The organism is Haloplanus vescus (assembly GCF_900107665.1).
Classification (GTDB): Archaea; Halobacteriota; Halobacteria; order Halobacteriales; family Haloferacaceae; genus Haloplanus; species Haloplanus vescus.
Genome location: NZ_FNQT01000001.1, coordinates 156,178 through 378,624, shown reverse-complemented (window position 1 = coordinate 378,624; position 222,447 = coordinate 156,178). Strand labels below are relative to the sequence as shown.

General features: G+C 66.2%; 234 protein-coding genes, 3 tRNA genes and 1 pseudogene (2 of these 238 cut by a window edge). 127 read left to right on the top strand and 111 right to left on the bottom strand.

Annotation, left to right across the window (positions count from 1 at the left end; translation table 11 throughout):
- On the top strand, positions 1-661 hold the 3' portion of the coding sequence (locus BLU18_RS02000; RefSeq protein WP_092630675.1) for a phosphate signaling complex PhoU family protein. It extends 341 nt beyond the left edge of the window; the window shows 661 of its 1,002 coding nt (coding positions 342-1,002); the start codon falls outside the window, past its left edge; the stop codon is at positions 659-661.
- Between the two features lie 4 nt (positions 662-665).
- Here BLU18_RS02000 and BLU18_RS01995 read toward each other — a convergent pair whose 3' ends face one another.
- Positions 666-1,037, bottom strand: a complete 372-nt coding sequence (locus tag BLU18_RS01995; RefSeq protein ID WP_092630672.1) for a 30S ribosomal protein S8e — start codon at positions 1,035-1,037, stop codon at positions 666-668.
- Between the two features lie 120 nt (positions 1,038-1,157).
- Between BLU18_RS01995 and BLU18_RS01990 the strand changes: the two genes are divergently transcribed.
- Together BLU18_RS01990 and BLU18_RS01985 are read left to right on the top strand one after the other, a co-directional pair.
- Positions 1,158-1,613 carry a DUF2240 family protein gene (locus tag BLU18_RS01990; RefSeq protein ID WP_092630669.1) on the top strand — a complete coding sequence of 152 codons (456 nt, stop codon included), beginning with the start codon at positions 1,158-1,160 and terminating at the stop codon, positions 1,611-1,613.
- A gap of 31 nt (positions 1,614-1,644) precedes the next feature.
- Positions 1,645-2,010, top strand: a complete 366-nt coding sequence (locus BLU18_RS01985; protein ID WP_092630665.1) for a DUF7993 family protein — start codon at positions 1,645-1,647, stop codon at positions 2,008-2,010.
- Here BLU18_RS01985 and BLU18_RS01980 read toward each other — a convergent pair.
- The gene (locus tag BLU18_RS01980) at positions 2,007-2,660 is read right to left on the bottom strand and encodes an HAD family hydrolase (RefSeq protein WP_092630661.1); all 654 of its coding nucleotides are present in this window, start codon (positions 2,658-2,660) and stop codon (positions 2,007-2,009) included. The two genes, BLU18_RS01985 and BLU18_RS01980, sit on opposite strands and share 4 nt — an antisense overlap.
- A 97-nt stretch (positions 2,661-2,757) precedes the next feature.
- On the opposite strand from BLU18_RS01980, the gene BLU18_RS01975 reads away from it, so the two are divergent.
- Positions 2,758-3,987 (top strand): DNA double-strand break repair nuclease NurA, encoded by a 1,230-nt coding sequence (locus BLU18_RS01975; protein WP_092630658.1) that lies wholly within the window; start codon positions 2,758-2,760, stop codon positions 3,985-3,987.
- Here BLU18_RS01975 and BLU18_RS01970 read toward each other — a convergent pair.
- From BLU18_RS01970 to BLU18_RS01960, 3 genes are all read right to left on the bottom strand, one after another.
- Positions 3,984-4,322: a DUF7113 family protein gene (locus tag BLU18_RS01970; RefSeq protein WP_092630655.1), complete on the bottom strand. Its 339-nt coding sequence runs from the start codon at positions 4,320-4,322 to the stop codon at positions 3,984-3,986. The genes BLU18_RS01975 and BLU18_RS01970 overlap by 4 nt on opposite strands.
- Positions 4,323-4,488: 166 nt before the next feature.
- Positions 4,489-5,070, bottom strand: coding sequence for a hypothetical protein (locus BLU18_RS01965; RefSeq protein WP_143025213.1), 582 nt, complete (start codon positions 5,068-5,070; stop codon positions 4,489-4,491).
- A 110-nt stretch (positions 5,071-5,180) separates the two neighbouring features.
- Positions 5,181-5,714, bottom strand: coding sequence for a DUF7344 domain-containing protein (locus BLU18_RS01960; RefSeq protein ID WP_092630649.1), 534 nt, complete (start codon positions 5,712-5,714; stop codon positions 5,181-5,183).
- Positions 5,715-6,009: 295 nt separating this feature from the next.
- On the opposite strand from BLU18_RS01960, the gene BLU18_RS01955 reads away from it, so the two are divergent.
- The 6 genes from BLU18_RS01955 (at position 6,010) to BLU18_RS01935 (ending at position 11,667) form a co-directional block, all read left to right on the top strand.
- Positions 6,010-6,525, top strand: a complete 516-nt coding sequence (locus tag BLU18_RS01955) for a DUF1102 domain-containing protein (RefSeq protein ID WP_218124045.1) — start codon at positions 6,010-6,012, stop codon at positions 6,523-6,525.
- A 76-nt stretch (positions 6,526-6,601) separates the two neighbouring features.
- Positions 6,602-7,198, top strand: a complete 597-nt coding sequence (locus BLU18_RS01950; RefSeq protein WP_218124044.1) for a hypothetical protein — start codon at positions 6,602-6,604, stop codon at positions 7,196-7,198.
- Between the two features lie 3 nt (positions 7,199-7,201).
- Complete coding sequence (locus BLU18_RS15165) at positions 7,202-7,324, top strand: hypothetical protein (RefSeq protein WP_281241029.1); 123 nt, start codon at positions 7,202-7,204, stop codon at positions 7,322-7,324.
- Positions 7,325-7,470: 146 nt separating this feature from the next.
- The gene (locus BLU18_RS01945; RefSeq protein ID WP_092630640.1) at positions 7,471-8,622 is read left to right on the top strand and encodes a signal peptidase I; all 1,152 of its coding nucleotides are present in this window, start codon (positions 7,471-7,473) and stop codon (positions 8,620-8,622) included.
- A 188-nt stretch (positions 8,623-8,810) separates the two neighbouring features.
- Positions 8,811-9,800, top strand: coding sequence for a DUF5305 domain-containing protein (locus BLU18_RS01940; protein WP_143025212.1), 990 nt, complete (start codon positions 8,811-8,813; stop codon positions 9,798-9,800).
- A 46-nt stretch (positions 9,801-9,846) separates the two neighbouring features.
- The gene (locus tag BLU18_RS01935; RefSeq protein WP_092630634.1) at positions 9,847-11,667 is read left to right on the top strand and encodes an ATP-binding protein; all 1,821 of its coding nucleotides are present in this window, start codon (positions 9,847-9,849) and stop codon (positions 11,665-11,667) included.
- A 58-nt stretch (positions 11,668-11,725) separates the two neighbouring features.
- On the opposite strand, the gene BLU18_RS01930 is transcribed toward BLU18_RS01935, so the two are convergent.
- On the bottom strand, positions 11,726-13,210 hold the full coding sequence (locus tag BLU18_RS01930) for a sensor histidine kinase (protein ID WP_092630631.1): 1,485 nt from the start codon (positions 13,208-13,210) through the stop codon (positions 11,726-11,728).
- Positions 13,211-13,422: 212 nt separating this feature from the next.
- Between BLU18_RS01930 and BLU18_RS01925 the strand changes: the two genes are divergently transcribed.
- From BLU18_RS01925 to BLU18_RS01915, 3 genes are all read left to right on the top strand, one after another.
- Positions 13,423-14,484 (top strand): M20/M25/M40 family metallo-hydrolase, encoded by a 1,062-nt coding sequence (locus BLU18_RS01925; RefSeq protein WP_394327312.1) that lies wholly within the window; start codon positions 13,423-13,425, stop codon positions 14,482-14,484.
- A 74-nt stretch (positions 14,485-14,558) separates the two neighbouring features.
- Entirely contained in the window at positions 14,559-15,047 is a 489-nt protein-coding gene (locus tag BLU18_RS01920) for a 50S ribosomal protein L11 (RefSeq protein WP_092630629.1), read from the top strand.
- A gap of 45 nt (positions 15,048-15,092) precedes the next feature.
- Entirely contained in the window at positions 15,093-16,430 is a 1,338-nt protein-coding gene (locus tag BLU18_RS01915) for a nickel pincer cofactor-dependent isomerase, group 22 (protein WP_092630626.1), read from the top strand.
- 10 nt (positions 16,431-16,440) lie between these two features.
- Here BLU18_RS01915 and BLU18_RS01910 read toward each other — a convergent pair whose 3' ends face one another.
- Together BLU18_RS01910 and BLU18_RS01905 are read right to left on the bottom strand one after the other, a co-directional pair.
- Positions 16,441-17,535, bottom strand: a complete 1,095-nt coding sequence (locus BLU18_RS01910; RefSeq protein ID WP_092630623.1) for an NADH:flavin oxidoreductase/NADH oxidase — start codon at positions 17,533-17,535, stop codon at positions 16,441-16,443.
- A 56-nt stretch (positions 17,536-17,591) separates the two neighbouring features.
- Positions 17,592-18,287: a TOBE domain-containing protein gene (locus BLU18_RS01905; protein WP_092630620.1), complete on the bottom strand. Its 696-nt coding sequence runs from the start codon at positions 18,285-18,287 to the stop codon at positions 17,592-17,594.
- 183 nt (positions 18,288-18,470) lie between these two features.
- Between BLU18_RS01905 and BLU18_RS01900 the strand changes: the two genes are divergently transcribed.
- The 13 genes from BLU18_RS01900 to BLU18_RS01840 all read left to right on the top strand — a co-directional run bounded on the left by BLU18_RS01900 (position 18,471) and on the right by BLU18_RS01840 (position 27,669).
- A complete protein-coding gene (locus BLU18_RS01900; protein WP_092630617.1) occupies positions 18,471-19,592 on the top strand; it encodes an extracellular solute-binding protein in 1,122 nt (373 codons plus the stop codon).
- Positions 19,593-19,700: 108 nt separating this feature from the next.
- Positions 19,701-20,621: an ABC transporter permease gene (locus BLU18_RS01895; protein ID WP_245697852.1), complete on the top strand. Its 921-nt coding sequence runs from the start codon at positions 19,701-19,703 to the stop codon at positions 20,619-20,621.
- Positions 20,618-21,592, top strand: a complete 975-nt coding sequence (locus BLU18_RS01890) for an ABC transporter ATP-binding protein (protein ID WP_092630611.1) — start codon at positions 20,618-20,620, stop codon at positions 21,590-21,592. The genes BLU18_RS01895 and BLU18_RS01890 overlap by 4 nt, the downstream gene beginning before the upstream one ends.
- A 134-nt stretch (positions 21,593-21,726) precedes the next feature.
- The gene (locus BLU18_RS01885) at positions 21,727-22,365 is read left to right on the top strand and encodes a 50S ribosomal protein L1 (protein ID WP_092630608.1); all 639 of its coding nucleotides are present in this window, start codon (positions 21,727-21,729) and stop codon (positions 22,363-22,365) included.
- On the top strand, positions 22,362-23,417 hold the full coding sequence (locus BLU18_RS01880) for a 50S ribosomal protein L10 (protein WP_092630605.1): 1,056 nt from the start codon (positions 22,362-22,364) through the stop codon (positions 23,415-23,417). The genes BLU18_RS01885 and BLU18_RS01880 overlap by 4 nt, the downstream gene beginning before the upstream one ends.
- A gap of 18 nt (positions 23,418-23,435) precedes the next feature.
- Positions 23,436-23,783: a 50S ribosomal protein P1 gene (gene rpl12p, locus BLU18_RS01875; protein WP_092630601.1), complete on the top strand. Its 348-nt coding sequence runs from the start codon at positions 23,436-23,438 to the stop codon at positions 23,781-23,783.
- Positions 23,784-23,872: 89 nt separating this feature from the next.
- Complete coding sequence (locus BLU18_RS01870; protein ID WP_092630598.1) at positions 23,873-25,102, top strand: tripartite tricarboxylate transporter permease; 1,230 nt, start codon at positions 23,873-23,875, stop codon at positions 25,100-25,102.
- Between the two features lie 61 nt (positions 25,103-25,163).
- Complete coding sequence (locus BLU18_RS01865; protein WP_092630595.1) at positions 25,164-25,343, top strand: HVO_2753 family zinc finger protein; 180 nt, start codon at positions 25,164-25,166, stop codon at positions 25,341-25,343.
- A 2-nt stretch (positions 25,344-25,345) separates the two neighbouring features.
- Positions 25,346-25,612: an elongation factor 1-beta gene (locus BLU18_RS01860; protein WP_092630592.1), complete on the top strand. Its 267-nt coding sequence runs from the start codon at positions 25,346-25,348 to the stop codon at positions 25,610-25,612.
- 50 nt (positions 25,613-25,662) lie between these two features.
- Positions 25,663-25,953: a 50S ribosomal protein L21e gene (locus tag BLU18_RS01855; RefSeq protein WP_092630589.1), complete on the top strand. Its 291-nt coding sequence runs from the start codon at positions 25,663-25,665 to the stop codon at positions 25,951-25,953.
- A 7-nt stretch (positions 25,954-25,960) separates the two neighbouring features.
- A complete protein-coding gene (locus BLU18_RS01850; RefSeq protein ID WP_092630586.1) occupies positions 25,961-26,317 on the top strand; it encodes an RNA polymerase Rpb4 family protein in 357 nt (118 codons plus the stop codon).
- 260 nt (positions 26,318-26,577) lie between these two features.
- Positions 26,578-27,189: an RAD55 family ATPase gene (locus tag BLU18_RS01845; RefSeq protein WP_092630583.1), complete on the top strand. Its 612-nt coding sequence runs from the start codon at positions 26,578-26,580 to the stop codon at positions 27,187-27,189.
- Between the two features lie 60 nt (positions 27,190-27,249).
- A complete protein-coding gene (locus tag BLU18_RS01840) occupies positions 27,250-27,669 on the top strand; it encodes a CoA-binding protein (RefSeq protein WP_092630580.1) in 420 nt (139 codons plus the stop codon).
- Here the strand turns inward: BLU18_RS01840 and BLU18_RS01835 are convergent.
- The 5 genes from BLU18_RS01835 to BLU18_RS01815 all read right to left on the bottom strand — a co-directional run bounded on the left by BLU18_RS01835 (position 27,666) and on the right by BLU18_RS01815 (position 32,568).
- Positions 27,666-27,950 (bottom strand): DUF5798 family protein, encoded by a 285-nt coding sequence (locus BLU18_RS01835; RefSeq protein WP_092630577.1) that lies wholly within the window; start codon positions 27,948-27,950, stop codon positions 27,666-27,668. The genes BLU18_RS01840 and BLU18_RS01835 overlap by 4 nt on opposite strands.
- Positions 27,951-27,995: 45 nt before the next feature.
- On the bottom strand, positions 27,996-29,042 hold the full coding sequence (locus tag BLU18_RS01830; protein WP_092630574.1) for an ABC transporter permease: 1,047 nt from the start codon (positions 29,040-29,042) through the stop codon (positions 27,996-27,998).
- Positions 29,035-30,882, bottom strand: coding sequence for an ABC transporter permease family protein (locus tag BLU18_RS01825; RefSeq protein WP_092630571.1), 1,848 nt, complete (start codon positions 30,880-30,882; stop codon positions 29,035-29,037). Before BLU18_RS01825 ends, BLU18_RS01830 begins: the two co-directional genes overlap by 8 nt.
- Positions 30,879-31,769, bottom strand: coding sequence for an ABC transporter ATP-binding protein (locus BLU18_RS01820; RefSeq protein WP_092630569.1), 891 nt, complete (start codon positions 31,767-31,769; stop codon positions 30,879-30,881). The genes BLU18_RS01825 and BLU18_RS01820 overlap by 4 nt, the downstream gene beginning before the upstream one ends.
- A 67-nt stretch (positions 31,770-31,836) precedes the next feature.
- The gene (locus BLU18_RS01815) at positions 31,837-32,568 is read right to left on the bottom strand and encodes a competence/damage-inducible protein A (protein ID WP_092630566.1); all 732 of its coding nucleotides are present in this window, start codon (positions 32,566-32,568) and stop codon (positions 31,837-31,839) included.
- A gap of 224 nt (positions 32,569-32,792) precedes the next feature.
- On the opposite strand from BLU18_RS01815, the gene BLU18_RS01810 reads away from it, so the two are divergent.
- Positions 32,793-33,632 carry a zinc-ribbon domain-containing protein gene (locus tag BLU18_RS01810; RefSeq protein WP_092630563.1) on the top strand — a complete coding sequence of 280 codons (840 nt, stop codon included), beginning with the start codon at positions 32,793-32,795 and terminating at the stop codon, positions 33,630-33,632.
- A 9-nt stretch (positions 33,633-33,641) separates the two neighbouring features.
- Here the strand turns inward: BLU18_RS01810 and BLU18_RS01805 are convergent, their stop codons facing one another.
- Positions 33,642-34,502: a 3-hydroxyacyl-CoA dehydrogenase family protein gene (locus BLU18_RS01805; RefSeq protein WP_092630559.1), complete on the bottom strand. Its 861-nt coding sequence runs from the start codon at positions 34,500-34,502 to the stop codon at positions 33,642-33,644.
- A gap of 106 nt (positions 34,503-34,608) precedes the next feature.
- Here BLU18_RS01805 and BLU18_RS01800 point away from each other — a divergent pair, with 106 nt between their 5' ends.
- Both BLU18_RS01800 and BLU18_RS01795 read left to right on the top strand, forming a co-directional pair.
- The gene (locus BLU18_RS01800) at positions 34,609-35,421 is read left to right on the top strand and encodes a class I fructose-bisphosphate aldolase (RefSeq protein WP_092630556.1); all 813 of its coding nucleotides are present in this window, start codon (positions 34,609-34,611) and stop codon (positions 35,419-35,421) included.
- Complete coding sequence (locus BLU18_RS01795; RefSeq protein WP_092630553.1) at positions 35,421-36,269, top strand: class 1 fructose-bisphosphatase; 849 nt, start codon at positions 35,421-35,423, stop codon at positions 36,267-36,269. The genes BLU18_RS01800 and BLU18_RS01795 overlap by 1 nt, the downstream gene beginning before the upstream one ends.
- A 99-nt stretch (positions 36,270-36,368) precedes the next feature.
- On the opposite strand, the gene BLU18_RS01790 is transcribed toward BLU18_RS01795, so the two are convergent.
- Positions 36,369-36,728 (bottom strand): winged helix-turn-helix transcriptional regulator, encoded by a 360-nt coding sequence (locus BLU18_RS01790; protein ID WP_092633571.1) that lies wholly within the window; start codon positions 36,726-36,728, stop codon positions 36,369-36,371.
- Positions 36,729-36,930: 202 nt separating this feature from the next.
- Between BLU18_RS01790 and BLU18_RS01785 the strand changes: the two genes are divergently transcribed.
- From BLU18_RS01785 to BLU18_RS01760, 6 genes are all read left to right on the top strand, one after another.
- Positions 36,931-37,716 carry an NADPH-dependent F420 reductase gene (locus tag BLU18_RS01785; protein ID WP_245697850.1) on the top strand — a complete coding sequence of 262 codons (786 nt, stop codon included), beginning with the start codon at positions 36,931-36,933 and terminating at the stop codon, positions 37,714-37,716.
- Positions 37,717-37,885: 169 nt separating this feature from the next.
- A complete protein-coding gene (locus BLU18_RS01780; RefSeq protein WP_092630550.1) occupies positions 37,886-38,263 on the top strand; it encodes a DUF5658 family protein in 378 nt (125 codons plus the stop codon).
- A gap of 43 nt (positions 38,264-38,306) precedes the next feature.
- Positions 38,307-39,560 carry a Glu/Leu/Phe/Val family dehydrogenase gene (locus tag BLU18_RS01775; RefSeq protein WP_092630547.1) on the top strand — a complete coding sequence of 418 codons (1,254 nt, stop codon included), beginning with the start codon at positions 38,307-38,309 and terminating at the stop codon, positions 39,558-39,560.
- Positions 39,561-39,612: 52 nt separating this feature from the next.
- On the top strand, positions 39,613-40,527 hold the full coding sequence (pyrB, locus tag BLU18_RS01770; RefSeq protein ID WP_092630544.1) for an aspartate carbamoyltransferase: 915 nt from the start codon (positions 39,613-39,615) through the stop codon (positions 40,525-40,527).
- Complete coding sequence (gene pyrI / locus BLU18_RS01765; RefSeq protein WP_092630541.1) at positions 40,524-41,009, top strand: aspartate carbamoyltransferase regulatory subunit; 486 nt, start codon at positions 40,524-40,526, stop codon at positions 41,007-41,009. Before pyrB ends, pyrI begins: the two co-directional genes overlap by 4 nt.
- A gap of 247 nt (positions 41,010-41,256) precedes the next feature.
- The gene (locus tag BLU18_RS01760; protein ID WP_092630537.1) at positions 41,257-42,093 is read left to right on the top strand and encodes a hypothetical protein; all 837 of its coding nucleotides are present in this window, start codon (positions 41,257-41,259) and stop codon (positions 42,091-42,093) included.
- Positions 42,094-42,228: 135 nt separating this feature from the next.
- On the opposite strand, the gene menC is transcribed toward BLU18_RS01760, so the two are convergent.
- From menC to BLU18_RS01710, 10 genes are all read right to left on the bottom strand, one after another.
- Positions 42,229-43,296 (bottom strand): o-succinylbenzoate synthase, encoded by a 1,068-nt coding sequence (gene menC / locus BLU18_RS01755; RefSeq protein ID WP_092630534.1) that lies wholly within the window; start codon positions 43,294-43,296, stop codon positions 42,229-42,231.
- Positions 43,293-44,240 carry a 1,4-dihydroxy-2-naphthoate polyprenyltransferase gene (locus tag BLU18_RS01750; RefSeq protein WP_092630531.1) on the bottom strand — a complete coding sequence of 316 codons (948 nt, stop codon included), beginning with the start codon at positions 44,238-44,240 and terminating at the stop codon, positions 43,293-43,295. Before BLU18_RS01750 ends, menC begins: the two co-directional genes overlap by 4 nt.
- A 41-nt stretch (positions 44,241-44,281) precedes the next feature.
- Complete coding sequence (locus tag BLU18_RS01745) at positions 44,282-45,457, bottom strand: inorganic phosphate transporter (RefSeq protein ID WP_092630528.1); 1,176 nt, start codon at positions 45,455-45,457, stop codon at positions 44,282-44,284.
- A 19-nt stretch (positions 45,458-45,476) separates the two neighbouring features.
- Positions 45,477-45,920, bottom strand: coding sequence for a hypothetical protein (locus tag BLU18_RS01740; RefSeq protein WP_218124043.1), 444 nt, complete (start codon positions 45,918-45,920; stop codon positions 45,477-45,479).
- A gap of 203 nt (positions 45,921-46,123) precedes the next feature.
- Positions 46,124-47,053, bottom strand: coding sequence for a 1,4-dihydroxy-2-naphthoyl-CoA synthase (locus BLU18_RS01735; RefSeq protein WP_092630522.1), 930 nt, complete (start codon positions 47,051-47,053; stop codon positions 46,124-46,126).
- A 37-nt stretch (positions 47,054-47,090) separates the two neighbouring features.
- Positions 47,091-47,435, bottom strand: a complete 345-nt coding sequence (locus tag BLU18_RS01730) for a hypothetical protein (RefSeq protein ID WP_092630519.1) — start codon at positions 47,433-47,435, stop codon at positions 47,091-47,093.
- Positions 47,436-47,592: 157 nt separating this feature from the next.
- Complete coding sequence (locus BLU18_RS01725) at positions 47,593-47,922, bottom strand: hypothetical protein (protein ID WP_218124042.1); 330 nt, start codon at positions 47,920-47,922, stop codon at positions 47,593-47,595.
- Positions 47,923-48,018: 96 nt separating this feature from the next.
- Positions 48,019-49,785, bottom strand: a complete 1,767-nt coding sequence (menD, locus tag BLU18_RS01720) for a 2-succinyl-5-enolpyruvyl-6-hydroxy-3-cyclohexene-1-carboxylic-acid synthase (RefSeq protein ID WP_092630513.1) — start codon at positions 49,783-49,785, stop codon at positions 48,019-48,021.
- Positions 49,782-51,125 carry an isochorismate synthase gene (locus tag BLU18_RS01715; protein WP_092630510.1) on the bottom strand — a complete coding sequence of 448 codons (1,344 nt, stop codon included), beginning with the start codon at positions 51,123-51,125 and terminating at the stop codon, positions 49,782-49,784. The genes menD and BLU18_RS01715 overlap by 4 nt, the downstream gene beginning before the upstream one ends.
- Before the next feature lie 34 nt (positions 51,126-51,159).
- Positions 51,160-51,759, bottom strand: a complete 600-nt coding sequence (locus BLU18_RS01710) for a sulfite oxidase-like oxidoreductase (protein ID WP_092630507.1) — start codon at positions 51,757-51,759, stop codon at positions 51,160-51,162.
- A 175-nt stretch (positions 51,760-51,934) separates the two neighbouring features.
- Between BLU18_RS01710 and BLU18_RS01705 the strand changes: the two genes are divergently transcribed.
- From BLU18_RS01705 to BLU18_RS01695, 3 genes are all read left to right on the top strand, one after another.
- The gene (locus BLU18_RS01705; RefSeq protein WP_092630504.1) at positions 51,935-52,147 is read left to right on the top strand and encodes a ribbon-helix-helix domain-containing protein; all 213 of its coding nucleotides are present in this window, start codon (positions 51,935-51,937) and stop codon (positions 52,145-52,147) included.
- A 149-nt stretch (positions 52,148-52,296) separates the two neighbouring features.
- Positions 52,297-52,575, top strand: a complete 279-nt coding sequence (locus BLU18_RS01700) for a UPF0058 family protein (RefSeq protein WP_092630501.1) — start codon at positions 52,297-52,299, stop codon at positions 52,573-52,575.
- Positions 52,576-52,632: 57 nt separating this feature from the next.
- Entirely contained in the window at positions 52,633-54,294 is a 1,662-nt protein-coding gene (locus BLU18_RS01695) for a rhomboid family intramembrane serine protease (protein ID WP_092630498.1), read from the top strand.
- Between the two features lie 14 nt (positions 54,295-54,308).
- On the opposite strand, the gene BLU18_RS01690 is transcribed toward BLU18_RS01695, so the two are convergent.
- The 7 genes from BLU18_RS01690 to BLU18_RS01660 all read right to left on the bottom strand — a co-directional run bounded on the left by BLU18_RS01690 (position 54,309) and on the right by BLU18_RS01660 (position 59,209).
- On the bottom strand, positions 54,309-54,941 hold the full coding sequence (locus tag BLU18_RS01690; protein WP_092630494.1) for an METTL5 family protein: 633 nt from the start codon (positions 54,939-54,941) through the stop codon (positions 54,309-54,311).
- Positions 54,942-55,080: 139 nt separating this feature from the next.
- Complete coding sequence (locus BLU18_RS01685; protein ID WP_092630490.1) at positions 55,081-55,656, bottom strand: thermonuclease family protein; 576 nt, start codon at positions 55,654-55,656, stop codon at positions 55,081-55,083.
- A 39-nt stretch (positions 55,657-55,695) separates the two neighbouring features.
- Positions 55,696-57,594 carry an arginine--tRNA ligase gene (locus tag BLU18_RS01680; RefSeq protein ID WP_092630487.1) on the bottom strand — a complete coding sequence of 633 codons (1,899 nt, stop codon included), beginning with the start codon at positions 57,592-57,594 and terminating at the stop codon, positions 55,696-55,698.
- A 183-nt stretch (positions 57,595-57,777) separates the two neighbouring features.
- A tRNA-Arg gene (locus BLU18_RS01675) sits at positions 57,778-57,850 on the bottom strand.
- 249 nt (positions 57,851-58,099) lie between these two features.
- Positions 58,100-58,172, bottom strand: a tRNA-Arg gene (locus BLU18_RS01670).
- A gap of 62 nt (positions 58,173-58,234) precedes the next feature.
- On the bottom strand, positions 58,235-58,765 hold the full coding sequence (locus BLU18_RS01665; protein ID WP_092630484.1) for a winged helix-turn-helix transcriptional regulator: 531 nt from the start codon (positions 58,763-58,765) through the stop codon (positions 58,235-58,237).
- A 69-nt stretch (positions 58,766-58,834) separates the two neighbouring features.
- Positions 58,835-59,209, bottom strand: a complete 375-nt coding sequence (locus BLU18_RS01660) for a universal stress protein (protein WP_092630481.1) — start codon at positions 59,207-59,209, stop codon at positions 58,835-58,837.
- A gap of 94 nt (positions 59,210-59,303) precedes the next feature.
- Between BLU18_RS01660 and BLU18_RS01655 the strand changes: the two genes are divergently transcribed.
- Positions 59,304-60,239 (top strand): PfkB family carbohydrate kinase, encoded by a 936-nt coding sequence (locus BLU18_RS01655; protein WP_092630478.1) that lies wholly within the window; start codon positions 59,304-59,306, stop codon positions 60,237-60,239.
- On the opposite strand, the gene BLU18_RS01650 is transcribed toward BLU18_RS01655, so the two are convergent.
- Positions 60,240-60,683: an Hsp20/alpha crystallin family protein gene (locus BLU18_RS01650; protein WP_092630475.1), complete on the bottom strand. Its 444-nt coding sequence runs from the start codon at positions 60,681-60,683 to the stop codon at positions 60,240-60,242. It abuts the gene before it with no gap.
- Positions 60,684-60,805: 122 nt separating this feature from the next.
- Here BLU18_RS01650 and BLU18_RS01645 point away from each other — a divergent pair, with 122 nt between their 5' ends.
- Entirely contained in the window at positions 60,806-60,994 is a 189-nt protein-coding gene (locus BLU18_RS01645) for a hypothetical protein (RefSeq protein ID WP_176791158.1), read from the top strand.
- A 6-nt stretch (positions 60,995-61,000) separates the two neighbouring features.
- On the opposite strand, the gene BLU18_RS01640 is transcribed toward BLU18_RS01645, so the two are convergent.
- Positions 61,001-61,375 (bottom strand): winged helix-turn-helix domain-containing protein, encoded by a 375-nt coding sequence (locus BLU18_RS01640; RefSeq protein WP_092630472.1) that lies wholly within the window; start codon positions 61,373-61,375, stop codon positions 61,001-61,003.
- A gap of 136 nt (positions 61,376-61,511) precedes the next feature.
- Here BLU18_RS01640 and BLU18_RS01635 point away from each other — a divergent pair, with 136 nt between their 5' ends.
- A complete protein-coding gene (locus tag BLU18_RS01635; RefSeq protein ID WP_092630469.1) occupies positions 61,512-62,162 on the top strand; it encodes a helix-turn-helix domain-containing protein in 651 nt (216 codons plus the stop codon).
- Here the strand turns inward: BLU18_RS01635 and BLU18_RS01630 are convergent, their stop codons facing one another.
- The 5 genes from BLU18_RS01630 to BLU18_RS01615 form a co-directional block, all read right to left on the bottom strand.
- The gene (locus BLU18_RS01630; RefSeq protein WP_092630466.1) at positions 62,163-62,606 is read right to left on the bottom strand and encodes a pyridoxamine 5'-phosphate oxidase family protein; all 444 of its coding nucleotides are present in this window, start codon (positions 62,604-62,606) and stop codon (positions 62,163-62,165) included. It lies immediately after the preceding gene.
- 70 nt (positions 62,607-62,676) lie between these two features.
- Entirely contained in the window at positions 62,677-62,832 is a 156-nt protein-coding gene (locus tag BLU18_RS15310) for a DUF7560 family zinc ribbon protein (RefSeq protein ID WP_449272126.1), read from the bottom strand.
- 145 nt (positions 62,833-62,977) lie between these two features.
- Positions 62,978-63,805: a ZIP family metal transporter gene (locus tag BLU18_RS01625; protein ID WP_092630463.1), complete on the bottom strand. Its 828-nt coding sequence runs from the start codon at positions 63,803-63,805 to the stop codon at positions 62,978-62,980.
- Between the two features lie 66 nt (positions 63,806-63,871).
- The gene (locus BLU18_RS01620; protein WP_143025211.1) at positions 63,872-65,392 is read right to left on the bottom strand and encodes a globin-coupled sensor protein; all 1,521 of its coding nucleotides are present in this window, start codon (positions 65,390-65,392) and stop codon (positions 63,872-63,874) included.
- 70 nt (positions 65,393-65,462) lie between these two features.
- Positions 65,463-66,338: a universal stress protein gene (locus BLU18_RS01615; RefSeq protein ID WP_092630460.1), complete on the bottom strand. Its 876-nt coding sequence runs from the start codon at positions 66,336-66,338 to the stop codon at positions 65,463-65,465.
- A 92-nt stretch (positions 66,339-66,430) separates the two neighbouring features.
- Here BLU18_RS01615 and BLU18_RS14465 point away from each other — a divergent pair, with 92 nt between their 5' ends.
- On the top strand, positions 66,431-66,586 hold the full coding sequence (locus BLU18_RS14465) for a rubrerythrin-like domain-containing protein (RefSeq protein WP_143025210.1): 156 nt from the start codon (positions 66,431-66,433) through the stop codon (positions 66,584-66,586).
- 52 nt (positions 66,587-66,638) lie between these two features.
- Here BLU18_RS14465 and BLU18_RS01610 read toward each other — a convergent pair whose 3' ends face one another.
- Positions 66,639-67,400 (bottom strand): pirin family protein, encoded by a 762-nt coding sequence (locus BLU18_RS01610; RefSeq protein WP_092630457.1) that lies wholly within the window; start codon positions 67,398-67,400, stop codon positions 66,639-66,641.
- Positions 67,401-67,527: 127 nt separating this feature from the next.
- On the opposite strand from BLU18_RS01610, the gene BLU18_RS01605 reads away from it, so the two are divergent.
- Both BLU18_RS01605 and BLU18_RS01600 read left to right on the top strand, forming a co-directional pair.
- A complete protein-coding gene (locus BLU18_RS01605) occupies positions 67,528-68,289 on the top strand; it encodes a sulfite exporter TauE/SafE family protein (protein ID WP_092630454.1) in 762 nt (253 codons plus the stop codon).
- A gap of 68 nt (positions 68,290-68,357) precedes the next feature.
- Positions 68,358-68,696 carry a DsrE family protein gene (locus BLU18_RS01600; protein ID WP_092630451.1) on the top strand — a complete coding sequence of 113 codons (339 nt, stop codon included), beginning with the start codon at positions 68,358-68,360 and terminating at the stop codon, positions 68,694-68,696.
- Between the two features lie 24 nt (positions 68,697-68,720).
- Here the strand turns inward: BLU18_RS01600 and BLU18_RS01595 are convergent, their stop codons facing one another.
- From BLU18_RS01595 to BLU18_RS01580, 4 genes are all read right to left on the bottom strand, one after another.
- Positions 68,721-69,389 carry an AIM24 family protein gene (locus BLU18_RS01595; protein WP_092630448.1) on the bottom strand — a complete coding sequence of 223 codons (669 nt, stop codon included), beginning with the start codon at positions 69,387-69,389 and terminating at the stop codon, positions 68,721-68,723.
- 75 nt (positions 69,390-69,464) lie between these two features.
- Entirely contained in the window at positions 69,465-69,665 is a 201-nt protein-coding gene (locus BLU18_RS01590) for a hypothetical protein (RefSeq protein WP_092630445.1), read from the bottom strand.
- The gene (locus tag BLU18_RS01585) at positions 69,662-71,221 is read right to left on the bottom strand and encodes a TrkH family potassium uptake protein (RefSeq protein WP_092630442.1); all 1,560 of its coding nucleotides are present in this window, start codon (positions 71,219-71,221) and stop codon (positions 69,662-69,664) included. The genes BLU18_RS01590 and BLU18_RS01585 overlap by 4 nt, the downstream gene beginning before the upstream one ends.
- A gap of 87 nt (positions 71,222-71,308) precedes the next feature.
- The gene (locus tag BLU18_RS01580) at positions 71,309-71,995 is read right to left on the bottom strand and encodes a potassium channel family protein (protein ID WP_092630438.1); all 687 of its coding nucleotides are present in this window, start codon (positions 71,993-71,995) and stop codon (positions 71,309-71,311) included.
- Between the two features lie 329 nt (positions 71,996-72,324).
- Between BLU18_RS01580 and BLU18_RS01575 the strand changes: the two genes are divergently transcribed.
- The 3 genes from BLU18_RS01575 (at position 72,325) to BLU18_RS01565 (ending at position 74,996) form a co-directional block, all read left to right on the top strand.
- Positions 72,325-72,627: a hypothetical protein gene (locus BLU18_RS01575; RefSeq protein ID WP_092630432.1), complete on the top strand. Its 303-nt coding sequence runs from the start codon at positions 72,325-72,327 to the stop codon at positions 72,625-72,627.
- A gap of 70 nt (positions 72,628-72,697) precedes the next feature.
- Positions 72,698-73,456 carry an Lrp/AsnC family transcriptional regulator gene (locus BLU18_RS01570; protein WP_092630430.1) on the top strand — a complete coding sequence of 253 codons (759 nt, stop codon included), beginning with the start codon at positions 72,698-72,700 and terminating at the stop codon, positions 73,454-73,456.
- 382 nt (positions 73,457-73,838) lie between these two features.
- A complete protein-coding gene (locus BLU18_RS01565) occupies positions 73,839-74,996 on the top strand; it encodes an AI-2E family transporter (protein WP_092630427.1) in 1,158 nt (385 codons plus the stop codon).
- 112 nt (positions 74,997-75,108) lie between these two features.
- Here BLU18_RS01565 and BLU18_RS01560 read toward each other — a convergent pair whose 3' ends face one another.
- Complete coding sequence (locus tag BLU18_RS01560) at positions 75,109-76,017, bottom strand: ADP-ribosylglycohydrolase family protein (protein WP_092630424.1); 909 nt, start codon at positions 76,015-76,017, stop codon at positions 75,109-75,111.
- A gap of 149 nt (positions 76,018-76,166) precedes the next feature.
- Between BLU18_RS01560 and BLU18_RS15085 the strand changes: the two are divergent.
- From BLU18_RS15085 to BLU18_RS01535, 6 genes and pseudogenes are all read left to right on the top strand, one after another.
- Positions 76,167-76,322, top strand: a pseudogene (locus BLU18_RS15085) (HNH endonuclease); the annotation flags it as partial.
- 222 nt (positions 76,323-76,544) lie between these two features.
- Entirely contained in the window at positions 76,545-76,838 is a 294-nt protein-coding gene (locus BLU18_RS15080; RefSeq protein WP_245697928.1) for a hypothetical protein, read from the top strand.
- 149 nt (positions 76,839-76,987) lie between these two features.
- Complete coding sequence (locus BLU18_RS01550) at positions 76,988-79,573, top strand: PD-(D/E)XK nuclease family protein (protein WP_092630418.1); 2,586 nt, start codon at positions 76,988-76,990, stop codon at positions 79,571-79,573.
- Positions 79,570-82,437 carry a UvrD-helicase domain-containing protein gene (locus BLU18_RS01545; RefSeq protein WP_092630414.1) on the top strand — a complete coding sequence of 956 codons (2,868 nt, stop codon included), beginning with the start codon at positions 79,570-79,572 and terminating at the stop codon, positions 82,435-82,437. The genes BLU18_RS01550 and BLU18_RS01545 overlap by 4 nt, the downstream gene beginning before the upstream one ends.
- Positions 82,437-82,766 carry a hypothetical protein gene (locus tag BLU18_RS01540; protein ID WP_143025209.1) on the top strand — a complete coding sequence of 110 codons (330 nt, stop codon included), beginning with the start codon at positions 82,437-82,439 and terminating at the stop codon, positions 82,764-82,766. Before BLU18_RS01545 ends, BLU18_RS01540 begins: the two co-directional genes overlap by 1 nt.
- A gap of 4 nt (positions 82,767-82,770) precedes the next feature.
- Complete coding sequence (locus BLU18_RS01535; RefSeq protein ID WP_092630407.1) at positions 82,771-83,928, top strand: hypothetical protein; 1,158 nt, start codon at positions 82,771-82,773, stop codon at positions 83,926-83,928.
- Positions 83,929-84,058: 130 nt separating this feature from the next.
- On the opposite strand, the gene BLU18_RS15160 is transcribed toward BLU18_RS01535, so the two are convergent.
- From BLU18_RS15160 to BLU18_RS01515, 5 genes are all read right to left on the bottom strand, one after another.
- On the bottom strand, positions 84,059-84,190 hold the full coding sequence (locus tag BLU18_RS15160) for a hypothetical protein (protein ID WP_281241028.1): 132 nt from the start codon (positions 84,188-84,190) through the stop codon (positions 84,059-84,061).
- A 26-nt stretch (positions 84,191-84,216) separates the two neighbouring features.
- A complete protein-coding gene (locus tag BLU18_RS01530) occupies positions 84,217-84,420 on the bottom strand; it encodes a hypothetical protein (protein ID WP_092630404.1) in 204 nt (67 codons plus the stop codon).
- 101 nt (positions 84,421-84,521) lie between these two features.
- On the bottom strand, positions 84,522-84,908 hold the full coding sequence (locus BLU18_RS01525) for an Ig-like domain-containing protein (protein WP_092630401.1): 387 nt from the start codon (positions 84,906-84,908) through the stop codon (positions 84,522-84,524).
- A gap of 716 nt (positions 84,909-85,624) precedes the next feature.
- Positions 85,625-86,314, bottom strand: coding sequence for a DUF7504 family protein (locus BLU18_RS01520; protein ID WP_092630398.1), 690 nt, complete (start codon positions 86,312-86,314; stop codon positions 85,625-85,627).
- Entirely contained in the window at positions 86,311-87,225 is a 915-nt protein-coding gene (locus BLU18_RS01515; RefSeq protein ID WP_092630395.1) for a GAF domain-containing protein, read from the bottom strand. Before BLU18_RS01515 ends, BLU18_RS01520 begins: the two co-directional genes overlap by 4 nt.
- A 630-nt stretch (positions 87,226-87,855) precedes the next feature.
- Between BLU18_RS01515 and BLU18_RS01510 the strand changes: the two genes are divergently transcribed.
- Both BLU18_RS01510 and BLU18_RS01505 read left to right on the top strand, forming a co-directional pair.
- Positions 87,856-88,086, top strand: a complete 231-nt coding sequence (locus tag BLU18_RS01510; protein WP_092630391.1) for a hypothetical protein — start codon at positions 87,856-87,858, stop codon at positions 88,084-88,086.
- A gap of 8 nt (positions 88,087-88,094) precedes the next feature.
- Complete coding sequence (locus BLU18_RS01505) at positions 88,095-88,511, top strand: PIN domain-containing protein (protein WP_092630388.1); 417 nt, start codon at positions 88,095-88,097, stop codon at positions 88,509-88,511.
- 216 nt (positions 88,512-88,727) lie between these two features.
- Here the strand turns inward: BLU18_RS01505 and BLU18_RS01500 are convergent, their stop codons facing one another.
- The 3 genes from BLU18_RS01500 to BLU18_RS01490 all read right to left on the bottom strand — a co-directional run bounded on the left by BLU18_RS01500 (position 88,728) and on the right by BLU18_RS01490 (position 91,140).
- Complete coding sequence (locus BLU18_RS01500; RefSeq protein ID WP_092630385.1) at positions 88,728-90,152, bottom strand: PAS domain S-box protein; 1,425 nt, start codon at positions 90,150-90,152, stop codon at positions 88,728-88,730.
- Positions 90,153-90,339: 187 nt separating this feature from the next.
- A complete protein-coding gene (locus BLU18_RS01495) occupies positions 90,340-90,672 on the bottom strand; it encodes a cupin domain-containing protein (RefSeq protein WP_092630382.1) in 333 nt (110 codons plus the stop codon).
- Between the two features lie 393 nt (positions 90,673-91,065).
- Positions 91,066-91,140 (bottom strand) — tRNA-Arg (locus BLU18_RS01490).
- Between the two features lie 113 nt (positions 91,141-91,253).
- Between BLU18_RS01490 and BLU18_RS01485 the strand changes: the two genes are divergently transcribed.
- A complete protein-coding gene (locus BLU18_RS01485) occupies positions 91,254-92,177 on the top strand; it encodes an ABC transporter ATP-binding protein (protein ID WP_092633565.1) in 924 nt (307 codons plus the stop codon).
- A complete protein-coding gene (locus tag BLU18_RS01480) occupies positions 92,174-92,926 on the top strand; it encodes an ABC transporter permease (RefSeq protein WP_092630379.1) in 753 nt (250 codons plus the stop codon). Before BLU18_RS01485 ends, BLU18_RS01480 begins: the two co-directional genes overlap by 4 nt.
- A 3-nt stretch (positions 92,927-92,929) precedes the next feature.
- Here the strand turns inward: BLU18_RS01480 and BLU18_RS01475 are convergent, their stop codons facing one another.
- The 4 genes from BLU18_RS01475 to BLU18_RS01460 form a co-directional block, all read right to left on the bottom strand.
- Positions 92,930-94,447 carry a PH domain-containing protein gene (locus tag BLU18_RS01475; protein WP_092630376.1) on the bottom strand — a complete coding sequence of 506 codons (1,518 nt, stop codon included), beginning with the start codon at positions 94,445-94,447 and terminating at the stop codon, positions 92,930-92,932.
- A complete protein-coding gene (locus BLU18_RS01470; RefSeq protein WP_092630372.1) occupies positions 94,444-94,905 on the bottom strand; it encodes a PH domain-containing protein in 462 nt (153 codons plus the stop codon). The genes BLU18_RS01475 and BLU18_RS01470 overlap by 4 nt, the downstream gene beginning before the upstream one ends.
- A 70-nt stretch (positions 94,906-94,975) precedes the next feature.
- A complete protein-coding gene (locus BLU18_RS01465) occupies positions 94,976-96,076 on the bottom strand; it encodes an aminotransferase class V-fold PLP-dependent enzyme (RefSeq protein ID WP_092630368.1) in 1,101 nt (366 codons plus the stop codon).
- Positions 96,077-96,115: 39 nt separating this feature from the next.
- Positions 96,116-96,859: a DUF7260 family protein gene (locus BLU18_RS01460; protein WP_143025208.1), complete on the bottom strand. Its 744-nt coding sequence runs from the start codon at positions 96,857-96,859 to the stop codon at positions 96,116-96,118.
- A 252-nt stretch (positions 96,860-97,111) separates the two neighbouring features.
- On the opposite strand from BLU18_RS01460, the gene BLU18_RS01455 reads away from it, so the two are divergent.
- Positions 97,112-98,005, top strand: a complete 894-nt coding sequence (locus tag BLU18_RS01455) for a DUF4349 domain-containing protein (RefSeq protein WP_092630362.1) — start codon at positions 97,112-97,114, stop codon at positions 98,003-98,005.
- On the opposite strand, the gene BLU18_RS01450 is transcribed toward BLU18_RS01455, so the two are convergent.
- The 3 genes from BLU18_RS01450 to ribH are packed head-to-tail and all read right to left on the bottom strand — an operon-like array spanning position 98,006 to position 101,502.
- A complete protein-coding gene (locus BLU18_RS01450) occupies positions 98,006-99,904 on the bottom strand; it encodes a DEAD/DEAH box helicase (RefSeq protein WP_092630359.1) in 1,899 nt (632 codons plus the stop codon). It abuts the gene before it with no gap.
- 48 nt (positions 99,905-99,952) lie between these two features.
- Entirely contained in the window at positions 99,953-101,101 is a 1,149-nt protein-coding gene (locus tag BLU18_RS01445; RefSeq protein WP_092630356.1) for a pyridoxal phosphate-dependent aminotransferase, read from the bottom strand.
- A complete protein-coding gene (gene ribH, locus BLU18_RS01440; RefSeq protein WP_092630353.1) occupies positions 101,098-101,502 on the bottom strand; it encodes a 6,7-dimethyl-8-ribityllumazine synthase in 405 nt (134 codons plus the stop codon). Before ribH ends, BLU18_RS01445 begins: the two co-directional genes overlap by 4 nt.
- A gap of 95 nt (positions 101,503-101,597) precedes the next feature.
- Between ribH and BLU18_RS01435 the strand changes: the two genes are divergently transcribed.
- From BLU18_RS01435 to BLU18_RS01415, 5 genes are all read left to right on the top strand, one after another.
- Positions 101,598-103,370 carry a flippase activity-associated protein Agl23 gene (locus tag BLU18_RS01435; RefSeq protein WP_092630350.1) on the top strand — a complete coding sequence of 591 codons (1,773 nt, stop codon included), beginning with the start codon at positions 101,598-101,600 and terminating at the stop codon, positions 103,368-103,370.
- A gap of 68 nt (positions 103,371-103,438) precedes the next feature.
- Positions 103,439-104,785, top strand: coding sequence for an aryl-sulfate sulfotransferase (locus BLU18_RS01430; protein ID WP_092630348.1), 1,347 nt, complete (start codon positions 103,439-103,441; stop codon positions 104,783-104,785).
- Between the two features lie 64 nt (positions 104,786-104,849).
- Positions 104,850-107,291 (top strand): dihydropteroate synthase, encoded by a 2,442-nt coding sequence (gene folP, locus BLU18_RS01425; RefSeq protein WP_092630345.1) that lies wholly within the window; start codon positions 104,850-104,852, stop codon positions 107,289-107,291.
- Between the two features lie 32 nt (positions 107,292-107,323).
- Complete coding sequence (locus BLU18_RS01420) at positions 107,324-108,103, top strand: NRDE family protein (RefSeq protein WP_092630342.1); 780 nt, start codon at positions 107,324-107,326, stop codon at positions 108,101-108,103.
- A gap of 57 nt (positions 108,104-108,160) precedes the next feature.
- Positions 108,161-108,511, top strand: a complete 351-nt coding sequence (locus BLU18_RS01415; protein ID WP_092630339.1) for a helix-turn-helix transcriptional regulator — start codon at positions 108,161-108,163, stop codon at positions 108,509-108,511.
- A 7-nt stretch (positions 108,512-108,518) separates the two neighbouring features.
- Here BLU18_RS01415 and BLU18_RS01410 read toward each other — a convergent pair whose 3' ends face one another.
- Positions 108,519-110,363, bottom strand: a complete 1,845-nt coding sequence (locus BLU18_RS01410; protein WP_092630336.1) for a sensor histidine kinase — start codon at positions 110,361-110,363, stop codon at positions 108,519-108,521.
- Between the two features lie 97 nt (positions 110,364-110,460).
- Complete coding sequence (locus tag BLU18_RS01405) at positions 110,461-111,558, bottom strand: outer membrane protein assembly factor BamB family protein (protein WP_092630333.1); 1,098 nt, start codon at positions 111,556-111,558, stop codon at positions 110,461-110,463.
- 191 nt (positions 111,559-111,749) lie between these two features.
- Here BLU18_RS01405 and BLU18_RS01400 point away from each other — a divergent pair, with 191 nt between their 5' ends.
- Entirely contained in the window at positions 111,750-112,490 is a 741-nt protein-coding gene (locus BLU18_RS01400; protein WP_218124041.1) for a DUF7847 domain-containing protein, read from the top strand.
- Here BLU18_RS01400 and BLU18_RS01395 read toward each other — a convergent pair.
- Positions 112,487-112,888, bottom strand: a complete 402-nt coding sequence (locus tag BLU18_RS01395; protein WP_092630329.1) for a hypothetical protein — start codon at positions 112,886-112,888, stop codon at positions 112,487-112,489. The genes BLU18_RS01400 and BLU18_RS01395 overlap by 4 nt on opposite strands.
- 91 nt (positions 112,889-112,979) lie before the next feature.
- Between BLU18_RS01395 and BLU18_RS01390 the strand changes: the two genes are divergently transcribed.
- Positions 112,980-113,354 (top strand): DUF8064 family membrane protein, encoded by a 375-nt coding sequence (locus BLU18_RS01390; RefSeq protein ID WP_245697847.1) that lies wholly within the window; start codon positions 112,980-112,982, stop codon positions 113,352-113,354.
- A gap of 3 nt (positions 113,355-113,357) precedes the next feature.
- Here the strand turns inward: BLU18_RS01390 and BLU18_RS01385 are convergent, their stop codons facing one another.
- On the bottom strand, positions 113,358-115,514 hold the full coding sequence (locus BLU18_RS01385) for a DUF5518 domain-containing protein (protein ID WP_092630326.1): 2,157 nt from the start codon (positions 115,512-115,514) through the stop codon (positions 113,358-113,360).
- A 318-nt stretch (positions 115,515-115,832) separates the two neighbouring features.
- Positions 115,833-116,174 carry a winged helix-turn-helix domain-containing protein gene (locus BLU18_RS01380; RefSeq protein WP_092630323.1) on the bottom strand — a complete coding sequence of 114 codons (342 nt, stop codon included), beginning with the start codon at positions 116,172-116,174 and terminating at the stop codon, positions 115,833-115,835.
- 154 nt (positions 116,175-116,328) lie between these two features.
- On the opposite strand from BLU18_RS01380, the gene BLU18_RS01375 reads away from it, so the two are divergent.
- Entirely contained in the window at positions 116,329-116,904 is a 576-nt protein-coding gene (locus BLU18_RS01375) for a response regulator transcription factor (protein WP_092630319.1), read from the top strand.
- A gap of 11 nt (positions 116,905-116,915) precedes the next feature.
- On the opposite strand, the gene BLU18_RS01370 is transcribed toward BLU18_RS01375, so the two are convergent.
- The 4 genes from BLU18_RS01370 to BLU18_RS01355 all read right to left on the bottom strand — a co-directional run bounded on the left by BLU18_RS01370 (position 116,916) and on the right by BLU18_RS01355 (position 122,591).
- Positions 116,916-118,457 (bottom strand): bacterio-opsin activator domain-containing protein, encoded by a 1,542-nt coding sequence (locus BLU18_RS01370; RefSeq protein ID WP_092630316.1) that lies wholly within the window; start codon positions 118,455-118,457, stop codon positions 116,916-116,918.
- 57 nt (positions 118,458-118,514) lie between these two features.
- The gene (locus BLU18_RS01365; protein WP_092630313.1) at positions 118,515-119,537 is read right to left on the bottom strand and encodes a sensor histidine kinase; all 1,023 of its coding nucleotides are present in this window, start codon (positions 119,535-119,537) and stop codon (positions 118,515-118,517) included.
- A 213-nt stretch (positions 119,538-119,750) separates the two neighbouring features.
- Positions 119,751-121,031, bottom strand: a complete 1,281-nt coding sequence (locus BLU18_RS01360; RefSeq protein ID WP_092630310.1) for an outer membrane protein assembly factor BamB family protein — start codon at positions 121,029-121,031, stop codon at positions 119,751-119,753.
- A gap of 51 nt (positions 121,032-121,082) precedes the next feature.
- A complete protein-coding gene (locus tag BLU18_RS01355) occupies positions 121,083-122,591 on the bottom strand; it encodes an outer membrane protein assembly factor BamB family protein (RefSeq protein ID WP_143025207.1) in 1,509 nt (502 codons plus the stop codon).
- A gap of 250 nt (positions 122,592-122,841) precedes the next feature.
- Here BLU18_RS01355 and BLU18_RS01350 point away from each other — a divergent pair, with 250 nt between their 5' ends.
- The 4 genes from BLU18_RS01350 to BLU18_RS01335 all read left to right on the top strand — a co-directional run bounded on the left by BLU18_RS01350 (position 122,842) and on the right by BLU18_RS01335 (position 125,312).
- The gene (locus tag BLU18_RS01350; RefSeq protein WP_092630303.1) at positions 122,842-124,074 is read left to right on the top strand and encodes a hypothetical protein; all 1,233 of its coding nucleotides are present in this window, start codon (positions 122,842-122,844) and stop codon (positions 124,072-124,074) included.
- Positions 124,075-124,163: 89 nt separating this feature from the next.
- Entirely contained in the window at positions 124,164-124,523 is a 360-nt protein-coding gene (locus tag BLU18_RS01345) for a helix-turn-helix domain-containing protein (RefSeq protein WP_394327333.1), read from the top strand.
- Positions 124,523-124,846, top strand: coding sequence for a DUF7521 family protein (locus BLU18_RS01340; protein ID WP_092630296.1), 324 nt, complete (start codon positions 124,523-124,525; stop codon positions 124,844-124,846). The genes BLU18_RS01345 and BLU18_RS01340 overlap by 1 nt, the downstream gene beginning before the upstream one ends.
- 115 nt (positions 124,847-124,961) lie before the next feature.
- Positions 124,962-125,312, top strand: coding sequence for a hypothetical protein (locus tag BLU18_RS01335; RefSeq protein WP_092630293.1), 351 nt, complete (start codon positions 124,962-124,964; stop codon positions 125,310-125,312).
- Positions 125,313-125,391: 79 nt separating this feature from the next.
- Here the strand turns inward: BLU18_RS01335 and BLU18_RS01330 are convergent, their stop codons facing one another.
- Positions 125,392-125,778, bottom strand: coding sequence for a DUF7522 family protein (locus BLU18_RS01330; protein ID WP_092630290.1), 387 nt, complete (start codon positions 125,776-125,778; stop codon positions 125,392-125,394).
- A gap of 220 nt (positions 125,779-125,998) precedes the next feature.
- On the opposite strand from BLU18_RS01330, the gene BLU18_RS01325 reads away from it, so the two are divergent.
- From BLU18_RS01325 to BLU18_RS01315, 3 genes are all read left to right on the top strand, one after another.
- On the top strand, positions 125,999-127,315 hold the full coding sequence (locus BLU18_RS01325; protein WP_092630287.1) for a methyl-accepting chemotaxis protein: 1,317 nt from the start codon (positions 125,999-126,001) through the stop codon (positions 127,313-127,315).
- A 100-nt stretch (positions 127,316-127,415) separates the two neighbouring features.
- Positions 127,416-128,054, top strand: coding sequence for an NAD(P)-dependent oxidoreductase (locus BLU18_RS01320; protein WP_092630284.1), 639 nt, complete (start codon positions 127,416-127,418; stop codon positions 128,052-128,054).
- Positions 128,055-128,131: 77 nt separating this feature from the next.
- On the top strand, positions 128,132-128,971 hold the full coding sequence (locus tag BLU18_RS01315; protein ID WP_092630281.1) for a M14 family metallopeptidase: 840 nt from the start codon (positions 128,132-128,134) through the stop codon (positions 128,969-128,971).
- On the opposite strand, the gene BLU18_RS01310 is transcribed toward BLU18_RS01315, so the two are convergent.
- The 3 genes from BLU18_RS01310 to sucC all read right to left on the bottom strand — a co-directional run bounded on the left by BLU18_RS01310 (position 128,968) and on the right by sucC (position 131,722).
- Positions 128,968-129,594 carry an RNA 2'-phosphotransferase gene (locus BLU18_RS01310; RefSeq protein ID WP_092630277.1) on the bottom strand — a complete coding sequence of 209 codons (627 nt, stop codon included), beginning with the start codon at positions 129,592-129,594 and terminating at the stop codon, positions 128,968-128,970. The two genes, BLU18_RS01315 and BLU18_RS01310, sit on opposite strands and share 4 nt — an antisense overlap.
- A gap of 30 nt (positions 129,595-129,624) precedes the next feature.
- Positions 129,625-130,494 (bottom strand): succinate--CoA ligase subunit alpha, encoded by an 870-nt coding sequence (gene sucD, locus BLU18_RS01305; RefSeq protein ID WP_092630274.1) that lies wholly within the window; start codon positions 130,492-130,494, stop codon positions 129,625-129,627.
- 82 nt (positions 130,495-130,576) lie between these two features.
- On the bottom strand, positions 130,577-131,722 hold the full coding sequence (sucC, locus tag BLU18_RS01300; protein WP_092633559.1) for an ADP-forming succinate--CoA ligase subunit beta: 1,146 nt from the start codon (positions 131,720-131,722) through the stop codon (positions 130,577-130,579).
- 212 nt (positions 131,723-131,934) lie between these two features.
- On the opposite strand from sucC, the gene BLU18_RS01295 reads away from it, so the two are divergent.
- The 18 genes from BLU18_RS01295 (at position 131,935) to BLU18_RS01210 (ending at position 151,982) form a co-directional block, all read left to right on the top strand.
- Positions 131,935-132,525, top strand: coding sequence for a hypothetical protein (locus tag BLU18_RS01295; RefSeq protein ID WP_092630271.1), 591 nt, complete (start codon positions 131,935-131,937; stop codon positions 132,523-132,525).
- Positions 132,522-133,163 carry a QcrA and Rieske domain-containing protein gene (locus BLU18_RS01290; protein ID WP_092630268.1) on the top strand — a complete coding sequence of 214 codons (642 nt, stop codon included), beginning with the start codon at positions 132,522-132,524 and terminating at the stop codon, positions 133,161-133,163. The genes BLU18_RS01295 and BLU18_RS01290 overlap by 4 nt, the downstream gene beginning before the upstream one ends.
- A 1-nt stretch (position 133,164) precedes the next feature.
- Positions 133,165-134,520, top strand: a complete 1,356-nt coding sequence (locus tag BLU18_RS01285; RefSeq protein WP_092633557.1) for a cytochrome b — start codon at positions 133,165-133,167, stop codon at positions 134,518-134,520.
- Positions 134,513-134,704 carry a DUF8120 family protein gene (locus BLU18_RS01280; RefSeq protein ID WP_092630266.1) on the top strand — a complete coding sequence of 64 codons (192 nt, stop codon included), beginning with the start codon at positions 134,513-134,515 and terminating at the stop codon, positions 134,702-134,704. Before BLU18_RS01285 ends, BLU18_RS01280 begins: the two co-directional genes overlap by 8 nt.
- Entirely contained in the window at positions 134,697-137,543 is a 2,847-nt protein-coding gene (locus BLU18_RS01275) for a nitrate reductase subunit alpha (protein WP_092630263.1), read from the top strand. Before BLU18_RS01280 ends, BLU18_RS01275 begins: the two co-directional genes overlap by 8 nt.
- Positions 137,540-138,589 carry a nitrate reductase subunit beta gene (narH, locus tag BLU18_RS01270; RefSeq protein ID WP_092630260.1) on the top strand — a complete coding sequence of 350 codons (1,050 nt, stop codon included), beginning with the start codon at positions 137,540-137,542 and terminating at the stop codon, positions 138,587-138,589. The genes BLU18_RS01275 and narH overlap by 4 nt, the downstream gene beginning before the upstream one ends.
- Positions 138,582-139,427, top strand: coding sequence for an ethylbenzene dehydrogenase-related protein (locus tag BLU18_RS01265; protein ID WP_092630257.1), 846 nt, complete (start codon positions 138,582-138,584; stop codon positions 139,425-139,427). The genes narH and BLU18_RS01265 overlap by 8 nt, the downstream gene beginning before the upstream one ends.
- Positions 139,427-140,104 carry a molecular chaperone TorD family protein gene (locus BLU18_RS01260; RefSeq protein ID WP_092630254.1) on the top strand — a complete coding sequence of 226 codons (678 nt, stop codon included), beginning with the start codon at positions 139,427-139,429 and terminating at the stop codon, positions 140,102-140,104. The genes BLU18_RS01265 and BLU18_RS01260 overlap by 1 nt, the downstream gene beginning before the upstream one ends.
- Positions 140,104-140,922 carry a DUF8068 family protein gene (locus tag BLU18_RS01255; protein WP_092630250.1) on the top strand — a complete coding sequence of 273 codons (819 nt, stop codon included), beginning with the start codon at positions 140,104-140,106 and terminating at the stop codon, positions 140,920-140,922. The genes BLU18_RS01260 and BLU18_RS01255 overlap by 1 nt, the downstream gene beginning before the upstream one ends.
- Positions 140,919-141,806: a HEAT repeat domain-containing protein gene (locus BLU18_RS01250; RefSeq protein ID WP_092630247.1), complete on the top strand. Its 888-nt coding sequence runs from the start codon at positions 140,919-140,921 to the stop codon at positions 141,804-141,806. The genes BLU18_RS01255 and BLU18_RS01250 overlap by 4 nt, the downstream gene beginning before the upstream one ends.
- On the top strand, positions 141,803-143,065 hold the full coding sequence (locus BLU18_RS01245) for a P-loop NTPase (protein ID WP_092630244.1): 1,263 nt from the start codon (positions 141,803-141,805) through the stop codon (positions 143,063-143,065). Before BLU18_RS01250 ends, BLU18_RS01245 begins: the two co-directional genes overlap by 4 nt.
- Positions 143,066-143,168: 103 nt before the next feature.
- Entirely contained in the window at positions 143,169-144,131 is a 963-nt protein-coding gene (locus BLU18_RS01240; protein ID WP_092630241.1) for an NADPH:quinone reductase, read from the top strand.
- 40 nt (positions 144,132-144,171) lie between these two features.
- The gene (locus BLU18_RS01235; RefSeq protein ID WP_176791155.1) at positions 144,172-145,545 is read left to right on the top strand and encodes an MEDS domain-containing protein; all 1,374 of its coding nucleotides are present in this window, start codon (positions 144,172-144,174) and stop codon (positions 145,543-145,545) included.
- Between the two features lie 70 nt (positions 145,546-145,615).
- Positions 145,616-146,959: a sodium-dependent transporter gene (locus tag BLU18_RS01230; RefSeq protein WP_092630235.1), complete on the top strand. Its 1,344-nt coding sequence runs from the start codon at positions 145,616-145,618 to the stop codon at positions 146,957-146,959.
- Between the two features lie 115 nt (positions 146,960-147,074).
- Positions 147,075-148,499, top strand: a complete 1,425-nt coding sequence (locus tag BLU18_RS01225; protein WP_092630232.1) for a sodium-dependent transporter — start codon at positions 147,075-147,077, stop codon at positions 148,497-148,499.
- A 72-nt stretch (positions 148,500-148,571) separates the two neighbouring features.
- A complete protein-coding gene (locus BLU18_RS01220; protein WP_092633555.1) occupies positions 148,572-150,116 on the top strand; it encodes an acyl-CoA carboxylase subunit beta in 1,545 nt (514 codons plus the stop codon).
- Positions 150,113-150,364: a DUF8022 family protein gene (locus tag BLU18_RS01215; RefSeq protein ID WP_092630229.1), complete on the top strand. Its 252-nt coding sequence runs from the start codon at positions 150,113-150,115 to the stop codon at positions 150,362-150,364. The genes BLU18_RS01220 and BLU18_RS01215 overlap by 4 nt, the downstream gene beginning before the upstream one ends.
- Positions 150,365-150,425: 61 nt before the next feature.
- Positions 150,426-151,982 (top strand): sensor histidine kinase, encoded by a 1,557-nt coding sequence (locus tag BLU18_RS01210; RefSeq protein ID WP_092630225.1) that lies wholly within the window; start codon positions 150,426-150,428, stop codon positions 151,980-151,982.
- 86 nt (positions 151,983-152,068) lie between these two features.
- Here BLU18_RS01210 and BLU18_RS01205 read toward each other — a convergent pair whose 3' ends face one another.
- From BLU18_RS01205 to cofD, 8 genes are all read right to left on the bottom strand, one after another.
- Entirely contained in the window at positions 152,069-152,263 is a 195-nt protein-coding gene (locus BLU18_RS01205; protein ID WP_092630222.1) for a 30S ribosomal protein S17e, read from the bottom strand.
- A 72-nt stretch (positions 152,264-152,335) separates the two neighbouring features.
- The gene (locus BLU18_RS01200) at positions 152,336-153,487 is read right to left on the bottom strand and encodes an ABC transporter substrate-binding protein (protein ID WP_092630219.1); all 1,152 of its coding nucleotides are present in this window, start codon (positions 153,485-153,487) and stop codon (positions 152,336-152,338) included.
- On the bottom strand, positions 153,480-154,643 hold the full coding sequence (locus tag BLU18_RS01195; RefSeq protein WP_092630216.1) for an ABC transporter substrate-binding protein: 1,164 nt from the start codon (positions 154,641-154,643) through the stop codon (positions 153,480-153,482). Before BLU18_RS01195 ends, BLU18_RS01200 begins: the two co-directional genes overlap by 8 nt.
- A 66-nt stretch (positions 154,644-154,709) precedes the next feature.
- On the bottom strand, positions 154,710-155,591 hold the full coding sequence (locus BLU18_RS01190; protein ID WP_092630212.1) for an FAD-dependent oxidoreductase: 882 nt from the start codon (positions 155,589-155,591) through the stop codon (positions 154,710-154,712).
- A gap of 47 nt (positions 155,592-155,638) precedes the next feature.
- Positions 155,639-156,238, bottom strand: coding sequence for a DUF447 domain-containing protein (locus tag BLU18_RS01185; protein WP_092630209.1), 600 nt, complete (start codon positions 156,236-156,238; stop codon positions 155,639-155,641).
- On the bottom strand, positions 156,235-157,089 hold the full coding sequence (locus tag BLU18_RS01180) for a triphosphoribosyl-dephospho-CoA synthase (RefSeq protein WP_092630206.1): 855 nt from the start codon (positions 157,087-157,089) through the stop codon (positions 156,235-156,237). The genes BLU18_RS01185 and BLU18_RS01180 overlap by 4 nt, the downstream gene beginning before the upstream one ends.
- A complete protein-coding gene (locus BLU18_RS01175) occupies positions 157,086-157,835 on the bottom strand; it encodes a tRNA-dihydrouridine synthase (RefSeq protein ID WP_092630203.1) in 750 nt (249 codons plus the stop codon). The genes BLU18_RS01180 and BLU18_RS01175 overlap by 4 nt, the downstream gene beginning before the upstream one ends.
- Positions 157,835-158,827, bottom strand: coding sequence for a 2-phospho-L-lactate transferase (gene cofD, locus BLU18_RS01170; RefSeq protein ID WP_092630199.1), 993 nt, complete (start codon positions 158,825-158,827; stop codon positions 157,835-157,837). The genes BLU18_RS01175 and cofD overlap by 1 nt, the downstream gene beginning before the upstream one ends.
- Before the next feature lie 80 nt (positions 158,828-158,907).
- Here cofD and BLU18_RS01165 point away from each other — a divergent pair, with 80 nt between their 5' ends.
- The 7 genes from BLU18_RS01165 (at position 158,908) to BLU18_RS01135 (ending at position 166,377) form a co-directional block, all read left to right on the top strand.
- Complete coding sequence (locus BLU18_RS01165; protein ID WP_092630195.1) at positions 158,908-159,651, top strand: proteasome assembly chaperone family protein; 744 nt, start codon at positions 158,908-158,910, stop codon at positions 159,649-159,651.
- Positions 159,652-159,696: 45 nt separating this feature from the next.
- On the top strand, positions 159,697-160,281 hold the full coding sequence (locus BLU18_RS01160; protein WP_092630192.1) for a nucleotide exchange factor GrpE: 585 nt from the start codon (positions 159,697-159,699) through the stop codon (positions 160,279-160,281).
- A 158-nt stretch (positions 160,282-160,439) separates the two neighbouring features.
- Entirely contained in the window at positions 160,440-162,353 is a 1,914-nt protein-coding gene (dnaK, locus tag BLU18_RS01155; protein WP_092633553.1) for a molecular chaperone DnaK, read from the top strand.
- 49 nt (positions 162,354-162,402) lie between these two features.
- Entirely contained in the window at positions 162,403-163,554 is a 1,152-nt protein-coding gene (dnaJ, locus tag BLU18_RS01150; protein WP_092630189.1) for a molecular chaperone DnaJ, read from the top strand.
- On the top strand, positions 163,555-164,238 hold the full coding sequence (locus BLU18_RS01145) for an acyl-CoA synthetase family protein (RefSeq protein ID WP_092630186.1): 684 nt from the start codon (positions 163,555-163,557) through the stop codon (positions 164,236-164,238).
- 66 nt (positions 164,239-164,304) lie between these two features.
- Positions 164,305-165,705 (top strand): short-chain fatty acid transporter, encoded by a 1,401-nt coding sequence (locus BLU18_RS01140; RefSeq protein ID WP_092630183.1) that lies wholly within the window; start codon positions 164,305-164,307, stop codon positions 165,703-165,705.
- A 90-nt stretch (positions 165,706-165,795) separates the two neighbouring features.
- Positions 165,796-166,377 carry a GNAT family N-acetyltransferase gene (locus BLU18_RS01135; protein WP_092630179.1) on the top strand — a complete coding sequence of 194 codons (582 nt, stop codon included), beginning with the start codon at positions 165,796-165,798 and terminating at the stop codon, positions 166,375-166,377.
- On the opposite strand, the gene BLU18_RS01130 is transcribed toward BLU18_RS01135, so the two are convergent.
- Complete coding sequence (locus BLU18_RS01130) at positions 166,374-166,580, bottom strand: DUF8142 family protein (protein ID WP_092630175.1); 207 nt, start codon at positions 166,578-166,580, stop codon at positions 166,374-166,376. The two genes, BLU18_RS01135 and BLU18_RS01130, sit on opposite strands and share 4 nt — an antisense overlap.
- Positions 166,581-166,668: 88 nt before the next feature.
- Here BLU18_RS01130 and cdd point away from each other — a divergent pair, with 88 nt between their 5' ends.
- The 3 genes from cdd (at position 166,669) to BLU18_RS01115 (ending at position 169,439) form a co-directional block, all read left to right on the top strand.
- Complete coding sequence (gene cdd / locus BLU18_RS01125; RefSeq protein WP_092630170.1) at positions 166,669-167,079, top strand: cytidine deaminase; 411 nt, start codon at positions 166,669-166,671, stop codon at positions 167,077-167,079.
- A gap of 259 nt (positions 167,080-167,338) precedes the next feature.
- Complete coding sequence (locus BLU18_RS01120) at positions 167,339-168,145, top strand: nucleoside phosphorylase (protein ID WP_092630167.1); 807 nt, start codon at positions 167,339-167,341, stop codon at positions 168,143-168,145.
- A gap of 115 nt (positions 168,146-168,260) precedes the next feature.
- Complete coding sequence (locus tag BLU18_RS01115) at positions 168,261-169,439, top strand: NAD(P)/FAD-dependent oxidoreductase (protein WP_092630164.1); 1,179 nt, start codon at positions 168,261-168,263, stop codon at positions 169,437-169,439.
- A gap of 70 nt (positions 169,440-169,509) precedes the next feature.
- On the opposite strand, the gene BLU18_RS01110 is transcribed toward BLU18_RS01115, so the two are convergent.
- A complete protein-coding gene (locus BLU18_RS01110) occupies positions 169,510-170,043 on the bottom strand; it encodes an Rrf2 family transcriptional regulator (RefSeq protein ID WP_092630160.1) in 534 nt (177 codons plus the stop codon).
- A 116-nt stretch (positions 170,044-170,159) separates the two neighbouring features.
- Between BLU18_RS01110 and BLU18_RS01105 the strand changes: the two genes are divergently transcribed.
- Both BLU18_RS01105 and rocF read left to right on the top strand, forming a co-directional pair.
- The gene (locus BLU18_RS01105) at positions 170,160-171,071 is read left to right on the top strand and encodes an NAD-dependent epimerase/dehydratase family protein (protein WP_092630157.1); all 912 of its coding nucleotides are present in this window, start codon (positions 170,160-170,162) and stop codon (positions 171,069-171,071) included.
- A gap of 71 nt (positions 171,072-171,142) precedes the next feature.
- Positions 171,143-172,024 (top strand): arginase, encoded by an 882-nt coding sequence (rocF, locus tag BLU18_RS01100; RefSeq protein ID WP_092630154.1) that lies wholly within the window; start codon positions 171,143-171,145, stop codon positions 172,022-172,024.
- On the opposite strand, the gene gyrA is transcribed toward rocF, so the two are convergent.
- Both gyrA and gyrB read right to left on the bottom strand, forming a co-directional pair.
- A complete protein-coding gene (gene gyrA / locus BLU18_RS01095) occupies positions 172,025-174,499 on the bottom strand; it encodes a DNA gyrase subunit A (protein ID WP_092630151.1) in 2,475 nt (824 codons plus the stop codon).
- Entirely contained in the window at positions 174,496-176,412 is a 1,917-nt protein-coding gene (gene gyrB / locus BLU18_RS01090; RefSeq protein WP_092630148.1) for a DNA topoisomerase (ATP-hydrolyzing) subunit B, read from the bottom strand. The genes gyrA and gyrB overlap by 4 nt, the downstream gene beginning before the upstream one ends.
- Positions 176,413-176,667: 255 nt before the next feature.
- On the opposite strand from gyrB, the gene BLU18_RS01085 reads away from it, so the two are divergent.
- A complete protein-coding gene (locus BLU18_RS01085) occupies positions 176,668-179,064 on the top strand; it encodes a DNA topoisomerase VI subunit B (protein ID WP_092630145.1) in 2,397 nt (798 codons plus the stop codon).
- Positions 179,061-180,149 carry a DNA topoisomerase IV subunit A gene (locus BLU18_RS01080; RefSeq protein WP_092630142.1) on the top strand — a complete coding sequence of 363 codons (1,089 nt, stop codon included), beginning with the start codon at positions 179,061-179,063 and terminating at the stop codon, positions 180,147-180,149. The genes BLU18_RS01085 and BLU18_RS01080 overlap by 4 nt, the downstream gene beginning before the upstream one ends.
- A gap of 10 nt (positions 180,150-180,159) precedes the next feature.
- Here BLU18_RS01080 and ligA read toward each other — a convergent pair whose 3' ends face one another.
- A complete protein-coding gene (gene ligA, locus BLU18_RS01075) occupies positions 180,160-181,833 on the bottom strand; it encodes an ATP-dependent DNA ligase LigA (RefSeq protein WP_092630139.1) in 1,674 nt (557 codons plus the stop codon).
- 88 nt (positions 181,834-181,921) lie between these two features.
- Here ligA and BLU18_RS01070 point away from each other — a divergent pair, with 88 nt between their 5' ends.
- Positions 181,922-183,457, top strand: coding sequence for a glutamate-cysteine ligase family protein (locus BLU18_RS01070; RefSeq protein ID WP_092630136.1), 1,536 nt, complete (start codon positions 181,922-181,924; stop codon positions 183,455-183,457).
- Here BLU18_RS01070 and psmB read toward each other — a convergent pair.
- Both psmB and BLU18_RS14690 read right to left on the bottom strand, forming a co-directional pair.
- Positions 183,452-184,189, bottom strand: a complete 738-nt coding sequence (gene psmB, locus BLU18_RS01065; RefSeq protein ID WP_092630132.1) for an archaeal proteasome endopeptidase complex subunit beta — start codon at positions 184,187-184,189, stop codon at positions 183,452-183,454. The two genes, BLU18_RS01070 and psmB, sit on opposite strands and share 6 nt — an antisense overlap.
- A 45-nt stretch (positions 184,190-184,234) precedes the next feature.
- Positions 184,235-184,405: a hypothetical protein gene (locus BLU18_RS14690; RefSeq protein WP_176791154.1), complete on the bottom strand. Its 171-nt coding sequence runs from the start codon at positions 184,403-184,405 to the stop codon at positions 184,235-184,237.
- A 243-nt stretch (positions 184,406-184,648) separates the two neighbouring features.
- Between BLU18_RS14690 and BLU18_RS01060 the strand changes: the two genes are divergently transcribed.
- Entirely contained in the window at positions 184,649-185,089 is a 441-nt protein-coding gene (locus tag BLU18_RS01060) for a DUF5799 family protein (RefSeq protein WP_092630128.1), read from the top strand.
- 21 nt (positions 185,090-185,110) lie between these two features.
- On the opposite strand, the gene BLU18_RS01055 is transcribed toward BLU18_RS01060, so the two are convergent.
- The 8 genes from BLU18_RS01055 to BLU18_RS01020 form a co-directional block, all read right to left on the bottom strand.
- On the bottom strand, positions 185,111-186,091 hold the full coding sequence (locus BLU18_RS01055) for an isocitrate/isopropylmalate dehydrogenase family protein (protein WP_092630125.1): 981 nt from the start codon (positions 186,089-186,091) through the stop codon (positions 185,111-185,113).
- The gene (gene leuD / locus BLU18_RS01050) at positions 186,088-186,702 is read right to left on the bottom strand and encodes a 3-isopropylmalate dehydratase small subunit (protein ID WP_092630122.1); all 615 of its coding nucleotides are present in this window, start codon (positions 186,700-186,702) and stop codon (positions 186,088-186,090) included. The genes BLU18_RS01055 and leuD overlap by 4 nt, the downstream gene beginning before the upstream one ends.
- Positions 186,699-188,117, bottom strand: a complete 1,419-nt coding sequence (gene leuC / locus BLU18_RS01045; RefSeq protein WP_092630119.1) for a 3-isopropylmalate dehydratase large subunit — start codon at positions 188,115-188,117, stop codon at positions 186,699-186,701. The genes leuD and leuC overlap by 4 nt, the downstream gene beginning before the upstream one ends.
- A gap of 54 nt (positions 188,118-188,171) precedes the next feature.
- Entirely contained in the window at positions 188,172-189,212 is a 1,041-nt protein-coding gene (ilvC, locus tag BLU18_RS01040; protein WP_092630116.1) for a ketol-acid reductoisomerase, read from the bottom strand.
- Positions 189,213-189,214: 2 nt separating this feature from the next.
- Positions 189,215-189,805 carry an acetolactate synthase small subunit gene (ilvN, locus tag BLU18_RS01035; RefSeq protein WP_092630113.1) on the bottom strand — a complete coding sequence of 197 codons (591 nt, stop codon included), beginning with the start codon at positions 189,803-189,805 and terminating at the stop codon, positions 189,215-189,217.
- The gene (gene ilvB, locus BLU18_RS01030) at positions 189,802-191,565 is read right to left on the bottom strand and encodes a biosynthetic-type acetolactate synthase large subunit (protein ID WP_092630109.1); all 1,764 of its coding nucleotides are present in this window, start codon (positions 191,563-191,565) and stop codon (positions 189,802-189,804) included. Before ilvB ends, ilvN begins: the two co-directional genes overlap by 4 nt.
- Before the next feature lie 296 nt (positions 191,566-191,861).
- The gene (locus BLU18_RS01025; RefSeq protein ID WP_092630106.1) at positions 191,862-193,088 is read right to left on the bottom strand and encodes a LeuA family protein; all 1,227 of its coding nucleotides are present in this window, start codon (positions 193,086-193,088) and stop codon (positions 191,862-191,864) included.
- 150 nt (positions 193,089-193,238) lie between these two features.
- Positions 193,239-193,619 (bottom strand): cupin domain-containing protein, encoded by a 381-nt coding sequence (locus tag BLU18_RS01020; RefSeq protein ID WP_092630103.1) that lies wholly within the window; start codon positions 193,617-193,619, stop codon positions 193,239-193,241.
- A 337-nt stretch (positions 193,620-193,956) separates the two neighbouring features.
- Between BLU18_RS01020 and BLU18_RS01015 the strand changes: the two genes are divergently transcribed.
- Genes BLU18_RS01015 through BLU18_RS00995 form a run of 5 tightly spaced genes read left to right on the top strand, consistent with a single transcriptional unit; the run spans position 193,957 to position 196,714 of the window.
- Positions 193,957-194,307, top strand: coding sequence for a hypothetical protein (locus BLU18_RS01015; RefSeq protein WP_092630100.1), 351 nt, complete (start codon positions 193,957-193,959; stop codon positions 194,305-194,307).
- Positions 194,308-194,351: 44 nt separating this feature from the next.
- Entirely contained in the window at positions 194,352-194,645 is a 294-nt protein-coding gene (locus BLU18_RS01010) for a DUF5779 family protein (protein ID WP_092630097.1), read from the top strand.
- A gap of 39 nt (positions 194,646-194,684) precedes the next feature.
- Entirely contained in the window at positions 194,685-195,365 is a 681-nt protein-coding gene (locus BLU18_RS01005) for a hypothetical protein (protein WP_092630094.1), read from the top strand.
- Entirely contained in the window at positions 195,362-195,799 is a 438-nt protein-coding gene (locus BLU18_RS01000) for a JAB/MPN domain protein-containing protein (protein ID WP_245697845.1), read from the top strand. The genes BLU18_RS01005 and BLU18_RS01000 overlap by 4 nt, the downstream gene beginning before the upstream one ends.
- 39 nt (positions 195,800-195,838) lie before the next feature.
- On the top strand, positions 195,839-196,714 hold the full coding sequence (locus tag BLU18_RS00995) for a bifunctional 5,10-methylenetetrahydrofolate dehydrogenase/5,10-methenyltetrahydrofolate cyclohydrolase (protein WP_092630092.1): 876 nt from the start codon (positions 195,839-195,841) through the stop codon (positions 196,712-196,714).
- A 61-nt stretch (positions 196,715-196,775) separates the two neighbouring features.
- Here BLU18_RS00995 and BLU18_RS00990 read toward each other — a convergent pair whose 3' ends face one another.
- Positions 196,776-196,985 carry a ribbon-helix-helix domain-containing protein gene (locus BLU18_RS00990; RefSeq protein ID WP_092630089.1) on the bottom strand — a complete coding sequence of 70 codons (210 nt, stop codon included), beginning with the start codon at positions 196,983-196,985 and terminating at the stop codon, positions 196,776-196,778.
- 92 nt (positions 196,986-197,077) lie between these two features.
- Between BLU18_RS00990 and BLU18_RS00985 the strand changes: the two genes are divergently transcribed.
- A complete protein-coding gene (locus BLU18_RS00985; protein ID WP_092630086.1) occupies positions 197,078-197,404 on the top strand; it encodes a DUF5789 family protein in 327 nt (108 codons plus the stop codon).
- A 94-nt stretch (positions 197,405-197,498) separates the two neighbouring features.
- On the top strand, positions 197,499-199,793 hold the full coding sequence (locus BLU18_RS00980; protein ID WP_092630083.1) for a nitric-oxide reductase large subunit: 2,295 nt from the start codon (positions 197,499-197,501) through the stop codon (positions 199,791-199,793).
- 9 nt (positions 199,794-199,802) lie between these two features.
- Here the strand turns inward: BLU18_RS00980 and BLU18_RS00975 are convergent, their stop codons facing one another.
- On the bottom strand, positions 199,803-200,141 hold the full coding sequence (locus BLU18_RS00975; protein WP_092630080.1) for a hypothetical protein: 339 nt from the start codon (positions 200,139-200,141) through the stop codon (positions 199,803-199,805).
- Positions 200,119-200,247 carry a hypothetical protein gene (locus BLU18_RS15155; RefSeq protein WP_281241027.1) on the bottom strand — a complete coding sequence of 43 codons (129 nt, stop codon included), beginning with the start codon at positions 200,245-200,247 and terminating at the stop codon, positions 200,119-200,121. The genes BLU18_RS00975 and BLU18_RS15155 overlap by 23 nt, the downstream gene beginning before the upstream one ends.
- Here BLU18_RS15155 and BLU18_RS00970 point away from each other — a divergent pair.
- Positions 200,237-201,595: an MFS transporter gene (locus BLU18_RS00970; RefSeq protein WP_245697843.1), complete on the top strand. Its 1,359-nt coding sequence runs from the start codon at positions 200,237-200,239 to the stop codon at positions 201,593-201,595. The genes BLU18_RS15155 and BLU18_RS00970 overlap by 11 nt on opposite strands.
- Here the strand turns inward: BLU18_RS00970 and menE are convergent.
- The 4 genes from menE to BLU18_RS00950 form a co-directional block, all read right to left on the bottom strand.
- Positions 201,592-203,073, bottom strand: coding sequence for an o-succinylbenzoate--CoA ligase (gene menE / locus BLU18_RS00965; RefSeq protein WP_143025206.1), 1,482 nt, complete (start codon positions 203,071-203,073; stop codon positions 201,592-201,594). The genes BLU18_RS00970 and menE overlap by 4 nt on opposite strands.
- Entirely contained in the window at positions 203,070-203,456 is a 387-nt protein-coding gene (mce, locus tag BLU18_RS00960; protein ID WP_092630074.1) for a methylmalonyl-CoA epimerase, read from the bottom strand. Before mce ends, menE begins: the two co-directional genes overlap by 4 nt.
- Positions 203,457-203,495: 39 nt before the next feature.
- A complete protein-coding gene (locus tag BLU18_RS00955; RefSeq protein WP_092630071.1) occupies positions 203,496-203,798 on the bottom strand; it encodes a hypothetical protein in 303 nt (100 codons plus the stop codon).
- Positions 203,799-203,918: 120 nt separating this feature from the next.
- Positions 203,919-205,421, bottom strand: a complete 1,503-nt coding sequence (locus BLU18_RS00950) for a BCCT family transporter (protein WP_176791153.1) — start codon at positions 205,419-205,421, stop codon at positions 203,919-203,921.
- A 123-nt stretch (positions 205,422-205,544) separates the two neighbouring features.
- On the opposite strand from BLU18_RS00950, the gene BLU18_RS00945 reads away from it, so the two are divergent.
- Positions 205,545-206,894, top strand: a complete 1,350-nt coding sequence (locus BLU18_RS00945; RefSeq protein WP_092630065.1) for an NtaA/DmoA family FMN-dependent monooxygenase — start codon at positions 205,545-205,547, stop codon at positions 206,892-206,894.
- A 60-nt stretch (positions 206,895-206,954) separates the two neighbouring features.
- Complete coding sequence (locus BLU18_RS00940; RefSeq protein WP_092630062.1) at positions 206,955-207,395, top strand: universal stress protein; 441 nt, start codon at positions 206,955-206,957, stop codon at positions 207,393-207,395.
- Positions 207,396-207,404: 9 nt separating this feature from the next.
- On the opposite strand, the gene BLU18_RS00935 is transcribed toward BLU18_RS00940, so the two are convergent.
- On the bottom strand, positions 207,405-209,081 hold the full coding sequence (locus BLU18_RS00935; protein WP_092630059.1) for an acyl-CoA mutase large subunit family protein: 1,677 nt from the start codon (positions 209,079-209,081) through the stop codon (positions 207,405-207,407).
- A gap of 114 nt (positions 209,082-209,195) precedes the next feature.
- On the opposite strand from BLU18_RS00935, the gene BLU18_RS00930 reads away from it, so the two are divergent.
- From BLU18_RS00930 to BLU18_RS00900, 7 genes are all read left to right on the top strand, one after another.
- The gene (locus BLU18_RS00930) at positions 209,196-209,549 is read left to right on the top strand and encodes an SHOCT domain-containing protein (protein ID WP_092630056.1); all 354 of its coding nucleotides are present in this window, start codon (positions 209,196-209,198) and stop codon (positions 209,547-209,549) included.
- A 134-nt stretch (positions 209,550-209,683) separates the two neighbouring features.
- A complete protein-coding gene (locus BLU18_RS00925; protein WP_092630052.1) occupies positions 209,684-212,074 on the top strand; it encodes a methyl-accepting chemotaxis protein in 2,391 nt (796 codons plus the stop codon).
- 71 nt (positions 212,075-212,145) lie between these two features.
- Positions 212,146-212,916, top strand: a complete 771-nt coding sequence (locus tag BLU18_RS00920) for a creatininase family protein (RefSeq protein WP_092630049.1) — start codon at positions 212,146-212,148, stop codon at positions 212,914-212,916.
- A 49-nt stretch (positions 212,917-212,965) separates the two neighbouring features.
- Positions 212,966-213,358 (top strand): nascent polypeptide-associated complex protein, encoded by a 393-nt coding sequence (locus BLU18_RS00915; protein WP_092630046.1) that lies wholly within the window; start codon positions 212,966-212,968, stop codon positions 213,356-213,358.
- Entirely contained in the window at positions 213,355-214,080 is a 726-nt protein-coding gene (locus tag BLU18_RS00910; RefSeq protein ID WP_092630043.1) for a methyltransferase domain-containing protein, read from the top strand. The genes BLU18_RS00915 and BLU18_RS00910 overlap by 4 nt, the downstream gene beginning before the upstream one ends.
- 47 nt (positions 214,081-214,127) lie before the next feature.
- Positions 214,128-214,352 carry a hypothetical protein gene (locus tag BLU18_RS00905; protein ID WP_092633548.1) on the top strand — a complete coding sequence of 75 codons (225 nt, stop codon included), beginning with the start codon at positions 214,128-214,130 and terminating at the stop codon, positions 214,350-214,352.
- Entirely contained in the window at positions 214,349-214,687 is a 339-nt protein-coding gene (locus BLU18_RS00900) for a hypothetical protein (protein ID WP_092630040.1), read from the top strand. Before BLU18_RS00905 ends, BLU18_RS00900 begins: the two co-directional genes overlap by 4 nt.
- A gap of 61 nt (positions 214,688-214,748) precedes the next feature.
- On the opposite strand, the gene BLU18_RS00895 is transcribed toward BLU18_RS00900, so the two are convergent.
- A complete protein-coding gene (locus BLU18_RS00895; RefSeq protein WP_092630037.1) occupies positions 214,749-215,321 on the bottom strand; it encodes a DUF6517 family protein in 573 nt (190 codons plus the stop codon).
- Between the two features lie 46 nt (positions 215,322-215,367).
- Positions 215,368-216,819, bottom strand: coding sequence for an MATE family efflux transporter (locus BLU18_RS00890; protein ID WP_092630034.1), 1,452 nt, complete (start codon positions 216,817-216,819; stop codon positions 215,368-215,370).
- Positions 216,820-217,089: 270 nt separating this feature from the next.
- On the opposite strand from BLU18_RS00890, the gene BLU18_RS00885 reads away from it, so the two are divergent.
- The gene (locus BLU18_RS00885; RefSeq protein WP_092630031.1) at positions 217,090-217,680 is read left to right on the top strand and encodes a TetR/AcrR family transcriptional regulator; all 591 of its coding nucleotides are present in this window, start codon (positions 217,090-217,092) and stop codon (positions 217,678-217,680) included.
- A 24-nt stretch (positions 217,681-217,704) separates the two neighbouring features.
- On the opposite strand, the gene BLU18_RS00880 is transcribed toward BLU18_RS00885, so the two are convergent.
- Together BLU18_RS00880 and BLU18_RS00875 are read right to left on the bottom strand one after the other, a co-directional pair.
- Positions 217,705-218,022 (bottom strand): transcription factor S, encoded by a 318-nt coding sequence (locus tag BLU18_RS00880; protein WP_092630028.1) that lies wholly within the window; start codon positions 218,020-218,022, stop codon positions 217,705-217,707.
- Between the two features lie 81 nt (positions 218,023-218,103).
- Positions 218,104-218,361, bottom strand: coding sequence for a DUF5789 family protein (locus tag BLU18_RS00875; RefSeq protein WP_092630025.1), 258 nt, complete (start codon positions 218,359-218,361; stop codon positions 218,104-218,106).
- Between the two features lie 96 nt (positions 218,362-218,457).
- Here BLU18_RS00875 and BLU18_RS00870 point away from each other — a divergent pair, with 96 nt between their 5' ends.
- A complete protein-coding gene (locus tag BLU18_RS00870; RefSeq protein WP_092630022.1) occupies positions 218,458-219,705 on the top strand; it encodes an MFS transporter in 1,248 nt (415 codons plus the stop codon).
- Here the strand turns inward: BLU18_RS00870 and BLU18_RS00865 are convergent, their stop codons facing one another.
- Positions 219,706-220,473 (bottom strand): enoyl-CoA hydratase/isomerase family protein, encoded by a 768-nt coding sequence (locus BLU18_RS00865; RefSeq protein WP_092630019.1) that lies wholly within the window; start codon positions 220,471-220,473, stop codon positions 219,706-219,708. It lies immediately after the preceding gene.
- An 82-nt stretch (positions 220,474-220,555) separates the two neighbouring features.
- Between BLU18_RS00865 and BLU18_RS00860 the strand changes: the two genes are divergently transcribed.
- On the top strand, positions 220,556-221,047 hold the full coding sequence (locus BLU18_RS00860; RefSeq protein ID WP_092630016.1) for a DUF5797 family protein: 492 nt from the start codon (positions 220,556-220,558) through the stop codon (positions 221,045-221,047).
- On the opposite strand, the gene BLU18_RS00855 is transcribed toward BLU18_RS00860, so the two are convergent.
- Together BLU18_RS00855 and BLU18_RS00850 are read right to left on the bottom strand one after the other, a co-directional pair.
- Entirely contained in the window at positions 221,044-222,027 is a 984-nt protein-coding gene (locus tag BLU18_RS00855; RefSeq protein WP_092630013.1) for a DUF5787 family protein, read from the bottom strand. The genes BLU18_RS00860 and BLU18_RS00855 overlap by 4 nt on opposite strands.
- A gap of 41 nt (positions 222,028-222,068) precedes the next feature.
- On the bottom strand, positions 222,069-222,447 hold the 3' portion of the coding sequence (locus BLU18_RS00850) for a bis(5'-nucleosyl)-tetraphosphatase (RefSeq protein ID WP_092630010.1). The gene runs 86 nt beyond the window's last position; the window shows 379 of its 465 coding nt (coding positions 87-465); its start codon lies off the right edge, out of view; the stop codon is at positions 222,069-222,071.

Below are 222,447 nucleotides of genomic sequence, written 5' to 3'. Positions count from 1 at the left end.
GACGCGCGACCGCGTGGTGATTCGTGACTTGCTCGACTCCTCGGAACTCTCGATCAACAACGCTGTCACCCGGATGCGTCTCATCGCACTCTCCATGCTCGAAGACGCCGTAACGTCGATGATAGAACTCGACGCGGACCTCGCGCGCGACGTGATTCAACGCGACGACGACGTGGACCGCCTGTGGATGGTCGTCTCTCGTATCTTCCGCTCGACGCTCCGAAGCCCCCGCGCCGCCGAGGAACTCGGCGTCTCCCGCGAGGTGTGTTTCGACTACCAATCGGCGGCCCGGCAACTCGAACGCGTCGCCGACCACGCCACCAAAATCGCCCACCTCTCGCTCAACGTCGACGACCCACTCCCCGACGACGTGTGCGACGCCCTCGAAGAGCTACACGCCGACGCCGCGGGCGTCATCGACGGGGCGATGGACGCGCTCTTCCTCGACGACAGCGACGACGCCACGCGCCGCGCCAACGAGGCCCGCGAATCGGTACAGGGCATCGACAGCCACGCCCGCTCCATCGACGAACTCCTTCGAGAACTCGACCCGACGCGAGCGCAGCTGCTCGGCCTCCTTGTCGACTCGCTCTCACGGAGCGCCGACTACGGTGGTAACATCGCCGAAACGGCGCTCCAGAAGGCAGCGCCGACGCCGTAAAAATTCAGTCCAGCAGGACCGCGTTGACCTGACCGCTCTGTCCGGGTCGGGAGGTGACGCGAGCGTCGCCCTCGCTCGTCTCGATGATGGCGCCTTTCGTGATGATGTTTCGACGGGCGTAGTTGACGTTCGAGGGGTTCTCGGTCACGTTCTCGATTTCGGCCTCGACCGTCTCGTCACCGTCGGCGACGTGGGCGACGTTCGTGGCGAGCGCTCGGGTCTTCGTCTCGTTGCCACGGGAGTCGACCGTCTGGAATCGGGGTTCGCCGACCGTCGTCTCGGCGGGTTCGCGACCCAGCTGGTATCGCTTCTTGTTTCGGGAAGGTCGAAGACGACCCCCAGTGCGCTTCCGCGTGGAGCGTCCCTGGTCTTTCATACGGCTATCCAGTCCAAGGAGATACTTGAGACTGTCGAACGTGGCCCGGCGACGGGGTCTCACACGCGCGGACGGCGAGACACGACAGGATTTAGTGGGCCGGTCACCCGGGTTGCTGCTATGAGTCTCGAGGTAGCCGTGGCCGCGCCCTTCCGCGACCGGGGGCGCGACCGCCTCGGCGAGGGGGAGTTCGTCGTCGCCCTGTCGCTCGACCGCGACTGGTTCACCCCCGACCAGGCCAAGCGCCTCGTCGACGTCGCCGCCGGGCGCGGCCTCCTCACCCGCGACGACGACGAACTCGTCGCGGCGTTCGACCCGACGAGCGTCACCATCCCCGACGGGTTCGTCCCCGACGAGTCCGTCCTCCGCGAGCAGTCGACGTTCGAGCGCGTCCTCGACGCACTCGTCGCCACCGGCGTCGAGAAACAGCAAGCCGTCGCCGACATCAACGAACGCCAGCGCGACCTCGGCGTCACCATCGAGGCCGCGGCGGTCCTCTACGCCCGCAAGCGTGGCGTCGACGTCGACGACGCCGCGGACCGCGCGCTCGCCGAACTCGTCGACGACGAGTCCTGACGTTCACGGTCCTCCGCCGTGTAGTGAGAATATGGTCACGACCGAACTCGACGACGGCGTCCGCATCGCCCAACTCCTCGCCTCCGAACTCGTCGGTCACGAGGGTCGACTCGACGCCGTGACGGTCACCGACGCCGACCCGGACGTCGAACCCACGACCGACGGCGCGGTGGCCTATCGAATCCGCGCCGACGGCGACCGCCTCGCGACGGTGTTCGTCCACCCGGACCGCGCTCGCGTCGACGTCGAGCGTCGCGTGGACGCGGCCCTCGACGCCGCCCGAGAGGCGGAGCTGCGGGTTCGCCCCACGGCCGGCGAGCCACCGCGAACCGTCGTCTTCGTCGAGAATGGTGCCGACGTGAAGCGCGCACTTCGCGTCGTCGAATCGCTCGTTTAGCGCCGGGAGAGAATTGAAGAGAGGCGCGTCGGGAGGTCCGCACGGTCGATGTGGGCGATGGCCGCCGGCGTGCGTTCCGGGCCGCCGGGGTAACAGACCTGTACCGCGTCGAGTCCGGCGTCGGTCGCCCCCTGGATGTCCGCCGTCACGTCGTCGCCGACGAACACCGTCTCGCCAGCCTCGGTCCCGAGTTCTCCGAGGAGCGTCTCGAACGCCGCCCTGTCGGGTTTGCCCGCAGATAGTTCGCCCGTCACCAGCGCCACGTCGAAGACGTCGGTCCAGCCGAGCGCATCGAGTTTCGACCGCTGGGCGACGACCGGCCCGTTCGTCAGTAGCCCGAGTCGATACTCCTCGCGGAGCGTCGCCAGCATCGATTCGACGCCCGGAACGGGTTCGAGTGCGTCGTTCACTCGCTCCCGGTACGCCCGCGCCAGCGCCGTCGGGTCGGCGTTCGTCCCGTCGAGGAGTCGTTCGAACACGGGTTCGCGACTCTCGGCGGTCAGGTTGTCGGCGTGTGCGTCGAGATACGCCTGTCGTGACCGGTCTGGGGCATCGACCGCGTCGAGTGCCTCCTGCAGGAGCGTCTCGCGGTCGACGCGCGTGACCGCCAGCGTGTCGTCGAGGTCGAACGCGACCGCCGCGGTGTCCATATCCCCGCTACGCGACCGACGAGTATGAGGGTGCCGTCTTCCCGCAGTCTCGCCGTCGACCACGACGCTCTTTGTGTCTCGGGTGGGATGGGTGGGCATGACCCTCGACCCGGTCCACGTCGACGAGATTGCGGACCTCGCGGGCTATCTCGCGACGCGCGTCGACGCCACCGACCACGACGACCTGGCGCGCACGGCGTTCGAGGAGTGGTTGGACCCCCTCCGCGTCGACGGCCGGTCGGTCGTCGAACCCCTCGGCGACCGTCGCCTGCGGTCGGTCGCCATCGACGACGTTGCGCTGGTGGACGACCCCTATCCCACCGTCCACGGCCTCGACTCGGGCACCATCAACCCGACCACGTTCAAGAACGGATTGGTCCTCGACGTGGCTCACGCCGCGATGGCCGCCGACCCCTCGGACCTCGACCTCCATCGCGCCCGGACGCTGGTGACGACGGTCCACGCCAACGACCCCACACTCGCGCTAGAGTCCGATTGGGTCCGCCGCGACGAGGGCTACGTCCGGCGGAAGGTGCTCCACGCGCCGCGCGTGAACCGCTACGCCGAGGGCGTCGTGCACGCCCTCGCGCTCTATCTCGCCGAGAGTTCGCACGCGCTCGAACACGCCGACGCCGTCGACGACTGTCTCGTCCTCGACGGCCCCCTGTACCCGAAGGAACTCCTCAACTGGCAGGACCGCGACGCCGAACTCGGCGCGCTGACGACGGAGGCCAAACCCCGCGCCATCGTCGAGAACTACGTCCGCCTCGTCGAGCGGATGCTGGACCGGGACGTCGCCCTCGCGGGGTTCGTCAAGAATCCGTCGCCGAAACTCATCACTCGCGCGCTCCGACAGAAGGGCGTCGACGCGCCCTGGGTCGACGACACCGCCTTCTTCACGCGACTGCTGGAGCCAGCCGACGGCGACGACTATCGTCTCACGTTCACCAACTGGTTCTACTCTCGAGGCGGGTCGGACCGGACCCTCGCCGCCGACGGCGACGCCCTCGGCGTCGAACGCGAGCGTCCGGCCGAGGACTACGAAGTGACCTTCTTCGTCGTCTACGACCCGCGCGAGGACCTCTGTTACCGGGTCGAAGCCCCCGCGGGACTGACTCGGGACGACGACGCTCGTGACCGTCTCACGCGACAGGTGCTCCGCGATGTTGCCGTGTCGCGCGGCCCGCCGCCGGTGGTCGAACGCGCCGACGCCCTCGCGCGCATCGGTGTCGACGAGAAGGCGGCGCTCCGACGGAAGTTCGAGGAGCGTCTCGGCTCGGACTTCGTCCGCACCTACGACGACGTGCGCTGGGAGGGGGAGTTCTAGTCGGCCGGGTCGGCCTTCTCGATTTCGACCTCGACCGTCGACGCCGGGACGCCGACCCGCGCGAACTGCGTTCGGAGGTGCTCTTTCGCGGCCGAGATGGCCTGCTCGCGGGTGTCGAAGCCGCGGGGCATCGGCGACTCGAAGGCTATCTGTACGTCTCGGCCGTCGATTTGCGTCGTCGACCCCCCGCTTTCGACCTCGTAGAACTCGTCGCAGACCCACACGTAGGCGGCGTCCTCGTCGGGCGCGCCTTGGAACGAGGGAGCGTTCTCCCCCCGTTCGTACACGGTTCCGGTGAGCGTCGTACCGCCGCCGTTGCCCCGGATGAGTAGCATTGCTCTTCGTAGGTGGACGCGACGTAAAAGGCGTGGGTCACGAGGGTTCGGACTCTGGACGAGTGTGGCGTCGGAGTCGAGTGAGGCCTGTCGTCCGATTCTACTCACAGTCAGAAGTTCCGAACGAGCGTGATAATCAGAAATATCGTCGAAAGACCCGAAGAGGTCAATCTCCGTTGCCGTTGCCGTTACCGTTGCTGTTTCCGTTGCCGTTGTTACCGTTGTTACCGTTGCCGTTGTTGCCGTTTCCGTTTCCGTTGTTGCCGTTGCCGCCGCTACTGTTCTCTTCTTCTTCATCGCTGCCGCTGTCTTCGTCTCCCTGTGCTGTGGAACTCTTTTGACCAGGACACCTCACCGTGTACGTCTTGATCGTGTCCGTGACTCGGATACCCGGTCCCGTGGCTTCTAAGATTTTTATCTGGAGTTCATAGGCACCGGTCTTGTTTCCGAGGCCTGCTGGTCCGGATACCTCCAGGTCGATGCTTTCTCCGGGTTGGTACGTATCGTCGAACACGATACGGGTCGAATCCGCCGGTCCCAACGATTTGGACCCACCAGCGTGCGGGGTTTCGGCCGCCCTGACGCGGGCGTGGCCGTCGAGAGCTGTAACCTGCATCTCGACGTGGGTAATCTTCGATCCGAACTGGTTGTGGACGATGGATTGGCTCCTTCCAGCGCTACGGCCGGGGCCACACCGAAGGCCTCTGTCAAAGCTGAGATACGCATTTTCGTTCTCGACGACGGTCACGTTCACACCCCGTTCCGCAGATGCCGAAGAGAAGCTTCCGACACCGAAAGACAGACTCACGGCTACACAGAGTGCGAACACCGCGACTATCCGTCGAGTTCGATGACTCATCAGTCGATTTCGGGCGGTGTTCCATCGGTTCCGAGGCGCATCGTCCGCGTGTAATAGGTGTGAATCAGTGCCAGAGCGCCGATGGCAGTGACAGTGAAGACTGCACAGCCGACCTCAGTGAGGCCGGAGAGTAACGGCAACCCGAGCGCGTGCCCCAGCGTCACTGCGCCGGTTAGCCCACCGATGCCGAGATAGTAGAGGCTCCAGGGTACATCGTGGCCCTCGACGACCTCTAGGTATACGTCTACACTATCGGCCTCGTCCGTGAGTTCCACCTCACCCGCCCGCTGGTCGAAGCGGACGAGATTCAGCTCCTCCATCTTCGGCAGGTGGAACTGCTGGAGCGATGTGTAGACGTTCTTTCGCGCGTCCGACCCCACGTCAGCGATATCGATGTCGTTCTCCCACGCCGCGACGTGTTCCGCAATCGTTCCGAGCGCCGCCCGCGGTCCGTTCCCCCGAAGATAGTGTAGGACGAACCGCCGACGCCGGTTGCTCAACACCTCGTAAACGTCGTCTCGTGCCAGATTCATTTCGTTCGTGCCCCCCCAGTTGAACGCGTCTGGGACGGTCTAACCTCTCTGCACAATCACACATAAGTAATCGGTGGTGTCGGGGGCTTCAGGCGCGGCAAGCCGGTTCTCAAGGTGTGATTGAACCGATATCTCGTATCCGTTGAAACCGAGAAATCACTTCGTTGAACCGGTTCTATCCGCCGTTGTACTGGTTTCAATCGGCTCACTACAAACGGGGTAGGGGTTCAGGGGTGTGATGTGCTCCAGACGGGGCACGTGAACGACTATGCAACGACGAAAGTTCATCGCTGGTGTGGGATCGCTCGCCGCCGGCGCGGCGGCTGCAACTGGTACTGGTGCGTTTACGAGTGTGACGGCAACGCGAAACGTCGATGTCGAAGTGGCCGGAGACGCGTCCGCGTACCTCCGACTCGAGGGGACTGGCGGAGACAACTCCCATTACGTCACCAGTGACGGAAACGGAAGCACCCTCTCGATCGATCTCGATTCGAGCAACTCAACCGACAAGGGAGGAACCGGCGTCAACCCCGACGCAGTCACGCAGCTGGATGACGTCTTCACGATCGAGAATCAGGGCACGCAAGAGGTGAACGTCGGCCTGTCGAAGACGGGAGGAACTGCCCCTAGCCTAGTCAAATTCTACCCCGAGGGCGAGTCATACGACGGATCTCCTCTCAGTTCGACCGATGTCACGCTGGGAACGGGTGCCAGCACCAAGGTTAGTATCGAGATCGACACCGAAGGCGATAGCGTGGGCGATGGCGACAAGCTCCTCGATTCGGTGACCTTCAACGCCGACGCGACCTAACTGAGGGGAACAGAACATGAATCGTAGACAATTCGTTGCGAGCCTCGGCGTGCTCGCGGGAGGAGGGGCGGCCACTATGGGAACGGGGGCGTTCGACAGCGTCGAATCCCAGCGCAACGTCGATGTGGCTGTCGCTGGAGACGCGAGCGCGTACCTCGGGATTCAGCCGACGGACGGCAAAAACGGGAACTACGTCGACACTACTTCGGACGACGCACTCGCGATCGATCTCACGGGAAGCAACAAAAACCGAGGGGATGGAATTGCTAGTGGTCAAGGCCTGAACGCCAACGCTACTACCAGCATCGCGGACGTCTTCGAAATCAAGAATCAGGGTATGCACACCCTCGAAGTGGCAGCGTCACCACTCACATACGGGGATGTTGCTATCAATGGAACGGATTTCCCGGAGGATCTCGAAGGAGCATTAGTTGTGCTACTTGTTCCTGATAACCCCGATGAGAATGTCGACGTGGAATGGGGGACAAAGATAGTCGATCTCCCTTGGCTTGGTGAAACCGAAGTCAAATTCCCGACTGGATTCATCGCCGTCAAAAATCTCTCCCCGGGACAGAAGCTGAAGTTCAGCCTCCTCGGAATCGTGCTCCCGGAAAGTTCCATCGGGAGTACGAGTATTAACGATCGGCTAAACATCGCCGCACATAAGGTGTAAACTATGGCTGAAAAACCCACTCTGAGTACGTACGCGGAGATGGTCGACGCTGAATTCGACCTCTCAGATCAAGACGTGAGTCGAGAAGCCATCAATCAAGAACTCGAAGAACTGTTCACTGAATAGTAGCGGGAGACAAGCAATCCCGCCTCCCATATCCTATTGCATTCCCCAATCGTCCGATGACGCGACCGTTGATGGTCCGACAGTGAGCGTCGCACGGACGCCGAGATGGTTTTTTACCTGTTGACCGTATCAACCCGATAACTCGAATGTCGATACGGCGAACGGTCACGTTAGGGGGGGAGGTGCTCGCAATCGTCTTCGTCGTTTCGCTCGTCGCCGGACAGGTGCTCGGCTACCCCGTGTTGCTCGGCTTCGTCGAGACCGGTAGCATGGCGCCGACGCTGAACCCCGGCGACGGCTTCGTCGCAGTCCCTACGGCACTCGACGACGATATCGAGGAGGGTGACGTAATCGTCTTCCGCGCCCAGCAACTCCACGGTGGCGGCCTCACCACGCACCGTGTGGTCGGCGAGACGGAGCGAGGATACATCACTCGCGGCGACGCGAACCCGTTCACCGATCAAGACGGCGACGAACCTCCCGTCAAGGACCCACAGATCGTCGCCAAGGCGTGGCAGCCCGGTGGGTCAGTCGTCGTCATTCCGAATCTTGGGACTGCGGTGATGGGCATTCAGACGGCGGCCAGCGACGTACAGACTCGACTCGCGGCGCTGCTGGGCACTCGCTCGCTTCTCGGTTCCCAAGGTCTCATGTACATCCTCCTCGGGTTGTCGGTGCTCCTGTACGTCTTCGATATCCTCGCCAGCGACGGGAGCGGACGAGGTCGCTCTCGCTCACGGAACCGCGACGAGGGAATTTCACCCCGTCTCCTCGTCGGAGGCTTCGCCGCCGTGTTGGTCGTCACCGCCACGGCTGCCATGGTCGTCCCTGCGGGGACACAGGAGTACGGCATCGTCAGTGCCGAGTTCGATTCCGAGAGGCCGACGACTATTCCTCAAGGCGAGTCGTCGTCGCTTGACTACACCGCCACGAACGCGGGGCTAATACCCGTCTACGTGTATTTAGAGCCCGGAAGCGACGACGTCGAAGTCGCTCCCGGGACGGTCTACGTGGGTGGCCGAGCGACTGCCAACGCGACGATGACGCTCCACGCACCACCAGAGACGGGTTACTATCGCCGGTATCTCGTCGAATACCGCTATCTCGCGCTCCTCCCCGAACCGGTCATCGACGGCCTCTATCGGGTCCACCCGTGGCTCCCAATCGTCGTCATCGACGCGTTGCTCGGGGGTGCACTCTACCTCCTCGGGATGTCGCTCATCGGGAGTGAGCGCGTCCGCACCCGTTCCCGCGGCGGCCCGTCCAAGCTCCGCCGGTTGGCGAACCGGTTTGGCTGAGAACTGTCGGGACTCAACCTTCATAACCCCACGCGGGAAATGGACCTCCCATGCCGATGGGGGGAGACCGCAACGGTCGGCGTCGTGCGGTGATCGACGAGTGGTTCTGGGTGATTGCCCTGGTTGCTGTCGTAATCGCCGGAATTGGTGGATACGCAGCGTATACGGCACACGCGACTCCGGGGACCGTGACGGAGGAGCGACAGGTGTCGAGTTGGGAGGGTAACGGCAGTTACACGACTGCCGCGACGGTGAGCGAACCCAACCCGCTCTACGCGCAGGGGACCGAACTCTCGGACCGGCCCGCGTACTTCATGGCGGTCAGCCCGCGACTCGACGGGACGTTCGCCTTCGAGTACCAGGCAAGCGGCGGCGGGACGGCCGACGTGGCGGTCCAGCAAACGCTCGTCATCCGGTCTGTCGGGGGCGACGGAGACGAGGCGACGACCGAATACTGGCGAATAGAGGAATCGCTCGGCGGCACGACGGCGAGTGGCGTCGCCTCCGGCGAAGCGGTACAGACGACGTTCTCCCGGAACGTCAGTCAGATAGCGGTCCGAGCGTCGAACATCAGCGAGCGACTCGGCGGAACGCCGGGGTCGGTCCAGATCATGGTCGTCAACACGGTGGCGCTGGACGGCGAAGTCAACGGCCAGCAGGTGGAGCGAACCGCGACGTATCGACTCCCCATCGGCATCGAGGGGTCGACGTACTCGCCCGCCGCAACTGAGGGGCAGGCGATGACTGGTTCGACCACCGAGACGCTCACCCGTCAGCGAACGTACGGCCCGCTCTGGACGGTTGGCGGGCCGGTACTGTTGGTGCTCGGACTCGCCGGCGTGGCCGGCCTCGCCTACGGCCGCTACGACGACCGATTCACCGTCTCGGAAGCCGAACGCAACCGACTCGACTTCGAATCCACCCGCGACGAGTTCGACGACTGGATTACGACCGCCCGCCTCCCGTCGACGGTCCTCAACCGCCCGCGGGTCGACGTCGACTCGCTCGACGGACTGGTCGACACGGCCATCGACGTCGACGCGCGCGTCTTCGAGCGCCCGGACGGGGAGGCGTTCTACGTCCCGCACGAGGGGCTGCTGTACGTCTACGAGGCACCGACGCCCAGACTCGACGCGATGCTCGACGAGGACGGCGAGGGCGACGAAGCCGACGACTGACGCGGGCGCCGAAAGGGGTTTCATGCAGTCTCCCGTGGTAGCGGACATGTCCGACCTCGGCGATTTCACCGGCTTCTCCGCGGACGACGACGGCGACGACCCGCCGTCCGAGTCCGCGATCGACGACTTCGAATCCTACGACGTCTCGCCCACCGGCACGGACCAAGGGCTCGGCTCTATCTCCGTCTCGCAGGGCCTCCGGGTGGCCGAGGACGGCGACGACACGGCGCTAAAGGCCTTCGTCACCAGCGACAACCGCGAGTCCGTCCGTCTGGGGAAGTACCTCCTCGTCCCCTATCCGGACGGCGAGACGCTCTTCTGTCGCATCACGGCGCTCGAATACGATCAGGAGTTCGAGGCCGACGACGCGACAGAGATTCACGCGCGGCGGGCGATGCGCCGCGACGACTTCACCGAACGCGACTACAAGTTCGTGGCCGAACTCGACCCGGTTGCGGTTCTGTTCGAGGATGGCGAGGCGGGTAGCGCCTCGGAGAACCGGACGGAGTCCGGTGGTAGCGAACTCAAGCGACGGATGGTCGACCGCGTCCCGAAACCCGGCGCCATCGTGGGTGAGGCGACCGATGCCGAACAAATCAAAACTGGGCTCGCCATTCCGAGCGACGGCACCTTCCTCGGCCACCTCTCGGTAGGTGGCGAGACGGTGCGGACGGCGGCGAATCCGCCGACCATCGACTACCGGTTGAAAGACGACTACGCCGACGGCGACCCTCTCGTCTTCCGACATACGCTCGTCGCAGGCGGCACGGGGTCGGGCAAGACCCACGCCTCGAAGAACGTCCTCCGACAGTACCTCGATACGACGTATCCGATGGACGACGGACGCGAGGTGTCGACGGCTGTCGTCCAGTTCGACCCGCAGGACGAGTACGCCCAGATGCACGACGACAACCCCGCGATGGACGAGGAGACGGCGCGCCGACTGGACCGCGAGGGAATCGCCCACGGCGGCCACGACGACACCATCGCGTTCGCGCCCGAAATCGAGGGGGCGTCCTACGGCGGCGCCAACCACCGCGCCGAACAGGTGCCCTTCACCATCCCCTTCAGCATGGTCCGACACCGGCCATGGCTCGTCGCGGGCGCCAGCCTCAACGACAATCAGTATCAGGCGCTCGACCACCTCCTCGGGCGTTTCTTCGACGACTACGGCGCCGACGCCACCTACGACCAGTTCACGACGTACCTCGACGACCCGGCGCTCCGCGAGGAACTCGACGAGGCGGGCCGCGTCCACGAGGCGACGTTCGACGCCGTGCGCCGGCGCGCCCTCGGGAGCGCGTTCCGTCGTGTCTTCGACCAAGACGCCCGCCCGGTCACCGACCTCGTTCACGAACTCGTCCGGCCCGGCGGCCTGACCGTCGTCCCGACGTACCACGTCAACGACTCGCGGGCGACGGAACTCGTCGTCCTCGCCGTCGCCAGTCTGCTCGTCGACGAGAAACTGTCGAACGACCCCACGTACGACCGCATCAAGGAGACGCCGTTGCTCGTGGGGATGGACGAGGCCCACAACTTCCTCACCGACGCCGAGAGCGTGCAGGCCCGGAAGGTCATCACGAAGTTCACCGAAGCGGCCAAACAGGGCCGCAAGGAGCGACTGGGCCTATTCCTCATCACGCAGGACCCACAGGACATCGCGGATTCGGTGTTCAAGCAGGTAAACACGAAACTCGTCCTCAACCTCGGGGACGAGGACGCCATCAAGAGCGTCAACATCCCGCCGAAACTCGAGGACAAAGTGCCCTACATGGAGAAAGGCCAGATGGTGGTCTACTCGCCGGACAACTCCGAACCGGTGGAGCTGACGGGGCTGTCGACCTGCGTGACGCGACACGGCGAGTGAGCGTCCTCGTGACCGGTTTCGTAGGTCTGCCCCCGAGTGTCTCGCGTTCGCCGTAGGGTTATTCGGTCTGCCGGGGCCAGTGTGCCGTCTCGCTGTCGGTTCCACCTTCGCCTGCCGTCGACTTTCCTCGGTTGCTGGGTGGTTTTGGAAGTTCGACGACGAAGACGGCGCCGTGTGGCTCGTTGTCTTCGATCCACACGTCGCCGCCGTACTTGTCGACCAGCGCGGCGACGAGGTGGAGTCCGACGCCGGTACCGGGGCTCGCGGGTCCCTTGCTCCCTTTGCCGAATATCGACTCCTTGCGGTCGTCCCGGATACCCGGACCGTTGTCCGCCACTCGAACGCTGACGTTCGTGTCGGTTTCTTGGGACTGGATTCGGACTTCTGGTTGCTCGGAGTCGTTGTGACGGATTGCGTTGCTCAGCAGATTGCCGAAGACGGACGTCAACAGTTCGTTTGCTCGGACCTCCACTCGTGGCAGGTCGTCGACGACGATATTTGCGTCTTCGTACGCCGTTCGCTTTTTGCTCGCTTCGGCTTCGAGAGTGCGGCCGAGGTCGGTTCGTTCGAGCGCGATGTCGGTGTCGTCCTCGAGAGATTCGACGAAGTCCCTCGCGATTGCTGTGAGCTCGGCGATGTGGTTGCCCGTGTCTTCGATGCGCTCCACCGTGTCCATCCCCGCCTCGTCGACGTGGTCTTTGAGGCGGTCAGCCCACCCCGTCAGCAACTGCACGTCGTTGTTTATGTCGTGCCGGACGATTCGGTTGATCATGGCCAGCTTCTCGCTTTTCTGCTCTAACTCCCGTTCGTTCCGTTTCTGAAGGGTTATTTCGCGGGTCACGAGCTGCATCGAATCCACGTCACTGGTCGCCGAGAGTGGCACCGCGATGTTGTGGAAGTGCCGCACCCCGATGCTATCTTGAAAGGTCACTGCGCTCCCGGCAGCGATGGCCCGTTTCCCTTCCTCGAGTCGTCTGGAGGCAACTTCGTCGGGGAGAAACGCCGACAACGGTTGGCCGACTAGCTCCGATTGCGAGACGTTGAACGCCGTCGCCATCGTTTCGTTGGCGGCGAGTATCTTCCCGTCGACGCTGATTTGGCTGATTTCGTCCGGGGAGTTGTCGACCAACCGTTCGTACTTTCGCTGTGTCCGTCGCTGTTCGACGACGGTGCGGATTCGATTGACGAGCAGCTTGAGCGGTTCGTCCTCCCTGACGGACTTCTTCTGGAGGTACTCGTCGATGCCCATACTGATGGCGCGACTCGCGATTTCCTCGTCGCCTTCGGACGTGAGCAAGATGAACGGAACGTCGTGCTGTGCAGCGACCATCTCGTATAGCTCTAAGCCGTTGGTCTCCGGCATCCGATAATCACTGACGATGCAGTCGACCGAGCCCTTGCCCAGTTCCACCATGGCTTCGGCGGCGTTCGTCGCCGTCATCGTCGTCATCCTGTATTGGGATTCGAGTTTATCGGCGAGCAAAGAGAGGAAGAAGGCGCTATCGTCGACGAGAAGGATTGAGAGTGATTCGTCACCCGGCATTCTAGTGACGCGAACAATCGACTACTAAAAAACACCTCGGCCCCGGTATTCTATTTTGATAACTGGGAGGGCCCGTAGGTGCGCTGCTCGAAGCAGTCGCTCCCTTCGGCACGGGTCTCCGCCCTCCGGGTCCGGAACGACCGGCTCTGTGGTGTCGAAACAAATCCGAGACGTACCGCTGGATTCTTGCTCGTGCTCCCGTACACGTCGGCATGACACTGGAATCCGAACAGCGGACCTTTCTCGACCGACTGCTGGAGACGCCGACCCCGTCTGGCTTCGAGACGCGCGGGCAACGCATCTGGATAGATTACGTCTCGGACTTTGCCGACGACGTGTGGACCGACGACTACGGCAACGCCGTCGCCGTCCACGACGGCGGCGACACGGAGCTCGCGCTCACGGGCCACGCCGACGAAATCGGCTACATCGTCCGCCGCATCGACGACGACGGCTTCGTCCGCATCGGCTCTATCGGCGGCGCCGACCGAACCGTCTCGAAGGGCCAACATGTCACGGTCCACGCCGACGAACCGGTGTCGGGCGTCGTCGGCCAGACGGCCATCCACCTGCGCGAGAAAGGCGAGGAGAGCTACGACGACATCGAGGAACAGTACGTCGACATCGGTGCGACCGACGGTGACGAGGCCGAATCGCTGGTGTCGGTGGGTGACCCCGTCACCGTCTCGACGACGGTGGAGGACCTACACGGCTCCCGGGTCTCCGCCCGTGGCATGGACAACCGCATCGGCGTCTGGGCGGCCGCCGAGGGCCTGCGCCGCGCCGTCGAGAACGACGCCTCGGCGACGGTGTACGCCGTCTCGACGATTCAGGAGGAGGTCGGTCTGCAGGGCGCCCGGATGGTCGGCTTCGACCTCGACCCCGACGCCGTCGTCGCCGTGGACGTGACCCACGCGACGGACTCGCCGGGGATTCCGGACAAGCGCCGCGGCCCCGTCGAACTCGGCGAGGGGCCGGTCGTCACCCGCGGGAGCGCCAACCACCCGAACGTAGTCGAGCTGGCGCGAGAGGCAGCGAAAGACGCCGATATCGACGTGCAGGCGCAGGCGGCGGGCAGTCGGACGGGCACCGACGCCGACGCGTTCTACACGTCTCGCGGGGGCACGCCCTCGCTGAATCTCGGCCTGCCGAACCGCTACATGCATACGCCGGTCGAGGTCATCGATACCGACGACCTGGACGCCATGGCGACGCTCCTCGGGGCGATTGCCGACCGCGCAGGCGACGTCGACTCTTTCGCCGTCGACGTCTGAGTTCCCTGTGACGGGGAGCCACACCCGTGAGCCGAAAGAAAACCGTTAAAAGTCGCCCCCGGGTTTGATGCGATATGGCTGGAACTATCGAAGTGCTCGTTCCCGGCGGCGAGGCCACGCCCGGCCCGCCGCTCGGACCGGAGCTGGGCCCGACGCCCGTGGACGTGCAGGCCGTCGTACAGCAGATCAACGACGAAACCGCGGCTTTCGACGGCATGGAAGTTCCCATCACCGTCGAATACGACGATGACGGCTCGTTCACCATCGAAGTCGGCGTCCCGCCGACGGCGGAACTCATCAAGGACGAAGCCGGCTTCTCCACGGGCAGCGGCGAACCCCAAGAGACCTTCGTCGCCGACCTCTCGGTCGAACAGGTCCAGAAGATAGCCGAGCAAAAGCAGTCCGACCTGCTCGCCTACGACCTGAAAAACGCCGCGAAGGAAGTCGTCGGCACCTGCGTCTCGCTCGGTGTCACCATCGAGGGCAACGACCCCCGACAGTTCAAAGAGCGCATCGACGACGGCGAGTACGACGACCGGTTCGCGGACGAAGCGGCCGCGTAACGCCGACCGTCGGTTTCTTTTCCACGTCCCGACTACCCCCTCGGGATGAACGATTCGCTCGTCGTCCCCGAGGACACCATCCGAACGACCGTCGGTGACATCGCCATCCCCCGAATGGGTGTCGTCGAACAGGTCTGGGACACCGACCCGATTCCGACCGAGGAGATAGAGTCGCGCGCCCTCGACGCCACCTACGACCTCGATTTCGGCGACGTACCCGATGGTGGCGAGGTAGCCATCGGCGCCGGAAGCCGCGGCATCGCCAACCTCCCAGCCATCGTCAGCGGCGTCGTCGCCGGCGTCCGCGAACAGGGCTACGACCCCTTCGTCTTCCCGGCGATGGGAAGTCACGGCGGCGCGACCGCCGAGGGCCAACGCGAGAAACTCGAGACGCTGGGGGTGAGCGAGGAGACGATTGGCTGTGAGATTCGCGCGACGATGGACGTCGAGACGGTGGGCGAGACGCCCGACCGGGGTGTGCCGGTGTACGCCGACGCGAACGCCGTCGCCGCCGACAGCATCGTGATGGTCAACCGAATCAAGCCCCACACCGACTTCAGCGGTGAGGTGGAGAGCGGCCTCTCGAAGATGCTCGTCATCGGCATGGGGAAACAGCGCGGCGCGAAGATGGCCCACGACTGGGCGGTCGACTGGAGCCTCCGCAACATGCTCCCCGAAATCGCGAGCCTCTTGCTCGACTCTCTCCCCGTCGCCGGCGGCGTCGCCATCGTCGAAGACGAACACGACGACACGACGCTCATCGAGGGCGTGCCCGCGTCGGGCTTCCTGAAACGGGAGCGCGAACTCCTCGAGATGGCCCACGACCGCATGCCGAAACTCCCTTTCGATGACCTCGACGTCCTCGTCGTCGACCGCATCGGCAAGGACGTGAGCGGGCAGGGGATGGACACGAACGTCACCGGGCGCCGCCACTTCACCATCAACGAACCCGAACCCGAGTCACCGACGGTCAAACGCATCTATCTCCGAGGGCTGACCAAGAAGTCCAAGGGGAACGCGATGGGGATGGGCCAAGCGGACTTCGCCCACCGCGAGGTGAAAGAGGTGCTCGACTGGTCGAAATCGACCATCAACGCCATCACCGCCAGCACCGTCCGCGGCGTGCGACTCCCGCCGGTCGTCGAGAACGACCGCGCCGGCCTCCTCGGGACGCTCGGCACCATCGGCCCCGTTCCCGGCGACGAGGCGCGCCTCCTGCGCGTCACCGACACGATGCGCCTGGAGCGGTGTTACGCCTCGCCAGCGCTGATCGAAGACGCACGGGACCGCGACGACCTGCGCGTGGTCGTCGACCCCGAAGACGTCGAATTCGACGAAAACGGCGACTTCGAGGCGCCGTCACCGGACCTCGGTCACGAATAGCGACGGTCGGTTAGAACGCGCGGTGGTACTGGACCGGCACCTCGACGTCGTCGAGGCGGTCGAGTTCCTGTGCGGCGTGGAGGGCGAAGTAGGGGTCGCGCAAGTGTTCGCGCCCGACGATGGCGAGGTCGGCTCGCTCGTTGCGGACGAGGGCGTCGGCCTGTTCGGCCGTGGTGATGCCGCCGACGGCGCCGACGGCGACGTCTTCGTCCGAGTCCTGTTTGACGCGGCGCGCGTAGCGTTCCTGATAGCCCGGGCCGGTCGACGGAATCTGCTGGTCGGGGTGGATGCCGCCCGCGCTCACGTCGATGAGGTCGACGCCGAGGGAGGCGAGGTCGTCGGCCAGGCGGACGGACTGGGACACGTCCCACGATTCGCGGTCGGGGAGCCAGTCGGTCGCGGAGATGCGGACGAACAGAGGGTCGTCGTCGGGCCACACGTCGCGGATTTCGGTCGTGATTTCTCGGAGCAGACGGGTTCGATTCCGGAAGCTGCCGCCGTACTCGTCGTCTCGCTGGTTGGTGACGGGCGAGAGGAACTCGTGGAGGAGGTAGCCGTGGGCGGCGTGAATCTCGGCGACGCGGAAGCCTGCCTCGTGGGCGCGTTCCGCGGCGGCCCGGAAGGAATCTATCAGGTCGTCGATGTCGTCGCTCGTCATCTCGCGAGTCGGGACCGTCTCCTCCTCGTAGGGCCACGGGGTCGCACTGGGGGCAATCGTCTCCCAGCCATCGTCGTCCGTGATGGGGTCGCTGCCCTCCCACGGGCGGGTCTTGGAGGCCTTCCGGCCGGCGTGGGCGAGTTGGATGCCGGGGACGCTGCCTTGCTCGCGAATCGAGGCTGTGATGTCGGCGAGGGCGTCGGTGTGGTCGTCGCTCCAGATACCGAGGTCGTGCGGGGTGATGCGGCCGCGTGGCTCGACGGCCGTCGCCTCGGTCATGACGAGGCCGGCGCCGCCGACAGCGCGACTGGCGAGATGGGTGTGATGCCAGTCGGTCGCCAGGCCGTCGCGGCCCTCGCAGGAGTACTGACACATCGGGGAAACCATGACGCGATTCGGTATCTCGGTGCCACGAAGCTCCAGCGGTGTAAACAGATCAGCTGACACGAATTTCCGTTGGGGCGCGGCGGCGATACACCTGCCGGAACCGGCGAAGGTGTGGCCTACTCGCCGCCGACGGGGATACCCCGCGTCGCCGTCGCCTTGAGCGAGGCGACGACTTCGGTTCCGGGCTGGAGGTCCAGTTTCTCCACGCTGGTGTCGGTCACCAGCGCCGAGAGCGTCACGCTGCCGACGTCGACTGTGACGAGAGCGACGGACTCGCCGGCGTCGATACTTTGGACTACCCCAGCCAGGCGATTGCGAGCGCTGGTCCGCTCCGAGTCGGGGGACTGGGACGGCGACTGGAGCGTCACGGCGTCGGCGCGGATGGTGAGGCGAACCTCGCCGTCCGTGTCGCCGGGGACGAGTGCCCGAACGGTTCCCGCGTCCGTCTCGACGGTTGCGAGTTCGCCCTCTCGGTCGACGACCCGCCCGTCGAGGGCGGTCTCTGCCGTCTCGGCGACCCCGCTGAACTCCGCACGGAGTCGGTCGTAACGCGCGAGGAGGTCACGCGCCTCGGCCGTCAGACGACTGCCGCCGCCGCCCGACCCGCCGCGTTCGCGCGTCACGAGGTCGCCGAAGGTGTCTTCCAGTTCCACGATGCGCTGTTGCGCTCGAGAGTAGGACCGCTCCAGCGCCGTCGCCGCCGCGTTGATAGAACCGTGGTCGTCGATGGCCCGCAACAGCGTCACGTCCCGCGCGGTGAGTGTCACGTCACCCTGACCGATTCGGGCGTCGAACTCGGTCGAGAAATCCATGGGTGGTGTACGGCTCGAGGCGTCAAAGGCCTTACCGCCGAGACCAAAAGACTGGACTCGTCGCCACCCACCGGCTGGTCTGCCCAGTACGGCCGATTCTCGGCAGTGACGTGCCTCCGACCGTCGCCCGCCCTGACTCCGAAGACATTATGTCGGATAAAAAATAACGCCGTTGTGCTACCAATGAAACAACGAGAACAGAAGGAACACTGGAAGCAGGTGGTCAACGGTCGCTCGCGTCGTAACGTTCTGAAGGGCCTCGGTGCGGCAGGTATCGCTGGTCTGGCCGGCTGTTCTGGTGGCGGCTCGGGCGGCGAAGGTGGTTCAGGCGGTGACGGTGGCTCGGATAGTGATGGTGGCTCGGATAGTGACGGTGGCTCGGGCGGGTCCTCGGGCGTCAGCGGCTCGATGACTATCTTCCACGCCGGCAGTCTCGCGGCGGCGTTTAGTGAGGCCGAACCGACCTTCGAGGAGGAGTACGGCGTCGACGTGAACCGCGAGCCGAAGGGTTCGGTCGCATCGACCCAGAAAATCACCCAGCAGGGACGCTCGGCGGACGTGCTCGGAACCTCCGACTTCCGGCTCATCCGTGACCGAATCGTCCCCGACTACGGCGACTGGTACTCCATCTTCGTGACGAACTCGATGTCGATTCAGTACCGCGAGGACTCGCCGGGTGCGGACGAGATTTCGAAGGACAACTGGTGGGAGATTCTCTCGCGTGACGACGTCACCGTCGGCCACGCCGACCCGGCGGTCGACCCCGGTGGCTACCGCGCGGTGATGACTCAACAACTCGGGAAAGAGGAGTTCCAGGGAGAGGCACTCTACGACGACTCGACCTATCAGAAGATTCGAGAGAACTCGACGGTGCCGACGGGAACCGAAACCAAGCTCAAGGGGCAGCTCGAGTCCGGCGCGCTCGACTACGCGTTCTACTACCAGTCTATCTCCAGTACGGCGGACATGCCCTTCATCGACCTCCAGCCGCAGGTCGACCTCTCGAAGGCGACCAGCGAGTACGCCGAACACTACGCAAAAGCAGAGGTCGAAACCAGCAGCGGGACGTTCACCGGCGCTCCCATCGCCTACGGGATGACGGTGCCGAACGTCGCGGAAAACCCCGAAGCGGGTGCGGCGTGGATCGAATACTTCGCAAGCGACGCTGGCCGGACGATTCTCGAGGACATGGGTCTGGTGCCAGTTGAGCCTATCGTCGTCCCCCAGAGCGGGCAGGACGCCGTGCCACAGCGAGTCATGGACGTCGCCTCCGCTCAGAGCAGTCTCGGCCCGCTCGAGCTGTAACGCCCAGCACCGACACATCTATATTCCCAACTGGGAATAACGATAGTAATGGCTGCAGGTACTGAAACACGATTTTCTGAGATTAGTTTTGGGCGGGTGTCGCTCGCAGTGGCGTTTATCGCGGTGCAAGCGCTCGCGTTCGTGGGGGCGTACGCCGTCGGCCGGCCAACGTGGTACGCGTTCTTCATGATTGCCAGTACGGCGGTTACGGCGTACGTACTCCACCGGGACTCCTTCATCGTCGCCGCGGCGACGCTGGGGAGCGTGTTGATGGTCGCGCTCGGACTCCCACTGTTCCTATTCGTCGCCAGACAACAGCCGGCTATCGTCGTCGAGAAGGCGTTCAACCCAGACGTGCATCGGATGCTCTATCTCGGCATCTACGGGCCGTTTCTCGCCGCGCTCGCCAGCCTGATTTTCGGCATCCCGCTCGCCTATCTGTTCGCTGAGGGCTTCGCTGGCCAGCAGTTGGTCGAGAGTCTGGTCGACCTGCCGCTGGTCGTGCCCCACAGCGTCGCGGGCATCATCATCCTCTTTGGCTTCGGTTCGGGTGGTGCGTTCCCGAACGTCTCCGTCCTCGGGAGCATGATAGGCATGATTCTGGCGATGACGTTCGTGAGCGCGCCCTACGCCGTCAACGCGACGCGAGAGGCCTTCGAATCCATCGATGACCGTCTCGAATATGCCTCGCGCATTCACGGGGCGAGTCGGTGGGACACGTTCCGCCGAGTGACGGCGCCTCTGGCGGTCCGCGGAATCGTCACTGGGGGTGTCCTCGCGTGGGCGCGGGCTGTCTCCGAGTTCGGCGCCGTCGCCGTCGTCGCCTACTCCGTCTCCTTCTTCTACCCGCCGGCCGGGGGTGAGGTGACCGCCCAGCACGCACCCGTGTTCGTCTATGGGACGTACCTGCAGGGAGGACTCGCTGAGAGTGGCGCCGTCGCGTTCATCCTGCTGGCCGTGTCGGCGGTCATCTTCCTCCTCATCCGACACCTCACGAGCGGCAGTTCGACCACCGGAGGTGTCGTATGAGCTTTCACGCGGACGTGTCGGCGACGTTCGACGCCGACGGAGCGGAGCCGTTCCACGTCGACGCCGCGTTCGAAGTCGAGCGCGGCGAGAGTCTGGTCATCCTCGGTCCCAGTGGGAGCGGGAAAACGCTCTTGCTGGAGACAGTCGCCGGGTTCCACTCCCACGACGGCCTCGTGACCCTCGACGGCCAGCGCGTGAGTGGCACACCGCCCGAGAAGCGTGACTTCGGCTTCGTCTTCCAGGATTACGCGCTCTTCCCGCACATGACCGTGCGCGAGAACGTCGCCTTCGGTCGGAAGTACCACGACGACATCCGTGACCCCGACACGTTGCTTGACGAACTCGGCGTCGGAGGGCTGACGAACCGCTACCCGCCCACGCTCTCGGGTGGCGAACAACAACGAGTGGCGCTGGCGCGGGCGCTGGCAGTCCGGCCAGAGGTCATGCTGCTGGACGAACCGCTCGCGGCCCTCGACGTACCGACGCGGCAGGCGCTCCGCGACGACTTGGCGGACGTGCTCTCCGACGTGACTGCCGTCTACGTCACGCACAACCGGACGACTGCCCGCGCGCTCGCCGACCGTATCGCCGTGATGAACGATGGGCAAGTCGTGCAGGTCGGCACGCCCGAAGACGTCTTCGAGCGCCCCGACTCGCCGTTAGTCGCTCGCTTCACCGGGTCGAACGTCGTCGACCTCGACGACGCTCCGTCGATCCGCGAGGCAGTCGATTCGGGCGGCGGTGTCGTCGCTATCCGACCGGAATCGATTACGCTCGGCGACGACGGCGACGTTCGAGGTACTGTCGAGCGTATCGTCCGCGAGGACGCCACCAACCGCGTGACCGTCGCCGTCGACGAGACGACTGTCGAAGTGTTCACGGACCGGCCACTCGCCGTGGGTGACGGGGTGTGGCTGACCGTCCCCGACGACGTTCACGTCTGCCGGACGCACGCGGCGACGTCGGCCTGAGACGGGTCGCATCGGCAGTATCACCGTCGGTGCTTCGACGGGTTTAAGTCCGGCTTCCCCCACTTTCCGGTGAGACAGGCCACCGCCTGTTTCACTGACCCGTAGGAGCATTTAGCGTACTACGGAGGTGAAAGATGGCAGATACAATAGAGGAAGCAGTAAATCACGCCCTCGACGAGGCCCCGCCGCGGAACTTCCGCGAGACGGTCGACCTCGCCGTGAATCTGCGTGATCTCGATCTCAACGACCCGTCGAATCGTGTCGACGAGAGTGTCGTCCTGCCGGCCGGAACCGGTCAGGAGACACAGATCGTCGTCTTTGCTACTGGTGAGACCGCACTTCGTGCGGAAGACGTCGCGGACGAAGTCCTCGACCCTGACGAGCTCGAAGAGCTCGGGGACGACGACGACGCCGCGAAGGATCTCGCCGACGAAACAGACTTCTTCGTCGCGGAAGCGTCGATGATGCAGGACATCGGTCGCTATCTCGGGACCGTCCTCGGGCCGCGCGGTAAGATGCCGACGCCGCTGCAGCCCGACGACGACGTCGTCGAGACGGTGAGCCGAATGAAAAACACCGTCCAGCTCCGAAGCCGTGACCGACGCACGTTCCACACGCGCGTCGGCGCGGAGGACATGGACGACGAAGAAATCGCCGACAACATCGACGTGATCGTCCGTCGTCTCGAAGCCGCTCTCGAGAAGGGGCCGCTCAACATCGACGCGATCTACGTCAAGACGACCATGGGTCCGTCCGTGGAGGTGCCCGCATGAGCGAGAGCGAAGCGGTGCGCAAGACCGAGACGATTCCCCAGTGGAAACAGGAGGAGGTCGACGAACTTGTCGACTTCATCGACTCCTACAGCAGCGTCGGCGTCGTCGGCGTCGCTGGCATTCCGAGTCGCCAGCTCCAGAACATGCGCCGTGACCTCCACGGCAGCGCCGAAGTCCGGATGAGCCGTAACACGCTCGTCCGCCGAGCGCTCGAAGAGGTCGGCGAGGGCCACGAGCAGCTCGCTGAGAACATCAACGGGCAGGTGGCGCTGATCGGAACCGACGACAACCCGTTCGGACTCTTCCAGCAGCTGGAAGCCTCGAAGACGCCCGCACCCATCAACGCGGGCGAAATCGCCCCCAACGACATCGTGATTCCCGAGGGCGACACCGGCGTCGACCCCGGTCCGTTCGTGGGCGAGCTCCAGCAGGTGGGCGCGGAAGCGCGCATCATGGACGGGTCGATTCAGGTGACCGCCGACTCGACGGTGCTCGAAGCCGGCGAGGAGGTCAGCGACGAACTCGCGAACGTCCTCGGCGAACTCGGTATCGAGCCGAAGGAAGTCGGGCTCGACCTGCGCTCGGTCTACTCCGAGGGCGTCCTGTTCGAACCCGAGGAACTCGCCATCGACGTGGACGAGTACCGCGCCGACATCGAGTCCGCGGCCGCCGCGGCCCGGAACCTCTCGATCAACGCGGAGTACCCGACCACCCAGACGGTGGGCGCCCTCCTGGCCAAGGCGGCCGGGCAGGCCAAGTCGGTCGGTCTCTTCGCCGCTATCGAGGACCCCGAGCTGATGCCGGACCTCGTGTCGAAGGCTGACGGACAGGTCCGCGCACTCGCGGCACAGATCGACGACGAGGAAGCGCTTCCTGAGGAACTGCGCGGCGTCGAAGCGCCCGCAGCGACCGAGGAAGCGGACACTGAGGAATCGAGCGACGAAGCAGAGACGGACGACACCGAGGACGAAGCGGACGCCGACGCCGACACCGACGACGACGATGACGACGGTGGCGACGCTGGCGAAGGCCTCGGTGCAATGTTCGACTAACAACGGAGATACACGACAATGGAATACGTTTACGCAGCACTCATCCTGAACGAGACTGGCGAAGAGATCAACGAAGACAACGTAACCGCGGTCCTCGAATCCGCCGGTGTCGACGTGGAGCAGTCCCGCGTCAAGGCGCTGGTCGCCGCCCTCGAGGACGTCGACATCGAGGAGGCCATCGACACGGCCGCCGCCGCGCCCGCCGCAGGTGGCGCCGCTGCCGGTGGCTCCTCCAGCAGCGACGATGACGACGACGAAGGTGGCGACGAGGCCGACGAAGGTGGCGACGAGGCCGACGAAGGTGGCGACGAAGAGGAAGAGGACGAAGAGGCCAGCGGCGAGGGCCTCGGCGAACTCTTCGGCTAACTCGGTCACCCGACCAATCCGATTTTTTCGGGCGCTACGTCGCCAGCGACGCGTACCTTCAAGAGCGGTGGCGCCGCCACCTCCCCGGGATGGCCCCCGAGTTCCTCGTCACTGCTCCAGTCGGCGTGACGACGCTCGGCTACGCCTGCTTCGGCATCGCGCTCGGCACCTGTAGCGGACTGACGCCCGGCCTGCACGCAAACAACTTCGCGCTCGTCCTCGCCGCGTTCGTCCCCGCGTTGCCGGGGCCGACCGTCGCACTCGGCGCGGCGATGCTCGCGGCGGGCGTCGTCCACACGTTTCTCGACATCGTGCCGGCGCTCGCCCTCGGCGTCCCGGACCCGGCCACGGCGGCGGTCACGCTTCCGGGGCATCGGCTCGTCCTCGACGGGCGCGGGTTGGAGGCGCTGCGCCTCTCGGCGCTCGGAAGCGGCCTCGCCGTCGTCGCTGCGCTCGTCGTCGCCGTTCCGCTCACGCAGGCCGTCGAAGTCGCGTATCCGACGCTGCGCCGACACATGCCGGCCGTCCTCGTCGTCGTCGGCCTCGTCCTCGTGTTTACGGAGTCGACGTGGCCGCGGCGGGTCGCGGCCGTCTGCGTCCTCGGCGTCGCCGCCGGACTGGGGTGGGTCGTCCTCGACCTGTCGCTCTCGGGGCCAATCGCCGCGGGTGGCGTCCTCGCGCCGCTGTTCGCCGGCCTGTTCGGCGCGCCGGTGTTAATCGAGGCGCTTGACGGCGAGGGCATCCCGCCGCAGGCCGACCCGACGGTGACGCTCGACCGGCGAACACTCGCGGGCACGGCGGGGGCGGGCGCCGGCGCGGGTGCGCTGGTCGGCTACCTCCCCGGCGTCTCCGCGGCCGTCGGGACGGTGCTCGTCCTCCCGGCGGTGCCGGGCGAGGCCGACGCTCGCGGCTTCCTCGTCGCGTCGAGTGGGGCGAACACCGCCAACACGATTTTCGCGCTGTTCGCACTCCTCGCGCTCGGGACGCCGCGAACCGGGGTGATGGTCGCGATGGACCGCGCGGGCGTCCCCGGCGCGACGGGCGTCCTCGTTGCCACGGCGTGTCTCGCGTCGGCAGTCGGCTTCGCGCTCGTCGTCTCTGTCGGCGACGCGTATCTCCGCACTGTCGGCCGGTTGGACCACACTCGCGTCTCGCTCGTGACTGGGGGGTTACTCGTCGTCCTCGCGTACCTCTTCGCCGGTGGGATGGGGCTAGCGGTGTTCGCATTGGCGGCCGTCGTGGGCCTGCTTCCGCCGGTCTTGGGCGTGCGCCGGGTTCACCTCATGGCCGTCCTCGCACCGGCTATCGTCGCGGGGTGACGTTGAGGGCGACGAAACCCGAAAGACAACGATTAAAAGCCGCGGGCGGGTTGATTAGCGTATGAGCCAGACGGAAGGAAAACAGGAGCGCCAGTGTGTCTCCTGTGGCATTAACATCACCGGGATGAGTGCCGCCGCGTTCAAATGCCCGGACTGCGGCCAGCAGATCTACCGCTGTGCGAAGTGCCGCAAACAGAGCAACCTCTACGAATGCCCGGACTGCGGATTCAGGGGGCCGTAACGATGGGGAAGGTCGCCGCCAAGATGAAGGTCATGCCGCAGAGCCCCGAAATCGATCTCGACGACCTGCAGGACAAGCTCGAGGCGTCGCTCCCCGAGGGCGCGAAGATCAACGGGTTCGAGCGTGACGAAGTCGCGTTCGGCCTCGTGGCGCTTCTGCCGACGGTCATCGTTCCCGACGACGCCGGTGGAACCGAGGCCGTCGAGGAGTCTTTCTCGGGCGTCGACGGCGTCGAAAGCGTCTCCGTCGAGAACGTCGGTCGCATCTAACGCGTAACGCACCATTTATAATCGCCACCGCAGTAATCACTCACACGACAATGCCGAGTTCAAATGGCCCGCTGAAGGGGACGCGCGGTAAGCTCTCGAACGACCCCCGAGAGCGCGGCGCCTCCCCGCCCCAGCGCGCGATTCAGGAGTACGAAACCGGTCAGAAAGTCCACCTCAAAATCGACCCCAGCGTCTCCGAAGGTCGGTTCCACCCCCGTTTCGACGGGCACACCGGAACCGTCGTCGGCACGCAGGGTCGTGCCTTCAAGGTCGAAATCAACGACGGCGGCAAGGACAAGACGCTCATCGCGCGCGCGGCCCACCTCAAGGCCCAGCAGTAGTCGCGCGATGACTATATTCAAAGAAAAGCTCGACGAGGAGTTCGTCACCGTCTCCGAAGTCAAAGAGCTCCTCGCCGAGGTCGAAGCCGAGCGGGCCGCAGACCCCGACCGCGAGATGCGCTACGAGCTCGCGCGGGCCATCGAGCACGCCAACACGTTCGCCTTCCTCGGTGCCGAGGAGTCGCGCGAACTCGTCGAGGACCTCCTTAACCTCGAACAGGTCGACGAGGAAGCGGCGTTCAAAATCGTGGACCTGCTCCCAGAGGACCGCGACGAACTCCGCTCCGTGTTCGCTCACGGGCGGTACTCGCTCGACGGCGACGAACTCGACGAAATCCTCAACGTCGTCGCGAAGTACGCCTGACCTCCTCTCATCGCATTTTTCCGACTGCACCGCCGGGACGAGTGTGCCGAGCACACGTATCAGGATTCGGACGTAGGTCGGGAGAAACCCGGATTTCGCGGACGGTCACCGTCTATCCGGCTCTCATCCCTCGATTCTACGCAATCAAAAAGAATATTACCGGCTCACTATATGTACCTACTACCTCATGATCTCCGGTGAGTTGTGTCGTTTGCAGGGCGAGGCTCTGCCCCGTCAATTCGCTCCCGTGAGGGTTCGTGATGTATGATCTTGGTCCGCCGTTGGAGGCCGAGGTTGAAGAGGGGACGAACCTGCTCATCTCGGGCCCCGCACTCACCGGTAAGAAGCAGCTCGCGTTCGACATTCTAGCGTCCGGCATCCAGAACGGCGAGGGTGCCATCGTCGTCAGCAACACCGACGGCGCAAAGCGCGTCTTCGAGGCGTTCGACGACCGGGTCGACTACACCGACCGCCCCGTCGCCGTCGTCGACTGCGTCACCCGACAGCAAGGCGTCAGCGAGGCGCGCGACGACGCGAACGTCCGGTACACCTCCTCGCCGGTCGACATGACCGGCGTCGGGATCAAGTTCTCCGAACTGCTCGAGGAGTTCTACGAGCGTCGCGGCGTCACGCGAAATCGTGTCTTCCTCGACTCGCTGTCGACGCTCCTGATGTATTCTGACCTCCAGACGGTGTTTCGATTCCTCCACGTCTTCACCGGGCGCGTCCAGAGCGTCGACGGCCTCGGCCTCTACGCCATCGACTCCTCCGCGCACGACGACAAGACGATGAACACCCTGAAGCAGTTGTTCGACGGCGTCATCGAAACCCACGAGGACGGCGAACCAACCGCCAATCTGCCCGACGTCTGAGCGGCGCCGGACGACGCGAGGAGCCACACCTTTCATTCGCCGGGGACGCGTACGGCCGCCATGGACGCCACCGACGAGGAGATTCGCTCGCTCTTGGACGCCGAGACGATAGCCGTCGTCGGCTGTTCGGGGACGCCGGGCAAGGCCGCACACGACGTACCCGCCTACCTCCAGGAGCAAGGCTACGACGTGATTCCGATCAATCCGAACCGCGACGTGGTGCTCGGCCGAGAGGCGCCGGACAGCCTCGGAGACGTCGCCGACGACGTCGACCTGATAGACGTGTTCCGCCCGAGCGAGGAGGTGAGTTCCATCGTCGATGACGCGGTCAAGCGCCGCCAGCGTCACGACGATGTCGAGGGTCTCTGGTTACAGCGGGGCATCCGCGACGACGCGGCGGCGGACCGCGCCCGCGACGCCGGCTTGGTCGTCGTCCAAGATAGGTGTCTGATGGTCGCGCACCGCGAGTTCCGCGGTTAGGCCGATTCGTCGTCGTCTTCGCCGGCCGCTTCTTCCGCGTCGACGACGTGCACGTCGGCGGTGACGGCGTCGATGTCGATGTCGTGTTCTTCGGCGAGCGCTTCGAGGAGCGCTCGCTGTTCGGCGAGTTCGTTTTCCATGTGGTCGATGCGGACTTTCGTCTCGTCGACCGTCTCCCGCGTCTCGGCGACCTGCTCGCGGAGCTGGTTCAGGCGGGTGTACACGTCCTCGGCCATGTCGGTGACCTGCTGGAGCTTCTTCGCCGTGCTTCCGAATCCCATACATCGTCTGTTCGCCGCGCGCCTTGAGTGTGTTTCGGGGCGCCGTCAGTCCGCGATGCCGATGCGGGGGACGGCCCGCCGAAGCACGACGTACGCGCCGACGCCGAGGGCGACGTAGCCGACGACCAGCACGGGGTACGTCGGGCCGACGCTGCCGACGGCGAGTCGCGCGACGGAGTTGATGGGATTCGCGGGGAGGAGCGTCGTCCCGCCGAACGCGACGAGGACGCCGACGGCGTAGAGGAACTGCGCCGCGCGTCGGTCGGGGGCAAGCAAGGCGAGCGTCGCGCCGAGTGTCACCACCAGCAGGGAGAGCGCGGCGACGACGGTCAGTATCGCGACCGGGTGCCGGACGGCCGTCCCGTTGAACGCGAGGAGCGCGAGCCACAGGCCGGCCTGTGCGGGCGCGAGCGCCGCCGCCGCCCACACCTTGCCGTCGACGATGTCGACCGTCGAGATGGGCGCGACCCGCAGGAGTTCGAGCGTCCCGCGTTCGAACTCCTCGGTCACGGAGTCGACGGCGATGGACCCGCTGATGAAGACGGGCAGAAAGCACAGCAAGGGGAGCAACACGGTGTAGCTGAACCCGTAGTAGGGCGTCGATCCCGACTGTGGCGGCAGGTCGAGCGTCGTCGACGACAGGTAGCTCGACCGCTGGTCGCGCTCGACGCGTTCGAACGCCGAGAGCGCGTCGCGCAACTGCACGACGGTCACCGTCGTCCGCACGGACCCGTCGGGTGCCAGCGCCGTCACGAACACCCGCCCGGACCGACGGTCCGCAAGGAGGACGGCATCGACCTCCCCGCGTTCGAACGCCGCCCGCGCCGTCGATTGGGAGGCGTAGCCGACGCCGTCCATCGCCGCTTGCTCGTCGACGACGCCCAAGAGGTCGGCCCTCGCGTCGCCGGTCACACCGACCGTTGTCTCGTACCCCTCGACGCCGCTGGGGTCGTACAGCGAGACGAGGCCGACGACGAGGAACGACGAGAAGGCGGCGATGAAGAGTTGGATGAGCAAGGCGAGGACGATGGTCTTCTCGGACCGGAGCGTCTGGAGTTCCCGCCGGGCAATCGTCAGGCGTGGCTCACCCAAGGGTGCTCACCACCACGAGGTTGTAGGCCGCGTGAACGGCGATTGCTGGCACCAGCGCGACGAGATACGTCCGCCGACTGCGCGTCGCGCCCAGCGCCGCGATGCTCGTCGTCACCGCGTGCAAGAGGAGGGGCGCGAGGAGGAGCGCCAGTCCCATCGCGGGCGTCGCGACGACGCCGGTCGGCGTGAACGCCGCCTGCCCGAGCGTGAGCGAGGGGAGGCCGACCAGTTGGACGATGGCGGTGAACTTCTCGCCGACGAAGAAGCCGAACCCGGAGAGTGCCCCGAGCGTGAACGCCATTCGCCAGTCGCGCCGGCCGGCGAACGGCCCGCGAAAGCCCGCGTAGACGTGGACACTCTTGGCCACCTCTTCGACGCCAGCGACGACGACGAGCAACAGCGGCACCGACACGTCGACGGGCAGGACGAACAGGACGGCGATGGCGAGGAGTTCGGCGATGAAGACGAAGGGGATGGAGAGCGCGCTGAGGAGGGCAACCGAGCGCGGTCGGTGGATGCGACTGTTCAGCGCGTCGAGGAACTTCAGCGGCACGGGGCGTTGGGTGAACATGTCCTCCTCGCGGTAGACGCCGACGCCGAGGAGGAAACACACCAGCGACCCGACGTAGAAGGGACCGGTCGCGAAGGCGTACTCACCCGCCGTAATCGCCGTCCCCTGCAGGTCGTGGACGACGAGCGTCAGCGGCGAGATGAGCGCGATTGGCGTGACGTTCGTGAAGATGGCGGGGACGAACGCGTAGGAGGTGAGGAAGACGGAGATGGAGACGGTGACGAAGGTGAGCTCCTTGAATGACCGGGCGAACATGCCGCCGACGAAGGTGGCGGCGAGATACAGCGCCGCGATGGGTGCGACAGCGGCGACGCTCACTGCGCCGCCGCCGATGGCGAGGGCGACGACGGCGGTGATGCCGACGAGCAAGCCGAGGTAGGGGAGGGTCTTGCCCGCGACGATGGCCGTCGGCGAGACGGGGGCAACCAAGAGGAGTTCGCCCCGGCGGTTGATTCGCTCGTTGAGGATGCTACTCCCGTAGGGTTGGATGACGAAGTTCATGGGGATGAAGAAAACGAAGGCGAGGACGAGTGCGCCGAAGGGGAACGGTGGGGAGATGTCCGCGGGCGACCCCGAGGTGCTCCCGCCGAACAAGCCGCCCATGGCGCCGAAGCCCGGAACGCCGAGCGACCCGTCGTCGTCGTCACCGGCCGTCGGCGTCCCTGTCTGGTCCGTCGTTTGGCCGGTGCCCGACTCGCCGGAGAGGCCACCTTCGTCTCCGCTGTCGCCGTCGCCGCCGTCGGTCCCTCCCGCCGTCCCGCTATCGACCGTCGCGCCGTCCGGCGTCATCGAGCCCTGTTCGGCGTAGGTGAGGGTGACGACTACCGGGAACGCCGCCGACTGGTTCGACTCCGCACCCATCAGGTCGAGGTTGTGCCGGCGGACTGCGTCCCGAAGCGTCGAGAGCGCGGCCCGTGCCTTCTGCGAGTCGGCGACGTAGAACCGGCCGTCGCGGACGACCACGTCGATTCCGCGGCCCAGTCGACCGAGGTCGGGCGAGCGTGTCGCGAGCGCCGGACTGTCTTCGACGACTTCGTGATACGGGCTGTCGGGTGAGACGCCGACGCGGTAGATGTCGCGGTCGAGGGCGACACCGCCCGTCGTGAGCGCCGCGCCGCCGACGGCGCCGGCGAGGAGGAGGGCGACGAGGCCGAGTATCGCCGTCTGTCGGTCGACGACGCCGGCGCTCCGACTCGCCTCCCAGCGAGCGATGCGCGCGACGGCACGCCCCCACTGGCGGAGGCGGTCGACGGCCGACCGACCGCTCACGACCCACCCCGCGGGTCGGCGTCGGCGTTCGTCGCCAGGTCGAGGAAGATGTCTTCGAGGCTCGGTTCGCGCGTGCGGATATCGACCACTTCGCCGCCGTTGTCGGCGGCCCGCGTGCGGACCTCTTCGACCGCGTCCATGTCCTCAACGGTGACGACGTAGCGGTCGCCCTCCTGCTTGCTGTCGTCGAGGGGGACCGACGTGAACACGCGGTAGTCGGTCGTGCCGTGTTCGTCGCGAATCTCGGGGACGGTCCCGCGTGCGACGATTTCGCCGCGGTTCATGATGGCGACTCGGTCACAGACGCTCTCGACGTGATAGAGGTTGTGCGCGCTGAAAATAACCGTCTTGCCCGCGTCGCGGAGTTCGCGGACGAAGTCGAGGACGTAGTTGGTCGTGAGCGGGTCGAGTCCGCTCGCGGGTTCGTCGTATATCAACACGTCGGGGTCGTTCACCAGCGAGCGAGCGATGGCCACCTTGCGTTTCATCCCCTTCGACACGTCGCCGAGGCGCCGGTCGCGGTGGTCGAGTTCCAGTCGGTCGAGCGTGTCTTCGATGCGCTCGGTCGCGACGGCGTCGGGCACGTCGTAGAGGTCGGCGAAGAAGTCCAGATACGACCGCGCGGTCATGTCCTCGTAGAGCGGCGACTCCTCGGGGAGAAAGCCCAGCGAGTGCCGCATCTCGGGGTCGCTGGCGTCGAATCCCGCGACGGTCGCAGTGCCGCTCGTCGGGTCGACGAGGCCGGCGATCATCTTCAGCGTCGTCGTCTTGCCCGCGCCGTTCGGGCCGACGACGCCGAAAATCTCGCCGCGGTCGACGCTGAACGTACTGCCGACGACGGCGGGAAAGTCGCCGTAGGTCTTGCGGAGGGACTCGACCTCGATCATCTACCGGCGTGACGGCCGGCGGGGGGTTAAACGCACGGCTCGCAGAATCACTCGTGATACGGGACCGTCAGTCGTCGACGATTTCCACGCGGTCGCGGAGCCAGTCGACGGCGGCGGCGACGGCAGCGGGGTCCGTCCCCGTCACCTTCAGGCGGTTCGCCGTCTCCGAGTTGGGGTAGCTGCCGACCGTCACGTCGAAGCGCTCGCGGACGCCGGCGAGGGCGTCGACCATCGACCCCTCGGGCTGGGGGGTGTAGAGCGTCGTCGAGACGGTGTCGCCGCCGAACTCGCCGGCGACGAGTTCGAAGAGCGCCTTCATCTCGTCGGGCACGCCGGGGAAGACGTAGACGTTCTCGATGACACACCCGGGACAGAGCCCCTCGGGGTTGATGAGGGGGCGACTCCCCTCGGGGAGCGACGCCCACGCGTCCACGTCGAGGTCGATGTCGTGGGCCTCGACCAGCTCGGGGTTGCGGTCGCGGTAGGCCGCCACCGTCTCGATGACGTCCTCTCGGACCGAGGGGTCGACGGTCAGGTCGCGGCCGAACGCCTCGGCGACGGCGTCGGCAGTCACGTCGTCGTGCGTGCCGCCGAGGCCGCCGGTGATGACGACGGCGTCGAAAGCCGCTCGCCACTCGGTCACGGTGTCGCGAATCACCGCGTGGTCGTCGGGGACGGTGAGGATACGGACGACTCGCACGCCCCGGTCGCTCAACTGCCCCGCGAGCCACGTCGCGTTCGTGTTCGTCGTATCGCCCGCCAGTACCTCGTCACCGACGGTGAGAATGGCGACTTCCATCGGCTACCAACAGGGTGGCCGCGGCCAAAAGCGACCCGGATTGAGGGTCGACACCGAGCAGACGGCCCGGAATCGAGGTATCGCATCGGTCGGCGGTCGGAGAGACGGCTACTGCCGCGCGCGGCGCCACCCACAGTAACGGTGAAGGGGTTGTAGTGTCACTGAAATAACTATCACGCTGCCGCGTGGCACGCCGAGAGCGGTGACCGACGGCCGGAACGACCATGAGTAACACCACCGAGGACCCGCGCTGTCCGAACTGCGGCGAGCCCATCGGCCGGACTGCGACCTACTGTATGCACTGTTCGACCGACCTCACGGAGGAACGGGCGGCGGCCGACGCAGACGGCGACGGAGTGTGGGACAGCGCAGAGATGGATGCGGAGACCGAGACGGCGACGACTCCGGGGTCCGCTTCTCGGGAGTCCTCGTCCGGCGTCGGCGCTACGCTCTCGACGTACGGCCGCCGGGTCGGAGACGCGGTGGACGAGGCGGTGACTGGCGTCACCGGCGGCGGGAACGCCGATGGACTGTTGGCTCCCGACAGTGTCGTCGACGACACGCTCACCGCACTCGTCGGTATCGTCGGCGGACTCGTCGTCGGTGTGGTCGGCACCGTCGTTTTGGGGGCTGTCACGGGGAGTGGCATGGCAATCCCGTTCGGTATCGTCGCGTGGCTGGGCGCCACCGCGTATCTCGTCCGCCGGCGGACGGTTCAGGACGCTATCTCGAAAAGCGGCTACGCCGTCGCGGCCGTCTTGCTGTGCGTGCCGGTGATTGCACTCAGTCCGTTCCTCCCCGTCGACGGTGGTCTGGGGGAACGGGGCGGGCTCTTCGTCGTGTTGCTCTTTTTCGTGGGTGCCCCCGCCGCTATCGCTATCCTCGTCGGACTGGTCGCCTCGCGGTTCGTCCCGGACGACGCCGGGAGTGGCGACGCTGACGAGGATGACGGCGTCGCGGAGGGCGACACCGGCAGCGACGGGCCCGACGACGTGGATGCCGTCACGGAGGGTGACGACGGAGTGGTCACCGACGCCGGGCCGAGGACCGACATCGAGGAGTGACCGAACCGGTCAGTCGTACTCGTAGAAGCCACGCCCCGTCTTCCGACCCAAGTCGCCGGCGTCGACCTTTCGCTTGAGGAGGTAGGGCGGCTTGTAGCGGTCGCCGAGTTCCTCGGCAAGCGTCTGGCTAGCGTCGAGACAGACGTCCAGTCCGATGTGGTCGGCGAGTTCGAGCGGTCCCATCGGGACGTTCGTCCCGAGTTTCAGGCCCGCGTCCATGTCGGCCTTGTCGGCGACGCCCTCGTCGTACGCGCGGATGCCCTCGTTTATCCACGGCATCAACACGCGGTTGACGACGAAGCCCGGCTTGTCGTCGGCTTCCCACGTCGTCTTGCCGAAGTCCTCCGCGAGGGCGTGCGAGAGGTCGACTACAGCCTCACTCGTCCGTTCGCCGACGACGAGTTCGAGGCCCTCCATGATGGGCGCAGGGTTCATGAAGTGGAGGCCGACGACGAGTTCGGGGCGCTCCGTCGCGGACGCGATGGTCGTAATCGAGAGCGTCGAGGTGTTGGTCGCGAGGACCACGTCGTCGTCGACGGCCTCGTCGAGGTCCGTGAAGATGTCCTGCTTGATGTCCATGTTCTCGACGGCGGCCTCGATGACGTAGTCACAGCTCGCGAGGTCCGCAAGGTCGGTCGTGCCCGTGATGCGGTCGACAGCCGCGTCGGCCTCGTCGCGAGTGAGCTGTTCTTTCTCGACGAACCGTGAGAGACTGTCGTCGATGCGGTCGAATCCGCTCGCAATTAGGTCGTCTTCGATGTCGCGCATCACCACGTCGTAGCCGGCGGTAGCAGCCACCTGTGCGATACCGCTCCCCATCGTTCCCGCGCCGACGACGCCGACGGTGTCGATTTGTTCGAGGCTGCGCATGTGCGTCCTTGCGGGGCCGGCCGTGGTAAGGGTAGCGACGCTCGTGACTGTCTCGGGCCGACCGCGACCACACGCTTTATGTGTGATTTCGCCGGAACGTCTATACATGATTCCCGGTGCTGACGACGCAATCACCCGTGACGGCAAGGCACTGATCCTCGCGTACGACCACGGCCTCGAACACGGGCCGGTCGACTTCGACCCGGTGCCGGAGACGACCGACCCCGCGACGGTGTTCGACGTCGCGACTCACGACGCCGTGACCGCACTCGCGGTCCAGAAGGGCGTCGCCGAGGCGTACTATCCGGAGTACGAGGAGGACGTGACGCTGCTGGCGAAGCTGAACGGCACGAGCAACCTCTGGATGGGCGAACCCGACTCCGCGGTCAACTGGTCGGTCGACTACGCCGCCGAACTCGGCGCCGACGCCATCGGCTTCACCTTCTACGGTGGCTCGAACCACGAAGTCGAGATGGCAGAGGAGTTCCGCGAGGCACAGGAGGCGGCCCGCGACCACGACATGGGCGTCGTGATGTGGTCGTATCCGCGCGGTCAGGGACTCAAAGACGACACCAGCGCGAGCACCATCGCCTACGCGTCCCGTCTCGGCCTCGAACTCGGCGCCGACATCGCGAAGGTGAAATACCCCGGTTCGGAGGACGCGATGTCGTGGGCCGTTGAGAACGCGGGCAACACGAAAGTCGTCATGAGCGGCGGGTCGAAAACGAGCGACGAGGCGTTCCTCTCGACGGTTCGAGAGGCGATGGATGGCGGTGCCGACGGCCTCGCCGTCGGGCGCAACGTCTTCCAGCGTGAGAACCCCGAGGCCATCCTCGACGGCCTCGAAGCCATCATCTTCGAGGACGCGAGCGTCGAGGAGGCACTCGACGCCAACGCGGCCCTCGAAGCCGACGACTGATGTCCGACGCCGACACCGTCGCGGCCGTCCGCGACGCAATCGCCGCCGCCACGCCCGACATCCGGGCCGGCCTCCCCGGCCGCCGCGAGCAAGCCGGGTCCGAGAACCCCTCTGGCGAGCGACGCTTGGCCGCCGACGAGTACGCCGACGAACTGCTCGAAGAGCGACTCGGCGCCATCGACGGCGTGGGCGCGTACGCCAGCGAGGAACGCGAAGGCGTCGTCGACGTTGGCTCGGGGTACTCCGTCGCAGTCGACCCGCTCGACGGCTCCTCGAACCTCAAGCCGAACAACGTGATGGGGACCATCGTCGGCGTCTACGACGCCACGCTCCCCGCGAGCGGGCGTGACCTCGTCGCCGCGGGCTACGTCCTCTACGGGCCCATCACGACCATGGCCTTCGCCCACGAGGGCTCCGTCACGGAGTACCTCGTCGAGGACGGCGAGGCGACGCCGCTCCGCGAAGACGTCACGCTGCCGGACGACCCGACGGTGTACGGCTTCGGCGGCCGCGTCCCCGACTGGCCCGACGACGTGGCGGCCTACGTCGACGAAGTCGAATCCGAACTCAAGCTCCGCTACGGCGGCGCGATGATCGGCGACGTGAATCAGGTGCTGACCTACGGCGGCGTGTTCGCCTACCCGAAACTGGAGTCGGCGCCCGAGGGCAAACTGAGACTCCAGTTCGAGTGTAACCCCGTCGGCTACGTCATCGAGTGTGCGGGCGGGCGGAGTTCCGACGGCACGGGGTCGGTGCTCGACGTCGACCCGACTGACCTCCACCAGCGGACGCCGGTGTATCTCGGGACGCCGTCGCTCATCGACCGTCTCGAAGCGACGTTGGACTGAGAGCATCGCTGGCTCTGTTGGATTTGTCGAACGGTGGCAGGTTCTGCGGTCGGGATTAATACAACGAGACCCAACTACGGCTTCGAGACGTACTGTGTCTCAGAAGCACTCCAGTTGGTCTGACCCATACCGTTCCATCCACGTCTCCAATTCCTCAAAAACGGGTGCGAGGTCGTCTACCATCTCAGTTGCCTCGTATTCCACTCGTGGCGGAATTTCGTCATACTGTGTTCGCTCGAGGAATCCAGCTCCGACGAGTTCGTCGAGCCGTCGAGAAAGTGTATTCGGCGACAGTTCGAGCGAGTCTTGGAGTTCGCCGAAACGGATCGACTGCTCGTCTTTGGTGACGAACTCGTTGAGAATCGCCAAGGTATGGGCCTTTCCGAGAAGTGAAAAGAGCATACTCTCGTCGACCCCTTCACTCTGTGTTGCTTCCCGATTTACGCCAGATTCGCTCATACTCTCACTACGGAATTGGTAGTTATGCCCGTTCCGGTCGTAAGTGTCCATAACTGTGGATCCCCGATGAGACCGATACGTCTCTGAATCTGATTCAACCAAGATGGATCGGTGATTTAGTCCTCGCCACTTCCACTGTCGGTAGTAGCAACCACAGTGCTAACTTGGTACCTTTTCACACTATGGCTCGTACGAATTGAACGTGACACAGTCGATGAAAATTGGAATTATTGGCGCAGGTGATGTCGGAGGTACAGCCGCTCAGCACTTTACTGATTCAGGGCACGAAGTCATGATCAGTAACTCCCGGGGGCCAGAAACACTCACCGACCTCGTTGCCGAACTTGGGTCGAACGCTCGAGCAGGAACTGTCTCTGAGGCTGCCGCATTCGGCGACGTCGTCATGGAGGCAATCCCCTTCAGTGCGTATGAATCTCTACCTGTAGAAGATCTCCGTGGGAAGATCGTGATCAGTGCGTCGAACTACTATCCGGGACGTGACGGACTGATGGACCTCGCCGAGACACACACGGATACCGTCGCAGACCATCTCGAAGGCTCACGAATCGTCAAGGCATTCAACGAGACGTACTGGGAGACTCTCCGAGATGGCCAGCGGCTAGACGCCGATATAGATGACCGACTTGCGATGTTTCTCGCGGGGGATGATGAGGACGCGAAGAAGGTCGTTGCAGACCTCATCAAAGATATTGGCTTCGCTCCCGTGGACGCAGGCCCACTTACTGAGGGTGGCCGCCACATAGAACCTGGTTCGCCAATCTACACCGAGCCACTGACAGCGAGCGAGGCTCGGGAACGGTTAGCAGCCCTCAAAACGAGCGTTGCTGCATACGAACACGACTATTATTCCCCCTCTGAGGATATGACGATTCAAGAACTGGCCGATGTGCTGGATATGAGTGAGGAATCGCTTTCTGCACAGCTCGAACGGGGGACGGGACAACTCATCAGTCAATATCTCGAGTAAGGTGTAGTTACAGCGACTGGTTCAACGTAACGTCTATATGGTGGGTTTTCAACAAAGCCGAAAACCACCATGATATGCCGGTCTCAAGCCGAGCCGTACGCGCCGAAACGACTCTTTGTACCGCCGTAAGCGGCCTATACTCACGGGGGTTGGCGTGCATTCTCCGTCTATGTCGACCGACACGAGACAGCTCTTCTCGACCACCGTTGGCGGCGCGCGCCTCAACGCCGCAGTAACGCGACTCGCCGACTACGAGTCGTTGCTCTGGAGCATCGTCCTCGTGACCTGTCTCGCCGACGTCCTCCTCACGACCTACGGACTTCGACTCGGCCTGACCGAGAGCAACCCCGTCGCGGCGGGGCTGGTCGGACGACTCGGCGCGCTGCCGGCGTTGGCGCTCTTGAAGGCGGGCGCTGTCGGCGTCGCCGCCACAGGGTGGACGGTCGTTCCCGACGACTACCGCGCGCTGATTCCCGCCGGGTTGGCGTTCCCGTGGACCGTCGCGGCGACGGCGAACGTTTTCGCCATCGGCCTCGCCCTCGCGTAGTCCGGCGAAAGGTCTGTGTGGTCGGAGGGCGAAGCGACCGTGAATGGCGGATATCAACCCGTTCGAGAGTCTCCAGGAACAGATAGACGATGCGGCCGCCTACGCCGATATCGACGACGAGGTGATAGAACGGCTCAAGCGGCCGGAACGCGTGCTGTCGGCGACGCTCTCGGTCGAGATGGACGACGGCTCGATGGAGCAGTTTCGGGCCTATCGCTCGCAGTTCAACGGTGACCGCGGGCCGTACAAGGGTGGCATCCGCTACCACCCGAACGTCACCGCGGACGAGGTGAAGGCGCTCTCTGGCTGGATGGTGTACAAGTGCGCCGTGGTCGACGTTCCATACGGCGGCGCGAAGGGAGGCATCGCCTTCGACCCGCGCGACTACTCGGCGAGCGAAGTCGAGCGCATCACTCGGGCGTTCGCCGTCGAACTCCGGCCGCTCATCGGCGAGGACCGCGACATCCCCGCACCCGACGTGAACACGGGGCAACGGGAGATGAACTGGCTCAAGGACACCTACGAGACGCTGGAGCGGACGACCGAACCCGGCGTCGTCACCGGGAAAGCGCCGTCCTCGGGCGGGAGCGCGGGCCGCGTCGAGGCCACCGGACGGTCGACGATGCTCGTCGCCCGCGAGGTGTTCAACTACCTCGGCGGGGGCATCGAAGGCGCGACGGTCGCCGTCCAGGGGTTCGGCAACGCTGGCTCCATCGCCGCGCGCCTCCTCGACGAGGCGGGTGCGACGGTGGTCGCCGTCAGCGACTCCCGTGGCGGCGTCTACGCCGCCGACGGACTCGACGTGGCGGCGGTCATCGACCACAAGCGCGAGACGGGGGCGGTCGGCGGGTTCGCGGGCGCGGACGAGGAACTGGACAACGAGGCCCTCCTCACGGCCGACGTGGACCTGCTAGTGCCGGCGGCGCTGGAGAATGCCGTCGACGCCGAGATTGCGCGCGAGGTGCGGGCGGACGTGGTCGTCGAGGCAGCCAACGGCCCACTGACGCCCGATGCCGACGACGTGCTCACCGACCGCGACGTGTACGTCGTCCCCGACATCCTCGCGAACGCGGGCGGCGTGACGGTGTCGTACTTCGAGTGGGTGCAGAATCGGCAGCGGTTCTTGTGGACCGAAGCGCGCGTCAACGAGGAACTCGAACGGGTCGTCACGGACGCGTTCGACCGCCTCGTGGAGACGTTCGAGCGCACCGACGTGCCGAACTTCCGGACGGCGGCGTACGTCGTCGCCCTCGAACGGGTGGCGAGGGCGTTCGAGGAAGGCGGCAACTGGCCGTAGCGACGAGGCCGTCCCGAGGGATTCAAGGCGCCGCGGATGGCTCACACACGTAATGTTGCAGGACCACCTCATCAGCGCGGCCCACCTCTCCCGGGACGACATCGAGGCGGTGCTCGACCACGCCGCGGCGGTCGACGCTGACCCCGACCTCGTCCGCGGCCGTCACGACGGGCGCGTGCTCGCGCTGTGTTTCTTCGAACCGAGTACGCGCACGAAGATGAGCTTCGAGTCGGCGATGAAGCGCCTCGGCGGCGAGACGGTCGACATGGGCGCGGTCGACTCCTCGTCCGTGAAGAAAGGCGAGAGCCTCGCCGACACCGTCCGGGTCATCGAGGGCTACGCCGACGCCATCGTCCTCCGGCATCCGAGCGAGGGGTCGGCGAAACTCGCTTCGGAGTTCGTCGACGTGCCTCTCGTCAACGCCGGCGACGGCGCGGGCCAGCATCCGAGCCAGACGCTGCTCGACCTCTATACGATTCGGGAGAACGCGGGGCTGGACGACCTCACCATCGGCATCATGGGCGACCTGAAGTACGGGCGGACGGTCCACTCACTGGCCCACGCGCTCACCAACTTCGACGCGCGCCAACACTTCATCAGTCCCGAGAGCCTGCGCCTGCCTCGAAGCGTCCGCTACGACCTGCACGAGGCGGGCGCGCAGGTGCGCGAACACACCGATATCGAGGACGTGCTCTCGGAACTCGACGTGCTCTACGTGACCCGGATTCAGCGCGAGCGCTTCCCCGAGGAACGCGAGTATCGAGAGGTCGCGGGCGAGTACCGCATCGACGCCGAGACGCTTGAAGCCGCGCCCGACGACCTGACGGTGATGCATCCGCTCCCGCGCGTCGACGAAATCGCGCCGGACGTCGACGAGACGACCCACGCCAAATACTTCGAGCAAGCGCACAACGGCGTGCCCGTTCGGATGGCGCTACTCGACATCCTTCTCGGAGGTGACCGATGAGCGACAAAGAACTCCGCGTCAGCAAGATTCGCAACGGAACCGTCATCGACCACGTCACCGCCGGACAGGCGCTGAACGTCCTCGCCGTCCTCGGCATCGACGGTAGCGGCGGCGAGAGCGTCAGCATCGGGATGAACGTCCCGAGCGGGAAGGTAGGACAGAAGGACGTGGTGAAGGTGGAGGGACGCGAACTCAGCCAGTCCGAGGTGGACGTAATCTCGCTCATCGCCCCGCAGGCGACCATCAACATCATCCGGGATTTCGACGTGGTGGAGAAAAACCGGGTGGAGCGAACCGACTCGGTGACCGGCATCCTCGTCTGCCCCAATCACAACTGCATCACGAACGCCGACGAACCCGTTAAGACGGCGTTCGAGGTGCTCGACGATGGCGTCCGGTGTTCGTACTGTGACACCATCGTCCGCGAGGAGGACGTGGCGGAACACATCGACGCCCGCGGCGCGGGCGAAACCGCTTTGTGACCGGTGGTCCAACGAATACCCATGTCAGGGAAGACGAAGTTCATCCTGGTGCTCGCACTGATCGCAATCGGCTACGTCCTGCTGTCCGGTGACAAGGAACCGGTCGAAGTCGACGTCGAAGAGTAATCGCCACGCGGCGACTCCGTTCTGACGCGGTTCTCGTAACACCCGGCGACTCTCACCGGATAGCCCTGCCGAAAAACGCCCCATCCAAATCCCTTACCTGTCGACGCCCGTACCGACGGGTATGTTCGGGGTCGTCACGCGCAACGCCGAGGAACTGGAGTGGTCGGCCGTCGATAGGGGCTTCTACGAGGTGAAAGACGTGACCGGCCGAGCGGCGGCGCCGGTGACGACGGGCGTCAATATGGTCTCGGCGTTCGGCGATAACGCCGCCGTCGGCGACGACCCGGGCCTCGCCGCGGTGGACGCCGAGGGACGGCCCGCGACCCGCGAGCGCCCGTACTTCGACTGGTCGTACGTCTGCCCGACACACGACCGCTACCGCGAGGGACTGCTCGAAATCGTCGACGACTGCGTGGCGGAGAACCCCGACCTCCGCTTGGACGACATCGGCTTCCCGCGCGACGGCTACTGTCGCTGTGACCGCTGTGACCGCCGGTTCGAGGCGAGCGAGTACGACGACCGGGCGGACTGGCGCGCCTCGGTCGTCACCGACTTCGTGACCGCCGTCCGCGAACGCGTCCCCGGCGACCTGTATCTCACCCTCTATCCCGACCCCTATCCCGGCCACCTTCGGACGCGGAGCGGCGTCGACGTCGACGCCCTCGCGCCCCTCACCGACGAGTTCGTCGTCCCCCTCTACGACACCGCCTACGGGACGACCTACTGGCTGGAGACCATCGCGACGGGGTTCGAGAGCCGACTGGCCGACGCCGACGTGCGCCTCGGCGTCGAACTCTACGCCGTCGACGTGGACGTGGACGCCCTCGTGACGGCGACGGAGGTGGCCGAGGCGTCCGCCGACGCGGTGTACTTCGGCTACGACGCGAGCAACGCCGTGGCGGCGATTCGTCGCCTGCGCGCCGACCGGCAGAGTGGCGTCTCGCACGGCGACGCCTAGAGCGGGCCGTACGAGAGCGCCCAGATAACTGCGAATCCAGCGCAGAACACGAGCGCGGCGACGAGTGCGAGCACGTAGAGGAGTCGTCCAGTCGTCACGGGTGACGAAGGGCCGGGATTCCTATATCGCCTCCGGTCAGACCAGGTCCGCGAAGGCGTCGCCGGCGACGCCGGGACCCTCGGGAACGGTGACACACCCGTCGACGACCGGAACGGGGTCGAGACAGAGGTCGGTCGCGAGGGCGTCGGCCGTCGCCAGTCCGCAGGGGCGCACGTCGGGAATCGCAGCGGCGACGTGGACGGCCGCCGCCCGTGCCGGTGCGGCGTCGACGGTGGTCGTCACCACGGGGTCGACGCCCGCCGCCCGCGCCCGTTCCGCGACGGCGTGAGTTCGCGCCGGCCCGCCGAGCGCCATCGGCTTCAAGACGAGGACGTCCGCGGCGTCGGCGTCGAGCACCGCCCGCGGCGTCGCCGTCGCCAACGCCTCGTCGAGTGCGATGTCGACCCCGCGGCCGCGGAGGGCGGCGTGTCCCGAGATGTCGGCCGCCGGGAGTGGTTGTTCGAGGTAGTCGAGGTCGAGGGTCGAGAACGCGTCGACTGCCTCACGGGCCGTCTCGGCGTCCCACGCGCCGTTGGCGTCCGCCCGGAGAGCGACGCCGTCCCCGACCACCTCTCTGACGGCACGGAGGCGGGCGGCGTCGCGGTCGAGTTTGCCGACGCCGACTTTCACTTTCAAGCAACTGAAGCCGGCGGCGACGGCGTCTTCGGCGGCGGCGACCGTCGCGTCCACGTCCGCGTCGCCCAGCGTCGCGTTGACGGGGACGCTCGCGGCTGGCGTGTCCGCGAGGAGCGCCGCGAGGGAGTACCCATCGCGTCGCCCGCGAGCGTCGAGGGCGGCACACTCGACGGCGTGACGCGCGGCAGGGGCGTCGTCGAGAGCGTCGGAAATGGGAACCGCCGCCAGCGGGTCCGCTGGCGAGTCGTCGAGGAGCGCGTTCGGGTCGTCGAGGGCGTCGGCGACCCGGTCGAGTGCCGCCCGACACGCGTCGAGCGATTCGGTCCACCCCGGGAGCGGCGTGGCTTCCCCGACGCCGCGAACGCCGTCGGCGTTGAGACGGAGGAGTTCGCCCTCGCGTCGTCGAATCGTTCCGCGGGCCGTCGCGAGCGGGCGTTCGAGGTCGAGGCTGAACGAGCGGCGTCTCACAGCGCGAGCGCGAGCCCCACGGCGAACAGGCCGGCGTGGGCGGCGAGCAGTTTCCCGGTGCGTTCGAGCGCGGGGTTGAGGGCGTCGCCGTCGGTCCGTGTGCAGACGGTCCGCGTCACGGCGACGGCGAGCGGCGCGGTCAGGAGGGGGAGACAGACGACTGGCGAGGCTGGGCCGACGGCCCAGAGCGCGACGGGGACGAGATACGCCACCGCGAGGAGAGCGACGTACTGGACGCGACTCCAGCGGTAGCCGATGCGGACCGCGAGGGTTCGCTTGCCCGTTTCGGCGTCTGTCTCCAAGTCGCGGACGTTGTTCACGACGAGGATGTTCGTCGAGATGGCGGCGACGGGGAGGCTGGCGACGACGGCTATCGGCGGGAGCGTCCCCGGCGGTATCGAGACCGTGAGCGGGTCGGCGAGGACGGCCGCGGCCTGCACGTAGTACGTCCCCGTGACGGCGATGACGCCGAAGAAGACGAACACGAAGAGGTCGCCGAGGCCGTGATAGCCGAGCGGATAGGGCCCGCCGGTGTAGGCCAGTCCCGCGACGACGGATAGCACGCCGACGAGGAGGATGGGGAGGCCGCCGACGTAGACGAGCGTCGTTCCGACGAGGACGGCGGCGGCGAAGGTGAGGTAGGTGGCGCGTTTCACCGACTCGGGCGGGATGAGGCCGGACTGCGTGACACGGGTGAACCCCTCGCGCTCGTCGGTGTCGGCGCCCTTGACGGCGTCGTAGTAGTCGTTGGCGAAGTTGGTACCAATCTGGATGAGGGCGGCGCCGACGAAGGCAGCGAGGGCGGCGAGTGGATGCTCGACGCCGCGACCGACTGCCAGGCCGGTGCCGACGGCGACGGGCGCGGCGGCGGCGGGGAGCGTCTGTGGTCGCGCGGCCATCAGCCACGCCTTCGAGCGACTGATATCCGAAGCCTGTGCGCTCATTATCGGGTGTCGGGTACCCAGCGGCGTAAAGACCTGCGTTCTTACCAGACGAACGCGAAGAGGAGGCGGAAGGTGCCGTACGCGCCGATGGTCGAGAGCAGGGGGACGACGTTCTGCATCAGGACGACTCGGCCCGTCGTCTCGGGGTTGAACAGTTCGGCGGCGCTCGGAACCTCCTCGGGGTCCTCTTCGCCGATGTCCGGAGCCTCTTCGCCGGGTTCGTCGGCCGTCAGCGCGCCGACGGAGACGTTGGGCGATTTCTCGCCGCGCACGCCCTCGGAGACGGTCATCGAGCGCGTCGCGCGCCCCCATCCGAGACCGACGATGGACATGGTGGCGATGATGACGAAGGAGGCGGGGATACCGATGGCCGAGAGGCCGATGACGATGCCCGACGAGATGACGGCGACGACGATGGCAGCGGTGAGCGGGAGGTCGGTGATGTCGTTGCCGAGGGTGTCGAGCGTGCGGCGGGCGATGGTGAGTGCGCCGACGGTGACCGCGGCACACCCGAGGAGGATGAGCAGGTTCAGGTCGACGCCGGCGCCGTAGAGCGGCGCGATGGCGTTGGCGATGTTCGAGGTGCCCGACGAGAAGGCCATCAGACAGCCGATACTGATGACGACGACCGTCCCGACGATTTCGCGGCGGGTGGAGTTGGGTCCCGACTGGGGCATGGGCACCGCGCCCGAGCGGTCGACGGTCAGCAGTGCGCCGTCGCTTCGCTCGATGGCGATCCATCGGTTGATAGTCGGGTAGAAGTACCGGCCGACGACGCCGGAGACCCAGAAGCCGACGAGGGGGGCGACGATCCACCAGACGGCGATTTCGCCCATGACGACCCAGTTGAGTTCGCCGGCGGCGACGCCGAGGCCCGCGATGGCGCCGACGGCCGTCATCGACGTCGAGGCGGGGACGCCGGCGTAGTTACCGATGAAGAGCGCACCGCCGATGAAAAACAGGACGACGATACTCGTCTCGATGGTGAAGACGCCGGGGTCGGTCACGAGCTCGCGGCCGAGCGTGTTCACGACGCGGCGACCGATGGTCCACGCACCGATGGAGAAGAAAATCGCCATGAGCACGCCGGCGAGGAGTTTCGAGACGACACCCGCGCCGACCGCCGGGCCGAACGCCGGGCCGGTGTTCGACCCGCCGATGTTGAACCCGACGAACAGCGCGACGACGAACCCGAGAAGGAGGAGGCCGCCGATCATACGTAGCGATACCCTCCCGTCATCGGTCGTCGTCTTCCTCTTCGTCCTGCATCTCGTCGATTTCGTCGGCGCGCGGACGGCGGTCGACCCGCTGGTTCACCTGTTCGAGTTGCTCGATGATGTCGGTCATCTCCTCGGTCACCGTTTGCTCGACGTTCTCGGTCACTTCCTCCGTGACCGTCTGTTCGACCTTCTCGGTCACCTCTTCGGCGACGCTCTGTTCGACGTTCTCCGTCGCCTCTTCGACCTCTTCGGAGACCGTTTGCTCGACGCTCTCGGTCACCTCTTCGGTGAGCGTCTCCTCGACTTTCTCTGTCACTTCCTGTGTCATCCACTCGGGGTCGAACCGCGCCATCTTCCACACGACGTGAATTACGTAGGAAACGAGCGCCCCAATCCCGAACGCCACGCCCACGTCGGTGCCGAGCAAGAGAATGAGCACCACAGCGAGAAGAATGAGCACGCCGTAGGCCAGATCAACCAGAAAATCGACACGGTTTGGATTCATCGATGCATCACTACTAGCGGGTAGTTCCTCCGCCCATATACGCCCTCCCTTTCTGCTCTCCTGCGATACTGACGACCACGCACGTTCGGGAGTCCCTCGCGTCGCCTATTGAGCGAGCGAGACGCGACGAGCGGCCGGCCACACGGTGCGGCCAGATATCAGTAGTGCCACGGCACGTCCGAGAAGTCCGGCTCTCGGCCTTCGAGGAAGGCGTCGCGCCCCTCCTGTGCCTCGTCGGTCATGTACGCCAGCCGCGTCGCCTCGCCCGAGAACACCTGCTGTCCGACCATCCCGTCGTCGACGAGGTTGAACGCGTATTTCAGCATCCGCATCGCGGTCGGACTCTTCCTCGTCATCGTCGTTGCCCACTCCAGCGCGGTGCTCTCTAACTCCTCGTGGGGGACGGCCTCGTTGACCATTCCCATGTCTTCTGCCTCCGCGGCGTCGTAGGTTTTCCCGAGGAAGAACACCTCACGGGCCTTCTTCTGGCCGATTTGACGGGCGAGGTAGGCCGACCCGAAGCCGCCGTCGAAGGAAGCCACGTCCGGGTCTGTCTGGAGGAACTTCGCGTGCTCCTCGCTCGCGAGCGTCAGGTCACAGACGACGTGCAGGGAGTGGCCGCCGCCGACGGCCCACCCGGGCACGACGGCGACGACGGGTTTCGGCATGAAGCGAATCAGTCGCTGGACTTCGAGGACGTGGAGGCGACCCACGCTCGGCGTGTCGGTGTCGAGCGAGGCGTCGCCGGTGTCGGCACCGTCGGCGTCGGTGTCCTCGTCGCCGCGGTATTCGTAGCCTGACTCCCCCCGGATGGCCTGGTCGCCGCCGGCCGAGAACGCCCACCCGCCGTCTTTCGGCGACGGACCGTTGCCCGTCAGGAGGACACAGCCAACGTCCGACTGCTGGCGGGCGTGGTCGAGTGCCGCGTAGAGTTCGTCGACGGTCTGGGGGCGGAAGGCGTTGCGTACCTCGGGGCGGTCGATGGCGATGCGAACCGCGGGCACGTCGTCCGCGCGATGGTAGGTTACGTCCTCGAAGTCGTCGGTGACCGCCGTCCAGCGGTCGGGGTCGAAGATGTCGGAAACCATACCGGGTCCGAGGGCGGCCCGCGCAAAAAGGTGCAGGTCACCGGCGGTCCAGCCACCGAGCTACCGGGCCGATAGGGCTGGTGACCCAGGAGACGAGTACCACGACTGCGGCGACGAGGACGCCGAGCAAGAGCGACGCCGCGATGACAATCGAGTACGCGAGGACGACGAGGACGACCCCACCGGTCACCAGTCGTCGCTCGCGACTCATGTCGTCGAGCGGGTTGCCGGTCGACGCGCGGTCGATGAGCCACGCTAGCAGGTAGATGAGAGCAGCGACAACCACACCGAACAGGACAGCGTCCGCGATGACGATAGCGTATGCGAGAACGATAGCAGCGAGGAGGAGCGCACCGAGTCGTCGGTTCGTGTTGGAGGGCATCGCTCCCGACTGGCGGCGGCGCGCACCTAAACTTACTCATCGGAATATCGATTCTGTTGGACTCCCTGGAAACTGAGCGGAAGTACGAGAGACAGCGGATGCGTAACGCAGCGATGCCGTTCGAGTGGTTACAGACAGCCAGCCACGTCGCGTTGAGTTACCCTTCTTCGATGGGGGTTCCCTCACCGAATGACGCGACATTGATGATGACGAACAGAACTACCAGTAGTCCCGCGAGTACAACAAAGGCCACCGACCAGTTACGTTGCGCTGCTGGCGACATGTTCCAACGGGCAGCTGCCCATCTCGTCGAAATCATCCCTGCAAGAAACAATGAGACGCCAATCGCTGCGATATGAATGCCACCAAACAGCGACGTTTGGAGAACCAACAGACCCATGCCGGCGAGGACTGCCCCAGCAATCATAGAGAGGGCAGGAAGCACTCGAAATGTACTATCAGAGTCCGGATTCGAATCAGGGGCCATGAGTATATATCAGAAAGAAAATATATAACTCCTCTCACTGGAATGTAGCTGGTCTTCACCCGACCACACCAGCCGGCACGGTCCGACGAGAACCTATCACTCGGCGAGTTCAGCGACCGTCTCCTCGACCAGTCGCTCTCGCGTCCGCTGACTGGCTTCGGCGTCCGTCGTCACGTCGATGACGTCGGTGCCCTCGCTCGCCACCGCATCGGCGTAGGCGTCGCGGAACTCGTCCCGACTCTCGACGGCGGTGTAGCCGAGGTCGTAGAGGTCCGCCGTGGGTTCGAAGTCGAGTCCGTGCGGCGTCTTGAACGCCTCGGTGAAGGGGGGGTCGAATGACTCGATGGGAAGCCGGTGGAAGATGCCGCCCCCGTCGTTGTTCACGAGGACGATGGTCGCGTCGACGCCACAGCGAAGCGCGGACAGCAGGCCGGTGCTGTCGTGGTAGTACGCCAAGTCGCCAATGACGAGCGTCAGGTCGTCGGTCGTCGCGCTTCCGGCGCCGAGCGCGGTGGAGACGACGCCGTCGATGCCCGACGCCCCGCGGTTCCCGAGGACGGTGTAATTCGCGTCACTCGGGGCCATGTAGCGGTCGGCGTCGCGCACGGGGTTCGAGTTCGAGACGACGAGCGTCGCCGGTTCGGGGGCGAGGTCGGCCACGTCCGCGAGGACAGCCCCCTCGAAGTAGCCGCCGGCCCCGTCGCCCATCGCGTCGGCGACGACGTCAGCGTGGGCGCGTTCGGCGCGCTCCCAGCGCTCGCGCCAGTCTGGGTCGCCGCCCCCGCGCACGACTTCCGAGAGACGCCCGGCCAGCCGTGCGGGGTCCGCGACCACGAGGTCGGTCGCCCTGAACTCGGCTTCGCGCCACTCACCCGCGGGGTCGACGACGAACTGGCGCGCGTCGACGCGAGCGAGGTACTTGCGGAGGCGCTTCGAGGTGGGCGAAGCGCCGATTCGGAGGACCACCTCCGGGTCGGGCCAGTCCTCCGTCACCCGCGAGTCGAGGTAGCCGTCGTAGCCGCCGACAGTCGTCGTCACGCGGGTGTGACCGCCGAAGCGAAGCCCCGAGAGCGGGTCGGCGACGATGGGAAAGCCCGTCGCGTGCGCGAGCGCCGTGACCGCCTGCGGGTCGACGCCCGGCGGGTCGGCGGGGCCGGCGACGAGGAGCCCGCGGTCGACCGACAGCGCCTCGGCCACCGTCCGGAGGTCGGTCCGGTCGAGTTGGGGGACGCCCGCCGTCGTCCGCACGAACGGCTGATCGGTGCCGCGGCCCGCGGCGGCGAGTGGGTCGAGGTCGGCAGGCACGTCGCCCGGCCGCGGCGTCGGTTCGAGGGGCTTGCGGAACGGGCAGTTGAGGTGGACCGGTCCCGAGGGCGTCCCCGTCGCCTCGGAGAGGGCGCGAGCGACCGTCGTCCGGAGCGACCGGAGCTTTCGGGCCTCTCCCTCGGGTTCAGGGAGGTCCTTGTACCACCGGACGGCGTCGCCGTAGAGTTTCTCCTGGTCGACGGTCTGGTTGGCGCCGCTGTCACGGAGTTCGGGCGGTCGGTCGGCGGTGAGCAGGCAGAGCGGGACGCGGGCTTGGTCTGCTTCGATAACCGCCGGATGGTAGTTCGCGGCGGCGGTACCGGAGGTGCAGATAAGGGGCGTCACCTCGCCGGTCCGGCGCGCGCGGCCGAGGGCGAAGTAGGCCGCGGCGCGTTCGTCGAGGACGGAGTAGACGGTCAGGTCGTCGTTGTCGCTCACGGCCGTCGTCAGCGGTGTCGACCGACTGCCGGGCGAGACGACGACGCTCTCGACGCCGCTGCGAGCGAGTTCGTCGGCGATGGCTCGGCCCCAGAGGACGTTGCGGTTCGGTTCGCTCATCGTTCGAGTTCGTCGAGAATCGGGCGGTATTTGAGCTGCACTTCGTCCCACTCTCGGTCCGGGTCGGAGTCGGCGACGACGCCGACGCCGGCGAAGAGCGTCGTCTCGTCGCCGCGGGCGAGCGCCGAGCGAATGGCGACGGCGAAGGAGCCGTTTCCGGCGGCGTCGATCCACCCCACCGGCGCGGCGTACCACCCGCGGTCGAACGGCTCCGTGTCGCGGATGGTCGCGAGCGCCGTCTCCGGGGGCAGACCGCCGACGGCGGGCGTCGGGTGGAGCGCCTCGACCACATCGAGGACGTGCGTGTCGCTGTCGAGCGTCGCGGTGATGGGCGTAAAGAGGTGCTGGACGGTCTCCAGCCGTCGCACGCGGCGCTGCCCGGCGGTGATAGAGGACGCGAACGGCGAGAGCTGCTCGCGGATGGTCTCCGCGACGAGTTCGTGTTCGTGGACGTTCTTCTCGTCGTCGAGCAGTTCCTGTGCGAGCCAGTCGTCTTCCGCGGGCGTGTCGCCTCGGCCCGTCGTGCCCGCGAGCGCGCCCGTCGTGACCGTGCGGCCGTGGCGGGTGACGAGGCGTTCCGGCGTCGCGCCGAAGAATCCGGGGCGGTCGACGCCGCCCTCGGCGGTCGGTTCCACGAGAAAACGATAGCAGTCGGGATAGGTGTCACCGAGGCGAGCGAGTACGTCCGGGAGCGAGAGCGGACGGTCCAGTTGGACCGCGAGCGCCTGCGCGAGGACGACTTTCTGCAGGTCGCCGGCGCGGATGCGGTCGACGGCGGCGTCGACCGACTCCCGCCACGCCTCCCGCGGCGTCGTCCGCGTTCGCGAGACGATGCCCGGCGGCGGACTGGCTGCCGACGTATCGAGGGCTTCGAGGCGCTCACGCTCCGTATCGAGTCGGTCGGCGACGGCCTCTGGCGTGGCGTCGGGGCCGACGGCGTTGACCGTCACCCACGTCCCGCGGTCGGTGTCGGTGACTTGGACGCGGGGCAACACGAAGCGGGCGCCTGGGAATCCGTCCCAGGTGTCGTCGCTGCTGCCCTCGTCGTGGAAAGCGAACCCGCCGAACAGTCGGGGGCAGGCGGCTTCGGTGCCGGCGTGAACGTCACCGTCGTGCAACACGCGACCGATACCCTCCTTGATGGCCGTGAACCGGTCGCGGCCGTCGGCGGTGAGCGTCGCGGCGGCGCCGCCGGCGACGACGGTGGCCTCGTCCGGCCCCGTCCAGAACGTCCGCGGGGCGGGCATGGCGTCGAGAGCGGCACGGAGCGAGGGCACCGTCGCTCGGACCGACCGACTGACGAGACGGGTCCCAGTCTCGTCGCTTCGCGGGACACCCATTATAAGCACACCTCGGGACGCCGCACTCTTTTACCTAACTATCGCTGTATCGCTCCTCGGCCCACGGGTCCGCCGTGACGGAGTAGCCGCGGCGCTCCCAGAACCCGCGCTCGGGTTCGGTGAGGAACTCGATGCCGTTCACCCACTTCGCGCCCTTGTAGGCGTAGCGGTGGGGCGTGACGACGCGCACGGGGCCGCCGTGTGACCGCGGCAGGGGGTCGCCGTCGAACTCGAACGCGAGGAGCGTCTCGGGGCGCAAGCTGGCGTCGAGTGGCAGGTCCGTCGTGTAGTCGTCCGCCGCGGAGAACATGACGTGCACGGCGTCGTCATCGACGCCGACGTGGTCCGCGAGCGTTGTGAGGGGGACGCCCGTGAAGTCACAGTCGAACTTGCTCCATCCGGTCACGCAGTGGAAGTCCTGTCGCTGCGTCTCGACGCCGAGCGCCGTGAACTCGTCCCAGTCGAGCGTGACGGGGTCGTCGACGGCGCCCGTCACCGAGAGCGACCACTCCTCGCGCGCGACGCGGGGTTCGTTCCCCTTCGAGAGGACCGGAAAGGAGTCGGTCTGGTGTTGACCGGGCGGAAGCCGTTCGTCGCCGAACTCCCGGTAGAGGTCCGTGACGTCTTTGACCATGACTGGGTTCGGCGCTCGATACACCTATACTCTCGGTCCACCACGAATACACGATTTCGAAACTCCAGTTCACGCTTTCCAGAGATATACTCGTGTGACAGAATAGTCAGTTATGGAAGTCTGAATCGCGCCCACAGAATTTAAATACGGCCCCTTCAAACCGTCGAACGTTCAAATGCCGAACGTGGAAATAACCGTTCCGGAACACCTCGAGATGCAGATAGCCCAGTTGATAGAACAGGGTGAGTTCGTCAACCGGGAGGAAGCCATTCAGGAGTTGCTCTCGACCGGACTGCGGGCCTACAAGACCAGTGGGCCGATAGAGGAGGAGGAACCGGGCTTCGAAGAAGAGGGGATGATGGGTCACGAAGACGAGTACGTCTTCTAATCGGATTTCTCGCAGATGGCTGCGGTTCTCGCTAGACTATGCTGGCGAGAATCGGCGCTGACGACCCGTGACGACCGCTCGGTGTCGACGCCGAGGTATGCCAGACAGCCGCAATAATCCTTAACCGAGCCACTCCCGTAGATGTCAGTATGCACAAGGAAGAACTCCTCGAACTCCACGAGCAGATGGTGGCGATCATGAACTACTTCCGGAGCCAAGAGTCAGTCGACGACAGCATCTTCGACCCCTACGAGTCGCTGAGCGTCGACCCCTCGCACGTCCACAAATCGAAGAGCGAGCACAAACACGCCGTGTTCGTCCTCGGCAACGCCCTCGCGACGGCGATGAGCGAAGACGAGTTCTCCGACGCCGGCCGCGTCGGCAAGCGGATGGCCGAACTCGCCGAAGACGCCGAGAGCAAGCTGTAATTCTGCAGTCGTCGTCTGCCCGCCGGATTCATTAGCGGCGCCCGGTGAACGAGAGGTATGTTCGCGCTCCCGGACGCGGCGACGCTCTTTCGACTCGCGGTTCTATGTGCGCTCGTCGGCGCCGCAGTCGCCATCTTCGCTCTCGACCGGCCCCGCGGACGCTGGGGCGCACGCCTCCGCGCTCGCTTCCTCCTCGGCGTTCCGTGGGGGACGCTCGTCACCGTCGCGGGCGTCCTCGCGGTGTACCTGTTCGTGCAGGGTGGGTGGAACCACTGGTACGCGCCAGTCACCATCCCCTTCCGCGCGTGGTCGTACTTCTACCCGCTGGGGATGGTGACCGCTGCGTTCTCTCATTCGAGTGCGAGTCACCTGCTCGGCAACCTCGTCGGGACGCTCACCCTCGCGCCCCTCGCGGAGTACGCGTGGGGACATTACCCCCGAGAGCGCGGCACCCAGACGTTCACCTCGCCGCTGACCAACCCGTACGTGCGAGCGCTGGTCGTGTTTCCCGCCGTCGTCGTCGGCGTCGGCCTGTTCACCGCCCTTTTCGCCGTCGGCCCCGTCATCGGCTTCTCGGGCGTGGTCTTCGCGTTCGCGGGATTCGCGCTGGTGCGCTATCCGCTGTCGACTGTCGTCGCCGTCGTCGTCGGGAACGGCCTGCGGACGCTCTACACCGCGCTCCGGCAACCGACTCTCTCTGCGAGCGCCGGGTCGTCGTACTCCTCGCCGTGGTGGGCCGACATCGCGATTCAGGGTCACGCTATCGGCCTCCTCGTGGGCGTCCTCCTCGGCGTCTGGCTGCTCTGCGCCCGCGACACCGACCGTCCGTCGGCGCTTCGCGTCGTCGTCGGCGTCACGCTGTTCGCCGTCATGCAGTCGCTCTGGGCGGTGTACTGGTTCCGCGGCAGCGAGACGTACGTCCTCTACCGGGCGCTCGGCCTCACCCTCGTCGTCCTCCTCGCGACGCTCGTGGCGGCGACGGTGGCCTCCTCGGCCCGCCCACTCGTCGCTGCACTCGACCGCGACGACGCTGGCTCGATTCCCCGCTGGCAGGTCGGAGCGACCGTGATCCTCCTCTGTACGGCCGCACTCGCGGGGCCCGCTGTCCCGGTCAACCTGACGACGGCAACGACCGATGACCTGCCGAGTCAGACCACCCCCATCGAGACGCGGGGCTACGAGGTGACCTACGCCGAGAACGTGCCGAACGGGATGGTCTCGACCATCGACGTCGAGGCGTTCGGCGAGACGACGCAGGTCAACACCTCGGGCGTCATCGTCAGAGACCGTGAGCGCGGCATCTGGATGACCGCCGTCTCGAAGGGGCGACTCGACTACGCGGGGACGACACGCGTTCGAGTCGGTGGCGTCGGCTGGCGGGAGACGATTCGCGTCGAGCGCACAGGGTGGACCGCCGTCGGCGGCGGCACCGCCTATCGCGTCCGCCTCGTCCACGGCGAGCAGAACGTGACGGCGTACACCTCGCCGCCGGCACAGGCTGACCCCGTCATCTCCGGGCGAAACGTCGCCGTCGAGGCCGGGGCCGACCGGTTCCGTCTCAACGTCTCGGTCAAAAATCGCTCCGTGACGGCGCCGATGCCCGCCGCGAACGAGACGATAACGGTCGGTGGGCTGAATTTCGTCAACGTCCGCGGCCGAATCTACGCCGTCGACGGCGGGACGCGCGTTCGCGTCGCTCGCGCCGAGACGTACAACTGACACCGAGCGAAAAGTCAGTCGCTACGATTCCACTCGATGCGGTAGACTTCCGTGTCGATTTCCGTCCGGTCGGCCGCGTGGTGGTCGAACTGGTGTTCGAGGTCGAACTCCGCTGCGAAGGCGTGTGTCACCTCGCCCCCGTTGTCGGCGGCGAAGGCCTCTACGAACTCCTGACTCCCGTCGTTGTGGACAGAGTACGATACGTCGGCGATGTCGGACGCCGTCGTCAGGAAGTCGCGGTCGGCGTGTTCGTTGCCGTCCTGCGCTCCGAACGGGGGGTTCATCACGACTGTCGTGGGGTCGTCGATGTCGAGGGGGACGCGCGTGGCGTCGGCCTGCACCCAGTGAATCTCCGTCCGGGTGCCGACGCGCCGTCGGTTCGTCCGCGCGATTTGGAGGGCGTCACGGTCGATTTCGACGCCGACGGCTCGCTTGGGGCCGCGGAGCGCGGCGCCGAGCGTGAACATCCCCGTCCCAGCACCGAGGTCGACGACGGTTCGTCCCTCGATGTCGTCGTTCAGGTCGGCGATGTGGACGACGTGTGCCGCCAACTCTGGCGGGGTCGGATACTGTTCCAGTTCGGCCTGTGGGTTCTCGAAGCCGGCGACGACGGCCAACTGCCCAGCGAGCCCCGATTTTGTCGTCATCGTCGACGCACCGCCCCACCGACCCACGGTCGTCCGAGCGTCTCCTCGTCGGCGCGGAACGCTGTGGGGTACATCTCGTATCGGGATAGTCTCGGGTTATACTAAAGTCTTTGCGAATGCGCAATAGTAATAGAGCAAGTTACGACGCGCAACTCCAGACGCCGCGTCCGTTCTCCCGTGCCTCACGTTCGAGGGCAGCGTACTCGTCGCGTTGCTGGAACTCGGAGTCGTAGAGTCGGGCGTGGCCGCGTTCGAGGAGGGCCGCGTTGAACGTCTCGTTCCCGACGACGACGTACGCGAGGAGGCGGCCGTACCCGCCGCGACGGTCGGCGAGTGGGTCGAAGCGGAGCGTCACCTGCCTGTCCGCGAGGCGGTCGACGGCGAACGAACTCGCCGCCTCGCCCTGACTGCGCAGACAGGACCGCCCCGCCTCGGTGTCGGGGACGCCCTCGAACTCGTCGGGGTCGTTCTCGACGTGGACTTCCGGCGTGTCGACGCCGAGCAAGCGCACCGTGTCCTCGGACCCGTTCGCGAAGCGCACGTCGACGGTGTCGCCGTCGACGACGTCCGTAACGCGGACGGCCGTCTCGTCTGCGTTCGTGTCGCCGCCGACGCCCGTGCCGTCGCTCTCGACGCTCGCACCGAGACAGCCGGCAGTCACGGCGAGCGCACAGAGACAGACGAGGAGGAGTCGGTCCCGCGTGGGCTGAGTCACGGGCGATGCGAGGGGCGGCGCGGTGAAAAGTCTGCCCGCCTACATCTCGGCGAGCGTCTCGATGCCGAGCAGTCCGAGGCCGTTCTCGAACACCTGCGCGGTGGTCGCGGTGAGGGCGAGACGCTCCTCGGCGGCCGACTCCGCGTCGAGCACGCGGTTCTTGTGATAGAAGGAGTTGAACACGTGCGCGAGTTCGAGGAGGTAGTGAGCGAGCGGTGCGGCGTCGTAGCGCTCCTCACACCGGTCGAGGACGAGCGGATAGCGCCCGAGATGGTAGATGAGGTCGTAGTCGGTGTCGTTGAACAGCGATGGGTCGATGTCGACCACGTCGGGCACCGCCTCCGCGGAGTCGAGGATGCTGTACGCCCGCGTCGTGGCGTACTGGACGTACGGCCCGGTGTCGCCCTCGAGCGACACCGCCTCGTCGATGTCGAAGGTGATGTCCTTCCCGCGGTTCGCGGCGACCATGCCGTACTTGACCGTCGCGAGCGCGATTTTGCGAGCGAGCGGCTCTATATCGTCGTCCTCGACGTTCCGTCCCTTCTCGCGGACGATGTCGCGCGCTCGCTCGTCGGCGGCGTCGAGCACTTCGCGGACGGTGACGATTTGCCCGCCGCGGGTCGACATGCTCCCCTCGGGGAGACTGATCATGCCGTAGTCGATGTGTTCGAGGCGCACGTCGGTGTAACCCATCTTCCGCGCGGCGACGAACAGCTGCTGGAAGTAGCGGTTCTGCTCGCTGGCGACGACGTACACCGACTGGTCGGCGTCGAACTCGCTGACGCGGTAGTCGATGGTCGCGAGGTCACGCGTGCCGTAGACCGTCGAGCCGTCCGACTTGACGATGTAGAAGGCGTCGAAGTCGGCGTCCTCGACGCTCCCCGCCTCGTCAACCATCTCACGCGCGCGGTCCAGCGAGGCGTCGACAGACGCCGCCTCGGGGTCGCCCGCGTCCTCGTAGTCGTCGTCGTAGATGGGGATGAACACCGACTCGTCCGGGCCGCGCATGGCCACGTCCTCGTCGAGTGCCTTCTCGACCACGCCGTCGGTCCAGCCCTCGCGAGCGTAGAAACTCTCGCCCAACCAGCGGTCGAAGTCGACGCCGAGTTCGTCGTAGACGCCCTCGAAGCGCTCGATGCTCGCCTCGCGGAACTGCTCCCAGCGGTCAACGGCCGCGTCTTCACCGCGTTCGAGACGCGCGAACCACTCCTTGCCCGCTGCGGTGTGGTGGGCGCGTTCGTCCGCCACCGCCGCTTCGAACTCCTCGGTGAGTGCGCCGAACTCCTCGACGTCCTCCAACATTCCGTCGCGCTGTTCGAACTGCTGGTAGAGGTCGAGTAGGTGGGCGATGGGGTCCTCCTCGAACTCCGCCTCGTCCCCGAACTCGACGTACTCGTGGAGCAGGTTGCCGAACTGCGTCCCCCAGTCGCCGAGGTGGTTGTCTCGGGTCACGTCGTGGCCGCGCTCCTCCAGGATGTTCATGAGCGCGTCGCTGAGGATGGTGTTCCGCAGGTGGCCGACGTGGAGCGGTTTGGCGATGTTCGGCGAGGAGACGTCGGCGACGATGGTGTCCGGGTCCGCACGCTCGCGAGAGCCGTAGGCGTCGCCCTCGCCGTCGATGGTTTCGAGCGTGAGTCGCGCCATCGCCTCGGGGTCGAGGTGGTAGTTGATGTGGCCGTTGGCGACGCTGACCTCGCTGACCCCCTCGGGCAGACCGTGGGCGCGGTGGGCGTCCGCGATGTCGCCGGCGACGGCCATCGGGTTCTCCCCCGCGTCCGCCCCGATGGCGAAGGAGACGGCGGTGGAGAACTCGCCTTTCTCCTCGTCGTCGAACGCTTCGAGTTCGACGTCCGAGTCCTCGATAGCGCGGTCGTATCCCGCGTCGTCGACGGCGACGCGGAGTCCCTCGACGAGGCGGCGTCTCGTGGCTGAGAGCATTCTTGCCCGATTCTCGCCCCTACGCCCGCATAAACCTCACTAAGCCGGGGCGCGGTTCGAATGCCGCCCTCGGTTCTGCCGATACGAGTGACTCGCGACGCTCGTCGTATCGGGAGAACGTCCCGACGGCGTCCCACGCGAGCGTCAGCGAGCGTGGGGCAGTCGGGGCGTGCGATGCGGGAACGTCCCGACGGCGATTTGAACGCCGGTCCCTGGCTCCGGAAGCCAAGAGGATAGTCCGCTACCCTATCGGGACTCATTCTGGGGTTGGCCTGAGCGACCTATATACCTATTGGTCGGGACAGAATCGTACCGCTGTGTGGCGAATTGTCAGTTAGTGACGGGCGATTCTCGGGACTCTTCAGGACGGCTCGATATCCGCGAGAGAGCTAACGAACGAAGCGGATGTGGCGGGATTCGAACCGAACCGAGACTCGCTGACGCTCGTCTCGCAGGGTTCGAACGCCGGTAACCGTTTTCGACCTCGCTTCGCTCGGTCAGAAAACGGACGTGGCGGGATTCGAACCCGCGATCTAGAGGTTAGGAACCTCTCGCCCTATCCGCTAGGCCACACGTCCCAGCGGAGGTAGACGGGAGGCCGACAAAAATGTCTGTATCTGTCGACGCTGGCCGTCGTGGCTCACTCCGCTGGGTCGGCGTCGCCGTAGAGGCCGTCGTCGACGAGGCGAACAAACCGGTCCACGAGGCGGTCGGCGAGCGACGGCGTGACGGCGTCGAGACACCGAACGGTTTCGTCGGGCCGGGCGAGCGACACCTCGACGCGTCCGTTGGTGCCGTAGGACTGCTCGACGATGCCTGCCTCCGCCAGCGAATCGAGGTTCCACGAGACGGTGCTGCGGGCGAGGTCGAGGCGGTCGGCGATGACCGTCGCCGGGAGCCGTTCCGATTCGAGGAGCAGCGTGACGATGTCGCGAGCCGTCTCGCGGCGGTAGAGCGCGAGTAGCCGTCGCTCCCACGCGTCGTACTCGGGTGCGAAGTAGTGAGTCCGGCCCCGGATTCGCTCGGCGACCACGTCGTCGTTCCGGCCGAGGCGGCGGAGGTGGTACTGTGCCTGCCCGGTCGCGATGTCGAGGTTCCGAGCGAGTGCGTTGAAGTGAACACCGGGGTTCGCCCGGACGTGGTCGCGAACCCGTCGGCGGACGTCAGTCATATCGCTGGCTACGCGCTCGGGAGTCAATTCGGTGTCGAAGCGCCGTCGGGAGGGCCAAGGGTCGAAGAGTTAGTCGTCGGTGACGAACGCGACGGTGCAGTCCGTGTTCAGCATGACGAGTTGCGAGACGCTACCCATCAGCGCCATGCCGATTGGCGTCTGCTTTCGCGGGCCGAGCACGATGTAGTTCGCGTCGCGTTCGTCCGCTTCGTGGAGGATTCGGGGCGCGGGGTCACCGAGCGCACCGACCGCCGTCACGTTCTCGGGGTCGTCGAGCGCCAGTCGGATGGCCTCGGCAGCGACTTCCTCGGCCGCGGCCACGCTCTCGGTTTCGGGCATGACGTGCAGCACCACCAACTCCTCACCGAACGCCTGCGCGAGTTCGTAGCCACGGCGGACCACACCGGTGCTGCCCTCGTCGTCGACTGCAGCCACGATAGTCATACACCTCCGTCGTGTTGGAGTTCGGATAAACGTTGGTGAGGCGGCGATGGAGTGACCCGAACGTATAGGTGCGCGCCGGGTCACGGTGCGCGCAATGGGTGACGTCGTCAGTCTCGGGAGTGTCAACGTCGACCGCGTGTGCCACGTGAGCGCGGACGAACTCGCGACGTTCGAGGCGCGGTACGACTGGTTCCCCGAACGCGGCGAGACGGTGCGCGTCGCCGACCTGCCCGACGAGTTCGACCCCGAAGTGGACGAACGCCGACACGGCGGGAAAGGCGCGAATCAGGCCGTTGCGGCGGCCCGCGCCGGCGCGACGACGACCATGCTCGGCAAAGTCGGACGCGACCACGGGCGATACGACGTGGTGTCGGCGCTCGCGAGGGCTGGCGTCGACACCGACGCTCTCGGGACGGCCGACGCCCCGACGGGCCCGGCCTACGTCTTCGTCGAGGAGAGTGGCGACAACCGCATCGTCGTCCACCCCGGTGCCAACGCGGCCGTCGACGAGGCGTACGTCCGTGCCCACGCCGACGCGGTGGCCGAGGCGGACTGTCTCCTCCTGCAAAACGAGATTCCGGTGGCACCGGTCGCAACCTTGCTCGACAGCCTGGACGACGACCCCGACCGGCCGACGGTGATTCTCGACCCGGCACCACCCGACGGCGTCGACCCCTTGCTCACGCGCGAGGCCGTCGATCACTGCACACCGAACGAACACGAGTACGCGGCCATCGAATCGTCGCTCGCGGACTACGAGGGCATCGTCGTCAGAAAACAGGGTGGTGACACGCTGTACGTCGACACGGCGGACGACGGATTCGCGGTCGAACCGCCGGCGGTCGACCCCGTCGACACGACCGGGGCCGGCGACGTGTTGAACGGCTTTCTGGCGGCGCGACTGGCAGCGGGGGCCTCGCTCCGTGACGCCGTCGAGACGGCGGTCACCGCGGGGTCGATGGCCACGCGCGAGGCCGGCGCCCGGTCGGGCGTCCCGACGCTCGACGCGGTGCGAGCGTTTCGCGGCTGATCAGTTCACGTCGATTGGTGTCCCGTCCGAATCCGGCTCCGACTTCGGCAGCCGAACGGTCAGGACGCCGTTGTTGTAACTGGCCGTGACGCCCTCGGTGTCGACCGGACTCGGGAGCGGAACCGAGCGCTCGACGGACGTCCGCCGACGCTCGCGGTGGACGTACTCTCCCTCGGACTCCTCGCTCGACTCGTCGTGTTCGGCGGTGATGTGGAGGGTTCGGTCTTTCACTCGAACGTCGATGTCGTCCGTCTCGAACCCGGGGAGGTCGCCGGTCAGGACGAACGCATCGCTCTGGTCTTCGAGGTCGACGTTCATCGACGCGGCGCCCGGCAGCGTGGATTCGAGCGCCTCGGACTCCCACATCCGGGTAGCTCGCTCCATGTTTCGCTGCATCTGGTCGAACAACTCGTCCAGTTCGTCGAACGGATTTCGGTCCGCCATACGTGTTCTGCTACGTGGAGAGACGGTAAAAACGTATCACCGACCACCTATGGACGGATACGACGACAGCCGTACATTCTCTCTGAGTAACAGTTATTGTCGGTGGCCGCGTCGTCTGTCGTATGCTCCTTCGCCTCGCAGCGCTCGCGTTGGGTGTCGTGGAACTGCTCCGTCCGCGCCGTGTCGTCGACTTCTGGATGGCCCTCGCGACGAGCGACGACGACGTGTCGCTCCGGCCGTGGGTGTACACCGCGGCCCGAGTGGAGGGACTCTGTCTCGTCGTCTGGGCCCTGCGCCGACTCCGGGATTGATGGCGATTAGTGCGTGAGCGCCCCGCCGTCGGACGAGTCGTGTGATGAGACCGTGAGTTCGAAGCCCGCGTCGGCGTCGACGACCACTTCGTCGACGGCGCGGACGTACTCGCTCGCGTGCTTGCCGTCGGTGGAGAGGCGCGTTCGCTCGTTCAGCAAGCCCGCGTCCGTGAGCCGTTCGAGTTTTCGGTAGGCCGTCGAGAGCGGCAGGTCACAGGTCTCGGCGAGTTCGCTCGCAGACAGGGGCGTTTCGCCCGTCGCGTCGAGCACCGCGCGGCAGTCGTCGTCCTGCAGAGCCTGCAGAATCGATCGCACGTCGTCGGTGTCGTCGATGGTCCGTTCGTCGGCATCTCGGTCGTATCGGGGAGCGGCGATGGCCATTGGTACTCATATATTGAGAGGGGCGTATCCACAACCAGTCTTCACCCACGATATCGTGGGTACTTTATAAGGGGCCGTGGTGAGCGCCACGCGTCTGTCGGAGCGTTTACCAACGTGTCGCGCGAAGCAGTCATCGATGGCAGGCATCAGAGCGGAACTGTGTGTCGACGCCGACGGGTCCTGTCCCGTCGCCAGCGCTGCCGCCGACGCCGACGCGTCGACACTCTCGGTTTCGCGGAGCGTCGCGCCGGAGGACGACGAGACAGTCACCGAGGAGTTCATGCTCGACGATGCTACGGCCGAAGCCGCAGACATCGACGACCAACTGTCGCCCGTGTTTTCCTACGGGTCACAGACCGTCTATCGGTTCACTCGCTCTCGCGGGTCGGGGTGTCCGTGCGAGTGCGTCGAGCAGTTCGACTGTCCGGTCGTCGACGTCCACACCAGAGACGGGATGCTCTATCTCGTCTTTCACGCCGCGGATATGTCCGAGCTACAGGGCGTCATCACGACGCTTCGAGAGCAGTATCCGGAGGTCGACATCCGCCGACTGCTCCGGTCGGAAGGGAACCCCTCGGACCACGACCTCGTGTTCGTTGACCGTGGGCGACTCACCGAACGGCAGCGAGAAGTCCTCGAAACCGCCCATCGGATGGGATACTTCGAGCGACCGAAGGGAGCGAACGCGGGCGACGTGGCCGCCGAACTCGACATCACTCGCTCGACGTTCACGGAGCATCTGGCCGCTGCACAGACGAAGCTCCTCGACGCGATTCTGGACGCGTAATCACTCGATATCGATGCGTCGCCCGCTCAGTTCGTCGGGCGCGAGCTCGTACAGCTGAATGTCGAGATCAGATTTGGACTCGTTCCACATCTCGAAGAGGGGTCGCCGCGCGGCCCCGAATCGCTCGATGTGGTCGGGCGTCAGGTCCGCTTGCGAGAGCGCTTCGAGACGCCCGGTCGCGATGACGCTCCGATAGGTCGTCTCGCCCTCTTCGTACACGACGAACCTGACCTTCGGCGAGTCGGTCAGGAAGCGTCGTTTCTCGCCACCGCTCGTCGAAACGAGTCGCATACAGAACTGACGGCTGTCGGCGTCGTACCCGTACGAAATCGGGACGGCGTATGGCTCGTCCGCTCGGGCGAGCGCGAGGACGCCGGTCTCGTGACGTTCGAGGAGCGCGTCAGTTTCGGCGCCCGTCATCGCAGTTTGTTGCTCCACGGTCATGCGTGTCGTCTGCCGGGAAATGGCGGGGGGGCCGTTTATAACTTGTTTACTGCGGAGCCGTAGCTGGCAGTTACTCCGGTTCCGCCGGCGAGAACGCCGCCGCCGAAACCGTCGATCCGCAGACGACACAGCCGTGATCGAGCAATGCGTCTCGCATTGACTCGTTCACCGCCATGGCCTCCCCACAGTCCGGGCAACGGAACGTGAGGTCGCCGCCACCAGTCATCGATAATAGGTTGGGAGGCTACCGATATATGAACCCCTCTCTTTCCAGCGAGTTGGGAACTACTCGCAGTGCTGGTTGTAAGTCAGGATCGGCACGTTACCGCCCCGTCCGGCGACACGCCGGTACACAGTTCCAACCATCACTATCAGCCGAGCGAGATGTCGAGATAGAGCATCACGATGACGCCGACGATGGTCCCCAGCGTCGCAATCCGTTCGTTGCCCCGGGTGTGCGTCTCGGGCAGGATTTCGTCGCTGATGACGAACAGCATCGCCCCCGCGGCAAAGCCCATGGCGTACGGGAGCAGCGTCGACATCGCGCCGACAGCGTACGCGCCCAGCACCGCGAGCGGAATCTCGACCAGCCCCGACCGGATTCCTGTGAACATGGCGTACGTCCGTCGGTCGAGACCGGCATTGATGGCGGCCACCGACACCGCCAGCCCTTCTGGGATGTTCTGGAGACCGATAGCGAGCATCAGCGGGATGGCCGTGCCGAGGTCACCGCTCCCGAAGCCGACGCCGACCGCCAGCCCTTCGGGCATGTTGTGGAGCGTAATCGCGAGGACGAACAGCATGACGCCCGCGAGTCGCTCGTCGGCGATAGGGAGCGACGTATTGGGGTTGGCGGCGTCGGCGCGTTTGCGCCCCGTCACGAGGTAGTGGGCGTGTGGAATCAGCACGTCCGAGCGGTCGAGAAAGAGGGCGCCGAGCGCCACGCCCAGCAGCACGGGGAGCGGGTTGCCGCCGGAGTACGTCTCCACGCCCGGGATGATGAGACTCGTGAAACTCGCCGCGAGCATGACGCCGGCGGCGAAGCCGAGAGCGCCGTCGAGTGCGCGTTCGGAGGGGTCGCGCCAGACGAACACGAGCGATGCGCCGAAGAGGTTGAGCGTCGCGATGACGAGCCCACCGATGAGACCGTTGACGACGGGGTCCGTTCCGAACAGTCCTGCGAGCGTGTCGGCTATCACGGGCTAACGCCCCAGAGAGACATCGTTACCCACCGGTTCGAGACGGATGGTATTGACTGTGGGGGGTCAGTCGTCGCCGAGGCGGCGCACGCTCTCGTCGATGGTCCGAATCTGTGTCGTCTGTGACTCGCTGATCTCCGCGAGGGCTTCGACCTCGCCCGAGATGCGTTCGGTCTGCTCGACCAGTTGGTCGATCATGCTCGCGACTTCCTCGGTCGACGCGGCTTGGTCGTCCGTCGCCGCCGACACCTCGCGGATGCCCTGCGTGGCGTCCTGGACGGCATCGGCAATCTCTTCGAGCGTCTCCATCGCGGATTCGATTTCCGTCATCCCGCGGTCGATTCGCTCGGTCGTCGTTTCGAGGCTGTCGACGGTGGACGACATCTCGTCTTGAATCTCGTCGACCATCTCCTCGATGTCGCCCGCATGACGCTGTGAGTCCTCCGCGAGGCTCTTCACCTCGTCGGCGACGACGGCGAACCCCTCGCCCGCCTCGCCCGCCCGCGCGGCCTCGATGGACGCGTTCAGCGCGAGGAGGTTCGTCTGGTCCGCGATGTCGTTGATTACCTCGACCACCTCGTCGATTTCGTCGATGCGCTCGGCGAGGCCATCCACGTCGTCGGCGACGGCCTGCGAGGAGTCGCTGACGCGCTCCATCGTCTCGATAGAGTCGGTCGCCGCTTCCCGGCCGTCGGACGCCAAGTCGGCGGCGCGTTGGCTGGTGGTGGCTACCTCGTCGGCGGTCGACGCGATTTCCTCGACGGTTGCGCTCATGTTCGACACCTCGTCCGCGACTTCCGTCATCGCGTCGACCTGCTCGTCGGTCTCGGCGTCGATGGACGCGGTGCGCTCGGAGACTTCCTCGGCGGCGTCACGCAGGCCGCTAATCGGGTCCGCTAGGTCCGACTCCACCTCCCGCATGAGTCGCTCGCGCTCTTCGACGCTCTCCTCGAGTCGCTGGTTGTACGAGTGAATGTACGTGTCCGCGACCACCTGCATGTCGAGGTTGATGATGCGCAGGACGGCGAGGAGGTCCGCCTGCCCCGCGTCGAGTTCCTCGTCGACGATGTGTTCCGCGGTATCGGCGTCCATCTCCTCGGCCAGTCGGTCGACGAGTCGGTCCCCGAGGCGGTCCATCAGGAGTGGGACGAGCAGGTCGTAGTAGACGCCGTACTGGCCGATGTACTGTTTCATCGGCATATCGAGCAGGTCGTGCAGTTTGCCCACTCGCGCCCGATTGGCGAAGTAATCGCGACCGTAGTCGCCGTTCGCCAACGAGACGAGATACGCAGACTGGGTCCGCTTCAACTGCTCGATGGTCTTGTCCGACCGGTCGATGACGGCCATCGTCTCGTCGCGACCGGTGAGGTTGTCGTAGAAGTCGTCCGCAATCTGGTCGGCGTGGTCGCGAAAGACGTCGTCCAGCGATTCGAGGCGTCGGGCGTCCGTCTCGTCGAAGCCGATGAACTCCTTTCGCCACTCGATTTCCGCCGCGTCGAGTCCACACTCGCGCATGAGGTCGTCTACAGATATCTGTGCGTTGAGATTTCCCTTGCCGAACGCAGACGCAGATTCAGACTTCTGCATGCACGCCGTCGGCCGGTCTGCGGGGATAAATCTGGCCGACGATATCAGAGATTGATAACTGGAGCGTCGCTCACGACGAGTCGCCGCGGACCGTCAGCACCGGGACCGGCGCCGTCCGAACCAGAGACTCCGCGACGCTCCCGAGGACGTAGCGGTCGAATCCCGTCCGGCCGTGCGTCCCCACGACCACGAGGTCGATACCGTTCTCCGTGACGTACGAGCGGATGGCTCGCGATATCGACCCCCCGAACTCAACGCTCGTCGCCGCGGGGTCGACGCCGGCATCCGTCGCCGTCGCTGCAGCTTCGTCGACGATGTCGCGGGCGGCGGATTCGAGCGCCTCCGTCTGGATGTCCGCCCGAACGTCGACGCCGAGGTTCATCACGTCGACCACGGAGACGAGGTGGAGGTCGGCCGCGGCGACGCGGGCCACGTCCACCCCCATATCGAGGGCCGCGGCCGCCGGGTCGCTCCCGTCCGTCGAGACGAGCACTCGCTCGTAGGGGTAGCGGACCGTCACGTCGTCGTCGGGGCGGACGGTCAGGACGGGGACCGGCGACCGGCGGACGACGCGTTCGGTCGTACTCCCGAGGAGGAACCGCTTCAGTCCTCGTCGGCCGTGGGTCGGCATGACCACGAGGTCGACGCCCGCCGTGTCCGCGTAGTCGACGATGGTGGTGTACGGTTCTCCCTGAAGCACGTCGGTGACGGTCGGCACGCCGCGGTCGCTGGCGCGAGTCGCCGCTTCCTGGACCGCTTTCGCTCCCGCCCTCTCGAGTGCGTCCACCACCTGTCCCCGGACCTGCGTGACGCTGTCGCGCGTCGTGTCCGCGACGTTGACGACGTGAACCGTCGCGTCGTGAGCGGCGGCCACGTCAAGGGCGTGCTCGAACACATCGCTCGCGCCGTCGCTCCCGTCGGTCGGAAACAGAATCTTGTCTATCATGCGACATCCCTCGGCGCGAACGGACAAAAAACGGGGGGGCGACACCCACGATAGTGACAACAGTTAACACAGTCCGCCACCGAATTGGAGCTATGCCAACCGTCCCGGACCCAGCCCCGTGTGACCAAGACGAACAGCTCTACGAGTGCCCGGAGTGTGGGCGACGGCTCTGTGAGTCGACGTCGCCGACGGTCTGTCCGGACTGTGATGGCCGGTTACAGAACCTGAGTCGGCCGGGGCCGGAGTAGGGGCGTTCGCTTCGCGACGGCCACACGCACCGACTTCGAGACACGGGTCGCGTCACCGACCGATAGTCCCCTGCCGCGTGACCGGTGCGTCTGGGTCGATAACGAAGGCGACGAGCGTTGCGTCCGCAGAGGCCGTCAGCGTCGCCGTCCCGTCGGTCACCAGTGCGCTCTCGGTGTGGCCGAGCGATTCGTCGCCGAGTTCGACGGCACCCTCAAAGACGTAGCAGTACGTGTCCCAGCCCGGACGCGAGGGGAGGTCGGTCGTCTCGCCGGCGGCGAGGCGGCAGTCGTAGCAGTCGACGGCGTTCCGGACGAACAGCGGTGCGTCGCCGTCTTCGGGGCCGAACAGGTGGCGCCACTCGCCGGCCACGGGGTCGGGAATCGGCTCGTGTTGGATGCCGGGGTCGAGGCCGAGACGCCGCGGCCGGACGAATATCTGGAGCATCCGGAGCGGTGGGTCGTCGGCGAGAGTCGCCTCGGCATGCCAGAAGCCGCGACCGGCGTTCATCACCAGGAGATGCTCGGAATCCGTGACGAGGTCGTTGCCCCGTCGGTCGTCGTGGCGCATCACGCCGCCGGGCACCCACGAGATTATCTCCTCGTCGCGGTGCTGGTGCATCGGGATGTGTGTTCCGGGGTCCATGAACGACTCGACGACGGTCGCCAAGGGACCGTAGCCGTGGTCGTCGTGGGCGGGGACCATTCGCCCGGGGAAGTTGAAGTGCGTCCGGAAGCCGCCCTGGTCCTGCGAGACGTCCGTCCGAGGGGCGGTGTGAATCCGTGATTGGGGTCGCGCCGAAGGGCCGTCGGTCATCGCGAGTACTAGCGTCCCCGGCGCTATATGGATTCCGTGCGCGTGCCGCCGCACTCTTGAAGCGCGGTGCCGACGAGAGCGACACGATGCGTCAGGACATCGACCGGCCCTGCGACGGGGCGGGCGCGTGACGCCGCTACTGGCCGCCGGACTGGTCGGGATAGCGCTGGTGGCCGGCGTCGGCATCACCACCGTCGGCCCCGGCGGCGTGTTCGTCACGGCCGCGCTCTACGAACTGACCCCCCTCTCGTCGGCGGCCGTCGCCGGCACCGCGAGTGCGACGTTCGTCGCGACGGGGCTCGTCGGGAGTAGCGCCTACGTCCGGTCCGGGGAGTTGACCGCGGGACGGACCCGCGAGGCCGCGGCCGTCCTGAGCGGCGCCGGAATCGCGGGCGCGCTAGCGGGTACGCGACTCAACTTGCTCGTCGGCGACCGCGTCTTCGGCGTCCTGCTGGCGGCGTTTCTCGCCGGCGTCGGCGTACTCATCGCTTATCGCGAACTGGTCGGCCTCGACCCGAACGGGCCGCTGTCTGCGTCGGAGCGTCGCCGCGGTATCTTGGCCGGCGTCGGCGGCGGCGTCGGCGTGTTGAGCGGGTTGCTCGGCGTCGGCGGGCCGGTGGTCGCCGTCCCGGTGCTCGTCGTCTTGGGGATGCCGATGCTCCGAGCGGTCGCCGTCGCACAGGTCCAGTCGATATTCCTCGCGCTGTTCGCCACGGTCGGCTACGCCACCGTCGGCGCCGTGGACGTTCCGACCGCGATTCTGGTCGGCGTCCCGCAGCTCGTCGGCGTGGTCGTCGGCTGGCGCGTCGCTCACCGCGTGTCAGCCCACCGACTGCGGGTCGCACTGGCCGGCGTTCTCCTCGTCGTCGCCGCTATTCTCGTCGTCTGAGCGTCTCTCCGATGTCTCGCCCGCGTAGTAGGCCCCGCTCTTTTCCTTCCGTCGACCGTAGCGTCGCCATGCGAGTCGTCTTCCACCACTCGACCGACGACGCCAAGCTCCACGCTCGGACCGTGTCGAACATCGCGAACCTCCTCGACGACGAGACGGTTACCGTCGACGACGTCGCTCTCGTCACGAACAGCGGCGGCCTCGTACTCGTCACAGAGGAATCGCCGGAACGGGAGCGGGTGGAACAGCTCCTCGACCGCGGCGTCGCCATCAAACAGTGCCGGAACACGATTCGGGGCGCCGGCATCACCGAGGCTGACCTCGTCGACGGCGTCGAAGTCGTGCCGTCGGGCGTCGGTGAACTCGCGCGTCTGCAGGACGCCGGCTACGGGTACATCAAGCCCTGAATCGCTCGCGTCCGCCGTCAGGTTTCACTGCGCCTGCGTCACGGAGCCTTCCTCGTTCGGCTGGACGACGACGAACCCCTCCGAGCCGGTGAACGCCATCTGGATGCCTTCGCCGGAGGTCTGCCCGATTTCCAACGTCTTGTTCGTCTCGAACGACGGCGAGAGGTCGGCGCTCCACGCGACCGTCGCGTCGGGGTCGGTGTACACCGGGGGCGTGATGACCAGTGGGTCGCCGTGTGTCGAGATGGCCACCTCGCCGGGACCGGTGAGGTAGACGTTCGTCAGGCCGCCGGCGGCCATGCCCGAGATGCTGCTGACGGTGTTGATTTCGTAATTGACGCTCGACTCGAACGCGAGTACGTCGTCGCCGTTGACGGAGATGCCCTCTCCCTCGTCGAGTGAGAGCACCTGTACTTTCTTGCTCTGTTCGGCGACGTACAGGTGACCGTTCCCGGTCGCCTCCATGATTGGTGTCCCTTCGCCGCTGACGGCTTCTTTCACGAAGCCGGTGATGCCGCCTTCGGCCGACGACTTGCCCGTGAAGGTGACGTCGCCGGTGTACGCCACCATCGACCCGGCTTTGACCATCACCGTGCCGTCGAGGGGAACGTCCAGCAGGCGGTTGTTCTCCTTCTGAAAGCCGTCCTCGCCGTCTTCGGGAGCGTTGGACCGAGTGAATGCGTCTAAATCCATATCCGACGATGCCGCCGCCACCGACATAGGTGTCGGGAAGACTCAAACCGCAGTTTGGCCGAGCGTCGAGTCAGGTCACCGGACCGCCTTCGCGCACGTGTGCGAGAGGAACGCGACGATGTAGCCCGCGGCGAGTGCGATAGTCGCCGGAGACCGCCCGAACGCGGCAATCAGCGCGATGACGGCCGGGCCGACGACGAGGAGGCCGTCGAAGACTCGGTCGTCTGCCCCGCTCTCGAGTATCTGTTCCAGCAGCGGCAGTCGCGCGGGCGTCATCGGTACACCCCACCTCGCGTGAAGGCGGCGCGAAGCAACACCAGGACGGGGATGATCTCCAATCGACCGATCCACATGTTGAACAGGAACATTACTTTCCCGAGTGCGGGCATCGCGGGGCCGGTGATACCGACGGAGAGACCGACGTTCCCTTGTGCGCTCGCCACCTCGAAGAGCACGTTCTCCAGCGTGTACTCGTCCGGTGGCAGGATGAACAGGAGGACGAACACGCCCAGACCGAGGAAGGCCACCCAGAGAAAGGAGATGATTGCCGCTTCCTCGAACTCCCGGTTGGCCGCCTCGTCGGCCAGCCGACGGTCGTCGATTTCGAGTCGTCGGACGGCAGTATCGGGGTAGAACACGTCGGTGATGCGGTAGCTGACGCCCTTGATGAGCGTCGCCAGCCGAACGAGTTTGATACCGCCGACGGTCGACCCGGCGGCCGCCCCGACGACCATCCCGACGGTGACGGTGAGTTGTGCCGCAGTGGGCCACCGGCCAAGGGCGACGTTGGTCGCATCGACGGCCGTCTGAAATCCGGTGCAGGACATCGCCGAGACGAACTGGAAGGCGCTGTACCGAACGGCAGCGAACGCCGAGTCGTACGTCCCCGCGTCGTACACGATCGTCGAGAGGAAGAGCGAGCCACCGACGAAGAAACCAATCACCCATCGCGTCTGGAGATCCGTGTACAGGTTCTTCAGGTCGCCCTGGAGCATGAGATAGTGAATCGGGAAGGCAATGCTGCCGAGGGTCATGATCGGGAGAAGAGCGACGTCGATGGCGACGCTGTCGTATGTCGCGATGGAGTTGTCCGTGATGGAGAATCCGCCCGTTGCCAGCCCCGTCATGGCGTGGTTGATTGCGCCCCAGAGGGGCATCCCGGCTAGCCACAACAGGAGAATCGCGAGGAAGGTAAACAGGATGAAGATCCACCAGATGGTCCGCACCGTCGAGACGACGCTGGGGTGGATTTTCTCGGAACGCGCTTCGCTCTCGTACAGCGTCAGCGACCCGCTGCCGGGACGGGAGAGAATCGCCGTCGTGAGTACGATAACGCCGACGCCCCCGACCCACTCGATGAACGTTCGCCACCACTGGAGTGTGTGCGGGAGCGCCGCCTCATCGTCCGTCATCGTCAGTCCGGTGCCGGTGAAGCCACTCATCGACTCGAAGAGCGCGTTGAGCGGGTCACGAAAGGCGCCAACGGTCGCGGCCGCCCGACCGGTCAGGGTCGGCGTCTCGAGCAGTACGGGGTCGAGGGCAATCGTCCACGCGACCAGGAGGAACGGGAGGGAACCGAAGAGCGCGACGAACAGCCATCCCGTCGCAGCGACCATCAGTCCGTGGAGCTTCGACGGGTCGTCGGCGTCACGGAAGCGATACGACAGCGATCGGCCGACTCCAAAGGCGAGTGCCGCCGAGACAAGCAACGCGGGAATCGCGTAGAATTCGCGCCAGACGAGGGGGGCGAGTATCGAGAGCACCATCATCCCCGCGAGCGCCTGTAGCATCCGCCCCAAGTCTCGGCCAATCGTCTCGAGGTCCTCGTTCATGGGTCGTCGACGTGCCGTCTCGCCCGAGACTGCCCGCACGGCCGCCGGCGCTCGCGTCGGCGACGTGCTGGGTGCGTCGTCATCTCATCACTCCGTCCGGTCCTCGTAGTGACCGAACACGTCGGTGACCTCCGGTTCGGCGCCGATACCGGAGTAGACCGTCAGGAGGTCGCCGACCTCGATTTCGGTGTCGCCGCGGGGTGTGATTGGCTGTCCCGCGCCTTCACGGTCGATGGCGACGACGAGGATATCGGCCGAGAGCAACCCCACTTCCGCGGCTTCGTTCAGCGTCTTGCCGGCGATGGGCGCGTCCCCGGTGACGGTGATCTCGAACACCTCCGCCTCCTCACCGATGCGCATGTAATCGACGATTGCCGGTCGCGCGACGGCGCGGTACAGGTACTCGGCGATGAGCTGCTGGGGGTTCTCCATCGTGTTCACCCCAATCTGCTCGAAGAGGCTCATGTGCTCGGGGTTGTGGACCACCGAGAGGATGGCGGGGATGCCGAACTCCTGGGAGAGCAGGCAGACCATGACGTTGATGGCGTCTTGGTCGGTCGTCGAGATGATGGCGTCCGCCTGTTCGGCGCCCGCATCTTCGAGGGTGCCCTTCGTCGTCGCGTCGGCGTTCAGGACCAGACAGTCGTACGCCCCGGCGACCCGGTCGGCCTTCCCCGAATCCGTCTCGACGACCACGACCTCGTTGCCGGAACGGGTCGCGATGTCGATTAACGGGGTGCCGATGTCGCCCGCGCCGACGATGATGATGTACATCCTTGCGGAGCGATTTCGGACAATATCGGTTATATCTTCTGAATCCACACCTCACTTAAGTATTAGAATTCTCGAAGCGAATTATATTGCCCCACTTACCGGAGGGTCGACTACGTATCGGAAATCGACCGTCGATCAAAATTCCGCAGGTCCGCACGCGCGGACCGTTACGGACTCACCCCAACTACCCAACACGAACGGATGTACTTAGTTATTCCGAAAATAAGGGGTTCTAAATTTCTCTTACGATAAAATAGGTGCATTATATTTATCAATCCGTAACGTATTGGGAGATTTACGGTTCCCGCGAGACGCGAGAGCCACCATCTATGGCTGATGACAACCCGCATCCCGTTCCGGACGACGAAGAGACGCCAACGGTCGACGCTGCCCGTACCGTGAAGCAGTACTTCGAGTCGCCAGCGTCGGTGAGCGAGGACCGCGTTCGAGACGTTCTGCAGGACATCACTCGGGGGACGATTACCGACGTTCGGCCCCGAGACACGGAGTTCGTCGTCGACATCGAGACGGCCGAAGGTGACCCGACGCGGCAGAGTTTCACCGTGCGCCCCACGACGAACGCCGACGGGGACCCAGAGCTCGTCTGGTCGTACATCGGTGCCACCGACTGACGACGCCGACTGACCAGTTGGACCCCATAACCCGCACGGATTATGTCCGTGGGTGAGAAAGGGGAAGGGTATGGACTATCGCGTCGACGAAATCGACAAGCGGATACTCTACTATCTGACGGCCGACGCTCGCAACACGTCGGCACCGATGATCGCCGACGAGATGGACGTGAGCGCGGGGACGATTCGGAACCGTATCGGCCAGCTCGAAGAACACGGATTGATCACGGGCTATCACGCCGATGTCGACTACGAACGCGTCGAGGACCGACTGGTGAACCTCTATATCTGTACTGCACCCGTCTCCGAGCGCGGGCGACTGGCCAAACGAGCGCTCGACATCACCGGCGTGGTGAACGTGCGACAGCTCATGGCGGGGAAGCGAAACCTGCATATCACCGGTATCGGGACCGACACGCAGTCACTCTCGCACATCGCCGGCGAGATTTCGAGTCTCGGCCTCGAAATCGAAGAGGAGAGCATCCTCCAGTGGGAGTCGACACAGCCCTACGAACCGTTCGGTCCGGAGGACGGCAGTATCGGCTCGTCAATCGCCGACTTCGTGAGCCTCACCGGCGGCGCCGAAGTGACGGAAGTCTCGGTGGGAGACGGCGCCGAAATCGCTGGTAAAACACTCTCTGAGGCCGATAACGAGGGAATACTGTCCGGCGACGTTCTGGTCGTCGGTATCGAACGCGACGACGAGGTGCTGACGCCGAAAGGCGACACCGAAATCCTGCCTGGCGACATCGTCACGCTCTTCTCGCCAGACCAGACGCCCCAGTCGATTCTCGACGTGTTCTCGGGGCCGACGGAACCCGTCGCCTGACCGGCGCTCGTTCGACACCGCGAGGGTAGCGGCGGTTGCTACTCCAGTTCGGACCAGGATGTCGGCCGACGGTGGATATAAACTGGTCTGCCGACGTGACCCGAGTCGTGTAGAATCCGCCACATGTCTTATCTGATTGCATCCCACATCGACTGACTGTGATGGGGTCACGTCCCGGTAGCCCGGTGGAATACCGATGTCGGGACGGCAGGACAGTCGTCGAGAGCCCACCTCGCGGACCGGGCTACGAAACCATATCGAACACGGGCTTCGAGGAGACGAATGGGTGCCGGGAGCGTATTCGCGAGGCCGTCGGACCGCCGGAACACCCGTCTCCATCGAGTGCGGCTAGGGCCGTCCAACACGACAAGAGGGCGTCAGCATGATTGACGAGATGGACTTCGAGCGTTCGCGAACACTCTGGTGGGCGCTCACTGTTGCACTCGGCGGAACACTCGGGGTGGTGCTGTACTCGTACGTCGGGACGTTCGTCTTCGGGTTATTCATCTACTACGCCGCCCGGCCCGTCTACCGTCGATTACGCCTCGTCGTCGAGCGTCCCGGGTTGGCTGCAGCAGGTGCGCTGTTCGCGTTCGAACTCCCGTTTCTCGCCGTGACTGGCTACCTGCTGTTTCTCGCCGTGAGGGAACTCGAGCGATACGCTGGAGCAGGTGCCCAAGTCGTCGCGTGGGTCTTACCGATTCCCACTACAGAACTGGAACGGGCGATAGACTCCCCGAGGACGTACGTTTCGTCGTTCGACGTTGCATCGCTCACCGAGGTTATCAGCACCGGCGGGGACGTCTTGGGACCAATCGCGACGTTCGTCCTGCACTTCTCGCTGGCCATCGCTCTGGCGTTCTACCTGCTCCGGGATGGTGATCGCATTGCGAACTGGTTCCACGACGAAGTGGGGCACGATTCGGCACTTTCGACCTATGCGTCGCTCGTCGACCGTGACTTTCAGGTAGTGTGTTTCGGGAACATCCGTACCGTGGTCGTCGTGGCGCTACTCGCCTTGGGTGTCTACAACGGACTCAACGTCCTCGCCCCGCCGGGACTGAAGATTCCCATTCCCAACGTCCTCGCCCTTCTGACGGGCGTGGCGACGCTCGTCCCCATCGTCGTGGGGAAAATCGTGTATATCCCGACGACAGCGTATCTCGCGGTGGTAGCGATAGAGTCGGACCCGCAAACACTCTGGTTTCCCATCGTCGTGGCTGTCGTTGCACTCCTCGTCCTCGACCTGTTCCCCATCATGGTCGTTCGGCCGGCCTTCGCCGGTCAGAGCACTCACAGGGGGGCGATGATGTTCTCGTATATCTTCGGCGGACTCCTGTTCAACTGGTACGGCGTCTTCTTGGGCCCGCTGTTGCTGATAGCGACCATCCATCTCGTCCGCGTGGGGCTCTCGGAACTCGCCCACGGCGACCATATCACCGCGGAGATAACGACTGCTCACGGACTCGGCTCGATGCCACGTCCCGACGGTGACCCACCAGACGAGACGACAGGAGACACGGATACCGCCGCCGAGTAGTGGTCACGTCGATTTCGTGATTGGTTTCGTGTGCTCAGTGACATACGCGGCACAGTCCCAGGAGGATGCGGATTCACGTCCGCCGTCCAGTCCCGATCAAAACGGGGACACACTACGCACTCTCTACGAGTTGCTCCGCCAGTGTTTCGAGTTCGTCAGCCTCGTCGATAGGGCGCAGCCAGCCGTCCGGAAGCGCCGCTGCACCGAACCGTGCCCCAGCGACCGCCCCCGCAATCGCACCAATCGTATCAGTATCACCACCACGATTCACGGCAGTCACAATCGCGTCCTCGGCACTCTCCGCGAATAGCCCGTCGTGGAGGGCCGTCTGCAGCGAGTGCACGACGTACCCAGACGTCTCCAGCGTCTCCGGTGCGTCCCCACCAGCGAGTGGTTCGAGCGCTGCTACGAGCTCGGCGGGCGCCTCCGAACCGACATCGTCAAGCGCATCCCGTAACGGGAAGTTCGCCCCGTCGAGTAGACCGGCTAGCGTGAGATTCAGTATCGCACAGCCGTACGTGCACCGCGGGTCAGCGTGCGTAATCTGAGAGGACTGCCGACTCACCGCCACGAGTCTAGGTCGGTCAGTTGCGTAGGGGATAGCGAGCGGCGCACACCGCATCACGCTCCCATTGCCTGCGTTCTGTCCCTCGAGACTGTCCTCCCAGACACGTTGACCGGCTTCGTCCCACTCGTCGCCCTGCTTGAGGCGACTGAGGGACCTCATCGTCATCCGCCCGATGTCGAACGGACCGCTGTCGAACCACGCGACGAACCGGTCAGCGATGTCCGTCGGGTCGAACTCCTGCCGTTCGACGAGGCTTCGCGCGATGCAGAGCGCTTGCTCGGTGTCGTCGGTGATCGTGCCCGCGGGCTGGTTCCACGTTCCGTGTCCGACCATCTCGTCGAGCCGTCCGTGTTCGGTCTCGATTGCCGCCGCCGACGAGAACTCGACTGGCCGACCAAGCGCATCCCCGCACGCTAGCCCGAGTAAAATTCCGCGGGCTCGATTCCGATTCATACGAGACACAACGACTACTTTCGGGAAAAGCGTGGGGTGGTAGGCACTCGTCAAATATTATTGACATCTCTAACCGAGGGAATTTTAGATATGGAAATTGAGCCTTCGACGACGAGCGTCGGAATTTCCAGTCTACGTGAGGACAAAGAATGGCGAGAGGAAACTACCCACCAGATTGGGACGAGCGACGACGACGCGTCTATCAGCGCGATAATTACACCTGTCAGTTATGTGGCAGAGGGGGTGGACCACACGGGAATCTCGAACTCCACGCACATCATCGGGTCCCGATATCCCAAGGTGGTTCGCACGACCTGTCGAATTTGACGACGCTGTGTCGAGAGTGCCACAATCGTCAGCACGACCACGATATAACTGAGTCACCCGGACCCAATCCCTCGGCAGGAGGTGGGGTTATCGAGATTGTGTTAGCTTTCACCCTCTATCATCTCGTCATCCCGGTAGGATTCGTGGTTGCCTACCTCTACGTTCTTAGTACGGTACTCGATACGGTGGGTGGTATTCATATGATTGTGACCATCGCAGCCATCGTCGCTGTCGGCGTAACTGGTGGTCTTATCGGATTGAATTGGCCAGCAGTCGTTGTGAAGGGATATGGTATCGTTATCGCGTCCACGCTACTCGTCTTTTACGTGGGCGGTCCGACAGGCATGGTCGAAGAGCTCGGTTCGATAGTCGCAGAACACTCGCTACTGGAAGTCGTGCTCGCAATCCCTTCGGTGATATTTGGACTTATGGGGCCGTTGTTAGTTATTCTGTTCATACCTGTCTTCAATCGCCTGAATTCACCGGACTCTTAGATTTTGGCTGCTCTCACGACGACCCGTACTCATCCACGACGTGGGACTGGTTCAAGCCGCGGGACTGGACGTTTATGATGCGGGTTTCGACGAATCACGACTTCGGTCCTCTATGAACCTTTATTACTCGACAGCTGACTCTATCCCCCGTGCCATTTCCCCGGGCCAAGCCGGTCGACGACCTGTACGAAGACATCGCCGAGTACGACCTCGTCGTCGTCCCGGACGCGCCGCTTGCCAGCGCGTTGAATCGTCGCCTCGACCGGCCACATCTCGGCGCGTTCGCGATTACGCCCCGCCGTCTCGCAGCGGGGCGCCGGGAAGAGGCCGAGGACCGCATCGCCTTCCTCGAACTCGTCGAAGAGACCGACATCGACTGGAAGCGCGGCGCCTACGCCATCGGGAACATCCTCCAGTGCTGGGAGCATCAGGGGCGACTCGACGCGATTCTCGACTACGACGCGTACGTCGACGACGCCACGCGCCAAGCGGTCGAGTACATCGCCGACCTGGAGACGACGTCGAGCCAACTCACCGAGTACCGCATCGACGACGACCAGGACGTGGCGGTCGTCGGCTACGACCAACTGACCCAGTTGGAACGCTCGATTCTCCCCGACGAGTACGACACGTACGACACCTTCGACGACCGAGCGTTCGACCGGCCACCGTTCCACATCTTCGACTCCTCGACGGCCATCGTCGACACCGTCGTCGATGCCGTCACGCGGGAGAACGCCGACGACGTCGCCGTGGTGCTTGACCAAGGAAGCGAATTCTCGGCACTCGTCGAGTCGGCGCTCGAAGCCGCCGATATCCCGTTCTACGGTGGGCCCGGATTCGTCGACGACCCCGACCACCGCGCGTTCGTCCAGTTGCTTCGCGCCGCACACGGGGGGACCGACACCCGTATCGGCGAGATACGGCCCCTCCTCGCACGACTCGACAGCGCGGTCGACGTCGAACACGACGAGAAGCGCCTCTACGAGCTCGACGACCCGGCACTCGACTGGGTCGTCGATTTCTGTGACCGGATTTCGGACCGTACGTTCACCGAGGCACTCGGCAGCTTCGAGGGCCGCACCGGCCGTCGGCTCGACGCGTTCCGTGACGAGCTCGAAACGCTCGGCATCGACGACACGCCAGCGACCGAACCCGCTGTCGACCGACTCGTGTTCTACCTCCAGAGCTACGAGGTTCCGGTCGACCGCGAGAACGAGGGCGTGCTACTGGCCGACGCGAAATCCGCCGCCTACGTCGACCGCCCGGTCGTCTTCTATCTGGGCCTAGATGAGGACTGGACTCATTCCGCTCCGCGCCGACCGTGGGTCGACCGAGATGCCCAGTACACCCGCAATATCCAGCAGTTCCAACTGCTCCTCCAGAGTGGGGCCACGCAATACTACCTCGTCCAGGACGCGAACGGCGGGTCGCCGGTGACGCCGTGTCTCTACTTCGAGGAACTGCTCGACGAGGAGTTCGAGCGCTTCAGCGACCTCGACTCCCAGACCCACTCCCGACGGTTCGACCGAACCGGCGAGGGCTTCGAGAAGAGACCGGTCGATGCCACCACCACCGAAGTGTCGGCGATTAGCCAGTCCAGCCTGAGTACCTACGTCAACTCGCCGCGAGACCACTTCTTCGGTCGACTCGTCGACGGCCCGGACAAGGACTACTTCCGGGAGGGGAACCTCTTCCACGACTTCGCCGAGTTCTACGTCACCCACCCCGAGTTCGTTGACGAGGCGGTCATCGACGACGCCGTCGAACACGTTCTCGACGAGACGCGGCCGTTCGTCCGGTCGGTCGACGAGGCGACGCGTCGCACGAAGTATCGCGCAGGCCTGGAGACCATCGTCGCGTTCTTCGAGGAGAACGCGCCGGTCGACGGCGAGTTCCTCACCGCCACGAGCGACTGGGGAACCAACGCCTTCGCCGAACGCTTCGACCGACCCGTCGACTCGCCAGTCACCGAACGGTGGTTCGAGAACGACGACCTGGGGGTCAAGGGCAAAATTGACCTGATTCACTCGCCGTCGCAGCTCGTCGACCACAAGAGCGGGCGTCGAAAGAGCGCGTCCCAAATCGTCACGAACTCGGCGCTCGACCCACCCAGCGATTCACCGAACTTCCAGGCGCTGCTGTATCTCACACACTGGCGCTCCCAGTACCCCGACCGGGAACTCGAGTTCACGTTCTTCCACTTCTTGGAGACACTCGACGACGTCGTCGCCGGCGAGGCCGACCTCGACGACACGCTGACGACCGTCTCGTACTACCCGGAGACGTTCGAGGCGTACGTCCGGTCCGAGGCCTTCTTCGACGAACTGGTCGAAGACGGCGCGAACAAGTGCCAGAAGACGCTCTCTCAGGTCGAGTACGAGGACTACGCCGAGGTGTTCGCCGAAACAGACCTGCCGGAGACGACCGACAGCGACGAACTCATCGACTCGGCGTTCGGGCAAACGCTCACCGCCCGGATGAAAGACTGCGTCGGCGACTACAAATACGTCGAACGGGGCTGCAAGCAAGCGATGCGACAACTGACGCGCGTTCGGGGACGGGCTTTCTTCGAGGACGACCTCGACGCGTTCGAGGTGTTCGTCGACGAACGTCTGGCCGAACTGAACCGCCGGCGTGCCGGCGAGGAACGCTTCCCAATCGATGGACTCGGCGGCGAACCGAACTACCGCTACGTGGACAACCGCGACCTGCTTCTGGAGGAAGACCGATGACCGACCTCGAACCGAACGACCAGCAACGGGAACTCATCGACAGCACCGACGGCCTCTACCTCGTCGACGCCGGCGCCGGGACGGGGAAGACGTTCACCGTGACGCGCCGCTACGCGAACATCGTCTCACAACCCGGCGTCGAACCGGACGACGTCCTGCTGGTGACGTTCACGAACAACGCGGCGGCCGAGATGAGAGAGCGCATCGTCGGCAACTGCCACTACGGGATGCGCGAACTCGCTGACGCCCCGATACAGACGTTCCACTCGCTGTGTCACGATCTCCTCGAAGAACACGGCCACGCCGCGCCGACCTACCTCGGCATCGACGACCGCATCACTGGGTCGACGCGTCTGGTCGAAGACGAACTCGTCGAGGAGGCGCTGTTCGGCGAATTCGTCGATCGGTTCAGCGACGACCACCCCGAGTACGACGACTTCTTCCGCGCGCTCTCCGACCCGACCGGATTGCTCGACCTCCTCAACCAACTGGCGGCCAAGGGCGTCTTCCCGGACGCCGAGGGCTGGTATCGCGACGGCGAGCGACACCTTGACGGCGACTTCGCGGCGTTCAAAGCACAGTTCGACGACCTGAACGAACCGCGCAACGACGGGCGCAAGCAGTCAGTCCTGCGGTCGAAACTCGGCCGCTACGGGCAGCACAAGTGCTACCTTCCGGACGCACCGGAGAAGTCGGATATCCGAGGCAGCGGCAAGCAAGTGCCAGACGAGCTCGCACGGCGTGTCTTCGAGGAGGACCGCGAAGCCCTGAAGGAGTTCGTTCACGACGTCTATCACGAGTATCTCCAGTTCGCGCTCCGGCGCAACTACCTGAACTTCGGGATGCTCCAGCTGTTCGCGTTCGTCCTCCTCTGTGAGAACCACGCACTGCGCGACGAGGTGGCCTTCGAGTACGTGATGATCGACGAGTTCCAGGATTCCAGCGAGATTCAGTTCAAGCTCGCACTCCTGCTCGCGGGCACGAACAACGTCTGCGTCGTCGGCGACTGGAAGCAGAGCATCTACAGCTTCCAGTACGCCGACGTGGACAACATCGTCGAGTTCGAGAGTCGGCTGGACCGGTTCGTCGACCAGCTGAACAGCGACCACGAGCGAATCACGTACCCGACGACACCGGTCAACACCATCAAGCTCGTCGAGAACTACCGTTCCACTCAAGAGATTCTCGACTTCTCGGAGCACGGCCTGCGGGTTCCGGCGGCGAACCGGGACGATGTCGACGTCGATGCCGTCGACGACCGCATCGTCTCGCTCGAATCGAACGCCGACCACGAGAACACCACCATCGAGGCCATCCAGAGCGACGAAGAGCAGGAAGCCGTGTTGGCGAAGATTCAGGACATCGTCGGCAACGACGACTACCGCGTCGAAGACGAGGACGGCGACCTACGGGCCCCGGAGTACGGCGATATCGCGGTGCTGACGCGGACCCGTGATTTCGGCCGCGAGTTGCTCGGGACCGCCGAGGAGTACGGCCTCCCGATGGCCTACGAGGGTGGTATCGAGCTCTTCAGGACGGACCAAGCGAAACTCCTGCTCGCTTGGCTCCGCATCCTCGAAGACGACGCCGACCGGGGCTGGGCGGTCGTCCTTGAGCGTGCGGGCTACACGCTCGACGAGGTGGACGCCATCCTCGACCGCGAGGCGTATCCCGAGAACGTGGTGGCGTTCCGCGAGGAACTTCGCGAGATGGACACGCTCGGCGGCGTCGCACGACGTGTGTTCGCTCGCTACGGCCACGACGGCCCGACCGCCGATGTCGTTTTGCACACGCTCCAGTCCGTCCACGACGCGACGACACAGACGCGTGGCGACCTCGTTCGGTTCGTCGAACGCGCTATCGAAGCGGGGAGCACCCACGAGGTGCACGCGGGTGCGGGGACGGACTCGGTGACGGTCCAGACGATTCACGCCACGAAGGGGCTCGAATACCCCATCGTCGTCCTCGCGAACATGAACAGCGGGCGGTTCCCACCCGGTGGGGGTGGCGGTGGCGACATCACCTACACCGACCCTGTCGGCCTCCGACAGCGGCACGTCTATTCCGCCGAGGCATACGGACTGCCACACGTCTACGACAACTGGCAGGCCGACGTCCTCCAGAAGTGTCTCCCCCGCAACTACGACGAGGAGCGCCGCCTCCTCTACGTCGCCATCACGCGGGCGAAGAGCCACGTCGTCTTCACGGCTGGCGAGGACCCGAACACCTTCGTCGAGGAACTCCCGGTCGACGTCGAGTCGGTGACGCCGGACCTGTCCGAGATAGCGTCCGACGAAACGGCACAGACCACATTCCAGATCGAGATGCCCGTTCGAGAGGGGCCGAGAGGACACACGCCGCACACGCTCATGCGCGACGACGTCTTCGAGGACGTCGAGGGTGGTCGCGGCACCGAGTTCGGGACCAAGGTCCACGACTTCGCCGAGGCGTATGCGGACGGTGAGGACGTGGCGCCACGGAACGATGACGAAGAGAACGTCGTGCAGTTCCTCGACGGCCTCGACGGAGAACTCCTCGTCGAGGAGGACGCCTACCTCCCACTCACCGTCGACGGCGAACGCGTCACTATCTCGGGCGTCGTCGACCTCGTTCACGTCACGCCGGACCGCGTCGAAATCGTCGACTACAAGACCGACCGCGGGCGGCACGGCGAAGACGAGTATCGCAAGCAGTTGAGCGTGTACTACCACGTCGTTCGCGAGGTGTATCCTGACCGGGAGATTACCGCAAGTATCCTGTATACGGCGCAAGGGACACGACGAACGGTCGAGCTCCTCGATATGAGTGAGATTCGGGCGCTCGTCAGGGACACGGGGACGTCGTCAGCAGACGTCGAGGAGTAGTGGATTCGTCGCAAGTACTGCTCCGGAAGCTATCGGCCGATAGAAGTGACACAACAGGATGGGTGCTGCAGTCGCCCGTTCGAACGGTGAACGAATCACCATTTAGGCGTGAGATGTCCGAAACGTCCTCGCCGCTCGAGGAAATAGCAGACATCAATAGGGAGTTGGTGAGGCGAGTTGCGACTGAGGACCGGAATACGAACCGTGACATCTACGACGCCCTCGAAGACGAGTACCTCACCAGCTCTTTCATCGGCGAATACATTCGAGCGTCTATGAATCCCCAGCGACCGATGCACGACTTACTTGAGCACCCCAGCGGGAGGTAAACCAATGGCTGACACATTCGACAGGTCGCTCGCCGAGCATCGGCGTGTGTTCGAGAAGATATGGTGGCAAAACCCTGAGCGACAGAATGGGACGTCCTCGTCGTGGTGGTTCTTTCTCCTGTTTCCGGAGGGTGAGGAGGGCTACGGTCCGAGACAGCTGATGTTCTCGATAGCTGCCTGTGTGGGCGACCAGTGCCGTGTGAACGACCTCCCGCCTCAGCGGATGGATGCCGACCGTCCTATCGTCAACGGTGTGGACAGATTCAACGCGACGACGGTTGGTTGGACCGGCGACGACGAAGCGGTCCACGACCACGTCGTCAGACAACCAGCCGAAGCGGTGCTCTGCCGCGAGGACCAACGTCTCGAGGCCTGGGCAGACCGCGAGGACGGCACCAGACGCGGAAGCGAGATGGCCGCGCTCTCGGACCGCCCCCTTGGATTGCAGGCCCACGTCATCGGCGACGACGCCGAGGCGGAGTTCGAGGCGTGGGGTACCCTCGACTCGAAGATGACCTCACCACACCACTCACTGGATATCGACACACCGCTGGGTGGCGCCGAAGTCGTTGCGTGGCGCCAGATGGAGTTCGAAGGAGAGTTCGACCTGCCGGACGGCCCCGAGACGCTGTCTGGGTCGTGTTACTTCCAGCGCGTGTGTTTCGACATGCCGCTGCTCCCTTGGAAGTGGATCTGGGCGCTCTTCCCGGACGGCACCTCTTTCTCGGCACTGATTCCGTTTATCGGGCCACAACTATTCCGCCGAGGCTACAAGTTCTTCTCCTCGAACAGACTCGAACGACTGACGATACCGCTTCGACAGTCCGGATTCTGGAGCTGGGGCTCGAGAGAGGGGCATGTCGAGTTTGATAGAATATCTATCGAGCCACTGTTGGGGACTGGCGATTCGCCTGACTTCGACGTTCGCGTCGAGAACGAGGACGGCGATTACGTCCGGTTCGTTGCCCGGACCTACGGCCGGGCGCGAAACTGGCTCGACCGGTCGAGACTCGGTGGCCGCTTTACGTCTCACTGGAGTTACAACGAGTTCATGTTCCGGACGACCGGACTCGCTGGACATGTCGGCGGCACGCGGATAGACGGCGAGTCGATGGGTACCGGGTTCGGAACGTTGGAATACAGTACGGGACTTGGTCTGTGAGTCACCGATGGGCCCTCCAGTCCGACGGGAGGTCTTGACTCTCCGTAGGTCACGGCGTAGACCCTCTGAGCGTGTGAGTGCTCGTTCACCGGTTGTTTAGCGCGGTGACTCTCGATCGAGCACTCTTGGTTCATTCGTCGCGATAATCGGTATAATCGAAACAGCACTCGATTTCGTCCGCGGCTGCTTCCTTCTCGGCGCTCGAGAGCTCCTGCGCACCGGCGAGATGGACGAGTGGGGCGTCCAGCGCCGCCGCAGACATCTTCTCTGCCCCCATCCCGAGGATGTCTACTTCCTCGCCACCGCCGTCAGCATCTGCTCGTCGTCTCTCTCGAGGATGCCGTCTAGGGGTCCCGGCATCACCCTAGAGTCGGCGACAGCTTCGGGAGAGCCACTGATCAAAGCCGAGCCAAACCGACTCTGGTCGCGGGAGAACTGCTCGACGATGCGCTCGTCGTAATCGCCGCTCCCGACCGCGAGAAGACTCAACACCGGCAGGATAACGAGAGTTGGCTCTTGTGCGAATACGCGCAGGCTATCGCGGGTGATATCGAATCGGCGCCAGTGTTTCGAGAGCAGTCCGAATCGCTACGTTAGGGCGGCATCGCAACGACGAACCCGATCTCGTCGGCGGAGATGCCGACAGACAGCGTATTCTCCGGATTGGTTTGCTCCCATCGGTACGAGTTCTCCAATCCGGTATTCGTCCGAATCGTCACATCGAGCGGCTCGTTTGCAGCAAGGCCTGTGTATCCGTGATCGCCATTCGCTGAAATCGATGCAGTGTCGTCGACGATCACTTCACCATCGTCAGCGGTACGGATGACCGTCGTGACCTGTAGTTCGCTGTCTGTCTGATTATTCACGAGTAGATTCGGGGCATCCTTTTGTGTCGTATGGGCAACGACACCGCCGATTGCGCCGAGTGCAACACACCCTGTGAGTAGGGAAATCGCCTTTCGTCGTGTAATGGAGGGCATACATGTCACAGTTCAAAAGTTGGTTGCATAAAATCTCGGAAGGGTGAAATCGGGGTTGAAGTGTGTTTGTGTTGCTCCCATGGGGCGTAACGATGTAGATTGACTCAATACTACGATTCTATATATGTAAATTTAATTATAATCTGGATATTGTGGTGCATGCTAACAGCAGTGGACCGCAATCCGGACCATCACAATCCGGAATCGTGCGATTGCGAACGAGAGTTCAACCATAGGCATTGCAGAAGTTGAACCTCACCGTGGGCCCACTTACGTTGCCACTGCCGGATTCAAATCAGTTCACGTTGCCGCCGCTCACGGATTCGTTCGCGGCAGCAAGATAGGTGCTGCAGGCGCTTGTTCGAACAATGAATGAATCGTCCTTTCGGGCGTGAGGCGGTCGAATTTATGGCGTACCGAGGACCCCTCCAGTTTGATCCTCTGTTCGGTGGCTTCTGCGCTGCCGTTGGCGAATGTATCCCGCCTCCAAAACCAGATAGCAGCCCACCAACAATCGCTCACCTAAGAGCGTTCTTGGATTGACTCCCCACTCAACAGCTGAGTTCTCACCTCATCTCTGGGGTGGGCACACGTCCAGCTAAGATTATTGGAACGCCCATCGCTCACGGCTGGAGCCTGTATAGAACCGCGGCCTCCCAGGTGGCACTCCCTGGGAGTTAGAAGGCACAGGAATGTTCAACGCCAACCAATCGTCACTAGAGGCTGAAGGGCTGCCAGTCAGGAGACTGATTACGAAAGCCCTTGATTTGGAGTTCTCCGTCAGCAGTCTTCGATGTGTCTGCATCAGCGTCGCGGACCTGAACGAGCCCGTCAGCGACCTGCTTTAGAGTGTTCACTATTTGTGTATCGTGCATCGATGGATCAATAGTAAATACCCCGAGCCCACCAGCACTCTCAATCCGGGCTGAAATCGTCTGCGCGAACCTGAACACGTCTCGTAAGTCGGCATACATCACGAGTGATGACAAACTTACCAGTCCGATCCGCACTCGGCCGTCAGGGTGATTCTGATATAACGACTCGTACAATGACGAGAATTTCATCCCCATTCCGGTCAGATCACTCTGTGTCGAAACGTACATGACCTCTGCCTCGGAGTCGGCATCCCCGATATCTTGGCCTGTGCAGTCAACAACGCCGACATGAGACGGCTCTAATCCTGGCTGTGATTGTTGACAAGCCGATAGCAATCTCTCTACGGTCATGTTCGTGGAGAGGAACAACATCCCCTCCTCATGTGTTGCGGCATCAGCGACCATCGAGAGGGCGAGGTCCTCGGCCGGACTGAACTTGGGGCCGGCAACCATCACCGTCGATCCCGGCTCAATCGGATTAATCGGGAGCCGATCTGAGAACTGGTAACTGACGTCCTGACTTCCGCTCATTGGGCACCTCCATCATCAGTCATCGCTGGAGTCCGAGCGTATGCGTCGATCAGATTCATCGCGGTGGTTGCCAAATCTTTGAGGTAGGCTTCATCGTCTGCTGAAAACGATCGTACCTCGTTATCATAGACACACAGAGTCCCGATCGGCAAGCCGGAAGCGGTCACCAAACTCGCACCCATGTACGAGCGTATCCCCATATCGATGAGTGACCCACTACGGGACGCAAACCGGGGATCCTCAGCGACGTCCGCAACAGTCATGACGTCCGCATCTTCAACAATCGTAAACGTGCAGATCGAATCTTCCCGATGCATCGACTCCCACTCTTCGGCGGCCCCATGACACGCAAGAAATTCTTGACTCCGATCGTCAATGATATTGACTGACGCAATCTCAACCTCGAAATGAGCGGCGGCCAAGTCCGTGATTCGATCAAGCGACCCAACCAACTTAGGATCATCAAGTGCGTATGAGCGGAGAGCGGTGAGACGTTCGGCTTCCGTCTGGGGCTTGGGATAGTCGGTGTGGGGTGTGGTAGTGAGGCTCGTGCGTACAAGATCGGTCAAGCGATTGTCTCCAAACACAGAGTGTTTGCCAACATATTCGGTAATTGCCCCGTGGAGGTCATCGGTATTGAGTTGGGAGACATCCGCATCGGTATAGAGAATACACGCCGCATCCGGGCAGACGTCTTGGGCCTTCTTGATAAGCTCAAACCCAGTGCCGTCCGGAAGATCATACTCTGTGATAAGGACAGAGAGATCAACAGTTAGTGCCTCCGTAGCCTCCGCAAGGGAAACTGCCGTACTAATGTCCGGATCAAGGTCTGCGAGAGAATCGCTCAGAGTAGCGGCCGTCTCTGTCTGGGTTGATTCATCTGGATCAACGTAGAGAAGTGAATAGGACATGGCAGTAGTTCTGTAGGAAGTCGTGAAATAGGTGACGACCATTTATGCTGCTGGATGGCCTCCCGAGGGCACTACGTCGGGACTCACGGGCATGTCACACTGACCTGCAGGAGAAGAAACGGGTCCTCACGCCCGTGGCTGTTCACGAGCATCCCAAGTGCTGTGAGGACGCTAACTGGTTCGTCAACGGTGACTTGCGAGTTCGTACTCGGTACCCCGTCGTGTAACATTCGCACCCTGTATTCAGCAGCGGCTTCAATGGTGTGTCTACTGGTAGTTTCTCGATATGGAACGCCTGCAGGCCGGTGATCGTAACTGAGAGGTTCTCAGTGGGCCAATGATTAGGGATAGTGTGGTGCGTGCTAACAATAGCGAACCATGGGATTGAACCGCCACAATCCAGCATCGTTCGCTCTGCGAACGAAAGGAAACCCATTGCGTCGAAAGAGGGTGAAACTGAGTATTACCCCGATGCTGTCATGCGATTACGACCCGGAAAATCGGCCATGGGCGCTGCAGGCGCTCGTTCGGTCGGTGAACGAAGTCCCTTGATGGGCCTGAAACGGTCGAATTCGAGGAGAATAGAACACACCGAAAGACACAGTATTCTGTGTCTTCATAGATTTCATTATGCCTACCATCACGGTCAACGTAGACGACGACCTCAAAGAGCGAATGGAGAAGCATCCGGAGATCAACTGGAGCGAGGTCACGCGGCAGGCGATCGAAGAGAAAATCGACGCGCTCGAAGTGATGGATGAACTCACGAGCGAGAGTGACCTCACCGAGAGCGACGTACAGGAGATCGCCGACAAGATAAACGAGAGCGGACGCGAGCGCGTCGACGAGGAATCGGCGTAAGACGACGAATGAAGCTGGTCGTCGACGCCAACGTCGTCATCTCTGCACTCATCGCCGACTCGGAAACGCGAGAGCTCATCGTCACGCTTGAACCCGATCTCCTGACTCCCACGTTCGTCTACGACGAGATCGAGAACTACGAGGAGTTGATCGTGGAGAAGTCCGGGATGGATCCGGATCGAGTAGCGCAGTTCGTCGATCTCCTGTTCCAGTACATCGAGGTCGCCCCTGCCGACGAGTTCCATCCGGCTATCGAGGAGGCGGACACAGCGATCGGCGACACTGATCCCGACGATGTACTCTACTTGGCCTGTGCGATTGCGAGCGATGCGGCCATCTGGAGTGACGATTCCGACTTCGACGAACAGAACGTAGTCGAGAAATACTCGACGAGCGACGTGATCCACGCGTTCGACACGCACTGACAGGATAGGCGCCGAGCTTCTCTCCAGTAGGCAGTTCGGACGGACGCGACCGCCGGTAGAACCCGCTCTCTCGTTCAGTCTGTGATTGCGTAGACTTCACTGCCAATAGCCCGTTAGAGTGATTCCTACTACATGACGGGTGTGTTGCAGGAATTAAAACCGGAGCTCTCGACGCATAGGTGGCGGAGCTTGGCCGACCACTCACAGTAGGCCTCCCTATTCCGCCATCTCGAACTCGAACCGTGCCCCACCATCTGTTCCCTCGGTCACAGACAACTCCCAGCCATGCGCTTCCACGATTCGTTTTACGATAGTCAACCCGAACCCAGTACCACCACTGGCCGACGAATGCCCCGGTTCGAGAACGTCTTCCCGTTCGTCTACTGGGATACCCGGCCCATCGTCTTCGACGAAAATTCCTCGTTCGCCGTTACATCCGACGCGAACAGTCACGTCAGATCCACCGTGTTCGACAGCGTTCCGGAACAGGTTCTCGAACACGTGCCGTAACCGGTCGGGGTCGCCTTGGAACGTCATCTCGTCGACAATTTCGAGGGTCGTATCGGCCGTGTCTACCGTCGCCCAGCACTTTCCCACGAGATCGGTCAACCCGATTGACTCCGCCTCGTCGATCGTCTCGCCTTGGCGAGCGAGCGTCAACGTGTCCTCGACGATAGCTTCCATTCGATCGAGTGCTTGCAGGAGTGGGTCGAGATGTTCGCTTTCTGTTCGCTCGGCAAGGAGCGTCGCACGACCCTGGGCGACGTTGAGTGGATTACGTAAGTCGTGTGAAATAACGCTTGCAAACTCGTCGAGTCGCTCGTTTTGCTGACGTAACTGTCGCTCCCGTTCGACGCGATCGGTAACATTCCGAGTGACCCCAATGAGGCGAGTTATCCCATCATCGGTGACGACCGGCGCAAGCTTCGTTTGCCAGAACCGTGCCCCTTCTTCGACCCGTAGCTCCTCCTGGTACGAAATGGGCTCACCAACGTTGACACAGCGGTGGTAGTTTGATTCGAGGTCAGCCCCCTGCTCGTCACCGAATACGTTTCGTGGCGTCCGACCTTGTACTTCCTCGGTCGTCAGACCAGTTTGTCGCTCATAGGACGGACTGAGCCGTTCGAATTCGAACCTCATATCACCATCATCCGACTGTTTAACATCGATAAGAAAGATGGCATCCTCGACATTGTTCAGGAGGGCTTCGTACTCTTCGACGAGTTCCCGAACTTCGATTTCGTACTCTTTTCGCTCAGTAATGTCTCGACTGCTAAGGAGAATCCCGTCAATGAGGCCGTCATCGAGCCGATTCCTCATCGTGGCTTCGATCCAGCGCCACGATCCGTCTGCATGCTGGAATCTGACTTCGACAGTCTGCGGTTCAGACGGGATCGACAGAACGGCCTCGACCGCCTCGGCGTTTCGCTCTCGGTCGTCGGGATGGACGAATTCGTATCCCTCGTGACCAATCAACTCGTCGGGTTCGTAGCCAAGGATGCGTGTGACGGCCGGACTGACGTAGGTTATGGTCCCGTCGGTATCGACGACCGTTGCAAGGTCGTTCACTTCTTCAACGAGCGTCCGGTACCAGTCAGCCCCGTGTCTACTCTTCTCTTCGGGAGTCGCACCGTCTTCCATTGATTCTAATATGAGCAGTACATACAAAAAGAGTCGAGTATCTTGAGGGTCGTCGAACACTTCGCGAGCAGCTGGGCTTGGAGTCTGTACTAACTCAATCGACGCTGTGGCGCAGTTAGCAAAAACGCTCTGGCGCTGGGTTTTGAGAAACTGTCCAAACAGCCGCTCGAACGATTCTCAATAACATTCAGAGGCCGTGGCCGAGGACGGTGTCTTCGGCACTCGCAAAGACGACGAGAGCTGTGATTTTGTCCTCGATATCAAAAAACTCGTGTTCGGATCCTTGTTCTACATAGATTACGTCACCCTCGTCGACAGCATACCGTTCGTCTTCGACGTGGACCATCCCCGACCCGGAGATAATGAAATAAAGTTCGTCGGTTTTGTGAGCCGTTTTTGCCTCAGGATTGGGGTACCGTGCGAGTTCGACGCTCAGCGCGTCCTTGCTCAATACTTCCAAGTAGTTCGTCGTTCCCTGTTCAAGCTGATCGACCAAGTCGGCCGTCGAAATGTGGGTCATCGGGAGAACCTATCATCTCCATATCCGATGAATACTTTGATTTCTTGTACAACTGAAAGGTATCGATCGGATCTTGGGAGACACCTCTCTCGAGCAGATAGTCTACTGAGAACCGACTCGTAGGTTCTCGACATGGAACGCCCGTATCCACGAGCTACCAGTTGGATCGGCCCGTGATCTCGTTGTGGGTCAGTTACTGGTGAGTGGGGGATGTTCAACGAGCCAATGATTAGGGACGATGTGGCACATGCTAACGATAGCGAACCACGGGATGAACCGCCACGATCCGGGATCGTTCGGTAGCTGAACGAAAGGAAGACCATTTCGCCGAGAGCGGGTAAAGTCGACGAGTACCCCGATGCTGTCGTGCGATTACGAACGAGAATTCGGCCATGGGCGCTGCAGGATTTGAACCCGCGACAATCTGGTCCGAAGCCAGACACTCTGTCCAGGCTGAGCTAAGCGCCCTCAATTAATCGTCGGGCGACGCCGAGACATAAATGGACCGATTCGCTCGGACGAAGCAGAACCCTTACTTCGCCACCGACGCCAGCGTCGGTATGGCGGAAGCGCGCTCCGAGATAGCACCGGCACTCGTCGCCCAGAACGTGCGCAAGCGGTACGGCGACACCGTCGCGCTCGACGGCGTCTCGCTCTCGATTCCTGAGGGCGAAGTGTTCGGCCTCGTCGGTCCGAACGGCGCGGGCAAGACGACGCTCGTCCGTTCGCTGACGGGGACCACCCGCTGTGACGGTGAGATACGCGTCCTCGGTGCGGCGCCATCGAAGGTCGAGGCCGACCGCGTCGGCCTCCTCCCGCAGTCGTTCCACCCGGCGGACCGACTCTCGGCGCGCGAGTTGATCGAGTACTACGCCGGCCTCTACGACGACCCGCGCAGCGTCGACGGCGTCCTCGACGACGTTGGCCTCGCCGCGGACGCCGACACGTGGTACGAGAACCTCTCGGGGGGACAGCAACGTCGCGCCTGCGTGGGGACGGCGCTCGTCAACGACCCCGAGGTGCTCTTTCTCGACGAACCGACGACGGGCATCGACCCCGCGGGTCGGCGGTCGCTCTGGTCGCTCGTCGAGGACCTCGCGGCGGGCGGGACGACGGTCATCCTCACCAGTCATTCGATGGACGAAGTCGAACGCCTCGCCGACCGGGTCGGGTTACTCCGCGACGGCGAACTCGTCGCCGTCGGGTCGCCCGAGACGCTCATCGAGACCCACGCCGGCGACAGCCACCTCCGCATCGAGGGCCGGGCGGTCGACGCCGAGGCCGTCGCCGCCGCGCTGGACGCGACGGTCGAGGAACGCGACGGCGACGTCGTCGTCCGAAACGTGGCGCTCGCGGACGTGGGCCGCGTCGTCGCCGAGGTGGAGGCCGCGGGCGTCGACGTGGAGTCGTTCACGTGGAGCGAGCCGAATTTGGAGGACGTCTACCTGCGCTTGACCGGTGACGCGCTAGACGAGACGGTAGCCGAACTGGGGGGAGAGAGATGAGCCGAGGGCGTCGGATTCGGTCGGCCTTCGTCGCCGCGCTCCGGGCGTTCGTCCGCCGGAAGACGGCGGTCTTTTTCACCTTCTTCTTCCCCGTGCTGTTGATTCTGATATTCGGCGCGCTGGTCCAGACACAGCCGACAGGTGGCGGCCTGTTCGCCCGCGAACCTGCGTACTACCTGCCGGGGTATCTCGGCGTCGTCGTCGTGTTCACGCCGCTCTCGCGAGTCGGCAGCACCATCGCCCGCCACCGCGACGGCAACCGCTTCGAGAAGCTGGCGACGACGCCGCTGCGACGCTGGGAGTGGCTCTTCGCACACACGCTCGTCAACGTCGGTATCATCGGCCTCGCCGGCCTGCTCCTGTTCGGCCTCGTCCTCGTCGTGACGGGCGCGTCGGTCGTCATCGGACCGGCGCTGCTCGCACTCGCCCCGCTGGTCGCCCTCGGCGTCGCGCTGTTCTGCGGGCTCGGGGCCATCATCGGGCGCGTCGCCGACTCACAAGACGGCGTCATCGCCGCCAGCAACGCCGTCGCGCTCCCGGTCTGGATGCTTTCGGAGACGTTCGTCCCGCCGTCGATGCTACCGGCGTGGTTCCGCCCCGTCACCGCGCTCTCGCCGCTCACGTACTTCTCGCGCGGCGTGCGGGCGGCGGCGGCGGGCGCCGAACCACTGCTTCCGCTCGCGATTCTCGCCGTCGTCGCACTCGTCGTCTTCGTCGCCGGCGCGTTCGCTGTCCCGACGACGGAGTGACGGTCAGTCGTCGGTCGACGGTGCCGCTCCGTCTCCATCGTCGTCGCCCCACCCACGACGCGCCGCGAGCGCCGTTCTGAACCGGGTTTCGAGTTCGTCCCGCAGCGTCTCGGCCGTCGCAACGTCCACGTCGACGGCGGCGGCGCCTCGACTGACGAACGACGCCGACCCCGCGGTGTCGGCGGTCACGGTCGCCACCCCCCACCGTCGCTGGAAGACCGTCCGCGAGTCGATGACGGTCTGGATGCGGTAGTACGGCACGACCGTGATGCGCCGCCGGAAGAAGCCGTTCCGCGTGACGACGTGGTGGTCGCCGAGCCAGACGCCGCGGTGGCGCCACGAGAGGTGGGCGGCGACGGGCGCGAGCGGTGCCAGCACGAGCGGCGTGACCGTCGGCCACGGGAACGGCCACCCGAAGACGAGGCTGGCGCCGTGGAGCACCCCCGTCACGAGGCCGAGCACGATGAGATAGCGGAGCGTGTACCGACGACGCACTCGCTTGGGCGGGCGCTCGAACGACGGCGAGCCGAACGGTTCGATTCGGTTCGCGAGAGCGAACACGCGGTCACGGTTCGCGAGGGGGATGGCGGCCTCCGACCCGCTCTCGCCCGCACCGGGCGCGTAGCCCGCCGTGCCGATGCGGAGCGAGGCGTAGCCGAAGTACCGCTTCAGCGGGTCGTCGGTGATCGTCAGCGTCTGCACCTTGTCCAGCGGGATGGAGCCGTCGTACCGGCGCAGCAGTCCGCGTTCGTACTGGAGTTCGTCGCCGACGCGGGAGAGCCGGAAGTCGTAGTAGTTGAGAACGGCGACGGTCGCACCCGCGAGCCAGGAGACGAGGGCGACGACGACGGCAGCCACGAGACCGGCGACGACGACCGGCAGCTCCGAACCGGACGGCAGCACCGACGACAGCACGGGAACACCCCCAGTGAGGAAGACGAACAGCAAGCCTGGAATCCGCAGGTCGAACGACAGCGCACCAACGAGCGCGAGTTCGCGGCGCGCGAGGGCGAACAGCTCCGTCCCCTCGTTCGTCGCCGTCGCGGTTTCGGCGTCGGCGCTCTCTTCGTCGGCTTCGCCGGCTTTCAGTCGCCGCACTTCTCGCTGGAGGCGCTTGGCTTCCTCGAAGGAGACACAGCGGAGGGTCGCCTCCGTCTCGCTTCCGCCCGCCGTCTCGAAGTCGACGACGGCGATGCTGAGCAGTCGCTGGACGATATTCCGGCTGATGTCGACGTTCTGGACGCGCTTGATGGGGATTTCGCGGCTCCGCCGAGCGATGACGCCCGACTGGATGTCGAGCGTGTCGCCGGTGAGCGCGTAGGCGAATCGGCGGTGGTAGGCCACCTCGTAGCCGACGAGGAGACAGCCCGCGAGGCCGGCGAGGACGAGCGCGACGAGTTCCCCGCGCGGACCGAGTATCGCCGACGCGCTGGAGAACAGAAAGAAGGCGGTGACGAGGAGTCCGCCCCCGCGCTCGACGACGCGGTAGGGAATCGAGCGCGGCGAGAGCGCCCGCCTCATACGGCGTCCTCGCCCTCCGCGCGGATGGCGAGGCGCTTCAACCGCTCGCGCAGGTCGTCGGCGCCGCCCGGTGTCAGCCCGGGAATCGTCACGTCGGCGCCCCGCGAGCCGGCGGTGTAGACGACGGTGCTGGCGAGGCCGACGAGACGCTCCAGCGGCCCGCGCGAGGAGTCGACGTGCTGGATGCGGACGAAGGGAACCACCGTTCGGACGCGCGTGAACACGCCGCGTTCGAGATAGAGCGCGTCGTCACGCACCTCGTAGCGCCAGAGCCGATACCGCGCCAGCGCGACGCTCACGCCGACGACGAGGGCGAGCAGCGAGACGACGACCGGTGTCCACCACGGGATGGCGTCGACCAGCAGCGTCGCGACTGCGGCGACGACGCCGACCACGACAGCGGTGACGACGGCCCGTCCCACCCAGAGGACGCGAACGCGGGGGTCGAGGCGATTCACGCGACACCTCCAGCGCGGTGGTCGAACATGCACACGGCTTCCGGTCGGCGCGGCAAATATGTGCCGGGCCCTACAGCGCGTCGAGGAGTGCGTCCACGTCGCCCGCGGTGTTGAAGACGTGGACCGACGCCCGGACCGCATCGGGATACGGCAGCGAGCGGATGTGTATCCCCTCGTCGGCGAGGCGGTCGACCAGTCCCTCGGGGTCGTCCGCGGTGAACGTCACCAACCCCGATTCGTACTCGCGCGGGCTGAGAAGCCGGTCGCCGAGGCCGTCTTTCAGCCGGTCGGTCAACCGCTCGATGCGACCCGTGATGGTGTCGTAGCCGACCGCTTCGATGGTCTCGATGGCTTCGGTCAGCCCGCGGTAGGGCGCAGGCGACGTGGTGCCGACTTCGAAGCGTGGCGCGCCGGCGGTGAGTTCCAACTCCGTCGCGCCGGGGTCGACGACGCTCCGATAGCCCACGACCCCGGGCGTCAGGTCGTCGGCCACCTCGCGGTCGACGTAGAGGAAGCCGGCGCCCCACGGCCCGAGGAGCCACTTGTGGCCCGCGGCGGCGACGAAGTCGGCGCCCCACTCCTCCACGTCGATGGGTACCTGTCCCGGCGACTGGACGCCGTCGACGAGGACGAGCGTCCCGTGTTCGTGGGCGATGTCGACGATGTCGGCGATGGGCAGGCGCGTCCCGTAGTTCCAGGTGATGGAGTTCAGACAGAGGAGGCGGGCGTCCGCGACGGCCGCGGCGAGTTCGTCGAGGTCGACTCGGCCCGCCTCGGTTTCGAGGACGCGGACTTCGACCCCCTGTTCCCGGAGGTTCCACCACGGGACCACGCCCGCGGAGTGTTCGAGGTCGGTCCGCACGACCACGTCGCCGGGGTCCCAGTCGATGGCGGCCGCGACGCGCGCGATGCCGTCCGCGGTGCTCTCGGTGAGGGCGATTTCCTCTGGGTCGGCACCTAGGAACTCGGCGACGACGCCCCGCGTCTCGTCGAACGCCTCGAAGGCGGCGGGGTAGGCACCCTCGGCGACCGGAGCGACGAACTCGTGGTGTTCGAGGAAGTCGGTCGTCGCTTCGACGACGGGGCGGGGCGCCGGGCCGGACGCGCCGGTGTTGAAGTAGACGTCGCGCTCACAGACCGGAATCGACGCCCGGAGGTCTTCGGGTCGCATACCCCACCGTCGGGCGGGCGGCCACCTCAACGTTTCCCGTCAGGCCGTCGCCGCCAATTCGCGTTCGACGCGCCGTCGCGCCCCCGTCAGTCGCTCGCCAACCGTCGCCAGCGTCGCGAGCACCGGGTACGGCGACGACAGGTCGGCGTAGAGATACTCGCTCAGGTCGGTCGGGACGCCGGGCAGGTCGCTCCGGTGACTGCGGATGGTCTCTTGGCGCCGGCGCCCGATGCCGTCGACGCGGGCTTCGAGGTCACGAACCCCCTGCCAGCGCCGCCGCAGTTCGTCGAAGCGCTGGGCCGAGAGCGGGCCGTCGTCGAGCGCTCGCAACTCGGCGCGAACCTCGTCGATATCGGCGGCCGCGGCTTCGAGCGACGCCGCTTCGCGGTCCAAGACGTCGAGGAACTCCTCACGCTCGTTTTGGGCGGCCGCCGCGGCGGCGCGGACGGCGTTCCGAATCGTCGGCGTCAGCGCCTCGCCGCTCAGCAGCGCCGCGGCCAAGTCGTCGCCGAACTCGGCGGCGAGGCTCTCGGCGAGCGTGTCGTCGTACTCTGATTCGTAGTGCGGGACGGCCATCAGCGTCTCTGCGTACGCCGTGCGGACGCGTTCGAGCGAGCGGTCCGACTGGCGCTGGTCGGCCAGCAGCGACGGCCCGCCCGAGACGGTCACCGCCTCCAACTCCTCGACGCGCCGGTCGAACGCCGACAGCGCGTCGCGTTCGGCGCTAATCGTCGCTCGCTCGGCCGCGACGGCGTCGAGTGCGTCGTCGATTCGCTCGCTCATCGCCTCGCGTCCGTTCGGTCGCCACTCGTCGGCACCGCACCGGTGACCCGCCTCGCCGCGGCAGTCGTCGACAGCGGAGCGTGGTGGCAGTCGGAGTCGGTCGTCATACAGTACGCATCCCATTATGTCGGGATAAAAATAACGTATATACTGTATTGTTCGTTCCCGTGACAAACGGACCCGTGATCGTCGGTCAAACGCTCGTTTGTGTTTTGGTGTGCGTTTTTGCGGTCGGGGCGTGTACGCCGGAGCATGAACCGTTCACGAACGGTCGTCGCGATGCTCGCGGTACTGGTCGTCCTCGCCGGCTGTGGCGGGTCGGCCGGGTCCGCGGTGAGTGGGGGTGACTCCGACGTGTCGATGACCGTCCAAGAGAGCGGCGGCGGCAGTGGGAGCGCCGAAGACGGTGCGACCGCCGGTGACACCACCCAAAACGTCGCCGACGGTCGGTCGATTATCCGGACCGGCGAGGTTCGCATCCGCGTCGACGACTACGAGTCGTCGCGCTCGAACCTGACGGCCGCCGTCGAGGCCCGCGGTGGCTACGTCGCCGACACCACCCAGCAAGTCCACGACAGCGACGGCGCGTCGTGGTCCTCCGGCCAAGTCGTCCTCCGGGTCCCCGCCGACAACTTCTCGCGGACGATGACCCTCGTCGAGCGCGAAGGGACCGTCCTCGAATCGCGAACCTCGACTCAGGACGTGACCGATCAAGTGGTCGACCTGCAGGCTCGCCTCGACAACCTCCGCGCCCAGCGTGACCGCCTCCGCCAACTCTATCAGAACGCCAACGACACCGAAGACGTGCTCGCCGTCGAAAAACGGCTCTCCGAGGTGCAGACGGAAATCGAGCAGACGGAAGCGCAACTCCAGAACCTCCAGCGTCGCGTCGCCTACTCGACCATCACCGTCGAGATGGTCGAACCCCGTCCCGACCGCCCGGCGCCCGACCACTGGTACGACACGCCCGTCGTCGCGGCGTTTCTCGAATCCGTCCACGGCGTCGGCGTCGTCCTCCGTGCGACAGTCGTCGCCGGGGCGTACGTCGCCCCGTACCTGCTCGTCTTCCTCACGCCCTTCGCGGTGGCCGGGGGCCTCGTCTATCGCTACCGGAAGCGACTGCCCGGTGGCGGCGGTGGGGAGTAATTAGAGCCGCGCGCGACAGTCTCTGAACGGCACGTCCGCGTCGGCGTCGACGACGCGCGCGATGGCATCCGCCGCGCCCAGTAACCACTCGGCGCGCTCGATTCGAGACTCCAAGTCGCCGGGGCCAATGCGGAACCGCTCGACCAATTCCTCGGCACCCGTCCCCGCCGTCCACTCGTGGAGGATGCGCGCCGTCTTCACGGCCGTCAGCCACGCCTCGAAATCGTCCGTCTCGCCCATCTTCGTCGTGAACTCGTCGGCGTGGGTCTGCGCGAATCGATACATGTCCGCCCGCTCGCGGTTGCCCAGATACGTGTCGGGCATATCCGGCGTGTCACAGACGATTTCGAGCGCGGTCAGTCGCGTCACCGACGACAGTCCCGTCGCCATCCGAATCCCGTCGACGATTCGCGCACCCGTCTCGGGCGTGACGTACTGCTTGGACACCTGCTCGCCGAGCTCCGTCGCCCGCAGGCCCGCGTCGTCAACGAGCATCTCCATGTCGACGAGGTCCGCGATTGCGGTGTCGAGGACGCCGCTCAACTCCGCCGTCGGCGTGCCGTGCGCGAAGAAGGTGGCGTCGAGGACACCCAACACGCCGTCCCGCGAGTCGGCGAACCCCGACGCGACGATGGAGAGGACGTGCGTCCGGAGCGCGTTCGGGTCCGCGAGCTTCGAGTCGACTCGCTCGGGGTCGGCGTCGACGTAGCGCTCCCAGAGGTCGTCGCGCGTGTCCGCGTCCCCGACCAGCACCGCCTCACCGTAGGGGTCGAGGTGGGGGCGGCCCGCCCGGCCGCACATCTGGTGGACTTCGAGCGTCGGCAACCACTCCATGCCCGACCCCGTGTACCGTTGCTGGTCGCGAACGACGACGCGGCGCGCGGGCACGTTGACGCCGGCGGCCAGCGTCGGCGTCGCACAGATGGCGCGGAGGTTTCGCTCGCGGAAGGCGCGTTCGACGGCGACGCGGTGGGCGCTCCGCAGGCCGGCGTGGTGGAAGGCGACGCCGCCCTCGATGCAGTCCGCGAGGCGGCGCCCCGTCTCCGTGCCGTCGAGCGACCGGACTTCCTCGGCCACGTCGGGCGACGACCCGAGGCCGCCGCTCGCGAGGCGTTCGGCGAGCGTCTCCGCCTCGCGACGCGACCGGACGAACGCCAGCGCCTGTCCCCCGTCGTCGACCGTCTCGCTGACGAGGGCGTCGGTCGCGTCGGTTGCGTCGTCGGGGTCGCCCGGGACTGCGAGCGAGTGGGCGGTGTCGTCGTCGAACGTCACGTCGCCCTCGGCGTAGACGCCGGTCCGGAGGTCGACCGGGCGCCACGTCGACTGGACGAGGGCGGCGTCAAGCCAGTCCGCGAGTTCGTCTGGATTCGCCACCGTCGCCGAGAGCGCGACGATTTGGACGCCCGGCGCGCGGCGCTGGAGGGTGGCGAGGGTCACTTCGAGCGTCGGGCCGCGGCCTTCGCTCCCCACGAGGTGGACTTCGTCAACGACGACGCAGGCCAGGTCGGCAATCCAGTCGGCGCCGTTGCGGATGGCGGAGTCCACCTTCTCGCTCGTGGCGACGACGATGTCGTTGTCGGCGAGGTCGGTGGCGTCGGAGTCGAAGTCGCCGGTCGAGATGCCGACGCTCACGCCGGGGAGTTCGGAGAAGGTGTCGTATTTCTCGCGGGCGAGCGCCCGCAACGGGACGATGTAGAGCCCCGGACCGTCGGCGGTCAGCATCGCCACGGTGGCGACGAACGTCTTTCCGCTCGCGGTGGGCACGGCGGCGACGAGGCGGCGCCCCTCGGTGATGCCCGCCTCGACAGCCGCGACTTGCGGCGGGTAGAGCTCCTCGATGCCCCGGCTCTCGAAGTGGTCGACGACCGCTGGCGAGAGGGGGAGGTCCCGAACGCGCATCGAGTAGTCGTGGGTCGGGACCGTACCTAAAGGCTCGGCGTCGCGGCGCTACAGGTAGTCGTTCGCGACCAAGCGCTCGACGCCCTCTTGGAGTCTCTCCTGACTCGCGGCGTAGGAGATGCGCGCGTAGCCGGGGGTGCCGAACGCGCTTCCAGGCACCGTCGCGACGTGGGCGTCCTCGATGGCGCCCTCACACCACGCTTGGTCGTCGTCGTCGACGGGGAGCATCATGTAGAACGCGCCGTCACCGACGGGCACGTCGACGCCGTGGTCGGCGAAGAGGTTGACGAGCATGTCACGCCGGTCGCGGAAGGCGTCGCGCATCTCGCCGACGGCCTCGTCGGTGTTGCGGAGCGCCTCGATGCCGGCGTGTTGGACGAAGTTGACCGCACAGGAGACGGAGTGCGACTGAATCTTGCCCGCCTGCGAGACGAACTCCTCGGGCGCACAGAAGTAGCCGAGACGCCACCCGGTCATCGCGTAGGCCTTCGAGAAGCCGTTGACCGTGATGGTTCGGTCGGCCATGCCGTCCAGACTGCCGAGGCTCGTCTGCTCGACGCCGTACGTGATTTCGTCGTACATCTCGTCGGAGATGACGGTGATGTCGTGTTCGACGGCGAGGTCACGGACGCCTTCGAGAGCCTCGTCGGAGTAGACGGCGCCCGTCGGGTTCGACGGCGAGTTGACGACGAGGAGTTCGGTGTCGTCGGAGACAGTGGCCGCGAGGTCGTCGAGCGCGGGTTCGAGCTGGAAGTCGTAGGGTGAGAGGTCGACCCGCGAGAGGTCGGCACCGGCCATCTTCGCCTGTGCCTCGTAGGACACCCACGCCGGGTCGAGGAGCGCGACTTCGTCGCCCGAATCGATTAGCGTGTGGAAGATTTCGTAGAGCGCCTGCTTGCCGCCGGGCGTGACGACGATGTTGTCCGCCGTACAGTCGATACCGTCGGCCTGCAGTTTCTCCGCGATGGCCGCTCGGAGTTCGGCGACGCCGTTCGAGGAGGTGTAACTCGTGTCCCCGGCATCGAGCGAGTCCTTCGCGGCCGTCTTGATGTTCTCTGGCGTGTCGAAGTCGGGTTCGCCGACCGAGAGGTCGACGACGTCGATGCCCTCCGCCTCCAGTTCGTTCGCGAGGTTGCTAATCGCGAGGGTCGCACTCGGCTCGACGCGCTCGACGCGCGACGCGAAGTCGAAGTTCATGGTAACGTGCGTACCATCTCGACCGCCGCGTTTACCGCTTCCGCTCCTTTCTCGACGCGCTCCCGAGCTTCCGCCCCGCTCATGCCCGGGCCGCTGACGCCGAAGGTGACCGGCGTGTCCCGGTCGAGACTCACCCGAGTCAGCGCCTGCGCCGTCGCGTCGCCAATGACGTGGTCGTGGCTCGTGTCGCCGGTGACGATGGCGCCCACGACGGCGACGGCGTCGATATCGTCTCGGCGCGCGAGTCGGTCCGCCGCCAGCGGCGCGTCGTACACCCCCGGCACCTCGACGGTGGCGTCTACGTCGGCGCCGGCGTCGTCGGCCGCCGCCCGTGCCTCTTCTTCCATCGGCTCGGTGACGGACGCGTTGAACTGCGCCACCACCAACCCCAGCGTTATCATATCCGCCGGGTTGGCGCCGGGTGGCAAAGGCCTTACTGTCGCCCGCGCCCCCGAAAACAAAAGAGTTGTAACCGGTGAGCGGGCAGACAGGAGCGATGCGCCTCGACGGTCGCCGTCGCACCCTCCCGGCGGTCCTCGTGATTACAGTGCTCGCCCTCCTCGCTCGCCTCGTCGGCCTCGGCGGGCGAATCTTCCACTGGGACGAGGGCCGCGTCGGCTACTGGATTCTCCGCTATCACGAGACGGGCGAGTTCGCGTACCGCCCCATCGTCCACGGCCCCTTCCTCTTCGTCGTCAACGACTGGGTGTTCGCGATTCCCGGCCTCGGCGCCAGCGACTTCAGCGCGCGCTTGGTCGTCGCCCTCGTCGGCGGCTTCCTCCCCCTCACGGCGTGGCTGCTCCGTGACCGCCTCGACGACGCCGAAGTCGTCGCACTCGCCGTCGTCCTCGCGGCCAACCCGCTGCTCGTCTACTACTCGCGGTTCATGCGCAACGACGTGCTCGTGGGCGCGTTCGCCTTCGCCGCCCTCGCACTGTTCGTCCGCGCCCTCGACCGGAGCGACGCGCGCCTGCTCTACCCCGCCGCCGCCGTCTTCGGACTGGCCTTCACCACCAAGGAGAGCGCCGTCGTCTACCTGCTCTGCTATCTCGGCGCGGGTGCGCTCCTCGTCGACCACCGCCTCTTCCGTGCGTCCCACGAGGGCCGCTCGGTCCGCCGTCTCGTCACCCGAGACTGGCGCACCGCCGTCGCCTACCGTCTCCAGTCGTGGGGTGGCTCCATCCCGCGCGGCCTCGGCCTCGCCCTCGGTCACACCGTCGCCGCCGTCGCCGTCTTCTTCGCCGTCGTCGCGTTCTTCTACGCGCCGCGGCCCGAACTCTGGAACGCGCTCGCGGCGCCGAGCCAGCTCCCGGGCGTCGTCGAGACGGCGACCGTCGGGTCGTGGAAGGACTTCTACGGCCTCTGGATCGGCGGCAGCCACCAGAACCACGACTACCTGCCCTTCGTCTACGACTTCCTCGAAACCGCGCTGTACGGCGCGTTCTTCGTCTTCCTGTTCGCCGTCGTCGGCGTCGTCGCGGACGGCTACGACGACGACGGCTCGCGTCCCCTCGTCGCCTTCGCCGCCTACTGGGGCGCGGTGAGCGTCATCGGCTATCCCATCGCGACGGACATCCGGGCGCCGTGGGCCGTCGTCCACGCCGTCGTCCCCCTCGCGGTGCCCGCCGCCGTCGGCATCGCCGCCACGGCCCGGCAGGTCCGGTCGTCGTTCGACTGGACGGGCGACGACGCCCTCGATACGCTCACGACGGCCGCGGCGTGGACGCCCCGCACCGCCGTTGCGGCGTTGCTCCTCTCCGCGGCCGTCGTCGGCGTCGTCGGCGCCAACGTCACCTACACCAACGCCGCCTCCGAGGAGCGAGCGGGCGAGGTCATCCAGTGGGCCCAACCCGAGAACGACCTCAAGGAGACGCTGGAACTCGTTCGCATCGTCTCCCACACGAACGAGGGGACGGACGTGCTGTTCGTCGGCACCCACTCCCCGAACAACCCGAGTGACGTGCGCTTCTACGTCAAGAACGAGTCCTCGCTGTTGCAGCCACGTCCCGGCGGCCCGTCGTGGCACACCCGACTCCCGCTTCCGTGGTATCTCGAACGCTACGGTGCGAACGTGACGAGCACGGCGCCGAACGCGTCCATCGGGTCGAATCCGCCGCCGGTCGTCGTCGCCGCCGAGTGGGACGAGGACCGCGTCGCCCGCCAACTCTCGGGCTACGAACGCCACCGGCACGACTTCCGACTCTGGAGCGACGAAATCGTCATCTTCATCGACGAGTCGGCGCTGGAGCGGGCGCGAGCGTCTGACTGACCGCCGTCACCGCCTGCCGGCGGCGCCGAACCGCAAGGTATTGATGAGACACATCGCAATCGCCCCGTGTGTCTTCGCGTCGAACGCTCTCTAGAGTCGTCGTTCTAGTCGTACTACTCGCCCTCCTCGCCCCCTCAGTCGTCGCTGCGCTCACGTACGACCCCGCTGCCGACACCAGTCTCGAACCGGGGACGATTCGAAGCCCCGCCAACGGCTCGACCGTCGTCAGCGCACAGGGCTACACCTTCCGGGGCGACACGAACAGGAAGAAGCCTGCCCGGCTGGTTTCCGTCGACGGCGGCGGCGACCTGGAGTGGACACACGCCGAGTCGGGCGCGTGGTTCTTCGAGGTCGACCCGATGCCCAACGGAAACCTGCTCGTCTCGTCGCCGCGGGAGGAGGAGACGGTCGTCTTCGAGTTCGACCCCGACACGCAAGAGCGCGTCTGGTCCGAGCGCTTCGAGATGACCGACACCCACGGCGTCGCGTACCTCGGGGACGACCGCATCGCCATCGCCAATATGCGGGCGTGGAACGAGTCCGCGGGTGTCAGCGACGACCGAATCGTCGTCTACAACCGCTCGACCGACGAGTTCACCTGGGAGTGGACGTTCAGAAACCACTACCCCGAATCGACAGAGGGCGGCTACAACGACGACTGGACACACGTCAACGACGTCGAGCCAATCGGCGACGGTCGACTCCTGCTCTCGCCCCGGAACTTCGATCAGGCCATCGTCGTCGATATGGAGAGCAAGGACGTCGTCGACCGCCTCGGGACGGACGACGACCACGACGTGCTACACGAACAGCACAGCCCCGACTGGCTCGTGAGCGAGAACGGGACGCCGACGGTGCTCGTCGCCGACAGCGAGAACGACCGAGTCGTCGAGTACGCGAAGGAAGACGGCGAGTGGGTGCGGACGTGGACGGTCGGTGCGGAGTCGCTCAACTGGCCCCGGGACGCGGACCGACTCCCCAACGGAAACACACTGATTACGGACACGCTCAACCATCGCGTGATGGAGGTGACGCCGACCGGCGAGGTGGTCTGGGAGTACTACGCGACGTGGGGGCCCTACGACGCGGAGCGACCGGTCCACGGCGACGACTCGAACGGGCCGACGATACGCGACCAAAACGCGAGCGGGGAGTACGCCATCACCGGAAGCGCCAACGTCACGACCGACGGCGCGACGGGCGTCGCCGACTGGCTCCAGACCGTCGCCGACGGGACGCCAGTCGAGGCACCGACAGACGCCGTCGCCGACCGGTGGGCGCACGTCGTGCCCTGGATTCGTCCCATCTGGATGTCCAGTTGGGGTGTCCTCCGAACGCTCTGTGCAGCCGTCCTCGGCGCCGTGTGGCTCGGAGGCGAACTGGTCGCGTACCGGCGACGGCGCGGCGCCGCGTAATGCCCCCGGGCAACGCTCGTCACGACCCGTGAGACTAAAACCTCGCCCCACGGAATCGTGAGTTATGGACTATCACGCCGCGGCGGATTTTCTCTCGGACCTCCGCCGGTTCGCCATCGACCCCGGGACGGAGTCGACGCGGGCGCTGCTCGCCCATCTCGGCGACCCCCACGAGGACATCGATTTCGTCCAGATTGCCGGCTCGAACGGCAAGGGTAGCACGGCGCGTATGACGGAGTCGGTCCTCCGCGAGGCGGGCTATCGGACCGGACTCTACACCTCCCCGCACTTCGACGACCTGCGCGAGCGGATTCGAGTCGACGGGCGCAAAATCTCCGAGTCGGCAGTCGCCGAGTTCGTCGAACGCGCCCGCCCGTTCCTCGTCGACCGCGCCGTCGAGGGCGACCCCCTCACCTCATTCGAGACGCTCACCGCGATGGGGCTGTGGTACTTCGGGCAGTCGGACGTGGACGTGGCGGTGCTGGAAGTCGGCTTGGGCGGGCGCCTCGACGCGACGAGCGTCGTCGACCCCATCGCCGCCGCGGTGACGGCGGTCAGCCTCGAACACACGGACGTTCTCGGCGACACGCTGGACGACATCGCGTCGGAGAAAGTCGCGGTCGAACCCGACGACAGGCCGCTGGTCACGGGCGCGACCGGCGACTCGCTGCTTGCCGTGCGGCGCTACGCCCCCGATGCGCTCAGCGTCGGCCCTGCCGAGACGGACCCGGACGTGAGCGTCCGGTACGACGGCCTCCGCAACCACACCGAGGCGGCGGTGGCCGTCGACGGCGGTGACTGGCGCGTCGAGACGCGCGTGCCCGTACCCGGCGCGTATCAGGCCCAGAACGCCGGCGTCGCGGCGACGCTCGCCCGACAGATAGCCCCGGAGCGAGTGACCGAGGGCGTCCTCGCACGCGGCCTCCGAAGCGCCCACTGGCCCGGCCGCTTCGAGGTGGTCGAACGCGACCCGCTGGTCGTCCTCGACGGCGCCCACAACCCCAGCGCCTGCGAGGCGGTGGCCGACACGCTCGGCGAGTACGACTACGACGACCTGCATCTCGTCTTCGGCGCGATGCACGACAAGGACCACCGGTCGATGGTCGACGCCCTCCCCGCGGCGGCGTCGGTCCGGACCTGCGCGCCCGCCCACGAACGCGCCGCCGACCCCGAAGTCCTCGCTGGCGCCTTCGAGGCCGGGAGCGACGCCGGCGCGGTGCGGACGGCATCCTCCGTCGCTACCGCGCTCGAACAGGCCCGCGAGGCCGCCACCGAGGGCGACTGCGTCCTCGTCGTGGGGTCGCTGTTCGCCGTCGCCGAGGCGCGGCGGACGTGGTCGCGACTCGCCGTCGGCCGCCGAATCGAAGACACCGAAGACGCGCGGGACGCGCTCGCCCGGGCGAACGTGGACCCCGACACCGTCGCCGAGACAGCTCCCGAGGGCGACCACCGCGTCGTGACGATTCGACTCGACCACCGCGAAGCGCGCACCCTCGACCGGGCGGCGGGACGGGTCGGCGTGACGGCCGTCACCGCCGACTACCGCTCCGGGCACGAACTCCGGGACGCGGTGGTGATGGGGACGCGCGCCGACCTCCGCGAACTCCTCTCCGAACTCGACGACGAACGCGTGGCGACGACGCTTCGCGCGCGAGTCGAGGACGCCCACGCCACCCGCGACTATCCGTGGACGGAGACGCCCTCGGTCATGGGGATTCTGAACGTGACCCCGGACAGCTTCCACGACGGCGGCGACTTCTTCGACCAGGAGGCCGCCGTCGCCCGCGCGGAGGCGATGGTCGAGGCCGGTGCCGACGTGATAGACGTGGGTGGCGAGAGCACGCGCCCCGGCGCTGACGTGGTTCCGGTCGAGGAGGAAATCGGTCGTGTCCGCCCGGTCATCGAGGCGCTCGACGACCTCGACGCGCTGGTGTCGATCGACACGCGGAAAGCCGAGGTGGCGCGCGCGGCGCTCGATGCGGGCGCCGACATCCTCAACGACGTGACAGGGCTGGCCGACCCCGAGATGCGCTTCGTCGCCGCCGAGTTCGACGCGCCCGTCGTCGTCATGCACAGCATCGACGCGCCCGTCGTCCCCGGCAAGGACGTCACCTACGACGACGTGGTGACGGACGTGATTCACGAACTCGGCGAGCGAGTGGCGCTGGCGGAGCGTGCGGGTCTCGACCGCGAGCAGATAATCGTCGACCCCGGCCTCGGCTTCGGGAAAAACGCCGTCGAGAACTTCGAACTCCTCGACCGCCTCGACGAGTTCCGCTCGCTCGGCTGTCCCATCCTCTTCGGGCACTCCCACAAGTCCATGTTCGCCCACGTCGGACAGGGCGCCGGCGAGCGACTGTCGGCGACGATTGCGGGGACGGCGCTGGCCGTCGACCGCGGCGCCGACATCGTCCGCGTCCACGACGTGCCCGAGAACGTCGCCGCGGTGCGCACCGCCGTCGCCACCGACGACGCCGCGGGCGTACCTTCGGCTTGGCAAGAGTAGGCTTAATCCGGCGGGCGCGTCTACCGCGACTCGTGTGTACTCTCGCGCTCGCGTGGCAGATGTTTCCGGACGACCCCGTCGTCGTCGCCGCCAACCGTGACGAACAGCGTGACCGCCCCTCCGAGCCACCGCATCGGTCGGGGACGGACCCCGAAATCGTCGCGCCGCGGGATACTCGTGCCGGCGGGACGTGGATCGGCTACAACGACGCCGGTCTGTTCGTCGGGGTGACGAACCGCTGGGTTGACGGCCTGCGCTCGGGACGCTCCCGTGGGCTCCTCGTCGACGACGCGCTCCACGAATCGGACGCACGGTCGGCGGCCCGTCTCGTCGAGCAGTCGGTCGCCGACCACGACTACGCGGGGTTCAACCTCGTCGTCGCCGACCGCACCGCGGCGTATCTCTTCGAGTGGGACGGCCGTCTCGGCGCGTCACAGCTCGACCCCGGCGTGCACGTCGTCGTCAACAGCGGTGCCGCACTCGGCGGCGGCGGGGCCGTCGTCGACGCCTTCTTCGCGCCGGACGACCCGGCTCTCGCCGACCGCGCAACCGAACAGGCGGCGAACGCCCGCGCCGTCCGCGCGGCGCTGACGCCGGAACCCGGCGAGAGCGCCGACTCGTGGCTGGACCGGGGCGCGAACGTCGTCGCCGACCACGACTACGGCGTCTGTATCCACGAGGACGACTTCGGGACGCGCTCTTCGTCGCTGATTCGCCTCGGCCGCAAGGATGCTGAATATCGCTTCGCCGCCGGCCCGCCCTGCGAGACGGCGTACGAGTCGGTCGGTGACACCGACGAAAGTCAAGTTTAAACCCGCCCCGACGGTTTGTGCGTGTATGTCCGGGACCGCAGACTGGAGGGTGTGCCGATGAGCGCCGCCGAGGACGTCGACCTCTCGGAGGGCGAACGCGCGGCACTCGACCTCGTCTTGGAGACGCGCGGTATCCACCAGAGCGAACTGTGGAAGGAACTCGACGTGTCGTCGCGAAAGGGGAGTCGTCTCGCCGAGTCGCTGGTCGAGAAAGGACTGATTCAGCGCGAAGAGACCGTCTATGAGGGTCACAACACCTACTTCCTGATGCCGACGGCGAGCGACCTGCAGTTCTCGCTGCTCATGGCGGGCGACATGCTCTCGCCGTTCATCGGTGAAGAGGAAGTCGACCCGCGCAGCGACGCCTTCTCGCAGTGGCTGATGAACCTCGCGTACGACGAGTACTAGCCCGCCCTTACGACGAGTCGAGATTCGGCAGTTCGACCACCACCGTCGTGCCGTCGTCGGCGCGGAAGGACAGGTCGCCGCCGAGTTTGTCGACGCCCCACTTCAGTTCCCAGAGGCCGAGTCCGCGACTGTGCTGGAGTGGCGTCTCTGTCTCGCTCGTCAACGGCTTCAGTTCCGACGGCGGAATGCCCGGGCCGTCGTCGGCAATTTCTATCCTACAGCCAGACTCGTCCGATGCGACCGTGACGCGAACCTCGCCGGCAGCGTGTGTGACGGCGTTCTCCAGCGGCGCCCGGAGTACGGTCGCGAGAATCTCCGCGTCGGTGACGACCGTCGCGTCGTCGTCGACGGTGGTCGTGACAGCCTCGGCGGCGTCGATGTCGTTCAACACCGTCGCTATCTGCTCGGCGAGGTCGAGGCTCGTCGGTTGAGGTTCCTTGGATAGGAGGTGGTCGATGTGGCGAGCGCGCGTGCCGAGGGCCGCCAGCGTCCCGGTCGCCGCCAAGATGGCCTCGCGGTGTTCGGCGTCATCGAGCGCCTCGGCGTGGCTGTTGATGACGTCAAGTTGATTCCGGAGATTGTGCCGGAGGATTCGGTTGAGGACCTCGAGCCGAGTGATGAACTGCTGGAGGTCGTGATGCATCGTGGCGACCGACTGCCCGACGCGACCCGGTACGTCTGCGTCCAAGACCTCGTCGTCGAAGGCGCGCCGGGAGAGCGCCTCCGCTTGCTCGGTGATGGTCTCGATGTAGGCTCTGGTGTTGTCGAACGCCGAGCGAACCTCACCGATTTCGTCGATTCGGTCGCCGCGGTCGATGTCGACGCTGAGGTCGCCCTCGGCGATGGCGTTGGCCTGTCTCGACAGCCGTTTGATGGACCGAATCGGCCCCAGTTGGATGACGGCGCCGACGAACAGGAAGCCGGCCATCACGATACCGACCAACAGCCAGAGGTCGCGCTGGACGCGGTCGGTCACCGCCAGCGCCTTCGACCGCGGCACCTCCTTGACGACCACCCAGTCCACCTTCTCGCCGGGGACGCTGTAGTACGCTTTCACTTCGGTGTCGGTGAGGACCGTCCCGTGGATGTCGGCCGTCGGTTCCGCTCGGAGAACCGTCCGGCCGATGGTCGTGTTCTGCCGGTCACCCTCGTACGGTACCATCCCGTTGGTGTCGTTCTCGTCGAACAACACGTAGGCGGTGTAGCCGCCGAGGACCAGCGTGTCAGTGCCGTTGATAGAACTCGAGAACCGCTCGGCGCGGACGCTCGTCTGGTACTCGGCGACGAGGACGTGGTCGCCACCCGGCAGCGGTGAAGCGAGGGCGACGAACGTCCGATTGCCGTCCGTGTAGACGAGCGAGAGCGTCACGTCGTCCGTGCCGTCGAAGTTGAATCCGGTCCGCGGCTTCCAGTCGATATCCGTCGCCGAGAGCGGCTCCCCGACGAATCGGCTGTCGGTACTGGCGACGATGGTTTCGGACGTGCCGTTCGAGTGGGTGTTCGGACTCCGCTTGACGATGGAGAGCGACGCCGTCTCTGGAGAGAGCTGGCCGAGTTCGGTTCGGAGCGTGGCTTCGGTTTGGTTCTCGTCTACCGGCGTCAGTCCCTCGTGGTTGGAGAGCGTCCGTACCACTTGCTGTTTGCCGTCTATCCACTGCCCCAGCGCCCGCGCTTCGAGTTCGGCGTTCGTCTCGACGGACCGAAGCTGGTCGTCGCGGACGCGGTCGGACACCTGAAACACGGTGACCGTGGTGAGCGCCGTAATCACCAGAACGATGAGAAACGCGCCGCCGAGGAGCTTCAGCGCGTACCGCGAGCGAACGGGGTCGGGGAGATAGGACTCGAGGCTCATAGTGGACTCCGACCCGGGCCGGGGCCGCCCCCAATCATACTCGTCAGTAACGGACTGGAACCTTAATTCTTCATCACTAGCGGCGTTTTCCCCGACGTTACGCCCGCTCGATGGCGAAGAGCCGTTCGTTGTTCGCCGCGTAGAGGAAGTCCGCGCCCGCGACGACGGTCCCGACAACGCTGTTCGTCTCCAGCTGCCACCGTGGCTCGCCCGACCGCGAGAACGCGTACACGTGGTTGTCGTTCGAGCCGGCGTACACCGCGTCGGCAGTCACTGCGGGTTCGTACACGGTGCTGTTCTCGTCCGTGAACGACCAGCGCTCGCCCCCGTCCGACCGGTCCAGCGCGACGAGCGTTCCGTGGTCGCGCCCACTACACCCCAGATACACCACGTCGTCGCCGACGACAGGGCGCGTTCCGCGTTTCGGCGACGGCGTCTCGACGCCCCAGCGGACGGTCCCGTCCGACCGGTCCAGCGCAAGCAATCGCCCCGACCGACCCGGTTCGGTCGACGTGGCCACGTAGACGGTGTCGCCCGCGACGGTCGGACTCCGCGTCTCGGTGTCGGTGCGGTGCTGCCATCGGCGCTCACCGTCGCCGTCGAACGCCGTGACGACGCCGTCGACGCGGTTGGTGAAGACGACGCCGTCCGCCGTCGCCGCTGGCGTCGTGAGACGGTCGCCGCCGGTGTCCGCGCGCCACGCGATTTCGCCGGTGTCGCTCTTGACCGCGAGCAAGTCGTCGGCGTTCGCGTACACCCGGCCGTCGCCGACGCCGACGCCCTGTCTGAGCGGCGAGTCGACGACCCAACGTTGCTCGCCGCCCGACCGCCCGAGCGCTCGCAACCCGTCGCAGCCGGGGACGTAAATTCGCCGCTCGTCGAGGGCGATGTCGCTCTGGAGACAGAGTCGCTCGTCGAAGTCGCCCTCGCTGTATTCGGTCGTCCACTGCGTGCTCCCGTCGCCCGGCGAGAGCGCGTAGAGCGTCAGCCGACCCATGACGTAGAGCGTCCCGTCGTCGAGGCGCGGCGTGCCACGAATTTGCCTGCGCCAGCGAATCCGGTCGGACGACGGCCCGGACTGGCCCAGACAGCCAGCGCTGCTGCCAGCGAGTACGGCGCCGAGGGACGCGAGGGCCGTCCTGCGCGTGACGGGGCGAGGCGACGAGCGGTCGGCGCGGTCACTCGGCGTCGTCATCGTCGGAAGAGAGCCCGTGGCGGTCCGTCTCGCGGCTGCGCGGTCCACTCGATGTCGGCAGTGGTCATGAGCGTCGATGTGTGCCGAGGCGGTTTAACCTGCCTCGGTGTTTCCCGAGGAGCAACTGAGGGTTATTCTGAGCCAGAAACGCCGCCTCGGGTTTCACCACCCAACCGCCCGAATGGTGTCGCATGACGCTCAGATTGGGCCAAGCACTCGAGCAAGGCCTCAAGCGCGCAATTTCGACCAGTGGTATCGTCGCACTCGTGCTGACGGTCGGCTATCAGGTTCTCTTCGTCGGGTCGTTGAACACCATCATCTCGAATCGGCTCCCGCCGAGCGCACAGGCCGGGGCTGCCAGCCCGATTGGCTTCACGCTCCCGCTGTCGACCCAAGTCGCGTCGGCAGTCGCCGTCGTATCGCTGGTGTTCGGTATCGGCATCTCGCTCGTGGTCATGCGGTTGCTGACGCGTGACCTCGGGTCGCTCTCGTCGCTCCCCGGCGAACTCTTCACCCGACGCATCGGCAGGGCGCTCCTGTCCGGACTCGTCGTGAGCGTCGTCCTCGGAATCGCGATTCCCATCGGATTCGTGCTCCTGTTCGTCCCCGGTCTGTTTCTGACGGTGAGCCTGCAGTTCGCGCTGTACGCCGTCGCCGTTGAGGACGCCGGCCCCGTCGAGGCACTCCGGCGAAGCTGGGGCCTAGCGACGGGCAACCGCTGGCGGCTACTCGCGCTGGTCATCCTGTTCGGCGTTCTCGGCGGCATCGGCGGCGTCGTCGGCTCGCTGTTCTCGTTCGTGTCGCCCGCGGCCGGTCAGGTCGCCTCGCTCGCCCTCAACTCGGTCATCATGATTCTGATATACGGCATCCTCGCGGATTCGTTCGTGCAGCTGGGCGGCGACACGGCGTCCTCGTCGCACTCGCTGGCTTAACGGGCGGACCCACTGTTTTCAACGACGCCCAGACGGTCGTGGCGTCGGTACAGGTAGTACGCGAGCGCCGGGACGGAGACGGCCAGTAGCGGCGCGAACACGGCGCCGCCGAGGTGTGCGAGGCCAGCGAGTCCCCACGCGACGCTTGGCGACCACTCGCTGTCGCCCCCGAGCGCTCGGATATCCGCGAGCAAGCATCCGAGAACGACGACGGCGACGAGGACGCCGCCCCAGAACGAGGCGACGGCGAGGACGAACGACGCGATGCCAGCCGCGACGTTCGAGTCACCGCCGGTGGACGAGACGGCGATGAACGTTCGGGAGCCGACGCGAGCGAGAAGCGTCGTCACGACGACGACGGGAAAGAGGGCGACGCCGTACCACCAGGGACGCGTCATACGCCGGCCACGACCCGCGGTCCTAAAGGGTTGCTGACACGACCGACGAATCGCAACCACTAATTCCGCGCCACCGGGTGTCGGGAACGTGGTGCCCTCCAACACCCTCCGCGACCGAATCAGCGTCTGGCGTGGTCTCGTCACGGTCGGCTTCCTGCTCGCCGTCGTCGCTCTCACAGTCGCGTTCGACGGCCGGATTCGGCCGTCACTCGCCCTGCTCTGTGGCCTGACGTTCGTCTTTCTGCTCGGGAGCGCGGTCGACGCCGTGCGGACCCATCCGCTCTACACACCTCTCTCGGCCATCTACACGACGCTCCTGTTCGGCGTGGCGTACGTCGTTACGGGGTCGGACGCCGGGGTGCTACTGGCCCTGACCGGACTGTCAGCACTCGGCGCACTAGTCGAGATATACAACTACACGCACGGCACGTCGTATCTCCGCCTCGATTTCGACGGTGGGTCGTAGCGGTTACGACGCCCGACGGTGCGTGTCGGCCGTGCCGTCGTCGCCACGCAGCTCGGCGAGCCAGCCGCCGAACCGGCCGGAGAGCGCGCCACAGGTGGCCAGCACAAGCAGTAGGAAGCCGGTCACGGAGAGTAGCATCACGACGCCGACTGCCTTGAACAGCGTCGGGTTCGGCGTCGTCGGAATCGCCCAGACCAACTCGTGAAACGTCCAGAGCACCGGAATACCACCGATAAGCGCCGCACGCAACCCCGTCGCCGTGCTGTTCCCGCCGCGTCGCTTGATGAGATAGCCGGCGATGGCGCTCCCGACGACGACCATTCCGAGTGAGATATCGTCCGCGGACTGCAACGTTTCGAAGACGGTGACGGGGAGCGCGAGGAGGCCGCCCAGGAGGGCGTACCGCCACGTCTCGCTCATCTGGAGGGGACCAATTCGGACCATGGAACTACGTCCACCGCCGCCCGTAAATATTCGACTGTCGTGTTTCGGAGCCGACAACTCACTCTCGACGCCTCGGCCGGCGACGCCGCCGTGTCGGAGTCGCACTGTGACGACACTCCCCCTGGGGTCGTTCTCCTCGAACATCAGGTCGCCACCCAACTGTGTGACTGCCCAGTTGACGAACCAGAGACCGATGCCTCGGCCGTGTTCGAGCTGGGTCTCGGTCCCGGCGTCGAGAATCTCTCGCACCCGTTCGGGAAGTCCCGGTCCGTCATCGGCGACGGACAGTTCGACCGCACCGTCTGCCGTCGTCCGAACGCCGATTTCGACGTGTGGCGAGTCCCGGTCGGTGTGGACGAGTGCGTTTTCGACCAGTTCGACGAGGATTCGTCGAACGACGGGGCGGCGAGTCGAGAGCACTACCTCGTCGGGGGCACGAAGCGAGATGTCGGCGGCGTCGTAGTCGGGCCGAAACTGGTCAGCGACATCGCGTGCAACGTCGACCACGTCGACCGGTTCCGGTGTTTCCGTGCTCTCGGTCATGACCGCCTCCGCGTCCCTGACTTTCGTGCTCAGCTCGAGGAGGTCGGTCGTGCTCGACCGAATCCCCGTTCGGAGCTCCTCGTCGTCGACGTGGTCGGCGTACGCGAGCACCACGTCGAGGTCGTTCCGCACGTTGTGTCGGAGGATGCGATTGAGGACCGCGAGTCGCTGTTCCCGAGTCCGTCGGTCGGTCACGTCGCGAAGGAGGACGGTCCGCGCGACGGGCGTGGCGTCGTCCATCGCTTCGTCGACTGCGGAGACGCTGAACTGGAACTGTCGACGCCCCTTCGACGTCTGCAGGGCGACCGTTCCCGTCGCGCCCACGGGCAGGTCGAGTCCGTCCAGCGCGTCGACTATGGACCCGATGGGCGCGCCGATAATCGTCTCCGCAGACTGGCCGAAGAGGTCGGTCGTCCGCTCGTTGACGTCGAGGACGTGGTCGTCCGAGTCGAGGACGACGAGTGCCTCCTGTAGGGTTTCGACGACACGCGTCCGGGCGACGTAATCGGCTTTGGGGAACCCGGTCATGACCGGATATCGTCGCACGGCGACAGCAAGCAGCCCCCCGGACAGGAGGAGGCCAGCCGACGTGCTGCCGGAGAATTCGGTGTTGTTGCCGAGCAGACTCAGCAGATACGGGGCGGCGACGCCGAGGGTGAGCACGCCCACCTGCGTGTTCGAGACGCGGGCGTGGCTGCCGCCGAGGTCGGCGAGTAGGTACGTCGCGTACACGAACAGGACGAAGACGTAGAGAATCTCCCAGCCGATGAGCGGCGCGATCGCCCGCTGAACGGTGGCTTCGGAGGTGGCGACCGCGATAACCACGCCGGTCCCGACCACCGGGAGGACCATCCCGGCCAACATCACGACTCGCCGCCACGTCAATCCGGTTCCGCGGCCGGTGTAGCCGAGTACGTACATCGTCCAGAGACCGGGAAGCGCCAGCGCGGCGCCGAACTGCGCCAACTCCAGTCCGCTGGAGAGGAGATGCACGTCCCCCAGACCGGGCAGTCTCGAGGCGAGTGAGAAGGCCGCCCAGAGCGTCAGCGTCGCGAGCAGCGCGATGAACGACCCCGCGCAGGGCTGTTCTCGCGACCGGAACGCCTCCCGAGTCGCCCAGCCCAGCAGCAGGCACGCGAGGGCGTCGAGGGCTAGCGTCGCCACGGACACCATCACTCGACACCTCGCCGGCCGAGATGTCGGTCGAACGCGCTCGCGAATCCCTCGGCTCGCGTCACATCGGTCGGCGGAGCGGCGTCAGTCACGAACAGTGGAGGGCCGACGCGCGGGGAACGCGCGGTCAGCGGGGGAGGGAGCTGGCGAGTCGGAGGGTCGAAGGCTCGCCAACGGGGGCGGTCGGCACGCGAAGGGTCGTCCCCGACGCTTATAGAACGGGGGGCGCTGTTTCGCCGACAGAAACGCTGCCCTACCGTCGCACGCCCGAATCGACGATTTCGGTGGCGGGCAGGGCGTCGACTGCGAGCGCGCGCGTCAGTCGGCAACGTCGACCGAGATGCCGTCGTCGAGTGAGACGGCGAGCGATGTCGCGACGGCCTCGAACCGCTCCTTGTGGTGGCCGTCGTCACAGATCATCGTCTCGGTGCGGACGAGGCCGGCGTCCTGCAGTTCGTTGAGCCGGCGATACGCCGTCGCCCGGGAGACGTCCGCCGCCTCGGCGACGCTCCGGCCACTCCGTGGCTGGTCCGCGATGGCGTAGTAGACGCGCCGCGTGTATTCATCGCCGAAGAGTTCGAACAGTTCGGTCGCCGAGAGGTCGAGGTCGTCCGTCGGTCCGTCGGCTCGCTTCGACTGCGAAGTCAGATGGGTGGACATACTACTGGAGACTATTCCGACCCTAGTGGAGTCTCAGGCTAGGTATGCAGACGCCCCGACGGCGTCGACTCTAGGAGTGCAGACACGGAGCGGACCGAGAAAACCATCAGTTATGTGGGTTCAGTTTCGACACTCATGTGAGCGACCGAAACAGATGTCTGGACCCGATAGCACGGCGGACGTGCGGACGCTCGTCGTCGACGACGAGCAGGAAGTGGCGGACGCCTACGCCCTGCGATTGCGAGACTACTGCGACGTGGAGACGTCCTACAGCGGCGAGGCGGCGCTATCGGTCGTCGACAGTTCGCCGGTCGACATCGTCCTTCTGGACCGCCACATGCCGGGGATGTCGGGCGACGACGTGCTCTCGGAACTCGTCGAGCGCGACTACTACGGGCGGGTCGTCATGGTGACGGCCGTCGACCCCGGCATCGAAGTGCTCGACATGCCGTTCGACGACTACCTCTGCAAGCCGGTCGAGCGCGAAGACATCCGCGCCGTCATCGACCAACAACGACAGATTCTGGCCTACGAGACGCTGGGGAAATACTTCCGCGCGGAGGCCAAGCGCGCGGTGCTCGATACGGAACTGAGCGGCGCCGACCCCGAGCAAGCGGGCTACGGAGAGATACGCGAGCGAGCGACGCGACTCGAACGCCGGACGCGGCGACTGCTGACCGACGAGACGGTGCTCGACCAGTTCGACGCCGTCTCGCGCGAGGAACTGTGACGAGCGACGCTTCAGGACTCTTCGGCGCGCTCTTCGAGATAGGCATCCAGCAGTTTCCGCTGGCCAGCGCGCAGGTGATGGAGTAGCGTCGACCCCGTGATACCGAGGTCGGTGGCGACTTCTTCGGCCGTGCTGCCACGCGGCGACTCGAAGTAGTCGGCGAGGTATGCAGTCCGGAGGACCATCTTCTGGCGGTCGGTCAACGCGTCGTCCACCTCGTCGCGGAACTCGCGCGCTGTCGTCACTGGCCGTTCGCGCTCTGTCTTCGAAACGAACGCCGCGTCGTACTCGCGGGTGACCGTCTCCACGATGCGACGCACGTCGCCGTCGGGCGGCAGGTCGACGACGAGTCGACCCGACCCTCGCTCGAACGTCGCTTGCCGAACCGTGCCACCCAGTGAAGACACCGCGAGCAGCGGCGTCGAGCCACGCATCGTGAGTTCGACGGTCCCGCCCGACTCGGCGTCGCCGACGACGCGGCTTTCCTGGACTGCCTCGACGTCCGCCGCGGCGCGAGCGAGCGCTTCGGGGTCGTCGCCCTCGACGGCGACGAAACAGAGCATCGCGTCGTCGTCCTGTGGCACCGTTCCCTCCAGTCGCAGCGTCGCGTCGAGGGACCGACTCAGCCTCGTCAGCGCCGAATCGTCGCCGAGTTCGAAGGTAATCTCCGCGACGGCGTCCGAGAGTAGTAGGTTCCGGTTCCGAACGGCGGTGATGGCGAACCCCGCCACGTCGCCCAGCGTCTCGAAACTGGCGCGTTCGCGCTCGGCGAACGCTTCGGTGCCGCTGGCGTAGACGCCGACGACGCCGTGGACGTTCGGGCCGTAGACGAGCGGAATCGAGAGCGTCGACTGCACGCCGTCGGCGAAGCCTGCCGTCCGCACCGCGTCGGGGACTGCCTCACTCGACGTGAGCGGTTGGACCGCGTGTAACTGCCCGCTCTCGACCGCTCGCTCCTCGGCAGTCGCCACGCTGCCGTCGTCGAGCGCGCCGCGGATGGCCTCGAAGGTCTCGCCCGTCTCGCCGGCCACCGCGCGGACGACGAGGTCGTCGCAGCCGAGGTCGTGTTCGCCGACCCACGCGAACTCGTACAGGTCGGTCTCGCCCAGCCCCCGACAGACAGTCTCGGCTATCTCTTGCCGGGACGTGGCGTCGACGAGGGCCGTCAGGATGTCCGAGAGCACGTCGTCGATGAGGGCGGTCCGCTCGCGTTCCTGCCGCAACTGGCGGAGCGACCGCTCGTTGCGACGGGCCGCCGTCACGTCGCGGACGTAGACCGTCCCGCCCGCTTCGTGCGACACGACGGAGACGGCGAACCACCGTTCGAGGTCGGGGTAGTACTCCTCGAACTCCGTCTCTGTGACTCCGTCGCCGTCGAACGCGGTCAGAAGCGTGTCGTCGACGGAGCGCGGATACACCTCGGCGAGCGGCACGCTGGTCGGGTCCCCCGTGGCGTCGACGAGCGACCGACCGCGCTCGTTGCAGTCGCGGACCACCCCGTTGGCGTCGACGTCGAGGACGCCTATCGGTGCCCGCCGTAGCCGGTCATCCATGACTCGATACGCTCCCTTCGGTCACGCAGTACCTGATAGTTTCGGGGAGCGGCGCCATCACACTCTGATTTCGAATCTGACGCCGCCGTCTTCCGCCGTCGTGAGCGTCAGGTCCCAGCCGTGCGCGACGACGATTCGGTCGACGATTGCGAGGCCGAGTCCGGTGCCGCCCTCGCGGGTGGAGTAGCCCGGTTCGACGACCAAATCGAATTCGTCCGGCGGGATGCCCGGTCCCGTGTCGGTGACGTAGAACCCGTCTTCGAGCGCGCCGACGGTGACTGTCGGGTCGCTCTCCGCCTCGTCAACCTCGGTTTCCGCCCCGTGCTCCACACTATCATCGGCCTGTGGCCGGTTATCTGTGGAGCCATGCTCCACACTATTTCGGAAGAGGTTCTCGAACACCCGTCGGACGTGGTCGGGGTCGGCGGTGACGGCGGGGAGCGAGTCGGAGAGTTCGAGGGTCGCACGTTCGGTGTCGACCGATTGCCAGGCGTCCGTCGCGGCGGTTTCGATGGACACCGTATCCGAGGGGTCCACGACGGCGTCGCCACGCGTGAGCGTGAGCACGTCGCGGATGATTCGCTCCATCCGGTCGTGGGCGTCGGCGACGGACTCGAAGTGGGCTTGCTCGCCCGTCTCGCGCGCCGCCTGGAGGTGGGCCTTGGCGACATCGAGCGGATTCCGCAGGTCGTGGCTGATGACGCTGCTGACCTGGTCGACGGCGGGAGCGCCGTCGTAGTGAGGGCACTGCTCCAGGTCGGCGAAGACGAGATACCCACCCTCGTCGTCGGGGAGCACGCGGGCGCAGAACGGGCCTCGGTCGCCCTCCCTGTCGAAGTAGAGACGGACGCGCTCACCCCGAACGAGGTGGGTAATCGGGTCCTCGGTGCCCGTCGTGTCGCGGACGGTGAAGCGGTCGAATATCGTCGACACGGGCGTGTCGGTGGCGAACTCGTCGAACTGTCGCTCGAACGCCTCGTTGGTCGCCGTGATTCGGGCGTCCCGACGCTCGACGGCGTAGGCGAGCGCGGGGTCGGAAAACGCGTCCAGCGGAATCGCCGCAGGGCTATCGCCCGTCATCGGTCTGCCGTGCTCACTCCGTGAATCGGTGCCGACTCAGATGACGAGAGAACAGACGAGCGACGAGGACGGTTTCCAACGCACCACATGGTTCCGCGTTAGTCAAGACGCGCGTTTAGTGTTACCTCTTGATTCTCACTCGGAAACACGGTCACGGGGTTTTCGTCGCACCCGGGCGGGTCGCACTCGAACGCGGCGACGACTCGGCGATGTTTATTCGAGCACGTGGACGCCCTCGCCGTCGCCGTAGTACACCCGGTCGCCGACGAGTGCGACCGGATAGCCGCCGTACGACGCGCCGGGTCGTATCGTCCACAACTGCTCGCCGGTCGCCGCGTCGAACGCGTGGAGCACGCCCGTCTCGGCCGGGCCTTCGGCCGGCGGACAGTCCGGCGTCGTGTTGGCCGTCGAGACACAGACGCTCGGCGACCCGGGGTCAGCGCCGCCGGCGACGACGGTGTCGCCGCCCACCGCGGGCGGGCCGAGCATCGCCCCGTCGTAGCGCCATCGCTGGGTCCCTCGCTGTCGGTCCAGCGCGACGAGCGAGCCGTCCGGCGGGTCCGTCGTCGCCCGATACGGGGACGCGTACACGCGGTCCTCGTCGACGGCGATGGTGCCGATTCCAGCCCACGTGTACGGCGTCATCCATCGGTCGTCCTCCAACGGGAGGTCGTACCGTCTGACGGTGGCGTTCGTGTCGGCGAGGCGGTCACCGTACTGCGGGACGAACAGTGCGTCGTCGGTCAGGACGCCCGAGTACACCTCCGGACTCCACCCCAGCCGAACCGACTCGCTCGTGCGCGGCCCCGGGTCACGAAGCAAGCCGTCGACCGTCTCGCCGGGCGCGACGAACTGGATGCGGTCGGACGTGAGGACTCCGACCCGCGCGTCGTCGGCGACGATGCTAGGATACCGCGCCGTCTCGACGTCCCAGCGACGCGCGCCGGAGTCCGGATGCACGCCGTAGACGTGCGTGCGCCCCGTGACGTAGACCGTCCCGCTCGTCTCGTACACCGCCCCGGGCGAGGCGTCGCCGGTGAAACTGCGCCACCGCTCCGCTCCCGACGCTGCGTCGAGGGCGCGGAGCGTGTCGCCGCTGACGTACACCCGCCCGGCGTGATAGGCGAGGGCGTCGCCACCGACGCCGACTCGCCATCCCTCGTCCCCGTCGCGTGCGAGTGCGACCGTCTCCGCGTCCGTGCTCGCGTACACGTACTCGGGGCCCACGACGAGGGCGGAGACGACACCCGACAGCGGCGCCGACCAGACGGTCGCGGGGTCCGACCGCGGCGGCGACGCGGACGGGTTGGTGCGCGTGTTCCGCGCGTCGTAGCCCGCCGACGGCCACGTCCCGTCGGGTGGCTGTGTCGCGTGCCCGATTCGACGCTGTGCGGGCGCCCGTGCTGACCGGTTTCCCTCGAGACAGCCCGCGAGCGCGAACGTGCCAGCGGCGGCGCCCAGTTGGAGGACTCGTCGCCGAGAGTGGGGACGCATGGCGCTGAACTGGGCCGCAGACACACTTAGTTCGTGTGACCGGACGACGGCTCACTCGTCGGAGCGACCCCAGAGCAGGTACCCGAGGCCGACGCCGAGCAGTGAGGCGCCGGCACCGACGCCAGTCCCCAGCAGGAATCCCGCTCCCTCGTCTTCGTTGGCGGAGCGACGGACGCTGTTTCGGTGGTCATGCTCACTCTGGACGGCCGCGTCTCGGGGCGCGTAATCGCGGCGGTTCACCACACCGTCGCCGTCGGTGTCTCTCCGTTCACGCTCGGCCGTTTTGGTGGGTGTTCGACAGGAGGCGCCGTCGGAACCGGGATTCGACTCCGCGTTCGCGAGTGCGTAGAGCCGTCCGGTGTCGTCGCCGACGTAGACGATTCCGTCGACAACGACCGGTGGCGTGTTGACTCGGTCGCGCAGTTGGTGTGTCCACTGCATGTCGCCGGAACCGTCGACGCTGAACACGTTGCCGGCGTCGCTCCCGAAGACGACGCTCGGGGCGTCCGCGCCGACGACAGCGGGGCGTTGGCTGAGCCTCGCACCGCCGTCGAAGCGCCAGCGTTCCGCGCCTGTCTCCCGGTCGAAGGCGTACAAGTTCCCGTCGGTCGCGGCGACGTACACCGTGTCGGCTGTGACTGCCGGCCGGGCCCGCACCTCGACGTCGTCGCCCTCGAGCGTCGTTCGCCAGCGTTCCTCGCCCGTGGTCCGGTCGAGCGCGGCCACGACGCCCGTGTGGCTTCCGGCGAAGACAGTCTCTCCCGTCACAGCGACCGAATTGACGTACTCGCCGAGGTCGACTTTCCACGCGACGCCGCGGGCCTCGACGTCGAACGCGATGACGGTGCCGGCCGTCGTGCCGCCGTAGACGTGCGTGCCCCGACCGGCGAGCGTCCCGTATATCGAGTCCGTGTCGCCCTGGATGCGATAGGCCGTCTCACCCGTCTCGGCGTCGAGGGCGTGCAACACCGCACCGGTGGTGGCCCCGTCCTCGTCCATTCGCTTCGCGGCTGTGAACACGGTGAGTCCTTGCCCGTCCACGTCGAGGAGTAACGGCTCCGCCGTCACTCGTGACAATCGACGAGTCCACAGCTCGCGCCCCGAGTCGTCCCCGAGACAGGAGACTGCGTCGCCAGTGCCGACGTACACGCGTCCGTCACGGACCGTCGGCGGGCCGCCGTCGATTCTCGCTCGCCACTGCCGCTCGCCGGTTCGAGCATCAAGCGCGCGCAGTCCCTCGGGGGTGGCTGACAGCACCGTTCCATCGACGACAGCCACCTCGGACTGGCGATTCGCAGCGTCGGTGCCGACACACCACTGCCGGGAGACTGCTGCTTCCGGGGGAGATTCGTCGGCGTTGTAGCCGGCTCGTGCCGGCGTGACGCCGCTCGTTCGATGCGTCCCGATTGGCTGGTCGGGGTCAGTCGGCGCCGCGGTAGGGGTCGCTGTAGAGCCTCCCGTCTCGGACGGGGAGTTTGGTGTCGCAGCGGCGACACCGCTCCAAGCGACCGTCGCGCCGAGCATCGATAGCAGCTGTCGTCGGGTATGGAGGGCTGACACGGCAGGCGATGGCGTATCCCCGACGAAAGAGATGGCGGTCTCGTCCGGTGTCTCGTCCCGAACACCATCCACGTGGAGGCGTTCGAAAACTCGCCATCGACGCTCCGCGATAGTGCCCGGTCACACTGAGAGGGACGTAGCGAAGAGCCGATGCGACCCACTCTGACATAAAAACCCACCGACGACCTGCGCGTGACTGGGGCCGAGAATTTCGTTATATGGCCGTCCCGTCCGAGCGTCGAACTGCAGCATGCCCCCTCGACATCGGCCCTCCATCGATTCGACGCGCCGCCGCCTGCTCGCAACCGGCGGTGCAGCACTCGCAACGTCGCTCTCGACGCTGACTGCCGGGTGTCTCTCTAGTCTTCCACCGCTCGGCGGGAACCAACGCTACGGTCGTCTCGACGTTCCAGCTGGAGACGACCCCACGTACCGAACGTGGCTTCCCGCGCCGACGAGTACCGATTCGCCAGACCCGTACGCGTTCGTCGCGTTGCAGTCGACCGGTCCTCGGCCCGGCGCACCGGAGAAGTTCGTCGCGGGACGCGCGTACAGTAAGGCAGACGTAGACTACTTCGGGGTCGGTTTCGAGAACTACGACCAGTTCCTAGATTCCAGCTTCGGAACCGTCATCGAGGCGGCCTTCGACCGGGCGCACGTCGTCGAAACTGTCGCCGGCAGTGGCTACGAACGTACCGGCCAGTACCGAGGATTCGACGTCTTCGCTCGCTCGGACGTCCCTCGGCGCGTCGCCGTCGGCGACGGGGTCATCGTGTGGGAGAGCGAACACGTTCACAGCCGGCCGAATCTGGAAGCAGTCGTCGACGCAGGCGGCGGCGAACGGCCCCGATATCACGAGGCGAACGCGGGATTCGAGCAGCTCACGACGGCGGCCGGTGGGAACGCATACCTCATCGTCAACACGGAGAGTCACGACCCGACGGGGCGACAGGCGATGCTCGCCGACGCGTTCAGATTCGACGGCGAGACGGCCTATCAGATAGTCTATTACCGCTACGACGGAGCTTCCGTGCCGACGACGCAGGCACTGGAGAACGCCCTCCGTGAAGACGACTACCGATTCTCGGCGGAGGCCGAAACCTTCGACGTCCACGTAGACGGCCAGCTCGCGACGGTCGAAACCCGGATACCCTTCGATTCGAATCCCGAGAGAGACCCCCAGTTGGACCTCCCGCAGGTGACGTGGGGCGGACGCCACGAGGCGGAGCGCGTCACGATTCGACACGAGGCCGGCGAATCAGTCCGCGCAGACAGGCTCTATTACGACATCGACCATCCGGACGACGCCGGTGAAATCGAGAAACGGCCCCTCTGGTCGGACGCCGACACCGTTTCGTCCGGGGCGGAAGCGACCGTGGACCTGAGCGAGCATCGCGACGCGAGGGGGGTCAGTCTCGTGTACTCGACGGGTGGAACGCACTTTCACGTACTCTTCCACGTGGCCCTGGAGGGCGACCGATGACTGACGTTGCGTACCGAGCGCCGAGCGCCAGGTGCCGACGTCTCCGCGAGGTGATTGAGTATGAAATCCAGAATGTTTGTACGACGCTGATGAGTCCGGATAGACAGATGCCCGACGTGGACCTCGCGACCGTCGTCTCACTGCTGGACGACGAGCACGTGCGCTCGATTCTGGCGGCGACCAGCGAGACACCGCTGTCGGCCGCCGAACTCAGCGAGCGCTGTGGGGTCTCGACGTCGTCGATTTACCGCCGACTCGACCGGCTGACCGATGCCGGCCTCGTCGGGGAACGAACGCGACCACGGTCCGACGGCCACCACGAGACGGTGTACGTCTCACGGCTCGAGCGATTCGAACTCACGGTTCACGACGGCGAGTTGGCGTGGGACATCGACCGGGAAAGCGACGATATCGCGGACCAACTGACGAACATGTGGGGGAAATTCTGATGTCGGTCGTTGGATTCGGATCGCCGGTCGGCCTGCTCGCAGGGGCCGTATCGACCGTCTCCGCGGTTATCGGCCTCTACATCGGCTATCAAGCGTATCGCGGGCTTCGACGAAACGACGAGCGGTCAATGCGCTGGCTCTCGGTCGGGATGATACTCCTCTTCGGGCTGACGTACACGCTCGCGGTCACCGGCCAAGGACTGCTCGCGTTCCGCGTCCTTCCCATCGACCTCCAAAACGTCGTCCGCCTCCTCGTCAGGCTGACCCAACTCGCCGGGTTGGTGTGTATCGCCTATTCGCTACAGATTGCGACGGAGAGCTAGCCTGCGTATCACCACTTCTCGACCGCTGCCCTCGTCGTCATATTAGCAACAAGACACACGTGTGCAGAGAGTATGATCAATCCCCGTGCAACGTTCCAGACGGCGATTCACGGCCATGATGGTCGCTGGGGTCGGCAGTCTCTCTGGCTGTTCGATGGGCAACGTAGACGATATCACGGTGCGAAACGAGACGGAGTGTGAAATCACCGGTGAGATTACCGTAACCCGGGTCGACGACAGCAAGCAACTGCTCGACGACACGTTTACGCTCGCCCCCGTCGAGGGCGTCCTTCGAGGGACGAAAAAGCAGTATTCCAACGTCGTCGGCGCGGAGACGGCACGCGTCCACGTCACGATTCGAGACGGCCCCGAAGGGACACACGAATTCACAGATAGCGCAGATTCGCGGGGGTTGGATGTCGAAGTGCATCCCGATGCAATCGAATTCGATGTCGTCGTCAGTTGAACTCGCCAGCCGGGTCGAGGACTCTCACAGTGAGTTCTCTGGCAGTAATCGAAGACTCTGAATAGAGAACCCTACCGACCTACTGATACTCCAAATCGTCGTAGATCTGCCGTCGACACGTCTCGATGAACATCAACAGCTCTCGTCCGGCGTCCGCCTCGACGCTCACCAAGATGACCTCGCCGTCGTCGAACGGGAACAGGAACACGAACGCCTCCTCGTAGTAGTGGACTAAGGCGCGGCGCTGCCCGATTTCCCCGATTTCGTCGTCGAAATCGAACGTCTCTCCGTCCCGAAACGTGTCGAGAACGTCCTCGTACGACCCGCCGTCGTAGGTCTCTTGCAGGTCCGAGCGGAGATATATCCCGGCCCACCGGTCGGGCCGTAGAACGACGACGGTTCGGAGTCCGTCGTCGATTTGCTCGCGGAGATACGTGGTGATGCGATGTGCGGCATCCTCGATCATTAGTAGTCTGTCGGGGTAGCCGAATATAGACTTCTCGGCGGTATGATTAGTACGTCTTCGATTGACGTACGGTTCGTGAGTGCTCCGCCGATGGAGTGACGTGATTTGTCACTCGGTCAGAGAGACACTTGATTCGCGTCGCTGAACGCTTCGCACCGTTGTTCTCAGAGATTATAATAAGGTCACAACAATTAGAACACCCACCCAAGAAGAGCTAGCAATGGCACAAAGCGACGCGATGCAGGAACTGTTACCGGACTCTATGGACGCCGATGCGGGATTCTGGCGGCGGACGTTCGAATCACTGATTGCCGATTTGCCGGAGCCGGCGTTTGCCGTCGACGCGGACGGCGTTATCACGCAGTGGAACGGCGCGCTCGAAACGCTGCTCGGCCTCCCGTCGAGCGAGGCAGTCGGGATGAACGCCTACGACGTGTTCGGGACCGAAGGCGAATCCGAGACGCTCGCCGAGGAGGTTATTCGGACGGCGACACCGATACGCGAGTCCGAGTTTCGGTCAGCCGAACGGCCGGACGGGTCGACGGTCCACGCTCGCGCGGTGGCCGTCCCCTTGCTCGGGCCGAACGGTGACACTATGGGTGCGGTCGAGTTCCTGGTCGATTTCAGCGATATCGTCGAACAGCGGACCGAGCTGCAGGAACTCCAATCGCAGATGACCGGCGACGTCGAATCCGCGGTCGACGAACTCCGGACGTCGGCACAGGCGGTCACCGAGCAGTCGAGTGAGATTCGAGACGTCGCGGACGAACAGGCTAGCAACCTGAACGAGGTCCAGTCGGAAGTCTCCGGGTTCAGTGCGAGCGTCGAGGAAATCGCCTCCAGCGCCGAAGAAGTGAGCGACCAAAGCGAGCGAGCGAGAGACCTCGCCGAAGAGTCCGTCGAGACGGCGACCGAGACCATCGAACGCGTCAGCGCGGCGACGGAGTCCGCCGAACAGGTCGCCACAGACACGGCAGAGCTCCAGGACCACATTGCAGAAATCGACGAGTTCGTCGAAGTAATCAACGATATCGCGGACCAGACGAACATTCTGGCGCTGAACGCGAACATCGAAGCCGCCCGCAGCGACGGCAACAGCGACGGGTTCGCAGTCGTCGCCAACGAAATCAAGGAGTTGGCAAACGAGTCGAAACAGCACGCCGACGAGGTAGAGACCATCGTCAAGGAGGTCAGCGAGATGACCGACCACACGGTCGACGCCGTCCAAGAGACGATGGACGAGATTCAGCGCGGACTGTCGGACTTGGAGACGGTCTTGGACAACCAAGAAGCAATCCGCTCCGCGACGATAGAGACCGACCAAGGAATCACCGAAATCGCGGAAGCCACCGACGACCAAGCGGCGAGCGCGGAGGAGATGGCCAGCATGATAGACGGCGTGTCGCGGCGGGCCGCCGACATCTCCGAGTCCATCGACGGCTTGGCAGACGCCAACGAAACTCAACACCAGATGGTCGAGGACCTCGTGGAGAACGTCGACCGCGTTGAGCGACAGCTAGCCACCATCATGTCGTAATCGCGAGTCGCGGTCGGCGTTCGGCAACCTATATTACGCTCGTGTGCGATATTCTCGCCATACCCGCGTTCGCGGGACTTCCCTCCGTCAGCACCCTCTCATGAACGTGTTACTCCTCGGCGCGAGCGGACGCATCGGACAGCGAACGGCCGCCGAACTCCTCGACCGTGGCCACGTCGTCACGGGCGTCTCCCGAAGCGGGGCGGTCGAGGGAGTCGACGACGAGGACTTCGTCGCCGTCGCCGGCGATGCGACCGACGCCGACGACGTGGCGAAGCTCGCGGCAGGCCACGATGCCGTCATCTCGACCCTCGGTCCGGACGAGGACGCGTCACCCGAGATTCTCACGACCATGATGAGCGCCGTCATCGAGGGCCTGCGCCGGGCGGGCGTCTCTCGACTCGTCTGGACCGGCGGCGCCGGCGGACTCATGGTCGGGCCGGAGACGATGCTCATCGAGACAGCGGACTTCCCCGAGGAGTGGGAACCGGTCGCACGGGCCGCTATCGACGCGTACAACGTTCTCAGCGATGCCGACGACCTCGCGTGGTCGTACGTCGCGCCCGCGGCACTTATCGAACCCGGCGAGCGAACCGGCGAGTATCGGACGGCCGACCGCGAACTCGTGGCCGACGACGACGGTGAGAGCTACATCTCGATGGCGGACTTCGCCATCGCGCTCGTCGACGAACTCGAGGACGGGGACGCCGTCCACACCTACCTCGGGACCGGCTACTGACGGCGCGTGTCGGTCGCGAGCGTCGGCGGGCGGGTGGTAGGGAACAGTTTTTCGGCCGTCGCTGTCAAGGGCCGTCCATGCAGGTCCACACGGTCGGTGAGGGAACGCCGGAGGTGGCGGTCGTCGGTGCCGTCCACGGTGACGAACCCTGCGGCGCGCGGGCCATCGAACGCTTCCTCGCGACGGACCCCGACGTCGACCGCCCGGCGAAGTTGATTATCGCGAACGAACGCGCACTGGAAGACAACGTGCGCTACGTCGAGACGGATTTGAATCGTGCGCTCCCGGGCGACCCCGAGAGCGACCTGTACGAGGAACGACTCGCGCACGAACTCCTGACGGAAGTCGAGGGCTGTCTCTCCTTGGGCATCCACTCTACGGTGTCCTCCGAGCGAGCGTTCGCCAACGTCGCGTACCTGAACGAGCGAAAGCGCGACGTGGTCGCGCACCTGCCCGTCACCGCCGCCGTCGATTTCACCGTCGTCGCCGACGGGCGCTCCGTCGAACTTCCCGGCTTCGTCGACATCGAAGCGGGGTATCAGGGGTCCGAGCGCGCCGTCGACAACGCCTACGACTGCCTCGTCGCCTTCTTCCAGCACACCGGCGTCCTCCCCGGCGACCCGCCGGCTCCGGACCCGGGCTTCTACGAGGTCAGCGAAGCCATCTACAAGGAACCGGGCGAGTCCTACGACGTCCTCGCCGAGAACTTCGAACGCGTCGCGCCGGGCGAGACGTTTGCGACGGCCGACGGCGACGCACTCGTCGCCGACGAGGCGTTCTGGCCCGTGCTCATGTCCGCGGATGGCCACGACGTCCTCCTCGGCTATCGCTCGACGTATCACGGCCCGCTCTCGACCGTCGAAGTGGCGGCAGAGGCCGAACGTGCACCCGTCGCCGACGACGCGACCGACGACTAGTCCTCGACGACGGTCAGGAACGCGGGCGGCACTCGGTCGACGGTGTACGTCCCCTCGCCGCGCTTGGCGATTCGAAACTCCTCGGCGAGCGCCGCGGCGTCGACGGCGAAGACGACCGGGTCAGAGGCGTGGCGCCGCCCGACCGCCCGCGCGTCCTCGCGGGTCGCCGAGAGATGGACCTGCTGGCGCCCCATCGGCTTCAGTCCCTCCTCGCGTATCGAGTCGGCGGCCGATGGCGACGTGCCGTGATAGAGTCGGTCGGGGACGGGGTCGTCGGTGGGGTCCAAGTCGACGTCGACGGAGTGACCGTAGGCGGCGCGGACGCGGCCGTCGTCTCGTTCGAACCGCCCCTTCGGGTCCGTCGCCACCACGGCCGCGACGGCGTCGCTGTCGGCCCACGGGTAGCGCTCGCTCACCGCCTCGACTACCGCCGGCCACGCCGTCCAACCCTGGTCGTCCAGCGACAGGCCGGCGTCGTCGGGGAAGTGTCTGAGCGCGCCGCTCAGGAACTTCGAGAGCTGGGTGCGGCGGTCCGCCGGAAGCACCGTCTCGCCCACGGTCCCGCAGTGACAGGCACCGTCGCTGTAGCCGTGCGCCGGACAGCGTCGAACGGGGTCGGACACGGGCCGAAGTGAGCGGCCCGCGTCAAAAACCTACAGGAAGTCCTCGATGTGGTCGGCGACCTGTTCGGGCGTGTCGCCGACGGGGACGCCGGCGTTGTTGAGTGCCTCGATTTTGCTTTCGGCGGTTCCGGTGCCGCTTCCGGAGACGATGGCGCCGGCGTGACCCATCCGCTTGCCCGGCGGGGCCGTGCGCCCGGCGATAAAGGCCGCGACGGGCGTGTCCATCTCCGTCGCGATGAACTCCGCGGCCTCCTCCTCGTCCTCGCCGCCGATTTCGCCGCACATGGCGACGGCTTCCGTCTCCTCGTCGGCCTCGAATCGTTCGAGGGCGTCGATGAAGGAGGTGCCGATGATGGGGTCGCCGCCGATGCCGATGGCGGTGGTCTGGCCGATGCCGCGGCTGGTGAGGTTGTCGACGACTTGGTAGGTAAGCGTCCCCGACCGGGAGACCAGCCCCACCTTGCCGTCGTCGAAGATGTTGCCCGGCAGGATGCCGAGTTTCGCCTCGCCGGGCGTGATGATGCCGGGGCAGTTCGGACCGATGAGGGCCGTATCCGTCTCGCGGAGGCGACGGGCCACCTTCGACATGTCCTGTGTCGGGATGCCCTCCGTGATGGCGACAACGAGGTCCAGCGAGGTGTCGAGTGCCTCGAAGAGTGCGTCGGCGGCGAACGCGGGTGGGACGAACACGACGGAGGCGTCGGCGTCCTCGTGTCGCACCGCCTCGTGGACCGTGTCGTAGACGGGGACGCCTTCGACTACCTCGCCGCCCTTACCCGGCACCGCGCCGGCGACGACGTTCGTGCCGTACGCCATCATCTGCTGGGTGTGGAACGACCCCTCGCCGCCGGTGATGCCCTGCACGACGACGCGGGTGTCGTCGTCGACGAAGATACTCACGCGAACCACCCCCCGGTGGTTCGCGTGAGGTCGTCGAGCGTCGTCTCACGAGCACTGCGAGCGAGAACGTGCTCGACGGAACTCATTCCGCCACCTCCTCGGCGTTCGCAACCGCCCGCTGGACGGCGCCTTCGAGCGTCTCTTCGACCTGTACGAGCTCCGTGTTGAGTATCTCCATGCCTTCTGTCGCGTTGGTGCCCGCGAGGCGGACGACCACCGGTTTCGGTATCTCGTCGAACTGTTCGAGTGCGTCGTTGATGCCCCGCGCCACCTCGTCGCCGCGCGTGATGCCGCCGAAGATGTTGAACACCACCGAGTCGACGTTGGGGTCGGAGAACACCATATCGAGGGCGTTGGCGACGCGTTCGGCCTTCGCCCCGCCGCCGATATCGAGGAAGTTGGCGGGCGCTCCCCCGTAGTAATCGACCAAGTCGAGCGTCGTCATCACGAGGCCCGCGCCGTTGCCGATGATGCCGACGTTGCCCGAGAGACGGACGTAGTCGAAGCCGTACTCGCCGGCCTTGCGCTCCAAGTCGTCCGTGTAGGACTCCTCTTCGAGTTCGGCGAGGTCGGAGTGTCGGAAGAGTGCGTCGTCGTCGACGTTCAACACGGCGTCGGCGGCGACCACGTCGCCCTCGCTCGTCACCATCAGCGGATTTATCTCCGTCTCGCTGGCGTCGTTCGACTCCCAGAGGTCGTAGAGCGTCTGGAGGACGCTCGTGACGGCGCGCGCGGCGTCGTCCGGGATGCCCGCACCGTACACCGCCTTCCGCGCCTGATAGGGGTGGAGGCCGAATGCGGGGTCGACGTGCTCTCGTGCGATGGCTTCGGGCGTCTCCTCGGCCACCGTCTCGATGTCGACGCCGCCCTCCGAGGAGACCATCACCACGGGTTCGCCCTCGCCGCGGTCCATCGTCACGCCGAGGTAGAGTTCGTCGACGAAATCGACCGCCGACTCGACGAGCACGCGGTCGACGGTGTAACCTTTCAGGTCCATGCCGAGAATCGCGTCCGCGGCGTCGCGGAGCTCGGCCTCGTCGCTCGCGATTTCGATACCGCCGGCCTTCCCGCGGCCGCCGACGTGAACCTGCGCTTTGACCGCGACGGGATAGCCCAAGTCGCGGCCGGCGTCGACCGCTTCGTCGACGCTCGTGGCGAGCCGGGAGTCGGGGGTCGGAATCCCGGCCTCGGCGAAGATACGCTTCGCCTGATACTCGTGGAGTTTCATCGTGGAATCGCCCGACATTTTCGGCGAACAGGAGTTAGTAGTATCGGTCAGGTGGATGACGTTCGGGGACGGCAGCGAACATCCGGTAACACTCTATCCCCGAACGCCAGTCCCACTTTCTTGTAACGGTCGGGGTATTTTACGATGCTCGTGGCGGCACGCTCAGTTATGAGCGTCACACAACCACCAGCCGACAGGCCGACCGGAGGACCATGAGACGGAACACGGTCGTCATCGTTGCGCTCGTCGTGACGGTGTTGCTGCCGATGTGGTACGTCGCTCTCCACGGCGAACCACCGTCGGAGGAAGTCGCCATCGACGAGAGCGTCACGGAGCTCCGGCCGCTACAGGGAGTCGCCGACACGCCGAACAAGCTCTCGCCGAGCCAAGTCGGCGTCGTCGTCTGGGTCGCCCTGTTCGGCCTCGTGGGCGTCCTGACTGCGGTGCATCGCTTCATGAACGAGGCCGTGCGGCCGCCAGACGACGCCTCGCCCGCAGTCTCCGCCGACGGGGGGACGGAGGTCGTCTCCCTCCCGTGGCTCCAGACCGACCATCGCTGGATCGTGGCGTATCACGACGCCACGGACGCCATCGAGGGACTGCTCGCCATGGGTGGGCTGACCGTCCTCGCCATCGTCTTCGCCGCGCTGTTCACCGGCGAGTACCTGACGCTGGGGCGGACTCAGTACTTCGGCATCTACGCCACCGGCATGTTCGTCTCGCTGGCGCTCTCCACCGTCGCGTACTACGCGTGGTTCATGCCGCACATCGAAGTCGCGGAGCAACGGGGGCACGACCGATGACGGGAGAGGACTGCGACGACTGTCCCTGTGAGGAGGAGGCGAGCTCGGTGCAGCCGAGCATCTACACCGACCGCCGAGCGCAGATGGAGATTCAGCGGCGGGACATCGCAAAGCTCCTCGCGACGGTCGGAGGGCTGACGGCCGTCGCGAGCCTCACCGCGCCGCTCGCGGGACTGACGCAGGTGTTCGAGCGGGGGTACAGCGGCCCCGTCTACTCCGACGGCATCCACCTCGTCGACGGGTCGGGCGAGCGCATCACCGAGGACCGACTGGCGGAAGGCGAGCAGCTGACCGCCTTCCCAGAGCCCCGACCGGGAATCGAGGACGCCCCGACCCTGCTCGTGCGCTTCGCCGAGGACGAGTTCGGCGGCGACACGAACATGGCCTACACCGTCAGCGGCTACGCCGCCTACTCGAAGGTGTGTACGCACGCGGGCTGTATGGTCTCGAACCGCGAGGGGTCGACGTTCGTCTGCCCGTGTCACTTCGGGAAGTTCGACCCCACGTCGGGGGCGGCAGTCGTCGGCGGGCCGCCGGGGCGCGCCCTCCCACAGCTCCCGATAACCGTGACCAGCGACGGCTATCTCGTCGCGACCGGCGACTTCGAGGGCGCCATCGGACCGGGAGGTGGCGAGTGACATGAGCCGTTCCAAGCGTGTCTACGACTGGTTCGACAGCCGTCTCGACGTGGCGGGAGCACAGGGCTTCCTCGGCAAGGCGTTCCCCGCCGAGGACTCCTTCCTCCTGGGAGAGGTCGCCCTGTTCTGTTTCCTCTTTCTCGTCCTCTCGGGGGCCTTCCTGGGGTTCTTCTACGAACCCTCCACCTCCGACGTGCAGTACGACGGTCCCGTGGCGGAGTTCCAAGGCGAGGAGATGCCGGAGGCGTTCGTTTCCGTCCTGCACATCACCTACGCCGTCCCGTTCGGGATGTTCATCCGCCGACTCCACCACTGGGCGGCCCACCTCTTCGTCGCCTCCATCGGGTTGCACATGTTACGGGTCTTCTTCACGGGCGCGTATCGCAACCCCCGCGAGCCGAATTGGGTGGTGGGAACCGGGCTGGCCGTGCTGGCGATGGGGGCCGCGTACACGGGCTACGCGCTCCCGTTCGACGAGTTCGCGGCCACCGCGACGGGTATCGGCTACAACCTCACCGTCTCGGTGCCCATCGTCGGCGACTTCTTCGGGGAAATCATCTTCGGCGGGCAGTTCCCGACGAGTGCGACCATCCCTCGGCTCTACTTCCTGCACGTCCTCGTCATCCCCGTCGCCATCGGCATCGGGTTGGCGGTCCACATGGCCATCCTGATACGGCAGAAACACACCGAGGCACCCCGCGACGACGACGTGCAGGTCGGCGAGGAGACGATCGACCGCGACGACGACAGCGTCATCGTCGGGCTCCCGGCCGTGCCGAATCAGACGGCCGTAAGCGCCGTCGTCTTCTTCCTGACCGCGGCGACGCTGTCGGCGCTCGCCGGCTTCCTCCCCGTCCACAACGTCGCGGAGTACGGGCCGAACGACCCCGCGTCCACGCCGGCGCTCATCATGCCCGACTGGTTCCTGATGTGGGTGTACGGCTTCCTGAAACTGCTCCCACAGTGGCTCACCTTCTCGGTGGGCCCGGTCCACGTCAACACGGAGTTCCTGGGCGGCATCGTGCTCCCCGGACTGGTGTTCGCCGCCATCATCGCGTGGCCGTTCGTGGACCGAACGGAGGCGACGCACTTCACGGCCGACCCGCTAGACCGACCGCGACAGACCGCCGTCGGCGTCGCCGCCGTCACGTTCATCATGATCGCTTCCATCGCGGGGATGAACAATATCCTCGCGGCGCAGGTGCTCGGGACGACCACGGACGTGGTCAACCCCGTCCTGACCGCGGCGCTGCTGGGCGTGCCGCCGCTGTTCGGCGGACTCACGTACCTGCTCTTGCGCGACGGAGCGTCGGGAGCGACCGCTACGCCCGCATCCGGAGGTGGGGGCGATGACTGAAACCGACCACCGCCCGGCGCTCACCGCCCGCCAGTACAGCCTGCTAGATACGACGAGCAAACTGCTCGGTCTCGGCCTCGTCGCCGCCGGCCTCGAAGCTGGCGGCGCGACGCCGACCGGTTTTGCTCTCGCCGTCGTCGGCGCCGCCTGTGCGACCGCGACGGTCTTCATCTCCCATGAGTAACACAAACGACGGACGGACGGACGGTATCGGCAGACGCGACTTCGTGAAGGGGCTCGGCGCCGCATCGCTGCTCGGTGCGACGGGGCTTTCCTTCGCAGACGACGGCATGAGTGGTCTCGATGTCGTCGACGACCCAATCGGCGACTACCCCTATCGCGAGTGGGAGGACCTCTACCGCGACCAGTGGGACTGGGACTCCATCTCCCGCGCCACCCACAGCGTCAACTGCACGGGGTCGTGCTCGTGGAACGTCTTCGTCAAGGACGGCCAGGTCTGGCGCGAGGAGCAGGCGGGTGACTACCCCACCTTCGACGAGAGCCTGCCCGACCCCAACCCCCGCGGCTGTCAGAAGGGAGCCTGCTACACCGACTACGTCAACGCCGACCAGCGCGTCTTGCACCCCCTGCGACGCACCGGCGAGCGTGGCTCCGGCCAGTGGGAGCGCATCAGCTGGGACGAGGCGCTGACCGAAATCGCCGACCACGTCATCGACGAGGTGGAAGCGGGGCGGTACGACGCCATCTCGGGCTTCACGCCCATCCCGGCGATGAGTCCCGTCTCCTTCGCGTCGGGGAGTCGCCTCATCAACCTGCTCGGCGGCGTCTCGCACAGCTTCTACGACTGGTACTCCGACCTCCCGCCGGGACAGCCGATTACGTGGGGGACCCAGACGGACAACGCCGAGTCCGCGGACTGGCACAACGCCGACTACATCATCGCCTGGGGGTCGAACATCAACGTCACCCGCATCCCCGACGCGAAGTACTTCCTCGACGCGGGCTACGAGGGAGCAAAGCGGGTCGGAATCTTCCCCGACTACTCCCAGACGGCCATCCACACCGACGAGTGGCTTGCGCCGGAGGGCGGGAGTGACACCGCCCTCGCCCTCGGCATGGCCCGGACCATTGTCGAGGAGGGCCTCCACGACGAGGCGCACCTCAAAGAGCAGACGGACATGCCCCTCCTCGTCCGCGAGGACACGGGCAAGTTCCTCCGGGCGAGCGAGGTGGGCTTGGCGACGGGCGCCGACGACCCCGAGAAGGTGTTCGTGATGGTCGACGCCGACGGGGACCTGCGTGCCGCACCGGGGTCGCTCGGCGAACGCGACGGCCAACACGACCCCGAGGCGAGCATCGAACTCGACTTCGACCCGCAACTCGACGTGGCCCGGTCCGTCGACGCCGCGGAGGGAAGCGTCGAGGTGCGGTCGGTGTGGGCGAACCTACAGGACGAACTCGCCCAGTACACGCCGGAGTTCGTCCACGAGGAGACGAGCGTCGGCAAGAGCACCTACCAGCGCATCGCCCGCGAGTTCGCCGAGGCCGACGCCGCGAAGATAATCCACGGCAAGGGCGTCAACGACTGGTACCACAACGACCTGGGCAACCGCGCGATTCAGTTGCTCGTCACGCTCACGGGGAACCTCGGCGACCCCGGCACGGGCCTCGACCACTACGTCGGCCAGGAGAAGATTTGGACCTTCCACGGCTGGCAGGTGCTCTCGTTCCCGACCGGAGACGTCCGTGGCGTCCCCACGACGCTGTGGACGTACTTCCATTCCGGCATCCTTGACAACACCGACCCCGACACCGCCGCGAAGATTCGTGAGTCCATCGACCGCGGGTGGATGCCCGTCTACCCCAGCGAGCGCCCCGACGGCTCCCGTCCCGACCCCTCGACGATGTTCGTCTGGCGGGGGAACTACTTCAACCAAGCCAAGGGCAACGTCGCCGTCGAGGAGCAGCTGTGGCCCAAACTGGACCTGGTTGTCGACATCAACTTCCGGATGGACTCGACGGCGCTGTACTCGGACATCGTCCTCCCCGCGGCCAGCCACTACGAGAAACACGACCTCTCGGAGACGGACATGCACACGTACGTCCATCCGTTCACGCCGGCGGTGGAGCCGTTGGGTGAGGCGAAGACGGACTGGGCCATCTTCCGTGACCTCGCCCAGAAGATTCAGGAACGGGCGCGAGAGCGCGGGGTCGACCCGGTCGAAGACCGGCAGTTCGACCGCACCATCGACCTCACGACGGTCTACGATGACTACGTCCGCGACTGGGAGACGGGCGAGGAGGGTGCGCTGGCCGACGACCGCTCGGCCGCGGAGTTCATCCTCGAACACTCCGAGGAGTCGAACCCGAGCGACAGCGACGAGCAAATCACGTTCAACGACACGGTCGAGCAACCACAGCGACTCCTCGATGCCGGCGACCACTGGACCTCCGACATCAAGGAGGGCGAACCGTACGTCCCGTGGCAGGACTACGTCCACGACAAGGAGCCGTGGCCAACCTTCACCGGTCGACAGCAGTACTACATCGACCACGACTGGTTCCTCGAACTCGGCGAGGAACTTCCGACTCATAAGGAGGGCCCGACGTCGACGGGTGGGGACTACCCACTCGCGTACAACACGCCGCACAGCCGGTGGTCGATTCACTCGACGTGGCGTGACGACCCGAAGATGCTCCGCCTCCAGCGTGGCGAACCCGTCGTCTACCTCAACCCCGAGGACGCCGAGGAGCGCGGCATCGAGGACGGCGACACCGTCGAGGTGTACAACGACCTCGGCGCGATAGAAGTGCAGGCGAAGGTCTACCCCTCGGGCGAACCGGGGACGGCACGGCAGTTCTTCTCGTGGGAGAAGTTCCAGTACCCCGAGCGGAACAACTTCAACACGCTCGTGCCGATGTACATGAAGCCGACGCAGTTGGTGCAGTATCCCGAGGACACGGGCGAGCACCTCCACTTCTTCCCGAACTACTGGGGGCCGACCGGCGTGAACAGCGACGTGAACGTGGACGTGCGGCCGACCGGAGGTGACACCGAATGAGTACCAACGAGGAGACGAACGTCAACGTCGCGGAAGGAATCGACCATCAGGTGGCGATGGTGATGGACCTGAACAAGTGCATCGGCTGCCAGACGTGTACCATCGCGTGCAAGTCGCTCTGGACCGAGAGCGGCGGCAGCGAGTACATGTACTGGAACAACGTCGAAACCAAGCCCGGCGAGGGGTACCCCCGCGGCTGGGAGGACTCCGGCGGCGGCTGGACCGACGACGGGAGCGAGCGCCAGACAGGCGAAATCCCGTCCCGCGAGGACTACGGTCGCTCGTGGGAGTTCAACCACTCCGAAATCATGTACGAGGGGAGCGACGAACCCCTCCGCCCGCGCGAGGGCGCGGAGTGGGGGCCCAACTGGGACGAAGACCAAGGCGCGGGCGAGTACCCCAACAGTTACTACTTCTACCTCCCGCGCATCTGCAACCACTGCACCCACCCCTCCTGCGTGGAGGCGTGTCCCCGACAGGCGATATACAAGCGCGAGGAGGACGGCATCATCCTCGCCGACCAGGAACGGTGTCGCGGCTACCGCTACTGCGTCGAGGGGTGTCCGTACAAGAAGGTGTACTACAACGCCGTCTCGAAGAAGTCGGAGAAGTGCATCTTCTGTTACCCGCGCGTCGAAGGCGAGGGGCCGGACGGGGAGACGTACGCCCCCGCCTGCGCGGAGGAGTGCCCGCCCCAACTCCGACTGGTGGGCTTCCTCGACGACGAGGACGGCCCCATCTACAAGCTGGTCGAGGAGTACGAGGTGGCGCTTCCCCTCCACCCCGAGTTCCGCACCGAGCCGAACGTCTACTACATCCCGCCGTACGCGCCCGGCCAGCACACCGAAGACGGGGAGTCGGTCGACGTCGACCGCATCCCACGGCAGTACCTGCGGGAGCTGTTCGGCGACGAAGTCGACCAGGCGCTGAACACCATCGAACGCGAGCGACAGCGCGCCCGACAGGGTGCGGACAGCGAACTGATGGAACTGCTCCAGCACAAGAACCCGGCCAAACAGTACCGACTGGGTGTCTTCGATGACTGACGAACGAACGCGCGCGCTGGCGACGGCGCTCGTCGTCGGCGCACTGGTGCTCGGGTCGACGATAGCGCTCGCCTCGCCGGTGGTCGACGCCCGCCCGGCCCACGAGATTCCGGTGACCGAGCGGTCGGACGCGGACCTCGCGTCCCCGACCGCAAAGGGGTGGTCGTCGGTGCCTGCGTCGGACGTGGCGCTGTCGAGCGCGCCGAGTAGCGTGCCCAACGCCGCGGATACGTCGGTCGAGCGAGTCCACGTGCAGGCGGTCCGGAGCGACGGACAGTTCTACGTCCGCCTGCAGTGGGAGGACCCGACGCGCAACACGAGTTCGGAGGGGCCGGAACAGTTCGTCGACGCCGCGGCCGTCCAGTTCCCGGCGGACACGAGTTCGCGGCCCCCAATCGCCATGGGCGGCCAAGACAACCGGGTGAACGTCTGGTACTGGGGCGGCGACGGCACCACGCAAGAGATTCTCGCCGGCGGCGCGGGGTCGACGACGCCGTTCCCCTCCCCCGCCGTCGACGCGAACGCGGCCTACGAGGACGGCACGTGGACGGTGGTCTACACCCGCAGCGTGGCGAGCGAGAGCGCCAATCGCACCGACCTCGACTCGACCGACACGCTTGACGTCGCGTTCGCGGTGTGGAACGGCGGCAACGGGGAGCGCGCGGGCCGGAAGAGCGTCAGCGAGTGGCACTACTTCCTCGCGGGCACCGGCCCGCAGGGACCGCCGTATCAGACGCTCCTGTGGACCGTCGCGGGAATCGCCATCGTCGCCGTCGTCGGCGTGACGACGTTCGGCGTCCGCCGTGCGCGCGGCGGTAACGACGGAGGTGGGTCCTGATGGCGACGGTCAACGACGCCCTCGGCGACGGCGTGGACCCCGACGCCGCCGCGCGGGGCGCCGTGTTCGCGACGCTCGCTCGAGCGTTCCAGTACCCCACCGACGAGTTCCACGACGCGGCAGTGACTGGGGCGCTGGAATCGTCTCTCCAGCAGTGTCTCGACCGGACGCCTCTCGACGTGTCGGTCCCAGACCTGCGGACCGACGACGACTACCAGACGCTGGCGGCCCGGTACAACGACCTGTTCGAGCTCGGATACAGCGAGTACACCGACCGGACCGACGGGTCGCTGGAGGCGTCGGGACCGCCCGTCCCGCTGTACGAGTCGAAGTACCGACCGGACCAGTCGTGGAACGACGTGAACCTCGACCTGGCGCGGGCGTACGACCACTACGGCATCGAAATCGACGACGACCAGCGCGACAACCACGACGCGCTCCGGTACGAACTCGAGTTCGCGGGCTATCTGGCGCGCCGGGAGGCTGCCGTCGACGACGCGGCCGCCACCGCGCGCCTCGACTTCCACGACCGCCACCTCGGTCACGCGGCCGCGGGCATCGCAGAGCGCATCGACGACGAGCCCGGAACCGACGTGTACGACGGCCTCGCGCGCCTGCTCGAGTCGTTCGTTCGCGCGGACCGAAACGACCTCGCGGTACGACTGGAGGGAGACTGATGACGGCCACACACACCGGGTGGCGCCGTGCGGCGCCGCTCCTCGAAGGTCGACGAGAGGCCGTCGTGGGCGTCGCGGCGGCGGCCGTCGTCACCCGGGCGCTGACGACGACTGTCGCGAACGCGCCGGTCGGCCCGTCGGGCGTCGGCGAGTCACTGGTGGGTCTTGCGACGGCCGTCGTCGCACTCGCGGCGGTCGGTCTGGCGCTCACGACCTCCGACCCCGTCGCCGGCGTCGGCCTCCTCTTCGTCGGCGTGTTCGGCGCGCTCTCCACGCTCTCGGGTGCCGTCGCCCTGCCCGCCGCCCTCGCGGTCGGTGGCGGCGTGGCCGCCGTCGCCGTCGCGCGTCGGGAGTCGCTGCCGACCGTCTCGGCAGTCGCCGTCGGGGGCCTCGTCATCGCGCTGGCGGTGGGCCTCGGAAGCGGTGTCGGCGGGGTGGCGGCGCTCCGTCCGGCGGCGTCGACGCTGGCGCTTCTCGGCGTCGGGACGACGCCAGTCTTCGCCGCGACGACGGGGCGGGGCGCCATCGCGGGCGGCCTCGCGTTCGGCGCCGTCGTCGCCGTCGGCCTCGCGACCCCCTTCATCACCGGCGCGGTGACGCTCGTGGCCGGCGGCGTCATCGGCACGTCGCTCCCCGTCGTCGCGTTCGCGGTGGCGGGCGCGGTGACGACGGCGAGTGCGGCCGTCCGGCGCAGCGAGTGGCTCCTCCTCGCTGGCGTCGCGCTCCTCGCGTTCGCCGGGGCCCCCGCCACGCTCGACCGGGCCGTCCCCTTCGCACTCGGCATCGCGGCGCTGACGCTCCGGGAGGTGGACCGATGACCGACCACGACGACGAGGAGTTCCAGAAACACCTGGAGGAGGAGCCAGACCCGCAACTCGACCCGGCGAAGAGCCCGGGGTTCCGGAGCGACATCGAGGCGCTCGAAGACATCGAGGTGAGCCGCGAGGACGTGACTATCGGCAACGCCGACCCCGCGGAGCTGGCCGCGGCCGACACCGACCCCGTCGACGACGAGGAGACGGCGGCGTTGCTCGCGGACCTCGACGCTGCCGACCCAGTCGACCGGCGTCGCGCCGCCCTCGCGCTGAAAGACGAGGCGACGACGGACGCTGTCGTGGCGGGCCTCGCGAAGGCGGCGACACGGGGCGACGACGCCGACGTGCGCCAGTTCGCGGTGGAGGCGCTGACGGCACACGGGACGGCCGACGGAGCCGCGGCGAGCGATGACGGGACGGCCGCCGACGAACGCGCCGCGGCCGCCGCCGTCTCCTGTCTCGACGACCCGGACCCGTGGGTGCGGGCGGAGGCCGTCGTCGCCCTCGACAACATCGACCGCGAGTCCCACGAGGCGGACATCGAGGCGGCGGTGGACGACGACCACCACGCCGTGCGCCGGAACGCCGCCATCTCCCTGTTCAAGCTCCGGGGCGAGGCGATGGCGGACCGACTGCTCGACCTCTCGCACGACGACAGCGAACGGGTCCGGGAGTGGGCGGCCCACATGCTGGGCGGCGTCGACTCGGACGCGGCCCGCGCCCGCCTCGCCGACCTGACCGACGACCCCGCGACTGTCGTGCGACAGACCGCCGAGCGCGCCCTGGAGGCGGAGCCGTCGCGGTTCCGCCGCCAGTTCGGGGCGCTGGAGAACGACGCTCGCCTGCTTCCCGGCGAGGACCGACTCAACCGGATGCCCGACCTATGACGGACACCAACGACACGACAACGGTAGCACAGCCAGACGACGCGACGCTCTCGGACCGCGTGGAGGCGGCACTCCGCGCCGTCCGCGACCCGGCGGCCGGCCTCTCGGTCTTCGAGGCGGGGTTCGTCGAGGACGTGACCGTGACCGAGGGCGAGGTGCGAATCGAGGCCGACCTCCACGCGCTCGACGCCGACACGGGACAGGGCGTCGTGGATGCCATGTTGCGCGCCGTCGACGACGTGGACGGTGTCGAGGGCGTCCACGTCGAACGCGCGTCGCCGTCGGCCGAGGGGCGAGCGAGCGTCGGCGCCTTCGACCACGTCGTCGCCGTCGCGAGCGCGAAAGGTGGTGTCGGCAAGTCCACCGTGGCGACCCACCTCGCCTGTGCGCTCGCCGCCGACAACGACGTTGCCCTGTTCGACGCGGACATCCACGGCCCCAACGTGCCGTCGCTGGTCGAGGCGAGCGGTCCCATCCATGCCACCGACGACGGCGACCCGATGCCTGTCCGCCGGCGCGGCATGGACGTGATGAGCGTCGGCCTGATGGAGGACGGCGCGCCACTGGCGTGGCGGGGGGCGATGGCCCACGACGCGCTCTCGGACCTCTTCGAGAACACGGCGTGGGAGAACGACGACGTACTGGTCGTCGACCTGCCGCCGGGGACGGGCGACGTGGTGCTCACCACGCTTCAAGACGTGCCGGTGGACGGCGTCGTCGTCGTCACGACGCCCTTCCACTCTGCCATCAGCGACACCGGGCGTACCGTCGAGCTGTTCCGCGACAACGACGTGCCCGTCCTCGGTGCCGTCGTCAACATGGCGGAGTACGTCTGTGACTGCTGTGGCGAACCGAACGACCTGTTCGAGGCGTCGACGGACGCACTGGACGCGCCGGTGCTCGCGGAACTCCCGTTCACCAAGGAGTTGCAGGGGACGCCCGAACCCGGCGACGTGCCCGAATCGGTGGCGACGCTGGGCGACCGGGTCCGCACGGCGCTCGACGAGGCGTGGACGGTCGGCGCCCCCGACGACGCCGTCGACATCCGCGACTGCCCGCCAGAGGAACGCAAGCAACGCGTCCGGGAGCGGTTCGAGTCGCTCGACGGGGGCGGTGCGTTCACCCTCGTCAGCGACCGCGACCCGACGCCGGTCGGCGACTTCCTGAGTCGACTCGCCGAGACGCCGCGGGCGGCGTTCGACATCGAAGTGCGGCGCGCGACGCCCGATGACTGGGTGCTGGAGACGACGAAGCCCTGAGTCACGACGGGCGCGCCCACTCGTGGTAACAGGTGGATGTTGACGTGCGACGACCCGCGACCGTTCGAGCAACTTTATTCGCACCCCGGCCATACGTCTTCCCATGCGCGCAGTCCGCTATCACGAACACGGTGGTCCCGAGGTACTGCAAGTCGACGATATCGACCGCCCCGACCCGGCGGCCGACGAAGTGCTCGTTGAGGTGGCGGCGGCGGGCATCAACCCCGTCGATACCTACTTCCGCGAGGGGTCGTACCAGCCCTTCACCCTCCCGATGATTCCGGGCGTCGACGCGGCGGGCGACGCCGTCGCCGTCGGCTCCGCTGTCGACGGAATCTCCGAGGGCGACGCCGTCGTCGCCACCGGACTGAGCAAGGACCACTACGGCGCCTGCGCCGAGTACGTCGCCGTCCCGACGGACCGCGTCGCGCGCCTCCCCGAGAGTGCCGACCCCGTCGCCGCCGGCGGTGCGGGCGTCGCGGCGGTAACGGCGTGGCGAGCGCTCGTCGACCACGCCGGCCTCGAACCGGCCGAGACGGCGCTGATTCACGGCGGGAGCGGCGGCGTCGGGCACGCGGCCGTCCAACTCGCCGACGCGGCGGGGGCGCGCGTCGTCACCACGGCGGCGCCGGAGTATCACGACCGCCTCGAAGCCCTCGGCGCCGACACCGTCCTCGATTACGGGCGCGACGACCTGCGTGACGCCGTCGTCGACGCGAGTGCGGGTGGGCCGGACGTGATTCTCGACCACCGACTCGACGACTACCTACAGTTCGACGCCGACGTGGCCGCCCACGACGGCCGGGTCGTCGGCATCGGCGAGAACCACCCCGAAATCGGGTTCACGAACGACGGTGTCGCTCGGAGCAAGGACCTCACGTTCCAGTTCATGAGCATGTTCAACACGCCGGACCTGAGCGACCCCCTCGGCCGCGTCGCGCACCTCCTCGGCGAGGGCGACATCGACATCAGCGTCGCGCGCACGTACGACCTCGACGAGGTGGCCGACGCCCACGAGGACGTGTTGGCCGACAGCTTCCTCGGCAAACTCGTCGTGACGCCGTAGGCATCACTTGTTTTACGTTGGATGCCTAACCTGTTCTGTGGTGAGCCAACGCTACGCCGACCGCACCCGGGTGGACCGTGAGAGTCCGGTGGTGGGGACAGTCGACGCCCTCCGGGGGGAGCTCGACCGGGCGGACCTTCCCAGACACCTCGCGTGTTTCTATCGCGCGCCACAGACCCAGCAGAAGGTCGCGGGAGCGTTCGTCAAACACGCGCTGGAAACCGGCAACCGATGTCTCTACTTCGCCGACGCCAACGACCGCTCGACGGTCCGGCGGGTCCTGCGAACGATGGACGTAGACGTCGACCGTCGACTCGACGCCGGTGACCTCGTCGTCCGAAGTGCGAGCGACGCCTACCAAGAGGCCGACTTCGACCCCGACAGGCTAATCGAGTTGCTCGAGAGCGCGTGCGAGGTGAGCGTCGACGAGGGCTACGACGGGGTCTGGGTGGCGGGCGAACTCACGTGGTGTTTCCACACCGACCTCTCGTACGACCACATCGTGGACTTCGAGGCGGACTTCGACGCTACGTGCCCCGACCTGCCGATTACGGCGCTGTGCCAGTACGACCTGACGCAGTTCAACGACGAATCCGTCGCCAAGGCCCTGTGGACCCACGAGCGAATCATCTACCGCTACACGCTCTGTGAGAACCCGTACTACGTCACGCCGGAGCAGTTCCGGTCCCAGCAGACGCGGCCGCTGAACGCACGCCTCATGCTGGAACAGATGCACAGTCTGACTCACGCGCGAAATCAAATCGAGCGCCACGAACAGCGCCTGTCGGTCGTCAACCGCATCCTCCGGCACAACATCCGCAACGATCTGAACGTCGTCAGCGGGATTCTGTCCTCGCTGGACAGTAGCGAGTCGCCGGGGGCGGCCCGATGGCTCGACACAGCGATAGACCACATCGAAGACATCGTGGAGATAGCCGACAAGGCCCGGTACGTCGAGCGGACGATAAGCACGTCACAGATGGAGCGGACGACGCTCGCACCGTTCGTCGCGGACGCCATCGAACGCGCCGAGGAGACGCGCCCGGACGCGACGCTGACGGTCAGGGGCGACGACGACGTGTCGGTGGTGACGGACACGAACTTCGACACCGCGCTCGGCGAACTGCTCGAATACGCGCTGGAGCGACAGGAAGCAGACACGCCGAGTCTCACGCTCGACGTGTCCGACCACCCGCCGGAGCGGGTCCGAATCGACATCAGCTACCCGGGACCGCCGGTTCCCAAGAACGACCGCGACGTGCTCACGAGCGGTTCCGAGACGCAGCTCCAACACTGCCGCGGGTTGGGGCTGTGGCTGGCAAAATGGATCGTCGAGAACGGACACGGTCGCCTCGAGTTCCCGGAGTCGGGGGACCCACAGATTCGCATCGAACTCTATCGGCGGTTCGACTGACGCTGGCAGGGGTCGCTTCTCCTAAATCGGACCGTGAGCCTTTTTTCGTATACGGATGATGGCTTAAGCCATGTCACAAACGCAACGAGACACCTGGACGACTCGCGTGGGGTTCATCCTCGCGGCCGTGGGGAGTGCGGTCGGCCTCGGTAACGTCTGGCAGTTCCCGTTCCAGACGGGGGCGAACGGTGGCGCCGCGTTCATCGTCGTCTACCTGGTCGCCGTCTTCCTCATCGGCTTCCCCGCGATGCTCGCGGAGTTCGTCGTCGGGCGACGGGCCGAACGCAACCCAATCGACGCCTTCGTCAGACTCGGGCATCGCAACTGGCGAATCGTCGGCGTGCTCGGGACGATATCCGCGTTCTGGATTCTCTCCTTTTACAGCGTCGTCGGCGGCTGGGTGATTCGCTACATCCTCGGCAGCGCCCGTGGCTCGTATTTCAGCGGCTCTGAAGCGTACTTCGGGTCCATCTCGGCCGGCCCGGAGGCTATCTTCTTCCACGCCGTCTTCATGGCGCTGGTCATCGGCGTCGTCGCCTTCGGCATCAGCGGCGGTATCGAGCGCTCGACGAAGCTCATGGTGCCGAGCATCGTCCTCCTCCTCGGCGGGCTGGCCGTCTGGGCGAGCACGCTCGACGGCGGCGCCGCGGGATACGTCTACTACCTCTCGCCCGACGTGAGTGCGCTCCGGGCCAACATCTGGACCATCCTCCCGGCGGCGGTGGGCCAGGCCTTCTTCACCCTCTCGCTCGGGATGGGCGCGATGATTACCTACGCGTCCTATCTCGGCCGTGACGACTCGCTGCCGGCGGACGGCGCGACCATCGTCGTCCTCAACACGCTGGTCGGCCTGCTCGCAGGACTGGTGGTCTTCCCCATCCTCTTCTCGCTGGGCGTCGAACCGGGCAGCGGCGGACTGGGTGCGGCGTTCATCACGCTCGCCGGTGCGTTCGCACAGCTGCCCGGCGGGCGAATCCTCGGCGTCGCCTTCTTCGTCGTGCTCTTGCTCGCGGCGCTGTCCTCGGCAATCAGCCTGCTGGAAGTCGTCACGTCGTATCTCGCCGACAACACCGATGTCTCGCGCCCGCGCATCGCCGTCGGTCTCGGGGCGGCCATCTTCGCCCTCGGAATTCCGAGCGCGTTCGGACTGTCGATTCTCGGCTGGTACAACGCCATCGCGTACAACCTCCTGCTCCCTCTGTCGGTGCTCTGCCTGCTCCTGTTCGTGGGGTGGGTCGACGCCGGCGATGCGGTCACCGAACTCCGCCGCGGGACGGGGTTGAGCGAGTCCAGCGCCCTCGCGTGGCTCTGGTTCGTCCGGACTATCGTCCCCCTCGGCGTGCTGGTGACGCTCCTCCTCGGCCTGCAGACCCTCGCCGTCGATGCAGGCCTGCTGGCCAACCCGGTCGTCTGAGAGGGGTTCTCGGCGCGTCGCCGTACGGTTCGGTACGCGCCGAACTGACGCCTGACAGTCACGACGGCGACTGCGACCCGAAACCCACTTGGGCCGCGTGCGCTGACCCGGAGGCATGGCACGAGAGACGTGGGCGACACGGACGGGATTCATTCTCGCTGCTGCGGGGAGCGCCGTCGGCCTCGGCAACATCTGGCGATTCCCGTGGATGACCGCAGACAACGGCGGCAGCGCCTTTCTGGCCGTCTACTTGCTCGTCGTACTGGGCGTCGGCGTCCCCGGCCTCCTGGGCGAGTTCGTCATCGGACGGCGTGCGCGGCGCAACCCGATGGGCGCCCTGCGCGACCTTTCGGGGTCGCGCTACTGGGGCGCCATCGGCGCCGTCTCGGCCGTGACCGGTGTCGCCCTGCTCTCGTTTTACAGCGTCGTCGGCGGGTGGATTCTGCGCTATCTACTGGTATCGATAGTCGGCCCCGTCACCGGCGGTGCACCGTATCTCGCGTCCCCCGGTCCGTACTTCGATAGCATCTCCTTTGGCGTGGAGGCCGCGCTCTTCCATCTCGGCTTTCTCGCCGTGACGGGCGGCATCGTCTTCGGCGGCGTCCGCCGCGGTATCGAACTCGGGACGAAGGTGATGGTGCCCGCCGTCCTCGTGCTCTTGGTCGGGATGGCCAGTTGGGTCGTCACCCAACCCGGTGCCGCCGCAGGCTATCAGTTCTTCCTCGAATTCGACCTCGCGACGCTGCAGGCGAACGCTGCGAGCGTCATCGCGCCGGCGGCAGGACAGGCGCTCTTCACGCTCTCCGTCGGCGCCGGGACGATGGTCACCTACGCCTCGTATCTCGGCGAGGACCGCTCGCTCCCCTTCGACGGCGCGGTCATTGCGTTGCTCAACACCGGCGTCGGCGTCCTCGCGGGACTCGTGGTGTTCCCACTCCTGTTCTCGCAGGGCGTCGACCCGGGCACGGGCGGCCCGGGCGCCCTGTTCGTCAGCATCGCGGGCGCGTTCGCGGCGCTGCCCGGCGGTGACCTCCTCGCCATCGTCTTCTTCGGCGTCGTCGCCCTCGCCGCCCTCTCGAGTTCGATTAGCATGCTCGAAATCCCGGTGGCCGTCCTCGTCGACGAGGGTGGCTGGTCGCGCGGGACCGCAGTCGGCGTGTTGCTCGCACTCACCGCCCTGACCGGCACGGTGACGGCGCTCAACCCGGCGCTGTTCGACTTCGTCGCCGGCACGCTCGCCGACCTGTTGCTCACGGGCGGCCTCCTCGCCTTCCTCCTGTTCGCGGGATGGGTGCTCGGCCCCGACTCCATCGAGGAGTACGTCGCCGGCGCGGGCGCACTCGGCGCCCGATTCGCGACGCCGTGGCTGTTCGCCATCGGCGTCGTCATCCCCATCTTCCTCGTGTTCACGCTGTTGACGACGGCCGGCCTCGACGCTCGAATCGGCGTCTGGCCCACGGTGGCCGCGGCGGCCGTTCTCGTCGGCGCCGTCCTCTTCGGCCTGACGCGCAACGCCTCGTGGCGCGGTGTCTGGCGATAGTCCGAGGGGCGGAATCCTTTTGCCAGTCCTCGAACCTTGTTAGGGGACGATGACAGGTGGTCGGCCATGACCATGGAGGACCGTATCGAGGAGCTCCGCGAGAAGCGGGAACGGGCGCTCCTCGGCGGGGGCGAGGACCGAATCGAATCCCAGCACTCGAAGGGCAAAAAGACCGCCCGTGAACGCATCGATTACTTCCTCGACGACGGCACGTTCCGCGAGTTCGACCAGTTTCGCACTCACCGAACCAACAAGTTCGGTATGGAGGAGCGAAAGCTGCCCGGCGACGGCGTGGTGACCGGATACGGCGAAGTCAACGGCCGCAAGACGTTCGTCTTCGCGCACGACTTCACGGTCTTCGGTGGCTCGCTCGGCGAAGTAATGTCGGAGAAAATCTGCAAGGTGATGGACAAGGCGATGGACGTGGGCGCGCCCATCGTCGGCCTCAACGACTCGGCCGGCGCCCGCATTCAGGAGGGCGTCCGCAGTCTCGCTGGCTTCACCGACATCTTCCACCGCAACCAGCAAGCCAGCGGCGTCGTCCCACAGATTTCTGGCATCATGGGTCCGTGTGCCGGCGGTGCCGTCTACTCTCCCGCCATCACCGACTTCGTCTTCATGGTCGAGGACACGAGCCACATGTTCATCACCGGCCCGGACGTCATCAAGACGGTCACGGGCGAGGAGGTGACCTTCGAGGAACTGGGCGGTGCCGGCACCCACTCCTCGCGGACCGGCGTCGCCCACCGCGCCTTCGAGGACGAGGAAGCCGCCCTCGACAACATCCGCCGACTCCTCTCGTATCTCCCGCAGAACAACGTCGAAGACCCGCCCCGCGTCGACCCGTGGGACGACCCCGAGCGCTCGGCGGACGAACTCACGAGCATCGTCCCCGACCAGCCACAGAAGCCCTACGACATGACGGACGTCATCGGCGGCGTCGTCGACGAGGGCTCCTTCTTCGAGATTCACGACAACTGGGCGACGAACATCGTCGTCGGCTTCGGCCGCCTCGACGGTCACTCGGTAGGCGTCGTCGCCAACCAACCCCGGTCGAACGCCGGGACGCTGACCGTCGACGCGAGCATGAAGGCCTCGCGGTTCGTCCGCTTCTGTGACGCGTTCAACGTCCCCATCCTCACCTTCGTCGACGTGCCCGGCTACATGCCCGGCACCGACCAAGAACACCGCGGCATCATCCGCCACGGTGCGAAACTACTGTACGCCTACTCCGAGGCGACGGTACCGCTTCTGACGGTCATCACCCGGAAGGCCTATGGCGGCGCCTACTGCGTCATGGCGTCGAAACACCTCGGCGCCGACGTGAACTACGCGTGGCCGACCGCCGAACTCGCCGTCATGGGGCCGGAGGGTGCGGTGAACGTCCTCTACAGCGACGAACTCGACGCGGCCGAGGACCCGGACGCCCGCCGGACCGCTCTCGTCGAGGAGTACCGCGAAGAGTTCGCTAACCCCTACACCGCCGCGGACCGCGGGTTCATCGACGACATCATCGAACCGCAGGACACCCGCGCGCGACTCGTCGACGACCTGCACATGCTCAAGACGAAACGCGAGGAGACGCCCGACAAGAAACACGGCAACATCCCGATATGAATCTCGACGTGCCAGACGACGCCGACGACGACGAGGCGGCGGCCATCGCCGCGGCCGTCGGCGCGTACCTCAACGACCGTTCGCGCGCCGCGGCTGCCGCGGCCACGACGAGCGACGACGAGACGTGGACTGACCGGAAGTGGGCGTTCGCTGGCCGCCTCGACAGCGTGCAGGGACGCGCGGCCCGCGTCACGGATTCGACGCCGACGGACTCCTGGACGGCGGCGGGTCGCACCGACCGCTTTTGACGACTGTCGGCCCGATATCACATCAGCAGGCATATACGTCCGCTAGCCCTAAATCGGCGTTGTGAGCGGAGAACGTGGGGAATCTAGTCGGGGGGTCGGGGACGGATACGACTCCATCACGCTCCTCGACGAGGGGACAGAGACCCCCGGCCTGACCGGCTGGCTGCAGGTCGCAATCGACGCCATCGAGCCCCCGTGGCGGCGTCGAATAGGTGGTGGCGTCGTCACCGGAGTCAGTCTCCTTTTGCTCGTCATTCCGATCTATCACCTCGATCAGCACGCGATAACCGTCGACGCCGTCGCCGGCGACGCCCTGCCGCTCGTGTTCGGGCTCATCCTGTTCGGCGTCGGGCTCTGGTTCGTCTGGGGGAGCGACGACGACGTGGGCGCGCTCGTATCTGCGTTCTGGGTCGCAGCAGGCGGGCTCGTCGCCACCGCCGTCGGGACGTACGTTCTCACCCTCCACATCTCGCACGGCCACAGCATCGACGCGCTGTGGTTTCTGGTCTACGACATCGCGGCGATGGGTGTGATGGGCGGGCTCGTCATCAGCCGCTACGACCTACGTACGCGCCGCCAACACGAGCGATTGAGACAGCGCGAACGCCAGCTTCACGCGGTGTTCGAGGGGACGCTCGACGCTCTCGTCATCGTCGACGACGAGCGACGCTACGTCGCTGCGAACCCCGCCGCCGCCGACCTGTTCGGCGTGGAACGGTCGGAGCTTATCGGCCGGCGCGTCGGCGAGCTCGCCGTCGAGTCGGAGCCCATCGACGCCCGGTGGGATGCGTTCCTCGAAGCCGGCGAGGCCCGCGGCGAAATCGACGTCATTCGCGCGGACGGCGAGCAACGGACCGTCGCGTTCGCTATGACGGCGAACGTCCTCCCCGGTCGCCACCTCTCGGCGATTCGGGACGTGACCGAACGAGCCGAACGCGAGGCGGCGCTCAGCCGAGAGCGCGCCCGCGTCGAGTTCCTCAATCGCCTCCTCCGGCACAACGTCCTCAACGGCATGAACCTCGTGCTGGCGAAGCTCGACCAGCTCGAATCCGCGGTGCCCGATGACAGCCGCGACGACCTGGAGACAGCTCGCCACCGGAGCGACGAAATCGTCGACTTGGTGCAGACGGCCCGCCGGCTGGCGACGGACGTGACGGAAGGACTCAGCGAGCAGACGATTAACGTGCGTGACCCGCTCCGTGATGCCGTCGAATCGGTGCGTTCGGCCTATCCCGATGCGACCGTGACGTGTGACTGTCCCGAGACGCCGACGTGGGTCCACGCCGACGGCATGGTCGAGACGGTGTTCGACAACCTCCTCACGAACGCAGTCCAGCACAACGACCCGGAGGACGTGACGGTGACCGTGAACGTGACCGTCGACGACGAGACGGTCACCGTCACCGTCGCTGACGACGGCGACGGGATGGCGCCCGCTCGCCTCGCGCGACTGTTCGACGACGAGGAGTTCACGCACACGCGTTCTTGGGGCGGCTTCGGTCTCTCTATCGTGCAGGCACTCGTCCACGAGTACGACGGCGACGTGTGGGCCGAGGCAAACGAGCCGAGGGGGACCGTCTTCAGCGTCGAACTCCGGCGCGCCGAGGCGCCGAACTGACGGCGGCAGTCAACATCTGACGATGGCTGCGAGAATCGCCTTAAGCCGCGGCTGGCCGCGGTGAGAGTACGGAAAAGTGGTTCCGATCAGGCGTTGGCCGCTGCGCTCGCCTTCTTGCGCGTGATGTAACCCGCGATGCGGTTTCGAACGCCCTTGGACTCGACGTTCGTCAGCTGAGATACGCTGTCCTTGTTGGTCTCGAAGTCGGTGTTGAACGCCTCCGGGTAGCGCTCCAGCAGGATCCCACCGAGCTGTTTGACGTATTTGGGTTTGATGGCCATATGCATCAATCTACGCGGCGCGTTTAGTAAAGTTTCGTCTTCGCAGCAGCGCCTCACCCGTGCTACCGTCCGTCACACCTCGCCGCGGATTGTCGACGCGACGCGCTCCCGGTCGAACAGTCGCTCCTCCGCGGGCAACTCGGGGTACGGACCGTCGATGTAGGTGGGCCACGCCCCGAACTGCTCGGGGAAGAGCTGCTTGGCCGTCATCTCCAACTGGAAGAGGTTCAGAATCGGCCCCTGGAATCGCGCCCCCTGCGCGTAGACGCGTTCGTTCTCGACGGCGGAGAGCTGCCGACCGACGGGGTGGGTGCGGAGTCGCTCGCGGGCGGCCGGAAGGTCCGTGTCCGGGTGCATGCCCCCGAGGCCGAGGAGGACGTCCGGGTCGGCTTCCAGCATCGCCTCCATGTCGACGGTGTCGCCGGACGAGATATCGGGGAACGCCTCGGTCAAGCCGAACGGGCGCGTGTGCGCCGTCAGATAGCCAGGGTTGTTCACCTTGTACGCGTAGATGGTGTCGAAATCCCGCGGGAGCGCCATCACGGCGCTCGGGCGCGCGTCTGCGGGCGGGAGGCGGTCCGCAATCGTCGCCAGCAACTCGTCGTGTATCTCGGCGAGGGCGGCGTACCGCTCCTGCGCTTGGAACACCTGCGACACCTTCTCGAACATCTCCCAGAGGCCGTAGTACCGGTAGCGGTCGGCCCAGTCGGCCGGCGGGTCGCCGTGGCGAGCGCTGTAGTAGTTGCCGAACCACGGGGCGACGTTCGTGGCTATCTCCTCGATGTCCGAGGACTGCCACCCGTCGAGCGCGGCCATGCCCGCCGGGTCGGCGAGGTGGACGTCGCTATCGAGTTCGTAGAGTTTCTCCTTGCGTGGATTCCACGAGGAGTATAGCCCCGACCAGTCGAGGGAGACGCCGTCGAGTCGGGGGGTGAACTGGTTCCAGAGCGCGTCGTAGTAGTCCGGCGCATGCATCGCATTCACGTCGTTGCCCCGGCCGAGCGCGAAGGCCATCCCCGCGAGGTGTGTGAGACGGGTGAAGATTCGTTCGGGGACGGCGTCGAACTCGACGGTCCCCATCGGCGCCATCGTCGCCGAGTGGGTTCCGGTCGTCGCGGGGGTGGTTTCGTCGCTCGCCTCGCTACCGGTACAGCCGGCGAACGCGCCCGCGACGACGGCGCCGCCGGCGGTCAGGTAGCGCCGGCGCGTCGTGGCGTCAGGCATCGTCGAACGCACCCGTGACGATGTCCGCGACGCGCTCCCGGTCGAACAGTTCGGCGTCGTCCGTCACCGCCCCGTATTCGTCGGGATACAGCTGCTTGGCGGCGCGTTCGGTCAGGAACAGGTTGTGGATGGGGCCCTGATGGAGGTAGCCGCCGCGGTAGACGCGCCCGTTCTGGACGGCGGTCAACTCACCGCCCACGGGGTGGTCCTGCATGTACGCGAGGACGGTGTCGCGGAACTCGGTCGCCGTCTTTCGCTCGTGGCCCCGGACGAGCATCACGTCGGGGTCGATTTCGAGGAGGTTCTCGTAGTCGAGTTCGCCCCGGTTGCTCGTGCTGAGGTTCTCCACGTCCGTGCCCGCGAGGGCGTCGGTGACGCCGAGGTCACGCCACTGCTTCTTGCTCGTGCCCTTGTCGTCGAGGCGGTACGGCGAGAACGTCTCCGGTTCGTCCGTCCCCTCGTAGGTGAGAAAGACCTCGGGGCGGTCGGATTCGGGCGGGAGATGCTCCTGTACGTCGGTGATGAACTCGTCGTGGAAGTCGGCGAAGGCGCGGTAGCGCGCCTGCGCTTGGAAGACCTCGGCGACCGTCTCGAACGCCTCGTAGAGCGTGTAATACTGGTAGTCGTGCCACTCGTCGGAGCGCCGGAAGATGAGGTTGCCGACGAACGGCGCGACGTTGGTCGCGATTTCGTCGACGTCCGCGGGGTCCCAGTCGAACCAGTTGACGAGCATCTGCGGGTCATAGAGATGCACGTCGCTGTCGAGTTGGTAGAACTGCTCTTTGGTCCGTACTTCAGGATTGGTCTCTATCTGCCCGCGGTCGACGCTCACACCGGGCAGGTCGTCGTAGACGGACGTGTAGTAGCGGTCCCCGTCGCCGACACCAGTCAGTCCGTCGGCCTGTCCGAGAGCGACCGCCATGTCGGCGAATCCGCCGTCGTAGGCGGCCCACGTGGACGGGACCGATTCGAACGTGACGTCGCCGACCGGCGCCATCGACACCGAGTAGGAGTCGGTCGCCGCGGACGCCTGCGTCGATTCGCGCTCGCCGCTGCCGGTACAGCCAGCCAGAACGCCGCCAGCGGCGACTGTACCGCCCCACAACAGGTACTGTCGCCGCGTCGACGCTCCGTGCACCTCGTCGTCTCTCGCCATGAATTTAGGCCTGCCTAAAAAAATATAACTACTTCGGTTTTTAGGCTTGCCTAAATAACTTCTCGCTCACTCGTTCGCCCGTCGTTCGGCTTCGATGTCGCGCGCCGCCGCGAGGATGCGGTCGTCGTCGACGTGGTCGAGGAGTCGGTCGTGGGCCCGTTCTCGCCGACGCTCGATGTCGGCCTCGGAGAGGTAGGTGTCGAGGCGCCGTGTCACGTCGCGGTCGCGCAACTCGGCGACTCGGTCCTCGGTGAGTCCGTAGTCGTCGGGCAGGCGGTCGTCGAACCACTCGCGCCAGCGGTCACGGTCGGCCCACGCGTCGTCGAGTTCCGACTCGCGGCGCCGCCAGTCGTAGTAGTTCGCCATCGAGTCCGGATACCCGCGGGAGCGCCGCACGGCCTCCACGAGGCTGATACCGACTCGCGCGCCGCGACCGGCGGCCATGCTGGCCTGATAGCCCGTGTCGCCGTACGGGGAAGCGACGAACAGGCCGTCCACCGGCGTCGCGCCGTCGGCGTCGGCGTAGTCGCGGTCGAATCGCTCCTCGCCGCCGCGAGTCGTGAACATCGCCTCGCCGTCGAGTGGGCGCAGGTACTCGCCGTCGTAGCGCGTGGCCGCGACGACCCACCGGGCCGTGACTGGGTCGCCCGCCTGCGGCATGACCCGGAAGCCCTCGCCGTCGCGCTCGACCGCTTCGACGAGGTCGTCAACGACCGAATAGCCGACCGACTCGGCGTGGTCGTGCATCAGTCCGTACAGCGTTTCGACGTCGATGCCACCGGGGAAGCCGAGGTAGTTTTCGAGGAAGGCACACCGCTGAATCGAGGAGCGCCCGCGGTCGAAAATCACGGTGTCGAGGCCGTATCTCGCGGCGAACAGTCCCGCCGAACATCCCGCCGGCCCGCCGCCGACGACGACCACGTCGTACTCGGTCGCGTCACTCACCATTGGATTTAGGCTAGCCTAAAACAATAAATCGGTTTCGGTCCGACCGGTTATTCGTCGGGCCGACGCTGTCGCCAGTCGGTGTACTCGTCGATGCGGGCGAACGCCTCACGCTCCGCGGGGCCGCCACACCGCTCGACGGTGTCGGCGAAGTAGTCGAGGCGGTCAAGGAGGGCCTCGGTGTCGTAGGCCGGCACGTCGAGGCGCGAGGCGGCCACCGTCGCGTCGATAACGGCGTAGAACCCGCGATTTATCGTCGGCACCGTCCGCTCACGGACCTCCGACGCCGTGGGCGTGAGCATCCAGCGCACCCACTCGGTGTCGCCCTCGGTGCCCGAATCGAGGCGACGGGCCTCCACCTCGACCCACGCGGCAGCGCCGTCCCGGACCGGTTCGTCCGTCTCCGTCACGTCAAGAGCGGCGTCGACGAACTCGCGTGGGTCGGTCGTGAACTGGACGACGCCCTCGCCCCGGCGCTCGAAGTTGCCACGAGTGCGCGTCTGCCCCCACGTCACGGCGGTCACGGGGTCGCCATCGCTCTCGGGCGCGTGCAGACCCAAGGCCGCCTGATTCCAGCGGTCGTTCGGCCCGAGCGTCGCCACGATGCTCTCGGTCACGCCGCGGAGGGCGACGGGCCACGCGTCGCTCACAGCGACACCCCCCGTTCGAGGACGATAAACGCCGTCGCGGCGGTGAGGTCGGCGGTCGTCCCGGGGTTGATTCCGTCGTCGACGAACTCCTCGGCGAGGGTCTCGGCGGCGTCTGGATTTCCGCGGACCTCCGCGGCGCGACGACTGACCTCCCTCGCTCGCTCCTCGCCGTGTTCGACCGCGACGAGCGTGTCCGGTCGCTCGGCGAGCAACTCGAGGAAGGCGCGGGCGAGGCGGTCGGTGACCGGGCCCTCGTCGTCGAGGACGCCGTCCGCAGCGGCAAAGGTGCGTTCGAACCCGCTCGTCCACTCGGCGGCGTTGCCGTCGTGGTCGGCGCCTCGTGCCATCACGTCTTCGAGCGTCAGTCCGCGTTCGCGGAGCGTGGGCACCGCGTCGGCACCGCGGCGCACGTCGAGTGCCGGCGCGTCTGCGGGCGGGTCGCCGACGGCGACGTCGACGTGTTCGAACGCCCGGTAGAAGGCGGCGGCGTCGTCGACGGTCGTCTCCGAGACGACGGCCGCCACGCCGTCCGGCGACAGGCGGTCCGTCGCCGCCGCGCGAACGAGTGGGACGAGGAGGAGGAGACAGCCGAACTGCGTGTTCCCGCCCGACTGCTGGCTCATGCCCCGGACGCCGCGCTCGAAGGCGTCACCGAGAGGGCCGTTCCCCGCAGCGCGTTCGAGTCCCGGACGCGACCCCACGGCGCCGGTCAGGAAGTGTTCGAAGCGCAGGTCGTCGTGGTCGCGCCGCCGGTCGACGTTCCCCGGTTTCGGCGTGGCCGCCACCTCCAACAGGAGGGCGAGTTCGGCGTGGTCGGCGGGCGACAGCTCGGGTCGCGGGTGGTCGCTCATCCGAACGCCCCCCGCTCGCCGGTGTCGCGGCGCGTCCAGTCGTCGACGGCGCGGGCGACGCGCTGGAGCACCGCCGGGTCGTCGCTGGGACGCCCGACGCTGACGCCGTCGGCGCCGTAGGCGAGGTACTCCCACGCCGTCGCCCGGTCGCGGACGCCGTTGTTGGCGAGGACGGCGGCGTCGGTGACGGCGGCCACGTCCGCGACGCGCGGTTCCGAGTCCATGGCGTCGACGTGGACGATGTCGGCGCCCGCGTCGTCGAGGCGTCGGGCGGTGGCGGGCAGGTCGACGCCCGCTACCTCCGCGCGCACCTTCACGCTCACCGTCGCGCCCGTCTCGCTGGCGGCGGCGACGTAGTCGGCGAGGCGGTCGGTGTCGCGGAGAAGCCGTTCGCCACAGCCCACGGCACAGAGTTCGTCCTGTCGGCAGTGGGCGTTGATTTCGATCACCGCGTCGTGTGCCGCACAGCGGGCGGCGACCGCACGAATCGGGTCGAGAGTCGCGCTGCGGACGTTCACGCCGGCGCGAATCGGCGCGTCGTCGAGGGCGGTGAGTTGGCGGTCGACGAAGGCGATGGGGTCCTCGGGGAGAAACTCCTCGCGCCCCCGCGCGACGAGTTGGCGGGCCGCCTCGCGTGACGCGTCGTCGACGGCGACGCCGCCGAGGAAGGCGAGGTCGGCGTGGGCGGCGCCGGCACGCGCCCACTCGGCGTCGGACTCCCCGCTGAGGCTGGCGAGAGCGAGCATCACGTCACCTCCGCCAGCGCGTCGGCGACGGCGCGAATCACCCGCCGTGCGTCCGCCGGCGTGTCGATTCGGGTGTCGGTGCGGACGGTCGGGCGGTCGAGGTCGGTGCCGTCGGCGTCGTCGAGGACGAAGGCGTCGACGAAGGGGTAGGCGGCGGCGACGCCGGCTGTCGACGGCTCACGTCCCGTCCCCGCCATGAGTTCGGCCGCGGGCCCGGAGAACACCTCGTCCTCGACGAAGGGGGAGACGGCGACGACGGGCGTGTCGGCGAGGGCGTCCTCGACGCCCGGGAGCGCGCGGATGGGGCCGATGCTCGTCACGGGGTTCGAGGGGCCGATGACGACCGGGTCCGAGAGGGCGTCGAGCACCGCGTCGGTCGGCTCGGCGGTCTGCGAACCGCGGAACTCCACGTCCTCGACCGCCGGGTCCGCGCGACGAGCGACCCAGTACTCCTGAAAGTGCATCGCGCCCGCGTCCGTGTGGACGATGGTCGCCACGGGGTCGTCGCTCATGGGGAGGAGGTCAACGTCAAGGTCGAAGGCCGTCGCCAACCGGTGTGTCACCTCGGTGAGCGAGTGGCCCTCGTCGAGGAGACTGGTGCGAGTGATGTGGACCGCTCGGTCGCGGTCGCCGATTTCCATGAACTCCGCGACGCCGGAGAAGCGACGCCAGCGAGCGAGGCGGCGGCCCGCAGTCTGTCGGTCCGAATCGAGATAGCGCGGGCCGGTATCGAGGCCGGCGGCGTCCGCCAGTCGGCGCAGTTCGTCGTGGGTCGCCGTCGTGTCGTCCGCGAGTCCCCACCACGTCTCCCGGTCGAGGACGTCACCGCCGCGAAAGAGGACGGTGTCGAGGTCCGGGCAGACGAGGTGGCCGCCGAGTTCCACGTCGTCGCCGGTGTTGGCGACGACGGTGAGTTCCTCGGGGTCGAACGCCGCGTCGGCCCCGTCGAGCAGTTTCGGGGTGCCCGTCCCGCCGGCGAGGAACGTAACCATGGACCGCGTAACACCCCCCTGGATTTGTGCCTTTGGGGATAGGCACCGCTTCTTTAGGTGCGCCGACGTGACGCGGCCGTATGAGCAACATCGACGTCCTCAGAGACGACGTGTCGCTCGACGAGCCGACGCTCGTCGAAGGGCTGCCGGGGGTCGGACTCGTCGGCAAGCTCGCGACCGACCACCTCGTCGAGACGTTCGACATGTGTCACTACGCGAACGTCACCTGCGACAGCCTGCCGCCGGTAGCGATGTACGAGGAGGGCGACCGCAACCTGTCGCCGCCGGTCCGGCTGTATGCCGACCCGGAGAAGGACCTGCTCGCCCTCCGCAGCGACGTGCCGGTCGCCCCGCCCGCGGCGCTCGAGTTCGCCGAGTGTCTGGGCGAGTGGACCGTCGCCGACGACGTGTTGCCCGTCTATCTCAGCGGCATCGGCCGCGAGCGTGAAGACGGCGAGACGCCCGCGCTGTACGGTGTCAGCACGGGCGGCGCGAGCGACCGACTGGACGCCGTCGACGTGTCTCCGCCCGAGGAAGCCGGACTGGTGTCGGGGCCGACGGGGGCGCTGTTGAGTCACGCCATCGAGACGGACACCCCCGCGCTCGGCCTCGTCGTCGAGGCCAGCCAGCGGTTCCCGGACCCGCAGGCGTCGGCGCATCTGCTGGAGGCCGGCATCGAACCCCTGCTCGACATCTCGGTCCCGGTGCAGGAGCTCACGGAGCGCGCCCAAGAGATACGACAGACCAAGCGCCGACTGGCCAAGCAGATGCAGAGCGCCGAGGAGGAGAGTTCGAAGGCCCGCCCCCTCGGAATGTATCAGTGACCGCGTTCTGCAAGCCTTAAGCGAGGCGAGGCGTTTCACTCGTGCATGACCGAGGAGACGGCCGACGAGATGGCGGCCGACGACGAAGCGGACGACGAGACGGCCGACCTCGCCGACCGGGTCGCGGAGTACGACGCGGAGCTCGGCTCGGCAGTCGCGGACCTCGAAGCGCGCGTCGAGACGCTCGAATCCGACCTGTCCGAGGCCGAAGCGCGCGCCGACGACATGGAATCCAAGCTGAAGCGCACGCAGGCCGACTTCCAGAACTACAAGAAACGCGCCAAGGAGCGCGAAGCGGAAATCAAAGAGCGGGCGACCGAAGACTTCGTCACCCGCCTCGTGCCGGTCCGCGACGACTTGGTGCGCGCCTTAGACCAAGACGAGGGCGTCGACATCCGCGACGGCGTCGAGTCGACGCTGGAGACGTTCGACCGCGTCCTCGAAGAGGAGAACGTGACGCCGATTCAGCCGGCGCCGGGCGAGGAAGTCGACCCGACGCGCCATCAGGTGATGATGCGCGTCGAGAGCGACCACCCCGAGGGCACCGTCGCCGACGTCTACCGTCCCGGGTACGAGATGGCGGGGAAAGTCATCCAAGAGGCGCAGGTGACGGTGAGCGAGGGCGAATAGCGACCACGCCCCGAGCCGAATTGCAGTTCTATATAAACGTATATGATGTGAGCCGTTCGCACGATTCCTAATCGGGAGACGTGAGCGGGGTGGTGGGGACTGGGGACTCACCCGGTCTAGTAACCTTTAACCGACAAAAGCCGGTATCAATGGACAAGATGGCGAGTAACAAAATTCTGGGAATCGACCTCGGGACCACGAACAGCGCGTTCGCGGTGATGGAGGGCGGCGACCCGGAGATTATCGTTAACGGCGAGGGCGACCGAACAACGCCCTCGGTCGTCGCGTTCACCGACGACGACGAGCGTCTCGTCGGTAAACCGGCGAAAAACCAGGCCGTCCAGAACCCCGAGCGCACGATTCAGTCCATCAAGCGCCACATGGGTGAGGACGACTACACCGTCGACATCGACGACGAGGATTACACGCCGGAGCAGATTTCGGCGATGATCCTCCAGAAAATCAAGCGGGACGCCGAGGAATACCTCGGCGACGACGTGGAGAAGGCCGTCATCACCGTCCCGGCGTACTTCAACGACCGCCAGCGTCAGGCGACGAAAGACGCCGGCGAAATCGCCGGCTTCGAGGTCGAACGCATCGTCAACGAGCCGACCGCGGCCTCGATGGCCTACGGCCTCGACGACGAGTCCGACCAGACCGTCCTCGTCTTCGACCTCGGGGGCGGCACGTTCGACGTGTCGGTCCTCGACCTCGGGGGCGGCGTCTACGAAGTCGTCGCCACGAACGGGGACAACGACCTCGGCGGCGACGACTGGGACCAGGCGATCATCGACCACCTCGCCGAGGAGTTCGAGAGCGACCACGGCGTCGACCTCCGCGAGGACCGACAGGCGCTCCAGCGGCTGAAAGACGCCGCCGAGGAAGCCAAGGTCGAACTGAGCAGCCGAAAGGAGACGGAGATCAACCTGCCGTTCATCACGGCGACCGACAGCGGCCCCATCCACCTCGAAACGTCGCTCACCCGCGCGAAGTTCGAGTCGCTGACGAGTGACCTGCTGGAGCGGACCGTCGAGCCGACCGAACAGGCCCTCTCCGACGCGGGCTACTCGAAAGGCGACATCGACGAGGTCATCCTCGTCGGCGGGTCGACGCGGATGCCGCAGGTCCAGGAGAAGGTCGAAGAGCTCGTCGGCAAGGAGCCGAAGAAGAACGTCAACCCGGACGAGGCCGTCGCGCTCGGCGCGGCGATTCAGGGTGGCGTCCTCGGCGGCGAAGTCGACGACATCGTCCTGCTGGACGTGACGCCGCTCTCGCTCGGTATCGAGGTCAAGGGTGGCCTGTTCGAGCGCCTCATCGACAAGAACACCACCATCCCGACCGAGGAGTCGAAGGTCTTCACCACCGCCGCGGACAACCAGACCTCGGTGCAGGTGCGCGTCTTCCAGGGCGAGCGCGAAATCGCCGAGGAGAACGAACTGCTCGGTGAGTTCCAGCTGACGGGCATCCCGCCCGCGCCCGCCGGAACGCCCCAGATCGAAGTCTCGTTCAACATCGACGAGAACGGCATCGTCAACGTCGAAGCCGAGGACAAGGGCTCCGGCAACGCCGAGTCCATCACCATCGAGGGCGGCGCCGGCCTCTCGGACGACGAAATCGAGCAGATGCAGGAGGAAGCCGAGAAACACGCCGAGGAGGACCAAGAGCGCCGCGAGCGCATCGAGGCCCGCAACGAGGCCGAGAGCGCCATCCAGCGCGCCGAGACGCTCCTCGAAGAGAACGAAGAGGAAGTCGACGAGGACCTCGTCGCGACCATCGAGGACGCTATCGCCGACGTTGAGGAAGTCCTCGAAGACGACGACGCCGACACCGAGGAGATTCAGTCGGCCACCGAGGCCCTCTCCGAGGAACTCCAGGAAATCGGCAAGCAGATGTACCAGGACCAGGCCCAGCAAGCCCAGGCCGGTGCGGGCGGTGCCGGCGCAGGCGCCGGTGCCGGCGGCATGGGCGGTATGGGCGGTGCCGGCCCCGGCGGCGCCGGCGGTCCCGATGCCGGCGGCGAGGAGTACGTCGACGCCGACTTCGAAGAGAAAGACGACGAAGACGACGCCTAGCGACGCCGAGCCGCGTTTTTCAAATAGGTCGCGACAGTAATCCACACAAATGACAGAGGACTTTTACGACGTACTCGGGGTGTCTCGTGACGCCGACGAGGACGAAATCCAGCAGGCGTATCGCGAGAAAGCCTCCGAATACCACCCCGACGTGAGCGACGACCCCAACGCCGAGGAGAAGTTCAAGAAGGCCAAGAAGGCGAAGGAGGTCCTCACGGACGAGGAGAAACGGCAGGCGTACGACCAGATGGGCCACGAGCGGTTCGAACAGGCCGAGAAGCGCGGCGGCTTCGACGGCGCCGGTGGTGCCGGCGGCGGCGCCCGTGGCAACCCCTTCGGCGGCGGGGGCGGCGGTGGCTTCGGCGACATCTTCGAACAGTTCTTCGGCGGCGGCGCCGGCGGCGGCAACCGTAACCGACCCCGACAGGGACAGGACCTCCGCACGTCGCTCCAGCTGGACCTGGAGGAGGCGTTCGAGGGGGTCGAACGCGAGTTCAGCGTCACGCGACCGACGCGGTGTGACGACTGTGACGGCGCCGGCCACCCGCCCGACGCCGACGCCGAGACGTGTCCCAACTGCGACGGGCAGGGGCAGGTCACGCAGGTTCAGCAGACGCCGCTCGGACGGGTGCAACAGACGAGCGCGTGTCGCCGGTGTGGCGGCGAGGGTACCCTCTACAGCGAGACGTGTTCGACCTGTGGCGGCGACGGGCAGGTGCGCGAGGAGTCGACGCTCTCGGTCGACATCCCCGCCGGCATCCGCGACGGACAGTCACTCCGCATGGAGCGAGAGGGCGCGCCCGGGCCGAACGGCGGCCCGAACGGCGACCTCCTCATCGAGGTGTCGGTCGCCGACCACCCGGACTTCGACCGCGAGGGCGACGACCTCCACCACCAGTACCCTATCTCGTTTCCGCAGGCGACCTTTGGCGACACCGTCGAGGTGTCGACGCTCGACGGCACCGTCGAGATGGACGTGCCCGCGGGAACCCAGAGCGGCGAAACCTTCCGACTCAAGGACAAGGGCATGCCGCGACTCCGCCGCCGCGGCCGCGGCGACCTCTACGTGCAGGTGCAGGTCGTGACGCCCGACAGCCTGAACGCCGAACAGCGCGAGGCCCTCGAGCAGTTCGCCGAAGCTGGCGGCGAGGAAGTCGACGTGAACGAGGGTTTCTTCGAGCGCATCAAGAGCAGCTTCTAGATGCGCGTCCTCGGCGACGTGGTCGGCCGCGAGCGCCGGTCCGACCGCACAGCGCTTCGTCTCGACGGGCGGCCCGACAGCTACAGCGACTTCTGTACGACGGCGTGGAAGGCAGGCCACGCCCTCAGCCACCTCGGCGTCCACGCGGGGTCGCGGGTCGCACTCGCGCCCGACGCGTCGCTCCCCGTGTTGACGACGCTGTTCGGCGCCGCGTGTCTCGGCGCGTGCGTGACCTTCGACACCGACGCCGAGGCTCGCGTCGTCCTCACGCCCGTCGACGAGGCGGTGGCCGACCGGCCCAGTCGAAAGCGCGTCGTCTACGGCGACGCACCCGACGACCCGAGCGTGACGTACTGGGAGCGCGTCGTCTGGAGCGAGAACCCCGTCGCCCCGCCGGGCGAGCGGTCGGCGGACGAAGCCGTGCTGGCGGACGATGGAGCGTCGCTCACGCACCGCGACGTCCTGACGGCGGCGAATCGCGTCGTCGAGCGAGCGGGCATCGATGCCGAGACGGCGGTGGCGCTGCGGGCGTCGCTTGCCGACCCGCGGGCAGTCGTCGCCGGCGTCGTCGCCCCACTCGTCGCCGGCGGGACAGTCGTCGTCGGCGACGCGGACGCGGACGTGGTCGTCGCCGACGACCCGGTCGCTACAGTTAATCTTTCTGATATTTCGTTCGGCGCCTGAGGCGTCTCGTTAACCTCGAACCGGGCATAGGTTTATGACGGATAATGATGTGGTGTGTGAACAGGTATGTCAGCCAGAGAGCGAGTCCAATCGTTCGGGCGGACGATGGCGGACTGGTCGGAACGCTGGGTTCCGAGTCCGTTCCTGTTCGCCGTCATTCTGACGCTCATCGCGTACGTAGCCGCGATAGTGTTCACGCCGGACGGACCGTATCAGAACATCCAGAACTGGTACGACGGGTTCTGGAGCCTCCTGACCTTCGCGATGCAGATGGTGCTGATTCTGGTCACGGGGTACGCCGTCGCCGACTCCGACTTCGTGAGTAGCTATCTAAACCGTCTCGCATCGGTGCCAGACACGAACACGCAGGCGGCGGCGCTGGTCGCTGCCGTCTCGCTCCTGTTCGGGTACTTCCACTGGGGCATCGGCCTCATCGTCGGGGCCATCTTCGCCATCTTCGTGGCGCGGGCGGGCCACGAACGTGGGAAGACGTTCCACTACCCGATTCTGTGTGCGGCCGGTTACACGAGTCAGACCATCTGGCACGTCGGGCCGTCGACGAGCGCCGGACTGCTCTCCGCGACGGAGGGCCATCCCTTCGTCGACACCATCGGCATCGTCCCGCTGAACGAGAGCGTCTTCACCGTCTACGCGTTCGGCATCGCCGTCCTCGTGTTCCTGACGGTGATTCCCGTCCTCGCCTTCCTCGCGCCGGAGGAGGAGGACGCGACGGGCATCGACGAGTACGCACCCAGCCTGCTCAAAGGCGAGTCGATGGACGAGGCAATCGACGACGACAACACGCGCGCGACGCAGGCCGAGGTGTCTCGGTCGCCCGCCGACCGCATCAACGACAGCCGAGCCATCGCGTACCTCATCGGCACCGGCATGATGGTGTACGTCATCCAGTACTTCGTCACCGCTGGCGGCATCGGCGAAGCCCTCGACCTCAACGTGTTCAACTTCACGTTCATCGCGCTGGGCCTGTTCTTGCACAAGACGCCCGCGGCGTACATGGAGACGATTCGCGACGCCACGGAGGGCGCTGCGGGCATCATCCTGCAGTTCCCCTTCTACGCGGGCATTCTCGGCATCATCAGTAATTCGGGGCTGTCCGACCTGATAGCGGAGGGGCTGCTCGCGGTGGCGACGCCGCAGACGTTCCCGGTCGTCGCGTGGCTCCTCGGTGGTGTCATGAACCTGTTCGTCCCGAGCGGTGGGGGCGAGTGGGGTATCATCGGCGGCGTCGTCGGGAGCGCAGCCGTCGAACTCGGCGTCCCGCCGGGGAAGGCCATCGTCGCCTACGGCGTTGGCGACATGTGGACGAACATGTTCCAGCCGTTCTGGGCGATTCCACTCCTCGGGCTGACGAAGATTCGAGCGCGCGACATCCTGGGCTACACCATCATCGTGATGTTCGTGCTGTTGCCGGTGTTCGCGCTCGGTCTGTACTTCCTCCCGTACTGAGCGGGAGGCTGGCGTGTCGTCGGCCGGCGGCGACACGCCGACGACGAGGGCCCGCAAATCCTTTTCACGCCGCGTTCTCTACGTCGGTGCATGTACGTCCGGGACGCCAAGAACCGAGACGAGGCCTGGTTGCTCGACCACATCGAGGAGATGGCGCTGGACGACGCCGCCTTCCGGTCCCGGGACTACGTCATCGCAGTCGATGAGGAGTCGAACGACCGGGCAGGCTTCGGTCGGATTCGCGTCCACAAGACCGACGAAGGCGACTACTGCGAACTCACCGGCATCGGCGTCCTCCCCGCGTGGCGCGGGCAGGGCGTCGGCGCACACGTCGTCGAACGACTGGTCGACACCGCGCGCGCCGAGGAGTTCGAGACAGTGTACTCGCTGACCGACCAGCCGGAGTATCTGGGCCAGTTCGGCTTCGAACCGGTCGAATCCAGCGCGCTCCCGGCGAAGATTCGTGAGCGCTTGGCGACCAAGCGAGAGACAGTCCAACCGGACGCCGTCGCGACGAGCGTCGGCGTCGACGAATTCGCTATGCCGGACCGGTTCCGCGAGATGTTCAAGAACGCGTCACCGCACGACGAGACGGACGACCAAGTCGAGGACGCAGAAGATTTCGGCATCGACCCCGACAGCGCGACCTACAAGTACGATACCGGGCGCTAAGTCCGGTCGTCGAGGAAGTCGGTGCTGAACGCGAGCCACGCCAGCACCGTACTGAAGAGGATAGGCGGCAGGATGGCGAACGCCCAGAGTGGCTCGATACCCCAAACCAGCAAGAGGAGCACGTCTGCGAGGCCGAGCAACAGGAACGGTGTCACCGCGAGGAGTGCCCGCCGCCGGTTGGGTGTGTCCTGCGAGAGTGCCATACTACGTCTGGAACGGGAGCGACCAAAAGCCCCTCGGGTCACGGCGTCGGGCGGAACTATATGACCCGATGGGCCGTAGGCCCCGAGCGTGACCGACGACCTCATCGAACGCGCCAGAGCGGCGCTCGACGCCGCGTACGTGCCGTACTCCGAGTACACGGTCGGCGCCGCGCTCCGCACCGCCGACGGCACCGTCTTCACCGGCTGTAACATCGAGAACGCCAACTTCAGCAACAGCCTCCACGCCGAAGAAGTCGCCATCGCGGAGGCGGTCAAGCGCGGCCACCGAACGTTCGACCGCCTCGCCGTCACCTCCGGCGCTCGCGACGGCATCACCCCCTGTGGCATGTGCCGGCAGACGCTCGCGGAGTTCTGTGACGACGACCTTCCCATCGTCTGTGACGAGGGCGACGAGACGACAGAGTACACGCTTGGTGAACTGTTACCCAACACCATGGGACCGGAGACGCTCGACGCGGCGCGTCGAACGGACGAATAACGGATTGCCAGCGCTCAATACCACCATATAGATGGAGCGGACGGCAGCAAAATTTTTGTTGATTCGATAATATTTTCTACCCGTCGATGACATTCCCGTTCCAATCCACGGCGGCGTCTCCCCCCTGTGTGGCGTGTCCGACCTGTGAGAGCGACGTGCTGAACGTCCACGGGATTCACACCTGTTCGGCCTGCAGTTGGGTGGCGGCGGAGTACCGATAGACGGGCGATATTTCACGGTCCCCGCTGTAGGGCGACCTATGTCCGACGACGCGGCGGACCGACAGTACCACCTCGAAGTCGCCCCGGGCGAAGTCGCCGACACCGTCTTGCTCCCCGGCGACCCGGAGCGTGTCGACGTCACCACCGAGCGCTGGGCGGAGTCGTCGGTCGTCGCCGAACACCGCGAGTATCGCACGGCGACGGGTCGGTACGAGGGTGCGCCCGTCTCGGTCACCTCGACGGGCATCGGGAGTCCGTCGGCGGCCATTGCCGTCGAGGAACTCGCCCGCGTCGGCACGGAGACGTTCATCCGCGTCGGGTCGTGCGGGGCCATCCAACCCGATATCGACGTGGGTGACTTGGTCATCACCACCGGCGCCGTCAGAGGCGAGGGGACAAGCGAGGAGTACGTCCGCAGCGACTACCCCGCCGTCGCCGACCACGCCGTCGTCTCGGCACTCGTCGCCGCCGCCGAACGCCTCGGCTACGACTACCACTGCGGCGTGACGATGAGCACCGACAGCTTCTACGCGGGCCAAGCCCGCCCCGGCGTCGACGGGTTCGAGGCCGCGGGCACCGAGTCGCTCCTCGACGAACTCCGCGACGTGAACGTGAAAAACGTCGAGATGGAGGCGAGTTCGATTCTCACGCTCGCGAACGTCTACGGACGCCGGGCGGGCGCGGTCTGTACCGTCTTCGCGAACCGCACCACCGGCGAGTTCCGCACTGAGGGCGAGGGACGCGCCGTCGAGGTGGGGAGTCTCGCCGCGGCGTTGCTCCACCGGATGGACGAGCGACGGGACGCCGAGGGAGCCAACAGTTGGCACGCCGACCTCTCGATGTAACCAATTGTCGTAACTAATCGACGTACGTCGACACCCATTATCGACAAACGGGCGTTTGAGGCGCTCTCGCGGCTGATGCAACACGTCTATAACGATCCATCGACGACCGTGTGGTATGACTACTCAAGTCGTTGTTCTCGGAGCTGGTTACGCAGGTGCCGGTGCAGTAAAACAGTTTCAGAAGGCGAACGACGGGAGTGCCGAACTGACGTGGATATCCGAACACGATTACCATCTCGTCCTCCACGAGTCCCACCGTGTCATACGCGACACGAGCGTCGCCTCGAAAATCACCATCCCGGTCGAGGACATCAAGTCGCCGGAGACGACGTTCCGACAGGGCCGTGTTACGGGCGTCGACGTCGACGAACAGACCGTCCGCTGCGAGGACGGCGACCCCGTCGACTACGACTACCTCCTCGTGGCGCTCGGGAGTCAGACGGCGTTTTACGGCATCGAAGGGCTTGAGACGCACGCGCACACGCTCAAGAGCCTCGACGACGCCCGACAGATTCACAGCGACGTGGCCGACGCCGCGGCCGACGCCACTCGCTCCGATCCCGCACAGGTCGTCGTCGGCGGCGCCGGCCTCTCGGGCATCCAGTCGGCCGGTGAAATCGCCGCTTACCGCGACGAACACCGCGCACCCATCGACGTGACGCTCGTCGAAGGGCTGGACGAAGTGCTGCCGGGAATGGACACCGAACTCCAGGGTGCGCTCCGCAAGCGCCTCGAAGCGGCCGACGTCGAGATTATGTGCGGTGAGTTCGTCTCCAGCGTCGACGACGACACCATCTACGTCGGCGGCGGCGAGGAGGAGGACCCGACCGAACTCGACTACGACGTGTTCCTCTGGACCGGCGGCATCACGGGACAGGACGAACTCGCGGACGCAGACGTCGACAAGGACGACCGGAGCCATCGTGTCTACGCCGACCGCGACTTCCAGACGAGCGACGAGAGAGTCTTCGCCATCGGCGACACCGCCCTCATCGACCAAGGACCGGACGAGGTGGCGCCGCCGACGGCACAGGCGGCGTGGCAGGCGGCGGAAGTCGCCGGCGAGAACCTCGCTCGCGCCGTTCGCGGAGAGTCACTCCGGACGTGGACCCACGACGACAAGGGGACGCTCGTCTCCGTCGGCGACGAGGCCGTCGCACACGGCGTCGACGCTCTCCCCATCAACACTTTCGGCGGTATCGGCGCCGAGACGCTGAAAAAGCTCGTCGCCGCTCGCTGGATTGCGGACGTCTCTTCCGTGGGGCGGGCCATCAGCGCCTGGCCCGACATGTAGTCCGGGCTGTTCGTATCGAGCAACTATCCTCGAGAGTGCAGAAACAGAGAGTCGAACGGGCAGAGAGCGCCTAGTGGTCCGGTTCGCCGGCGGGCGCGCGCATGTCGTCGATGCGGAGGATGAGCACGTTGTCGGTGTCGTCCTTGCCGTCGACGGTGCCGTCGATGACGAGTTTCGAGAGCGGCGTCGGGCCGACGCGAACGCTGTCGCCCTCGTGGAACTCGCGGACCGACCCCTGAACGTGAATCTCCGCGCGGCACAGGTCGGGGTGATGGACCGACGAGAGGTCGATTTCGCCGACGTTCGCGGTGTCGACCGGTTCGCCGTTGTGGAGCAGCGGCACGGCGGCCGGTTCGTCCATCTGGTCCACGTCGAGCGCTTCGTAGGCGTTTGCCGTCGGCTTGTATCCTCCCTTCGGCCCCGGTACCCCCTCGACGAGCTGCAGCGCCTTCAGACTCTGCATCTGATTGCGAATCGTCCCGGGGTTGCGGTCGACTTCCTCCGCGATGTCCTCCCCCTTCACCGCGTCCTCAGTTTCGCGATGGAGATTGATAAGAGCAGTCAGGATCGTCTTCTGACTCGACGTTAGTTCGATTGATGACATAGTTCACGGTTAGTCACTAGCGTTATTAAATTCGATGGATGTGGAACATCAGGTTCTATGCGAGGTGTCAACGTGAAAGCGATACGGCTTTGCATCCGCCTATCGTGGCCCGATGCATGGAAGGCAAGCGTGTCCTCGTCACTGGCGGGGCGGGCTTCATCGGCTCGAATCTGGCGAATCGTCTGGCCGCTGACAACGAGGTAATCGCGCTCGACGACTGCCACCTCGGCACGCCCGAGAACCTCTCGGACGACGTGGAGTTCGTGAACAGGAGCGTCCTCGACGATGACTTACCGACCGACGTCGACGTGGTCTTTCACCTCGCTGCGTACTCTTCGTACACGATGGTCGAGGAGAACAAACGCGAGGCGACGCGCGTCAACGTCGAAGGGTTCGTCAACACGGTCGAACAGGCCCGCGACGACGGCTGTGACACCGTCGTCTACGCCTCGACCTCCTCTATCTACGGCTCGCGGACCGACCCGTCGCCCGAGGACATGGACGTGGAAGCCCGCACCTGCTACGAAGCCTCGAAACTCGCCCGCGAGAACTACGGGGAGTACTTCGGCAACCACTACGACATGACCCTCGCCGGGCTGCGCTTTTTCTCGGTCTATCAGGGCTACGGCGGCGCCGAGGAACACAAAGGCGAGTACGCGAACACCATCGCCCAGTTCGCTGACAAAATCGCGAACGGCGAGTCGCCCGTCCTCTTCGGCGACGGCACACAGACCCGTGACTTCACCCACGTCGACGACGTGGCCCGGGCCATCGAACTCGCCGCCGACCACGAACTCGACGGCATCTACAACGTCGGCACTGGCGAGAGCTACACCTTCAACACGATGGTCGAGATGATAAACGACGAACTCGGGACGGACATCGACCCCGAATACGTCGAGAACCCGCTCCCGGTGTACGTCCACGACACGATGGCCGACGCCTCGAAACTTCGCGAGGCGACTGGCTGGGAGCCAGACGTGGGGTTCGAGGAGGGCGTCGCGCGAGTGTGTGCGCAGTACAAGTAACGGAGAAGGCTGAGTAAGCGGTAACGCAGAGCGCGACCACGCTTTTCCCGCCCGGCGTCGAACCGACGAGCATGCACTCCGTCCGCATCGTCGGCGCACCGACGGACTACGGCGCGAACCGCCGCGGCGTGAACATGGGCCCCGCGGCGATTCGGTACGCCGACCTCGCCGCGACGCTGGCCGACCTCGGCCTCGACGTCACCGATAGCGGCGACCGCTCGGTCCCGCGAGCGTGGACGGACGACCCCGCCCGTGCCGACGCGAAGTATCTCGGCGCCGTCGAGACGGTCTGTACCCGCCTTGCCGACGCAGTGAGCGAATCGCTCACCGCCGGCCAGACGCCACTCGTCCTCGGCGGCGACCACTCCGTCGCCACCGGCAGCGTCGTCGGAACGGCACGCGACGCCGACGTGGGCGTCCTCTGGTTCGACGCCCACGGCGACCTGAACACGCCGGCGACGACGCCGAGCGGCAACGTCCACGGGATGGCGCTTGCCGCGGCACTCGGGCTCGGGGAGTTCGAATCGACGTGGGCCGACGCCGGTATCGAGCCGGAGAACGTCGCCCTCGTCGGCGTCCGTGACCTCGATTCCGGCGAACGGGAGGCGATTCGCGACCACGGCGTCACCACCTACTCCATGCACGACATCGACCGTCGCGGCGTCACGAGCGTCGTCGACGAGGCCATCGAGACGGTCGGCGGCGCGGACGGCGTCCACGTCAGCTTCGATTTGGATTGGCTCGACCCGAGCGAAGCGCCCGGTGTCGGGACGCCAGTCCGGGGCGGCGCCACCTACCGCGAGGCCCACGCGGCGCTCGAACGCGTCGCCGACGCGGCGACGGTGCGGTCGCTCGACCTCGTAGAAGTGAATCCGATTCTCGACGAACGCAATCGGACCGCCGAGATGGCGGTCGGCCTCGCCGCGAGCGCACTCGGAAAACGAATCTTGTAGTTAGGACTCGTCGTCGTCGGTGTCGCCTCGGTCGGCCGGAATCACGGCCACCGACGCCACCGAGTCGCCGTCCTCTAACTCCATCACGATGACGCCCATCGTGTTGCGGCCGACGGTCGAGACGTCTTCGACCGGCGTGCGCATAATCTGGCCGTCCTCGCTCATCGCGACGAGGTGGTCGCCGGGCGCGACGGCGTCGATGGCACACGCCGACCCGTTGCGGTCGTTGGTCTTGATGTCGATGAGGCCCTTGCCGTAGCGGGACTGCTGGCGGTAGTCGTCGACCGGTGTCCGCTTGCCGTAGCCGTTGTCGGTGACGGTCAGCACCCAGTTGTGGTCGTCGGTGTCGACGCCGGCGAGGCCGACGACGCGGTCCGAGCCTTCCAACTTGATGCCGCCGACGCCGCGGGCGTCACGGCCCATCGGCCGCACCTCCGACTCGTCGAAGCGGATGCTCATCCCGTCGGCAGTGGCGACGACGAGGTCGCGGTCACCGTCGGTCAGCTCCACGTCGACGAGTTCGTCGCCCTCTTCGAGGCGGATGGCGCGAATCCCCGTCGAGAGGATGTTGCCGAACTCCTCGACGGCGGTGCGTTTCACGCGGCCGCTCTGGGTCGCCATGGTGAGATAGCGCCCGGCGCCCTCCTCCAGATTCTCGCAGTCGACGACGGCCTCTATCTCCTCCTCGTCGTCCAAGTCGAGGAGGTTCACCGCCGACTTGCCGCGGGCGGTCCGGCTCATCTCCGGCACCTGGTAGGTCTTGAGCTTGTACACCTGCCCCTGGTTGGTGAAACAGAGCAGGTAGTCGTGGGTGTTGGCGAGGAACACCGAAGAGACGCGGTCACCCTCCTTGAGGTCGGCGCCGATGATGCCTTTCCCGCCCCGGTTCTGGGCGCGGAAGGTCGAGAGTGACATGCGCTTGATGTAGTCGTCCTCGCTGACGACGACGAGGGTGTCCTCCTGCGGGATGAGGTCCTCGTCGGTCACCTCGCCCGTGTCCTCGATGATGCGGGTGCGACGCTCGTCGGCGTACTCCTCTTTGATGTCGCGGAGTTCGTCTTTGATGACGCCGAGGAGTTCGGACTCGTTCTCCAGAATCTCGGTCAGGCGGTCGATGCGCGCCTGCACCTCCTCGTACTCCTCCTCGATGGCCGCCGTCTCCATCGACGTGAGGCTCCCGAGCTGCATCGCGACGATGTGGTTGACTTGGTCGTCCGAGAAGTCGAACGCGGCTTTCAGCGCCGTTTTCGCGGCGTCGCGGTCCTCGGCGTCGCGGATGACCTCGACAACCTCGTCGGCGTTCTCCAGCGCCTTCAGTCGGCCTTCGAGGATGTGCGCGCGGTCCTCGGCCTCGGCGAGGTCGTACTCGCTCCGGCGGCGCACGACCTCGCGCCGGTGGTCGAGGTAGACCGAAAGCGTCTCCTTGAGGTCGAGCACTTTCGGCTGGCCGTCAACGAGGGCGAGGTTGATGACGCCGAACGTGGTTTCGAGGTGGGATTCGAGCAGCTGGTTCTCGACCACGTCGGGGTTCGCGCCGCGCTTGAGTTCGATGACGATGCGGATACCGTCGCGGTCGGACTCGTCCCGCAGGTCGCGCACGCCGTCGAGTTTCCCCTCGTTCACGTCGTCGGCGATGCGCTCGATGAGACGCGCCTTGTTCGCCTGATAGGGCAGTTCCGTGACGACGATGCGGTCCTCGTTCGTCTCTATCTCGGCGCGGACGCGCAGGCGGCCGCGACCCGTCTTGTACGCCTTGTGGACCGCGTTGCGGCCGACGATGTTCGCGCCGGTCGGGAAGTCGGGGGCGACGACGTGGTCCATCAGGTCCTCGACGGTGCAGTCGGGATTGTCGATGAGGTGAATCGTCGCGTCGATTACCTCGCCGAGGTTGTGCGGCGGGACGTTCGTCGACATCCCGACAGCGATGCCCGAGGATCCGTTGACGAGTAGGTTGGGGAACGCCGCGGGCAACACGTCCGGTTCCTGCTTGCGGCCGTCGTAGTTCGAGGAGAAGTCGACGGTGTCTTTCTCGATGTCGGCCAGCAACTCCTCGGCGATGGGCGACATCCGCGCCTCGGTGTAACGCATGGCCGCGGGCGGGTCGCCGTCGATGGAGCCGAAGTTGCCCTGACCGTCGACAAGTGGTGCCCGCATCGAGAAGCCCTGTGCCATCCGCGCGAGGGCGTCGTAGATGGCGCTGTCGCCGTGTGGGTGGAAGTCACCCATCGTCTCGCCGACGACGGAGGAGGACTTCCGATGGGAGGCCCGCGAGGTGACGCCCGCCTCGTGCATCGCGTAGAGGATGCGCCGGTGGACGGGTTTGAGGCCGTCGCGGGCGTCGGGGAGTGCCCGGCCCGCGATGACGGACATGGCGTAGTCGATGTAGGACTGCTCCATCTCCTGTTCGATGCGCGCGGTGTCGACGCGGGCCGCGGGGGCACGCGTCTCGCCGTCGTCGTCTGCGTCAGAGCTCATATGTCGACCCACTCCGCGTCACCGGCGTGCTCTTTGATGAACTGTTTCCGCGGTTCGACGGCGTCGCCCATCAGGATGGAGAACATCTTGTCGGCGGCCGCCGCGTCCTCCAGCGTAATCTGCTTGAGAATCCGGTTCTCGGGTTTCATCGTCGTTTGCCAGAGCTGGTCGGGGTTCATCTCGCCGAGTCCCTTGAACCGCTGGACTTGGTCCGGGTTGCCGTTGCACTGCTCCTCGATGATACGGTCGCGCTCTTCCTCGCTCATGGCGTCGTACGTCTCGCCGCGGTACCGAACCCGATAGAGCGGGGGTTGGGCGGCGTAGACGTACCCTCGCTCCAGCAGGGGCTTCATGTGACGGTAGAGAAGCGTCAACAGGAGCGTGCGGATGTGTGCGCCGTCCACGTCGGCGTCGGTCATGAGGATGATGCGCTGGTAGCGCGCTTCCTCAATGTCGAACTCCTCGCCGATGCCGGTACCGATGGCGGTGATGAGCGCGCGAATCTCGTCGTTCTCCAGAATCCGGTCGAGGCGGTGTTTCTCGACGTTCAGAATCTTCCCCTTCAGGGGGAGGATAGCCTGGAACTCCCGGTCACGACCTTGCTTCGCACTGCCGCCCGCCGAGTCGCCCTCGACGACGAACAGTTCGGACTTGGTCGGGTCTTTCGACTGACAGTCCGCGAGTTTGCCGGGGAGCGCCGTCGATTCGAGCGCGCTCTTGCGACGGGTGAGTTCCTCGGCTTTCTTGGCCGCTTGGCGGGCCTGCGCCGCCTCGACGGCCTTGCCGACGATGGCCTGGGCCGTGTTGGGGTTCTCCTCGAAGAACGTGCCCAGTTCGGCGTGGACGGCGCTCTCGACGATACCCCGAACCTCGCTGTTGCCGAGTTTGGTCTTCGTCTGCCCCTCGAACTGCGGGTCGGGGTGTTTCACCGAGATGACGGCCGTCAGTCCCTCGCGCACGTCCTCGCCCTTGAGGGTGCCGTCGAGGTCGTTGAGCAGACCGTTGTCGGTGGCGTAGTCGTTGACGACGCGTGTCAGCGCCGTCTTGAAGCCGGTGAGGTGGGTGCCGCCCTCGCGCGTGTTGATGTTGTTGGCGAAGGCGTGGATCGAGCCCTGGAGCTCGTCGGTGCCCTGCATCGCCACCTCGACGGAGATGTCCTGTTCCTCGGCCTCGAAGTAGATGACGTCCTCGTGGAGGGCTGTCTTCGTCTCGTTGAGGTACTCCACGAACTCGCGAATCCCGCCCTCGTAGCGGAAGGAGACGGATTCGTCGTCGCGTTCGTCCGCGAGGCCGATTTCGACCCCTGAGTTGAGGAAGGCGAGTTCGCGCAGGCGCGTCGACAGCGTGTCGAACGAGAAGTCGGTGTGTTCGAAGATGTCGTTGTCGGGCCAGAAGCGAATCTGCGTCCCAGTCTCCTCCTCGTCCTCGATGTCACGGACGCGTTCGAACGCCCCTTCGACGGGTTCGCCGCGTTCGAACTCGTGGGTCCAGACGCCGCCGTCGCGTTTGATTTCGACGGAGAGGCGCTTCGAGAGGGCGTTGACGACGCTGACGCCGACGCCGTGAAGCCCACCGGACACCTGATAGGACTTGTTGTCGAACTTCCCGCCGGCGTGGAGGACGGTCATGATGACCTCCACCGCGGGTCGGTCGTACTGTTCGTGAATGTCGACGGGGATGCCGCGGCCGTTGTCTGTGACGCTCACGGACTCGTCGTCGTGAACGGTCACTTGGATGGCGTCACAGTAGCCCGCAAGCGCCTCGTCGATAGCGTTGTCGACGACCTCGTAGACGAGGTGGTGTAACCCCCTCGAATCGGTCGACCCGATGTACATCGCCGGGCGCTTCCGGACCGCCTGGAGCCCCTCCAGTACCTGTATCTGCCCGGCTCCGTACTCTTGTTCGTCAGCCATAGAACTTACTCGGCGTAGACGGTGACGCCCCTTAAATACTCGCACGCGTGCGCGCGTTGCGAGATACTGTTTCCGTTATCGGAATTTCCGGTCGGATATCGACAAGCCGACTTCGGTGTTCGTCTGTGGGCCGACTGGATGCCCCGGACTCCGCCGCGCCTCGGCGTCCAGCGCGCACGGCGCGCGCACCGAGAATTTCACTTTCGCCGCGCTGGCGGTGACCTTTTAAACGTCGTAGCGGTAGACCACCCACGGATGACATCGTTCCAGTCGACACTCGGCGAAGATGGGGGAATCGCCGAGGAGCTGGCCGAGAACCAGCGGGCCATCTCCATCGCCGAGTTCTTCGAGAAGAACAAGCACATGCTCGGCTTCGACTCCGGGGCCCGAGGGCTCGTCACCGCCGTCAAGGAGGCGGTGGACAACGCCCTCGACGCGACGGAGGAAGCCGGCATCGCACCCGACATCTACGTCGAAATCACCGAGGCGGGCGACTACTACAAACTCGTCGTCGAGGACAACGGACCGGGCATCACCAAAGAGCAGATTCCGCGCGTGTTCGGGAAACTCCTCTACGGCTCTCGCTTCCACGCCCGCGAGCAGAGCCGCGGCCAGCAGGGTATCGGTATCTCTGCCGCCGTCCTCTACTCCCAGCTCACCTCCGGCAAGCCCGCGAAAATCACCAGCCGAACGCAGGGCAGCGCCGACGCCCAGTACTTCGAACTCATCGTCGACACCGACACCAACGAACCCGAAATTCGAAACGAGGCGACTACGTCGTGGGACCGCCCCCACGGCACGCGCATCGAACTGGAGATGGAGGCGAACATGCGGGCCCGTGCCCAGCTCCACGACTACATCAAACACACCGCAGTCGTCAACCCCCACGCCCGCGTCGAACTCCGGGAACCCGGGCTGGACGAACCGCTGAAGTTCGAGCGCGGCACCGACCAGTTGCCCGCTGAGACGGAGGAAATCCGCCCCCACCCCCACGGGGTCGAACTCGGGACGCTCCTGAAGATGCTCGAAGCGACGGAGTCGTACTCCGTCTCCGGGTTCCTGCAGGGCGAGTTCACCCGCGTCGGTAACAAGACGGCGACGAAGGTGTGCGACCGCTTCCGCGACAACCACTTCGGGCGAGAGATGGCGTGGACGACGCCCGACGCTACCGACGATATCGAGGCCGCCGTGGCCGACGCCGTCGCCAACAAGAGCGCGGCGGCGACAGAGTGGTTTGCCGCACGCGTCGCCGAGACGGTCGGTGACCGGGAGCGACTCGCCCACCACGACCTCGTCGAACTCGTCGACAACCTCGCGGACGCGGTGGTCGAGGAACACGGCGAGACGTTCGGCGACACCGTCCGCGAGAACGCCGTCGAGTCGGCGTGGGCGGCGCTCACGGACGACGAACGGTTGACGGCGTCGCTGTACGAACGGATCGACGCCGCGACCAGCACGCAGAAAGACGACGCGACGGTGCAGGGCATCGCCGAGCGACTGGCCGAGAAGTTCGCCGACGCGGAGGACCCGCGACACCGCGCGACCCGCGACACCCTCGCGGGCTACGTCGACCGCTCGGCGGACCGACTGGAGGACGCCACGGACGCGACGTTCGGCGACACGGCCCGCGAAAACGTCGTCGAATCCGTCTGGTCGGTGATGCAGACGGTGCCCGACGACCTGCCGAAGGTGAAAGACATCGCCGACGACCGGGACACCGCCTCGGACCTCCTCACGGCGATGCGCGAGACGGACATCCTCGCGCCGCCGACGGACTGTCTCTCGCCCATCACCGCCGAACTCGTGGAGGCGGGACTCCGCAAGGAGTTCGACGCCGACTTCTACGCGGCAGCGACGCGGGACGCCGAGGTACACGGCGGCGACCCGTTCATCGTCGAGGCGGGCATCGCCTACGGCGGCGAGTTGGAGAGTAACGGCTCCGTCCAGGTGATGCGCTTTGCCAACCGCGTCCCCCTCGTCTATCAGCGCGGCGCGTGTGCCATCACCGACGTGGTGAAAGGCATCGGCTGGCGCAACTACGGCCTCGACCAACCCGGTGGGAGCGGCCTCCCCTCGGGGCCCGCCGTCATCACCGTCCACGTCGCTTCGACGAACGTCCCCTTCACCAGCGAATCGAAGGACGCGGTGGCGAACGTCCCGGCCATCGAGGACGAAATCGAACTCGCCATCCGGGAGGCGGCCCGCGAGATGAAATCCTACATCAACCGCCGGCAGTCGCTCCAGAAGCGACGGGAGAAACAGGACGTCCTCGGCCGCATCCTCCCGCAGATGGCCGACAAACTCGCCGCCGTGACCGGTCAGGAGCGACCCAACATCGACGGTGCCCTCGGTCGCATCATGAACAACGTCATCGTCGAACGACGCGTCGAGGACGGCACAGTGACGCTCACCGTCCAGAATCACTCCGACCGGAAGGAGACACTCGACGTGACCGATATCGTCAGCGTCGAACCGACGGCGGTGAGCGACGGCGGATCGGTGGTGGACTTGGACGACGAGTGGTTCGTGCAGTGGTCCCCGTCGGTGTCGGCGGGTGAAACGGCGACGCTCACCTACGAGGTGGGCGGCGACGCGACGTTCGACGTCGACGTGGACGGCGTCGAAGACGAGAAACTCACGGTGAACGCATGAGCACACAAGACGAACGCGCCCGACAGCAGTTGATAGACCTCGCGGCGGAGTTTTACGACCAGTTCGCCAGCGGCGAAGTCCCGGAGATGACACTCCCCACGCGGACGAAAAGCAACATCGAGTACGACGAAGACAGCGGCGTGTGGGTGTACGGCGACCGCACCTCGACTCGCTCTGCCAACTCGGTGCAGGGCGCCCGCAAACTCCTCAAGGCGACCTACACCATCGACTTCCTCGCCCGCCAGCTGGAGGAAGGCCGCTCCTCAACGCTTCGAGAACTCTACTACCTCTCGGAGTCGTGGGACGCCGACGAGGCGGCCTTCTCCAGTCAGGACGAGTCCAACCAGTTGGTCGAGGACCTCGAAATCGTCTCGGAGGTCACACGCGAGGACTTCCACATGCGCCCCGAGGAGTCGGGCGCGACGCTGATGGGCCCGCTGGAGTTGCGCGAGCAGACCCGCCGCGGCGAGCGCGAGATTCACTGTCAGGAGGACGTTGGCGAGGGCGGCTACCAGATTCCCAACAACCCCGACACCATCGACTTCCTCGACCACGACATCGACTTCATCCTCTGTGTCGAGACGGGTGGGATGCGCGACCGACTGGTCGAGAACGGCTTCGACACCGACTACAACGCCCTCATCGTCCACCTCAAGGGACAGCCGGCGCGAGCGACCCGGCGCATCACGAAGCGCCTCCACGACGAACTCGACTTGCCCGTCGTGGTCTTCACAGACGGCGACCCGTGGTCGTACCGCATCTACGGCTCCGTCGCCTACGGTTCCATCAAGAGCGCGCACCTCTCCGAGTACCTCGCCACGCCCGAGGCGGATTTCGTCGGCATCCAACCAGAAGACATCGTCGAGTACGACCTACCGACCGACCCGCTGGCCGACTCCGACGTGAACGCCCTCGAATCCGAACTCGACGACCCGCGATTCATGACCGACTACTGGGAGGAGCAAATCGAACTCCAACTCGACATCGGGAAGAAAGCCGAACAGCAGGCGCTCGCTTCCAGAGGGCTTGACTTCGTCACCGACGAATATCTGCCCACGCGGCTGGACGAGATGGGCGTGCTGTAACGGCTCGGTCTCACTTCTCCGTCAGGCGCTCCACTCGCGCCAACGAATCCGCCGCTTCCGGCGTCTTGTCCTCCCGAACCGCGACGAATCGCGGGAAGCGAAGCGCGTACCCCGACTCGTAGGTCGGCGAGGTCTGAATCTCCTCGTAGCCGACTTCGAAGACCACCTCGGGAGCGATGGTCACGTCGGTCCCGTCCTGGTCGCGAACGAGGGGTTCGAGACGCTCGGTCAGGTCGGCCAGTCGCTCGTCGGTGATACCCGTCGCCACCTTGCCGATGGTCGCGAAGTCATCCTCGCCGTCTTCGACGCGGACCGACAGCATGAACGTACCGAGGTGGTTGGCCCGTCGTCCCTCGCCCCACTCGGCGCCCGTCACCACGAGGTCCAGCGTCTCCACGTCCGGCTTGCGCTTCAGCCAGTTCTGTCCCCGCTTGCCCGGCGTGTACGTCGACTCTGGATTCTTGAGCATGATGCCCTCGTGGCCGGCCTCCAGCGCCGTCGTCTCGTGTTCGGCGACGGCGTCCACGTCCTCGGCGAGGGTGAGCGGCGACCGACCACCCGATTCGTCGTCGACGCCGTCGAGGACGCGCGACAGGTGCTCGCGCCGGTCGAGCAACGGCGCGTCGAGGAGGTCCGTCCCGTCGGCGTGGAGGCAGTCGAACGCCCGGAACTCGACGGTGACCGCCTCGCGCATCCGCGCCACGTCGTGTTTCCGGCGGAAGCGGCGAAGCACCTCTTGGAAGGGGAGTGGGTCGCCCGCATCGTCGACGGCAAGCGCTTCACCGTCGAGGATGACCGGGACGTCGAGGCCGTCCGCGAACTCGACGATTTCGGGGAGCGCCTCGGTCACGTCCTCCAGATTCCGGGAAAATACACGCGTCTCGCCCGCGGGGTCGTGGTGGACTTGGACCCGAGCGCCGTCGTACTTGGTCTCGACGGCGACTTGGCCCCACGCCTCGACGGCGTCGGCGGCCGTCCCTGTCTGGGCGAGCATCGCCTGCACCGGGCGGCCGACCGCCAGTTCCGCGGCGTTCAGCCCCGCTTCCCCCTCGTCGCGGGCCCGAACCGCGATAGCGCCGTAGTCGTTGGTCACCTGTAGCGCGCGTTCGACGGCGTCGACGGGCACGTCGAACGCGGACGCGATGGCGTCGCGGACGGTTCCCTCGCCGACGCCGATTCGCATCTCGGAGAGGACGAGGCGGGCAAGATAGCGCGCGCCGAGCGGCGTCGCCCGGTTGAACAGGTCGAAAAGGAGGTCCTCCTTGTGATCGCGACTGCCCGACCCCTCGGCAGTCGCGAGGTCACGCAGCTGCGTCTCGACTTCGGCGACGGTCAGCGAGTCGGGGCCGGCGTCTCCGAACGCGGCCAAGCCACGCTGTCCGTCGAGGTCGAGCGATTCGGCGACGGTCCCGATTTCTCCCGCGTCGGCGAGGCGGTCGGCCACGTCGTCTGGCGTGACGTTCGGGCCGGCGGCGCGGGCCAGTGCCGCGTGACAGAGGCTCGGGCCGACGTCAAGCGTCGTCGACTCCCACGCGGGGACGACGCGGCCGAGCAACAGGCGGGCGACGACGGGCAGGTCCGCGCCCGCCTCGACGAAGAGGTCCGCCACGAGCGACGTGATTTCGAGGTCGGCCGGCTCCTCCTCGATGGTGGCGACGCGGTCGGCGAAGTCGGCAAACTCCATTACGTCGAGATGGGTCGGGGGCGTGGATAAGAGCGACGGGTTCGGCGGGAGCATCGGATTGAAGACGCTGTGTGGTGCAGGGGGAGGTATGGACAGCGACCTGGCGGCACAGGTCCGTGCGGTACTCGACGTGGACGTCTCGGAGTTCCGAGCGCAGGCGCGCGCCGACGCCGAAGTGGTCAAGAACGAACTCAGGGACGGGACTTTCGACAACCACCGTTCAATCGTCGGGCTTGAGTACGAGTTCTACGCCGTCGCCGATGGGCGCTGGCGGCAGGAGGCCGGCGAGACGGGGTCGGAACTCGTCCGCGTCCCTCGCCGCCTCCTCGAGCTCATCCGCTTCGAGAAGGAACTCGGCCTTCACAACGCCGAACTGACGACGAGCCCACAACCCCTGAACGCCGAGGGGCTCAGAGCACAGGCCGCGGGCGTTCGGTCACACCTTCTCTCGGCGCTCGAAACGACCCAAATCGAGGGAATGCGCCTCGTGAGCGACGGCCTGTGGACCATCCCGCCGTCCGGCGAGACGGCGCGGGAGTACCTCACCGACAGCATCTCCGACGACGGCGTCCGCATCGCGACCAACATGACCGACGCGGTGCGGTATCACGCCATGGCCAACGGGCCGAACACGCCCTCGCCGTTCCGCCTCGACGCCCCGCACGTCGACCTCGAGGCCGACACGGTGATGCCCGAGAGTCTCATCACGTCGATTCAGCCCCACTATCAGGTGCCCCACGCCTCCGACCTGCCGACCTACCACAACTACGCCCTCCGGGTCGCCGGACCCTTGCTCGCCCTCGGCGTCAACTCGCCGTTTTTCCCGCCAGACCTCTACGAATCCGGCGTCGACCCCGAAACCGTCGTCGCCGACGCCCGCGCCGAGAACCGCGTCTTCGTCTTCGAATCCGTCTTGAACAGCGAGGAGGCACGGAAGGTTCGCTTCCCCGAGGACCTCGACACCGTGGAGGAGGCCGTCGACCGCGTCGCCAACGACCCCACCGTCGTCCCGATGCCCGTCGAAGGCGGCGACCGCTTCGACGACAAGTTCGCGACGCTCCGGCGCAAACACGGCACCTTCTGGCGGTGGGTGCGACCCGTCTTCGACGGCGCCGACCGCTCCTCGGCGAACGCCCGCATCGAGTTCCGCCCCATCGCCGCCCAACCGACGGTCCGGGACAGCATGTCGTTCATGGCGACGTTCGCCGGCCTGATGGAGAATCTCCCGCAGAACGAACACCCGGTCATCGACCAAGACTGGCGCGTGGCGCGCGAGAACTTCTACGACGCGGCCCGCGAGGGCCTCGCGAGCGACCAGCGCTGGATTACCAACGACGGCGTCGAGACGACCGACACCGCGCGCCTGTACGACGACCTGTTCTCGCACGCGGAGGCAGGGCTTCGAAACGCCGGCTGCACCGCTGAACACGCGAAACGCTACGTCGCGCCGCTCCGGGCGCGCGTCGAGTCAGGGGTCACGCCCGCGGGGTGGAAACGCGAGCACGTTCGAGAACGTGTCGAGAACGGTGAGCCGCTCGGAACCGCAATACCCGCGATGCAACGGGCGTACGTGGCCAATCAGACCGAGACACTTCTCGACGGCGACTTCACCGACTGGCTATAGCAGCGACTCGAAGTCTTTGTACTTCGTAATCTCGACGCCCTCGTCAGTGACGACGGCGACGTTGATGCCGTTGCCGGACGCCAGGTCGCGCTCGACGGCGCTCTGGATGGCGTGGGCGGCGACCGACTTCGCTTCGTCCATCGAGAGGTCGTCGTCGTATTCCTGTTCGAGGACACCGAGGGCGTACTGACTGCCCGACCCGGAGACGGCGTAGTCCTCTTCCATCATGCCGCCGAGGGGGTCGAGGCTGTAGACGTGAGCGCCGTCCTCGTCGACGCCGCCGAGGAGCGGCGAGACGATGAAGAAGGCACCGGAGCGGAGGAAGTTGCTCGTGAGCGTCGAGAGCGCTTCCATGCTCATGTCCTTGCCGCGTCGCGTCTCGTAGAGACTCGTCTCCGAGCGGAGTTGGCGGATGAGCGACTGGGCGGCCGACACCGACCCCGCGATGGTGAGGGCGGCGTTCGGGTGAATCTGTTCGACCTTCTGGACGTCCTTGCTGGAGACCATGTGACCGGCGCTGGCGCGCATGTCTGTCGCCATCACGACGCCGTTCTCCGTCGAGAGGCCGACGGTCGTCGTGCCGGTTTTCATCTCCTTGTCCTCGCCTTCCGCGGCGGCGAGGCGTTCGTCAGTGTTGGTGAACTCACCGATTTCCGGTCCGAACACCGGCCGGTCATTCCCGTCGAGGTCGTCCTGGGTCCGTGAAAAGTCCTGATTCGTCGGGGTACGCATCACCCATTCTTGCGGGGGCGCGCTGATAAATGCAACCCTTCGACGCTATCGGCGCACGCGGTCGTAAACGTCGCCGGTCGCTGCCACCAAGTCACCGAGCGGAATCGTGACGCCGAGTTGGCGAGCGAACAGCGCCAGCGGCAGCAGGGCGATACCGAACGCGAGGGTGAGCTGATACGCCGCGAACGCGCCTGCACGAGACAGTGAGTCGAACATCTGCGTAGCCGTGCTGGCGCGACGGTTATATATAAGTCTTCTTGACCGATATGTCGGGGTAGCCCGGCGCTGTCGGCCGATTGTGCTGACACCCCATCGTCGCGCCGGTGACGACGTACCGCGGGGCCATCCACACCGATATTCGGCGTTTCGTCGCTCCCCCTGACGCGTAAGTTATGGGTACGATTCGGAGCGCGTACGCGGTGGGAAACCCTGATACGTCGGCTTGGCGTACGAGCGGCCATGTCGAACTGGACCGACAGCATCGTCGGCGACCGGATGGCCGTCGATCAGGAGTTCGGCGAGCGCGTCAGAGACTCCCAGTTTTCGAATCAAGAGTGGGGACTCATCATGACCGCCGTTGACTTCGAAATCGAACACGCCGACGACCCCGACCGGGCGCGGGTCGTCGCCGACACGGAGAACCTCCCGGAGATGCTCCCCGAACTGGAGAAGGTCCAGCAAGGGATGGGCGCGGGCGGCCCCGCCGGCGGACAGCAGGGCCGCGACAGCGGAACCGGCGTCCTCGACGCCGTGCGCGGCGCCCTCGGCCTCGGCGACGACGATAGCGAGGCGAAACTGGAGGCCGCCGAGCGACTCGTCGACGAGTACGCGTCCGCCCTCCAAGACCACCTCGAAGAGCGAGGCAAGTGGGACGACGTGCGCGACGAGTACGAAGCCTAGCAGAACAGGTCCCGACGCCCGTCAGGGCAGTCGGTCGATGACCGCGTCGGCGACATCGTCGGTCGTCGCCGACCCACCGAGGTCGGGCGTCCGCGGCCCGTCTTCGAGCGTCGATTCGACGGCGCTCCGCACCGCGTCCGCCTCCGAATCGTAATCGAGGAACTCGAGCAACATCGCCGCCGAGAACATCGTCGCCGCCGGGTTGGCGACGCCCTCGCCCGCGATGTCGGGCGCACAGCCGTGGACGGGTTCGAAGATACCACGGTCGGAGCCGACGTTCGCGCTCGGAAGCAGGCCGAGGCCGCCGACCAGCCCCGCCGCCAAGTCCGAGAGCACGTCGCCCGCGAGGTTGGGGCAGACGATGACGTCGTACTGACTCGGGTCCATCGCGAGATGCGTCGCCATGGCGTCCATGTACGCGTCGTCGACGTCGACGCCGTGCTCTGTGGCCACCTCCTCGATGGTGTCCACGAACAGGCCGTCGGTGACGCGCATCACGTTGTTCTTGTGGGCGATAGTGAACCCGTCGTGGTCGTTGGCCTCGACGTACTCACACGCGAACTCGCCGAGGCGACGCGAGGCCGACTGCGTGACCAGTCGCGTCAGCGTCGACACGTCCTCCGACAGTCGGTCCTCGATACCGGCGTAGACACCCTCCGTGTTCTCGCGGAGGATGACGATATCGGTGTCCGGCTGGACAGCGTCGACACCCGGGTGAGTCCGCGCGGGGCGAATGTTGACGAACGAATCGACGGCCTCCCGAAGTGGGAGAATCACGTCTGCCGACGTTTCGCCAGTCGCGCCGAACAGCGTCGCGTCCGCCGTCGAGACGGCTTCCAGCGTCTCTTCGGGCAGGGGCGCCCCCGTCCGTTCGGCGACGGCGTCGCCGGCTTCGACGTGGTCGTACTCGAAGTCCACGACGGCGTCGAGGACGCGAAGGGTCGCGGGGACGACTTCGTGACCGATGCCGTCGCCCGGCAGGACTGCGATGCGCTCGTTCATTTCGAGTCGACGTACGGCAGATCCGCCGCCGTCTCGTCGATGGCGTCCATGTTCGACCGGAGCAAGGCGACGGTGTCCCAGATGCCCTGCACCAGCGCACCGCGCATCGCCTCGTTGATGTCGACGTCGACCGTCTTGCCGTCGTAGGTGACCGTCTCGTCGACGACGTCGAGTTCGACCCCCGCCTCGGGGTTCGCCTCGATGAACGTCTGCAGCTCTTCGACCGTCTCGGGGTCCGTCGTCGCCGCCGGAATCCCGAGCGACTTGCAGTTGTCAGCGAAGATTTCGGCGAAGGATTCGCCGATGATGGCTTCGACGCCCCAGCGAGCGATTGCTCGCGGCGCGTGCTCTCGCGAGGAGCCACAGCCAAAGTTGTCGTTGACGACGAGGACGTTCGCTCCCTTGTACTCGTTGAAGGGGTGGTCGTTGAGTTCGCCGTCGTCGTCGCGACGCGCGTCGTAGAAGGCGTACTCGTCCAAGCCCTCCCACGTCGTGGTCTTGAGGAAGCGAGCCGGGATTATCTGGTCGGTGTCGATGTCGTCGCCGCGGAGCGGAACGCCCGTGCCGGCGACGCGTCGAACTTTCATCTCCTCGACGGCTACGTCACTCATGCGTCCACCTCCATGTCGCGCACGTCGGTCACCGCGCCGTCGACGGCGGCGGCGGCGACCATCGCGGGACTCATCAGCACCGTCCGGCCATCCTTGCTCCCCTGTCGACCCACGTAGTTGCGGTTCGACGAGGAGGCACACCGCTCGTCACCTTCGAGGGAGTCGTCGTTCATGGCCAGACACATCGAACAGCCCGCTTCACGCCACTCGAAGCCGGCGTCGCGGAAGACTTGGTCGATACCTTCCGCTTCCAGCTTCGATTTCACCGTCTGCGAACCGGGGACGGCGAGGGCGCGCACGTCGGAGTCGACTTCGCGGCCTTCGAGAACCGCCGCAGCCTCGCGGAAGTCGCTCACGCGGCCGTTCGTACACGTCCCGAGGAAGGCCACGTCGATGTCGTACCCTTCCATCGTCTCGCCGGGTTCGACGCCGGTGTGTTCCTGTGCCGTGCGGGCCGCGTCTCGCTTGCCCTCCGGCAGGTCTTCCGGCGCCGGAACGGGGTCGGAGATACCGACGGCCTGTCCGGGGTTCGTTCCCCACGTGACCATCGGTTCCAGGTCGTCGGCGTCGAGGTGGACGACGTCGTCGTAGTCGGCGTCGTCGTCGCTCGCGATGGACTCCCAGTACTCCTTGCGCTCCTCGAAGGCGTCGCCTTCGGGGGCGAACTCCCGCCCGCGCAGGAACTCGTAGGTGGTCTCGTCGGGGTTGATGTAGCCCGCGCGAGCGCCACCCTCGATGGACATGTTACACACCGCGAGGCGCTCTTCCATCGACAGGTCGTGGACTGCTTCGCCGCCGTACTCGTAGACGTAGCCGACGCCGCCGTCGACGCCGAGTTCGGCGATTATCTTCAGGATGAGGTCCTTCGAGTGGACCCCTGCGTCGAGCGTGCCGTCCACCTCGATACGTCGCACTTCGGCCTTGTCGGCGGCGACACACTGGGAGGCCAGCACGTCGCGCACCTGACTCGTGCCGATACCGAAGGCGATGGAACCGAAGGCGCCGTGGGTGGCGGTGTGGGAGTCGCCACAGACGACTGTCATGCCCGGTTGGGTCAGACCCAGTTCGGGCGCGACGACGTGCGTGATGCCCTGCTTGTCCGAGTCCAGTCCGTAGAACTGGATGCCCGTCTCCGAGGTGTTGCGTTCGAGCGCCGTGAGCATTCCCTCGGCCGATTCGTCGGCCAGCGGTCGCTCGCGACCCTCCGGGCGCGTCGGCACGATGTGGTCCACCGTGGCGATGTTGCGCTCGGGATAGGGAACCTCGATGCCCCGCTCTCGCAGTTCCGAGAACGGCTGAGGACTCGTCACCTCGTGGATGAGGTGGAGACCGATGAACAGCTGGTCCTGCCCGTTGGGCAGGTCGGCCACCTTGTGCTGGTCCCACACCTTGTCGTAGAGCGTTCCCTCGCTCATCGTGGTCGTACCCGTCGCTCGGCGGTGTCGCGGCGGTCCGGGCCGTCCGCGCGTTCAGTCATCGGCCGGTGCCTCGGCTTCCTCCGTGGACTCCTCGGCCCAGGAGAACAGCGCGCGCAGTCGAGCGCCGACGTCCTCGATGTCGTGGTTCCGGTCGGCCTCGTGGAGCTGCGTGTACGCGGGGCGACCGGCCTTGTTCTCGAGGACCCAGTCACGGGCGAACTCGCCGTTCTGGATGGCTTCGAGCGCTTCGTCCATGTTCTCGCGGACGCCCTCGTCGACGATTTCGGGGCCGACCTTCAGGCCACCGTACTCGGCGGTGTCCGAGACGGAGTTCCACATCTCCGCCATCCCGCCCTCGTACATCAGGTCGACGATGAGCTTCATCTCGTTGAGACACTCGAAGTAGGCCATCTCGGGGCTGTAGCCCGCGTCGACCAGCGTCTCGTAGGCGTGTTTGATGAGCGCCGTGATGCCGCCACAGAGGACGGCCTGCTCGCCGAAGAGGTCCGTCTCGACTTCTTCCTGGAACGTCGTCTCGACGACGCCGGCGCGCGTACAGCCGATGGCCTGCGCGTAGGCGAGCGCCTCTTCGTCGGCCTCGTCCGTCGCGTTCTGGTAGACGGCCAGCAGCGCCGGCGTCCCCGTGTCCTCGACGTAGTTGCGTCGCAGGAGGTGCCCCGGCGTCTTCGGGGCGACCATCGTCACGTCGACGTCCTCGGGGGGCTGAATCTGGTTGTAGTGGATGTTGAAGCCGTGCGCGAACTGGAGGGTGTCGCCAGCCTCCAGACCGTCGCTGATGGCCTCGAACACCGCAGGCTGAACGGTGTCGGGGACGAGCATCGAGACGATGTCCGCCTCCGCGGCGGCGTCGTCCGGCGTCGCGACGCGCAGGCCGTCGTTTTCGGCCTGCGCCCACGAATCCGAGTCTTTCCGGAGACCAACGACCACGTCGACCCCGCTGTCGGCGAGGTTCTGGGCGTGGGCGTGGCCCTGACTGCCGTAGCCGAGTACGGCCACGGTCTTGCCGGCGATTGCGTCACTATCCGCGTCGTCGTCGTAGTACACTGGAACGGTGAATTCGGTTTCGCTCATGGTTATGTCGTCTTCCGCGTGCCGCGTTCGAGAGCCGCCGTCCCGGTTCGGACTATCTCGTGGATGCCGAACCGGCCGAACGTCTCGACCGCAGCGTCGATTTTCTGCTCGCTACCCGTGATTTCGACCGTCACCGACTGCTGAGAGACGTCGACGGTCTTGCCGTCGTACATCTCGGCGACGGCCCCGACTTGGTCGGGGTCGCTGCCGTCCACCTTGATCAGCGCGAGTTCGCGCCGGATGGCGTTAGACTCGAGTTCGGTGACCGAGATGACGGGGACGAGCTTCTCAAGTTGTTTCTTGGCCTGTTCGATGCCCGGTTCGGGCTCTTTGATTTCGAGCGTAATCCGCGCTCTGTCCGGATCAGTGGTCGGCCCCACGGTGAGGCTTTCGATGTTGAACTGCCGGCGTCGGAAGAGCCCGGAGACGTTCGCCAGCACACCGGGTTCGTGTTTCACGAGTGCCGAGAGAACCGCCCGCTGGGGCTCCGGTTCCGCCTCGACTTCGGGGTCGATACGAATGCCTTGGGAGTTGCGCCGGCCCTCGGGCGTCGCTCGCTCCTCCGGTTCCGGGCCGTCCAGTCCGCCGCTCATAGTTGATCCTCCGAGAGTGCGAATTTGTCGTTTGCGCCGCCACTTGGCACCATCGGGTAGACGTTCTCCTCGGGGTCGATGTGGAAATCGATGACCGACGGGCCGTCGTAGTTCAGCGCCTCTTCGACTGCGTCGGCGACTTCGTCGTAGTCGTCGACGCGCCAGCCGCGAGCGCCAAAGGCCTCCGCGAGTTTGTCGAACTCCGGAATCCAGCTGTAGCCGGCGGCCATGTGTCGGCCGTCGAAGAAGGCGTCCTGCCACTGCCGGACCATCCCGATGTACTCGTTGTTCAGGATGGCTATCGTGATGTCGAGGTTCTCACGCACTGCGACCGAGAGCTCTTCGACCGTCATCAGGAAGGAGCCGTCGCCGTCGACGCAGACGACCTCTTCGTCGTCGTCGGCCGCGAGACGTGCCCCGATGGCCGCGGGCAGGCCGTAGCCCATCGTCCCGAGGCCGTGTGAGGAAATCCACTTTCGCGGCTCGCGGAACGTCCAGTACTGGGACGCCCACATCTGATGCTGGCCGACGCCCGAGGTGACGACCGCCTCGTCGCTCGTGGCCTCGTCGAGTGCCTCGACGACGAACTGCGGTTTGAGCGGTTCGTCGTCCGGCGCCGCGTAATCCATCGGATACTGCTCTTTCCACGTCTGACACTGCTCGCGCCAGTCGTCGACGTCGGGGGCGCCAGTCAGCGCGTCGTCCAGCTGTTCGAGGACGCGCCCCGCGTCGCCGATGAGCGGGTAGTCCGCGTGGATGTTCTTGCTGATTTCGGCGGGGTCGATGTCGATGTGCGCGACTTCCGCGCTCGGCGCGAACGTCTCGATGCCGCCTGTCAGGCGGTCGTCGAACCGGGTGCCGACGGCGATCAGCAGGTCCGTGTGGTTGATCGCCATGTTGGCGTAGCCGGTGCCGTGCATGCCCGCCCACGAGAGACAGAGGTCGTGGTCCTCGGGCATCGTCCCGATGCCGGGCATGGTCGTCACGACGGGCAGCTCGTACTCCATGGCGAACTCGCGAGCCACGTCCGCGGCGTTCGCCTTCACGACGCCGCCGCCGAACAGGAGCAGCGGTTTCTCCGCCGCTTCGATGGCGTCAGCCACCGTCTCGACCGACTCGGGGTCGGCCTCGTCCTGTGGCGTGTACGTCTCTGGCGTCTGGGCCATACCGGGTTCGCGGTCCGTCTCCGCGTTGGTCACGTCTTTCGGCAGGTCGACCAGCGTGGGGCCGGGCCGACCGCTCCGTGCGAGTGCCACCGCCTCGCCGACGGTGTCGCCGACGGTGTCGGGGTCGCTCGCGAAGTAGTTGTTCTTCGTGATGGGGGCGGTGATGCCCGTCGTGTCCGTCTCCTGGAAGGCGTCGCTGCCGACCATGTGCTGGGGCACCTGGCCGGTCAGCGCCACCACGGCGTCGGAGTCCATGTTGGCGTCGGCGAGTCCCGTCACGAGGTTGGTCGCGCCGGGACCTGACGTAGCCAGGCAGACGCCCGGCTTGCCGGACACCACGTTGTACGCGTCGGCGGCGTGGGCCGCGCCCTGTTCGTGGGCCATCATGACGTGCCGGAGGTCCGAGTCCCAGAGGGCGTCGTACACCGGCATGATTGCCCCGCCCTGCACGCCGAACATGACTTCGATGCCGGCATTTTCGAGGGCGCGCACCGTCGAGGTGGCGCCCGACGTCACGGGCGTCGGCGTCGTGTCGGCGTCCGCGTCGCTCTCTGCCTCCTCTTCCTCCGGTGGTTTGGTCGTTCGCTCGCTCATGGTCGTGAACTGTCCGTCGGTCGCTGTCGATGTGGTTGGATCATGGTCGTGTGGCCGTCTGGCTATGTACGGTACGGTCGGGGTCCGAGGAAGGTGGTGTGAGGGGCTATACAGCCCCTACAATTGGGTCGAGTCGACCGACGGCTCCGCGTCCGCGCCGGCGACCACTGTGATCGGCGCCCACGACGGCGTCGTGAGCGTGACCGAACCCTCTCATCGTACCCGTTGAGTGCCTCGCCGGCCGTATAACTGTTTCCGTCGCGGCCCGGCGACGGGCCCGATACGGCCCGGCGGGCTCAGGCGCGAACCTCCTCCTCGCGAGTGACGTTCTCCTCGCGGGCGAAGCGTCGGAGGTCGGCCATGGTCACGCGCTGCTTGTCCGCGCCGTAGTCTTTGACCAAGCGCGTGACGGCACGCACCTCGGAGTCGGTCGGCGCGTAGCCGATTTCCTCGAGGCGCTTGCGCACCGAGTGGGTCCCCGTGTGCTTCCCGAGGACGAACTCGCGGGTCGCACCCACCATCTCAGGCGTCATCACACCCGGCTCGAACGTGTCCGAGTTCTCGATGACGCCCGCGGCGTGGATGCCGCTCTCGTGAGAGAAGGCGTTGCGTCCCACGACGGGCTTGTTCGGCGGGTTCGGAATGTCGCTGTACTCCTCGACCATCCGGGACAGTTCCGTGATGCGGGTCGTGTCGATACCGGTGTCGACGTCGTACAGCGCTTCGGACGCCATCACGACTTCCTCGAAGGCCGCGTTGCCGGCGCGTTCGCCGATGCCGTTGACCGACACCTGCGCCTGCGCCGCCCCAGCCTCGAAGCCAGCCATGGCGTTGGCCGTCGCCAGACCGAAGTCGTCGTGCGCGTGCACGTCGACCCTGGCGTCGGTGTTCTCGCGGACCATCTGAACCAAGTCCATGAACCGCGTGGGCGTCGCAACCCCGCAGGTGTCTGGGATGTTGATCCAGTCGGTCCCCGCCTCGCTGACGGCCTCCACCACGTCGACGAGGAAGTCGTCGTCGGTTCGGGTGGCGTCCATCGGCGAGAACATACACTCCACGCCAGCCTCTTTGACGCGTTCGACCGCTTCGACGGCGCGGTCGACCGCCTCCTCGCGCGAGGCGTGCATGGAGTCTTGCAACTGCACGTCGCTCGTACTCACGAAGACGTGAACCAGGTCCACGCCCGAGTCGAGCGCCGCCTCCACGTCCTTGTCGACGACGCGGGCGAGGCCACACACCGTCGTGTCGGTGGCGTTCGAGATGTCTCGAACGGCCTCGAACTCCGCGTCCGAGTTGACCGGGAACCCCGCCTCGATGACGTGGGTACCCATCTCGTCAAGGACTGCGGCGATGTCTCGCTTCTCGTCGTAACTGAACGACGTGCGTGGCGACTGCTCACCGTCTCGGAGCGTCGTATCGAAAATTCGTACACCGTCAATTTCGCCGGTGCGGGCCAACGTGCCCTGGAAGAACTCGATCCGCCGGGGTGTCCGACGAATCCTCCATGTCGTTAGACATTGTATCTTACCAGAGGTCCACCCTGATATATAAAACTGTCTCTGTCGCGCTCGTCGATCGATCGAAGCGGCCGACCGCCTCGCAGCCTATCGACCGTTCGAACCGCAGCGCGTCCTCGGAGTCGCTCCCTCAAACCCATAAACTGCGGGCCGGCGTCACGACTCCGTGGGGTCGAACTCGCCGCGTTTCAGCCCAGTTCGCACCGGTTCGTGTTCCGCATCGGTCGGCGGCGGCGCGGTGACGAGGAGGGCCTCCAGCGCCGAGTCGTCATCGGCCTTGACGCCGCGGTCGGTATCGGCCTCGACGACGACGACGTCACCCGCGCCGACGCGATGTTCCTCCTCCCCGTCTCGGACGACACCCTCGCCGCTCTGGACGTGAATCGCCACGTCGCTCGACGGCGCGTGGACGGGGATGAACTGCCCGGGTTCGAAGTAGCCGCAGACGACCTTCATCCGGTCGCTGCGGAACACCTCGACCGCCGAGAACGTCTGGTCGTCGTACTCGCCTTCCGCGTCGAAGTCGGTCGCAGTCATGCCGACCCCTCCGTTCGGGGGGTGTCCGAATCGACGACCGTGCGCCGTTTCGATTTAGGCTGGCCTAAATACATCGTATCGAAATCGGGGGAGACGAAGCAAAAGCGTTGGCGCGAACATCTTCCGGCTACGGTCGCCGGCCGATGCGCTCGTCGGGTGCACACCGCGACCACGAGGGCGACGGCTCCTCGCGGATTCGATATCATATTGAACAAATTATGTGTGATAGTAACTAACGTCTCTCCCGAACAGTATCGCGTGGTCGGAGTGACGGGTCGACGCATCGCTCGCCGTCCGTTCGGGAGAGACTTTATTGTCCGTCGACCGTCGGCAATTGATGGTGGCATCGGACCACGAACCGGCCGAAACGACGGACCGCGCGATTACAGTCGTGTTGCTCGATTCGGGTCGGGAGCGACGCGACTGTCGGTCCTACGAGGACGCCATCGACCTCGTGAAAGAAGCGCTCGAACCCGGACGGGTCGCGAAAATCGAGAACCGCGAGGGCGACATCGTCTTCACCTCCAGCGAGATGTCTATCGACGCGTGGGAAGTGGAGTGGCGACAGCAGAAGCGTCGTCTCTCGGTCGACACCGAGGAACACGTCTGCCCGCACGACAACGTCGGCTGTGTCTTCGACGACCGCTGTGTCCAGTGCAAGATGGACGCCGTGCAAGACAGTCGCTGAGCGGTGCCCCGAACGCTTTTCTTTCGGCCGAGCGACCTGCCGCCATGAGCGAATTCGATCTCGACCTCCGGAACGCGGAGGCCCAACTCGAGGACGTCGAGGACGGCGACTCGGAGGTGGTGCTGGGCGTCCTCGACGGCAGCACCGACCCGGCGGAGTGGATACGCGCCGTCGAAGCCGGCAAGATACTGGTGTTGAGCGTCGAGGGCGACCTCAATCGGCTGGCGGCCGGGTTCGCCCGCGAGGTCCGCGACGCCGGCGGGACGCTCATGCGCTTCCGTGGCTTCCTCGTCGTGACCCCGCCCGGCGTCGGCATCGACACCGACCGCCTCGCGTAGGCATCGAGGGTTTATGAGCGTGCCGTCCCACGGTCCGGTATGGCTCTGAAGGGCGGCCGCGCGAACCTCCGCGAAATCGACCGCTGGGACGGCGGAGTCGGCTGGATTTCCTATCCGGACGAGCAGATGCAACGGGCGAGTCACGCCCTCGACACCGACGACGGCGTGTGGGTCGTCGACCCGGTGGACGCCCCCGGCGTCGACGACTTGCTCGCCGACCTCGGCGAGGTTGCCGGCGTCGTCCTCTGTCTCGACCGACACAAGCGCGACGCGGCGGCAGTCGCCACTCGTCACGACGTGCCCGTCTCTATCCCTCGCTGGATGGACGGCGTCGCCCCGAAACTCGACGCCCCTGTCGAGCGCGTTGGCAACGAACTCGGTAACTCGGGCTACGAGGTCCACCGCGTCCGCGACGCCTCGTTCCCGCCGTGGCAGGAGGCCGCCCTCTACGGCCCGGACGACACCCTCCTCGTCGCCGAGGCGGTGGGGTCAGTCTCGTTCTTCTGCGCCGGCGACGAACGCCTCGGCGTCCACCCCATGCTCCGCCCGATACCGCCCCGGGACGCACTCGGCGACTTCACGCCCGAGCGCATCCTCGTCGGCCACGGCGAGGGCGTCTTCGAGGACGCGACGCCCGCGCTCCACGACGCCCTCGACGGCGCGCGTCGCCGCCTCCCCGCCGCGTACGCGAAGATGGCCCGCGGGATGCTACTGGGGTGAGCCGGCCCGACGAGGAGGCCGCGCCCGTCTACGCCACCCGCGGTCTCGTCGACTTACTCCTCGAACGCGCGGCGGCCGCCGAACCGTCGCAGGTGAACGCTGTCCTCGATTCGACGCCCGCCGCCGACTTCGAGACGGACCTCGGTCTCGACCCGTCGACACCCGTGTTGAGTCACGTCTACCTCCCCGCGTCGGGGAGCGCTGTCAGCGACGTCTTCGGCGTCGACCTCGGAACCCCCGCCGGACGGGGGCGAGCGCGCTTTCTCACGCATCCGCAGGGACCGGCGACGCTGACCCGGCGCGACGACCTGGCCGGCGTCGTGTTGCTCGCGGTGCCGCCGTGGGAGGAAATTCAGGCCTTCGACCGTCGGAGCCGACGCCTCTCGCTGACGGTGTTCGACGCTGAACCGCCCACGGAGTCGCTGCCCGAGTAGAGCCGAACGCCTTTGACGCCGCCGTCCGAGCGCCAACCCATGTCCGAACCCCGACGACTCGGCGGCCGCGACGCCGCCGACCGGGTCGAACGCGACGCACTCGACCGCCTCGAAGCGTGTCGCGAGGCTGGCGTCGACCCCTGTCTCGCGACGCTCCTCGTCGGCGACGACCCGGACGCCCACCGGTTCATGGACTACAAGCACGAGGCGTGTGCCGACGCCGGCATCGACACCAAACGGGTGGACCTCCCCGCCGACACCCCCGCAGAAACGGTGTACGAGAAGGTCACCGACCTCGCGACCGACCCGGACGTCACCGCGTTGTTCGTCCAGGTGCCGCTTCCGGCGCACGTCGACGCGACGGAAGTCCGGCGTCGCGTTCCCTCCGAAAAGGACGTGGACTGCTTCGCGCCCGCGAACGTCGGCCGACTGGTTCAGGGTGCCCCCCGCGTGCGACCGGTGACGGAGCTCGCCGTCGACCGACTCCTCTCGGCACACGACGTGGCCGTGGCCGGGCGGGACGCCGTCGTCGTCGGGCGGACCCCCGCCATCGGCACGCCAATCGCCCACCTGCTCTGTCGGCGCGACGCGACGGTGACGGTCTGTCACTCGCGGACGCAGGACCTCGCGGCGAAGACGCGCGCCGCCGACCTCCTCGTCACGGCGGCGGGTGTGCCGGAACTCGTCGACGGGTCGATGGTCTCGGAGGGGGTCGTCGTCGTCGACGTGAGCGTCAACCGCGTCCAGCGAGATGGCGAGTCGCACGTCGTCGGCGACGTGGACGCCGAAAGCGTGGGGGAGAAGGCGGCGGCGATGACGCCCGTTCCGGGCGGCGTTGGCCCGCTGACGATGGCGTTCCTGCTTCGAAATCTCGTCGCGGTCAGCGAGCCATCCCCACAAGAGACGGGCGGGTGAGTCTCGCGGTCGTACAGTATCGTGAGTCGGTGGGTCGGCGACCCACCGGAAAACAGTCGTCTCAGTCGAGGTAGCCGAGGTCGGCCAACTGCTCGGCAATCTCCTCGAACTCCGATTCGGTCAGCTCGCCGCGGCGCTGATGCTGGATGACGATGCTGCGGAGGAGGAAGCGAACGAGGTCGCTCGTGCTGGAGAAGCTGGTCCCCTCGATGGTCTCTTCGATGCGGTCGCCGAGGTCCTTCGGGATAGAGACCGTCGTGTACTCGGTCATGGGTGTACGGAGGTGAGCCGGCCGGATATACCCTCCGCGACGGCGCGAGCGCGTGGCGGTCGTTTTTTGTAGATCGATGACAACGCCCGGTAATGGCAGCCAGGCCGCCACAGCAGAACACGTCGTCGCCGGACTCGATAGAGTTCGGTATCGCTGCGCTGGTCGACCACCTCGACCACGCGGATATCGAGTACCCCGCCACCAGCGACGAAATCGTGCACGAACTCGGCGACCCGGCCATCCCGTACGACGGCGCCAGCAACACCGTCGCGGTGTCGGAAGCACTCGACCAACTCCCGAAGCGAACCTTCGACTCGGAGTCCGAACTCCTCGATACGCTCCATCCGGTCTTCGAGGAGTACCGCGTCTCGTCGGGTAGCGGCTTCCTCGGCCGCCTCCGCGGTCTCCTCCCGTTCTAAGATTTTTGTGGGTTGACAACCCATGACAAGGGCGTTCGGAGAGTCGAACATGTTCGGACGAAAGCCCAACGGGATTCCGACGTGACCTCTATCTATGCAGGTACGTAGACGAACACTGGCGAAGTTGTTGCTCGTCGTCTTCGTGGGCAACCTCGTGGTGATGGGTGCCGGTGCCTGGTACTCGTACCAGCAGGCGCCGCCGATTCCACAGGAGTTCACCGGCCCGGACGGCGACACGGTCGTAACGGGCGAACAAATTCGTGAAGGCAAGACCGTCTTCCAGTCGGACGGCCTGATGAATCACGGGTCCATCCTCGGCAACGGGGCGTACTTCGGGAGCGACTACACCGCAGACACGCTCGACCGCAAAGTGAGATATATGCGGGAGTACTACGCCGAGGAGCGGTACGGAACGGGGTACGATAGCCTCGACAGCGCCGAACAGGCGGCCGTCGACAGCGTCGTCGAGGAGGACCTCGATTCGACGGACACCACGGCCCCGGTCGAATACTCCGCCGCAGAAGTGTACGCCCACCAGCAGGTGCGAGAGGACTACGTCGAGCGCTACCACGAGGGGAGTCTGGAACACGGCCTCCCCGAAGGGACCATCGAGTCCGCCGACGACGCGCGTCGGTTCGCCGACTTCGCGCTCTGGACGGCCTGGTTCTCGCACACCGAACGGCCGGGCAGCGACCACACCTACACGAACGACTGGCCGTACGCCCCCATCGCAGGTAACGAGCCCACCGCGGGAACGATGACGTGGAGCGTCATCGCCATGGTGTTGCTCGTCGCCGGCGCGGGCATCGGCGTCTGGCTCTACCGCTCGGTCGAGTTGCCAGAACCCGAAACGCACGGCGTCTCGGTGCCACATCCCGACGACATCGACCTCCTCCCGAGTCAGCGGGCAGCGACGCGGTTCATACCCGTCGCAGCCGGCCTGTTCCTCGCACAGGTGTTGCTCGGGGGACTGCTCGCACACTACTACATCGAGCGCGACGGCTTCTTCGGACTCGGGGAACTCCTCGGCATCGACTTCGTCGGCCTCCTCCCCTTCGCGCTCGCCAAGACGTACCACCTCGACCTCGGCATCCTCTGGATTGCGACGCTGTGGCTCGGCGCGGGCCTATTCCTGCCGCCGCTCCTGACGGGGACGGAGCCCAAAAACCAGACGCGATACATCCACACGCTCATCGGCGCCTTGCTCGTCGTCGTCGTGGGCGGGTTCGCGGGTATCTGGCTCGGGACCAACGGTTACATCGATGGCCAGCTCTGGTGGCTCCTCGGCAACGAGGGCCTCGAATACTTGGAAGTCGGCCGGGTGTGGCAGCTCGGCCTCCTCGCAGGCTTCGTCGGCTGGGCGGCGCTGGTCGCCCGCGGCTTCAAGCCACTCCTCGACCGGGAACAGCCCTACGGACTGGCGCACATGATACTCTACGCGGGTGGGTCCATCGCCTTGCTGTTCACGGCGGGCCTGCTCTACACCCCTCAGACCAACATCGTCGTCACGGAGTTCTGGCGGTGGTGGGTGGTCCATATGTGGGTCGAGGGCGCGTTCGAGTTCTTCATCGTCGCCATCGTCGGCATCACGCTGGTGTCGATGAACCTGCTCAAGCGGCGCTCCGCCGAGAAGGCGGTCATGTTCCAGGCGCTGTTCGTGATGGGGTCGGGCGTCATCGGCGTCTCACACCACTACTGGTGGATCGGTCAACCCGACGTGTGGCTGCCCTTCGGTTCCGTCTTCTCGACGCTCGAGCTCATCCCCCTCGTGCTCATCCTGTTCGAGGCGCTCAACGAGTACCGCGCGCTCGCCACCGCCGGGGAGTCGTTCCCCTACTCCCTGCCCTTCGCGTTCATCATCGCGTCGGGCTTCTGGAACTTCGTCGGCGCGGGCGTCCTCGGATTCTTCATCAACCTCCCCATCATCAACTACTACGAGCACGGAACCTACCTGACCGTCGGCCACGCGCACGCGGCCATGTTCGGTGCCTTCGGCTTCCTCGCCCTCGGCATGGTCACCTACATGCTCCGCATCTCGGTCAGTCCCGGGCAGTGGAATCCCCGGCGCCTGAAGTGGTCGTTCTGGCTCTGGAACGTCGGCCTCGCAGTGATGGTCTTCGTGTCCGTCCTGCCCGTCGGCTTCCTGCAGCTGGAGACGGCCTTCACCGCCGGCTACGACGCCGCCCGGAGCCTCGCGTTCTACAACAGCGACCTCGTTCAGTTGCTGTTCTGGGCGCGTCTCCCCGGGGACACCCTGCTCATCCTCGGCACCGTCGTCTTCGCCTACGACACGGTGAAACAGCGGTTCACCATCCGCGACACGACGGCGCCGTCGGGGAGTGAATCGAGCATCGTCGCCAGCCGCATCTTCGCGGAAGACGACGACTGAACACGGCGGTCACTCCGCCGTCGCGGTTTCGTTTTCGCACGGGTCGCCGGTGTACCAGACGACGAGGTGCGGGTCCGGCCGCTGCTCGCCGATTTCGAGCCGCAACCCCAGACAGTCGGCGTCGTGGGCCGTGAAGTCGAACTGCGTCGCGGCGGACGTCTGTTCGTCGCGTCGCGCGAGCAAGCGCGTCGGCTCTAGGTCCGGGGGATACCCCTCGAACGTCGCAGTTCCGAGTCCCTCGTCGTCGGCCGCGGGGACCTGTTGGCTCGCCCAGTGGGCCAGCGAGTCGCCGTCGAACAGGAGGACATGGACGGTGTGTGCGCGACTATCTTGGTTCGTGACCCGCAAGGTGGTCGAGCTTCGACGGGGAGTCGCCCGCCCCACAGCCAGCGAGACTGCCGCAGAGGGCGACGCCAGCTGTGCCGAGGAGTGCGCGGCGAGTCGTGGAGGGCATCGGCGCTGACGTGTGCTGTCTCGGACATAAATCCGCCGGCGAGACGCGACTCGGAAACGAACCGTTCACGTGGGGGCGACCCCGACTCCACGGCGTGCTGGGCTCGACGCTCGACGCTGTCAGGGGGTTCCGGCGTCCGGTCTACGCCGTCGCCGGGGGGCGACTCATCAACGTCTTCGGCTCCGGTCTGGTCTACCCGTTCGCGAGCATCCACTTCCACCTCGAAGTGGGCATCGCTCTCTCCATCGTCGGCCTCGGTTTACTCGCCAACAACGTCGCTACCGCGACGGGCACCGCCGTCGGCGGCTACCTCGCGGACCGCTACGGTCGCCGCCCGGTGATGGTCGGGAGCATGGCGCTGTCGGCGGTGACGCTCGCGGCCTACGCCCTCGTCACCACCGGTGCGGGGTTCGTCGCGGTGGCCACCGCCGCCGGCCTGACCATGGGGCTGTACGCCCCGGCGAGTCAGGCGATGATAGCCGACCTCACCAACCCAGAAGAGCGCGAACGGGGGTACGGCCTCCTGAAAGTCGCGAGCAACGTCGGCTTCGGGTCCGGGTTCGTCGTCGGCGGGATTCTCTACGAGTTCGCGAGCGTCGCCGTTTTCGTCGCCGATGGCCTTACCTCCGCTATCGTCGCAGTCGTCCTCCTCGCGGTCCTCCCCCGCGTTCACGAGGGGCGGCCCGCGGCCACCCTCTCCGAGAGCGTCGGCGACTGGGGACGCGCCATCTCGCGTCACCGACTCGTCGCCCTCGCCCTCCTCAACGTCGGCTTCGCGGTCATGTACGCCCAGATGCAGGCGACGGTGCCCGTCGTCGCCAGCGAGACGCTCGGCCTGAGTTCGGCCCAAATCGGGACGCTGTTCGTCCTGAACCCCCTCGTCCTCGTCGTCTTCCAGATGCCCGTCCTCGGCGCCATCAGCGACTGGCGGCGCACGCGCGGCCTCGTCGCCTCGACGGCGTTCTGGGGCGTGAGCTTCCTCGCCGTCGCCGCCGTCGAAGTCGTCGCCGGCGACGCGTCGCTGTTCGGCGTCGACGCCACCCTCGTCGGCGTCGTCCTGATAGGCGTCTTCCTCGTCCTCCGGACCGTCGGCGAGGTGTTTCACTCGCCGCTCGTCACGTCGCTGGCGAGTGACCTCGGCCACGCCGACGGGCGCGGCTCTCGGCTCTCGCTCATCGAAATCGCCAAGCGCGTCGGGATGGGGCTAGGCGCCGCGCTCGGCGGTGCGTTCTTCGACTTCGGCTTCGCGGCCCTCCTCTGGCCGGCGCTCGTCGTCGGGTGTGTCGGGCTGGCGGTCGGCCTCTTCGCGCTCGAACGGCGCGTGACGCCAGCCGAAAACGGAATCTAGAACCGCTCGCGGACGGCGTCGCGGTCGACCGTCCCCGAGTCGGTCCGCGGAATCGCGTCGGCGAAGCGAATCGTCTTCGGCACCGCGTAGTCCGCGAGGCGGTCACGGCAGTGCTCGGTGAGCGTCGCCGCCGAGAGCGACGCGTCCGCGGGCACGACCAGCGCCGCCACGCGCTCACCCCACTCTTCGTCCGGGACCCCGACGACCGCCGCGTCGTCTACATCTGGGTGGTCCCGGAGCGCCTCAACCACCGTCGCGGGCGCGACGTTCTCGCCGCCGGTGAGAATCGTGTCGTCGGTCCGGCCGAGCACCCACAGTCGCCCGTCGCCGTCGCGATAGCCCACGTCGCCGGTGTGGAGTCCGTCATCGCCGAACGCCGCGGCCGTCGCCTCGGCGTCGAGATACCCCGGCGACACCGTCGGGCCAGAGACGACGAGTTCGCCCACCTCGCCCGGCGAGCGTTCGGTCCCGTCGTCGGCGCGGACGGACACCTCGGTCCCGAACAGCGGCCGGCCGACGGTTCCGGGGTGGGCCGCCGCCTCCGCGGGCGTCGCCGTCGCAATCTGTGACGCCGCCTCGGTCATGCCGTAGGTGGGGAACACGGGGACCGACCGCCGCTGGCACCGCTCCAGTAATTCCTCGGTGGCGGGCGCCCCGCCGAGGAGGACCGTCCGGAGCGAGGGCGCGAGGTCGCCGCTCGTCGCGTCGAGGAGACGGTCGAGCGTCGTCGGCACCAGCGAGGTGGCCGTCACGTCGTAGCGCTCGAAATCCGCCGCGACCGACTCGGCGTCGAACTCGGACCGGCAGACGACGGTCATGCCGTACAGCGGGCCGCGGACGACGGGCGTGAGGCCGCCGACGTGGTGAAGCGGGAGGGCGACGTGCCACGTCTCGGCACGGTCGAGACCCAGTCGGAACGCGGAGGCGGCGGCGCTCGCGAGGACGTTCCCGAGCGTCAGGCGAACGCCCTTCGGCACCCCCGTGGTGCCCGAGGTGAAGGGGACGAGAAGCGTCGCGTCGAGCGACCAGTCGTGGGGGACGACGGCGTCGGGTGAGCGGGCGGCGAGTTCGGTCGCCGCGTCGGCGTCGTCGACGGAGACGACGGGCACGTCGGCCGTCGCCGCGTCCGCGGCCGCGAGGGCATCAGCTTCGGTCGTCGCCCCACAGACCAGCGTCGTCACCTCGGCCCGGTCGAGTCGCGTCACGAGGTCGGCGGTCGACAGTCGCGTGCCGAGCGGCACGAGCACCGCCCCCAGTCGCATCGCGGCGTGAATCATCCGGACCGCGGCGGGGCGCGTCGGGAGCAAGACGCCGAGGCGGTCGCCGGGCTGGACGCCGAGCGCCGCGAGGCGGCCGGCGACGCGTTCGACGGCCGAATCGAGGTCCGCGACCGACCACTCGCGGTCGGTGTCGGCGTCGACCAGCGCCGTCGCGTCGGGCGTCGTCGCCGCCCGGTGGGTGAGCGGGCCGTACATCATCGCTCCACGAACTCGACGAGGACGCCGCCGGTCGATTGGGGGTGGAGGAAGGCAACGTCGTGACCCCACGCACCGGGCCGCGGCGTCTCGTCGACGAGTTCGACGCCCATCTCGCGAGCCGTCTCAAGGGCCGCGCTCACGTCCGGCGTCGCCAGCGCGACGTGGTGAAGTCCCGGTCCCTCGCGGTCGAGATAGCGAGGGATGGCCCCCTCGTCGTCGAGCGGTTCGAGCAGTTCGAGATACCCCTCGCCCACGTCGAGAAAGGTGACGTCGAGGCCGTCGAACGCCTCCCGGTGTGCGACCGGTGCGTCCAACATCGTGCCGAACAGGTCGGCGAGGGTCGCGGCATCGCGCGTCGCGATGCCGACGTGGTCGAATCGCATGCCCCCATCTCCGGGGGCCGGCGGCATATATCTGGTCGACTACGAGTCGTCGTCTTCGTCGTCGTCGCTGGGTTCGAACGGCGAGTCTTCGAGCGAGACGTAGGAGATTTTTCGCGCGCGCTCCGCGATGTCGTCCAGATAGTCGAGCGCGACGAAGTTGATACCGCGTTCGTTGTAGGCTCGGAAACGACCGTCGACGAGGCCGAGATACTCCGTCTCGCCGTCGAGCGGGTCGATTTCGAGCACCCAGTCGGGGCCGTGCTCGTTCAGCCACGTCGCAATCGTGTTGTCCGTGATAGTGTCCCGGTCGAGCTCGTCGCCCGAGGGTTCGGTCTGACTCATCACCCGGTGAATGGACGGGGGTAACTAAACGTTGTTCCCGTCCCGGGCGTCGGTGGACCCCGAATCGGTGGCATGTCGTCGATTACGACCGCCTCGTGTCGACCGGCATCGGAACTGCCGTCAGCCGTCGGGGTCGTGCTGGAACAGGACGTAGCCCACGACGAGATAGAGCCCGGTAAAGGGGAGTGCGAGCGTCGTCGAGAACGATTCGAGGACGCTCGTTCCCCCGCCCACGTACGTCGTCATCACGCCGATGGCGACCATGAGCAGTCCCCACGCGGCGCGATTGCGGACGTTCGGCTCTCGGTTGCCGAGGTTGATCGCTGACAGCATGTAGACGGCCGAGTCAAGCGAGGTCAGGATGTAGCCGACGAGGGCGAGGACGGCCAGGGCGGCCACGGCGTCGCTGTAGGGGAGGGCTTCGAGGGCCGCACTCAGGGCCGCGGCGTTGCCTCGCTGTTGGAGCGCCTGCAGAATCGTCTCGCGGTACGGTGGCGCGAGCGCGATGCCGCCGAGGACGCTGTGCTGGAAGAGCAGAAGCGAGGTCGGCGCGACACAGAGGCCCAAAAAGACCTCGCGGACGGTGCGGCCTTTCGAGACGCGAGCGACGAAACTGCCGACGAAGACGCCCCACGCGGCCCACCACGCCCACCAGAAACTCGTCCAGTTCTGCGGCCAGTGGCCGTCCGACATCGGCGCGGTGTACAGCATCAACTGGGGAAGGTTCCCCAACCAGACGCCCATCGCGTCCAGTCCAAGTTCGATGATGAAAAGCGACGGCCCGAGCACGAAGAGGACGACAGTCAACAGGACGTTCGCGAGGACGGCGATTCGCGCAGCGTTGCGGATGCCGCGACGCAGTCCCAGCCACACGTCGACGACGAAGAGCGCGGCGACGAGTGCGAACAGCCCCAGCGTGACGAGTCGAGAGTCGACGCCGTAGACGACGCTGACGATGGACCCGAGCTGGCGACCGATGAACCCGAGCGAGGTGGCCAAGCCACCGACGATTGCGACGAGGGAGACGAAGTCCACGAGCCAGTAGACGGCTCGAAACCGGTCGGGGTCGAGGAGCGGTCGGAGCACGCTACTCACTTTCCACGACTCCGTCCGCCAGACGACGAGTCCGAACGCGAGTCCAAACGGGAGATACCAGGCGATGAGCCCCGGCAGGATGTCGTGGAGGAAGACGAACGCGAGCGCCAACGACTCGATGGGGGGACCGCGTATCGGCGCCGGCGAGGGCGGGTTCGAGACTATCCACAGCGGTTCGGCGACGCCCCAGAAGAGCACCGAAATCGAGTAGCCGACGGTAAACACCATCGCGAGCCACGACAGGCGACCGAACTCGGGGTCGGCGTCCGGGCCACCGATACGGACGTGGCCGTACCGGGAGAGACAGAAGACGGTCAGGCCGACCGTCAGGAGGAAGCTCAACAGGATGAACCACCACCCGAAGTAGACGAGGACGAAGTCGAAGCTACTGCTGAAGACGCCGCCGACTTGCTCCGGATAGCGGATACCCGCAATCGCCAACGCCACGCTGAACGCCGCCACCAACACGAACAGCGCGAGTTCGCCACGCGACGCGTCGTCGAGACCGACAGGGGTCGACCATTTCATGCTAGACGTGTCGCCGTTCGTTGCGACTACTGACGAATAATACTTTCTAATAGGAAATATTGAAGAGATATCTCCTACAATAGTGCGTACCGAAAGCCGAAGTCGCGTACGAGACATTCACACATGTTCGACCTCATCGCGTACACGAACTGCAGTCACTCGCCGGTCGTCGAGGACGCGTGGCAGATGCCGAGCCACGGGCAGGCAGACGGATACACGGACCTCGGGTTCTGGACGGACCTCGCGACGCGTCTCGAACGCGGTGGGTTCACCGCGCTCTTTTTCGCAGACGCGTACAACGTCGCCAACCAGTACCGCGGGCGCATCGACCCGACGGTCCGCCGCGGCGAGCAGTTCCCCGAGAACGACCCGCTGCCGCTCCTCTCGGCTCTCGCCGGCGCGACGGACCGACTGGGTCTGGTGGCGACGGCCTCGACGTCGTTCTACCCGCCCTATCTCCTCGCGAAGAAACTCTCGACCATCGACGACCTGACCGACGGACGCCTCGGCTGGAACGTCGTCACGTCCGTCGGTGACCTCGAGTTCGAGAACGTCGTCGGCGACTACATCGACCACGACGAACGCTACGACCGCGCCGACGAGTATCTCGAGGTGTGTTACAAACTCTGGGAGCGGAGCTGGGCGGCCGACGCCGTGCGGCGGGACGAGGAAACGGGCACCTACGCCGACCCCGACCGGGTGTCGTTCGTCGACCACGAGGGCGACTACTTCGACGTGCCGGGACCACACATGTGCGCGCCCACGCCGCAGCGAACGCCGGTCGTCTTTCAGGCGGGGCAGTCCGACCGGGGTCGCGCGTTCGCCGCCCAACACGCCGAGGCGACCTTCTCCTTTCACCTCTCTCGGGCGGGGTTTGAGTCGTACGTCGAGGACCTCACCGAACGGGCCGTGGCGGCGGGACGAGACCCCGACGCGCTCAACGTCTACCCCGCGATCACCCCGTACGTCGCGCCGACCGAGACGGAGGCACGCGAGTGCTACGAGCGAGTCCTCGACGGCATCGACCCGGAAACCGGTCTGGTTCGGCTCTCGAACCACCTGAACCACGATTACTCCCAGTACGATCTGGACTCGCCGCTCGAAGATATCGAAGTCGACGGGATTCGAGGCGTGCTGAACGCCTTCGTCGACGACGACCAGACGTGGACAGTCCGGGAAGCCGCGATACGCTACGCGCGCTACCCGACGGTGGAACTGGTCGGCACGCCGTCGACCGTCGCGGACGAACTCGAGAAGTGGGGCGAAGCCGGGGCCGACGGGTTCGTCGTCATGGCGCCGCTGGTGCCGCGGCAGTTCGTCGACGTCGCCGACTACCTGATTCCGGAGCTGCGCGAACGCGGCCTGTATCCGGAGACGGTCGAACCGGGACAGACGCTTCGAGAACGGCTCTTCGGAGGTGACGCCACGGTTGCGGACACGCACCCGGCGGCAACGGTGGGCGAACGGGACTGAGCGACGGCCGCAGCGACCCACCATTCACCTTCAAGGCCGCCCCCCGCGTCGGGACGAGACATGTACGAGACGATTCTGGTGCCGACCGACGGCAGCGAGGGGTCGGTCGCTGCGGCGGCCCACGCCGTTAACCTCGCGGCGACACACGGTGCGACCGTACACGCCCTCTACGTCGTCGACGTGCGGATGAGTCCCGTCGACAGCGACATGGACCACGACGAGGCGGTCGCACTGGTCGAGGAATCCGACGTGGACCCGACCGCGGCGGTCCTCGACCGAGCGGAGCGCGCCGGCGTCCCCGCCGTCGAAGCCGTCCGCCTCGGCGTCCCCGACGAGTGCATCCGAGCGTACGCCGAGGAGGTCGATGCCGACCTCGTGGTGATGGGCACCCACGGACGGACGGGCGTCGAACACGCCATCCTCGGGAGCGTCACCGAACGCGTCGTCCGAACGCTCGACGTGCCCGTGTTGACCGTCCACCCGAGCGCCGCGGACGAGTGACTGCGGGCGTCACCGACCGGGCCGATACTCGCCGAACTCGTCGCGGAGGACGTTCGATATCTCGCCGACGGTGGCGTACGCCTTGACCGCGTCAACGATGGGCGGGAGGAGGTTGTCGTCGCCCTGTGCCGTCTCGCGGAGGGTCGCCAGCGCCGCCTCGACGGCCTCGTCGTCGCGCTCCTCGCGCACCGTCTCCAAGCGCTCGACCTGTCGGCGCTCGTCTTCCTCGGTCACCTCCTCCAAGTCGACTTCGGGGTCCTCGTCGACCTGATACTCGTTGACGCCGACGATGACGCGCTCGCCTTCTTCTATCTCCTGCTGGCGGTCGAACGCTACGTCCTGAATCTGTCCCTGCACCCACTGGGACTTCACCGCGTCGAGCATCCCGCCGCGCTGGTCGATTTCGTCCAAGAGGTCGAACGCCTCTGCCTCCAACTCGTCGGTCAGCGATTCGACGTAGTAACTCCCGGCCAGCGGGTCGATGGTGTCGGCGGCGCCGGATTCGTGCGCGAGAATCTGCTGGGTGCGAAGCGCCGTGCGAACGCTCTGTTCCGTCGGCAGCGCCAGCGCCTCGTCTTTGCCGTTGGTGTGGAGGCTCTGGGTGCCGCCGAGGACGGCCGCGAGTGCCTGATACGCGACGCGGACGACGTTGTTGTCTATCTGTTGGGCGGTGAGCGTCGACCCGCCGGTTTGGGCGTGGAACTTGAGCTGTTTGGATTTGGGGTTCTCGGCGCCGAAGCGGTCGTCCATAATCTGGGCCCACATCCGCCGGGCCGCCCGGAACTTCGCCACCTCCTCGAAGATGTTGTTGTGGGCGTTGAAGAAAAACGAGAGCTGTGGGGCGAAGTCATCGACAGCGAGGCCGGCGTCGAGCGCGGCGTTCACGTACTCGATGCCGTTGCCGAGGGTGAAGGCAATCTCCTGAGCGGCCGTCGACCCCGCCTCGCGGATGTGATAGCCCGAGATTGAGATGGTGTTGAAATTCGGTATCTCCGTGGCACAGAACTCGAAGATATCGGTGATGAGCCGCATCGATGGCTCAGGTGGGTAGATGTAGAGATTGCGGGCGATGTACTCCTTCATGATGTCGTTCTGGATGGTGCCCCGGAGTTCGTCGCGAGGCACGCCCTGCTGGTCACCGATGGCGACGTACATCGCCAGCAGGATGGCCGCCGGCGCGTTGATTGTCATGCTCGTCGACACCTCGTCGAGCGGAATGCCGTCGAACACCGTCTCCATGTCCCGAAGCGAGTCGATGGCGACGCCGGACTTCCCGACTTCGCCCGCGGCCATCGTCGCGTCGGAGTCGTAGCCCATCTGCGTCGGCAGGTCGAAGGCCATCGACAGGCCGGTCTGCCCCTCGTCGAGCAGGTAGTTGAAGCGCTCGTTGGTCTCGGCAGCGGTGCCCATGCCCGCGTACTGGCGCATCGTCCACAGGCGCCCGCGGTGCATCGTCGAGTAGACGCCGCGGGTGTACGGTTCCTCGCCCGGGAAGCCGATATCCGACTCGTAATCGAGGTCAGCCACGTCGGCGGGCGTGTAGAGCGGGGCTACCTCCTGCCCGCCGGTGTCGGTGGTGAACGTCTCCTTTCGCTCCCCGAACCGATCCACGGTCGGCCCGTACGTCTCGGCCTCCCACTCGGCTTTCGCCTCGCGGATCGCGTCGAGGTCGTCGGGGTCGAACATGGCTCAGCCGACGGCCGCCGCCGACTTATACTGTCGGCCCGCGATTCCCAGCCGCTGGGACTCGGCACAACTGGGAGGGATGCGGGGGCCGTATCCTCACGTGAGGTGACGACGATGCAACTTCCCACACCCACACGCCTCGACCGACCCGTCGCACAGTGGCAGCCGGGACCGCACGGCCCCGGTCACGGCCCGCATGGCGGCGGCCATCACTGGGGCACCGGCGCCGGAATGGGAGGCATGGACGCCGGCTTCGGGATGGGCGGTGGCTGGCTACTCACCCTCCTGTTTGCCCTCGCCGTCGTCGCCCTCGTCGCCGCAGCGGTCTACGTGGCCATCCGGGAGGGCGAGGGCGGCGAGGACGGGGCACTGGCCATCCTCCGTGAGCGGTACGCTGCCGGCGACCTCGACGAGGAGGAGTTCGAGCGCCGTCGGGAGCGCCTGACTGGTGGAACGGGCAGAGGCTGAACGCCTCTTCCCAATCTCTCGATTGATAACCGCAACCTGCTCTCTTTATACTATCGTTGAAATCGGGGGTATATGAAGAGCCGTAGAATTCGGAATCGGGGACGGTGTGCTGAGTCCAGTAGAGGGGGATGTGAATGAGATTCCTGCCGTCGTTCGTTCGGGATAGTTATCTGAAACAGTTCGCGGCTATCGTCGCAATCGTGTTGGTCGTCGTGTCCGGCGCCGGGTACTTCTTCCACGGAGAGGTGACAGAGGAAATCCACCACGAACGACAGAACGAACTGCGAACGATTGCCGGGCTGGAGGCCGACGCAGTCAGCGAGTGGCTGAACCGCAGCAGCGAGAAGACACGCTTGCTCTCCCAGTTCGAGACGGTTCGATCCGGCGACCGGGAGCGCATCGACTCGACGCTCGACAACGAACTCGAGCAGTTCGAGTCGATGCGGGCGATTCACTACGTCGACCTCAACTCTCGGCAGATTGTCGAGAGCACCGACGACGACCGGGTGGGCATGACAATATCCGGGGTGACGTGGGCACGCGGGTCGCCCGAGATGGACGACCCCTCGGCCGTTGCAGTCTCCAAGGCGTACAAACAAGACGACACCGAAGTGGTCGCGTTCCTCAGTCGGATCGAGGGGACGGATCGGGCTATCGTGCTGACCGCGAACGCCCGGGAGCGCGCCGACAAATTCCGAACGCCGAGCGAGTCAAGTTTCACGCAGGTGGTCGATAGTCACGGCATCGTTGAGTTCGCCCAGAACGAGGAGACGGCGTTCGAATCGTATCAGTACGGAGACGGGCACATCCAGAGGGCACGGAACGGGGAGGTAGGCGTGATGGACATGCCCGGTCAGAACCTCGTCGTCGGCTACGCACCCGTCAAGGGAACCGACTGGGTCGTCGTCACACACATGCCGCGGTCGGAGGCGTACGCGCTTGCCGGCGTCATCAAGCGTGATTTCCTGACGCTCATCGGCATCTCGCTCGCCGGCTTCCTTCTGATCGGCCTCACGCTCGGACGCGATACGGCGACGGCGCTGGATCGCCTCACCGAGAGCGCACAGGCCATCGCGCAGGGGAACCTCGATGTCGAGGTCGAATCGTCTGACCGTGAGGACGAGATCGGTGAGATGACGGCCGCGTTCGCCGAGATGCAGGCGTATCTCTCGACAGTCGCGGCGCAGGCCGAAGCGCTCGCGGAGCAACGGTTCGACGCGCCGGTGCTCGATCAGGAGGTGCCGGGCACGTTCGGCGAAACCATCGACCGCATGAGCGACGACGTGGAGCGTGCCCAACGCGAGGCCACGGAGGCAAAGCAGAACGCCGAGGCGGCACGCCGCGAGGTGGAAGACCTGAACGACGACCTGGAGGCCACAGCCGAGACGTTCGGCGAGACGATGGCGGCGGCTGCCGACGGCGATCTGACTCAACGGATGGACACGGATAGCCGGAGTGCAGCGATGGAGACAATCGCCGAGTCGTTCAACGATATGATGGCGGAGATGGAGGGAACGCTAAGCCGGATTCGGTCGTTCGCCGACGAGGTGGCGACTGCGAGCCAGCAGGTGACCGCGAGCACCGAGGAAGTCCGGAGCGCGAGCGCCGAAGTGAGCGAGTCGATTCAAGAGGTGTCGGCGGGCGCCGAACGACAGGACGAACGGCTCACGGAGATTTCGGGCGAGATGCAGAGCCTCTCGGGCGCCATCGAGGAAGTAGCGTCGTCGGCCGACGAAGTGGCGTCGACCGCCGACCGCGCCGCCGAGGTCAGCGAGTCCGGGAGCGATGCGGCTACGGACGCTATCGACGAACTGGCTCAGATTCAAACCCGAACCGACGAGACGGTCGACGAAGTCGTGTCGCTGGCCGAGGAGATCGACGAGATCAGCGAAATCGTCGAGTTGATCGCGGATATCGCCGAGCAGACCAACATGCTAGCGCTGAACGCCTCCATCGAGGCCGCCCGCGCCGACGTGGACGGCGACGGCTTCGCCGTCGTCGCGGACGAGATCAAGTCGCTCGCCGGCGAGGCTGCCGACGCCACCGAACGAATCGATCGCCGGATTACAGACGTGCAAGCATCCGCGAACAGCGCTGTCGACGACATGCAGGCGATGGGTGAGGGCGTCGAACACGGCGCCAAAACCATCGACGAGGCGCTCACCTCCCTCGACGAGGTGGCCGATCACGTCGGGGACCTCCACACGGGAGTCCGGGAGATCAGCGAAGCGACGGACGATCAGGCCACTTCGACCACCGACGTAGTCTCGATGCTCGACGAGGTCGAACGCGTCGCCGACCAGTCGAGCGCGGAGGCGGCAAACGTCTCCGCAGCGGCGGAAGAACAGACCTCGACGCTCGCGGACGTCTCGCAGAGCGCACAGGCGCTCACGGAGCAAGCCGACTCGCTTCAGGAACTGCTCGATCAGTTCACGGCCGACGCCCGGACAGTCTCGGCGGACGCGACCGACGCGACCGGAGCGACAGGCGCACGCACGTCGACGGACGGCGGCCTCGACGGCTGAACGCGGCATCCACGCCCCATCGCACTGCGAGTGGCACGATTGAAGGGTGTGCCCCCTCGAACACGGGTAGGATGTACATCGCTGACGAGACGTGGCCCGAACTGGGCGACTACTTCGCCGACGAATCCGTGGCGCTCGTGCCGCTCGGTTCGACCGAACAGCACGGCCCGCACCTCCCGCTGGCGACCGACCACCTCATCGCGGAGGCGTTCGCCCGCGAGGCCGCGGAGCGAACCGGCTACCTCTGCACGCCGACCATCAACGTCGGCGTCAGCCCCCACCACCGCCAGTTCAACGGGACGATGTGGGTCGACGCACCCGTCTTCCGCGATTACGTCGAATCGTTCACGCGCAACCTCGCGTATCACGGCATCGACCGCGTCGTCTACGTCAACGCCCACGGCGGCAACGTCGACCACCTCCGCGAAGTCGGGCGTCGCCTCCGCGACGACGAGACGATGTACGCTATCGAGTGGATGTGGAACGACAGCATCCCCGAGCTCGTCGACGACCTCTTCGAGCAGAACGGGCCCCACGGCGGGCCGAAGGAGACGGCGATGATTCAGCACCTCAGGTCGGACCTGGTCCGTGAGGACCGTCTGGAAGACGCGAGAGATGGAGGCGTTGCGAGCGTCGATGCAGCCGGCACCGTGAAATTCGGGTCGCGTACGTTCTACGATGCTGCCGATAATACGGCGAACGGCGTCTTAGGCGACCAAACAGACGCCACGGCCGAGAAAGGCGCGCAGATGTTCGAGGAAGCGGTCGACCAGCTCTGCCAGCTCTGTGACTGGCTCGACGACCAGCGCTTCGAGGACCTGCTACCGAAAGCCCACGTGTAGTCCACGGCCCTTCGCCATCCTTTTGCCGACGCACACCCACCGACGACCTATGTTTGGTGGCGGCGGTATGAACCCGCGAAAGATGAAACAGATGATGAAACAGATGGGCATCGACGTGACGGAGCTCGATGCCGAAGAGGTCGTGATTCGGACCGAGGACGAGGAGCTCGTCTTCTCCGACGCGCAGGTGACGCGCATGGACGCGCAGGGGCAAGAAACGTATCAGGTCGTCGGCAAACCCGAACACCGCGACGCGGGCGGCGCGAGCGCCGTCGAGAGCGGTGACGAGAGTGAGGCCGCAACCGAGAGCGGCGACGCCGGCATCCCCGACGACGACGTCGAACTCGTCGCGACCCGTGCCGGCGTGAGCACGGACGCGGCACGCGAGGCGCTGGAAGCGGAGGACGGCGACCTGGCGGCAGCCATCGCCCGACTCGAGTGATTCTCCTGGTCCGCGGCGACCGGGAGTACCTCCGGGCGCCCGGCGAGGAACTGCAGACCGACCTCGGCGTGCTCACGGTCCCCGAAGACGTCGAACCCGGCCAGCGCCTGGAGACGCATCTCGGCGAGGAGTTCGTCGTCCGAGAGCCGCGCGGCCCGGACCTGTTCGAGCATTTCGAGCGCACGGGCGCGCCGATGATGCCCCGCGACATCGGTCTCGTCGTCGGCTTCACGGGCGCCGCGGCGGGTGACCGCGTCCTCGACGCGGGGACGGGGACGGGCGTCCTCGCCGCCTATCTCGGCCGCATCGACGCCGAGGTGGTGACCTACGAACAGGATTCGGCGTTCGCGGAGGTAGCGCGAGAGAACATGCACCTCGCGGAGGTCGAGGACACCGTCGACGTGCGAACCGGCGACGTGCGCGACGAGCTCGACGAACTCGCGTCGGAGGCGTTCGACCTCCTGACGCTCGACACCGAGGACGCGCCCGAGGTGGTCCGGCACGCGCCCGACCTCCTCGTAAGCGGCGGGTTCGCCGTCGTCTACTCCCCGTTCGTCGAGGGGTCGCGCGCGGCCGCCGAGGCGGCGCGCGAGGCGGGGCTGACCGACGTGACGACCCACGAGACGATTCAACGCGAGATGCAGTTCGACGAGCGTGGCTCGCGCCCCGACACTCGCGGCGTGGGCCACACCGGCTTTCTCACCGTCGCGCGCTGGGAGTGACTCCCGGCGACCGACGCTATAAGTGGATGGCCGTCGAATCGCGACCCATGAGCCGGGAGCGCGGCGCGAACATCGACGACGTGCGAACGTGGCCCGAACTGGCCGTCGGCCTCTACGAGCGTCTCACCGGACGAGGCGCCGAGATAACCTACGAGTTCGACGACCTGGAGATACGGGTGCCGGACCGAATGGGACCCGACGCCGACCACGCCCAGTGGCGACTCGACGGCACCGTCCGCATCCGGACCCGTGACAGAGACGACGACGAGTGAGCGAGCCACTGGACGTCTTCGCGGACCTGACGCTGACCGTCGACGACGCGTCGGTGTCGATTCGCGGATACGGTGACCTCGTCGTTGTCGACGCCCCGTCGCTCGCCGCGGTCCGAGCGCTCGAGACTGGGACAGGGGCGCCACTCGAACGCCTCCTGACGGCCGACGTGACGCTCGACGTTCGCGTCCGCGGCCGGAGCGTCGCCCGGGCGACGCCCGGCAGTCGTGCGGGACCGCTCGGACGGGCACTCGGCGTCGCCCCGTTCTCGGTCGCACCCGGTGGCCTCCTCCTCACCGCGCTGACCGAGTGGACGTATACCGTTGGCCGTAACTGATTCAAGACAGTCGGCACCCCGGGGGGTGCCGAATATCTGTATTGACTTACAGCCGACAGTATCAGTCGGTCGCGCGAATCAACTCGAACAGCGTCGCCCGAAACGTCGATGGGTCGAGACAGTCTCCAAGGGCGTCGGCCGTGGCACCGTCGCCGTCGACACCAGTCGGATACGCGCCGCCAGCGAGGCGGAACGTCCGGTCTGGCGCCCACACGGCGAGCCAGCTGTCGACTGAGAGGTCGAGGTCCGCGACGCGACAGCGGGCGTCGTAGCGAAACAGGCGAGCGTCGGCGTCGCCGACGCGGAGCGAACGGCTCTCGACGCGGTCGACGGCCTCGAACCCCCTGTCTTCGAGGCGGTCGGCGAATCCGCGACTCGCCTGCGAGGCGACGAATCGTCGGAGCGCGCCGGTCGTCGGCGGTGACGGCGAGAGGTCCAAACGAGCGGCGAGGAAGAACCGCCACGAGCGGTCGACGCCCGTCTGTTCCCGGACTGTCGTCCGCAGGCCGTCGTCTTCGTACACCTGTATCCGGGCCTCGACGGTGACGCCGCCGGCCGAGAAGAGCGTCTCCGTCGCGTCGCTCACGCGTTCCCAGTCGTCGAGCGCGGCGGCGACGGACGGCGGCGCGACCATAGCGACCACTACGGGGTCGCGGCGCTCATATATGTTGGTCCGCGAATTAGCTGCCGCCGGTGGAGGCGTCGGCGGGGACCGATGCCGACGCGTCGCCGTCGCGCCACGTCCCGCGGCGATACCACACGTAGGCGATGGTCGCGCCGAGGACGTTCGAGAGCGCGAACGCGACCCAGATGCCGGCTGGGCCGAGTATCGGCGCCGCGACCCACGCGATGGGGAAGCGAATGACGCCGAGCATCAGGACGGAGATGGCCGCGGCGGTCAGCGTCTCGCCAGCGCCGCGGAAACTTCCGGTGTAGGCGCGCATGACGCCGATGAAGCCGAAGGTGAGCGCGACGTACCGGAGGAACTGCGTGGCCACGTCGACCACCGCGGGGTCGGTGGTGAACAGATCAGCGATGGGGGCGGCCGCGAGCCAGATGACGATGCCCGCCGCGGTGAGGACGGCGAACAGCACCTTCGCGGCGAGGTCGGCGGCCCGTCCAGCGCGGTCGGGTTCGTTGGCGCCGATGTTCTGCCCGGTCATGGTCTCGACGCCGCGCGCGACGGCGATGGCGGGGAGGAAGACGACGGAGAAGACGCGCGTTCCGATGCCGTAGCCGGCGACGACCGTGTCCGGAAAGAGCGCGACGACGACGAGGAGAAGGTTCATCGACAGCGCGCGGCCCGTCCCCTCGATGGAGGCGGGCAGGCCGATGGTGGCGAGGCGTCGGAGGTAGGTCGTGTCGGGGACCATGTCGCGGAGGCGGATGCGGACACCGCGAGTGCCACGGAACATGACCCAGAGGCCGACGAGGAGGGCGAGGCCGCGCGAGAAGACGGTGGCGATGGCCGCGCCCTCGATGCCCATGCGGGGGAAGGCGACGGTGCCGACGAGGGGTGCGTTCTCGACGACGGTCCACCCGAAGATGAGGAACGGGTCGATGGCGATGTTGAGGACGACAGAGCCGAACATGACGAGCATCGGCGTGACCGTGTCCCCGTACCCGCGCATGAGGGCGACGAAGACGAAGAAGCCGAACATAAAGGGCATGCCGAGCATGACGACTTCCATGTAGCGGGTGGCGAGAGGGAGGACGGAGGGCGAAGCGCCGAGGAGGCCGAGGAGTTCGTCGACGGCGAAGTAGCCAGCGACGCCGAGCAGACCCGAGACGAGGAGTGCGAACGTCATCGTCTGTGACGCCGCGTACTCGGCCTCTTCGCGTTCGTCGGCGCCGGTGTACTGCGCGACGAGGACGCTCCCGGCGACGGAGACACCCATCCCGAGCGAGATGACGAGGAAGACGAGCGGGAAGGCGAAACTGATGGCTGCGAGCGCGTCGGTGCCGTACTGGCCGAGCCAGAAGGTGTCGGCGAGGTTGTACGCCGTCTGAAAGAGGTTCGTGACGACGATGGGGAGCGAGAGCAACAAGAGCGGCCGACCGATGTCGCCACTGGTGAGGTCCAAGTCCTCGGGCGTCGCGAACAGAGAGCGGAGGCGTCCGCCGAGCGTCATGGCGTCACCTCGTGGGCGACGCGTCGGACGGCGCCGCGTCGACGACCCGCGTGGTCGGAGTGGCCGAGCGTTCGGCCGCCCGCGTCCAGCAGGTCAGAGGGCGTGTCGTTCATCGTGTGCGTATCGGACTTACTAACCAGTCAGTCAAAAGGCTTGTGTGGGGCGTAATATCGCGCTCCGTGGCCGTGTGTGACCGAGTACCGACGGTCTCGATATTCGCATCCCCAGCGCGTCACAACCGTTATCCGAGCGAGGCGAATGGGCCGAGGTATGACCGGGGCATCGGAGCCGCCCGTCTCTGACGCCGACAGGGAGATCATGGAGGCGACACACCGGGCGCTGCGCGACCACGGCTACGCCGACCTCACGATGCAACGCATCGCCGACGAGTACGGCAAGTCGACGGCGGCGTTGCACTACCACTACGACACGAAAGAGGAACTGCTAGCGGCCTTCCTCGATTACCTGCTCGACCGGTTCGTCGAGTCGGTACGAGCGGTGGAGACAACCGACCCCGAGGACCGACTCGAACTCCTACTCGACCGACTGCTCGTCAGTCCGAAGTCGAACTCGGACCTGCTCATCGCGATGCTGGAGATGCGGAGTCAGGCACCGTACAAGGACGCGTTCGCGGACCGCTTCCAGCAGAACGACGAGTACATCCGCCACATGCTCGAAGCGGCAATCGACCGCGGCATCGACGAAGGGGTGTTCGCGGACGTGGACGCCGACCACGTCTCGCGGGCGCTGATGACTATCGTCGACGGCGCCCGGACCCGTGCGGTGGTGCTCGACGAAGCGGTGGCGCTGGAGACAGCGAGACAGACGGCGGCAGAGTACGTCGACGCGACGCTTCGGTGAGGCCTCCGGGCGTGACCGGCAGCGTCAGTGGTCGTCTTCGCGCCACTTGTGTTCGCACTCGGTGCAGACGAAAAAGCGCGTCTCAGACTCGTCGGCTGCGCGAATCTGTTGCATGTACCAGTAGGCTTCGTCGTTGTCGCAGTTGGGGCACTGGGCAGTCGTCGTGGGGAGGCCGCTGGTGCCACCGCTGGATTCGATAATCTCCGACTCTTCCTGCCCCTGTGTGGTGACCATGTCGGCCTCGTCGGCAGCATCGCGGCCCTCTTCGTAGCCACACTGCGTACAGACCCACGTGTCGTCCTCCGTCTGCATCATCGACCCGCATTCGTCGCAGAACTTCATTCTGACTCGAACCGAGAGGCTGGATTCTCTTTAACCCACGGATACCGTGGGAGCGGCCGAACGCCGTCAGACAGTCGCCCGTTACGCGTCGCCGTCGGACTGGCCGGGTTCGCCCACCGCTTCGACCGGAAGCACGTTCTGGAGTTCCGCATACAGTTCGTCCGGGCCGTGGAAGGCGTCGCTCCCCATCTCGGAGACGAGTTCGCCGAGATTCGCCTCGCCGTCGGCGAACGTTACGGTCACGTCGATGAATTCGGAGGCTGCGTCGTCACGAGTCACCGGATAGTCGAGTTTCTCGAACTCGGATTCGACCCGGCTCAGCTTTACGCGTTCGCTCATGACACACGGTTGGACCCCGCCCCACTTAGAGATGGTTGCAGCGCGCGTTCGCCGAACGTAACCGTGATGGGCGTGTGTGGGAAACCTGTCAGATAGATGGTCGCGCTGGATATGGACCGTCGGGTCGTCGCACTGGGCTTGGCGCGGATGGCCGACGCCATCGGTAATTCCTTTCTCATCGTCGTCCTCCCGCTCTACATCGCCAGCGGACAGATACCCATCGAGGGACTCGTCGGGACGCGATTGACCCTCCTCGGCCGCTCGCTGATCGTCTCCGAATACCTGCTCGTCGGCCTCGTCCTCTCGCTCTTTGGCTTCCTCAACAGTTTCTCCCAGCCGTTCACCGGCCGACTCTCCGACCGGACCGGTCGTCGCCGGGCGTTCATCCTCTTCGGTCTGCTCTTGCTCGGCGCCGCCAGCGGGGCGTACGCGTTCGTCTCCTCGTACTGGCTGGTCGTCCTCCTCCGTGTCTTGCAGGGCGTTGGCGCCGCCTTCACCATCCCGTGTACGGTGGCGCTGGTGAACGAACTCGCGACCAGCCGTGACCGCGGGAGCAACTTCGGCGTGTTCAACACGTTCCGCCTGATTGGCTTCGGCTTCGGCCCCATCGTCGCGGGCCTCGTCGTGGAAGGGTACGGCTTCGACGCCGCCTTCGGCGTCGCCGTCGCGGGCGCGGCGGTCAGCTTTCTGACCGTCTGGGCGTTCGTCTCCGACCCCGACCGGGCCGAGGCGGAGGCGAGCGACGACCTCTCGATAACCGTCCGCGGCGACGACGGCCTGCTCGACCCGGTGTTCGCGCTGGGCCTCGGCACCGTCGCCATGGGCATCTGCATCGCCATGTTCGCCACGCTCGAGGGGCGCATCAACGACCGCCTCGGACAGGGCACGCTCTGGTTCGGCGTCCAGTTCGGCGCCGTGACGCTCGCGAACGTCGCCTTCCAAATTCCGGTCGGGCACGGCGCCGACCGCTACGGCCGTCGCCCGTTCATCCTCGCCGGCTTCTGTCTGCTCGTCCCCGCGACGATTGCACAGGGGTACGTCCTCACGCCCGCGCTGATGACGCTCACCCGGTTCGTGCTCGGCGTCGCCGTCGCCCTCGTGTTCGCCCCGTCGCTCGCCGTCGCCGGCGACCTCGCCCGCGAGGGAGAATCGGGGACGACGCTCTCGGTGCTGACGATGGCGTTCGGCCTCGGCGTCGCCATCGGCCCGCTGGCCTCCGGCTATCTCGAACGCTTCGGCTTCGCCGTCCCCTTCCTCGCGGCGGGTGCGCTCGCGGCGCTGGCGCTCGTCGTCGTGAGTTCACAGGTGGCCGAGACGGGCGACCCCGACGCGAGGCTCTGGTAGCTACTCGAAGTCCGGGTCGCGCTTCTCGACGAAGGCCGCCATCCCCTCGCGCTGGTCTGCCGTGCCGAACAGGCCGCTCCACGCGCGGCGCTCGACGGTCATCGCGCCCTCGCCACCCGTCTCGTGGTAGGCGTTGAGCGCCTCTTTCGCGGCGTAGAGGGCGTGACGCGGCTTCTCGGCCAGCTCGACCGCCAGTTCGTCGACGTGGTCGTACAGTTCGTCGTGGGCGACCACCTCGCCGACCAGTCCCTGCTCGTGGGCGTCGCTGGCGTCGAGACGCTCGCCGAAGAAGATGAGGCGCCGCGCCGTCTCGTCGGGGACGAGACGCTGGAGGAGTTGGGTGCCGCCCCACCCGGGGATGATGCCGAGGTCGATTTCGGTCTGGCCGATGACGGCTCGCTCGCTCGCCACCCGCAGGTCACAGGCCAGCGCGAACTCACAGCCGCCGCCGAAGGCGTAGCCGTTGATGGCGGCGATGGTGACGCCGGGGAACGACTGGATGTCGCGGACGACACCCTGCCCGCGCTCGGCGTATTCGAGCGCCTCGGGCGTCGAGAACTCCTTCATGTAGTCGATGTCGGCGCCGGCGATGAAGGCGTCGTCGCCCGCGCCGGTGAGAATCAGGACGCGCGCGTCTTCGTCTTCGGCCGTCGCGATGGCGGCCTCGATTTCGTCGAGCGTCGCCGTGTTCATCGCGTTCAGCGCGTCGGGGCGGTCGACCGTGAGTCGGGCGATGCCGTCGGCGATATCGAGCGTGACGGTGGACATGGAGAGAGCGAGAACAGCCACCGGGGTAAACGTTCGGGGCGGAGCGGAACACCGATATGGTGGTGGCGTGAATCGCCCGCCCATGACACTGTCGGCAGCGGAGCGCGACCGGCTGGCGGACATCGTCCGCCTCCAGCCGACGAAGAACAAGGAACTACAGGAGCGGTGGGAGATGGAGAGCGGCAGCGAAGTCCACGGCTATCTCGAAGAGCATCTCAGCGACTACTACTACCGGAACGAGAACAGCTACATCTGCGCGACGCCCGAGGCCGCCGAGGTCACGGGCGTCGAACCCGGCATGGAGGGCGGCGAGGACGGCCCGCAGATAATCCGCGTCCCCGAACTCGAAGCGCAGGTGTTCGAGGTGGTCGCTGGCCCCGACGACCGAGCCGAGAGCGTCGTGAGCGTGCTCCAGAAGGTCCGCGAGGCCTTCGACGCCGACCCCGACGTCGACGCCGTCCGCGAAGCGCTCCAGAGCCTCCGGCGCAAGGGCGTCGTCGAAGCCGTCTACCGAACCGTCCCGACGTTCAAACTCGCCGTCGAGCGCGACGACGTAGACGTCGAAGTCGTCTAACGCCGGTCGCGTCGCCGCCGGGCCAGCAGGCGCTTGATTCCCTTCCCCGGCCCCCCCTCGATGGGCCACCCTCGCGTCCGCCACGCTGGCGGTTCGGGCTGGAACTCCGGACAGGAGCCCGAACACTCCGCCGCGGTCGGGTGTGTCTCCTTCGCCGCACACCATGGGACGAAGGCGTCGTGGACCTCGCGGAGTTCGAACCACCGACAGTCCGGGCGCATCGTCTCGACGTACGACCGCCAGCCCGACCCGTAGGCTCGCTCGGCGATTTCGAGGCGCTTTTCCGCCTTCTCCTCAGCCGAGAGCGACGTGTCCGTCGTCGGGTCGAGCGACGCCGGGTGCCACGCGACGGTGTCGTCGGCGACGCCGTCACCGTCGAATTCGAGCGCCAGAACGCCCGCTTCGACGGGGAGGTCTTCGAGCAAGGCGGGTTCGACCGCCGCCCCCGTCGCCTCGGTGGCGACCCACACCTCGTCGGCGAGGGCCGTCGACACGTCGTGGTCGAGTTGGTCGGCGAGCGCTCGCGCCGCGCTGGCGTCCAAGTCGGGTTTGTTCTCGATGGCGACGATGCGCCGAACCCAGTCGGGGTACGGTGCAATTTGTCGAATCTGGATGCGGTTGCCGTCGCGGCGTTTCTCGACGACGCCGCGGTCGGCGGCGCGGTGAATCGCCGCGCGGACGTACCGCCACGGATAGCCCGGGTCGGGGAGCGCATCGCGATACCACGCCCATTCGGCGGGCGCGTTGCGGACGATGTGGAGGAGGTCGGAGTCGAGTGTGTCCGCACCGAAGGCGGCGCGGGCGGCGAGAGCGTCGGGGTCGGCTTCGACGACGACGGTGTCCCAGCGCCGCCGCTGAGTGCCGAGTTGACGCGCGACGACGGGGACGGCGTCCGTCTCGCGGTCGGGCGGCCACGCGCGCTCGGCCCACCGACAGGTGACGAGTTCGAAGCCGAACTCGGCGTCGCCGGGGGCGGTCATGGGTCGCGACGACCCCGCGGCGCAGGTCCGAAGGTCACGGCCTACCCGAGATACGTTCGCTCGCCGTCACCATCGTCGACTTCGGCGACGAGGTCGTCGAGATAGTCGTGGGCGTCTTCGAGGATTTCACGGGGGCCGTCCTGCGTGATGGTGTTGATGGCCTGGTCGTAGTCGCGCCACTGCAGGTCGCGGTGCTCGTTCGAGAGCTCGGCGCTCGCCTCGAACGACCGGGCGATGAACAGGTGGACCGTCTTGTGGATGGTGTCGCCACCGGCCTCGAAGACGTAGTCGTACTCCTTCCGGAAGCCGTCGATGAGTCGGAAATCCTCGATGCCGGCTTCCTCGCTCACTTCTCTGATCGCAGTCTGCTGGAGCTCCTCGTCGCCTTCGACCCCGCCTTTGGGGAACTCCCAGTCCCCC

Coding starts and splice junctions, on each gene's coding strand:
- BLU18_RS01885 (WP_092630608.1), top strand. CDS start 21,727: ATGGCAGATACAATAGAGGAAGCAGTAAATCACGCCCTCGACGAGGCC.
- ligA (WP_092630139.1), bottom strand. CDS start 181,833: ATGGAGTTTGCCGACTTCGCCGACCGCGTCGCCACCATCGAGGAGGAG.
- BLU18_RS01980 (WP_092630661.1), bottom strand. CDS start 2,660: ATGGACACCGCGGCGGTCGCGTTCGACCTCGACGACACGCTGGCGGTC.
- BLU18_RS01415 (WP_092630339.1), top strand. CDS start 108,161: ATGAGCGCCGCCGAGGACGTCGACCTCTCGGAGGGCGAACGCGCGGCA.
- BLU18_RS01475 (WP_092630376.1), bottom strand. CDS start 94,447: ATGAGGCGGGCGCTCTCGCCGCGCTCGATTCCCTACCGCGTCGTCGAG.
- rpl12p (WP_092630601.1), top strand. CDS start 23,436: ATGGAATACGTTTACGCAGCACTCATCCTGAACGAGACTGGCGAAGAG.
- BLU18_RS01970 (WP_092630655.1), bottom strand. CDS start 4,322: ATGCTACTCATCCGGGGCAACGGCGGCGGTACGACGCTCACCGGAACC.
- BLU18_RS01780 (WP_092630550.1), top strand. CDS start 37,886: ATGTCGACCGACACGAGACAGCTCTTCTCGACCACCGTTGGCGGCGCG.
- BLU18_RS00895 (WP_092630037.1), bottom strand. CDS start 215,321: ATGGTCGCGCCGCCGTCCGTCGCCGCCGCGCTCGACGACTGGGAACGC.
- BLU18_RS01590 (WP_092630445.1), bottom strand. CDS start 69,665: ATGACGCCCGCGCGACTGCCGCTGCTGGAACAGATACTCGAGAGCGGG.
- BLU18_RS01225 (WP_092630232.1), top strand. CDS start 147,075: ATGGCACGAGAGACGTGGGCGACACGGACGGGATTCATTCTCGCTGCT.
- BLU18_RS00990 (WP_092630089.1), bottom strand. CDS start 196,985: ATGACCGAGTACACGACGGTCTCTATCCCGAAGGACCTCGGCGACCGC.
- BLU18_RS01500 (WP_092630385.1), bottom strand. CDS start 90,152: ATGGAAGACGGTGCGACTCCCGAAGAGAAGAGTAGACACGGGGCTGAC.
- BLU18_RS01775 (WP_092630547.1), top strand. CDS start 38,307: ATGGCGGATATCAACCCGTTCGAGAGTCTCCAGGAACAGATAGACGAT.
- narH (WP_092630260.1), top strand. CDS start 137,540: ATGAGTACCAACGAGGAGACGAACGTCAACGTCGCGGAAGGAATCGAC.
- BLU18_RS01195 (WP_092630216.1), bottom strand. CDS start 154,643: ATGGCGAGAGACGACGAGGTGCACGGAGCGTCGACGCGGCGACAGTAC.
- BLU18_RS01345 (WP_394327333.1), top strand. CDS start 124,164: ATGAGTCCGGATAGACAGATGCCCGACGTGGACCTCGCGACCGTCGTC.
- dnaK (WP_092633553.1), top strand. CDS start 160,440: ATGGCGAGTAACAAAATTCTGGGAATCGACCTCGGGACCACGAACAGC.
- BLU18_RS01995 (WP_092630672.1), bottom strand. CDS start 1,037: ATGAAAGACCAGGGACGCTCCACGCGGAAGCGCACTGGGGGTCGTCTT.
- BLU18_RS01930 (WP_092630631.1), bottom strand. CDS start 13,210: ATGCCGGGTGACGAATCACTCTCAATCCTTCTCGTCGACGATAGCGCC.
- menD (WP_092630513.1), bottom strand. CDS start 49,785: ATGAGCGAACCGAACCGCAACGTCCTCTGGGGCCGAGCCATCGCCGAC.
- BLU18_RS01175 (WP_092630203.1), bottom strand. CDS start 157,835: ATGCTCGCTCTCGCCAGCCTCAGCGGGGAGTCCGACGCCGAGTGGGCG.
- BLU18_RS01200 (WP_092630219.1), bottom strand. CDS start 153,487: ATGCCTGACGCCACGACGCGCCGGCGCTACCTGACCGCCGGCGGCGCC.
- BLU18_RS01725 (WP_218124042.1), bottom strand. CDS start 47,922: ATGGCCCCTGATTCGAATCCGGACTCTGATAGTACATTTCGAGTGCTT.
- BLU18_RS01835 (WP_092630577.1), bottom strand. CDS start 27,950: ATGGGATTCGGAAGCACGGCGAAGAAGCTCCAGCAGGTCACCGACATG.
- BLU18_RS00930 (WP_092630056.1), top strand. CDS start 209,196: ATGCAACTTCCCACACCCACACGCCTCGACCGACCCGTCGCACAGTGG.
- BLU18_RS01375 (WP_092630319.1), top strand. CDS start 116,329: ATGTCTGGACCCGATAGCACGGCGGACGTGCGGACGCTCGTCGTCGAC.
- BLU18_RS00885 (WP_092630031.1), top strand. CDS start 217,090: ATGACCGGGGCATCGGAGCCGCCCGTCTCTGACGCCGACAGGGAGATC.
- BLU18_RS00995 (WP_092630092.1), top strand. CDS start 195,839: ATGTCCGAACCCCGACGACTCGGCGGCCGCGACGCCGCCGACCGGGTC.
- BLU18_RS01400 (WP_218124041.1), top strand. CDS start 111,750: ATGACGCTCAGATTGGGCCAAGCACTCGAGCAAGGCCTCAAGCGCGCA.
- BLU18_RS01275 (WP_092630263.1), top strand. CDS start 134,697: ATGAGTAACACAAACGACGGACGGACGGACGGTATCGGCAGACGCGAC.
- BLU18_RS01560 (WP_092630424.1), bottom strand. CDS start 76,017: ATGAATCGGAATCGAGCCCGCGGAATTTTACTCGGGCTAGCGTGCGGG.
- BLU18_RS01405 (WP_092630333.1), bottom strand. CDS start 111,558: ATGACGACGCCGAGTGACCGCGCCGACCGCTCGTCGCCTCGCCCCGTC.
- BLU18_RS00925 (WP_092630052.1), top strand. CDS start 209,684: ATGAGATTCCTGCCGTCGTTCGTTCGGGATAGTTATCTGAAACAGTTC.
- BLU18_RS01205 (WP_092630222.1), bottom strand. CDS start 152,263: ATGGCCATCAAACCCAAATACGTCAAACAGCTCGGTGGGATCCTGCTG.
- BLU18_RS01575 (WP_092630432.1), top strand. CDS start 72,325: ATGGCTGATGACAACCCGCATCCCGTTCCGGACGACGAAGAGACGCCA.
- BLU18_RS01735 (WP_092630522.1), bottom strand. CDS start 47,053: ATGGTTTCCGACATCTTCGACCCCGACCGCTGGACGGCGGTCACCGAC.
- BLU18_RS01585 (WP_092630442.1), bottom strand. CDS start 71,221: ATGAACGAGGACCTCGAGACGATTGGCCGAGACTTGGGGCGGATGCTA.
- rocF (WP_092630154.1), top strand. CDS start 171,143: ATGCACTCCGTCCGCATCGTCGGCGCACCGACGGACTACGGCGCGAAC.
- mce (WP_092630074.1), bottom strand. CDS start 203,456: ATGCGATTCGACCACGTCGGCATCGCGACGCGCGATGCCGCGACCCTC.
- BLU18_RS01745 (WP_092630528.1), bottom strand. CDS start 45,457: ATGATCGGCGGCCTCCTCCTTCTCGGGTTCGTCGTCGCGCTGTTCGTC.
- BLU18_RS01280 (WP_092630266.1), top strand. CDS start 134,513: ATGACTGAAACCGACCACCGCCCGGCGCTCACCGCCCGCCAGTACAGC.
- BLU18_RS00920 (WP_092630049.1), top strand. CDS start 212,146: ATGTACATCGCTGACGAGACGTGGCCCGAACTGGGCGACTACTTCGCC.
- BLU18_RS01615 (WP_092630460.1), bottom strand. CDS start 66,338: ATGATAGACAAGATTCTGTTTCCGACCGACGGGAGCGACGGCGCGAGC.
- folP (WP_092630345.1), top strand. CDS start 104,850: ATGGACTATCACGCCGCGGCGGATTTTCTCTCGGACCTCCGCCGGTTC.
- BLU18_RS00875 (WP_092630025.1), bottom strand. CDS start 218,361: ATGAGCGAACGCGTAAAGCTGAGCCGGGTCGAATCCGAGTTCGAGAAA.
- BLU18_RS01220 (WP_092633555.1), top strand. CDS start 148,572: ATGGAGGACCGTATCGAGGAGCTCCGCGAGAAGCGGGAACGGGCGCTC.
- BLU18_RS01620 (WP_143025211.1), bottom strand. CDS start 65,392: ATGCAGAAGTCTGAATCTGCGTCTGCGTTCGGCAAGGGAAATCTCAAC.
- ilvN (WP_092630113.1), bottom strand. CDS start 189,805: ATGAGCGGCGGACTGGACGGCCCGGAACCGGAGGAGCGAGCGACGCCC.
- BLU18_RS01325 (WP_092630287.1), top strand. CDS start 125,999: ATGGCACAAAGCGACGCGATGCAGGAACTGTTACCGGACTCTATGGAC.
- BLU18_RS01520 (WP_092630398.1), bottom strand. CDS start 86,314: ATGAGCGGAAGTCAGGACGTCAGTTACCAGTTCTCAGATCGGCTCCCG.
- BLU18_RS00915 (WP_092630046.1), top strand. CDS start 212,966: ATGTTTGGTGGCGGCGGTATGAACCCGCGAAAGATGAAACAGATGATG.
- BLU18_RS01295 (WP_092630271.1), top strand. CDS start 131,935: ATGAGACGGAACACGGTCGTCATCGTTGCGCTCGTCGTGACGGTGTTG.
- BLU18_RS01060 (WP_092630128.1), top strand. CDS start 184,649: ATGTCGAACTGGACCGACAGCATCGTCGGCGACCGGATGGCCGTCGAT.
- BLU18_RS01115 (WP_092630164.1), top strand. CDS start 168,261: ATGACTACTCAAGTCGTTGTTCTCGGAGCTGGTTACGCAGGTGCCGGT.
- BLU18_RS01650 (WP_092630475.1), bottom strand. CDS start 60,683: ATGGCGGACCGAAATCCGTTCGACGAACTGGACGAGTTGTTCGACCAG.
- BLU18_RS01245 (WP_092630244.1), top strand. CDS start 141,803: ATGACGGACACCAACGACACGACAACGGTAGCACAGCCAGACGACGCG.
- BLU18_RS01010 (WP_092630097.1), top strand. CDS start 194,352: ATGAGCGAATTCGATCTCGACCTCCGGAACGCGGAGGCCCAACTCGAG.
- BLU18_RS00985 (WP_092630086.1), top strand. CDS start 197,078: ATGGCAGCCAGGCCGCCACAGCAGAACACGTCGTCGCCGGACTCGATA.
- BLU18_RS00865 (WP_092630019.1), bottom strand. CDS start 220,473: ATGTCCACCGTCACGCTCGATATCGCCGACGGCATCGCCCGACTCACG.
- BLU18_RS01935 (WP_092630634.1), top strand. CDS start 9,847: ATGTCCGACCTCGGCGATTTCACCGGCTTCTCCGCGGACGACGACGGC.
- pyrI (WP_092630541.1), top strand. CDS start 40,524: ATGAGCGACAAAGAACTCCGCGTCAGCAAGATTCGCAACGGAACCGTC.
- BLU18_RS01315 (WP_092630281.1), top strand. CDS start 128,132: ATGCAGGTCCACACGGTCGGTGAGGGAACGCCGGAGGTGGCGGTCGTC.
- BLU18_RS01140 (WP_092630183.1), top strand. CDS start 164,305: ATGTCAGCCAGAGAGCGAGTCCAATCGTTCGGGCGGACGATGGCGGAC.
- leuC (WP_092630119.1), bottom strand. CDS start 188,117: ATGAGCGAGGGAACGCTCTACGACAAGGTGTGGGACCAGCACAAGGTG.
- BLU18_RS01730 (WP_092630519.1), bottom strand. CDS start 47,435: ATGCCCTCCAACACGAACCGACGACTCGGTGCGCTCCTCCTCGCTGCT.
- dnaJ (WP_092630189.1), top strand. CDS start 162,403: ATGACAGAGGACTTTTACGACGTACTCGGGGTGTCTCGTGACGCCGAC.
- BLU18_RS01790 (WP_092633571.1), bottom strand. CDS start 36,728: ATGAGCGAATCTGGCGTAAATCGGGAAGCAACACAGAGTGAAGGGGTC.
- BLU18_RS01800 (WP_092630556.1), top strand. CDS start 34,609: ATGATTCCCGGTGCTGACGACGCAATCACCCGTGACGGCAAGGCACTG.
- BLU18_RS01165 (WP_092630195.1), top strand. CDS start 158,908: ATGAGCAACATCGACGTCCTCAGAGACGACGTGTCGCTCGACGAGCCG.
- BLU18_RS01700 (WP_092630501.1), top strand. CDS start 52,297: ATGCACAAGGAAGAACTCCTCGAACTCCACGAGCAGATGGTGGCGATC.
- BLU18_RS01005 (WP_092630094.1), top strand. CDS start 194,685: ATGGCTCTGAAGGGCGGCCGCGCGAACCTCCGCGAAATCGACCGCTGG.
- BLU18_RS01340 (WP_092630296.1), top strand. CDS start 124,523: ATGTCGGTCGTTGGATTCGGATCGCCGGTCGGCCTGCTCGCAGGGGCC.
- BLU18_RS01290 (WP_092630268.1), top strand. CDS start 132,522: ATGACGGGAGAGGACTGCGACGACTGTCCCTGTGAGGAGGAGGCGAGC.
- BLU18_RS01460 (WP_143025208.1), bottom strand. CDS start 96,859: ATGAGCGAGCGAATCGACGACGCACTCGACGCCGTCGCGGCCGAGCGA.
- BLU18_RS01645 (WP_176791158.1), top strand. CDS start 60,806: ATGCTCCTTCGCCTCGCAGCGCTCGCGTTGGGTGTCGTGGAACTGCTC.
- BLU18_RS01860 (WP_092630592.1), top strand. CDS start 25,346: ATGGGGAAGGTCGCCGCCAAGATGAAGGTCATGCCGCAGAGCCCCGAA.
- ilvC (WP_092630116.1), bottom strand. CDS start 189,212: ATGAGCGAAACCGAATTCACCGTTCCAGTGTACTACGACGACGACGCG.
- BLU18_RS15080 (WP_245697928.1), top strand. CDS start 76,545: ATGATTGTGACCATCGCAGCCATCGTCGCTGTCGGCGTAACTGGTGGT.
- BLU18_RS01845 (WP_092630583.1), top strand. CDS start 26,578: ATGTATGATCTTGGTCCGCCGTTGGAGGCCGAGGTTGAAGAGGGGACG.
- BLU18_RS01070 (WP_092630136.1), top strand. CDS start 181,922: ATGGACAGCGACCTGGCGGCACAGGTCCGTGCGGTACTCGACGTGGAC.
- BLU18_RS01950 (WP_218124044.1), top strand. CDS start 6,602: ATGGGAACGGGGGCGTTCGACAGCGTCGAATCCCAGCGCAACGTCGAT.
- BLU18_RS15155 (WP_281241027.1), bottom strand. CDS start 200,247: ATGCCCTCCACGACTCGCCGCGCACTCCTCGGCACAGCTGGCGTCGCC.
- BLU18_RS01465 (WP_092630368.1), bottom strand. CDS start 96,076: ATGCGACCCGAAGACCTCCGGGCGTCGATTCCGGTCTGTGAGCGCGAC.
- BLU18_RS01750 (WP_092630531.1), bottom strand. CDS start 44,240: ATGAGCGCACAGGCTTCGGATATCAGTCGCTCGAAGGCGTGGCTGATG.
- BLU18_RS01570 (WP_092630430.1), top strand. CDS start 72,698: ATGGACTATCGCGTCGACGAAATCGACAAGCGGATACTCTACTATCTG.
- BLU18_RS01640 (WP_092630472.1), bottom strand. CDS start 61,375: ATGGCCATCGCCGCTCCCCGATACGACCGAGATGCCGACGAACGGACC.
- cofD (WP_092630199.1), bottom strand. CDS start 158,827: ATGGTTACGTTCCTCGCCGGCGGGACGGGCACCCCGAAACTGCTCGAC.
- BLU18_RS01495 (WP_092630382.1), bottom strand. CDS start 90,672: ATGACCCACATTTCGACGGCCGACTTGGTCGATCAGCTTGAACAGGGA.
- BLU18_RS00935 (WP_092630059.1), bottom strand. CDS start 209,081: ATGTTCGACCCCGACGACCTCGACGCGATCCGCGAGGCGAAAGCCGAG.
- BLU18_RS01180 (WP_092630206.1), bottom strand. CDS start 157,089: ATGAGCGACCACCCGCGACCCGAGCTGTCGCCCGCCGACCACGCCGAA.
- BLU18_RS01055 (WP_092630125.1), bottom strand. CDS start 186,091: ATGAACGAGCGCATCGCAGTCCTGCCGGGCGACGGCATCGGTCACGAA.
- BLU18_RS01905 (WP_092630620.1), bottom strand. CDS start 18,287: ATGGATTTCTCGACCGAGTTCGACGCCCGAATCGGTCAGGGTGACGTG.
- BLU18_RS01915 (WP_092630626.1), top strand. CDS start 15,093: ATGAACGATTCGCTCGTCGTCCCCGAGGACACCATCCGAACGACCGTC.
- BLU18_RS01335 (WP_092630293.1), top strand. CDS start 124,962: ATGATGGTCGCTGGGGTCGGCAGTCTCTCTGGCTGTTCGATGGGCAAC.
- psmB (WP_092630132.1), bottom strand. CDS start 184,189: ATGCGTACCCCGACGAATCAGGACTTTTCACGGACCCAGGACGACCTC.
- BLU18_RS15160 (WP_281241028.1), bottom strand. CDS start 84,190: ATGTCTGCGGCGGCGCTGGACGCCCCACTCGTCCATCTCGCCGGTGCG.
- BLU18_RS01480 (WP_092630379.1), top strand. CDS start 92,174: ATGAGCCGAGGGCGTCGGATTCGGTCGGCCTTCGTCGCCGCGCTCCGG.
- BLU18_RS01450 (WP_092630359.1), bottom strand. CDS start 99,904: ATGCGCGTTCGGGACCTCCCCCTCTCGCCAGCGGTCGTCGACCACTTC.
- BLU18_RS01900 (WP_092630617.1), top strand. CDS start 18,471: ATGAAACAACGAGAACAGAAGGAACACTGGAAGCAGGTGGTCAACGGT.
- BLU18_RS01660 (WP_092630481.1), bottom strand. CDS start 59,209: ATGACTATCGTGGCTGCAGTCGACGACGAGGGCAGCACCGGTGTGGTC.
- BLU18_RS01105 (WP_092630157.1), top strand. CDS start 170,160: ATGGAAGGCAAGCGTGTCCTCGTCACTGGCGGGGCGGGCTTCATCGGC.
- BLU18_RS01665 (WP_092630484.1), bottom strand. CDS start 58,765: ATGACTGACGTCCGCCGACGGGTTCGCGACCACGTCCGGGCGAACCCC.
- BLU18_RS01565 (WP_092630427.1), top strand. CDS start 73,839: ATGATTGACGAGATGGACTTCGAGCGTTCGCGAACACTCTGGTGGGCG.
- BLU18_RS01385 (WP_092630326.1), bottom strand. CDS start 115,514: ATGGTGTCCGTGGCGACGCTAGCCCTCGACGCCCTCGCGTGCCTGCTG.
- BLU18_RS01810 (WP_092630563.1), top strand. CDS start 32,793: ATGAGTAACACCACCGAGGACCCGCGCTGTCCGAACTGCGGCGAGCCC.
- BLU18_RS01580 (WP_092630438.1), bottom strand. CDS start 71,995: ATGTACATCATCATCGTCGGCGCGGGCGACATCGGCACCCCGTTAATC.
- BLU18_RS01455 (WP_092630362.1), top strand. CDS start 97,112: ATGAACCGTTCACGAACGGTCGTCGCGATGCTCGCGGTACTGGTCGTC.
- BLU18_RS01880 (WP_092630605.1), top strand. CDS start 22,362: ATGAGCGAGAGCGAAGCGGTGCGCAAGACCGAGACGATTCCCCAGTGG.
- BLU18_RS01380 (WP_092630323.1), bottom strand. CDS start 116,174: ATGTCCACCCATCTGACTTCGCAGTCGAAGCGAGCCGACGGACCGACG.
- BLU18_RS01890 (WP_092630611.1), top strand. CDS start 20,618: ATGAGCTTTCACGCGGACGTGTCGGCGACGTTCGACGCCGACGGAGCG.
- BLU18_RS00890 (WP_092630034.1), bottom strand. CDS start 216,819: ATGACGCTCGGCGGACGCCTCCGCTCTCTGTTCGCGACGCCCGAGGAC.
- BLU18_RS01820 (WP_092630569.1), bottom strand. CDS start 31,769: ATGATCGAGGTCGAGTCCCTCCGCAAGACCTACGGCGACTTTCCCGCC.
- gyrB (WP_092630148.1), bottom strand. CDS start 176,412: ATGGCTGACGAACAAGAGTACGGAGCCGGGCAGATACAGGTACTGGAG.
- BLU18_RS01695 (WP_092630498.1), top strand. CDS start 52,633: ATGTTCGCGCTCCCGGACGCGGCGACGCTCTTTCGACTCGCGGTTCTA.
- BLU18_RS01600 (WP_092630451.1), top strand. CDS start 68,358: ATGCGAGTCGTCTTCCACCACTCGACCGACGACGCCAAGCTCCACGCT.
- BLU18_RS01255 (WP_092630250.1), top strand. CDS start 140,104: ATGACGGCCACACACACCGGGTGGCGCCGTGCGGCGCCGCTCCTCGAA.
- BLU18_RS15165 (WP_281241029.1), top strand. CDS start 7,202: ATGGCTGAAAAACCCACTCTGAGTACGTACGCGGAGATGGTCGACGCT.
- BLU18_RS01330 (WP_092630290.1), bottom strand. CDS start 125,778: ATGATCGAGGATGCCGCACATCGCATCACCACGTATCTCCGCGAGCAA.
- BLU18_RS01985 (WP_092630665.1), top strand. CDS start 1,645: ATGGTCACGACCGAACTCGACGACGGCGTCCGCATCGCCCAACTCCTC.
- BLU18_RS01975 (WP_092630658.1), top strand. CDS start 2,758: ATGACCCTCGACCCGGTCCACGTCGACGAGATTGCGGACCTCGCGGGC.
- BLU18_RS01365 (WP_092630313.1), bottom strand. CDS start 119,537: ATGACGGGCGATAGCCCTGCGGCGATTCCGCTGGACGCGTTTTCCGAC.
- BLU18_RS01840 (WP_092630580.1), top strand. CDS start 27,250: ATGGACGCCACCGACGAGGAGATTCGCTCGCTCTTGGACGCCGAGACG.
- BLU18_RS01370 (WP_092630316.1), bottom strand. CDS start 118,457: ATGGATGACCGGCTACGGCGGGCACCGATAGGCGTCCTCGACGTCGAC.
- BLU18_RS01805 (WP_092630559.1), bottom strand. CDS start 34,502: ATGCGCAGCCTCGAACAAATCGACACCGTCGGCGTCGTCGGCGCGGGA.
- BLU18_RS01850 (WP_092630586.1), top strand. CDS start 25,961: ATGACTATATTCAAAGAAAAGCTCGACGAGGAGTTCGTCACCGTCTCC.
- BLU18_RS01350 (WP_092630303.1), top strand. CDS start 122,842: ATGCCCCCTCGACATCGGCCCTCCATCGATTCGACGCGCCGCCGCCTG.
- BLU18_RS01395 (WP_092630329.1), bottom strand. CDS start 112,888: ATGACGCGTCCCTGGTGGTACGGCGTCGCCCTCTTTCCCGTCGTCGTC.
- ribH (WP_092630353.1), bottom strand. CDS start 101,502: ATGATAACGCTGGGGTTGGTGGTGGCGCAGTTCAACGCGTCCGTCACC.
- BLU18_RS00940 (WP_092630062.1), top strand. CDS start 206,955: ATGTACGAGACGATTCTGGTGCCGACCGACGGCAGCGAGGGGTCGGTC.
- BLU18_RS01015 (WP_092630100.1), top strand. CDS start 193,957: ATGGTGGCATCGGACCACGAACCGGCCGAAACGACGGACCGCGCGATT.
- BLU18_RS01135 (WP_092630179.1), top strand. CDS start 165,796: ATGTACGTCCGGGACGCCAAGAACCGAGACGAGGCCTGGTTGCTCGAC.
- BLU18_RS01505 (WP_092630388.1), top strand. CDS start 88,095: ATGAAGCTGGTCGTCGACGCCAACGTCGTCATCTCTGCACTCATCGCC.
- BLU18_RS01510 (WP_092630391.1), top strand. CDS start 87,856: ATGCCTACCATCACGGTCAACGTAGACGACGACCTCAAAGAGCGAATG.
- BLU18_RS01145 (WP_092630186.1), top strand. CDS start 163,555: ATGCGCGTCCTCGGCGACGTGGTCGGCCGCGAGCGCCGGTCCGACCGC.
- BLU18_RS01545 (WP_092630414.1), top strand. CDS start 79,570: ATGACCGACCTCGAACCGAACGACCAGCAACGGGAACTCATCGACAGC.
- BLU18_RS01230 (WP_092630235.1), top strand. CDS start 145,616: ATGTCACAAACGCAACGAGACACCTGGACGACTCGCGTGGGGTTCATC.
- ilvB (WP_092630109.1), bottom strand. CDS start 191,565: ATGAGCGAGCGAACGACCAAACCACCGGAGGAAGAGGAGGCAGAGAGC.
- BLU18_RS01535 (WP_092630407.1), top strand. CDS start 82,771: ATGGCTGACACATTCGACAGGTCGCTCGCCGAGCATCGGCGTGTGTTC.
- BLU18_RS15310 (WP_449272126.1), bottom strand. CDS start 62,832: ATGACTGGTGGCGGCGACCTCACGTTCCGTTGCCCGGACTGTGGGGAG.
- menE (WP_143025206.1), bottom strand. CDS start 203,073: ATGATGTACGGCCCGCTCACCCACCGGGCGGCGACGACGCCCGACGCG.
- BLU18_RS01260 (WP_092630254.1), top strand. CDS start 139,427: ATGGCGACGGTCAACGACGCCCTCGGCGACGGCGTGGACCCCGACGCC.
- BLU18_RS01110 (WP_092630160.1), bottom strand. CDS start 170,043: ATGTCATCAATCGAACTAACGTCGAGTCAGAAGACGATCCTGACTGCT.
- BLU18_RS01160 (WP_092630192.1), top strand. CDS start 159,697: ATGACCGAGGAGACGGCCGACGAGATGGCGGCCGACGACGAAGCGGAC.
- BLU18_RS01855 (WP_092630589.1), top strand. CDS start 25,663: ATGCCGAGTTCAAATGGCCCGCTGAAGGGGACGCGCGGTAAGCTCTCG.
- BLU18_RS00880 (WP_092630028.1), bottom strand. CDS start 218,022: ATGAAGTTCTGCGACGAATGCGGGTCGATGATGCAGACGGAGGACGAC.
- BLU18_RS01435 (WP_092630350.1), top strand. CDS start 101,598: ATGCGCCTCGACGGTCGCCGTCGCACCCTCCCGGCGGTCCTCGTGATT.
- BLU18_RS01920 (WP_092630629.1), top strand. CDS start 14,559: ATGGCTGGAACTATCGAAGTGCTCGTTCCCGGCGGCGAGGCCACGCCC.
- BLU18_RS01815 (WP_092630566.1), bottom strand. CDS start 32,568: ATGGAAGTCGCCATTCTCACCGTCGGTGACGAGGTACTGGCGGGCGAT.
- gyrA (WP_092630151.1), bottom strand. CDS start 174,499: ATGAGCTCTGACGCAGACGACGACGGCGAGACGCGTGCCCCCGCGGCC.
- BLU18_RS01410 (WP_092630336.1), bottom strand. CDS start 110,363: ATGAGCCTCGAGTCCTATCTCCCCGACCCCGTTCGCTCGCGGTACGCG.
- BLU18_RS01320 (WP_092630284.1), top strand. CDS start 127,416: ATGAACGTGTTACTCCTCGGCGCGAGCGGACGCATCGGACAGCGAACG.
- pyrB (WP_092630544.1), top strand. CDS start 39,613: ATGTTGCAGGACCACCTCATCAGCGCGGCCCACCTCTCCCGGGACGAC.
- BLU18_RS01870 (WP_092630598.1), top strand. CDS start 23,873: ATGGCCCCCGAGTTCCTCGTCACTGCTCCAGTCGGCGTGACGACGCTC.
- BLU18_RS00955 (WP_092630071.1), bottom strand. CDS start 203,798: ATGAGTCAGACCGAACCCTCGGGCGACGAGCTCGACCGGGACACTATC.
- BLU18_RS00870 (WP_092630022.1), top strand. CDS start 218,458: ATGGTCGCGCTGGATATGGACCGTCGGGTCGTCGCACTGGGCTTGGCG.
- BLU18_RS01715 (WP_092630510.1), bottom strand. CDS start 51,125: ATGGGTGTCCCGCGAAGCGACGAGACTGGGACCCGTCTCGTCAGTCGG.
- BLU18_RS01085 (WP_092630145.1), top strand. CDS start 176,668: ATGACATCGTTCCAGTCGACACTCGGCGAAGATGGGGGAATCGCCGAG.
- BLU18_RS01710 (WP_092630507.1), bottom strand. CDS start 51,759: ATGGTCAAAGACGTCACGGACCTCTACCGGGAGTTCGGCGACGAACGG.
- BLU18_RS01020 (WP_092630103.1), bottom strand. CDS start 193,619: ATGACTGCGACCGACTTCGACGCGGAAGGCGAGTACGACGACCAGACG.
- BLU18_RS00980 (WP_092630083.1), top strand. CDS start 197,499: ATGCAGGTACGTAGACGAACACTGGCGAAGTTGTTGCTCGTCGTCTTC.
- BLU18_RS01360 (WP_092630310.1), bottom strand. CDS start 121,031: ATGCGTCCCCACTCTCGGCGACGAGTCCTCCAACTGGGCGCCGCCGCT.
- sucC (WP_092633559.1), bottom strand. CDS start 131,722: ATGAAACTCCACGAGTATCAGGCGAAGCGTATCTTCGCCGAGGCCGGG.
- BLU18_RS01690 (WP_092630494.1), bottom strand. CDS start 54,941: ATGACGACAAAATCGGGGCTCGCTGGGCAGTTGGCCGTCGTCGCCGGC.
- BLU18_RS01080 (WP_092630142.1), top strand. CDS start 179,061: ATGAGCACACAAGACGAACGCGCCCGACAGCAGTTGATAGACCTCGCG.
- BLU18_RS01635 (WP_092630469.1), top strand. CDS start 61,512: ATGGCAGGCATCAGAGCGGAACTGTGTGTCGACGCCGACGGGTCCTGT.
- BLU18_RS01525 (WP_092630401.1), bottom strand. CDS start 84,908: ATGCCCTCCATTACACGACGAAAGGCGATTTCCCTACTCACAGGGTGT.
- BLU18_RS01595 (WP_092630448.1), bottom strand. CDS start 69,389: ATGGATTTAGACGCATTCACTCGGTCCAACGCTCCCGAAGACGGCGAG.
- BLU18_RS00855 (WP_092630013.1), bottom strand. CDS start 222,027: ATGACCGCCCCCGGCGACGCCGAGTTCGGCTTCGAACTCGTCACCTGT.
- BLU18_RS01960 (WP_092630649.1), bottom strand. CDS start 5,714: ATGAATCTGGCACGAGACGACGTTTACGAGGTGTTGAGCAACCGGCGT.
- BLU18_RS01190 (WP_092630212.1), bottom strand. CDS start 155,591: ATGGTGAGTGACGCGACCGAGTACGACGTGGTCGTCGTCGGCGGCGGG.
- BLU18_RS01655 (WP_092630478.1), top strand. CDS start 59,304: ATGGGTGACGTCGTCAGTCTCGGGAGTGTCAACGTCGACCGCGTGTGC.
- BLU18_RS01250 (WP_092630247.1), top strand. CDS start 140,919: ATGACCGACCACGACGACGAGGAGTTCCAGAAACACCTGGAGGAGGAG.
- BLU18_RS01610 (WP_092630457.1), bottom strand. CDS start 67,400: ATGACCGACGGCCCTTCGGCGCGACCCCAATCACGGATTCACACCGCC.
- BLU18_RS01265 (WP_092630257.1), top strand. CDS start 138,582: ATGACTGACGAACGAACGCGCGCGCTGGCGACGGCGCTCGTCGTCGGC.
- BLU18_RS01680 (WP_092630487.1), bottom strand. CDS start 57,594: ATGCTCTCAGCCACGAGACGCCGCCTCGTCGAGGGACTCCGCGTCGCC.
- BLU18_RS14465 (WP_143025210.1), top strand. CDS start 66,431: ATGCCAACCGTCCCGGACCCAGCCCCGTGTGACCAAGACGAACAGCTC.
- BLU18_RS00945 (WP_092630065.1), top strand. CDS start 205,545: ATGTTCGACCTCATCGCGTACACGAACTGCAGTCACTCGCCGGTCGTC.
- BLU18_RS01925 (WP_394327312.1), top strand. CDS start 13,423: ATGACACTGGAATCCGAACAGCGGACCTTTCTCGACCGACTGCTGGAG.
- BLU18_RS01865 (WP_092630595.1), top strand. CDS start 25,164: ATGAGCCAGACGGAAGGAAAACAGGAGCGCCAGTGTGTCTCCTGTGGC.
- BLU18_RS01215 (WP_092630229.1), top strand. CDS start 150,113: ATGAATCTCGACGTGCCAGACGACGCCGACGACGACGAGGCGGCGGCC.
- BLU18_RS00860 (WP_092630016.1), top strand. CDS start 220,556: ATGACACTGTCGGCAGCGGAGCGCGACCGGCTGGCGGACATCGTCCGC.
- BLU18_RS01630 (WP_092630466.1), bottom strand. CDS start 62,606: ATGACCGTGGAGCAACAAACTGCGATGACGGGCGCCGAAACTGACGCG.
- BLU18_RS01240 (WP_092630241.1), top strand. CDS start 143,169: ATGCGCGCAGTCCGCTATCACGAACACGGTGGTCCCGAGGTACTGCAA.
- BLU18_RS00950 (WP_176791153.1), bottom strand. CDS start 205,421: ATGAAATGGTCGACCCCTGTCGGTCTCGACGACGCGTCGCGTGGCGAA.
- BLU18_RS01515 (WP_092630395.1), bottom strand. CDS start 87,225: ATGTCCTATTCACTTCTCTACGTTGATCCAGATGAATCAACCCAGACA.
- BLU18_RS00905 (WP_092633548.1), top strand. CDS start 214,128: ATGAGCCGGGAGCGCGGCGCGAACATCGACGACGTGCGAACGTGGCCC.
- BLU18_RS01990 (WP_092630669.1), top strand. CDS start 1,158: ATGAGTCTCGAGGTAGCCGTGGCCGCGCCCTTCCGCGACCGGGGGCGC.
- BLU18_RS01945 (WP_092630640.1), top strand. CDS start 7,471: ATGTCGATACGGCGAACGGTCACGTTAGGGGGGGAGGTGCTCGCAATC.
- BLU18_RS14690 (WP_176791154.1), bottom strand. CDS start 184,405: ATGTTCGACTCACTGTCTCGTGCAGGCGCGTTCGCGGCGTATCAGCTC.
- BLU18_RS01760 (WP_092630537.1), top strand. CDS start 41,257: ATGTTCGGGGTCGTCACGCGCAACGCCGAGGAACTGGAGTGGTCGGCC.
- BLU18_RS01285 (WP_092633557.1), top strand. CDS start 133,165: ATGAGCCGTTCCAAGCGTGTCTACGACTGGTTCGACAGCCGTCTCGAC.
- BLU18_RS01120 (WP_092630167.1), top strand. CDS start 167,339: ATGTCCGACGACGCGGCGGACCGACAGTACCACCTCGAAGTCGCCCCG.
- BLU18_RS01130 (WP_092630175.1), bottom strand. CDS start 166,580: ATGGCACTCTCGCAGGACACACCCAACCGGCGGCGGGCACTCCTCGCG.
- leuD (WP_092630122.1), bottom strand. CDS start 186,702: ATGAGTGACGTAGCCGTCGAGGAGATGAAAGTTCGACGCGTCGCCGGC.
- BLU18_RS01795 (WP_092630553.1), top strand. CDS start 35,421: ATGTCCGACGCCGACACCGTCGCGGCCGTCCGCGACGCAATCGCCGCC.
- BLU18_RS01705 (WP_092630504.1), top strand. CDS start 51,935: ATGCCGAACGTGGAAATAACCGTTCCGGAACACCTCGAGATGCAGATA.
- BLU18_RS01445 (WP_092630356.1), bottom strand. CDS start 101,101: ATGAACTTCGACTTCGCGTCGCGCGTCGAGCGCGTCGAGCCGAGTGCG.